This is a genomic window from Nitrospirota bacterium (genome assembly GCA_026387665.1).
In the GTDB taxonomy this organism is placed as follows: Bacteria; Nitrospirota; Nitrospiria; order Nitrospirales; family Nitrospiraceae; genus Palsa-1315.
In genome coordinates, this window is record JAPLLG010000007.1 from 457,963 (window position 1) to 630,095 (window position 172,133).

Genomic DNA, 172,133 nt, shown 5'->3' on the forward strand with positions numbered 1-172,133 from the left:
TGCGACAACGTACAGGAGCTGTGCCGATGGAATAGCTGGAGGCACAGCCGCGGTCGGATTAGCGTGGCAGGCCCAGACACAGAGAGAAGAATGCGTCACGCCGCCTGTATGATGAGCCGAGCCTGGCTGGCTCTCGTGCGCAAAGAGACAGGCCATGGCACTGACCGATAGCGTCAGGTACAGGGCTGCAATGGCCAGGGCCAGCGGGACGAAACACTTCCTCATTTCCCGCTCCCCATGACCTGCCGCATCACCGCCACTGCCTCGAGACTATCCCAGACGCGAGGCCCGACCGCGCGCCCGACGAGCGTACCATCCCGCGCGATCATGATCGTGGTCGGGAGACCGCGCACCATGAAAGACCGTGACACGTCCTGATCTTCATCGAAGAGCACTGGCAAACTGACTCCCATCTGAGACAGAAAGTGTGCGATGCCCTGGCGCTGCGGATCCGTGGTGACCGTCAGGAGGGTAAATTGTGCTGGATCCAATTGCTTCTGCAAGCGGGCAAGTGAGGGCATTTCCTCTTTGCAGGGCCCGCACCAGGTGGCCCAAAAATTCACCAGCACGACCTTCCCCGCCAACTCACTCGACTTCACAACCTTGCCGTCCAGCGTCGTGAGTTCAAATGGCGGAACCAGGCTCCCGGCCGGCCACCGGCTCATCTTGAGCGAGACGAAGGGGTCGCTCGCAAGCGCGGCATCAGCCGAGACGATGCTCAGGAGAGAGAGCATCGCGGCAAGCAAGATCTGCTTCAATGACACAGGCACGTTATGGCTCCTGCCTCGCGAGGGCCGTCGCAGCCGGTAGCTGGATGGTCTGGACGACCATCCGATGAACGGGCATGGCATGTTCCATCCAAGCTAATGCAGCAAGCCCTTTCGCATTCATCGAGAGGGAAGGCGTCTGACCTTTCTTCTCATTTAATTTCTGCGGCGTGCTGAAGGTCTGGCCCCGATCAAGGGACAGGCTCATCACAACTTCACGCCGGACCGGCGACTGCTCTTCCCAGACGATAACGAGACGCCCCTCCGGATCGACCGCCAGCTGCGGATGGTCCGGGAAGGTTCCCTTGGAAACGTTCAGTTTCTGCTTGGGTGAGAAGGTCTCCCCATGATCATCCGAATAGGCCAGGAACACAGCCGGAGTCTCATCGACGCCTTCGGTATACCAGACCACATAGAGCCGCCCGAGCCGGTCCGTCCCGATCGAAGCGGGCCGATGCGGACAACCGGGAAACACCCAGCGATCCTGTCCGACGATCACCGGAGTCGTAAAGGTCTGCCCGCCGTCCGTGGAACGAGCGACCACTGTTTCGCGGAGATCGCCAGGAAGAATCTTGCGCCAGGCCACATAGAGCGTCCCGTCCGGCCCGGTCGTAAGCGACGTCCGGCAACAGACACAGGTGTTCTCATCCACCTTAAGGTTCTTCGCGACGGTACGACCGTGATCGAGCGAGCGGGTCACGAAGGTCCCGGATTCCTTCTTGCCTTCCCGCCCATCGATCCAAGCCACATGCACGACGCCATCAGGGGCGACGTGGATCGAGTCGAAACTATGGCCGATGACCTGCTCGTCGTCATTTACCAGGATGGAGGGCAGAAATGTTTTGCCGCCGTCCGTTGACCGGCTCAACCTCAGTTCGTTCGAAAACGGCTTGTCCGTTGTCAGTTTCGGATGGGTCAAGGCCCAGGTCAGGAACACGTCGTCTCCGGCCACGGCCAGCGCCGGCGCTTCCTGCCGCATGTAGGGTGCCTCGGTCGGCTGATTCACGGTGACCGAAGCCCCGATCGGTCCTCCCGACTTCTCAGTTCTGGCATAGAGGACCCTGCGTAGGTCCTTGTCCTCCTCCATCCAGGCGAGCGAGATACGGCCTTCGTCGTCAATCCGGACAGAAGGACCGACCACCGCCCTGACCGGACGATCAGTCGTCAGTTTCGGACCAAACCGCAACGGTTGATCCGGCTCGGCCAGCGCCATTGACGCAAGCGAAGCGGCGCTGATCGCCATCCCGACCATCCATGCCAATCTCTTGGTTTTGAATTTCCGTTCGATCATGGCGCGCCTCACTTCGATCCACAAATGGAGAAGAATTGCACGTCGCGGCGCATGCACCTTGGCACGCACTCACCCCAGGCACCGACTCAAGCGATTCCTCTCGACTAACCCCCAAGGCTATAGACAATCGGCACATACACCGCGACTTCGGCAGCGCCCATCGCATTCGCCATATGCAGCGGACAGACCAACCGGATGGCCTCCATAGCCGCGTTATCGAGCACCTCATGGCCGGAACTTCTATGCACCTTCACCTCCGACAGATGGCCATCGGCTCGAATGACTGCCCGCAGCACGACCTTGCCCTCCCAGCCATTGAGCCGCGCGGCGCTGGGATAGCGTTTGATTTCAGCTAGTCTCCGCCTCAACGATTCGGCTAGCCAACCATAATCGGCTTTGACTGCGGGGTTCGGACGGGTGGCCATCGCCACTTGCGAGGCAGACTCCTGCGCGACAAATTCAGCCGGCTTCGCATCGCTCGCGGCAGCAGCCGCCGGCGCAGAGGCTGGCGGCTGGTCGGAATCCCGCGTCACGGAAGCAGTCTCAACAGTGCGTGTTCCGACCGGATGAATAGGGGCTTCAGTTGTCACGGGCTGAGTCACGGCTTCATGTCGAACGGCAGGGGCAGCCGACTCGACTACGGCCTGCTTAGCCTGCTGCACCTCTGCCGGTTGTTGTTCCCTGACTTGCGTGACCGCCTCAGTTCTCGTTTGTACCGCCTCCGTCGATTGAATCGGCTGACTCGTCTCGACCGCCTGGCGGATCTCGCGCGGCACAACCGATGTCACCTCACGGGGCTGCACGTCCTGCGTAACCGTCTGAGGCTGACTGGGGGCTGGGACTGCCGGACGCGGAGCCGACTGAGTAGGCTCCAGCGTTGGCTTGTTGTCAGCTTGACGCGTTTCTTGAATCAATTGTGGTTCGACCAATGCGACGTCCCAAGTGAACACCTCTTTCGGCACGACCGGTTTGACCTGTGCCATGAGCCCGAGGGCCACGGTCAGCGCAAGGCTGTGAAAGAGTCCGGACACCACCCATCCTTGCAAGCGATACTGTCCGTCCGTACGGAACATCACTTGCTCACCACCTTCGCGAATGTTTTCTCGGCTTTGGACTCGGCCTGCGCCATCGGTGTCGTAAGAAGCCGATCAACTACCTCCCGGATCTTTTGTTCGGTGAGCAATCCGCCCTTGATATATTCCCGGATGACGCCCTGCTGATCGATGAACACACTTACGGGTAGCCCGAACACCCCGAACTGGTTGGCGACTTTGTTGTCGCGATCCATGAGGACCGGAAACGTATGGCCGTTCTGCTTGACGTGCTCGCGCACTTTCGCCTCATCTTCCAACTCATTGATCGCGAGCACCACGAACCCCCTGTCTCGAAGCTTGTCGAGGCTGGCTTGCATGGCCGGCATTTCGGTCGTGCAGGGCTTGCACCAGGTGGCCCAGAAGTTCAGCAACACGATTTTGCCGCGATACTGGCTGAGGCTCTGGACGCTGCCCTCCAAATCTGTCAGGCGAAAATCTTCCGCCTGCATCCCGACCGCGGGGACTCGGGAGCCCATGCTCCACCCATCGAAGACGGAGAGTCCGAGCACCGCGACCAGAACACTAACCCCAATAATGGCTCTTCTCATCGTCGTCTCCCCGATTTTTGAAACGTCCCGCTCACGATGGCTTCACCAACTGAAACGACTTCGTCACCCCGAAGATGAAGCTCGTGCTCTGCGCCAAGTTCCCGTTGAAATCGCGGGCCACCGGAATCTGCGCATAGAAATAGGCGGACATCCCCTCGGTCAATGACGACTTGACCAGTTCCCCTAACCCAATTTGAAATCCCGGCGAATAGGCGAAGTAGGTCGAACCGGTCGTCGGAACGGCGCGGTTCTTAATGGCCGGATCCAGCACGGTTGCCTCGCCGGGGAACCCCGGATCATTTGAAGTCAATGATTGCGCAAGCGACCCCCTGAACGAATCATGCACCATGTAGCGATAGTTGAATTGATTGACGAGCACCAGCCACGAGAGCGACTCGCTCGGCACAAGGCTGGCTCCAAAACTGAAATCGAATTGATCCCCGAATTGATACCCGACGTTATTCCGGAAGGTATGGCGATAGCTGCCGGACGTGAACTGACTCACCCGATGGGGGATGATTTCGTAGGTCTGATAGAACGAGCCTTGCAGCCCGAATTGTCCCCGCCCCAGTTGGGCCGACGGCTCCATTGTCTCGGCAGTCGTCCCCACGCCGGCAGTTCTTTGCTTGTGATCGCCGGTGGGCACATAGACCCCGAAGCCCGTCACCAGCATGCTGCTCAACGATGGGAGCACGTTGTACTTGGCATTGATGAAGATATCGCCGATGCCATTGTCTGAAAAGCTGGTCAGGGCTCCGTCGCCATTATTGACCTCGCCCAGCCCATCGAGATGCTGGTGCTTCCGCCTGAGGTAGGGCACGGCGACCTCGATCCCCAAACGATCCGTCACTCCATAGTTCAAATCGAGCGTAAAGGTCTGAGAGATCGTCTTGAGCTCGCGGTGATGGCCCAGGATCAGCTGTCGATTATCGACATTGACCGCTGGGATGACCCCGCTGGTTCCGTTCAAGAGGGTGCCCTGGCGCGTGTAATTGTAAAACCCGTTGACCGTGAGGACTCCTGCCGGCGACACCTGCTGCTGCGACCCGATCACGACGAAACAGGTGACGGACCCGCACGAGGCCTGAACGGGCTGGGCTCCGGGCCACGAAAAGACAACGAGGACAAGACTAAGAATGAATCCGACGATGAACCGTTTCCCTGCCATGATGATGCTGGTCCTTTTCTCTCGATAAGAAATCGCGATCCGCTTACGCTTCAACCCACGCAATGGGTCGTGCGAAACACGGATACGGCCCAGCTGCGAGCCGATGAGCCACGAAAGCTACAGAGAAAAAGAGGGAGGGGCGCGGCTGGAAGAAATCTGGCACAGCTCGATCGAGGGCTGCGCCAAATCGGGAAGTGTGACGAGCGCAATCAGGCTGAGTTCGGCTTGAAAGGGAACCACCGCACTGTCGAACAGCGTCCCTGCGGCGCACATCCAGGAGCAGAGCACGGTGCCATGGGTGGCAGCCTGGTGATGGGCATGGTGCCCGGCATGTTCGACCGACTGAGCCTGCGCCAATCCGCCGACGGACAGGACACAGCACACCAGGAGGATCGAGACGAATTTGAGGGCAGTGTGGTTCATGGACATTAGACCGAACGTGAATCGGGCGAATCCTAATGGACCGCCTCTGGGCTTGTCAAGCCGAAGACCCGATGCAACGCCCGTCGCTTATTATAGGATTCACGGAAAAGATCCTGTATACTGCGCGGATTCATTTCTGGGACATCCGCATCCCTTCCGAACGAGAGCACTATGGTCACGCAACTACTGAACCTCATCTTCGGCAGCAAAAACGATCGTGAAATCAAGGCGCTGCGCCCGATTGTGGCGCAGATCAATAGCCTGGAATCAAGCCTGACTCCTCTCTCCGACCAGGCTCTCGCGGACAAGACCCAGGAGTTTAAGAAGCGCCTGGCGTCCGGCGAAAGGCTGGATGACATCCTGCCTGAGGCCTTCGCCGCCTGTCGCGAGATGTCCCGCCGCAAGCTGAACATGCGCCACTTCGACGTGCAGTTGATCGGCGGTATCATTCTGCACCGGGGCCGCATCTCCGAAATGAAGACCGGCGAAGGGAAAACCCTGGTGGCCACGCTGCCGGTCTACCTGAATGCGCTCGAAGGGAAGGGCGTGCACCTCATCACGGTGAACGACTACCTCGCCAAGCGCGACGCCCAATGGATGAGCATCCTCTATCATGCGCTGGGACTCTCGGTAGGCATCATCCAGCACGATGCGTCCTTTCTCTACGATCCAACCTACGAGGCCTCCGACAAGCGGCTCCAGTCGCTTCGCCCCTGCACAAGACCCGAAGCCTATCGCGCCGACATCACCTACGGCACCAACAACGAGTACGGGTTCGATTACCTCCGCGACAACCTGGTCGTCACCGACTTGGCCCAGTGCGTGCAGCGCGAGCTGAACTTCGCCATCGTGGACGAAGTCGACAGCATCCTCATCGACGAGGCCCGCACGCCCTTGATCATCTCCGGTCCGACGGACGAAACGACCGATCTCTACTACCGCATCAACGCGATCATCCCGCAGCTGAAGCCGGAGCACGACTACACGGTCGAGGAAAAGACGAAGACCGCCTCCTTGACCGAAGAGGGCAACGTCCGGGTCGAGAAACTGCTCGGCGTAGACAACCTCTACGATCCCGACCACATGGACCTCGTCCACCACGTCGTCAAGGCGCTCCAGGCCTATGCTCTCTACAAACGGGATGTGGACTATGTCGTGAAAGACGGCGAGGTCATCATCGTGGACGAATTCACCGGGCGGCTCATGCCGGGCCGCCGCTGGAGCGACGGTCTGCACCAGGCCGTCGAAGCCAAAGAAGGGGTGAAGATCGCCAACGAGAATCAAACGCTGGCTTCGGTCACCTTCCAGAACTATTTCCGGATGTACAAAAAGCTCGGCGGCATGACCGGCACGGCGGACACGGAAGCGGCGGAATTCGCCAAGATCTACAACCTCGACGTCAACGTGGTCCCGACCAACCGCAACATGATCCGGCTGGATTACGCCGACGTCGTCTACCGGACCGAGAAAGAAAAGTTCGCCGCGATCGTCGAAGACATCAAAGACTGCCACCAACGCGGCCAGCCCGTCCTGGTCGGCACGATTTCCATCGAAAAATCGGAACGGCTCGCCGGCTTCTTGAGCCGGAACGGCGTCAAACACAACGTCCTCAACGCCAAGCAGCATGAGCGGGAAGCCGAAATCATCGCCCAGGCCGGCCGCAAGGGCGCCGTCACCATCGCCACGAACATGGCGGGCCGCGGCACAGACATTCTCCTCGGCGGCAACCCCGACTTCATGTTCAAACAAATCCTGTACCGGGAAGAGAACATGCCCGAGGCGCGCAGGCTGGAGCTCTTCGAAGAGATCCGATCCGACTGCGAGAAGGACAAGCGGGAGGTCATCGCGGCAGGCGGACTCCATATTCTCGGCACGGAGCGCCACGAAAGCCGCCGGATCGACAACCAGCTCCGCGGCCGCGCCGGCCGCCAGGGCGACCCAGGTTCGTCGCGCTTCTATCTGTCGCTAGAAGACGACCTGATGCGCATCTTCGCCTCCGAGCGGGTATCCCAACTCATGCTCAAACTCGGCATGGAAGAAGGGGTCCCGATCGAGCATGGCATGGTCACCAGAGCCATCGCCAACGCTCAGAAGAAGGTCGAGGCCCACAACTTCGAAATCCGGAAACAGCTGCTGGAATACGACGACGTCATGAACAAGCAGCGCGAGGTGATTTACCAGCACCGGCGCGCCGTCCTGGGCGGCACGAATCTGAAAGACGACCTGCGCGACATGATGGACGGCCTGGTGGACTCCGCCCTGAACATCTATTGCCCGGCGGAGCAATACCCGGAAGAATGGGACATGAAAGGGCTCGCGGAGCTCATGCATAGCCAGTTCGCGCTCGACCTCACCCAGGGCAAGGACGACGGGGCCGAATCGCTTCGCACCATGGGTCGCGACGCCTTGGTCGAAGACCTGCGCGCACAGGTGCGCGACGCCTATGACAAGAGAGAGCAGGAGCTGGGCTCGGACTTGATGCGCTTCCTGGAAAAGAACTTCATGCTCCAGGTTATCGACCACCATTGGAAAGACCACCTCCTCGGGATGGATCACCTGCGCGACGGAATCGGCTTGCGCGGATACGGACAAAAAGATCCGCTTATCGAATACAAGCGCGAAGGCTACGACCTCTTTGCCGGCATGATGGAGCGGGTCAAAGCCGATGCGCTCGATCGGCTCTTCCATGTGCAGGCCGTCCGAAACGAAGGGCAACCAGCCCCCCAGCCTCCGCCAGTCATCTCCCGCCCCCAACCGGCGCTCATCCTCAATCGCGGAGAAGAACCGATCGCCCCGCAAACAGTTCAGCGCAACGACGACAAAATCGGCCGTAACGACCCCTGCCATTGCGGCAGCGGGAAGAAATACAAGAAGTGCCACGGAGCGTGAGAACGCGACGCTGACACTCTCGCTCCCCTACCTCCTAAGCGACCTTTCCAGTCAAGCCTGGAGAAGAAAGTAAAATAGGGTTATGGCGAGGCCATGAACGGGGATATTTACCTGAATTTCCAATACTCTTCGCCTTGACTTAGCTGCAACCGGAAAGTTAATCTAGCCCACTTTTCCCCCTCCCTGAGGTTCAGGCAAAGACTGCCCGTTTTCTCGGGCTGGGTCGCGCTGTCTTCACAGAGACGAAGGAGTGGTTTGTGTCGTTGGGGCATCCTGAACTCATTGCTGCTATTTCGTCCGAGATCACCCAAAACGGACCGATTCCCTTCGTCCGCTTCATGGAACTGGCCCTCTACCATCCCCAATACGGCTATTACATGCGCCAATCGGACGGGGCGCAGGCTGAACGCATCGGCTGGTCCGGCGATTTCTACACCAGCTCCGATGTGCATCCGATCCTCGGCCGCGCCATTGCCGCGCAGGCCAGGCAAATGGACGAATTGTTGGGCCACCCCCTCCCCTTCACGATCATTGAAATGGGCGCAGGCAAGGGCCTGCTCGCCAGAGATTGCCTGGCCGCAATCCATGCCAGGCAAGACGACTTCGCTTCGCGGGTGCGCTATGTGCTGATCGAACGGAGCCCTGCCATGCAGGCACTCCAGAGACAAAACCTGGCTCCTTGGCTGAGTCAACCGGGGCTCGTGACCTGGGTCGAAGGATTGGATGCCCTCGGCCCCCAGAGCGTGACCGGTCTGTTCTTCAGCAATGAACTCGTAGATGCCTTTCCGGTTCATCGCATTCAAATAGCCGGCGGTCAGGCGCAAGAACTCTTCGTGGACTATCGGAATGGGCGCTTTGAGGAATGCCTGAAGCCCCTGTCGACTCCTGCGCTCGCTCACTATCTCCAGCGGCTGAACCAGACCTGGCCGGAGGGATACAAAACCGAGCTGAACCTCCTGGCCCTGGAATGGATGGAACAAGTCGCCCAGCGGATCGATCGCGGATTCGTGCTGACCATCGACTATGGCCACACGGCGCAAGACCTGTACGGACCGGAGCGGAAGAACGGCACCTTCCTCTGCTACTACCAGCAACTGACCGGCGACGTGCCCTATGAGCGGATCGGGCAGCAAGACATGACCGCTCATGTGGACTTCACCAGTCTGGCCACCGCCGGAGCAGCAGCGGGTTTGAACGTGACCGGCTTTACCAATCAGATGAGTTTTCTCATGGGGCTCGGAGTGGAAGAGATGATCGGCCAACTCGATCCGGAAAGTCCGGAGTTCGGTGCGGCCATCCATCTCCTCAAACCGGACGGAATGGGACGGACCTTTAAGATCCTCGTGCAACATCGAGGGGTCGAACGGCCGGATCTCGACGGTTTGAAGTTCAAACCGTTTTTCAGCGCGGCGTTGACACAGAGCGAGTCGCACGTCCTCGCGTCATAACGGCATCAAGTCTTTCGACTTGAAGACGTTCGGACTTTTTAACGTTTTGGCTGATTGAAACATGGGTAACACCGCCATTCCAGAAAACTATCTGCCGATCCTCCTCTTCATCGGCATTGCCATTGTCTTTGCCGCTGTCCAGCTTGGCGCCGGCTGGCTGGTCCGACCGAGCCGCCCCTATCGAGCCAAGCTGGCCCCCTATGAGAGCGGCAGCCCGTTGTTTTCTGATGCGCGCATCCAGTTTCCGATGCGCTACTACGTCATCGCGATGCTGTTCGTCATTTTCGACATCGAGATCATTTTCATGATCCCCTGGGCCGTCCGGTATCAGTCGCTCGGCCTCCTGGGACTCGCCGAGATGCTCGTGTTTCTTGGCATCCTCCTGGTCGGATTCTGGTACGCCTGGAAGAAGGGGGCGCTCGAATGGGACTGACGCGTGAAGTGCTGAGCTGTGAGTTCTGAGTTGTGTCCGAAAACTCAGCACTCAGAACTCAGCACTCAGAACCGGAGCAAAGCGACATGAGTTTCTTAGAGAGACAGTTTGAGGCGAATATTCTGACGACCAATTTGGATGCGGTCGTGAATTGGTCGCGGAAGTCGGCTTTGTGGCCGATGACCTTTGGCCTAGCCTGCTGCGCCATCGAAATGATTGCGAGCGTGTCGTCGCGCTACGACCTGGACCGATTCGGCGCAGGGGTCTTTCGGGCCTCGCCGCGGCAGTCCGATCTCATGATCATCGCCGGCACCGTGACGCGCAAGATGGCGCCGGTGATCCGCCGCATCTATGACCAGATGCCGGAACCGCGCTACGTCATTTCCATGGGCTCCTGCGCCACCTCCGGCAACCACTACAACAGCTATGCCGTGGTCCAGGGCGTCGACCAGATTATTCCGGTCGATGTCTATGTGCCGGGCTGTCCACCCCGTCCGGAAGCGTTGCTCGACGGCCTATTGAAATTGCAGGAAAAGATTCAGCGGGAAAAGGTGTTCGTGAAATAGGCGTCAATCGTCAAGGGTCATGCGTCAACCGGAAGAGCATGAACTGATCCGAGTCGATTGACGAATGACGACTGACGTTTGACGACAGAACTATGCAAGCTCTACTCGACAACCTGAAGGCGAAATTCCCGGACGCGATCCTCGCGGTCCACGTCGACGCGGCACGCGCCGAGACTTCTGTCTCCGTGGCCGCCGCGCGTCTGCTGGACCTTGCGCGCTATTTGCACGATGCGCCGGAAGCAGCCTTTGACCAGCTCACCGATATTTGCTCGGTCGACTACCCCGAAGATCAACTGCGGTTCGAAGTCGTCTACCACCTCCACTCGCTCTCCCTTGGACAACGCCTGCGTCTCAAGGCCCGCATCACCGAGGACGATCCAACGATTGCGTCAGTCACCGGCATCTGGAAGGGAGCCGAGTTCCTGGAGCGGGAAGTCTACGACATGATGGGCATTCGCTTCTCCGGCCATCCCGATCTCCGGCGCATTTTGATGCCGGAGGACTATGCCGAGGGCTACCCCTTGCGAAAAGATTTCCCGACCGAAGGGCGCGGCTGGCGCAGCGAGTTCGACTTCATCCCGAGAATGGACGATGCCCTGCTCGACGTCGCGGAAAGCGAAATCCCCGAGGAACAGAAAAACGCCTTTCGCGCTGAGCCAGGCCTGCCCAGCTCCCGGCGGAAAGAAGAATTGCTCTTGAACATGGGGCCGCAACATCCCAGCACTCACGGCGTGTTGCGGGTCGTGCTGGAGTTGGACGGCGAACGGATCGTCAAGGCCACGCCGGATCTCGGCTACCTGCATCGCGGTGTCGAGAAATTGGCCGAGGGCCTGACCTACATGCAGATCATCCCCCACACGGACCGGCTCGACTATGTCTGTGCCATGGCCAACAACTACGCCTACGTGCGGGCCGTGGAAAAACTCCTCAAGATCACGGTGCCGATCCGGGCCGAATACATCAGGACCATCGTGGCCGAGATGCAGCGCATCATCGGGCATCTCTTTTGGCTCGGCACACAAGCCCTCGATATCGGCGCCATGACCGTGTTCTTCTGGACCTTCCGTGAACGCGAGATCCTATTGGACATGTTCGAAAAACTCTGCGGGGCCCGCCTGACCCTGAACTACTATCGCATTGGCGGTGTCGATAGTGACTTCACCTCCGAACTGGTCCAACGGATGAAAGTCTTCCTCGAGACCTTTCCCGAGAAGGTCAAGGAATACGATTCGCTCATCGCGTCGAATCGCATCTTTCTTGGCCGCACGAAGAACGTGGCCGTGCTCTCGGCAGAGGACGCGATCAACTTCGGCTGCACCGGGCCGGTCTTGCGAGGATCGGGCGTTGCCTACGATATCCGCAAGGTCGAGCCCTACGGCGTCTACGACAAAGTCGATTGGGAAGTGCCGATCGGCAAGAACGGCGACACCTACGACCGATACTGGATCCGCATGGAAGAGATGCGGCAAAGCGCCAGGATCATCGCGCAATGTCTCGATCAGCTGCCGTCCGGGCCGATCATGGCCGATGCGCCGCAATATATCCCGCCGCCTAAGGAGCTGGTCATGCGGGAAATGGAAAGCTTGATCCATCATTTCATCATTTATACCCAGGGCATCAAGCCGCCGAAGGCCGAGACCTACTGCGCGACCGAAGCCCCGAAGGGCGAATTGGGATTTTTCATCGTCAGCGACGGCAGCCCCCGTCCTTACCGAATGAAGATTCGCTCACCGTCGTTTGTGCACATGGGCGCCTTCGACCATATGGCGCGGGGCTATTTGATTTCCGACATCATCACGATCTTCGGCACGTACGACATCGTCATGGGAGAATGTGACAGATAAGGTGAAAGTCAAAATGTAAAAGTCAAAAGTAATGAGGGGACCATTCCCAACATTTTTCATTTTGCCTTTTTACTTTTGAGTTTGGCGCGAGCACGAACATGTTGAAAGAGAAATACGGGACGGAAATAGCCGAAATCCTCAGCCATTATCCGGTGAAACGCTCGGCGTTGATTCCGTTGCTCTACCTGGCGCAACAGGATGAAGGCTATGTGTCAGAAGCGGCGATGAAAGAGATCGCCCAGATGCTGAGACTCACGCCGCCCCAGGTCTATGAGACAGCCACGTTCTACACGATGCTCAATCTCAAGCCCGTGGGGAAGTTCCATCTCCAAATCTGCAAGTCCCTGATGTGTGCGCTGGTCGGATCGGATACGGTCATCGGCTGGGTCAAGACGAAACTCGGCATCAAGCCTGGCGAGACGACGGCCGACGGGCTCTTTACCCTCAGCGCAGTCGAATGCCTCGCCGCCTGCGGCACCGCGCCGATGATGCAGGTCAACGAAGACTATTACGAACGGCTCACGGAAGAAAAATTCGACCGCATCCTGGCCGACCTGAAAAAAGACGGAACCTGTTCCCTGAAGACCGGCCCGTTCATGTGGCCGGAGGCGCGTAGCGCCAAGGAGAAATGAAAAAGTACCATGCTGACCGGCACGCATCCCATTTTTGCCTTTTTACTTTTACATTTTTACTTGCGGTAGCCTTGCGGTAACTATGTCAAAGCACGAACCAGTCCTCTTGAAAAACATGTTGCAGCCCGGCTACACCGGCTCGCTGCAAGACTATGAGCGAGCGGGCGGCTATCAGGCGCTCCGCAAGGTCGTGGGGAAAATGCCGCCGGCCGAGGTCACCACCACGGTGATGAAATCGGGGCTTCGGGGACGAGGCGGCGCAGGCTTTCCAACCGGCGTGAAATGGGGATTCCTCCCCAAAGACTATCAAGGCCCGCGCTATCTCTGCTGCAACGCGGACGAGAGCGAGCCTGGCACATTCAAGGACCGCCAACTCATCGAGCGAGACCCCCATCAAATCCTGGAAGGCATCCTGCTCGCCTGCTACGCCATCGGAGCGGAGTCCGCGTACATTTATATACGGGGAGAATTCGTCCTCGGAGCCAGAATTTTAGAGGCGGCCATCGCCGAAGCGCGGACCGCCGGCTACGTCGGCGCGAACATCCTGGGCACAGGGATCACCGCCAATGTATGGGTGCACCGGGGTGCCGGCGCCTATATCTGCGGAGAAGAAACGGCATTGCTGGAGTCGCTCGAAGGGAAGCGAGGGCTGCCGCGCGTCAAGCCGCCCTTCCCGGCAACACATGGCCTCTACAACAAACCGACCGTGGTAAACAACGTCGAGACTCTCGCGAACCTGCCCCACATCATCAGCCGGGGCCCCGAATGGTTCGCGTCGATCGGCTCCCCGCCGAAGAGCACCGGGACCAGAATCTTCTGCGTAAGCGGCCATGTGAAACGGCCGGGCAACTATGAAGTGCCCATGGGGGTCACCTTCCGCGAATTGATCTACGAGGAAGCCGGAGGCATGCGCTCCGACAAGCCGCTCAAGGCCTTCATCCCGGGCGGAGCGTCAGCCCCGTTCCTCACGCCGGACAGCCTCGACGTCAAATTGGATTTCGAATCCGTCGCCGCCGCCGGCTCCATGCTCGGCTCCGGCGGAGTCACCGTGATGGAAGAGGGCACGGACATGGTCTGGGCCGCGCTCCGCCTCATGGAATTTTTCTATCATGAGTCCTGCGGCAAGTGCAGTCCCTGCCGCGAAGGCAGCTCCTGGCTGGTCCAAACCATGCGCCGGATCGTGGCGAAGCGCGGGCGGATGGAGGACCTTGAAACCTTGGTCGATCTATGCAAGAACATCGCGGGCCGCACGGTCTGCGCCTTCGGAGACGCGGAAATCTCGCCGATTATGAGCACGCTCAAACATTGGCGGCCCGAGTACGTCATGCTAATCCATGAAGCGGAAGCGGCCAATCTCATCAACCTGAAACGGACCGTGGCGCGGCCTTAACGATGGCACCGACAACCGACACCGTTCGCGTAACGATCGACGGCATTCCCATCTCGGTGCCCAAAGGCACCCTGGTGATCGAAGCCGCTCGCCGGGTCGGCGTGATGATTCCGCACTTCTGCTACCATCCGAAGCTCAAGCCGGATGCGAACTGCCGCATGTGCCTGGTCGAAGTCGAAAAGATGCCGAAGCTCCAGACCTCCTGCAGCACGGTCGCGACCGAAGGCATGTCCATTCGCACCGCCACGACGGTCGTCCACGACGCCCACAAGTCGGTGCTCGAATTCATCCTGGCCAATCACCCGCTGGATTGTCCTGTCTGCGATCAGGGCGGCAAGTGCGACCTGCAGGATTTCTCTCATCAATACACCGCGACCACCAGCCGCTTCGCGGAGACCAAGCGCATTTTCCAAAAAGAATATTTCAGCCCCCTCATCGAAACGCAGATGAATCGCTGCGTGCAATGTCTGCGTTGCGTCCGCTACTGCGACGAAGTGATGGACGTCAAAGCCCTCGCCCCGGTCGGACGAGGCACGATGACCGAGATCAAATCGTTTGGCGCCCATCCGTTGGACTGCGAATTCTGCGGAGGCTGCGTACAGATTTGCCCGGTCGGCGCCATCACCAGCCGGCTCTCGATGTACGAATACCGGCCCTGGATGCTCAAACGAGCCGACACGGTCTGTACCTTTTGCGGCGACGGCTGCCAGATCACGGTCCAAACCAAGGGCCAGGAATTAATCGAAGTGAACAGCGCTCAGGGGGCCGGCCGAAACAACGGCGACCTCTGCGCCCGTGGCTTCTTTGGATTTCACGCCACCAGCCATCCCAGCCGAATCACCGCCCCCTTAATCAGGCGGAACGGTACGCTGGTCGAAGTCACCTGGGAAGAGGCCTTGCTGTTCGTGGCGGAACAGACCAACCGGCTCAAGCTGGCCCATGGCCCTCAGGCCTTCGGCGGACTGATTTCCGGCCGCTGCACCAACGAAGAGCTCTATCTGTTCCAGAAATTCATGCGCCTCACAATCGGGACCAACAATCTCGACAGCAGCGCCCGCTACGGCCATCTCAACGGCGTGCAGGCCATGAAGCGGGTGCAAGGCACCCATCGTTGGACCGTGACCTTCGAAGACATTGTGCAGGCGGATGTGCTCCTCCTGGTCGGCACCAATATCACCGAAACCAATCCGATCACAGGGTTGAAAGTCAAAGAAGCCGTCAAGAAACATGACGCGACCTTGCTGACGATCGAAGCGCTCCAGCCTGCAATCGGCACGATCAGCAACATCACCAACCTGTCGCAGCAACATTTCTCTGTCGCGCCGGCCCAGTTCGGCGCCGCAGTCCTCGGCCTGCTCAAGGCGGTGATCGAGGGAAACCATGTCGAGGGGACGCTCCAACAGCGGGCCTCAGACTATGTGTCATCCGTCTCGCAAGCAGTCCAACAACTTTCCTGGGACGAACTGGCCCTGAGCACAGGGGTCTCGCGGGAGTCCTTCGCGCAGATGGCCGCCTCCGTGGCACAAGGCCGCCGCGTCGTCGTACTGGCAGGCCAAACCCTGCTCCGCAGCCAAGGAGGCTACGGCATCTGCCTCAATCTCCTCGACCTGCTGCTCTTGACCGGGAAATTGACCGATACCGGCTGCGGCTTCGCCCCCTTGGCGGAAGAGAATAACGATCAAGGGGCGGTTGAAATGGGAGCGGTTGCGGAACTGTTGCCTGGCGCGCTCGACCTCACCGATCAGGACGCGCGGGCCCAGATGGCTCGTGCCTGGAAAGAAGAAGTCCCTCTGGCGCCAGGAGCCACACTCCTCGAGATGATCGACCGGGCGCAGGCTGGGACGATCAAAGCCCTCTTTGTCGTCGGAGAGAATCCCGTCGGAAGCCTTCCGCCCCAGACCAGAGTCAAAGAAGCCTTGGACAAACTGGAGTTCCTCGTCTGTCAGGAACTATTCCTCACAGAAACGGCCCTGCTCGCCCATGTGGTGCTGCCGGCCGCCTCTGCCATGGAAAAAGCCGGAACCTTCACCAACACGGAAGGCCATGTCCAATCCGTGCGGCCTGCGATCAATCCGGTGGGTGATAGCCGCCCGGACTGGGAAATCCTCTCGGCCTTCTCGGTGTTCCTCAACGCGCCATTGGAATACGGCGATGCCAAGGAGATCCTGAAAGAAATCCGATCGGCCGTTCCCGGATACGGATCGCTTGGCCCAACGCCGATCCCTCCCGCCGTCGATCGAGCCACCGTCGAGCGATACGTGGCGGGGGGATATCGCCGGGACCTTGCGACTCGGTATACTCTGCCCACGCGGACCAAGCGCCCGGAAGGAACGGTTCAGTTGGGCCTCGCCCAGAGCCTGTTCCATTCGGGAAAACTGTCGACCCATTCGAAGGGGTTACTCCAGATCGAACCGAGCGGGTTCTTGCAGATGAACCCCCTGGATGCAGCCAGATTCGCTATCGCGACGGGGGATCGAGTCAGCCTCTCGAACAGCCTGGGCGAATGCACGACGACAGTCAAAGTGCTCGATCGCGTGCCGGAAGGATTGGCCTGGCTCCCCGATCACTTCGCGCAGGAGGCCCTGCAACTTTTCGACTGTGCCATCGATCCGGACACGAAGGTCCCATCCTATCGGACGGCCTCCGTATCGGTGAGGAAAACGACGTGAGCCAACGAACATGCATTGCTTTTTCACTTGTCATCCAGGAGTGCTGTCGTGACTGAACTAAGCCTGCGACTTGCGGTATCGCTCGCCCAAATAGCGGCGGTGATGGGCATCGTGATGTTGACGGTCATGATCCTGACCCTGGCCGAGCGGAAAGTGCTCGGCTGGATGCAGGATCGCATGGGCCCGATGGAAGTCGGTCCTTACGGCATCCTTCAGCCGATCGCCGACGGACTCAAACTATTCTTCAAGGAAGACATCGTGCCGGCCGGCGCGAACAAAGCCATGTTCACCCTGGCGCCGATCCTGGCCATGGTACCGGCCATGATCGGGTTCGCCGTCATCCCCTTCGGCCCGAACGTGACCGTGGACGTCTTTGGCATTACGATTAAACCCTTCGTCATCAGCGACATCAACATCGGCGTCTTGTACATCCTGGCCTTTGCCTCGATCGGCGCCTACGGGATCATCCTGGGCGGCTGGTCCTCCAACAGTAAATACTCGCTCCTGGGAGGCTTGCGCTCCGCGGCCCAGGTCATCAGCTACGAGCTGAACGTCGGGCTGGCCATCGTCGGCGTGCTCTTGCTGTCCGGCTCTCTGAGCCTCGTCACGATCACGGAGGCCCAGGCAGGCGGCTTCTGGCATTGGTTCATCTGGGGCGCCAGGCCGGATGGATTCTTCCCGATCCATACCCAAATCTTCGCCTTCGTCGTCTTCGTCATCTCCGCCGTGGCCGAAACCAATCGCGTCCCCTTCGACCTGCCGGAAGCGGAAAGCGAGCTCGTGGCCGGATTCTTCACGGAATATAGCGGCATGCGCTTCGCGTTCTTCTTCATCGCGGAATATGCCAACATGGTGCTCGTGTCCTGCGTCGCCGCCTCGCTCTTCCTGGGCGGCTGGAACGCCCCCTACCCCGGCACGATCCTCGGCTATGCCGGCCTCGAACAGCTGGCCTGGATCGAAAACGTCGCCTGGTTTACGTTGAAAGTCTACATGTTCCTCTTCCTGTTCTTCTGGTTGCGCGCCACGTTGCCCCGGCTGCGCTACGACCAGTTAATGCGGTTCGGCTGGAAAGTCATGTTGCCGATCGCGTTGGCCAACATCGTCATCACGGCGATCACCGCGTATTTTTTCCCGCGGTGACGCGCCAGGCTGTCAGCCTTGGATTTGAATCTCGATGAAGCGAACGACTGATCGCTGAGAGCTCGCAAGCATGAATCTCAAGACCTGGATTAAAACCATCACCTTCTACGACCTCCTGGTCGGCATGAAGGCGACCATGTCGCACCTGCTGCATTACCGCCCGATCACCCTGCAGTACCCGCATGAAAAGCGGACGCTGCCGGACAATTATCGCGGGATGCTGGCCCTGTTGCGCTATGACGACGGCACGGAAAAATGTGTCGGCTGCGATCTCTGCGAAGCCGCCTGCCCCTCGCGGGTGATTCGCGTCGTCAGCGCGGAAGTGCCGGGCCAGCCGACGAAGCGCTACTCCAAAGAATATTACATGGACATGACCCGCTGTCTGTTTTGCGGGATGTGCGTCGATGCCTGTCCGGTGGATGCCCTCGGCATGACGCGCGAGTTCGAATGGGCGGTGTACGACAAGCGGCAGCTGCACCTGAATAAGGAACAATTGCTCGCCATCGGCGACCGGTCGTTCCCGGTGCGCGAAAAGCAGCTGGAGCTCCAACACCAGAATGTGGCGTTCTTCAACGTCGCCTTCAAGCACTTACCGCAAAAACCGTCGTAACAGGCCAGATTGATGGAACAGATATTTTTCTTTTATTTTGCCTTCGTCATCGCCGCGACTTCGATGCTCGTCGTCGCGATGCGCAACCCCGTCTACAGTGCCCTGGCGCTACTGATCATGTTTTTCCACGTGGCGGGACTCTACGTCACGCTCCATGCGGAATTCCTCGCAGCCGTGCAGATCATCGTCTATGCCGGCGCCATCCTGGTCCTCTATCTCTTCGTCGTGATGTTGCTGAACCTTCGACAGGATGACCGGTACCATCGGCAATGGCCCATGGCTGTCGGGGTGGGGGTGACGCTGTTCGTCGAGGCCATCCTTCTCACGGTCATGAAGGGCTGGACGGCCCCCGTCGTGGCAACCGGCAGGGAAACCACCGTTGGGGAGGCAGGCAATACCGAAGCGATCGGCGACGTCCTCTACTCCACCTATCTGTTTCCCTTTGAGGTGGCGTCCTTGATTCTGCTCGTCGCGATGATCGGCGCCATCATCCTGGCCAAAAAAGACCTGGGGGAGCCTACTGAATCATGACAGTCCCCTTGTCCTACTATCTCGTGCTCAGCGGCATCGTGTTCCTGACCGGCGTCATGGGCGTCCTGCTGCGCCGGAACATCATCATCATCCTCCTGTCGGTCGAGTTGATGTTGAATGCGACGAACATTAACTTCGTCGCCTTTTCGCAGTACTTCCATGATGTGGCAGGGCAGGTCTTCGTCTTCTTCGCCCTGACGGTTGCCGCAGCGGAAGTTGCAGTCGGATTGGCCATCATCGTCGCCTTGTATCGGGCCAAGTCCACAATCAACGTCGACGAATTTCAGTTACTGAAATGGTAGAGCAGATCGCAGAGCTGATGGCAGATAGCGTATGGCTAATAGCAGGAGAACAATCCCGAACGCTTCGGAGAGGATCGAAGCTAAGCCACAACACGCCTCCCGTCCGCCAACGGCTCTTCGCTATCGGCCATATGCCATCGGCTATTAGCTCTTTATTATGACCTACGAACTCATTCCACTCCTTCCATTGGCGTCGTTCCTGATCCTCGGGCTCTTCGGCCGTTGGATCAAGGACCAGGCCCATCTCGTCGCAGTGCCGGCGGTTGTCGTGTCATGGCTGCTTTCACTCTTAGTCTTCTTCGATGTGGCCAACGGCCACCAGACCAGCTTCCCCCTCTACACCTGGCTGACCTCCGGCACGCTCGATATTCATATCGGCTTCTCCATCGACCGGCTGACCGCCGTGATGCTGCTCCTGGTCACGACCGTCAGTTCGCTCGTCCACATCTATACCATCGGGTACATGCACAAAGACCCGGGCTATGCCCGCTTCTTCAGCTACATCGCCCTCTTCACCTTCTCGATGCTGATGCTGGTCATGGCGGACAACCTGCTGCAACTCTTCATCTTCTGGGAAGCGGTCGGACTCTGTTCCTATCTGCTCATCGGCCATTGGTACGATCGTCCCGCCGCCTGTTCCGCCGCCACCAAAGCGTTTCTCGTCAATCGCGTCGGCGATTTCGGTTTCATGCTCGGCCTGCTCCTGGTCTGGTACAGCTTCGGCTCGCTGGACTACCACGAAATATTTGCCAGAGCGCATGAGTCGGCGGGCGACATGATGAATATCCTCGGGCCGTTCGGCGGCACCTGGGATGTGTCAGTGCTGACGCTGATCTGTCTCCTCCTCTTCACCGGCGCCATCGGCAAATCGGCCCAAGTGCCGCTCCACGTCTGGCTGCCGGACGCAATGGAAGGCCCCACCCCTATCTCGGCGCTCATCCATGCGGCGACGATGGTCACGGCCGGGGTCTTCATGGTCGCGCGCTTGGCGCCGATCTACAACCTGTCTCCCACCGCCATGACGGTAGTGGCGCTCACAGGCGGACTGACCATGGTCGTCGGGGCCACCATCGCCATGACCCAAACCGATATCAAACGCATCGTAGCCTATTCAACGGTCAGCCAACTCGGCTACATGGTGATGGCCTGCGGTCTCGGCGCCTATGCGGCGGGCATGTACCATCTCCTGACCCACGGAGCTTTCAAGGCGCTCCTGTTTCTCGGGTGCGGATCCGTCATCATCGCCCTGCATCACGAGCAGGACATGCGACGCATGGGCGGACTAAAAGACAAATTGCCAGTCACCTATTGGACGTTCCTGATTGGCTCGCTCGCGCTGGCAGGATTTCCCCTCACGTCTGGGTTCTTCAGCAAGGACGAATTACTCGTGGCTGCCTGGTCGGCGGGACCTCTCGGTCAGTTCCTGACCCTACTCGGCCTCGTGACGGCCTTGATGACGGCCTTCTATAGTTTCCGTCTGGTCTTCGTCACATTTTGGGGGCCGTCGCATGTCGATCCCCACCATGCAGACCATATCCATGAACCGTCGCACACCATGACTATGCCGCTCATCGTCCTGGCCATCTTGAGCATCGCCACAGGTTATCTGGGCATTCCTGAATTTCTTGGGCCGATGTTCGAGACGGGCACAGGAACCGCCGCTCACGGAGGGGCAGCCTCGATCGTCATCATGGTGTTGGCCACGAGCATGGGCTTGGTCGGAATCGCCGGAGCCTATTACGTCTATGTGCTCAACCCGACCCTCCCGGATCAGTTCGCGCAGAAGTGGCAAGCGCTGTATCAGGGCTCACTGAACAAATGGTATGTCGACGAGGCCTACGATCGAGCGATCGTCCGCCCCACCTTTTCCGCCGCCTCCGAACTCTGGAAACGCGTGGACGTGGCCGTGATCGACGGAGCTGTGAACGGTGTGGCCCGCGCGATCGCCTGGGGCGGCTGGGTCTTGCGGCTCACGCAAAGCGGACAGGTACAGCATTACGCGCTCGGTATGGCGCTCGGGGTCGTCGTGATCCTGACCGTCTTTTTGATGTTCTGAGGATCTATGCATAGCGGCGGAATTCCCTGGCTCACATTGCTCCTCCTGATTCCCCTTGCGGGGGCTGTCGCGATGTATTTCGTGACGGAATCGACCGCTCGCTGGATTGCGCTGGCCACAACCCTGGCGGACCTCTTCGTTGCGCTCCCGCTCTGGTGGCTCTTCGATCCGCAGACCAGCCAGATGCAGTTCGCGGAACATGTCGCCTGGATCACGGCCCCGCCCATTTATTACAGCCTGGGCCTCGACGGGATCAGCCTCCCGCTCGTCCTGATGACCGCCGGGATCATGCCCCTCTGCGTCCTGGCCTCCTGGACGGCGATCACCACAAGAGTCCAGAGCTTCATGGCCATGCTGCTAATCATGGAAACCGCCATGATCGGGGTGTTCGTCGCCTTGGATTTCGTCTTGTTCTATGTCTTCTGGGAAGCCATGTTGATTCCGATGTACCTCCTCATCGGCGTCTGGGGAGGACCCAATCGGTTGTATGCGGCGATCAAGTTCTTCCTGTATACCCTCGCAGGGAGCGTGCTGTTACTCGTCGCCATCTTCGCCCTCTACTTTTACGGAGGCCACACGTTCGACATCCTTGCCTTGAGCCAGGGCACCTACCCGGCGTCGCTGCAAATGTGGCTCTTCCTGGCCTTCTTCGCCGCCTTCGCCGTGAAGGTCCCCATGTTTCCCTTTCACACCTGGCTCCCGGACGCCCACGTGGAGGCTCCGACCGCCGGCAGCGTCATCCTCGCCAGTATTCTCTTGAAAATGGGCACCTACGGCTTTCTGCGATTCAGCTTGCCGATGCTGCCGGACGCCAGCCATGCCTTCACGCCCATGATGGTCGGCCTCTCCATCGTCGCCATCATCTACGGCGCCTATATGGCGCTGGCCCAGGTCGATCTCAAGAAGCTGATCGCCTATTCGAGCGTGAGCCACATGGGATTCGTGACCCTCGGCATCTTTGTCTTGAATCAACAGGGCATCGAGGGAGCGGTCCTGCAAATGGTCAACCATGGCATTACGACCGGCGCCCTGTTCCTCTGCGTCGGCATGATCTATGAGCGGACCCACAGCCGGCTGATCGCCGACAATGTCGGGCTGGCCTCGCCAATGCCGCAATATGCCACGCTGCTCATGATTTTCGCCTTGTCCTCGCTCGGCCTCCCAGGCACCAATAGTTTCGTCGGCGAATTCCTCGTGCTCATCGGCACGTTCCTCTGGAGCAAAGTCGCCACCGCCTTTGCCTCGCTGGGCATCATCCTGGCCGCCGCCTATATTCTCTGGATGGTTCAGCGAGTGGTCTTCGGGGTCCCGCTCCCGCACCAACTCCCGAAACTCAAGGACCTCAACAAACGGGAACTCGCCACCCTCGTGCCGCTGGCCCTATTGGTGTTTTGGATCGGGCTCTTCCCCAATCCGCTCGTGAGCAAGATGCACCAGAGTGTGAACAACGTAATCGCCTCCATGTCCCGCACGAAGGTCGCGCCGACGGCCCAGCCCTCTGCCGGAGAGGCAGCGCCATTGCTGGCTGACAGTAGCGAGCCACTAAAGACCGAGGAAATTTCGCGATGAGTTTGTATGGCACCGACCTCTTAGCCCTGCTTCCGGAACTCATCATCGTCGTGACGGCCTGCCTTGTCATTGCGCTGGACCCGGTCACGCCTGCCTCGCGACGGGATCTCCTGGCCTGGCTGAGTCTTAGTTCCCTCGCCCTCTGTCTTGGCCTGACGATGGGACAGATCGGGGTGCTGAATATCCGGGTCTCTGCCTTCAGCGACCTGGTGGTGGTCGATGCCTATGCCAGATTCTGGAAAGTGCTCCTCTATGGCGTGACCGGCCTGACCATTTTGCTCTCACTGCCCTATCTGAAGGCGGAACGCATCCACCTGGGCGAATACTATGGCTTCATCCTCCTATCCCTCTCCGGGATGATGGTCATGGTCTCCGGCGCAGACCTGCTCACGATTTACCTCGGCACCGAACTCATGTCCCTCTCGCTCTATGTGATGACCGGGCTGAACCGGTCGAAACCCCGTTCGCTGGAAGCCGCGGCCAAATACTTCGTCCTCGGCGCCTTCTCCTCCGGAATTCTCCTGTACGGCATCTCGCTACTCTACGGCATGGCCGGCAGCACCAAGCTGGCGTCGATCGCGGCCGCCATTGGAACGCACGGAGCGAACGATCCGCTCTTGCTGATCGCGGTCATTCTCGTGGCAGTCGGCTTCAGCTTTAAACTCGCCGCCGTGCCATTCCACATGTGGACGCCGGACGTCTATGAGGGGGCTCCGACCTCCGTCACAGCCTTTATGGCGGTGGCGGCAAAAGCCGCCAGCTTTGCCGCGTTCATGCGTGTCTTCGTCGAAGGACTCGGCGGACTCAAAGCCGATTGGTCGCTCCTGTTCCTGCTCATCGCCCTGGTCACCCTGGTGCTCGGCAATCTCGTCGCGATCGTGCAAACGAATATTAAGCGGATGCTGGCCTATTCCAGCATTGCGCACGCAGGCTACGCCTTGATCGGCTTTGTCGCGGCGGGCCGCGCGACCGGCGCGTCCGGTGGCACGCCGGGCCTCGCCAGCGTCATGATCTATCTCGCCCTCTATGCATTTATGACGCTCGGCGCCTTCGCGGTCATCGGCATGCTGAGGAAAGGCGGAATCGAGGGGGAAGAGATCGAGGATTTCACGGGGCTCGCGAAACGCCAGCCGATTGCGGCCTTTCTCATGCTGCTCTTCATGGCCTCGCTGGCCGGCATTCCTCCGACCGCCGGCTTCATCGGAAAATTCTACGTGTTCATGGCGGCCGTCGAATCCGGCTTGGCCTGGCTCGCCGCCATCGCCCTGATCTTTGCCGCCGTGTCAGCCTACTACTACATGCGGGTCGTGATGGTCATGTATATGCGCGAGCCTGATCCCTCGTCCATCGCGCCACGCCTCGTGACGTCGCCGGCCCTGTCCTTCGTGCTGGCCTTCGCCGTCGCCGGCGTGATTCTATTCGGTCTCTTCCCAGACCCTCTCGTCAGCTTCGCGCTCCAATCGGTCCTGACACTCAAGTAGTCCTTCTTCCGACTGAGCAGGTGCAGGATCGGGCGACTCGTGCTACCCTGTCGAACGTTCGGACCGCACCTATGCAAGCTTTGCGCTTCCTCCTGAGCCTTCTCCGATCATTTCGACGGCATGGCTGCGCCAGCCTCGCGGCATCCCTCGCCTTTTTCTCCCTACTCTCTCTCTTCCCCCTCGTCTTCCTCCTGCTCTACGGCCTGAGCTTTGTGGTCAGTCACGAGGTGATCGGGGAGCAGGTCCTGCTCAGCTTTCTCAAGGGGTTTCTCCCCTCGCTGGGCGAACATGTCGCAGCAGAACTACATCGGGTGAGCGCCATGGAAACCGTCAGGTGGGCGGTCTTTCTGGCCTTCGCTTGGTTCGGCGCGCTGGTGTTTTATGAACTCGACTATGCGCTGAATGTCGTATTCGAGAGTACCAGGCGCCGCCATCCCCTCATCTCCACCGCCATCGCGGTGGCCTCGCTCGCCGTGAGCGGACTCGTCCTGATTCTTTCCTACGTCGCAACGCAAACCATCAACTTCTTAACGGGCTATGCGCCGAAACTCTGGGGGCTGGATCTCCTGGCCCTCGCGGCCCATGACTGGTTTCTTACCTATACGCTCCCCTTCGCGCTGGCCTTCCTCACGGTCACGATCTTGTATCGGCTCGTACCGCGACGGAGTCCGCAATGGCGTGAATCCATGATCGGCGCCCTGACATTTAGCCTGCTCTGGGTGGCTGCGAAACTCCTGTTCGTGACCTATGGCACCTACGCGACCCTCTATACGAACCTCTATGGGTCCCTCTTGGAAGTGGTCCTGCTGCTGCTCTGGGTCTATTACTCCTCGGTCCTCTTGCTGATTGGCGCAGAAGTCGTCCACCTCCTGCAGCAACAGGCGCAGGCCCTGTCAGCAGCAACCACGAGAACGACTGAGCGTAAGACGTAAAAGGAGAGACGTGAGAGGTCAGAGGTGACAAAAGGCAGGCATTCAATCCCTGTACCGTTTCACGCTTCAGACTGATGCAACTGTAAGAACTGGGCGATAGCCGATCTGGTGATGAGCCCCACGATCGCTCCGTCCTCCACCACCACGAGACGGTCCCATCCTCCATGAGCCATACGCTCCATCGCCTGCATGACAGACCAGTCCGGAGGAATGCAGAAGGCCTGTGGCACCGGACACATGATGTCTCGTACGCGACGCCAAGGCCAGAGCGCCGTAGCAATGGCTTGCACATCGCCCACCGTGACCACCCCGACCACTTGCCCCTCCTCGCAAACGGGGAACCCACCGAACCCATGCGCGACAAAGTATTGATCGACCGCATCCTGCACGGCCATGTCAGGCGGCACCGTCACGACCGGGTGGACCATCACCTGGCGCACCGTCACTGCTGCCAACGAGCTCCTCATCGCTGCTTGCCGCTTGCTCGACAGAGCGGCAGAAAACAGAAATGAACCGATCAAGATGAGCCAGCCGCCGTTCGCCGCGATGGAATGGCCCAGGGCTCCGGACCAGGCCCCTGCCAGCACGACCGCGCCGATCACCCCAAGGGCCACGCCGAATCCTATTCCCGTCAGCGCCGCCTGGCTGGTCGCCCGGTTGAAATCCTTGTTCCAGGCCCAAAGCCCGGCCCGTAAAGCCCGCCCACCATCCAAGGGAAACCCCGGGATCAGATTGAAGAGTCCGAGCTGCACATTCACCATGCCGAGCAGTCCCCCCAGGACGACGAATCCCTGAAGCCCTAATCCTGAGAATAAGGAATCCACCGCCATGGCGCCGCCGAGACAACCGACCCCCAAAAGCAAACTCACGAGCGGTCCTGCCAGCGCAATTAAAAACTCGGCCCTCGGACTGGGCGGCTCCTTCCCCATGTGCGCCATGCCACCGAAAATGAACAGAGTAATCTGGCTGATCGGAATCCGATAATGCAGCGCCACATAGGAATGCCCCAGCTCATGCAGGAGAACGGACAGGAACAGCAAGAGGGAGGAAATCCCGCCCATGCCCCAATAGCGTAACTCGGATAGACCCGGCAAGGTCTCAGGCAAATAGCCTGTCGCCAGCGACCAGGTCACAAAGAAAAATACTGCGAACCAGGAGGCATGGACGTGAATCGGGATGCCGAGCACACGGCCGATTTTCCAATGAGGCACAAACATGGTTCCACCGTAGCAGTGTGAGATTTGAAGCGTCAACGGCAGGCTGCTGAAAAAGTCCGCCAGCGTCGTTCTCGCATCGTTCAGGCCCTCAACGTACCCTAAAGGGTACGCCTCGGGCCTTCACTCGCTGCGGCCTTGCTGGACGGCCATTTTGAGCAACCTGCGGGATCAGGTATACTGGCCACCATGCCGCGCTACTTTCCACACATGCTGTGCCTTATCCTCGCAGTGCTGCTTATCCTAGCAATGCCGCCTCTCACGCAGGCCCAGGTGATCAAGTCAGGTCCGCCTTCCTGCCCAGGAGTGGCGCTGACCTTCGACCTCTGCCCGGTGCGGAAAGGCACAGGCTACGATCAGGCCTTAATCGACTATTTGATCGAACAGAAAATCCCCGCGACATTCTTTATGTCGGGGAAATGGATGGCACGGCACGAACAGCAAGTCCAAGCCCTCCTCCACGTTCCCTTCTTTGAAGTCGGCACCCATGGGGAAGTCCATGCCCATCTGCCGCTCCATTCCCCGGAGGAACAAAAACAGGAAATCCTCGGCCCGGTCCGTCTCCTCAAAACCAAATACAGTCACAGCGCGACCCTGTTCCGACCTCCCTATGGAGAATTCAACGACGACACGGTCAACGTGGTCCGTGCCCTTGGCCTCCAGTTTATTCTCTGGAATGTGGTGTCAGGCGATCCAGACCAGACGATTACCGCTGGCCAGATCGAAGACCGGCTGAAACGATCCGTCCGCAAGGGCAGTGTCATCGTGATGCATGCCAACGGCAAGGGCAAACATACCCGCGAAGTTGTGCAGGATCTCCATGAACAGCTCTTGCCCGAACGAAACCTCACGCCCATGACCATGAGCGATCTCCTAACCTGTAATGGTAAGGTTGCTCCATGACCGATCCACTCGTTCGCCCCATGACGGAACAAGATCGAGTCGCCGTGATGGAACTGCTCGCCGACTCCGATCCATGGAAGAGGCTGGGTTATCAAGCCAAAGACTGGGGCAGCTATTTCCTGCCGCTCCCCCAGGGGCGCGATAGTTACGTCATGGAAGAAAACGGAAAAGTGGCCGGCATCGCGGTCGTTCGTCGGAAATTTCTGCTCGGTGACTATTTAGAACTATTTGGCGTGGCGGACTGGGCGAGAGGCAAGGGGCTCGGGAGACAGTTGCTGGCCCACATCGAGACGCTGGTCTTCGCGAGGGCACAGAATCTGTTCGCCTGCGTATCAGACTTCAACGAGCAAGGCCGGCACTTCTACAAGAAGCAGGGCTATCAGGAAGTCGGCCCCATTCCGAATCTTCTGATCCAGGACAGCGCAGAAATCCTGCTGCGCAAAACCAGCGGACCGGCGAGAATAAGTAAAAAGTAAAAAGTGCGGGATCCCACTACCCCGTTTTTGCCTTTTCACTTTTGAACTTTTCATTGGAACGAGCCATGCGAGTGATCAAGCTTCTCCATACCCGTATGAGGGTCAGCGACATGGACCAGACGATCGCCTTCTACCGAGATGTCCTCGGACTGGAGGTGCTGGAGCGTAAGGTCTCGCCGCGGGGCTCCCATCTGGCCTTCCTCAAGATACCCCAGAGTGAGGAACTCATCGAACTCTGCAGCTTCCCCCCGAGCGGACCGGTGACGGTCCAGGAGGATCTGGTTCACCTGGCCTTTCAAGTCGAAAGCCTGGACGAGACCATCGCATCCCTCACGGAGCAGGGCATTCAGATTACAGACGGGCCGACCGCAACCTCATCCGGCAGCCGGTTTATTTTCATCGATGCCCCGGACGGGTATGAAGTCGAACTGATCGAACGGCCGCATGGTGTGAAGATCGTATGAACCTCGTGAAGCGTCGTTCGTCGCTCGTGAAGAGTCCGCCACCGATTTCAGATCCTAGCCCCCACTCGCCCCATTGACGATTCCGGGCCAGCCACAGTATTGTTCCTCCGCTTCACGAACGACGAGATACCAAAGGAGCCAGACATGAAGAACGGATTCTTTCGCGGACATGGGCTGGGCAATGACTACATCGTCATGGACCCCAAGGAACTGTCGTTTTCGCTGAGCCCATCGAGGATCAAAGCTATCTGCGATCGTAATTGGGGACTGGGCAGCGACGGGATCCTGGCGCTGGTGCCGACGAAAAAAGCGGACTTCGGTCTGCGCATCTACAATCCTGACGGCAGCGAAGCGGAAAAGTCCGGCAACGGCCTGCGCATCTTCGCCCGCTATCTCCACGCAACCGGCAAAACGAAGAAAAAACACTTTACCGTCGAAACCAAGGGCGGGCTGGTGACGATCGAGCTGCATCTGGACCGGCATGGGGATGCGAGTTCCGTCACAGTCGAAATGGGCAAGGCTTCATTCCAGCCTGCCTCACTCCCCTGCAGCCTCATAGTCAACGAACTGATCACACAGCCCATCAAGGCGGCAGGCCAGCCACTTATGTTTACCGGAGTCAGCGTCGGCAATCCCCATTGCGTCGTGTTCAAACCGGCAGGCCAGTCCTGGTCGCGAGAGGATCTCCTCAAGCTGGGGCCTGCGCTGGAAAACCATGCCCTCTTCCCGAAACGCACGAACGTGCAGCTCGCCGTGCCAACCGGCCCGAAGGAACTCTTCATCCTGATCTGGGAGCGCGGAGCCGGTGAAACCCAGGCCTCCGGGTCCTCCTCCTGCGCCGCAGCAAGCGCGGCCGTCAAACTCAGACTGGTCAAGAGCCCCGTCACGGTGAAAATGCCGGGAGGCCAGCTCAATATCCAGGTCGCCGAAGACTTCAGCCTCACGATGAAGGGACCGGTCGCGGAAGTCGCGCGCGGAAGCCTGAGCCCCTCGTTCGTGCGCGGGCTCAGGTAACCTTCGTCAGACGTCATTCGTCAATCGAGAAGAAAGATACAGGGGTTTCCTGTTATTCTTACGGGTGACGGATGACCTATGACGATTGACGTTCTCCAATCCAAACTCGACCACCTGCCGGACCAGCCTGGCTGCTATCTTTTCAAAGACGGGCAGGGCGAAGTCCTCTATGTCGGGAAGGCCTCGGTCCTGTCCAACCGGGTGAAGTCCTACTTTCAAAAAGGGACCGACCACTCCCCGAAAAATATCGTCCTGATCGGCAAGATCGCGGATCTCGACACGATCGTCACCCGTTCAGAGCTCGAAGCCCTCATCCTCGAAAACAACCTGATCAAGAGGCACAGGCCCCGCTTCAACATCCTCTTGCGGGACGACAAGCAGTATCCCTACCTGCGTCTGCCGATCAAAGAAGACTTCCCGCGCCTCACCGTCGTCCGCCGCGTGCAAAAAGACGGCGCCCTCTACTATGGCCCCTACCCGCCGGCCGGCGCCTTGAGGGAGACGTTGAAGGTCATCAAGAAAACCTTCCCCCTGGCCACCTGCACCATCGCGATCGACGGCAAGGCGGACCGGGCCTGCATCGAATTCGAAATCAAACGGTGCATGGCGCCCTGCACCGGCAACCAATCGAAAGAGGACTACCACCGCATCGTCGCGCAGGTCCGCCAGTTTCTCGAAGGGCGCGACCATGAATTGCTGGACAACTTGCGCGCCCAGATGGAGCTGGCGGCGGAACGCGAGGAATTCGAGGAAGCGGCGCGGCTGCGCGATCGGCTCTTCAACATCGAACGCACGCTCGAAAAGCAACGGATCACCCAAACGACGACGACCGATCAGGACGTGATCGGCCTGGCGCGGCAAGGCACGGCCGTCGATCTCCAGATCCTCTTCGTGCGCGGCGGCCTCCTGATCGGACGCAAGGACTACTTCTGGCCCCAGTTAGCCGACACCGGCGACGAGGAACTCGTTCGATCCGCCATCGAACAGTTCTACAACAAAGACGGGCAACCGCCCAAAGAGCTGCTCATCCCCACCGATCTGGACAACGCCAAGGTCATTGAAGAATGGCTCTCGGGGAAGCGGGGAAACACCGTCCGCGTGGTGACGCCGGAGCGGGGCGTGAAACACCAATTGGTCCTCCTCGCGGAGGAAAACGCCGCAGCCTCCGTCGCCAATCACCTGCGCGACGAAGAAGTCGGCCGCCAAGCCGTGGAAGAGCTGAAGCGACTCATCCGGCTGGACGTCGTGCCCAAACGCATCGAGGGGTTCGACATTTCGAATACCATGGGCAACCAGTCCGTCGCCTCCATGGTCGTCTGGGAAGACGGCCAGATGAAGAAAGCCGACTACCGACGGTTCACCATCAAAACCGTCACAGGCGCCAACGACTTTGCCAGCATGCAGGAAGTCGTCACGCGCCGCTATGGAGAGAGCGAACATCTCGCGCGCCCGGATCTCATCCTCATTGATGGAGGATTGGGCCAGCTCGCCGCAGCCATGGAAGGGCTGAAACAGGTCGGGCAGCAAGACCTGCCCATTATTGGATTGGCCAAGGCGCGAGGCGAAAAGGAAGAGCGGATTTTCCTGCCGGGCCGGAAGAACCCCATCGTACTGCGCGCGAACTCCCCGGCCACCCATCTCGTGCAGCGCATTCGCGATGAGGCCCATCGATTTGCGATCACGTTCCATCGCAAGCTGCGAAGCAAAGCCCTGATGGTCTCGCAACTGGATCAGGTGAGCGGCATCGGCGAGATCACCAGAACCCGGCTGCTCAAAGAATATGGCAGCCTGACAAACATCGCAGCCGCCACGGATGACGAACTATCGGCATCCGGTCTCGATGCAAATACGGTCGCGGCCATGAGAAAAGCGCTCGCAAACACGGCTCCGTCGCACAATTGAACGCAGTCATCCCCGAGCGACTGAGCAGCACCCCTCGCATACAAGCTCCCACAAGCCGACAGACACAACCGAGCCCTCTCTTCAAAACATAAATTTGAGACTGGCGGTCCCCAAGTGGACATAGGCATGGCACCTCCCGTCGACGGTAGGGTTGCGATTCCCGGTAATAGTCCGCGGCTCATAGAACCATAAACAAAAAGCCCGAGCTTTTAGGATAGTCGGGGCACCTTGCCTATCGGCGGGGAGCTCCAGGGTGACAACGCAAGAAACAAGGACCAAACAACGATCAATATGGGTCAACTCGGCACTATTTTTAAATATGTGATTTTATGACCACGCGCCCTTGCTGACTTCTTCAAAGAAAGTAGGTAGAATGGTCATCTGTCTTTCAGGAAGAATCCAAGGCCCTCATTACGATGTCACGGCAGTCCCTACCGATAGTTAGGGGGGGCAATTGCTGAGGCATTCTGGAGAATGCAGAGGGAAGGAGGGAATTCCATGGCAGTGCCTAGAAAAGTCGCAGCCGCCAACACCCTCACCGTTTCCGGTGAGATTCAAGATAGATGCTCAGCGCATAGTCAAGCGCATCTCGTCTCGGACGATGTACTGTATGGGGAATTTCCTTTTATCCAGCGAGAGAGGGAATTGTCTCATTCATTAGGGGTGCATGAGAGTGCTGATCGCAGCCCCTCTCACATATCGAGGGTGAAAGGCCCAGGCGAATCGCGACGTCCGTTTCCTTCCAAGACGTTTTCTAACCTGACGAAATCGGAGATACATCAAGTCCTAGAAATCCTCCACTACTCAATGGACGCCAGGACAGGGGATGATGTGCAACATATTCTCCAACTTCTCCAACGCACAGTGGCTTGCCCTAGAGTGATAGGTGGTGTTGCACGCCTCACCACAAAAGGTAGCTTTAAAGAATTCACCAGTATGCTCAATGTAAGTTATTCGAACGACTGGGTATATGCCTATTGCAAGAACGAGTACGCAACCGTCGACCCGGTATTGAAATCTCTCCTCTCTACGTTCCAAACGCAAACCTGGAAGCAGACATACTCAACAGCCAGCTCTCGAAAGCAGCTAGAATTTGTCGAAGAAGCTCGCTCGTTCGGACTGACCCACGGAATAACCACTGGAGTCCTTGAGCAAAACCAGGGATTCGCAACCTTCTTTTCATTTGCCGGAGGCGATGCGAACGGCACAGCCCGCTATAGAGGGCTATTGGAATATCTCATCCCCTATCTGCACCGCGTCCTGATCGCGAACACCCATATGCCATTGTCCACCCAAGCCAAGGGCCTTTCGCCTCGAGAAATGACAGTATTGTTCTGGATGAAGGAAGGAAAAACAAACTGGGAAATCGCTCGTATTGTGGGGGTGACCGAACGGACTGTGCGCTTTCACGTTGAAGGCATTTTCATGAAGCTTGATGCCAGTTCCCGCACTCAGGCAGTGGCAGTTGCCATGGAGCATGGCCTGCTTCAGGCAGGGTAAGCTACCCACCCTGGCGATTGAAATCTTTCTTCACTCAGGCTGCGGCCAATTTTCTTCCTCTCTCGCCTAACAACTGCTGATCTTGCCGCCAAATCTGGGTTGCGTCTGACTCGACAAACTGCTGCCTAGGCTCCCTGGCAAAGAATCCGCTTTTCTCAAACGAGGTCGAACCGTCTACCGCATTCATCCACTGGAAAAACGACGGCTGTTTGAGCGGACAGGTTTCGTAAAACAGCTTCCAGTCAAGAACGGCAGCAATTGACAGCGCCCCAGCTGGGGGAAGAGATACGGCCGGGCTAATGGCCTCGCACGAAAGCCCTATCCCCCGAAGCACCCGGAGAAATCTTTTCTCAACCACCATATACATATAGGGGACCTCGTTCTGCCTTGACCATTGATACACCCCCTTAATGAGAATCAGCATTAGACGACTCGAAAGTCCTTTGTCCGTCAACGTTGGGTCTAATGCCAGCCTCGTAATCTCTGCAGTATCGGGCTCCTTCCGAATTTCACAGTCCGCGAGTAAACAGGGACGAAATTCTTTCTCTATCATGAATGGGTAAGGGGATCGCACCATCCGAAAGACGCCACGGAGCTTCCGTTCGTCGTCAAACAGCCCAACCGACGTGGCAAATGTATCGTAGGCATCAACTTCAAGCCCATCGTCGCTTTTCGCAACCCATTGAAGCCGGTCAGCAAACACCTGGTGGCGCAGATGATACGACGCGCTGAGATCTTGCTCATCTGACAATGTTTTTACAAGTAATCTGTCCTCCCGAAACTCGATCGGTCGACTCTCCTCCAACACCAGCATGAGCACCTCCTTCTTCCTTCTACAGACCACTCGCTACCATGCGAGGAAAATGCATCAATTCATGGCGCCACGTCACCTGGCGGATCCGCCAGGTGACGGGATGAGCGCAGCCTCGTACTAGTAGTGCTCGAACTGATGAGTCCGGACGAGGAAGAGCTCCATTGACGTTCGTGTGTTGCGCGATTGGAAAGAAGGGGGTGTTCCAACTGATGAAAGATCGACGAGAGTTCCGAGTTGTCGACGGGTTTCGACAAGATCCTGGCAGGCTGGCACAACAGACAGATGATTTAAACCTAGGTATTTTATCTGCAACCAATCGATTACGCCCCTGCTCACCGCACGAGCAGATCGAGGACAGCATCGCCTCCGCCCTCAAAGCATCTGAGCAGCGGCTGAGTGCCTTGCTTCACGATCGCAGCCGCATCGGACGAGAGTTGCACGACTCCGTACTGCAAGCTCTCCATGCAATCGGGATGAGTCTTGCGCAAGCCCGTCGATTACAGAAGGGCATGCCATACACCGCGCAGTTGCCCTGCGATCAAGCAGCCAATCAGGTCAGCACACTCATCCAAGACATCCGACGAATGATTTTGTCCGTGGAGGCTAACGACATTGCGCCTTATAGTCTGACCTCAGAGCTGCGATTCCTCACCCAGACATTTGAGCGGGTGAGTGAGTTGCGGATTCGTATGGAGATCGACCAGGAGGCAGAAGAAATTCTGACCGGCGAAGAAGCCCGTGAACTCGTCACAATCACCAGAGAGGCCCTGAGTAATTGCATCCGTCATGCCCGCGCCACACGAACCGTGATCGCCCTTCGAAAAATCGGCCCACGAGTACGGCTGAGCATTCGCGACAATGGGGCTGGCTTTGAAGTCGGCCAGGAAGAAGGAAAGGGCATTGGATTCGCACAGATGGAAGCACGAGTCCGGAAGATCGGTGGTCGCCTGAAGATCCAATCCACTGTGGGTCACGGCACCTGTATCACCGCTGACGTCTACCTTGAACCGGCACTCACAACAGTATGAAACACTCACGCACCCATTTTGCCACAGCCCCGCCGCCCCAGGCTCCCAGTCGAGGCATGAGCAACAACACCAGAGCCAAGGCGCTCCGTTCGTCAAAGCAGGCCGATCGCCCAGGAGAGCCGATTGAGGATTGCTATCGCACGCTTCTGGAAACTTCAAACAGTGCAATTCTGCTTCTTTCGCCTAAGTCCATCATTCTGGGATGGAACCGCGCAGCGGAAATGCTCTCTGGCTGGAGCGCCGATAAAACGCTGGGACAGAGCTATGTGGCTCTCTGTCTCCCGGTGGAGACGCGCAAGTCATTCCTGGCTATGCTCGCGCAAGTCACCGCAGGGAGTGAGGCGCGAGGCTTCGAAAGCCCTCTTCTCACCCACACGAACTCGCAGTCGATGCTCTCCTGGAATATTTCGCGGGTGCTAAGCGCTCGCGGGAACCTGATTGGTCTCATGGCTATCGGCACAACCCTCCCCCCGCACAACGAGACGGAAAATACGCTCCGGCTCACCCACGCCAGCCTGAGCGAGGAGGCTCGCCGAATACAGATGGCCACAGAAGAGGAACGACGCAGAATCGCGCGGGAGATCCACGACGAGTTCGGGCAGGCCTTGACCGGCTTAAAGTTTGACCTGGCCTGGCTCAGTACAAAGCTGATGCCATCGCCCACTCCGTCATCCGTCACAGATCTGACGAGTAAAGTCCGGGCCATGTCCGGATCGGTCGACGCGCTCCTGGAATCCGTTCGTGCAACAGCGGCAGCCCTGCGCCCCGCGATGCTGGATGATCTCGGATTGGTCCCAGCGCTGGAATGCCTCGCCACGACATTTCAGCGTCGCACGGGCGCTCGCTGTACGGTGGAGGCAACGCCAGGATTCTCATCCCCAGCGCTCCCCCCTGAGGTATCGACGGCATTATTTCGCATCGCGCAGGAACTGCTGACGAATATACTGCGTCATGCCGGCGCCTCGCAGGTGCGTATGCGTCTGCACCGGAGCCATCACCTCGCAACCCTGGAAGTGGCTGACAATGGGAGGGGCATCACCAACGAGAGAATGGCCGCTCCTCGCTCATTCGGACTTCGGGGAATGCAGGAACGAACCTCCCTCCTAGGCGGCCACTTTCGCATTGTGGGGACGCCAGGGGTCGGCACGACAGCCATCGCCTCCATGCCTGTTGCGGAGTGCGTCGCCCATGATTGAGACGCAGCTGATGAAAATTCTCGTGATCGACGATCACGTGGTCGTGCGACGGGGCGTGAGACAAATCCTTGAGGAGACCTTCCCTCACGTCAAAGTCGGCGAAGCCAATACAGGCCAGAAAGGAATGGACGCGGTGCAGCAGGAACCGTGGGATCTGGCAATCGTGGATATCAGCCTTCCTGATCAGAGCGGACTGGAACTGCTGGGCAAATTACACTGCATCGCACCCGAGCTTCCGCTGATGGTCTTGAGCCTGCACCCGGAGGAGCAATATGCCGTGCGGGCCTTTCGTGCCGGAGCAATGGCCTATCTCACCAAACAGACCGCCTCAGAAGAGCTGGCCATGGCAGTCACACAAGTCCTGGCAGGACGCAGATATGTCACCGCCTCCCTCGGAGAACGTATGGCCGGCAACCTGAGCAAGCATCCCACCGGTCCCCCCCACCACACATTGTCCAAGCGAGAATTCGAAGTCCTCGTCTTGCTCGCGCAGGGCCAGTCTGTCAAAAGCATCGCCCAGGCCCTCACGCTCAACGTCAAAACCATCAGCACCTATCGCGCAAGGCTCCTGGACAAGCTCCAGCTCTCAACTACCGCCGAGCTCATCCGCTACGCTCTCGACCATCATCTTGTTGAATAAAGCTGGCGCCTGTTGCTCGCCCCTGCGCTGTAAGCATCTTCCTACGTCACAGCACGCGTTCATCTGATTGTCTCCGTCTTCCGTTCACGCTACCTTTCAACGAATGATTCAACCATGTACTCATCCGTTCGGAGCCATCCCATGACGATCGTCCTAGCCGACACGGACAGCAACTTTCTCCACAGACTCAAGCGGCGCCTTGAGAGAATCGCCAGCGTGAAAATAGTGGGAGAATCGTCGGATTCGGAAGAAGCGACCGCGATGATTCTGAACCGCAAACCGGACATCGCGATTCTCAACTCCTCGCTCCATGATGGCCGGGCCATCGAAGTCCTCCGCCAGGTCAAACGATTGATGGTCCCGCCAACCATCATCATCGTCACAGACAATCCCTCTCCTGACAACCAGACCTCCTGCTTTCTCGCCGGAGCTGACTTCTTTTTTGACAAGGCTACGGAAGAGCACCTGACGGTCAACGCCGTGCGCTTCCTCTCCGCACCCCAGAACCGGCTCAAGCCGTCGGACTCCCCCGTCGCCACGCTCAATGAGCAACCAGCGTCACGCCCTCCCCTGAACTCCGATCTGTCACTCGAATTGACAGAGCACCCCCTCCTTGACTAGGATACGCGCCGTGAGCCACCCCGATCATTCAACCTCCACAACCGTGAAACATACCCAATCTCCCATCGTGAGCCGCATCGAGCACGTGTTCGAAACTATCGTGTTCGCGAGCCGATGGATTCAAGCTCCGCTCTACGGCGGCTTGATCGTGGCCGAACTGCTCTATGCCTACAAATTTCTTGTGGAGCTGTGGGAGATGGTCCGGCACATCAACCAGCAGGAAGAGACCATCTTCATGCTGGGGATCCTGGGGCTGATCGACGTCACGATGGTGGCGAACTTGCTCACCATGGTGATCATCGGCGGCTATGCCACCTTCGTCAGCAAATTGGATCTCGAAGGCCATCCAGACCGGCCCGATTGGCTGACCCACATCGACCCAGGCACCATCAAGATCAAACTTGCCGCTTCGCTGATCGGCATCTCCAGCATTCATCTGCTGAAATCCTTCGTCAACATCGCGAACGAAGATCTTGAACAGATCAAGTGGAAGATCTTCATCCACCTGACCTTCATCGGCTCCGCCATCCTCCTCGCCTGGACAGACAAGATCATGCAGAAAGACCGGAAACACTGACGGAGCGCATCAGCTGTCCTTCGATTCTCGCATTTCACAAACGACGACGTTACTCCCAAGCAGAGGTCAACCCGCCCCCGGCATCCTGCCACTGAGGCACCCAGGCCAGCGCGACGAGCTTCACGGCGATATTGCTCTTGGTGGGCTTGAGGGAGACGATCTCTAGTTTTTCGGTGAGTGGATCGATGGATGCGATCAATGCGTCTGTCTCGGTCTTAAATTGCGCTTCGAGGTCGGAAAGCTGCTGCTGCAGCGCTTCTCTATTCTCCTCAGCTTGCCCCACATCCTGCGACTCCTTGATCGCCCGCCCTGCTCCGCGAATCGCCGTCGTCGCCTTGCCAATAGTGCTCGCGCTAATCGTCTTCCGTCCCATGACGGCGCCCAAAATCGTCGCGCCAACCGAAATCGCTGCCTGAAGCTGGCTGGTGCGAGACTCAATCTGCTGCCGTTCGACCATCTGCTGAGCCCGGCGGATACGGTCTTGGAGCGAAGTCATCTTCGGCATGTACTTCTGCCTCAAACTTTCTAATTGCGCGTCTCGTTGCTCCCGCCCTGACTGCTGGAGCCTGACACGGAAATCCCGCTCCGACTCGCCAGGCCTGGAGATCTCTTTCGTCCCGGGACTTCTCAAGAGATCGACTTTCTCGTTCCGAAAAAGCCAACCGGAGAAATCTTTCCCCCAGGCCTCATAGCTCTTGGCCTTCCCTGCAGCGACGGGAAGACTCGCAAACTGCGCGCCCTCCGCCGGCGCTTGCTCCAGATCCGGCAGAGCCAACGCTGCCTCTGCCGCATGGTCCCAATCCACCGGCACAGCCCCCTCTGCGATCGGCGCGAGCACCGTGACATCCTGCGCCACATCCACCCCGGCCTTACCATCGGAGAACCGGACTTGCGCCCCTCCCAGCAACATCGGCTGATAGACCAATCGACTGCCGCTCGGCTGCACGCCGCGAATAGGAACGAATTGTTGCGGCACATCGGGAGGGAGCAGAGGGCGTGAGACGTGAGACGTGAAAGGTGAAACGTGGGCCATGTCAGCTGAAAATTCCGGCTGCGCGCTCACTACCTTACCTTTCACGTCTAACGTTTCACGTTTCACGGGATCCATGAGTGCCTTGATCTGCGTCCTCGTCAAGGGCCCACGTAGATAGGACAGAGTCCAGCGTGACTGAAAAACCTCCGGCGCATCTTCATGCACATTGTTCAAGAGAAAGACTCTGCTCCCCAATCCTGCAAGAAGCTGTTCCATCTGTTGCTTGTCGAATTTCTTGCCGGAGCTGGCGGCAGCGCCTTCAAGTCCTTCAAGCACCCGCGCCTTATCTCGCTCTGTCTGAAGTCGTCCGATGAGCCAGGTGCCGGTGTTGGCCAACCCCCTATAATCCAGATCGACCGGGTTCTGCGTGGCCAGCACAACTCCAAGCCCATAGGCCCGCGCCTGCTTGAGGAGAGTCATCAACGGCGCTTTCGACGGAGGATTCGCCACAGGAGGGAAGTAGCCGAAGATCTCATCCATGTAGAGGATGGCGCGCAGACTGGTCGTCCCGGATTGCCCCCTGACCCAACCAAGGGTCTGGCTCAAGAGGAGGGTCACAAAGAACATCCGCTCCGCGTCGCTTAAATGCGCAATAGAGAAAATGGCGATCCTCGGTTTGCCAGACGGGCTATGCAGCATCTGGCCGACATCCAGCGCTTCCCCTTCGAGCCAGGCGGAAAAACCTGGCGCAGCAAGCAGATTATTGAGCTGCATCGCCAAGGCAAATCGCTCTTTCGAGGGATAGAACGAATCGAGATCGAGCACGCCGACTTTCGACAGAGGCGGGGTTTGAATCTGCTGGATGAGCGAAGCCAGATCGAGATCTTGCCCCTTCCGCCAAGACTGGTCCAGGATCGTCGAGAGCAGGATATGTTCGCGGCTCTTGATCGGGTCCGCTTCGACTCCGATCAATCCGAGCAAACTGGTCGTCGTGGTGCTCACCCGCTCGCGCAGCAGTTCGACATCGTCCAGAATTTCCTGAGCAGGCGCGGCAAACGACTTCATGATGGAAACCGGAAGCCCCGCATTGCTCCCCGGCGTGTAGACGACGAACTCGGCCGCATCTTTGAGCTTCTGGATCCGCTCGCCGCTTTGGCCCCACTCGCTCAAGCCTTGTTTCCACAGCTCCGCCTGTTGGGTCGCAAAGTCGCCAGGGGAGAGCCCTTTCTTGCGCGCATCGTCTTCATTGATCCAGGGCGCGAAATCTTCGCCGCGGAGCTGCGGAAACGTCAGCAGCAAATTGGCCAGATCCCCTTTGGGATCGATTACGATAGCGGGAATGCCGTCGATCGCTGCTTCTTCGAGGAGCCCGAGACAGAGGCCGGTCTTGCCGCTGCCGGTCATCCCGACACAAACCGCATGGGTGACCAGATCTTTCGAGTCGTAGAGCAACCAGCCTGGCTTCGTTTTTTTCTTAGCCAGGTCATACGGACGTCCGAGGTAGAACACTCCGAGTTTCTCAAAGTCTTGCACAGGGCCACGCTCCTTTCCGTCGCTTTGCCTGACCTGACAACCCGACAGGCGCCGTCATTCTAGTAAGGGGGCCTGTGGACTGCAAGATCAGGAGCCGACCGGCGGCGAACCTGAAAAATACGTTGCCCTCTCCATACGATTCAGTGCAGGATGCACTGCCCATGCGTCCCTTGGTACTGACCGCTCTACATCTCGCACTGCCCATCGCCACGCTACTCGGATGGCTTCAGCCCTGCTGGGCTGAAGCCACTGCGCAAAGCACCCACTGGGGGGCCCTCGCCTTTCCCGATCATGATCGTACTCTGGCACTGGGTTTCACCACCGACCGTTTCACAGAATTTGACGGGGCCGGCAAGCGCTACAACGACATGCGGCAAACCGATGGTTTTAACTTTTGGTCGCTGAGCTGGACGGAACGCCTGGAGCGATTCAAAGGCTGGAATACCAATCTCACGGTCGGCGCTGGTCCCACGGGTGATAGGTTTAGCCGGTATCTCCAGAACGATGTCGTGCATAAGCTTCGGGGGCAGACCCCGGTGCCGGTCGGCGCGACACGCGATACAACGGACTTCATGGCCAGCGGGACCCTGACGAAGTGGACGGGGCTCGGGGGGAGTGACGATGTGTTCTTCTACGGCGTCGGCGGAGCGGCAGGGTCCCTCTACTACGAGCCCTATGCCCAGATGGGCTTCAGGCGACTCTCTCTGTTGGAGTTCGTGCCCGTGGTGTCCGACTACGTACGCTTCTCCGCATTGGGCCGTGCCGGCCGCCCCTTCAGCGGAGCCGCGTTCCACCAAGTTGCCAACCATTCCTACCTCGGACAGGCGTCCATCGGTATCGGCAACTACCGGCGAAAAGACTGCGACATCCCTATAGAACTCGAGGTCGGCCTGACCGTGGATTCAGGCCTGTTCGTGGACCATCGCGGGAATTCCTTGGAAGAACGGTTCGTGACGGTGGCACTCCACATCTCAGCCGTTACAATTGAAACGTGGAATGACCTCATCAACCAGAAGGACTACGGCCCAACCTTCGGCGCCCGCGTGACCCTGGACGTGCTCTACCTCTACGACCGGCTCCACTAGTGCGGATGCTGAAAAAGTCCGCCAGCTTCGTTCTCGCATCGTTCAGACCCTCAACGTACCCCAGAGGGTACGCCTCGGCCCTTCACTCGCTGCGGCCTTGCTGGATGGCCTTTTTGAGCATCCGCAAAAGCATTCCCCCGTTGTACCACGCACAGACCATCATTCCTGAACCCCGCTAGCCGCCCTCACCATTCTTTGAAGATCACGAAGACGCCACCGGCCATTAAGGCAAACCCAGCCAAATAGTTCCACTTCAGCGGCTCCTTCAAATACCACACCGAGAAGACGCAGAAGACGACGAGGGTAATGACCTCTTGAATGGTCTTCAACTGAGCGGCATTGAATTCGTAATGCCCGATGCGGTTGGCCGGCACTTGGAAACAATATTCGAAGAAGGCAATTCCCCAGCTCGCCAGAATCACGATCCACAAAGGCGAATCTTTATATTTCAGATGCCCATACCAGGCGAAGGTCATGAAGATGTTGGAGATGGTCAACAGAAGAATGGTGTGCATCCGGTCATTCCTCCTCGTAGATCAATGCCCACTGTACATGCTCGTCAACCGTCATTCGTCATTCGTAGAAGAATCCGATACGCCCTTGTTGCCCACTTGGCCGATACTTCGAATATAGCCATTGAGAAGCTGCACAAAACGCTGCAGTTGGTTTCGAAGACCGTCGCATTGCTTATCGGCAACATACCCCAGATCTCTGCACGCGATTAAGTGGTCCAGAAGTTCATAGGCCGATCCACGGGCAATGCGGCAGAATTGGATATTCTCTTTGTAATGAAACCGCCCGTAGCCTTCAGCGATATTTGCCGTAAGCGAGATCGCGGCTGTTCTGACTTGCTGACCCAAGCAATACTGCTCTTGTTTGGGGAAACCGGACGTCAAAGCATACAGCTCTCCCCTGATCTGCCTGCCCACCTTCCAAACATCCAAATCCTCAAAGGATTTGATGGAGCTCATAACCTTCCTCAATGGACGTTTCACGTCTCCGTCTTTCCCGCTTGACGAATGACGTGTGACGATTGACGCTCTACAGCCCCGCCTCCTTCAGCACCTGCCCCGTATAGGATCGCTTCGATTTCGCAATCTCTTTCGGCGGTCCTTCCGCCACGATCTCCCCGCCTCGATCGCCGCCCTCGGGGCCGAGGTCGATGACCCAATCGGCATTCTTGATCACATCGATATTGTGTTCAATCACCAGCACGGTATTCCCCGCCTCGACCAGGCGATCCAGCACATCCAGCAGCCGCTGCACATCGGCGAAATGCAGTCCGGTCGTCGGTTCATCCAAAATATACATCGTGCGTCCGGTCGGACGTTTCGACAGCTCACGTGAAAGCTTGACCCGTTGCGCCTCGCCCCCGGACAGGGTCGTGGCGGACTGGCCAAGCTTCACATAGTGCAACCCAACGTCGTTCAGCGTGTCGAGCTTCCGCTTGATGAAGGGGATATGTTCGAAAAACTGCAGGGCCTCAGCCACCGTCATGTTCAACACGTCGGCGATGCTCTTCCCCTTATGGTGAATCTCCATCGTCTCGCGGTTGTACCGCTGCCCCTTGCAGACCTCGCAAGTCACATAGACATCCGGCAGAAAATGCATCTCAATCTTGATTAGCCCATCGCCCTGGCAGGCCTCGCAGCGGCCGCCCTTCACATTGAAACTATAGCGGCCAGGCTTGTAACCACGGACACGGGACTCAGGCAAATTGGAATAGAGGTCGCGGATGAACCCGAACAGGCCTGTATAGGTCGCAGGATTCGAACGAGGAGTCCGGCCGATCGGCGACTGATCGATATCGATGACTTTATCCAACGCCTCGACTCCCAGCAGTTCCTTGCAGCCATCGATCTTCGGTTTCTTGTGGTAGAGCAACTGGGAGAGGGAATGGAACAGGACTTCCAGCACCAGAGTACTCTTGCCGGACCCGGACACGCCGGTCACACAGGTGAGGAGGCCGAGCGGAATCTTGGCAGTCATCTCCTTGAGATTATGTTTCTTGGCCCCCACGATGGACAACAGCCCCTTGGCCTTCCGTTGTCGGCGAGGCAGACTGACCATTTGCGTACCGCGAAGATAGCGGCCAGTCAGCGAATCGGGATTCTTCATGACTTCTTTGGGCGTGCCCTGGGCGATGACCCGCCCGCCCTCTGTCCCGGCGCCAGGCCCCATATCCAGCAGATGGTCCGCCGCCATCATGGTTTCCGCATCATGCTCGACCACTACCACCGTATTGCCCAGATCGCGCAGACGCAGCAAGGTCTGGAGCAGGCGCCGGTTGTCTCTCTGATGAAGGCCGATCGAAGGCTCGTCGAGGATGTAGAGGACGCCAACGAGGCCTGACCCGATTTGCGTGGCAAGCCTGATCCGCTGGCCTTCCCCCCCGGATAATGTCGCGGCAGTCCGATCTAACGTCAGATAATCCAGACCGACATTAACCAGAAATCCAAGCCTCTCGCGAATCTCTTTCAAGATACGATGGGCAATCACCAGTTCACGCTCGCTGAATTTCAACGATCCGAAGAAATCGGCTGCCGCCCGCACGGAAAGATGCGTGACCTCGGCAATCGACTGTTTGTTCACCTTGACGGACAGACTTTCAGGCCGCAGCCTCGCGCCCTTACAGACTCCGCAGAGCTCCAGCAACGTGAGGTCTTCATCCTCCGGACAGCCAGGCGCCATGGCATAACCGATGCCGTCGCAAGCAGGACAGGCTCCATGGGGGCTATTGAACGAAAAAACGCGGGGGGTGATTTCCGGATAACTGACGCCGCAGCCGATGCAGGCAAGTTTCTCGCTATAGAGGGAGACCTTCCCATTTTCCATCAACACGCCGACCAGGCCGCCAGCCAGCTTCAGACAGGTCTCCACCGAATCGGCCAACCGTCTTGTCAGAGCCTCGCCTGGCTTCATCACCAGCCGGTCCACCACGATTTCAATCGTATGTTTCTTCTGCTTGTCGAGCGTGATGTCTTCATCCAAATCGATCAACTGCCCATCGACCCTGGCCCGGACGTAGCCGGCCTTGCGCATGTCGAGAAGCTCCTTGCGATACTCGCCTTTCCTGCCTCGGACGATCGGGGCCAAGAGCTGAAACTTGCTCCCCTCTGGGAGCAGGCCAATGGCATCGACCATCTGCTGCACCGTCTGCGCCGTGATTTCCTCGCCGCATTGAAAGCAGGAGGGGCGACCGACCCTGGCAAAGAGGAGCCGAAGATAGTCGTAAATTTCCGTCACGGTGCCGACCGTGGAACGGGGATTGTGGCTGGTGCTCTTTTGCTCGATGGAAATGGCGGGCGAAAGCCCTTCGATCGAATCGACGTCCGGCTTGCCCATCTGTTCGAGGAACTGGCGGGCATAGGCCGAGAGCGACTCAACGTACCGCCGTTGCCCCTCGGCATAGATCGTGTCGAAGGCCAGCGACGACTTGCCGGACCCGCTCAGTCCCGTGATCACGACGAGCTGGTCGCGCGGGATCGTCACGTCGATATTCTTGAGGTTGTGCTCGCGCGCGCCTTTGATGATGATTGAGTTATGCATAAGGGACGGGATTATACCATGCAGACCGGCTCGCCTTGACAAACTTGGAAGGCCGATGCTACCACCCTCTCATGGTCCAGACCTCTACACCACCAGTTCAGAAGGGGACGGACACCCCGGCTGCCCCGCTCGCCGTCTCGACCTGGTCTGGCCAGGCCCGCGAACAGGCGGTTCAGCGGATGTTCACCGCGATCGCCGGCGTCTATGACCTCAACAACACGCTCTTGAGTTTCGGGCTCCACCATCGCTGGAAGAAAATCACCGCCTCCTATGTGCCGGTCACGACGGGTGGCAGGGCCCTCGACGTGGGAGCTGGCACAGCAGACCTGGCCCTCTTGATCGAACCCCGCATGGGGGTCAATGGGCGGGTCATTGCCTCAGACTTGAACCATGCCATGCTGGTCGAAGGACTGAAGAAAGTCACGAACCGGGGCCTGGGGCAACGAATCACCTGTCTCGAGGCCAATGCCGAACATCTGGGATTTCCCGATGGGACCTTCCATGCCGTGACGACGGGGTTTTGCATGAGGAACGTCGGCAATCTCAAGCAGGCGGTCACGGAAATTCACCGGATCTTACAGCCGGGCGGGCGGTTTGTCTGTCTGGAGTTTTCCCGGCCGGTCTTCGGATGGCTGCGGGCCCTGTACGATTGGTATTCGTTCCGGCTGCTTCCCTGGATCGGCACCAAGGTGGCGCATGACACGACCGGCGTCTACGAATATCTCCCTGCTTCCATCAGGAACTTCCCGGACCAGGAACGGTTGAAACAGACACTCCTCGATGCAGGCTTCCGCCAAGTTACCTATCGCAACCTGACCGGTGGGATCGTGGCGATCCATGTGGCAACCAAATGAAGTGCTGAGTCCTGAGTGCTAGGTGCTGAGCATGGTGAAGAAAGTTGAGCGCTTTGAAGACCTTATCGCGTGGCAGAGAGCAAGGCTGTTGACACAAACCGTCTATACTATGACCAGAGAACGCACGTTCGCAAAAGACATCGGCTTATCCAGCCAAGCTCAACGTGCTGCGGTATCCATCATGGCCAATATTGCAGAGGGTTTTGAACGAAATCGTCCTGGAGAATTCCATCAGTTCTTGTCCGTTGCGAAAGGCTCTTGTGCCGAGGTTCGATCTCACCTCTACGCCGCACATGATGCGGGATACCTCGCACAAGATCGCTTCACAGAGCTACTCATTCAGGCTGAGGAAGTGGGACGGATTATCGGAGGGCTAAGAATTTCCGTCGCGGGCCAAAAGAAGCAACTCCGCGACAGCAGTGGCGCTCCTTCATCAACTCAGCACTCAGCACAAAGCACTCAGCACTAATGGAATCAATTCTTTACATCTTCCTCCCTTGTAAGAAGGTCTACCCCATTGGGGTGACCTATCTGGCTGATTTCATCCATCGGCGCAAGCCGGAGGTGCGGCAGCGCATCTTGGATCTCTCCCTTTTTCCCGAAAACCAGCGAAGCGCCGCGGTCCGTGATGCGGCCACCGAATTCAAGCCGGACCTCGTCTGCTTTTCCTGGCGCGATATTCAGATCTTCTCCCCGCACGAGGGAGATTCCTCGCTGGAACACGCGTTTAACTTTTACTTTGCGAGCAACCCCCTCAAGCGGATCACCGCCTCCTTTGCGGGGCTGCAACAGCTTTACCGCTACTACAGCCATATCCGTGCGGCGCTCTCCTACCCCTGGTTGATCGCAAAGGAGTTCCCGCGGGCGCAGATCATGATCGGCGGCGGAGCCTTTACCGCCTTTGCCGATCAGCTCATCCAGAAACTTCCGGAAGGCACCATCGGAATTCTTGGCGAGGGCGAAGACGCGATTCTCAAGGTAGTCGAAGGCCAGTCGCTGGAGCACGAACGGTACATCCTTCGGGAAGGAAAGACCGTTCGAAAGGGCCAGCAGGGAGCGCCGGCCCTCCTCGATACGCTCACGGTTGACTTGCCCTATCTGACCTCGATCTTCCCCCAATATACGGAATATCTGGGAGAATCCATCGGTGTCCAATCGAAACGGGGCTGCCCCTACGACTGCGCCTTCTGCCTCTATCCCTACATTGAAGGGAAGCGGGTCCGCTATCGGCCCCCCTCCCTGGTCGTCCAGGATATTTCGCAGCACTACCATCAATGGGGTGCCAGGCGTTTCTGGTTCACCGATGCCCAGTTCATTACAGGGAAAGAAGCCTATCCCCAATGTACGGAGATCCTGGAGCGGATTCTCGCAGAGAAGCTGGAAATCGAGTGGTCCGGCTACATCAGGACATCGCTGATCACCCCGGAGCTGGCCAAGCTCATGGTCCGGTCCGGTGTCGGCGACCTCGAAGTCGCTATTACGTCCGGCTCCCAAGAGGTGCTGAATGATCTGCACATGGGGTTCAAGCTGGAGAAGCTCTACGACGGCTGTCGCTACCTGGCAGAAGCGGGATTCAAGGGGAAGGTCATCCTCAATTATTCGCTGAACAGCCCCAAAGAGACCGAGGAGTCGCTGCTCCAAAGCGTGGAGTCCTACAAAAAAGTCGCCGCGATCCTGGGTGAAGAGCGAGTGTTCCCCCTCATGTTCTTTTTAGGCATTCAGCCGAACACGGATCTGGAACAACGGCTGCTGGAAGAGGGCTACCTCTCGGCCGGCTATAACCCCCTGATGCTGACCCCGACGAGTATCAGGAAGCTCCTCTATAACCCGGCACCGCTCAACTCCTTCATCGCCAAGGCCTGCCTCAGGGCCTGGGAGCGCAAAGAAGGCAGCAGAGACCCCCGGAAATGGACCGGCTCTCTCTCTCAAACTCCAAAAGAATCAGGCCCTTATGCCGATAAGAGTTTGATCAGGGGTATCGAAGGAAATTCCGGCCGCGATGCCCTCTTGTCCCTGGAAGAGATCCTGCGCTCCCGGCAATCGCTGCGTTCCGCAAAGGATTCTGGCGACAAATCCGCTGTCACACGGGGGGTCTAAATCCCGTCCACCTGCCCCATTCGATACCTTGCATTCCATTTTGGGCCGATGTTATCATCCCTGTTCCTTGAGACTGAGGAAGCACGTCAACCATTTGTAAGCTTTGACAATTACTCTCGTTCGCCCTGGCCTGGAGGGCATCCGGAGGAGACTTTTCAATGTATAAGACGATCTACGTGCCGGTTGATAACTCCGACCATTCCAACACCGCCGTCGACATTGGAGTGCACTTCGCCAAAGCCTTCGGCTCCAAGATCGTGGGCAGCCACGTCTATGCGGCCAAAATGCATGACAAACGCTTCAAACAGATGGAAGCGGGCTTGCCCGAAGAGTATCACGATGAAAAAGAGCTCGACCGGCAGCGCCAAATCCACGACTCGCTGATTACCCGCGGTCTCCAGATCATCACCGACTCCTACCTCGACTACGTCGATAAGAAATGCGCGGAAAACAACCTGCCGATCGAGCGGCGCTCGCTCGAAGGCCGGAACTGGAAGGTCCTGGCAGAAGACATCAATTCCAATGCCTACGATCTGGTGATCATGGGCGCCTTGGGCGTGGGCGCGGTGAAGGACAGCGTGATCGGCAGCAACACCGAGCGCGTGCTCCGTCGCGTGCGCAATTCAGACATGCTGATCGTCAAGCAGACCCAGCCCATGACCAGCGGCAAAATCGTAGTCGCGGTGGACGGCAGCCCCTATTCATTCGGTGGACTCATGACCGGCCTGGCATTAGGCAAGGCCTTCAACATGCCGGTCGAAGCCATCTCCGCCTTCGATCCCTATTTCCACTATGCCGCCTTCCATAGCATCTCGGGCGTCCTCAACGAGGAAGCCGGCAAAGTGTTCCGGTTCAAGGAACAGGAAAAGCTCCACGAAGAAATCATCGACAGCGGCCTTGCGAAGATCTACCAGTCGCACCTCGATATCTGCCGCGAAATCGCGCAGGCCGAGCAGACCGACGTCAAGACCACCCTCCTGGACGGCAAGGCCTTCGAAAAGATCATTCAATATGTCCGCAAGGACATCCCGGCCTTGCTCATCGTCGGACGGATCGGCGTACATAGCGACGAGGATATGGACATCGGCAGCAACACGGAAAACCTCTTGCGCGCCGCGCCCTGCAATATCCTGGTCTCGAACAGAAAGTACGTGCCTCCGATCGATACCTTGGCGGAATACACCATCGCCTGGACGGAAGAAGCTCTCCGCCGGATGGAAAAGATTCCGATCTTCGCCAGAGGCGTGGCCAAAACGGCCATCCATCGTTATGCCATCGAAAAGGGCCACACCATCATCAGCAATACGGTCGTCGATACGGCCATCGGCCACATCCTGCCCAAGGGCGCGATGGACGCCATGCGCGCATTGGGTGGCAGCCTCGAAGCGGCCGGCATCGACCGCGACAAGATGCAGGCGGACGAGTCCGTGGCCAAGGATCTGATGGGCTCGACGCTGAGCGGCATGATGACCGAGATCGTGGAAGAAAAGCCGAAAGTCAGTGAAGCGACCCAAGGCTATCTGGACCGGATGAACCAGAACTACTTTGTCTGCGATGGTTGCGGCTACATCGGCAAGGGCGAAACGCCCGTAAAGTGCCCCGTCTGCGCCGCAGGCGGCGACCGTTTCAAACTCGTCGACAAGACCATCTTCGAATCGGCCGCGAACGCCGAAGGCGCCCTCGAAACGGACCTGTCCTACGATGACGTCCCCATGCAATGGACGAAGGACGCCAAAGAAGGAATCCGTGCGGTCCCTGCCGGCTTCCAACGCCGGCGCGCCAAAGCCAAAATCGAAAAGACCGCTCGCAAGCTCGGCATGACCACGATCACGCTGGAATATGCAGCTCCCATCATTCAGGAAGCAGCCTCTGAAGACTACACCCCCATTTTCGCGAACAAGGGAACCGGCGCCTCAACCGAAGCCCAAGCCACCGTGGCCGCTGTCACAAACGGCGCCAACGGCGCGGCTGCCTCCCACGAGAACGGTCACGAAAACGGGAATGGCCAGACAGCGGAAGCGGCTCCTGCCTCTCCCTATACCTGGTCGCCAGATGCGCAGGCCAGGCTGGAACGGGCTCCGGAAGGGTTCATGCGCGAATGTACCCGCGCCCTGATCGAAAAACATGCGGAGAAGATCGGCGTGACGACCATCACGGCCGAAGTGGCCAATGAGGGGATCGAGCAGGCCAAGGACTACATGGCGGACGCCATGAAGACCGGCAATCTGAAGGACATGATCGCCAACCTGACCGGCGCGCCGAAGTCAGGGGCCGGTCGCTAATGGGACGGTCTCTCCCGGTCCTGAACTTTCCGGCTCTGTCAGGAACGCTCGGCTCCATCCAGCAGCAAGTGACGCAGTTCTTTACCCCTGCCTCGACGGCTCCTGCGCCGCACGACGGCCGGACCGTCGATGACTTCAAGCCCTATCTGCTCGCGCTGAATCTCACGAAACGCTGCAATCTCAAGTGCGACCATTGCTATCTCGACGCGACGACGAAGTCTGCCGGCGGGGACGACGAACTCTCGACCGAAGAATGTTTCAAACTCATCGATCAGATTGCCGAGGTCAACAAGGGCTGCCTCATCGTGATCACGGGAGGCGAACCGCTCGTCCGCCCGGACATTCTCGACATCGCGCGCCATGCTGTGAAACACGGCTTCATGGTGGTCTTCGGGACCAACGGCATGTTGATCAACGACCAGATGGCGAAGAACTTGGTCGAGATCGGCGTGATGGGCATGGGCATCAGCATCGACTCGCTCGACCCCCAGAAACATAATCAGTTCCGTGGCGTCCCTGGCGCATGGGAGTCCGCACTCGCCGGCATCGAGGCCTGCAAGCGAAACGGGCTGGCCTTCCAGGTGCACTTCAGCGCGCAGCCCATGAATTACCAGGAGCTGCCAGCCGTCATCGATTGGGCGCACCAGCTCGGCGCCAAGGTCCTCAATGTCTTCTTCATGGTCTGCACAGGCCGCGGCGAAGAGCTGACCGACATCACCCCGGCCCAATACGAAGAAGTGCTCGGCTATCTGGTCAACTGCCAGGATAACTACAAAGGCATGCTCGTCAGAGCCCGCTGCGCCCCGCACTTCAAACGACTAGCCTACGAGAAAGATCCGAATTCTCCGATCACCAAAGCGACCGGCTATATGGGCGGCGGCTGTCTCGCCGGCACCAACTATGCGCGTGTGACCCCGAACGGCGAATTGACCCCTTGCCCCTACATGCCTCTATCAGCCGGGAACATCCGTGAAACCAGCTTCGCCGATCTCTGGGAGAAGTCCGACGTCTTCAATTCCTTCCGCTATCCGCAGCTCAAAGGCAAATGCGGCGATTGCGAATATACCGACATCTGCGGCGGCTGCCGGGCGCGCCCCTACGTCGATCACGGAGACTGGCTGGACGAAGATGAATGGTGTCTCTACACGCCGAAGGGCGGAGAGAAGATCAAAGTCGCTTTCAATACGCCTGAAGAAGGCGATATCGCCTGGGATACGGACTCGGAGTCACGGCTGAACAAGATCCCCTACTTCTTGCGAGCCATGGTGAAAAAAGGCGTCGAAAAGCACGCACGCGAGAATAGCATCCCCCTGATTACCATTGAGTTGATGGAAGAACTTCGCAAGAAACGATTCGGCAACGACGCGCCGATGTTCCGGCCATAGTGCTGCGCCTTGAGTACTGAGTGCTGAGCGAAATCTCTCAACTATGAATCAGCTTCCGCCATACACAACTCAGCACTGGGGGCTTAGGACTAAAAAATGGACGCTCTGCAAAGCCTCTTCACAGACCTCAATACGCTGACCCCGATCATCAACCATTGGTTTCACTTGTTGTCGGCGGTCATCTGGATCGGCGGGCTCGCCTTCCTCGTCATGGCCGTGACTCCTGGACTGAAGAAAGCGGTCGCCAAGGAACAGATCAAGCCGATCACCGACGCGTTCTATCAGCATTATAAGAAAGTGGCGGGCGTCCTGCTCGTCGTCTTGCTCGTGACCGGTGGCATCAACTTCCACTACGTCAATCAGGTCATCACCTCGCAAACCGGCAGCGGAATCCAGCACCACGCGAAATACCTGACCGTCTTCTTCATCAAACTATTTCTCGTGCTCGGCCTGTTGACCCTCTTCCTCTACACCGTGCTCTTCAAATCAGACGAAGCAGAAGAAGGCGAAGAAGCATCCTACGAAGTGATCCCGTTCCAACGGGCCGCGCTCTGGATCGGCTTCTTCATCCTCCTCTGCGCCGCTGCGATGAAACATCTGCATCAATAGGTCACGTTCCATCTCCTACGCCCACTCGTTTTCATCGATGGCACTCCCCTGCGTCTGTATCTCACAGGATAAATGCGTGTCTGTTCAGATACGCCTTGATCCATAAACTCATCTCTCCCGCTTACCTACTGAACCAAAACTACTCAATAGGTTACATCACAAGACCTAAGTGTTTTCAGTTAGAAAGCTCTGGTACGGGGGTTGCTGTATCGCTGTAGCCATCCCATCGCCAACCGGAAGAGGAGCCAGGTCGATGGTCGGAAGCTGGAAGATGCTTGGCAAAGCGAAATGCTGGTGGGTCCCCCCTCAACAAGTGATTGCCTGTCACGCTGGAGGGACCACCTCCGGATTGTGCCCATCCGGAGCCCTCCCACCGCCACGCGCTCTGCCATCAGGGCCGCGTTGCTCCTCAGCGGCGCGGCCCTTCAGCCTGACAAGGGGCTCCCGAACTGCGAATCATTAACACCGTATAGACAAATGGACCGACTCACTCACACATAAACTTGCGAGGGACAAAATGTCGCTAACCCACCAGACCAGTTCACGCAACTTGCCCAAGGAACAACCTGTCAGGCCGACGAACCAGACGACCAGGGCGAGTACGGCTGAAATACCGCCGCCGCGAATGGTCCGGCTGACCGTCAGCCTCCCAGGGGAACTCGTCGATCGTCTACGCAATGCCGTGTATTGGAGTCCTGGGTTGACGCTCGCCTGGCTGATCGCCAAGTCTCTACGAACTTCTCTGGCAGAAATGGAGTCCTTGCGGCAGGGGCCCTTTCCACAACGAACGACCGCACTCCGCGCGGGACGCCCTCGATTGGTCGGTCAGATCATGAGCCTGCCCATTCGGGCCAGCCTCCCCGGCAATGGAGCAGCCAGACCGGCTGAGGTCCTGACAAAAGCCAGACTGGAGTCGCAACCGTCCATTAAGTGATATGCAGGGATTCGATATTTCTTGCATTGAGCAAAACACGCGCTGCATGCCTCTTGAGCTTTAGGCCAAGAACCTCCAGGACGCTCTATTCCTAGAAGAGAGGCAGATGAACATCCAGACTGGCCGTCCGGCTATCCTCCTCGTCGATGACGATCCCGACATTTTAACTGCGCTACATGACCTCCTCGAACATGACGGATTTCTCGTGACCGCAGTGTCAACGTGCCGCGATGCGCTGGCCCAAGTGAGAACAGTCAAATTTGCCGCAGTCTTACTCGATATTGGGCTCCCCGATGGAGATGGGCTCTCCGTGCTTGAGACCATCCAGGCTTTTGCCCCCTCACTCCCCGTGATTATTCTCACCGCTTTTACCTCGCAGGACTACCGAGCAAAGTCTTTGTCCAGAGGCGCGTTCTCCTACCTCACCAAACCCTATAATCGAGATGAGCTACGCACAGTTCTACGACGAGCCGTTGAAATGAGCCGGCCTCCATCGCCGTCCGACAACTAGCAGGGTGTTGAACATGGCGGGACTTGAGCTGAGCTCTGAGCGATCAACTCGGAACGCTGACATGAGAATCAGCTTCCTCGTTCATCGCTCACCATTCAGGGCTTCCTGGCTGGCGGACTTTTCAGAACTTGTTACGAGTGCGGTCGCTTGGAAGCTGTCAGAGCCCGTTTGAAAACCGTGCGGAGGCCGAAATAGGCAAAGGAGTCTTTGAGGTTGGAGTACAGCCGCTTGAAAATTCCCATGTCCGGATTGGTCACATATTCCATCGTGAGGGCGATGCGTTCTTCCCCCTCGCCGAGTGGAGTCACCGCATGCCAGAGCTTATCTCCATTGAAGATCACGAGATCGCCTGGATGAGTGATCAGCTCAAGATGTTTCGGTGATTTGACCGGATCATCCTTAAAGAGCTCACAGACCAGCTTGCATTGCGTCGACTGATCGACGAGTCCCATCAAAATGGTATAGCGAGCCCCCTTGTAGTAGGAGGTATCGTAGTGAAACCCGATATGGTCACCCGGCTCCGTGTAGTAATAGAGCGCGCAGGAATGGGGATCGCTCTCGGGACAGAGGTTCAACTTGGTTTTCACCAGACGGCTCAAGAACTCGATGAAGGCCTCGGAGCGATACAGATCGAGAAAACGCGGGGCCTTCTCCATCACCGTGTAGTAGCTCACACTCCCGCCTTTTTTGTGGCCGGGAATGTAGTTGCGATTCAGCTCGCCCTTCACCCCCTGCGCCTGCGGAACGAGATACTCTTCCACTACCAACCGGGGAAGAAACTGCGGAATGAACAGAAACTCGTTCTGGTCCCAATACTCGGAGGAGAGCCGGTCGACATCCAACCGTTTGACTGCTTCATCGACTGCTTCAATTAAAGACATTGGATTCACCTGTTCCTCACTCGTCCCGTTCACGGCCTCTGATCCATCCCGCAGGCCTTACTGGGGGACGCTGAATACGGGAGCTTTCACCACTTCCACATCGGCCGGCAACTTCAACTCGAAGAATGCATCGCCAAGCCCCACGTTGGACTGGAGCGACGCAAACTCAAAGCTCGCCACATTGCCGCTCATTTCATACAACGTGACCGTCCGGATGAAATAGGTCTTGGGAAACACTTCCAGCACGATCCGTTGCACCGATCGTCCCGCCTCGCCCTCTTGAGACTTCGGCAGAAGGGTGAGCAGCCTGAGTCCTCCCGCACCACGACCATTCCCCGGCGTCGGCTCAATGCGGAACGACTGCTCCAACTTCGCAGCCCCGAGCAAAAGTTCCAATGGAGCCTTCGAGGCAGCCATCTGTGTCAGCTTGCCCACCAAGACCTGCTTGTGCTCCGGCACATACACTTTGACATCATCATGATTGACGTAAATGTCCTCGATCGACGGATCGAGATAACTCCACCGCAACCGGCCAGGTTTTTTGATCGAGACCTTCCCCGAAGAAGTGATAGGCCGATCGAATCCCTCAATCCTGGTCTTCTGCGTAAAGTCCGCCTGAAGATCCTTGGTCTTTTCATAGCGTGCCTGGAGCTGCTTGACCACCTCCCGCACTTCCTTCAGCGCGACCGCATCACTCTCCTCAGCGCCAACGAACGGCACTGGCAAGAGAGCTCCCAGGCAAACGCATACAAGCCCTAACCTCACCACCCCATACCATCTCATGCCTCTTCCTCTGCTCCCACCGGCCCACGCCGCCCCACAACCTCTCTCCGCCCATCGCGGCCAGCCGCGCCCACGATGCCGTCTGTCTCCATTTGCTCGATCATCCTGGCCGCGCGAGGATAGCCCACCCGCAACCGTCGCTGAATCAGCGACGCGGAAGCCTGGCCGGTCGACAGAACCAATTCTTTGGCCTGCTCGTATACTTCATCCAGCGCCTCTTCCTCTTTCGCATCTTCCTGTTTCAGCGCGATCTGTAACTCTTGATTATAGGCAGGCTTGGCCTGATCCTTCACGAACTCCACCACGCGCCGGACATCCTCATCCGACACAAATGACCCGTGCCCTCTCATAAGACGTCCGGTTCCCGAAGCCATATAGAGCATATCGCCGCGGCCCAGGAGCGCTTCCGCACCGTTGGCATCCAGAATAGTGCGTGAATCCGTCTTTGACGAGACCTGAAAGGCAATGCGGGCAGGAAAGTTCGCTTTAATCAAACCGGTCAGCACATCGACCGACGGGCGCTGCGTCGCCAGCACGAGATGGATGCCGGAGGCACGGGCCATCTGCGCCAACCGCGCAATCTTGTCTTCCACTTCCTTCGGCGCCACCATCATCAAATCCGCCAGCTCATCGATCATCACGACGATATAGGGCAAGGGCTCCGGCGGAGTCTTCGGCGGCATGAACGATCCGGGACTCCCTTCAGGAAGGGCCGTCTCTCCGGCAGAGAGCCGCTCTTCCTCGGACAGAAACTGAATGGGCAATTCCGGCTGGTCAGCCTTGGCCGCCGACTCCGTCTCCAACACCCCCTGCGTCCCTGCGACCTTTCGATTGTAGGCATCGATGTTCCGCACCCCTGCCTCGGACAGCAACTGATAGCGCCGCTCCATTTCCGCCACGACCCAACTGAGTCCGCGCGCCGCCGACTTGGGATCGGTGATGACCGGACGTAACAGGTGCGGAATGCCGTCGTAGGTCTGGAACTCCAATCGCTTGGGATCGATCAGCAGCAGCTTGACCTCATCAGGCCTGGCGGAAAACAGCAGACTCAGGAGCATCGTATTGAGACCGACGCTTTTCCCTGCTCCCGTAGCGCCAGCAACCAACAAGTGCGGCATCGTTTTCAAGTCGGCAATCAAAGGGGCGCCGAAAATATCTTTTCCCAGAGCCAAACTAAGCTTCGATTTGGCGCGTGAGAAGGCCTCACTCGTCACCACTTCTTTCATCGACACCATTTCGCGATAGAGGTTCGGCACCTCGATCCCGACCACCGATTTCCCCGGCACCGGCGCGACGATTCGGAGACTGACCGCCTTCAAGGCCAAGGCCAGGTCGTCGGCCAGATTCACAATGCGCGCGACTTTGGTGCCAGCCGCCGGCTCGAACTCATACATCGTCACGACCGGTCCGGGACGAACCTCCGTCACTTTTCCCGCAATGCCAAAACTCAGCAGGGCGCGAGTCAACACATCGGATTGCGCCTTGATTTCCTCCTCCGTGACACGACCCAGGGGAGCGGAGGGATCGCTCAAGAGCAGCACCGGATCCGGCAGGGTATAGTCCCCCGCCTTCGCCTGGGAGACAAAGACCGGATGATCGAGCTCCGCCTCGCTCGTCTCCACTGGTTCAGGCGTCGGTTGCCGCGACGGCTGAATGACCGGCCAATCGAATTCCTGTTCCGCTGCCGCTTCAGGCAACGTCTCCTCGATGACCGCGCGAATGGATTTCGACGACTTCTGTTTCGCTTTCTTGGGAGACTCAGGGACCGGCTCTACCACCGACCGTTCCGGAATCCACCCGCGCACCCGCGTAAACAACGCGCTGCCCCAGACTGGGAGCTTCAAGACAATCTCCGACAGAGAAATCGGTGTCGTGAAGAGCAGCGAGATTAACAGACCCGCCATGATCAGAATATGGGCGCCGGTACTGGCGAAATAGGCTCGCAGGCCCTCGGCCAGCACTTGTCCGAAGAGGCCTCCCGCCATGCCGCGATAAATGAAACCGCTTGAGAGGGTCGGCACCGCCGTGATTTCAAGATGGAGAAAACCGCTGAGAAACAGGAGCGCCGCCAGCGACGCGCCGGCGTTCCGCAGCCGAATCGACAGGGCGCTCTGGGTGAAACAACGGACACCCATTAAGCCAAGTAGAAGGGGAAAGAAATAGGCTGCGCCACCAATCAACGAGAAAAGCGTCGACGCAAAGAAATCCCCGACCGATCCGATCAGGTTCCGCGCAGGGGCCGAAGCGGCTGCCACTGATTTTAATTCATGGGGTACGAAGGATACGAGGCTGAGAAGCGTGAGCAGGCTCAACGCGATCAGGGCGACTCCGATCACTTCTCGCTTGATGTGTGACGGGGGAGAGGCGGCGCGGCGGGCTTCGCCCCGCTTGGCCGAGGTGGTAACAGCCATGATCGCGATGCTAGCACAGGGAATCAGTCATTTCAAACGAAGACCGGCAGAAAGCGCCCCCAGGAGGCTCCCGCAGCCCCTCAGCCAAACACCGCAGCCAGCCGGAGGAAGTCTTCGACCGACAGGGTCTCGGCCCGGCGGGTCGGAACAATCTCCAATCGCTGCAAGGCCTCGGTGATACGGGTCAGCTCATAGCCTTCGTCCCGCAAGGAATTGATCAGCGTTTTCCTTCGATGCGCAAAGGCCGCCTTCACGAGGGCACGAAACGCGACTTCTGCCTCCTGGCTGAGCCTCCGGTCCTCTTTCGCGCGCAGCAGCACCACTGCTGAGACGACCTCCGGCCTGGGGCGGAAACATTGGGCTGAGACGCGAAACGATTTCGTGATGTCGGCTGCATACTGCGCCATCACGGAAAGGACCCCATAGTCGGATCCGCCAGGCTTGGCCACCAATCGATCTGCCACTTCTGATTGCAGCATGAGCACCATCCGGGGAAACCGTCCCCGCTGGTCGAGCAAGCGAAAGAGTAGAGGGGTCGAAATGTAGTACGGCAGATTGGCGACGACGATCGTCCCTGCCGGGAGCTGTTCGACCGGATAGGCCAGCGCGTCCGCGCAGACCAACTCCACATTGGGAAGCTCCGCCTGCCTGGTCTCAAGATAGGCATGGAGCCGTGGATCCAATTCGATCGCCGTCACATGGCCGGCCGCCTGGCTCAGCGCCTCCGTCAGGATGCCGCGGCCTGGGCCAATTTCCAGCACATGGTCGCTGGGGCCCAGCTCCGCCAAGGCGACGATTTTACGCACGATGTTGGGATCGATGAGAAAGTTTTGGCCGAGCCGCTTGATCGGTGGAGGGAGATCAGGAATCGACACCAGTTAATTCCCGCCGGATGGACGAGGCGCGGCTTGCGCCAGTTGCTTCGACAGATCCACCAGGGGTGTTTTGAAATAGTCGATGAGGTCGGTGAACTCTTCCACCAGATCGTTCGTGAACGAAGGCCCCGGCTGCAGGGAGGCAAACTTCTGCCCTTCCTTCTGGCCCAGGGACTCCGTGAGCAGCGCCACCGTCCTGGTTTTCCATTTTGCCAATCGTTCAGCCCCTGCCACGGTATTGAGCGTCTCCATCGTATCCGTGAAAATCGCATCCAACTCTTTCAACTGCTGCTGCACCAGCGCAAGCCCTCGCTTCATATCGTCTGTCATCTGGCCCCCTTCTTCCGTAACGAGACGGACCTCACTGCCGATCGACCCTTGGCAAGCGTGGCGGCCAGCGTGATCGCCTCGACCAGACTACCAGGATCTGCGATGCCTTTCCCTACGATATCAAACGCCGTCCCGTGATCGACCGAGGTCCGGATGATCGGCAACCCCACCGTCAAATTCACGCAGGTGCCGAACGCGACCAGCTTCAAGGGAATCAACCCCTGATCGTGATAGAGGGCCACCACCCCGTCGTAATCGCCCCTGGCGGCCTTGCCAAACAGAGTATCGGCCGGCAAGGGATCGCTGGCACGAATGCCCTGGGCCTGCGCCGCGCGGGCCGCAGGAAGAATGATCCGCTCCTCTTCGTCCCCGAATAGGCCATGTTCTCCCGCATGGGGATTCAACGCCGCGACACCGACTCTCGGCTTCTTGATCCCGAACAGGTCACGCAACGCCACATGGGCCAGCCTGATGGCTTTTTCGATCTTGGCCTGCGTGAGGAGCGAGGACAAGTCTTTGATCGCAACATGAGTCGTCACGAACATGATCCGGAGCGGGCCTCCGACGATCATCATGCCGGAGTCCTGCGTCTTGGTCAGATCTGCCAGCAGTTCCGTATGACCGGGGAAATGGCAGCCCGCCATCTTGATCGCTTCTTTATTGATCGGGGCCGTGACCATGCCGTCGATACAGCCGAGCTGCGAGAGCTCCACCGCTTTCTTGATAAATAGGACAGAGGCGGCCCCGGTCACAGAAGCGGCGACTCCCCTTGTAAACCGCCCAAGGGGACGATCAAGCGGGTCCAGCACCGCGAGCTGATTCGACCGCGGAAACACCGCTTCATGCCCCTCCACTCGCACCACTTCCATCTTCAGCTTCAGACTCTTCACCGTCTGCTGCATCACAGAAAAGGAGCCGATGACCAGCGGACGGCAGAGCCGTCGCACTTTCGTCCCGGCCAAGGCCTTCGCAATCACCTCAGGGCCGATCCCAGCCGGATCTCCCATCGTGATACCGAGAAGCGGCTTCTCTTTCGTCTTCGCGCTCATCCCACATCACCCATCACGGATCTACAGCCAGTACAGATACAACACATACCCGATATACAAAAGAGAACTCCCGCCCAGCAGCCAGGGCCGCCAGAGACCGCTCCACGCAGCCTGCGCCAACAAGAAGGTACTCGCCACCACGGCCAGCACCATGGTGATCAATGCAGTCGGGGCCAGAGCCCAATCCGTGCCTAATAGACCGATTGAAACAGGGATCGTCCCCTGAAAGACCATCGCGCCTGTGACATTCCCCACCGCTAAACGATCTTTCTTCCGGTAGAGCCAGAGAAAACTGTTCGACATCTCCGGCAACTCGGTCGCCAACGGCGCTACGAGCAGGGCCAGGATCAAGGGAGAAATCGACAGGGCCTCGGCAATAGTTTCTGCGGCGAGCACAAAGAGGTGCGCGCCGAGCGCAAGACCGGCCAAGCCAAGAGCCGCTTGAAGACCGATGAATCCGAACGACGGGACTGCTGCCTTTCTAGCAAAGAACAGAGGCTCCAGTGCGCTACCCTCGCCCCCCTCCTCCTCGGCCACCTCGCTAAACTTCAGTTTGACGTAATAGAGATAGAGGCTGACCAACCCGACAGCGGCCAGAATATGCACCAGCTTGGAGGGAATAAACACGCAAGCCAGTGCGACGCTGTAGGCCACTACGAAAAATGAAAGGTCGCTCGTCACATCGGGATAGTTCAATCGGAACGCAGCCGTTCGCTTCCCCAGTCTGGCATAGACCACCAGCAGGATGGCCAAAATGGGAATCACCAAGGTGCTCAACATAAAAGGCGCGCCGAGGATCGCCCCCAACCCCACCTCCGCTTCGGCCCGGCTGGCCCCGAAGAAAATGGCGATGATCGGAATCGACGTTTCTGGCAGCGTGGTGCCGATGGCGGCCAACACACCGCCAACCGCGCCTTCGGACAGATTGAATCGCTTGCCCAGCCACTCAATGGCATTGGTGAACAGCGTGCAGGCGCCCAAGGTCACCGCGACGGAGACGAGAAACAGGAGGCTGTAGAGTAGAACTGTCATGGCCGGCCCGTCGCTTTGCCCACCCGCCGGTTGGCGTAGGCACGGGCCGCATCGTCGAGCACAGTCTTCACGGGACGGCCCGTTCGTTCGGCAATCCGCTTGCAATCAAGATATTCCGGGGCCGCCTTACTCGTTCTGTCGTCCACATCGGCAATCTTCATGCGCACGACTCCTCCAGGGACCTTCACTGACATGAATCGCCGGGGGAGGATCTGCCGCATGACCTCACAGACCCGGATTCCCAATGCCGTCGTTTCCTGAAACACCACATCCAATACCTGATCCAGCTGGGCCTGGGCCACCAGACAGGTCAGCACAACGCCGGGCCTGCCCCGCTTCATAATGACCGGCGCGAGGGTCACATCCAGCGCCCCGCGGGACAACAACTGCTCCATCACATGCTCATAGATCTGCGGGTTCACATCGTCAAGATTGGTTTCGACCTGCAGCACCGTATCCTGCTCGCGCAGCCCCTTGGATGACGGTCGCGCCAGAAACACCCGCAAGGCATTCGGCCAGCCCTCGGGATTGGCATCGCCCGCTCCATACCCAATGGCCGTCGGCGTCATCACCGGCATAGGACCGAACTCCGAGGTCAGAATACGCAACAGCGCCATGCCGGTCGGCGTCGTCAGCTCCCTGGCAGGGCCCGCACTGTAAATCGGAATCCCTTTGGCTAAAATGGCCACTGCCGGACCGGGCGCGGGCAAGATCCCATGCGCCGATTGCAATGTCCCGGTTCCGACATTGACCGGAGAGGCCGTCACACGAGTCACACCCAACAAGTCGCAGCCAATCAGGCCGCCTACGATATCGACAAACGAATCCAGCACGCCCACTTCATGGAAATGCACATGGTCCTTGGCCACACGATGGGCATGCCCTTCCGCCTCTGCCAAGAGATCGAATACGGACCGGCTTTGCTGCTTGATCTTGTCCGAGAGCCGGCTCGCAGAGAGGATCGCATGGATCCGGCGAAGCGAAAGGGGCTTGCGCAATCCTGTCGCAATCACCACATCCACTTTCGTGGCATGGATCGCCCCTCGCTGCACCCGCCGCTTCCGGAGCGTCACCCCTGAAAGCCGAAGCTGCTTCAGCCCGTTTACCAAATCGGAAAACGGCACGCCCACATCCACGAGCGCGCCGAGGGTCATATCGCCGCTGATGCCGGAATAACAATCAAAATGAAGATGCGAACCCACGTGCGTCCTTTCTCTGCCCGATTCAACCAACGCCATCTTACCCAAGGCGCGTACGAACGGCAATCAACTCAGTCCAAGCGTTGACAGCCTCCCAACGCTGTGTTATCCCCACTGCATTGGCCCACCGACCGGGCGCGTCACAACAATAGATCCTTGCCGCACAGAACCCTATGACCATCTTTCAGCCCTTCAATAGGCCCTCCTCGACAGTACTCGGATCATGGACCGGTCGCGCCTCCCGATTACTGCTCTGCGCGACGCTGCTCCTCTGGATCCCGGCTGTCGCCTCGGCAAAATCGAAACCCCATCAGGGCCCACGCCATGAGCCGGAGCTCAGGATCCTCGACCTGAAAGTCTCCCCCAACCCCTATACGACTGCGTCCGGCTCCTTGCAGTTTTCCGTCTTGATCCAACTCCCCAAAGAGCTGAACGGCGCCACGCTGCTGGAAGTCTCCTCTTTCATTACCTCGCCCTCGAAAAATTCGCTCCGGTTTCTCACGGCTCGCACAGCGCTGGAGCCGCACGCAGCCGCAACCGACGGCGGCGCGCCTCCGCAAGTGTCTGTCGTGCTGACCTGGGACGGGCTGGACCAGAAGAAAGTCACGGCGGGAGCAGGCCTCTATCACTTCGAAGTGCGGCCCAAGTTGCTGGCGAACGGCGAGAAGGGCCCCAGAACTCAAATGGTTGGCTGGCCAAAACGCGGAACGATCGAAGTCAAATAGCCGACAGCTCTCAGCTCTCAGCTCTCACATTCTTGCTGCTCTTCGGCTTTGCTGATCGCTGAGGGCTGACAGCTGTCGGCTCTCCCAATAGGTTGATCCGGTGCGCCAGACAGCCTGCCCCGAATCCATTATCGATATTCATCACTCCGACTCCCGCCGCGCAGGAATTCAACATCGTCAATAGAGCCGCAAGTCCGCCGAAACTCGCGCCATAGCCTCGGCTCGTCGGCACAGCCACGACCGGGCAGGGCGCCAATCCTCCGACCACGCTGGGCAAGACTCCATCCATCCCTGCCACCACCACGACGACCCGGGCCTGCATCAACCGGCCCTGACGCTCCAGCAGCCGATGAATCCCTGCCACCCCCACGTCATAGAGCGTTTCAACCTTGCTCCCCATCACCTCCGCCGTCACTCTCGCTTCTTCCGCGACAGGAATGTCCGACGTGCCGGCTGTAATCACCAGGACATGGCCCTGGAGCCGCTGCTTGGGGTCGCGAATCGACACGATGCGAGCCTCGTCATGATAGACCGCTCGCTTATCCAGCCGTTTGATCAATGTCGCCACCTGGCGAGTCGCGCGCGTGGCCAAGAGGGGACGATGATGTTTCAACAGGGCCTTGGCAATGGCGCGAATCTGAGCCGTCGTCTTCCCCTCGCAGAAAATGACTTCGGGGAATCCCTGCCGTATCGACCGATGGTGATCCAGCGACGCGAATCCCAGATCTTCATAGGGCAAGGTGCGGAGCTGATCGAGCGCCGTTGCCACTGGCAGAGTGCCGGCTTGCACCTTGGTCAACAGTCGTTCAAGCGACTTCTGGTTCATGCCTGCCCCTTCTCCGGCTTCGCATCACGTTCCATCAGATCGGTCACAGCCTGGCGGCAGGATTTTCCTTCGAACAACACTTCGTTGATCTCACGGACGATCGGCATCTCGACTCCATGGCGCTGGGCCAACCCGGACGCAGCCTTGGCAGTCCGCACCCCTTCGGCCACCGCCTTCATACTGCCGAGGATGGCCTCCAGCTTTTCGCCTTTCCCCAGCCTCATACCGACTGTATGATTTCGGCTCAAGGTCCCGGTACAGGTGAGGACGAGATCGCCCACGCCGGAAAGTCCGTAGAACGTTCGCGCATCGGCGCCCATCGCATGTCCGAGCCGGACGATTTCCGCCAGTCCCCTCGTAATCAAAGCGGCTCGCGCATTGTGGCCGAGACCGAGTCCATCGACGACCCCGGCAGCCAAGGCCATCACGTTCTTCAAGGCCCCGCCCAGTTGGACGCCGATCATATCGCTATCCGCATACACTCGTAGCGCCGGCGTCATCAAGGCCGCCTGAAAGGCGCTGACCAGCGGCGCCTCCAGCCCTGCGAGACAAAGAGCTGTAGGTTGGCCCTGGCTCACCTCTGCCGCAAAGCTCGGCCCGGACAAGACCATCAGCTTCGAGTGCAACGTCGTGGGAAGGACATCCTCCATCACTTGCGTCATCAATTTGAACGTCTCTTCTTCGATCCCCTTCGTCGCGCTGATCACGGGCAGAGAAAGGGGCAAGAGGGGAGCAAGCTGCTGGAGGACGAGCCGGGCCACATGCGACGGTACGACAAAGAGGAGGCCATCGCAATCGCTCACGACCTGCGCCAGGGAATCGGTCGCGCTGAGCGAGGGAGGCAAGATCACACCAGGCAGGAAGACCCGATTCTCGTGCGTCTGATTGATCGCATCGACCACGTCCTGCTCATAGGCCCAGAGCCTGACATGAAGTCCTTTTCCCGCCATATGTTTGGCGAGGGCCGTGCCCCAGGCGCCGGCGCCGATCACCCCGATACGATTGACAGTCTGCATCATTAAAAAAAAGAATGAGTTCCGACCAGGATTTCTGAATCAATCATCTGGCGCGCGGATTATAGGAAGCCCTTCTTTCCTCTGTCAATGAAAGCCCGTCAGACCAGGCAACACTGAAGTCTACTAGCAAAGTGCGATGGTTCCGTGTAGCCTAGCCCCACGTATGAAGATTTGCCCATCCTGTCGACGCGAACTTCCGGAGATCAGTCGCTACTGCACCCAATGCGGCCAACGGCTTCATGCAGACCACGTTGAGCCCTCTCCGCCGCCAACGGCGCCAGCCGAACCACAAACGGACCAGCTGAATCTCCAATGTATTTACGGCATGGTGGTGGCCCTGTGCCTCGCCATCCTCTTCCCACCCTGGGAAGCGCCGCCCTCACAACCGCCTGAGTTTCTCGGCATGCATTTCGTCCTCGCGCCACCCACAGCAGAAGCCATCGTTAGCCGATTGCTGCTCACGATTGAGCTCGTCACCATCGCCATCGCCGGCCTCTATGGCTCGTTCTTCTTTCGAAGCAAACTCTAAATCGACAAGCGTGCTCTTTTTCTCCTGACTCTGCATTCGCAGGCTGCTCAAAATGTCCGATAGCAAGGCCGCAGGCGAGCAAGCACCGGAGGCGTACCCTTGGGGTACGTTGAGGATGATTGCGAACCGAAAATGCAGCTAGCGGGCATTTTCAGAAGCCGCGGAGATCAATCGAGGGCCAGCGTCAGACACTTCGCCGATCCACCCGACTTCATGAACTCGTCGAGGGGGACGGGATGGAGGCGGTAGCCACGCGCATCGAGGAGCTGCTCAGTATGAGGACAACCTGTCGGCAACGTAACATGTTGCCCGACACAGACGGCATTGCAGGCAAACTTCAGCGCCTCATCTTCTGGAATTGCCAGCCTCCGCTCCGGCGCAATCCGCTCGGCAATCGCCGCTCGCCCATACCGATCGAACGCAGCGGGATAATACAGCAGCTCGCCACCACTTAAAGGGCAGAAACAGGTATCGAGGTGATAGAACCGGCTGTCCACCAGCTCGAGCGGAAGAATCTCTCTGGTGAACCACTCGCTGATGATCGAGAACGCCCGGATATCCGACCTCTGTCTGTAGCCGCCAAACCAGCCATCGGGAAAGCCAAGGAGGTCACCCGCCCCTTCAAAGACCAGCCCCTTCTCCAACGTCAGGACATCGTAACCGTGCGTACGAAACCAATCCTCGAAGTACGCCTCTTCCTTCTGCCGTTCGGCATAACGAAAACGGCTCGGCACCGCTTTGCGACCCATCACGACCCCGGCATTAGCCGTGAAGACCAGATCCGGCAGACCAGGAATCGGCTGCATCCGTTCCAGCCGCGCGCCCACTTCCTGCTCCAGCACCTGCATGAGGTGATGCCACTGGCGAACGGCCTGGCCTGAATCGACGGCGTTCGAACGGCGCATCCAGGGGTTGATCTCGTATTCGATCCCGAAATAGTCCGGCGGACAAACCAACAAGCGACTCATAACCTCTACCTTGCAGACTGTAAAAACTGAGCACATACGCAAACCCGGATGGAATATCCCGTATGATGCTGGGGGGAAAATAATAGCAGGATGCTCAAAATGGCCGTCCAGCAAGGCCGCAGCGAGCGAAGAGGCGAGGCGTACCTTTGAGGTACGTTGAGCCTCTGAGCGAAGCGAGAACGAAGCTGGCGGACTTTTTCAGCATCCTGCAAGCTCACGCGCCAGTTCGCGTAAGAACGACGCGGCGTCCATGACCAGCCCCACAGCCTGAAAACTCCCTCGATCCGCGAGTTTCGTCGGGACGGCCGGATTCACATCAACACAGACCGATGGGACCGTGGCAGGCAACAGATTGCCCGTCGCCACCGCGTGCAGCGTCGAAGCAACGAGCAAAGCCAGTCCAATACCAGGAATTGCGGCGCGCATGGCGGCTTGAGCTTCGACCGAATCCGTAATCACGCCGGGCAACGGACCGTCATCGCGAATCGTGCCGGCCATAACGACCTGGGCCCCACGCCTGACGCAGGCAGCCATAATGCCTGTCTTGACGACTCCCGACCTCACCGCTGCCTCGATGCTGCCGATGGCCCTGATCCGATTAATGGTTCGCAGGTGGTGTTCATGCCCATGCGGCACGACACGACCAGCCACATGGCCATAGCCAAGGGACGTGCCATAGAGATCGACTTCCATATCATGAGCGGGCAGGGCATTCCCGCAGAACAAGACTTGGATGAATTCTTCATCGATGAGCCACGTTAGCGCCTCTCGCCCGCCGGCGTGAACAATCGCCGGGCCTCCCGCCAGCAGCACCTTACTGCCGGCTTTCCCCTCCCGGAACCCTGCTCGCAACTGCACCAGACGCTTGGCGATGTCACCGATAATATGCCCGTGGGGACGCTCAGCCGAGACCTGCGATTCCATGAAACTGAACACATCTCGGTCGCGCGGCCGTTGCAGCGGGATCACTCGCACACCCTCACGACCGGTCACAATCAGATCTCCACGCTTCACCTCTCCCATCGGAACAGTCCGCGCAGTCAGACGAGCCCGATCCACGCGAATACCCAGGTCCATCTCGATCCCCTCCACCTCCACCCACTGGTCGCGCACTCGCACCTGGGTGGATAAATGGGTGGTCGCGTAGAACTCGTCAGGAAAGATGCCGTCCGCCGGTGCTTCAGTCAGCCGGCAATCCCGTTCACTCTCGACCGACGCGCCGTGGGGTTGAATGGCATGGAGAATCTCACTGAGCAGCTTTGCGGACGAGGCCCACACGATGATTCGCGCGCGCGACGGCTCCTCGCGGGTCTTGCCGATCTGTACGTCCTGAAGGTCGAAGGTCCCGCCCAACATCAGGATCGTATCCAGGACCTTCGCCAGGATCAGCGAATCGATGATGTGCCCCTGCAGCACGACGGTTTCTTGGTTTTGCATCATTCAACACCACTCAGGGCTAAAGGCAAGAGGCTAAAGACTAGAGGCACGCAGTTCGTCGCCGAAATCCAATGCCCCGTGCCACGTAATGATAACACCTATGAATGACAACTTCGATGTTCTTGAGCGCCATCTTACCTCGTACCGCGCGCCGAAAACTTACAGAGCACTACATCACGTCCTCAAGGTGTAGCAAGTCCCGCAGGCTGCTGAAAATGCCCGATAGCAAGGCCGTAGGCGAGCAAGCACCGGAGGCGTACCCTTGGGGTACGTTGAGGATGATTGCGAACCGAGAACGAAGCTAGCGGGCATTTTCAGCAGCCAATCACTCGGTCTTCATGAGTTCACGGAGTATATTCGTTGCATAGGCGCCAGGGGGAAGCGAAAAAGAAAGCGTGAGCACAGTACCGTCCAAGCTCCAGTCCAAATCGGCCAGGGACGTTCGGAGCGAACGCCGCTCACCGCGAAACCCGCAGGCCTTCGCCGCTTCCGTAAGACTCTCAGGTGTGGCCCCGCTCTCAGCGACCACGGCTCGTTCGATCTCGCCCTGTTCTCCTCCGGCCCACGACACCCGCGATCCGAACAAAATACCGGTAGGACTGATCTCGAACTGATCGGCCCGATGTTGTTCAATCGTGGCATCCTCCACCAGAAAACAGGCGCCATTTTCCATCTTCATGGCCCAGTCTCCCACTAGGATGCGATCGATCCGATCCAGCCGCCTGGCCAGCATGGCATTGAAGAAGTGCGACTGATAGGCATTGAGGTACCACATGCGCTTGGACCGGCTCAGCTTGTTGCGACGGACTGGGTCCACCAGTAATTCGGCTCCCGTCTGGTAGTTCAACCCGCTCCGTCCCTGCCGTTGCGGACCGAAATAGTTCGGCACACCCCGTCGCACCAAGAGGTTCAAGGCCTGGGGCACCGTCTCGCGGGCATGCAGGGCGACATCCCTGATCACCAATCGAAAATGATTGCCCGCATGATGTCCCGTCCGCAACCGATTGCGATGCAGGCCCAGCACCTCCACCGATAGGAGTTGTTCATCCACTTTCAATCGATCCAACCGGTCAGGCGTGATCCCCAGCAGCGAGATCATCTGCGTGGTCACGGCCCTCGCGTCTTTGAGGCCGGCCACACCAATCGCTTGCGCTTTCACCCCCAAAGTCGAAGAGAGTCGCAGGACGAGATCCGGCGTCGACAGGAGACGTTTTCTGATCTTGAGGTAGAGATGCTCCCCCTCGCCGCAAGGAAGATAGAGCGGTCGTTCCTCGACCTGAAAGTCTTCCGGAAGCGTCCGCATCTGTCCGCCGATGCCCGGCAGTTCTGCGGTCAAAAATGGCATGGTCATGGTGTCACAAGCCCCTTCTTCATTCGCGCGCGATCCCCCTTACCCCTCGATCAACCCCGATGAGGAGTGAGGAGACTCGCATGGTATACTGTCCCTATGTCTGTTCGCCCAGCCTCCAACATCACAACCAGTCCAGCAAATCATCCTCGACTGATCCAACGGATTGCCGCTCGGCCGCTGACGGCAGGGCTCATCGTCACCCTTCTACTGCTAGCGCTCTTCCCATGCGACTCGTCGAGCAAAGAGAACCGGATCTTTGAACGGTTTACCCGCCACATCGGCCAGCAGATCCATAAAGACAAACAGGCCTTTGCGCAAGCGAGCAGCTGCATGGCCTGGTTTTATCACAAAGCGAAAACACCACCGCCCCCCACTGCACAGGGAATCAGCTGGCAAGCCGCATCCCAGACAGAAGTGGATTGTCCCCGCGCCTATCCAGGCGGGATGGACGAAGCGCGAGACGATTTTTCCAAGACCCAATCGTTGCTCTCCGTCAGTCTGACCTTCTACGAATTCGCCCTGGTCGCAGACAGGAATGACGATGCGATCTATAGTCACACGGAACTTCAAGATCTCTTCCGGACCCTCGCCCTCCCTTACGATGAGAGGGACCTGGCCCAGACACAGGTTGCATCACTTATGGAGCGCTTCAACAGCTGGTACCGCAGCCGCAATATGGATGCCTTGATGCAGGGCATGAGCGACCTCTATGAACGGGGCTATCGCGTCACCCCCTCCGATCGCGCCGAACTAAATAGGGTGATGGGATGAGACCCCGCCAACGGCCCTGGGCCGATCGTGTCCGTGCCTTCATCGGACATTCTCTGAGTAAGCCCCTCTATCGGCTCTTTAGTCTCGTGCCCCACTGGGGAATCGGACTGTCCGGGCATGACGTTTCCCGGCTCACCTATGTACATAGCCCCTTAGCCGGCAAGCGGGCCGTCCATCTGACCGATCTACATCTCGACCACTATCAGCCGCGCCACGATCTCATCGTCGCAGCCGTCGGCGAACTCCGCCCCGACTGGATCTTCATCACCGGCGACCTGCTCAACGTGCCGGAGGGACTGCCCCATATGTTTCGCTTTCTCGCCGGCCTGCGCGAGGTCGCGCCAGTCTTCATCACCCTGGGCAACCATGACCACTACAGCGGCGTGCCGATCGATCACTACGCCGAACTCGCCGACCGCCACAAGATCACCCTCTTGATCAATCAGGCCACCTTTATTCAAACAGACGATGGTGAGATCGCCATCGTCGGCGTCGACGATCCCTCGCTGCATCGGGCCGACTTGAGCTGTCTGCCCCCGCGCGCTGAAAACCGCTTCACCCTCTTACTGGCCCATGCGCCGAACATCCTCGATCAGTTGGAAAACCACCATGCCGTCGATCTGATCCTTTGCGGCCATAGCCACGGAGGCCAATGCCGTATCCCCGGCGTGCCAACGGTCTGGCTCCCGCCAGGCTGCGGCGGACGGATCGATGGACATCACGGAGAGCCGGGCCGCCGGCTCTATGTCAATCGCGGGCTCGGCTGGTCGTTTCTTCCCTTGCGGTGGAACTGCGCACCGGAGATCGCCTGCATCGAATGGGTCCACGAAGAACAGCCGGACCGACCCCTGACTACTTGATCCGCTCCAGCGCCTCCCGCGATCGGCTCCTGACCGTTTGATCCCAATCATCTTTCATGACCACCGTCAGCTTTTCCTTCGCCTCACTAGCACGCAGCCGCCCCAACCCTAAAGCCGCACTAGAACGCACATAGGCATGGTCGTCCTCCAGCGCCTTTAACAACATGGGGACGACGGTCTTATCGTTCAAGACGCCCAGATGGCTGGCGGCCATCCCGCGAATCCGGTGCTGCTTGTCATCTAGCGCCCGCTGCAAGGTCGTGGCAAAAAGATCGCGCAATGCGGGGATCACAGGCTCCAACCCTTTGGCTTGGTACTCATTCACTTCGATCAGCGCAAAGGCGATCTCCAGTTTCTTGTCCCGCCCCTTCGCCTGTTCGAACAAGGCTAAGAGCGTCGCCCGATCGCGCCGTTTCGCCAGACGGCGCTTGATCGCCTGAGCCAGCATCCACAGGCCGGCCACAACCACCAACCCGGCAAATGCCATGGGAATGGCTTGATCGATCACATATTCCTGGGTCTCCAGCGGTAGACGCTTCCAGACCCAGACGCAGGTGATGATCAATCCGATGAGGACCACGAGGGCGGTCGGATTGGTCCGTCCTGATTCGTTTCGTCGCATAGGATCTGCATCATAGGGAGGCAACCGTTGCCCCGTCAACGGAGGAGCGGCAGGAGCTCGGCGCTCCGGTCTCTCTCGTTCTTCTCGTCGTTTCTCAGGTCTCACCGACCAGACCGACCATCCTCGTCCTCACGTTTTACGTCTGACGCGTCACGCGCCCCCTTCCCCCCCTCTCTCCTACCTGAAAAAACTTGAAGAGAAAATTTTACTCGCCGCTCAAACTCTGATATACCAATCACACACTGTTCAACATTTTTACACCGAAGGGGGGTGGAGTTCAGATGGCAACGAAGAAAGCAGCAAAGAAGCCCGCGAAGAAAGCGGCGAAGAAGAAGAAGTAGTGCGATTGAGGGGGCGGCGGCCACGTCGCCTCCTCACTTCTCTCCTCCTCGATATCTCTCAGATCCGATCCGCATCTCACGCATAGCTGACCACTCGAAAGATTTTTCCGCAGAGCGTCCCCTACGCTCAACTATCCGACAGAACATTCGTCACAGAAGAGTGACTTCGTCCAAGACCGGACCTTCCTCGGTATGAGAGGAGCTCGTGTGCCTGGATCAAACCGGTTCTGCCGTCGACGCGAATACTTAGAACTCTGTGCCGATGAAAAGTCTGACGAAGCAGGAAGAGATGTGAGGCAGGCGACGGTCACGAACAAAAGAAGACCGCAGGCAAAAAAATGGGGAGGTGATGGCCACATCACCTCCCCGTCTTTCTTGCACCAGGGGAGAGCCCATGGCGACCAAGAAAGCAGCCCGCAAATCATATCATGAACATTCCCCCGAAAGAAGAATGAATATTTGAATACAATCAATGTCTTACAATATAGGCCTCCCGAGAGACCTGGCCGAGGAGAGGAGTCGCCAAGGCCCCTCGCAACGAAGATTATGGGCTGGAACTGGCAGCGCCGTCATCGGCAAACTGTGAGCCAGACATAGGGAATCAGGTAATAGCCTGCCACGGACAGTACAATGCCAAGCGCCGCCCCGAGCAACCCGGTCACATAGAGCCCGGCGAACGGGAAGAGAAGCACGATCAGGATCATCAGAATCGCAAGGAACCGATGGCCCTCGTAGAAAATCTGGCGCTGGTCACTGGTAAGCGACTCGGCAAAAGACAATTTAGGGCGAAGCGGCATAGGACACAGTATAGTCCAGACAAGGAGCGGAATGGAGGCTGTTGATCTCCTGTGCTCGCGCAACGCGCGGCCTCAGAAGGCCCTCGTTGGACGCGCGCAATAGGAAATCAACAGCCCCCATTCCTGAGAGAGAAAGAAAGAGACATAAGAGACCGAAAATGCCAGAGCGACAAGTTCGTTCTCCTTCCGCCGCAAGGGCGGCCTGGTCGATCCTCGATTGCGCGCGTCGAACGATATTCTTCCGTTTCTCTACACTTTATCCTAAGGGGAGCAGCCGGACCGTCCTTTACTGCGCGCATCGGACGAGCACAGCTTTATCGTGCGCGTTCTGCGAGCAAAAAGGATGGTCCGGCTGCTCCCCTCCCACCCCTTGACGCATATTCCTATGCAGCCTATTCTCCCGCATGGCCTACGTCCGCAATCAATTCGTGCGACTGGCCTCATGCAACGGAATTCTATGCGTCTAACGATTCTCGGATCCGGCACGAACATCCACCAGACCCGCGCCGCCTCCGGCTATTTTCTGCGCACCGACCAGCCACTCCTGCTCGACTTCGGGCCCCGCACCTTGATGAATCTGCTGAAGGCCGGCGTGGATCGCCACAGCATTACCCATATCCTCTTTTCCCATTACCATGCCGACCACTTCGCCGACTTCATCCCATTTTTCTTCGATGCGGTCTTCTATTCGAATCACATCGGGACCAGACCGGACCTGACCCTGATCGGGCCACGCGGCACCAAGGAGCTGTTTCGCACGTTGATACAGACCCTGCCGGGATTCAACAAGGCCCGGTTCGCGGTGCGTTACAAAGAGGTATCGGACCGGCCCTTCATGATCGGCCGCACCAAGATTTGCCCCAGGACGGTCGTCCACAGTCCCCGCCTGCACTCTGTCGGTTATCGAATTGAATATGGCAACAAGGCCCTGGCCTATTCGGGAGACGCGCAATATTGCGAAAACCTCGTCCGCCTCTGCGGCGACGCCAACCTGGCCCTGCTCGATTGCTCGTTCCCCGCCAATAAGCCTGGGCTCGGACATCTCCACGCGGGGGAATGTGGATTAGTGGCGAAAGAAGCGGGCGTCACGCGCCTCGTCCTCTCGCATTTCCATCCGATTGCTGACCGATACAATGTAAGGGAACAAGCGGGAGAAGCGTTCGGGGGGAAGATCGTGGCAGGGAAGGACTTGATGACGATCAAGCTCTAAAGAACCGTGAAACGTGAGAAGTGAAACGCTGGATTGCTGAGTCCTGTCCCTCAAAAACATTTTACGTCTGACGTTTCACATCTAACGTATTAGAGTCCACCCTCTTTCTCGCCGCCACCCAGGATCTCGATGAATTTCGTCAGGCGGGCTTTCTTGAGGGGCTCATCGAGCTTGGTATAGATGGCCAGGAGGTTCTTGATCATGCGGGAGAGAATGGCGCGCACGGGACTGTGCTGCAGATACTTCTCGTCGAATCCATAGCCGGCTTCCGTGAGAAACCGCTGGCAGTTCTTCTCGGTCAGCAAGGCTCCGCCGTTGAAACAATCGACGAAGACCTTGTACCGGTCCGATTCGTACTTCACCAAAAAATGACCCGGCATCCCGATCCCATGCACCGGAAGCCCCATCCGCTTCCCGATGAGGAGGTACAGAGTCGAGAGGCTGATGGGAATGCCAGTCCGGCGGTCGATCACGCAGTTGAGGTAGCTATTCTCCAACTCGTAGTAGTTCTTCGTGTTGCCCTTGAAGCCCTGCTCCGTAAAGAGGTACCGATTCAACGTCTTGATCGTTTCCTCGCCTGATGCCCGCGAACCGAGCCGGTCCTGTACTTCCTGCGCCATCTCATCCAGCTGTCTGGCATAGGAGGAAACCGTGAGGGCGGGATAGGCGTAGCGGGCGACCAGAAAGGCGCCCTGTTCGAGATCCATCGACCCATCCGGCAAGGCCGCCAGCTGCGTCAGTTCATCCTCGAGATTGCCGCCGCGGATTTCCTCCAGCACTGACAGCAGACGATCGGCCATTTCCGGCTGTTCGATTTCCGCTTCTTGCAGGAGGGGTACGGCAGAGGGACCGATGTCGATGAGTTTACCGCTGATGGTCCGGACGATCCGCTCGTCTTCATCGGACAGCAGCCGGATCAAGGCCCGAATTTGGCTCTCGTTGACCAGCATGGTGGGACTCCCGAACAGCCCGCCCATTAGCCCATCGCCCGACGGAACGCTTTGGCGCTCCCATAGAGACAGATGGCGTCGAAAATTATCATGACGACCACGACCATCGCGACGTGAGGCAGGGCCTCAGTCCAGCCGGAGAGGATCAGCGGCCGCACCGCATCGATCGCCCAGGTCATCGGATTGAACCGCGCTAAAAATCCCATCCAGGCCGGCATCCCCGCCAAGGGCACCAGGGCCGAGCTCAAGAAAATCATCGGCAGCGACAGGAAGCCCAGAACCGAAAAGAAGTCGCCGTGGCTTTTCACAGAAAAGGCCATGGCCATAGAAATCGCCGTGAGCCCGACGCCGAAGAGCATCCCGATCAGCAAGATCGCCGCAACGCCCAGGAGCCCCGTCGCAGGCTGGACGCCGAACAGGAAGGCCACCCCGAGGATCACAAGCACTTGGAGCGAGGTAATCGTCATCACGAAGATAAAACGGCTCAGGATCACCGAGCTCCGGTGGATCGGCGTGGTCATCAACCGTTCCAGGAACCCGTTCTCTTTATCGAATAACAGATCGACGCCGCCGGCGAGCCCGTTGTTCAGCACCGTCATGACGACCACGCCAGCCGTCAGAAAGTTGATGTAGTTCGGGGCCTGCGTCACTTGCACATCCGCGGCCTTCTGAAACAAATTGCCGAAGAAGATCAGCCAAAACAGCATCGGCTGCACGAGCGTAAACAGCATGCTGAATTTCTCGCGGCTGAGCCGCCGGACCCACCGCATCGTCAACGCATGAATTTCTTGCCAATACTGGGCCACCGTATCTCCTTATGATCCTGTCTGAATGTCTTGAACCGATTCGGTCATGGACCGCCCCGTATGGGCGATGAACACGTCGTCCAGCCGCGGCCGGTGGTATTCGATAAACTCTAGGCGACAATCCAGTCGATTGGCGGACTCGAGGATCGCGGACAGGGCCTTCTCCGGCGAATCGACCCGGATATCCAGGCCGGCCGGCGTGGCCTTGACCGCGCGCATCGCGGGTTGTCCCGTTAACGCAGACACCAACACAGGGATCTTGCTCTGGTCCTTCAAGGTCAACGACACGATATCGCCGCCCAGTCCGACCTTCAGCTCGGTCGGCGAGCCGAGCGTCTTGATCTTCCCGCCATCAATGATAGCCAGGCGATCACAGAGCTGGTCCGCTTCGTCCAAATAGTTCGTCGTCATCACGATCGTCATACCGCGCCCCTTCAACATCCGCACATAGTCCCAAATGCGGAGGCGGCTCTGCACATCCAGGCCCAGGGTCGGCTCGTCGAGGAACAGGATCTTAGGATTCGGCAAGAGGCCACAGGCAATGTCGAGCTTCCGCTTCATGCCCCCGGAATAGGTTTTCGCCGGACGATCGGCCGCCTCTTCCAATTCCACGAGCTTCAGCAGCTCGGCGATGCGCTTCGCGGCTTCCGCCTTCGACAAATGGTAGAGCGCGCCGAGGAGTTCGAGATGCTCCCGCCCGGTAAGGAAGCGATCGATGGCCCGTTCCTGCGGCACATAGCCGATCAGTTGCCGGACGACGTCCGCGTCGCGCACCGTATCGTGGCCTAAAATGCTGGCGGATCCGGACGTCGGCGTCAGCAACGTGATGAGCGTCCGGAGCGTGGTGCTTTTCCCCGCTCCGTTCGGTCCGAGGAGGCCGAAGATCTCGCCTTCATAGACCTGAAACGACAAATCGGCAACGGCGACATGGCCGCCATCATAGGTTTTGGTAAGCCGGGAAACCTCAATAGCAATTGCGCGATCCATCAGCCCCAGCCCTTCGCACCGGACTGGTCCTGCATCATGAACTCGATAAGGTCGCTAAGACGGCGGGCTTGTTGATGGAGACTGTCTGCCTCCAACAGAAACTGCTTTTCCAAGGGCGTACACTCCAAGTAGGTGGACAAGGTGTTGACGAAAATCTCGTCGCTGACTTCTTTGTGAAAAAACTCCTGCCAGGTCGGCATATCGTCGTGGGACCGGAGATAGGACTCCAGGAGAGTACAGAGGCGTTGGCGGACCGCCGGATCGAGCACCGTCGCTGCGCCTCGTGGCCTAACGGCAATCGTCGCCTCGCGATAGGGCTTGTCGTGCCACTCGCTCTCGATCTCAAACCGTTCCAGCCCTTGCAGGAGGATGTTGGATCGACCGTCGGCCAGCGGTTGCACGCTCACCAATCGACCGACGCAGCCCATCGGGAACACGGGCGGATGACCATAGTAGTCCGTTTCCCATCCCTCTTTGAGCAGGGCCATACCGATACATTGTCCGCTGCTCGCTGCCTCTGAGACCATGGCGCGGTAACGGGGCTCGAAGATATGCAGGGGGAGATAGGTCTTGGGGAAGAGCACGACGTTCGGAAGCGGGAACACCGGAATCCGTGCAGGAATGGAAAACGGCGGCACAATGTCGCCCTGGTCACGTCCCTGCGGCTCTCGCTCGTGATCGGTCTGCATCACTCACGATAGCTGATGGTTGACAAAATTGTCAACGGCGAGCGCGGGGTATATTCTACCCGGTGAATTGCCGGAAACCCTCATCAATACAGGAGATTTGTGCCACCTGTCGAAGCATGTTATAAGCGCGATCGACGATTCCATCACCTCACGGAGCCTCCGTCACCCATGCACGAATTGCGGCGTCACCTTCGACCTATTCTGCTCCTGGCAAGCAGTCTGCTCATGGTCCTGCCGGGGCTCGCGAACGATACCGCGGAGGAATTCACCATCGCCACGGGAGGCTATCGCTATTCCTTCCCGCGCGATCACGGCGCGCATGAGGCCTTTCGCACTGAATGGTGGTACTACACTGGCCAACTCACAGCGAAAAACGGCCGGTCGTTCGGTTATCAACTCACCTTCTTCCGCCGGGGCATGATGCACGAGCACGTGAAGACCCTCCCGTCGCAGTGGGCCGTCACCCAACTGTACCTGGCCCATTTTGCCGTGAGCGATCTCAGTAAGGGCCGTTTTCACTATGCGGAGAAAATCAGCCGGGCCGGCTTGGGCAAGGCCGGTGCGGATCATGATCGGCTCCATGTCTGGGTCGATCGCTGGGGCGCCGAATCGTCAGCTACCATGCCAAGCACCCAGACCCTCCGGGCTGCGAATGAGGACCTGGCGCTCCAGCTCACGGTTTCGCAAGAAAAACCACTTGTCGTGCATGGCTCCGATGGGATCAGCCGCAAAGGCTCGGCTGCGGGCCAAGCCTCCCATTACTATTCCTTCACCAGACTGGCCACGACCGGTCAGCTCACGATCGGCACCGAATCGTTCGACGTGACCGGCACGAGCTGGATGGACCATGAGTTCGGCTCCGCCGATCTCGACAAGAGTCTGGCCGGATGGGACTGGTTCAGCCTGCAACTCGACGACCAAATAGAACTGATGCTCTATCGACTCCGCCGGGCCGATGGATCGGCCGATCCTGTCTCAAGCGGGACCCTCATCGACCGAGAGGGACGCGGGCACCATCTGTCGATCGGAGATTTCACTCTCGAACCGTTGAGTTATTGGACCAGTCCAACGAGCAAGGCCCGCTATCCGCAGCGTTGGCGCCTGACTATTCCCTCGCAGCAACTCTCGCTGGAACTCGCTCCCCTCATGGCAGGGCAGGAGCTCTCCACCACGCGCAGCACGCAAGTGACCTATTGGGAGGGTGCCATCGAGACCACCGGCACCTCACAGGGAAAGCCGATCAAGGGCCAGGGGTACATGGAGCTGACGGGCTACGCGGAACGATTCGCGAAGAAGCTGTAGCCGGCTGCGAAAAACTCGGTGAAAGAGAAGAATATGGCTGAAATGCTTCATATGGCATAGAGACCTCAATAGTCTCAGGAGGCTCAAAAAGGCCGTCTAGCAAGGCCGCAGCGAGCAAATAGGCGAGGCGTACCCTTGTGGTACGTTGAGCCTCTTTGTGAAGCGAGAACGCCGCTGGCGGTCTTTTTCAGCATCCTGTTAGCCGGATGATGAAGAAATGGGCTGACGCATCAGGGGAGAGCAATTGCCTACATGAGGTTCTCGACTACCGCGAGAGCGGAAATGATCGCTGCTACACCGCAAGCTTGGTGACACGAAGCTCTTTGCGGCGCTGCTCCGCGTGCCACAAGTCATACTGGCTTTGCTGATTGAGCCAGCTTTCGGACGACGTGCCGAACGCCATCGACAGGCGAACCGCCATCTCGGGACTAATCCCTGCCCGGCCGTTCAAGATGGCAGAGAGGGTTTTCCGGCTGATTCCCAATCCTTGGGCAGCCTGAGTAACACTCAAGCTGAGCGGCTCTAAACACAAGTGTTTGATGATGGTCCCTGGGTGAGGGGGATTGTGCATGCGCATAGAGCGACCTCGCCAGTGATAATCCTCGTAATCGACAACCTCTGCGTCCTTGCCGACAAACCGAAATGTGATCCGCCAATTCCCACTGACCGACAGTTCAGAGGAACGGGGTCTGATTGATCTCCTGTGCTCGCGCGACGCGCACGCAAGACTTATTGTACTTTGACACTATGGTCGGTGCTCGTCGCATGCGCGCAGTGGGAGATCAATCAGACCCCACTCCCCAAAAGAGGGAATGAACAAACGCTGCTCCCTTCGATCAAATTGCTCTACCATCTAACGTTCGAGCTGAGAGGGCACTAACGGCTTGAGTGAGGGGTTAGACATTGTTGCGCACGCTACGCCAAAGGATAACTTGGTACCCTTTGTACCTGCGGACAATGAGATAGATGGACCGAAAACACCCAAGATCAGCGATTGCTGTTGACTCCCAGACCTTTTGCATGAAGCGTGGAGTGTCTTGCCCATAAAGTGGGTACTGCACAGATACGACCAGATAACCTGGCCCATACTTGTCGCGAAATGGCTCATAAGATTTTTTCTCGAGCTTCTTCTTAACCGTTGCAACAAAGTGTGCGGAAAACTGGGCGTCTGGCCCGATGATTACTTCATCGGGCATAGGCCGGTGTTGTTCTCCAGGTGTGGCGAACGACCATATGTCTTCTGCGAACGGACGATTCATGAGCGCAGACGTGACCTCGACCCAGCTGGTCCTTCTATTGGACTGAATGATCGCTTCTGGAGGATTAGGCTCGGCAATGACGTGATAGCGTGATCGATGCCTTCGATTCAACTCTGAAAGAAAGGTCTCAATGTTGAAGCGCTCATGGGACTCTTGGATTGCACGACGACTGACCACCATGCCACCCCTAACTATTAAGTAAACTGCTGGGCCAGCTAAAAAGACTTGCGGGATAGCCCCTGTTAACTCTTGGCCCCTTGATCGAGCTCGGCCTAAACATTCCTACTTTACGAGCAGATGTCAATCCTCGCTTGCCCAGATAGACCGCAAGGAGTGGCCTGGTCGATCTCCCATTGCGCGCATGCACCGAGCACCGCCCTTAATCTGACACTTCGATCAATCTTGTGTGCGGGGTGCGCGAGCACGGGAGATTGACCGGGCCGCTCCTTTCTTAATCTCTGCTCCTTGACTCAACGGAGCAAAAACAAAAAGGCCTGGCCCCTTATTTCACCTTGCAGCGAGGCGGCTGCGGAGTCTCAACTGCGCGCGTCGAACGAGGCCCTTCTGAGGGCGCGCGTTCCGCGAGCACAGAGACTTGCCAGCCGCCTCGCTCCCCCCCGCGCCTTGACTCAACGGCGACGCCTATGATTAGGTCCACGACTGTCATGCTGATTCGTACTGCCGCCACATTTGCCGCGCTGGCTCTTCTCATCTTCTGCCTCGGCTGCCAGAAGGACAGTGAGGCAATCGTCTCCATCGCGCTCCATCCGACCAACGTCAACATCCTCTATGTGGCGACAAACGATGCGGTCTACAAATCGCGCGACGGAGGCCAACTGTGGGAGCGGTTCCCCAGTTTCAGCGCCAGACGCGTGACGACACTTGCCATCGATCCTCAGTTCCCGGCGACCATCTATGCCGGCACGATGGCCGACGCCGTCTATAAGAGTCCAGATGGCGGGCAACATTGGCTCCCGCACAATGTCGGCCTCAAAGAGCACGTCTCTTTCATCAATGAATTCGTCTTTCACCCGACCGACCACGATCAAATCTACGCGGCCACGACCGTCGGCGCCTTTTACACCAAAGACGGAGGGCGCGAATGGGAAGAACGCATGGCCGGAATGAAGGAGGTCCATATCGTGGTCTCCATCGCCATTCACCCGCGCGATCCCCGCGTCCTCTACGCGGGAACCACGGGGGGGATCTATCGGTCCGACAACGCGGCAATGGGGTGGAAAAAGATCAACAACGGGCTGATTCCCGAACAGGAGCTGATGGGGGGAATGGCGCTGGGGGTCAATGCGATCGCCTTCGATGTGATCAGCTCGGACATCGTCTATGCCGGAACGACGAAGGGCCTCTTCCGAACCGATACGCGCGGCGAACAATGGGAGCGGATCGGACAATCGCTCCCCGATCCGTTCGTGAGCAGCATCCTCATCGACCCGATCGAGCCCAAGACTCTCTATATCGGAGGACCAGGGGGAGTCTGGAAGAGCCCCGACAGCGGACAGACTTGGACCGCGATCAACCACGGACTAGGCTCGCTGAACATTCGCACGCTCGCGATGAGCCAACGCGACCCGCACATCCTCTATGTCGGCACGAACGGCAGCGGTCTCTACCGCTCGACCGACGCCGGCGCGACCTGGACTCCGATCCCCCTTACAGCCACGCCAGCTCGAAGTTAGCCTCAAAATTCCAAGGGCTGCTCAAAAAGGCCGTCCAGCAAGGCCGCAACCGATGAAAGCACCGGAGGCGTAGCCTCTGGGCTACGTTGAGGATGCTTTCGAGGTGAGAACGCCGCTGGCGGACTTTTTCAGCAGCCCGCTAGTAGCTGCTCTTGGGCGACGACTCGCTATGCCGATACCGGCTGCTGTAAGACAGCATCTGATCCGATAGGGCCTTCCACTCGTCCCCTGTCATCAGGTCCTTCATCTTGAAGCGGAGCGAGAGAATCTTCGCGGCCGACTGCATCCGCTGGTTGCTCGCGTCATCCAACGCCTTGGTGAACTCCTCCGGGGTCGCCGCATAGTTCGCGTTTAACTCATACAGCCGGCGGTGGGATGCACGAGCTTGTTCGCGGCTCGCCCGCAATTCCGCGACAACATCGTTCACGATCGCCTTCACTTGCTGGGCCTTCCCCTGATCCTTGACGGTACGATCGATCAAGGCCGCCATATCCTGCTGCCCCTTCTGCCAATAGCTCTCACCTTTCCCTTCACCGCCCATCTCATGATGATGGTGCCCCGAACAACCGGCCAAGGCGAACACTGCTACGAGTCCGAGCACATAATGTTGCATGCGTTTCATGCGACCCTCCCTGAAATATGAATGTAAGACACCGACCACAAGCTTGTTGTCACAATGGCTGCTCTTCCCGTATCATCGTGCCACCTACTATGCCTGAACCGACTACGACCTCAACCGATTATACCCTGACGCTCCGGGAGGAGTTCCGGCATCACCTCGAAACCTTCTACGCCCAGCTCAAACTGGCGCCACCTTACGAGAGCGTCGAAAAGGCCATCCGCTCCCTCACCACTTCGGTTCATTCGTTATCGCCGGTCGAGCGAGCCAGTCTGGAGACCGACACCACAGCCAGATGGCAACACTTCCGGCAGGCTTTTGAATCGTCCGGCCTCAGCAAAAAACATCGCGGCATCATTGCAGGCCTCGCCCGCAACCGCTCCAGCCTGAATCTCCCAGCCGAGTATGATCAGTTCCTGAGCCTATATCTTCCCTGATCCGCATCTTTCGCGAGGGTTTTTGCCTCAATTGCTCGACCCCTGACTCAAGCGAAACGGGCGGGAAAAGCGCGACAGGCAGGGACCAGAAATTCAAATTTCTGGGCTCGAACAGTCGTTCACTTCACCCGTCTCGCCCTTCTCGCGAGTCACGCTTGTTACGCGCGTCCCTCAAGCACTTCCCGCAGTTCTTGATACACCACCGTCAGCCTGGCATTCTCCAACCGGTATGCGAACACCACTGTAATCGCCCCGGATAGTACAAAGACAAGCCCCAACCCGACAATCCCGAAGGCTAACACTACTCCGCCGGCTGAGCTCAGTTCGCCTTCAAGAAACAGGGCGATCAAAGCCCCCACCGTGCCGACCAGCACCAGAACGAACCAGATACCGGTGAACAAAGCCGACGACCAGGGCGTGAGCTTTCGGTAGAGCACCGAAATTTCGTCGCCTTCGGGAGCGAGGGAGATCAACCCTTTCAACGGCCACAAGGTTCGAAATCCGATCGCGAACAGCCGGTATTTCTGACGAATCACAATCTGGTTGAGGGAGGGAAAGAACCGCGCGGTCCCGTGCGGTAAGGTCAACAGGCCGCCTGCATCGAACCGATCGGCCAGCTGCATCATCGTCGTATGGGTGAAGCGATCCTGCGTGCGGGCGACCCCGCATCCGTACCGACTCGCATCCGGCGTGAGGCGCACGAAGTAGAGCCAGTCTCCGAGAATGAGACCGAGACATAAGACCCCGGCGAAGAAACCAGCGAGAATCATGCTCGTACCTATCCCATAGGGGCCCAGGCTGAATCAAGTCACGGAACCAAGGGTATCTGTTGACTCACCACGGCGAGTTGGCTACAGTAGCGCGGTTTGCTGGTCGGGCGGGGCTCCTCGCTCCAGTCAGATGCTCTGCCGTACAAATTCCCCCACTGGAGCTGCGATCTTCGCATCATCCCTGCTCCGGCTGGGTCCTGTAAGTCGCACAAGCTGTGGAGTCGGAGGTGAGATGGATTTAGCAAAAGTTGAACGAGTCTATACGTCCTACGCCGGGATCTACGATCGGATTTTCGGCAAAGTGTTCCACGAGGGACGTGAGTCGGTCATCCGGAATCTGGACGTCCAGCCGGACGAAAAAATCCTTGAAGTGGGAGTCGGCACCGGGTTGGCCCTGCCGATGTACCCGCGCCACTGTCAAATCGTCGGAATCGATTTCTCGGAAGGCATGTTGGAGAAAGCACGGCAGCGGGCGGCAGAACACCGGATGGACCATGTGCAGCTCCACCGGATGGATGCCGGCGCCATGGATTTCGCAGACGATAGCTTCGACACCGTCGTGGCAGCCTACGTCGTCACCGCCGTTCCCGACTACCGCAAGCTGATCAATGAAATGGTCCGTGTCTGCCGGCCGGGCGGGCGCATCATCATGCTCAACCACTTCAGCACAGACAATAAGGTCATCGCCGCGATGGAGCGAGTCATTTCTCCGATCACGAAACATTTGGGATGGCGGACAGACCTCTCCCTTCAGACGGTGCTTGAGGGCACGTCGCTGCACGTCGCCCGGACGCAAAGCGTAAACCCCTTGCGGTTCTGGGTCTTAGTGGAATGTGTAAACGAGAAGAACGGAAAGACCCACGCCAGTACTGTGAAGAATGGAAACGGCGCCGCCTATGCCCACAGCAACGGCACCCGTCTATCGGAGCATGCCAACGGAGAAGCCCTCGCGTAACGGGCGGCTAAAACAAGGGCTGCTGCTGCTTGAGCCCTTCGACCTCGCGCACTAATTCTTCCACGCGATCCTGTAAACGGACATTCTCGCGCCGCAGCAAGTCCAGACGATCCAGCAGCTGTTCCTGCTGGATCTCTGTCCACTGCAGCGTGCGTTTCAGCCCTTCCAGCTCCAGCTGGATCTGGTCACGATTATCTGACGGAAATGCCATATCTCTTTCACCCTACAAGGAAAAATTCTTGCGCCTAGTATAAATCTAGAAACAGCGGGCGTCCATCACGACCTTTGAGACGATGTTCGTCACAAGGGCCTCAGCTTGAAGTCCCCACCCAAATCGGGTATCTCTCCAATCCATCGCAGCCAAAGCCTAGTTCGACGGCCTTGAGGTGTCAATGCGCGCGGTCTGCCTCCAACATGTCCCCTTTGAAGGCCCTGGCGCCTTTGCTGCCGCCCTCACCAAACGTGGCAGCGCGATCGAGTCCTGTCTGGTTCCATTGCAAGGGCTGCCTCAGGATGCGGGAGACCTCCTGATCGTTATGGGCGGGCCGATGTCCGTGAACGATCCCCAGCCCTGGATTGCGGAAGAAACCTCGTTTATTCGGTCAGCGCTATTGGCAGGCAAGCCGGTGCTCGGCATCTGTCTGGGCAGTCAGTTCATGGCCAAGGCCTTGGGAGCAAGGGTGCGGGCCGGCAAGGAACTGGAAATCGGGATGACGCCAGTCCATCTGACCGAGGAAGGCAAGCAAGACCAAGTGTTCGGTTCATGCCCTGAAGCTTTCGATGTCTTCGAGTGGCACGGGGAAGTCTTCGACCTGCCTAACGATTGCGTACCGCTGGCTGGCTCTGAGATTGCCCCGTTGCAGGCCTTTCGCTATGGCCCTCGCGCCTATGGACTCCTGTTCCATCTGGAGATGGAAGAACGCGGAATCGAATCGTTATGCCGAGAATGTGCGCCAGATCTCACGAAAGCGCGCGTGACGGCGCACGAAGTCACGGCGACAGCGCTACCGCTCCTTCCTGCCCTGCACCGGACGGCGGACCGGCTCATCAGCCACCTCCTCGCCTCTTAACGTTGATTGCAGCCTCATTCCTGCTGTAGTCTTAGCCCCTATTGTCAAACGTTCGAACGTCATCAAGTCGAACGTCTGCCGGAGTCCCACCCCGACTTGAAGACTTGATGACCTGACGACTTTAGACCGATTGATTGACGAAAGGAGCCTGTTTGCATGTCTGGTTTCCCAATTGAAGTGGCCACCCGAATCAAGACCCTCCCCCCCTATCTCTTTGCCGCCATCGACAAGATGAAGCAGGCAGCGATGGCCAAGGGAGTCGATATCATTAACTTAGGCATCGGCGATCCAGACCTGCCGACGCCAGCCCCGATTATCGAAAGCCTGGCGCAGGCCGCCAAGAACCCGAAGCACCATCAATATCCCTCCTATGAAGGCATGTTGTCGTTCCGGACAGCCGTGGCCGATTGGTACAAGCGCCGGTTCAACGTCACGCTGAACCCTGCCGACGAAGTGCTGACGCTGATCGGCTCGAAGGAAGGGATCGGCCATATCCACCTGGCCTTCGTCGATCCAGGCGATATCGTCCTGGTTCCAAGCCCGGGCTATCCGGTCTATCCGGTCGGCACCGGCTTCTGCGGCGGCATCTCGCACATCATGCCCCTCACCAAGGCCAACGGGTTCCTGCCGGATCTCGATGCAATCCCGAAGGACGTGGCGAAGAAAGCCAAGTTGATGTGGTTAAACTCCCCGAACAACCCGACCTCGGTCATCATGAGTAAGGACTACTTCAAGCGAGTGGTGGAGTTCGCGCAGGAGAACCAGATCATCGTCTGCCACGATGCGGCCTATTCTGAGATTTATTACGACGGCAAACCTCCCGTCAGCTTCATGGAAATCGATGGGGCGAAGGACGTCGGCGTGGAGTTCCATTCGCTTTCCAAGACCTACAACATGACGGGCTGGCGTCTCGGATTCGTCGTCGGCAACAAAGACGTGTTGGCCGGGCTGGGCAAGGTCAAGAGCCAGCTGGACTCAGGCTGTTTTCAGGCCATTCAGGAAGCCGGGATCACCGCGCTCAGCCTGGATGACTCCGTGACCGACGAGCTTCGAAAGATCTATCAAGAACGGCGCGACACCTTGGTGCCGGGCCTCAAGCAACTCGGACTGGAGGTCGATCCGCCTCCAGCCGCCTTCTACATCTGGGTCACGGTACCGAAGGGCTACAGCTCCGCGTCCTTCACGGCTCACTTACTGGAGAAAGCGGGAATCGTCACGACGCCTGGCAACGGCTTCGGGGCGCCAGGCGAAGGCTATATCCGGATGACCGTCTGCACGACGAAAGAACGATTGGCGGAGGCAGTGGAGCGGATTAGAAAAGTAGGATTTTAGACTGGGGACGAGATGCCGAGGCGAGGGCTTGCTCGCGGAACGCGCACGATCAGAATGTGCTCGTTCGACGCGCGCAGTCGCCTCTCGCCCCGGCACCTCGTCTCACCGTGCACCACGATCATCCTTCAGAAGAGAGTAAGAAAAGATGGGACGCGAGACGGTGTTCATCGGGTTTGGCTCCAATGTCGGCGATCGGCTCGATTTCTGCGATCGGGCCGTGACCCTGTTGAGCCTCTTGCCCCACTCCCAGCTCCTGGGCGTGTCGCTGCTCTATGAAACAGAGCCAGTGAATGACCATGCCCAACCGGGGGACGGATGGTTCTTGAACGGCGTCGTGCAGATCGAAACGGATATCACGCCGAACAGCCTCTTAACGATTCTGAGAGAGATCGAGCGAGCACTCGGACGGGATGAAGAGAGTCGATCAGGTCCCAGGACCATCGATCTGGATATTTTGTTCTACGGCCAACGGATCATCGAGGAGCCGGATCTCGTTGTGCCTCATCCTCGCATGCACCAACGCCGGTTCGTCCTCATGCCGCTCAGCGAACTTGATCCGATGTTCCTCCATCCCTCACTTCAGCGCACGGTCAGCCAGCTGCTCGCCGAGGCGGGGAAACAGCCGGAAGTCCGTCTCCTCTTTCCCCAACCCTCGACCCGCTATGGTTCACACCCGGCTTGCAGCCAGTCCCCAGGCTCATGAAGATTCTTCGCACCCCACGATCCATGGCCGCCTGGAGCGAACGGCTCCGCAAGGAAGGCGTTACTATCGGGTTCGTGCCCACGATGGGCGCGCTGCATGACGGCCACCGCTCCCTCATCCGAGCCGCGCGACTGCGCTGCGATGCCCTCGTCGTGAGCATCTTCGTGAACCCGACCCAGTTCGGCCCGACCGAAGACTTGGCCAAATATCCTCGCCCGATTACCCACGATCGCGCGCTCTGTCGCGCAGAAGGGGTGGATGTCTGTTTCGAACCGACGCTAAGCGCGATGTATCCCGAGGGCTTTCAAACCGTCGTGACGGTCCCGGAGATTGCGCAGCGATGGGAAGGAGAAGCCAGACCCCATCACTTCGCCGGCGTCGCCACGGTCGTGACGAAACTCTTCGGGATCGTGCGGCCCCATCTGGCCCTGTTCGGCCAGAAGGATTACCAGCAGGCCGCGCTGATCAAGAGGCTCGTGGCCGATCTGAACCTCGGAGTGACCATCGACGTCCGGCCCACGATACGGGAGAAGGACGGGCTCGCAATGAGTTCCCGCAACCGGTACCTCTCCCCCGATGACCGACGCGCCGCCACCATCCTCTACCGGGCATTTCAAGCCGGTCGCCAGGCTATCGAGGAAGGGTCAAGAACTGCCTCGACGGTCGAACGCATCATGAAAAAAATGGTCGCGCAAGAACCGACGGCGCACATCGAGTACCTCGCCCTCTGCGATCCGACAAGCTTGGAGCCGCTCAAACAGGTTAAAGGCCGAATCCTCTTGCTCGGCGCGATTCGAATCGGCAAGGTTCGCCTCATCGACAATATGTTGACAGGACGCTGAAAGGTGGTCGGAGTAGCTGGGACGATCCCTGTGCTCGCGCAACGCGCGGCCTCAGAAGGCCCTCGTTGGACGCGCGCAGTTGGGATCATCCCAGCCACCCCTTAAGTAAGTGACGGTTCGCACGGCCTTGCTGATCGAACTTTTTGAGCGTCCTGCAAGACAGCCTACTTGAAACGGATTTTAATTGGATGCCGCGTAGGCAAATCGCCCCGCTTACTCGTGGGAACTGAGGTAGGAGCGTTGACTGACTAAGAGGCCGAGGACGACTTGGCCAAGACGGCGGTGATATTCCGGCTGGAGGCTCAAAAACTTGATCCCAGTTGAGGTCGGGCGGATGGAACAGACCAGCGCCCGTTCAATACGAATCGTGTCTTCCTCCACCGTTGGCTTCAACCGCAATTCGACAATGGTCCCCTTCGAGAGCCCTGTCGCCTGCAGGGTACAGCCATCCATTGAAATGTCGGTGATTCGGTTGGTCGCGGCCGGCTGATTACGGTCGAGGACCTGGGCATCGATGGAGGCAGCCAATCTGGTGTATTGGCGTCGATCGGATGCCTGCGTCTCGTGGCGCGCACCGGGCGAGAAGGACCGGAAGTGATTCGTGCAGAGCTGACAGCGAAACGACAGTACATTTACGAGGCCCAACAGGCGCGCGACCCTGTCACCCTGGGACACCACGCGCACGAAGGGGGATCCGCAACTGGGACAGTGCAGCTCCTTCATGAACCGGAAGGGATATCGCGTTGCGTCAAACCCTGCTCCGCAAGAATCGGTTCGATCCGCGCCGGCGAATAGCTGGCCGGCTTCACCCATTTCCCGTCTTCGCGCTTGTGCCCGCCGACTTTGCTCATGTTGGAGCGATGAACCTCCCGAAAGACCGGATCCATATCGATGCCATAGGACACAGCCGTGCCGTAGACGACGTAGAGGAGGTCGGCCATCTCCTTGGCGATGGACGACAAATCGCCTGAGGCCAGCGCCTCTTTCAACTCGTCGAATTCTTCCTGAATCAGTTTGACCCGCAGCTCGCGCGTCCGCCCATCGACGACCGTCGGAGCGGGACTGACGACAATATCGAATGCCCGGTGGAAGTCATCCACCATCGCCTGCTCGTGGATCATACACACTCCTTATTCACTCTCAAAGGGCAAGGCCTTGCGTGAGACGAACTCAATCGGGTCCAACAGGGGAAGCTCTTTCTCCGACGACACGCCCAGCTCCTTGAACCGACGGGCTGCCGGCAAGATCCTGGTTTCGAGCGACCCGACCGCCTTGTTGTAGGCCAGGACACTCTTCCCCAGCGCCTGTCCGACATCGTTCAAATGTTCCGTCAACACGGCCATCCGCTCGTAGAGGTCCTTCCCTAACCGCCCGGCTTCCTCGGCATGCTCGGTCATTTTCTCCTGTCGCCATCCGTAGGCGACCGCCCGAAGGAGCGCCATCAACGTCGTTGGAGTGGCCAGGACCACGCTCCGAAGAAACCCATCTTCGATCAATCGCGGGTCATGCTCCAACGCGGCGCCCAAAAACTGTTCGCCCGGCAAGAAGAGCACGACAAACTCCGGCGCCTGCGCAAATTGATTCCAGTAGGCCTTCAAGCTCAACTCGTCCATACGGGATCGGACTTGAGCCGCATGGCGGCGCATCCCTTCGAGCCGCAGCTCTTCGGTTGCCGCTTCATGCGCGTCTAGGTAACCGGCCAGCACAGTCTTGGCATCCACGATGATCTGCCGCCCACCAGGCAACTGAACCACCATGTCGGGACGGAGCCGGCCGCCATCGACCGTGATGGATTCCTGCTCAAAAAAATCGCAATGGGCCACCATGCCGGACAACTCGGCCACGCGCTTGAGCGTAATCTCGCCCCATTGGCCGCGGACGGCCGGCGCGCGCAACGCCTTCACGAGGTTGCCGGTCTCCGACTGCAGCTTCTGCTGCGATTCAGCCAGGAGCTTGAGATGCTGATCGAGACCTCCATAGGCCGCTTGCCGCGATTGCTCCAACTGTCTGAGCTGATCGTCGTATCGATGCAGCGAGTCTTGCAGGGGTTTGACCAAACTGTCGATCGCCTGTTGCCGCTGGGCGAGATCGCCCTTGGCCTCGGCTTGGAGGGTTTCGAATGAGCTGCGGGCGAGGTTCAGGAAGGCTTCGTTGTTCTGTTTGAGGGCTTCGCCGGACAGGGCCTGGAAGGTCTCGGCCAATTCCAGTCTCGCCTGGCCCAGCAGCGTCTTTTGTTCGTTGAGATGGAGCGCAGCCTCCGCAGCCCTGGTCTCCGCCACGGCACGGGCCTGGGAAGCCTCCGCAAGATTCTGTCTCACCTGATCGAGATCGAGGCGATCTTGTAACGATTGACGGCGCAATTCCTCCGCCAGCGACTCGGCCCGCTGCGCCCGTTCGCCGGTCGTGAGCAATTGCCCCTGCCACTTTGCGCGGACGCGGGCCGCCATCCAAAACCCGACGAGCAACGCGCCGAGGAGACTTCCGACAAGAGCCCCGAGGCTAAAGGCCATGCCATCAATCATAGGTGGCCATCCCGGTCATACCGACGACCGATACTCAAGCCCGTTGTTGGGTGGTGCGATGAGGGAATAATAATTTCGGAGCGTACGAAAACTATCACGAAAGGTCAAGGGCGCCAGACACGCCTCTTCCCTTCTCCCGGATGATGATTTCCCCTCGCTCCCCATCCAGACTGATTCGATCGCCTTCTTGAAGTCTAGCCGTGAGGCCCGGCACATTTGCAATGGCCGGCAATCCGTACTCGCGGGCGATGATGGCGCCATGGGAGAGCGTGCCGCCCATCTCAGCGACCAGCCCCGCTGCCACACCGAACAGGGGTGCCAGGCCTGGGTCGATGACCGAAACCACAAGAATGTCGCCTCGTCTGACGCGGCCCCAATCCTCCATCGACCGGACAATACGAACCGGCCCCTCAACCAATCCCCCGCTGATCGGGATACCATGCAAGAGCCCCTCGGGCACCGCAGTCGAAAACCTGCCCAGGCCGCGGACCGCATCTCGCCAATCCCGGATCGTGTCCGGAACATTGACTGCGGCATACCGGTCTCGATCGGCTCGGCGAGTCTGGATTCGTTCCAGCCAATCGCGTGACCCTCTTGCTAACAAGTCGGCTCGTTCGTTGTTCGTGAGATAAAAGATATCCTCCCGCGTCGAGAGGAGCCCCTCCTCGACCAATTGCTCACCGAGGCGCAGCAGAAGGCTGCGCACTGCGGCCGAGTAATACATCAAATGATGCCGGTTCGCCTCCCGGAGGGCGAAGAACCGGCAGAGCCTGCGATACAACCAAGAAAAAATGGCCCGCCGATGGAGTCGCCAACCGAACCGGGCGCGAATCTCTGCCAAGGCCCCTTCCCGTATCACGGTCTGTCGCTGAAAAATATCGGCAGGGGTGACGCCGGCGGGAGAGAGAATCTGTGTTCGCAAGACCGCCAGCAACAATTCCGGTCGGTCGGAAAACCGGGGCGACTGGACGTCCGACTCGCCGACCCCTCGGTGGCCATAGTCGTCGAGATAGCAATTGAAGGCACGGAGAAATGCCGTCCCCTCCAACCTACGCCGAACCTCACGCTGGTCCCACCCTTCCGCGGTGAACAGGGACAGAACGAAAGGATCGCGTCGAGCCCTGTCCGCTAATTCCGCCAACCGCACAATCTGCTGCGCGCTGATCACCGTCGCCTGCCCCTGGAGCGCCCCGTTCAGCAAGGCTCTCCAGTCTTTACCCAGCCAGCGAGGCAGCAAACCGCCTAACGCTTGCAAACACTGCGACACCCCTCCCGCAATGGCAAAGGTCAGTTCGTGACGATCAAGCCATCGCTCGATCTCATCGAGGCGCAACGCGAGGTCTTCGCAGGAGACAAGACTGAGCCGCTCGGCGCGATGCTCGTCCGCCATCGCCTTCATCTCCGCGAACCAGGCCGGTCCCTGTCGCACCGCCCGTCTCATCTCGACCATCATCACGAAGCCGGCACGGACGAAGGCCAACCATCCAAGGGGACGGACCTCCGGCACCCTGGCAAGCGAGTCCCCTCCCATCTGCTCCATCAGCAAGAAGGGATCTCCCCGCAGTTGTGCAATGAGCATATGGAACAGGGTCATATTGATGTAGGGCCGGCCCTGAAATATGCGGACCGATGAAACCCCGTCGGGAATTCGGCAGCCCAGGCGCCGATAGGGTGTCAGGATGTAGCGCTCCATGAACTGTTCGAGAAACGACAGGGCAAGCGGGCTCGGCAGCTCCGGCAGGGTTTCCTTGAAGTTGGCCCGCGACCATTCGCAGTCATCATCGGTCAGTTGGGGGGACCGAGCTCTCCCTGAAATGGGGCGGGCTTGAAGCAGCCACAGGCCGCGATCGTCGCAGAGCCATTCGAGGTCCACCGGATGGCCAAACGTTTGTTCAATCCGCTTGGCGGTACGGGCCAAGTCAAACAGTTGATCGTCCGACAGGGTTGCGCGGCCCAGGGCCTCATCCAGCAAGGGCATGTCGCGAAGGCCTTGCCCGGTCATCCGCAAGGCATGAGTTTGGCCGGCGATCCTCCTGTCGCAAATCAGGATAGGCTGACCCTGCTCGTCCATCTCCACCACATACTGGTCCGGCGTCGTTCGTCCCTCCACGAGGGCTGCCGCAAGCCCCGCCACCGCATCGATCACCACCTGAGTCGTCCGTCCTGTAATCGGATGGATGGAATAGGCCACACCGGCTGCTTGCGCCTCTAACATCGGCTGGAGCAGAACCGCCATGGCCGGGGCATCGCGCAAGCCGGACGTCGCATGATAATTCAACACCCGCTCATCCCACATCGACAGCCAGAGGTCTTTCATCGCCAGACCGATCTCCTCCGGCGGAATGCCAAGGCGCGTGAGGTAGATCCCTGCAAAACTTGCGGAAGCTCCATCCTCGTTCGTGGCCGACGACCTCACGGCCCAGCGCTTCCGCAACGGCGAATCCAGCAACCGCGCCTGCTCAAGGATCCGAGCTGTCAGTTCCGCGATGTCAGAATTTTTGATGGTGGTGCGGCACTGGGAAAGGATCTTCTGACGTTCCGCCCCGAACGTATGCAGGGCTGCGCTCCATCGTTCCGCCGGAGAAAACCCCGTCGAGCGGAGCGCGCGCTCGTACGCGACCGTCGTCACGCAAAACCCTGGGGGAACGGAGAATCCTCCCGCAAGCAGGCGAGCTAAGCCAACGGCTTTCCCTCCAACAAGAGCTGGGTGCGTGCAGGCAGCCAAAGGAAGAAAGAGAGGGCGATCCATTGAAACGGATAGTACCTACCGCACGAGGAGGAGGTAAAGGTCATTCACATTCGTGCCGGTGGGACCAGTAACGATGAGCTGCTGAAGCTTCTTCAAGGCCGGATAGGTATTGTGTCGCTTCAGGGCTCCTACGAGATTTATCTGAAGCCGCTGCGCGCGGGCCACCGTGTTGCCATCGACCACGGCTCCAGCCGCATCGGTTGGACCATCAGTCCCATCGGTGCCGATCGCTACGACCCACACCTTGGCCAGACCGGCTATTTCCAGCGCGGCGGCGGTCGCGAATTCCTGTGCCCGCCCGCCTCTGCCCTTTCCCGTCACGGTCACGGTGGTTTCACCACCCGCGACGAGGCAGCAAGATTTCTGCAACGGTCTGCCTTTGCGCAACAGAGTCTTCGCCATGGCGCCGAACCGCTGCCCCGCTTCACGAGCCTCTCCGGTTATGGCTTCATGCACAATGGTCCGAAAACCAGCCTCCCTGGCTGCGCGGGCGACAGCCCTGACCGCAACTCCGTTATTCCCGACAAGATGATGGTGGACTCGACGGAACAGGGGGGAGCCTGGCTTCGGGGTTTCACTCACAAGGCCCCGGCAGCCCCGGTCGAGATGCTGCCGCACTCGCTGCGGAACCGTCATCCAGATACGATAGCGCTTCAAAATCGCAATCGCGTCGCGATACGTCGTGGGGTCTGGAACCGTCGGCCCCGATGCGATGGTGCTGAGATCGTCACCCAACACATCGGAGAGGATCAGCGTCACCACGGTGGCCTCTGTCGACTCGGCGAGACGTCCACCTTTAATGCGCGAGAGGTGTTTGCGAACGGTGTTAATGTCACGGATGGTCGCGCCGCAGCGCAGAAGTTTTTCCGTAGTCCGGTGCTTGTCGGCTAACGTCACCCCTGCGACAGGGGCAGGCAAGAGACTGGAGGCGCCGCCGGACAGGAGCACGATCAAGAGATCGCGCCGCCCGAGTGCTGCCACCATCGCACAGAGCTTGACTGCCGCACGTTGGCCGGACCGGTCTGGAACCGGGTGGCCTGCTTCCGCCACGAGGATCCGTTTCATGGGCAGGCCATGACCCTGTTTCACGACAACAAACCCGCTGTGCAACCAATGGCCCAGCCGCTGCTCTACCGCACGGGCCATCGAAGCCGTGGCCTTTCCGGATCCGACCACGACCACCCGTTCATAGTTGCTCAGATCGTACCGGCGACGGCCGATGGTGAGAACCGCTCCGTCCCGGGAAATAGCGCGGCCGACCGCCTCATGGGCGTCGACCGCGTCCAGTCCTCGACTGAGTATTTTTTTTAGCAGTGGCTTGATAGGAGAGGAAGGAATCTGCATCGCGTTTGTCATGGACTAGCGGGACACGACTTCACAAGATGCTCAAAAAGTTTGTCCAGCAAGGCCGCAGCGAGTGAAGGCCCGAGGCGTACCCTTGGGGTACGTTGAGGGCCTGAACGATGCGAGAACGATGCTGGCGAACTTTTTCAGCATCTTGCGTGCTAGGGAGTCTTCTCCTGCTTAAAGCACCGAGTCGGACAGCTTTGCCGCGGAACTCGCATCTGATAGACCCCGCGAGGGAGCGCATCCTTTTTAAACTCAGGATTCAACATCTTGAGTTCCAGGAAGTAGGTCCCGAACTCCTCGGCAATGGAGGTGAGGGCTCGCTGGGAATCTTTCACGTTAATGGTAACCGTTTCGGTTTCCATCGGCATGTAGAGGTCCTTCTTGCTGAGCCCCAAGTACTTCTCCGGCTGCGAGTAGATTTCCTTGGCGGCAATGATGCGCGGAACATAGCGCATCGTTTCCCGCGGCCCATGCATCTTCCAATAATCGGTAATGTTCTGTTCCTTCAAGAGCCGACGCACTCGCTCTTCGCCGGCATTGTACGAGGCCATGGCCATGAACCAATCGTTTTTCTCAAAGTCCTTGAGGTAACGCAAATACTTGACTGCCGCTTCCGTCGACATTTCCAAATTGCGACGCTCGTCGCGAACCTCGTCGCTCTTGAGGCGATAGCGCTTCCCGGTAGAGGGAATGAACTGCCAGGGGCCCGAGGCTTTCGCCTTTGAATAGGCGGCGGCCACGCACTTGCTCTCCACCAGCAACATGTACTTGAGATCGTCCGGCAACCCGGCCTCGGCCAGCTGTTTTTCGGCTGGAGGGAAACAACGCCCGGTGCGCTTGGCCAGAATGATGCTTTCGCCCTGATCTTCCAAGAACTGATAGAACTCGTACTCAATACGCTCACGCACCTGCCAATTATCGAGCGGGACCGGCTTGCCGGCAAAGGTCAATTTATCAGGCAGCTTGAACGAACTGAGGAAGTAGCGGTCGCCTTCTCGCTTAATTTCAGGAAGGATGACAAGGCGCCCCTCTGACTCGTTTGGGTTATCAAGGGGGTCGATCAAAACCAGATCGCGATCAAGCTCACCATTCACTCCAGCATGCGGCGTACTGTCCTTCACCACAGGCTGTTCAGCCTGCGGTTGGGCTCCCGTCGGGACCGGAAGCGTGACGGCCATCCACAACCCACTGAGCACTAGTGCGCGCCGAACCCACGTCGTCATGCCAATCCTATCTCCTGTATATATCGAAAGAACGATCCAACATTACGTCCTCATGCTATCAGCACGGCGAAAGCCCGGCAAGCAGGATCGACTTTCATATTCATGCTAGACTGCACCGACTATGCGCGCCCTTACTCTCCTCAACGATCGCATCGCCGGCTGCACCGTCTGCCCTCGGCTCGTCGCCTACCGGAAAACGGTCGCGGCAGAAAAGCGAAAGCAGTTTGAAGACTGGACCTATTGGGGAAAACCGGTCCCAGGATTCGGAGACCCCCAGGCCCGCCTCTACGTGCTCGGACTTGCGCCGGCCGCCCATGGCGGCAATCGAACCGGACGGATGTTTACCGGCGATCGCAGCGGAGATTGGCTGTATGATGCCTTGCATCGATTCGGCTTCGCCAATCAAGCCGCCTCGCACCACCGGGACGATGGGCTGAAGCTGTCGGATTGCTACATCGGCGCGACGGTCCGCTGTGCACCGCCGGATAATAAGCCGGCTCCGGAAGAGTTCACGGCCTGCCGCCCCTATCTGCGGGAGGAACTGCGGCTGTTACGGAACACCCGGGTGGTGGTGGCGCTGGGCAAGATTGCCTTCGACCACTATCTGAGGGCTTGTCGCGATGAGGGGCTGTCGCTCCCCTCACCGCTCCCGAAATTTTCCCATGGAGTCGTCAAGGTGCTTCCCTGGGGCATCACATTAATCGGCTCGTACCATCCGAGCCAGCAAAACACCTTCACCGGACTCTTGACCCGCCCGATGTTTCATCACATCTTCGCGACGGCCCGCCAGCGACTCACCGAATCAACAGGCACACGAACCAGCAAGTCCTAGTCTACGTTCTCAGTTGCGCACGGCAGGCTGCTCAAAATGGCCGTCCAGCAAGGCCGCAGCCGACGAGCGCACCGGAGGCGTAGCCTTGGGCTACGTTGAGGATGCGTTCGAGGCGAGAACGATGCTGGCGGACTTTTTCAGCATCCTGCCATACCCTACTTCTTGGTCTGTGCTTCCCAATCCGCCAAAAACTTCTTGAGGCCGCTGTCGGTCAATGGATGCTTCACCATCTGCTGAAAGATCGAGAAGGGCATCGTACAAATGTGCCCCCCGATCAGCGCCGCCTCGACCACATGCTGAGGATGGCGCACACTGGCAACCAATACCTGGGTTTTATAATCGTAATTGCGGTAGATGGTCAGAATCTGGCGGATCAGCTCCATCCCGTTCGAGCTGATGTCGTCGAGCCGGCCGATGAAGGGGGACACGCACCAGGCGCCGGCTTTCGCCGCCAGGAGGGCTTGCGTTGGAGAGAAGCAGAGCGTGACATTCACTTTGATCCCCTCGGCGGCCATGCGCTTGGTAGCCTTCAACCCCTCCGCAATCAAGGGCACCTTCACGACGATATTCTTATGGATCTTCGCGAGCTCCATCCCTTCCTTCACCATGGCATCGGCCTCGAGGCTGACGACTTCTGCACTAATCGGCCCATCTACGATGCTGCAAATCTCAATCAACATTTCCTTGAAGCTGCGCCCTTCCTTTGCCACGAGCGACGGGTTCGTGGTCACTCCGTCGAGCAGTCCCAGGCTGGCCGCTTCCTGAATTTCTTTCACGTTGGCGGTATCAAGAAAAAATTTCATGAGTTTATCCTTTCATGCGAGATGAGAAGTTCGTGTATGCATTTGATGGCGGTCATTCTATGAAGAACTCAAACGATGCGCAACGGTCGGCCGGATCGCCAGGTTTGACAGGTCTCTGCCTGGCAGTTAAGATTCGTGTGTGACCGGCCTGTTGATTGACTATCTATCGACCGACGCTTACGACGAGGAGACCTGCTATGAAACGATCTGCCTGGCTGCTGTCCTTCTGTCTGCTCCTCGCTGCCTGCGGCGGCAGTAACCCCTATCTTGAACAGTCGCTCAAACCGGCTGAGCTGCAAGGCAAAGATAAAGCCTGGTTTGAAAAGAACTGGGGAACACCAAGCGGCAAAGCCCCGAGATTTTTCGGCGGCGAAACCTGGACTTATTACCGTATCGCCGGCGGCAAATCCAGCCTGCCTCTCTTTAATTTCTCGCCCAATGAGTGCCAGATCACGCTCAAGTTTGACAAGGAAGAAAAACTCTCAGACTACAATTACTCTGGCTGTTAACCGGCGAGCTGCTCCTGAAACTTGTGCGCGCAGGATCGGCTGCAGAAGTAATATATCTGCCCCCCGATATCTTCCGTCACTGCTACGCCCCTTGGCACAAAAACCCGGCAGACCGGATCCTGCACCATCTGATCCTTGCCTGGGGAGAGCTGTTCTGGCTGGCCCTGGCCCTTGAATTCCCGCAGGGCTCTCCGAAGAAGGAAATACAGCACTGCAAGTAGCCCAAGAATAAAGATAATTCTATACATAGTGGCACCCTTTCATGATGCCACATCCTATGGGACAGTTCCTCCTCTGTCAAGAACTCCATAAGCCATTTCATCCGACAATTAACTGCCTTCTATCCGCTATTTCCGCCCAAATGGCCTATATGGCCCTGTGCGCGGGAGGGCCCACTCCCCAATAAGACCTAGTACTTCAGATGTATATGCCTCTAGCCTGCAACGTGTTAGAGTGTTGCTATGATGACTTGTGATAAATGCCGCGGGGCAATGTTACCGGAACGGGCAGTGGATCTGAACGCAGGGCTTGCGATCACAGTGTTTGCATGTTTGAACTGTGGCCGTCGGAAGTCAGCGGGTCAAGAACCTCGGCCTATTACCGCTCGACATTAATCCGCGCGACAACAGAACCGAGCCCCCTCACGTACGGCGAGCAGAGGGCAGTTGACGCTATCTTCCATAGCGAGTTGCCCAATGATTGAATCGACTCCCGACTGGGAGTTGATGTTCGTCTCATCTACGGTGATGACCACACGGAGACTGGCCGTTTCCTCACCTTCGCAACCAGCGAGGGAATGAGAGGATTTGCCGTGTATCCATGCGATATTCCTTCGTCCGCACGCTGGCACGCGCGTAGCGGCCATCCTCCGCAACGCGCCATCCCGCCACTCAGGCTCTCAGTCTGTCTAGGAAGTGAACACGGGGGGAAAACTAGCGAAGACTCAGCACATCCATCATGTCGTATAGGCCAGGAGGCTGCTGAACCACCCACCTGGCAGCTCGCAAGGCGCCCCCCGCGAAGGTATCACGGCTGCTCGCTCGATGCGTGACCTCAATGCGCTCGCCCATCCCGCCAAAGAGAATCGTATGGTCGCCGACGATGTCGCCGGCACGAATCGTTTGAATCCCGATCTCGCCTTTTTTCCGTTCCCCGATGAGACCTTTTCTGGCATAGACGCCGACCTGGTCCAAATCGCGATTCACGGCTTCCGCCAAGACCTCCGCAATCTTGAGCGCCGTCCCGCTCGGCGCATCTTTCTTGAGCCGATGATGGGCTTCGATCACCTCGATGTCGTATTCGTCCCCCAAGGTTTTCGCCATCTCGCTGATGACCTTGTAGATCAGATTGACGCCCACGCTCATATTGGGAGACATCACGCAGGGTACTTGGCTGACAAGCGACTTCACCTCTTCGAGCTGGGCAGGAGAAAACCCCGTCGTGCCGATCACCATCGCCCGCCGATGTTGCGCCGCCACGCGCAGGTGATTCAAGGTCGCTTCAGGAGAGGAAAAATCGACGACGACTTCGCCGCGAGCAAGCAACGCCGCGAGATCGTCGGTAATCGGAACGCCCGCGCGCCCGCAGCCAGCCGTCTCCCCGGCATCGGCGCCCAACGCGCCATGGCCCTTCCCTTCGATCGCACCGGCCAGAGTCAGGACGGTCGAGTCTTTGATCAGCGCCACCAGCCGACAGCCCATCCGACCGGCAGCCCCTGCAACAATCACATTGGTCATAGCATCATCACCTGTACCGGAGGATCCCGGCTAAATAAGGCCTGCGTCCTTTAAGACCCGCGTCAGCTGGTCCTTCGCGTCCGTCGCCATCTCACAGAGCGGCAGCCGCAACTCCGGATCAATCTTCCCCATCATGCCCAACGCCGTTTTCACCGGAATCGGATTGGTCTCGTAAAAGAGCGCGGTGAAAAGCGGCGACAGGGCGAAATGAATCCGCCGCGCCTCTTCAACCTGTCCGCTCAAGAAGGCCTTGACCAATTGCGCCATCTGAAGCGGAACGATGTTTGACGTCACACTGATGACGCCCTTGCCTCCGACCGCCATCATAGGCAGGGTCAGGGCATCGTCGCCGGCCAACACGGTCATCCGGTCGCCGCACATATTCGCGATCTCAGAGGCCTGCTGGACCGATCCGCTCCCCTCCTTGATCCCGACAATGCTCGATAACCCGCAGAGCCTTGCCACAGTGGACGGCAACATGTTCACGCCGGTTCGACCGGGAATGTTATACAACACCTGGGGCAAGTCCACGGATTCCGCAATCAACTTGTAATGGCGATACAGCCCTTCCTGGGTCGGCTTGTTGTAGTAGGGCGTGATGATCAAGGCCCCGTCGGCCCCTGCCTCTTTGGCATGCTTCGTAAGGGATACCGCTTCCGCCGTGCTGTTGGAACCGGTCCCGGCAATCACGGGGACGCGGCGATTGACCACCTCGACGGTCAATTCGACCACCCGATGATGTTCCTGGTGCGAGAGGGTGGCGGATTCGCCGGTGGTGCCGCAAGGCACGATCCCGTTCGTCCCGTTGGCAATTTGCCATTCGATGAGGTCGCCAAAGGCCCGTTCGTCAACCTTGCCGTTCCTGAACGGGGTCACGATGGCGATCAATGCACCTGTAAACATGCTGGCTCCTTCACAAAGACGCGTCTGCCGCGCCGCTCATCAGTCGAGAAATGCCGGAATCGTTTCGCCTTTGACCAAATCCTCGTAGGTCTCCCTGGTCTTGATGACGTGGATCTCTCCGTCTTTGATCAAGACTTCCGGCACCCGTGGCCGCGAATTATAGTTAGAGGCCATCACGAAGCCATAGGCGCCGGCGCTCATCACCGCCAGCATATCGCCAGGATTGACCTCCGGGAGCAACCTGTCTTTTGCCAGAAAATCGCCCGACTCGCAGACCGGGCCGACGACGTCCACATTATGCTTGGGCCGTTTCATGACCTCTTCCGACAGTGGGCGAATCTCGTGATAGGCCCCGTAGAGGCTCGGCCTGATCAGATCGTTCATCGCCGCATCGACGATGATAAACCGTTTCGCTTCGCCGTCCTTCCGATACAGCACCTTCGTCACGAGAATGCCGGCGTTACCGACGATGACGCGGCCCGGCTCCATGATGAGCGTGACATTCAAATCCTTCAGCAAGGGCGACACGGCATCCGCGAGGTCCTGCGGCAGCGGCGGCGTTTCGTCCGAATAGGTAATGCCGAGCCCGCCGCCGATATTGACGTACCGGATATTGATGCCCTGTTGTTTCAAGGCTGCGACCAATGTCACCACCTTCTTCACGGCCTCGACGAAGGGAGTGACTTCGGTCAGTTGCGACCCGATATGTTTATGCACTCCGACGACATCGATGTTGGCGAGTGACGCGGCCAGCGTGAACTCTTCGAGCGCCCGGTCGGCGGCGATCCCGAACTTGCTCTTCTTGAGGCCGGTCGAAATGTAGGGATGCGTTTTCGGATCGATATCGGGATTGATGCGCAGGGCGACCCGCGCCTTGACCCCGACGGACTTCGCCACTTCATTGATCGCCTGCAGCTCAGCCGGAGATTCGACGTTGAACATGAGGATATCGGCCCTCAAGGCCTCGCGAATCTCCCCATGGTTCTTGCCGACCCCTGCGAACACGATCTTCGAGGGAGGTACGCCGGCCTTGAGCGCACGAAACAATTCTCCGCCAGACACAATATCCACTCCGCTCCCCTCCTTCGCCATGAGGCGGAGAATTGCGATATTGGAGTTGGACTTCATGGCAAAGGCAATCACGTGAGGCAAGCTCTTGAAGGCCCCATCGTAGGCCCGGAAATGGCGCACGAGGGTTGAGTAACTATAGATGTAACAGGGCGTGCCGACTTCTTTCGCAATCCGGCTGACCGGTACCTGTTCGCAATACAATTCGCCCTGTCGATACTCGAAATTGTTCATCCTGAAAATCCTTATTGAAAAATTCGAGGCCGGTGAGCGAGGAGCCCTCCGACGGCGCCATCGCGACTAACGAGTTCCCACCGGTCGTAACGGGGGAAGCTCCACATCCTGTCCCTCTAGCAGCAATAATTGATCCAACGGCATATCAGGGAACTCGGCTTTCCGTTGCTTTAACAGCTCCAGCTTCTCCAGCCTCTTTTGTTCCTTAATGGTCAAATTCACACCGACATTTTCCGGAGGAACCGGCGGCCCCACGGCCCCGCAAGCCACCAAGAGTCCCATCATCAATACAGCCACGATGGATGTCGCGCTTGGCCTCCGTATCCTCACGAGAGCCTCCGTTCCAGTTCTTTGATGCGCTGCTCGACTCGCGCCCTGGCCGTCCCGCCTATTTGGGACTTCTGGTCGATCGCGGCCATGACCGTCAACCGAGCGAACAGGCCCTTTTCAATACGCGAAGAAAATTCCCGCAACTCCTGGAGCGAGAAGTCCGTAAGTTCACGGCCTTGGTCCAAGGCGGCCCGCACCACACGGCCGGTGATCGCGTGGGCCTCACGAAACGGCACCCCTCGGCCCACAAGATAGTCCGCCACCTCCGTCGCCAACATCCCGCCACCCTGCACCGCCTGCTTGAGGACCTCCCGATTCACGGTGAGGCGGCGCATCAATTCCGTCAAAACCTCCACCGAGGCCGTGACAGTGTCGAGGGCATCGAACAAGGCAGGCTTATCCTCTTGAAGATCCCGATTATAACTCAAGGGCAAGGCCTTGAGAGTCGTCAACAGATTCACCAAATGGCCATAGACACGGCCCGTCTTGCCCCGCACCAGTTCCGGCACATCGGGATTCTTCTTCTGCGGCATCATGCTACTGCCGGTACAGAAGGCATCGGGAAGATCGACGAACCGGAATTCCTGAGACGACCAGAGAATCAATTCTTCGCTAAGCCGTGACAAATGCATCATCGTGATCGAAAGCACCGAAGCCACCTCGATCATGAAATCGCGATCGGACACGGCATCGAGACTGTTTTGCGTGACGGAGGGAAAGCCCAACAGCTTGGCCGTGAACAGACGATCGACCGGATAGTTCGTCCCCGCCAGCGCGCCGGACCCCAGCGGCATGACATTCAATCGCGCCACGGCATCGCGCACCCGCCCCTTGTCCCGTTCGATCATTTCCACATAGGCCAGGAGATGATGGGCAAACAAGACCGGCTGCGCCCGCTGCAGATGCGTATAGCCAGGCATCGCCACAGTGCGGTTCGCCTTCCCTTTCGCCACCAGGACCCGTTGGAAATTTTCCAGATGCGCCGTGAGTCGGCCGAGCTGATCCCGCAAGTACAGCCGAATATCCAGCGCCACCTGGTCGTTCCGGCTCCGGCCCGTATGGACCTTGCCGCCAAGCGGCCCGATCAACTCCGTCAACCGGCGCTCAATCGCCAGGTGAATGTCTTCGTCTTGTTGCGTGAAACGAAAACGGCCCCGATCCAGCTCTCGCTTCACCGATTCCAGCCCCTTCACGATCGCCTTGGTTTCAGCGGCGGTCAATACGCGCGCCTTCCCCAAGGTCTGGCAATGGGCGATGCTCCCCTGAATGTCATAGGCATAGAGCCGGCGATCGACCGCCACCGAGACGGTGAAGGCCTCCACCAACCGATTCGTCTTTTGCGTGAACCGCCCGCCCCAAGCCTTTTCGCCTTTCGACGCGGCGGGACTGCGGCCCTTTGCTCGTGCCATTAGGTCGTGGCCTTCTTTCGTTGGGCTCGGATCTTCAACCGCAACGCGTTCAACCGGATGAACCCCTCTGCATCTTTCTGATTATAGACCTGGTCTTCTTCAAACGTGGCGATGTCGAGTCGATAGAGCGAATTCTTCGACTTACGTCCGGCCAACGTGCAGCTCCCCTTATAGAGCTTCACCCGCGCCGTGCCAGTCACGTCCTGCTGTGCCGCATCGATGGCCGTCTGGAGCATCTCCCGTTCCGGACTGAACCAGTAGCCGTTGTAAATCAAATCGGCGAAACGCGGAATCAAACTGTCCCTGAAGTGCAGTACCTCGCGATCCATCGTCAAGGACTCGATCCCGCGATGCGCCACATGCAGGATCGTCCCGCCCGGCGTTTCATAGACCCCGCGAGACTTCATGCCGACATAGCGATTTTCGACGAGATCGACGCGGCCGATGCCATGGGCGCCACCCAGCTTATTGAGATGGGCCAGCAACGTGGCAGGGCTCATTCTCTTTCCATCGACCGACACAGGATTGCCGGCCTCGTAGCCGATCTCGACTTCGAGCGGCTTGTTCGGCGCCTTCTCCGGCGACACGGTCATTTGGAAAATCTCGTCCGGCGGCGACTTCCAGGGATCTTCCAGGATGCCGCCTTCATAGCTGACATGGAACAAATTCAGATCCATGCTGTAGGGCTTGGCCTTCGTCACCGTGACGGGAATACCGTGCCGATCGGCATACTCGATCAATTCGCGCCGCGATCCCATCGTCCATTCACGCCACGGTGCGATGATCTTGAGATTCGGCGCCAATGCCGTGTAGGTCAGCTCGAACCGGACCTGGTCGTTGCCCTTTCCCGTCGCGCCATGCGACACCGCCTCGGCACCTTCCTGGATCGCGATCTCGGCTTGCCGCCGCGCAATGAGGGGCCGCGCAATCGAGGTCCCGAGCAAATAGCAACCTTCGTACATGGCGTTGCCACGCAGCATCGGGAAGACATAGTCCTTCACGAAGGTCTCGCGCAGGTCCTCGACGTAGACTTTCTTGACGCCAAGATTTTTCGCCTTGGCCTTGATCGCTTGCAAATCCTCGCCCTGCCCCAGGTCGGCGCAAAACGCGATGACCTCGCAATCATGGGTCTCTTGCAGCCACTTCAAAATCACAGAGGTATCGAGCCCGCCGGAATAGGCCAACACGACTTTCTTCTTGCCACGACTCATCGTTTGGTTCGACTCCTCTTGCCTAATAGGTTCGTTAAAATGGCCTTCTGCATGTGCAACCGGTTTTCCGCCTGGTCGATGATCACGGACTGAGGACCGTCCAGCACCTCGGCGCTGATTTCCTCTCCCCGGTGGGCGGGCAAACAATGCATGACGATCGCATCCGGCTTGGCGCGCTGCAACAGGCGGCTGTTCACTTGATAGGGCGCCAGGACCTTCAACCGCCGCGCCTGCTCCCGCTCGCGGCCCATGCTGATCCAGACGTCCGTGTAGATGACATCCGCATCCTTCGCCGCGATGTGGGGATCCTGGCTGATTTCAATCAAGGCGCCGGTTTTTTCGGCTTCCACTCTGGCCCGGTCCACAATATGCTGCTCCGGCTGATACCCGGCCGGACAACCAAGGGCGATCACCATCCCCATCTTCGCCGCCGCCTCGATCAGGGAATTCGCCACATTGTTGCCGTCGCCGATATAGGCGATCTTGATCCCCTTCAACCGGCCCTTCTTCTCGCGAATGGTCAACAGATCGGACAGGGCCTGGCAGGGATGGCTCAGGTCGGTCAGTCCATTGATGACCGGCATCGTCGCTTCCCGCGCCCATTCCTCCACAATCACATGGTCGTAGGTGCGGATCACGATCGCGTCGAGATAGCAGGACAGCACACGCGCCGTATCGGGAACACTTTCTCCGCGCGAGAGCTGTATCTCGCCCATGGGCAACACCAGCGCATGGCCGCCCAACTGGTTCATGCCAGCTTCGAAGGAGACTCTCGTCCTCGTCGAAGGTTTCTGGAAGAGGAGCCCCAGCGTCTTGCCGGACAGCAGAGGATGGGGAATCCCGCGTCGTTGCTTCTCTTTCAGCAGGACTGCGGACGCGAGCAGACGCTCCACCTCCGCCCTGCTGATGGTGGCGATATCCAGAAGATCTTTTTTGCCGGCCGGCACTTGTACCGCTCGTTTCGTCATACCGTCTTGTCCAATCGGCGGGGAGCGCCTTAGGCTGCCTGCTTGCTGAAAATCTGTCCGAGCGTTTCGAGCAGTCGATCGATATCCGGCTGGCTGATAATCAACGGGGGCACGAACCGCAGCACATGCTCGCCGGTCCCATTGATCAAAATGCCGCGAGCCAAACATTCGCTCACGACGACTTTCCCCTCCATGGCGAGCTCCATCCCCTGCAAGAGCCCGAGGCCCCGCACCTCGCGCACGACCCGGTGCCGTTCCTTACAGTCGACTAATCCCTTGGCGAAATACTCACCCATCCGGCGCGCCTGGTCGAGCACCTGACCTTCCAGCAACACACGGCAGACTGCCAACCCCGCGGCGCAGGCCAACGGATTGCCGCCGAATGTCGAAGCATGGCTGCCGGGGGAGAAGGCCTGGGCCACGGAATCGGTCGCGAGACAGGCGCCGATCGGCATGCCTCCGCCCAGCCCCTTCGCCAGGGTCATGATGTCAGGCTGGACCCCTAGCTGCTCATAGGCGAACAGGGTCCCAGTCCGTCCCATCCCGGTCTGCACTTCATCGAAGATCAAGAGCACGTCTCGTTTCGTGCAGAGGTCCCGCACCTGCCTCAAATACTCGCGGTCCGCGACGTGGACGCCCCCCTCACCCTGGATCGGCTCAAGCATAATGGCCGCGGTCTTGTCGGTCACCGCCTCGGTCAGCTCTTCCAGACTATTGAAGGCAACGTAACGGAAGCCCGGAAGCAACGGCTCGTAGCCCTTTTGGATCTTATCCTGGCCGGTGGCCGTCAAGGTCGCCATCGTCCGACCATGAAACGAGTTCTTCATCGTGACGATCTCGAAGCGCCCGGCTCCATACTTGTCATGCGAATAACGGCGGGCCAGCTTGATCGCCGCTTCATTCGCCTCTGCCCCGCTGTTGCAGAAGAACACCTTGTCGGCGAACGAGTGGTCGACCAGCACCTGCGCCAGCTTCACTTGCGGTTCTGTGTAATAGAGATTCGAGGTGTGGATCAGCTGCGCGGCTTGGCGCTGGATGGCCTGGACTAAGTCCGGATGGCCATGTCCCAGGATGTTCACCGCAATCCCGCCGACGAAATCGAGGTACTCGCGCCCCTCAAAATCATAGACCTTCGTCCCCCGTCCTCGCGCAATCGCGAGTGGTTGACGCGTATAGGTCTGCATCAAATACCGTGCGGCGTCTTGCTTCAGTTCTTCTGTCGGCATGACAGACGTATCCCCTTGTAAAGTAAGGGAAGGTAGCATAGGTCTAACGATGGAAGCAACTTGAAATGGGGGGCCGAAGACGGGGCACAGGGCCGCGCTGCTTCTTTACCCAGATGACGCCTCCACTGTGATAGTCTCTGGCGGATGAAACCCTGCACGCAATGCCAACAGCAAAATCAAGAAGATTCCAAATTCTGCTACCAATGCGGGAACTCGCTGGCCACCGCGCCTGAGGCTCCAATCGTCGCAACCGCCGCCGCCACACCCAGCGATGAAGCCATCTGGCGCCAATTCATCGGCCCCCACGCCGATCGCTACATGGAACATTTCAAGAAGTTTGGCCTAGGCGATGAGCCAAAGTTCGCGCTGACGTGGAATTGGCCGGCTTTTCTCTACATTTCCTTCCTCTGGTTTCTCTATCGGAAGATGTACGTCTATGCGCTGGTCTATGCCCTCGGCCCCATGCTTTCGACCTACCTGACCGGCGACTTCACCGTAGGTCTTGTCTGGAGCATCATGGCCGGAGCCACCGCGAACTATCTGTACTATTGGCATTGCCGCGAGCAGATCGGCGAAATCAAGAAGAGCGCCTGGACCGATCCAGTGAAACAGGACGAGGCCTTGAAGGAGGCTGGGGGCGTCCAGCCCTACGTCATCTGGGTCGGAGTCGCCATGTACATCTTCTTTGCGCTGACGATGATCAAGCTACTGCAGGATGGTCTACCGGACGGAGATCAGATGCCGTCCAAACCGGCCAAGCCAGCAGCGACGAGCACGACGAGTACCTAAGCGAGGAGGACCTGAGTCGTACCCTTGGGGTACGTTGAAGGTCTGAACGATGCGAAAACGACGCAGGCAGCTGTTCTCACCAGCCTGCTACCGGCTCCGCTGCCATCCGATCCAAGCCTGAAACCACCCGAAATCCTGTTCGTAGGCGGCGCCGCCCGCGTCAGAAGATTCCTGCTTCTGCTCCAGCTGCGTATAGGTGCGCGGCCAGTTCTTCTGCCACCAGGACTTCAATTCATCCGGCGCATAGGCCTGACCGTTCGGCTGAAGGATGGCCGCCGCCGCACAGACCGGCGCAATCAGCTGCCAGTAGCGATCTTTGCCGAGGCCGAGGCTGCGAAAATGCTCGCGCAGCAGGAACACCACCCAGAGTTCGGCACTATGTTTCTTATTATGTTTGAAGGGCTGAGTCTGCCGGAGGGGAACCGGATCGAATTGCTTGATGACCGAAGTATAGTCCGGACCTCCATAGCTCCCTGCCACCTCGGCAATGCCTTCCAACATCTTCCCCAACTCGACCTCTGCGACCGGAGAAGAGGCCCCTCCCCCTCCGAGGGCTGACTCTGCCAGAGGGTTCGGCGTGGTCAATAATTCGATGAGAGGCTTGAGCTCTCGAAGGCGCGCGGTGGCCGCCTTAAGAATCTGCTCCGATTCCAGCCAATAGTCGGGATCGTTCTTGGTGAGCCGCTCTCGTCCCGGCGGCGGAAGCACCGTCGGCACCCAGTAACGCATGAGCACAAAGAGGATATAGTCGGCCTGCCCGCCGGCCTGCGCGATCCGATCAAAGACACGGCCCGCTCTCATGCCTGTAAAGAAATCGCGGGCCCGGTCGGCGACCTGTAACCGCTCACCGATTCCGTTCCACCACACTTCCAGTGCGGACCAGTTCATATCGGGAGGTGGCGAGGCGGTCATACGGGCAGTCTATCCTTTATGGGGAAAATCAGGCGGAATGGTACTGCCAGCGCCAGGCGAAAGCAACCGCTTGACTTGATCGGCTGTTCCAGTATGCTTGCGACCTGCCGCGAAATCTCTTCCGGCGCAAGAGGAATAGACCATGGCTCGATTAGTGCTGCTGCGTCACGGCGAATCACAATGGAATCTGGAAAACCGCTTCACGGGATGGGTCGATGTGCCCTTGACGCCGAAAGGAATCCAGGAAGCCAAGAATGCGGGAGAGAAACTCCGGGGCTTCACCTTCGATCGCGCCTTCACCTCCGTGCTCGAACGGGCGAACGAAACGCTCCGACTGGCGCTGGACGTAATCGGTCAACCGAAGATCCCCATCGAGCGGGACAAGGCCCTCAACGAACGGATGTATGGCGACTTACAGGGACTGAACAAAGCCGAGACGGCGAAAAAATATGGTGAGGCGCAAGTGAAAATCTGGCGCCGGAGTTACGACGTGCCTCCGCCGGGTGGGGAAAGTCTGAAAGATACAGCGGAGCGTGTGCTGCCCTATTATGAGCAGACCATCAAACCCTACCTCTTGAAGGGGGAAACGATCCTCATCGCGGCGCACGGCAACAGCTTGCGGGCCCTGATCATGGAACTGGAGCAGCTCTCACGGGAACAAGTGCTGGAGTTGAATATCCCGACCGGTGCGCCGCTGCTCTATGAGCTGGATGGAACAGGGAAGGTCGTCGATCACCGCTATCTCTGACAGGCTTCGGCACACAGCAAGATTACCCGACGTCTTGCAATAACTGCCCGTAGGTATCAACCGGCACGAAATCGATTAAAAATGTCAGGAGATTCCGCCGCTCCTCCTCTTTCACTAATTGGCGCTCCTCCATCAAATCAGCCGCGTCCGCACTGATCGCCAGCGGACTCATTCCTTCTTCCACCAGACGGCTGTACCGACGACGGCGCTCCTGCCATTCGTTGAGGTATGGAGTCCAAGCCATCGACCCGACGGGAAGGGTCATGCCCCAGCCTGCCTCCATCGTATCCAGGATGAACTCCGACAGCAGGGCCTGATACTTCTGCGGAATATGCGCCTCGATCGAGGCGAAGATCCAAAACAGGTTCAGCGACAGCACTTCGCTCGTAATCGCCTGGGCCTGCTCCGTCGTCGCCGCGATCCCATATTCCTCCAGCTGCTGAACCGACACACCGGTTGGCATCGCGGCGATCAGCGCAACCGCTGCTTGTTTCGGCGTCATGGCATGAGCGGACATAAACCCATCCTTCCCTCGTTCAAGAACCGAGAGAATACGCTACTCGCACCGGCAGCCTCAAGCGACTTGTCTGCGCCGCGCCCCCCATGCTAGAGTCCGCCACTATGATTCAATATATCGCCAACTCATTCTCTCGATGGGCCTGTGCCGCAGCCCTGGCGACGATCGTCGCCGCGAGCACCGTATCTGCCACTCCCGCCCTCGCCGACGAACAACGCTGGGGATTCGGAAGCGACCTGGGACTCACCTCGGGAACCGTCAACGGCACGGTCTTCACCATGGCGCTCAGCGCCGACTACTATCTCGATCGAAACTTTTCCATCGGACCGATGATGCAGCTCAGCCCGGTCGGCGATCTCTTTCAAGTCTCCTTCGCCGGGGTCACTCGCTATCACTTTCGCTTGAAGAATGGCATCAACCTGGTGCCCTTCACGGGAATCGGCTTGATCCACGCGGATCTCGACCGGGGAACCGGCGCGGGCCGCATCGACCGCAACGACACGAGTTGGTATATCCCCCTCGGCCTCTCAGTCGAATATCAGACCGCCCACAACCTCGCGCTCTCCTCAACCCTGATCGTCAATCTCCACGATATCAACCTCGCCCCGTCGCTCCAGGAAAAGGACAGCACAAGCGTCGCCCTGCTGTTCGGCTTCCGCTTCAACCCATAGCATTGATGAAGGATTCGATACGGTGAGGTGAAGCGGCGCTACGCCGCTTTAGCCGGCTGCCAGCGAAGACCGATGTTGATCAATTCCTGCAACAGATCTTTATAGCTATAGCCGGCCTTCTGCGCCGAATCCGCGAAATCTTCGTCATGCGCGATTTGCGGATTGGGATTGGCCTCCAACACGAAGACATTCCCCTGCCCGTCCATCCGCACGTCGATCCGCGCATAGCCGCTCAGGCCGAGTGAACGATAGACACGCTTTGCGAGATGTTGAATCTCCTCGGCCTTCCCCTTCGGAAGGTTCTTGGCTTCGCCGGAATCGATCCCATACTTGTCTTGATAGGTCCGGCTCCATTTGACTCGCTCAGTCGCAATCCGCCTGGCATCATCCGGGAGCTTATCCAGGATTAACTCCCAGACCGGCAAAACCTCCGCATGGCCGTTGCCCATCACCCCGACATAGAGTTCGCGCCCCTCGATGTATTGCTCGATGAGTGCGCCAGTCCCGATGCTCGTGTGGATGAAGGCCACTCGCTCCTTGAGCTTCTCGTCGTCCTGGACAATGGAGGCCTGGGAAATTCCCAGCGACGCCTCTTCGGTCACTGACTTGACGATCAACGGGAACGACAGGCCCTTGGGGCGTTTCACAGCCCGCCCCTGCGGCACCACCATGAAATCCGGAAACGGAATACGATGGAACGAGAACAGCTTCTTGGAGAGGACCTTGTCCCGCGCCAGCATCAACCCCCGAGGACTGCACCCCGTATAGGGCACGTGAAGCAATTCCAGATACGAGACGACGTTCTGATCGTACACCGCCACTCCATCGAACTCTTCGAGCAGATTGAAGGCGATGTGCGGCTTCCACTCTTCAATGGCAGACCGAAGCACGCCAAGATCACTCCTGACCCCGATCGGTTTAACGTCATGGCCGAGCTTCCGTAGCGTGGAGACCACGTCGTATTCCGTCCTCCAAGCGGCGCGGGTTGCATCCTGCCCGCTGAGATGATCAGGAGGAACCAGATCTTCGTGCATGAGGACGAGGACACGCAGCCGTCTCATACCGCCACCTTATGCCGCCCGCTGCGTAAATAGTTCATCGTGTGAACCGTCAACAGAATCGTGAAGTCCAGCTTCGCCTGCTCCTCTGCCAGCGGGAGCCGCAAGTGAAGCTGGCGGCAGCGCTGAATCATGTCCTCCAGCACCTGGTCGATCGTATATTGATATTCTCCCGTCCAGGCCGACACTTTGCGGCGCACCTCTTTGCGGAAACGATTCAGGAAGGTGGCGGCGCTCATTTTGTCGGCATGGGCCGGCGAGTCGGAAAACAGCCGTTTCAAATCCGGATCGTAAAATGACCGGTGCTCGATGCCATAATGTTTGCGCTTTCGCTCGTAATGCTCGCGCAGGGTCTTCTTCAGCACGGGCAGCGGATCGATTTCCTCGCTCGTCACCACCTTGGGCGGGACGCCGGCCAGCCCCTGCATCAACCCGTTCACATACTGCAGCTTCCTCAGGACCGGCCAACCCTTGTAGCGATCGGCCCAGGTCGAATCGGGCGTGAGCCAGACCGCAAAAGTTTCGGCAAAGTCTTCATCCGGATGGCTTTGCGCATACCACACGTCGAGGTGGCGCACGAAGCTCCGGCTGTAGGGTCTGGGACTGTAATATTTCGGGTAGGGATCCGACGAGCGGCCGAATACTTGCTGCCGGCTGCGAAGACGGCGGAGACGATAGGCATTCTCAATGGCATGGCCTGCCTCATGCCGCAAGATACGCATGCACCATTCCGCGGTCCCTCCCTCGACTTCGAGCATCTGCCCCATTTCAAGTTTCGCGAGACGCGGATGGGCCAGATAAAAGGGAATGGCGATTCCCGGCACACCGTCCGGGGTAAACCATTCGTTCGACAACCAGAAGTGGGGACGAAAGGTGAGCTGCCTGGCCTCGAGTTCTGCGTAGAGTTGGGCGATCTGCTCGGACAGGAATCCCCCCTCAAGGGTGAGACCCAGGCGACAGATGGGAAGGGCCAGAATCTTCTCGTCAGACCACGAGACCCATTCCGGTTCCGGCTGGCCCCCCTCTGACTGGGCAGCTGTTTGTATCTGCGCTCGATGCATGGACACAATCCTCCGACCGGCACTCTGCAAGAATCCCTATAGAGAATATAGCAGGTGTTTCAGGATTGGCCTGACTCAGGAGGCCATCCAGTCGGTAGGCCTGCACGATGGAGAAAAATGTCCGATTGAGTTCAAGAATGAACCGGCCTAGCAAGCTACGAAAAAACTCGGTTGATCCGAAAATCCCGGCCAAAATATTCCGTACAGTACTGGGGCACAAATTACCTCAGGATGCTCAAAAAGACCGTCCAGCAAGGCCGCAGCAAGCGAAGAGGCGAGGCGTACGCTTCGGTACGTTGAGCCTCTGAGCGACGCGAGAACGCCGCTGGCGGACTTTTTCAGCATCCTACTAGGCAATATATTCCGTCAAACCGGACTACTGGAGGCGGGAAGGAGGGTCGGCGCCGTGGCCCAAATGCTATCCATCACGGACCAGACATAGGCGCGAGCCTGCTCGGGATCGGTCTTCCACTCCGGCATCACTTCGTGGAGATCCAGAATCGGCTCGTCCTGGCCGAGACAAACCTGATTGAAGAGCGGAACATCCAGCCCAAACTCCTCCCGAATAAAAATCTGGTGGTCGCGCCCCATCGCCATGACGAGGTCGGCAACTTCGAGCATCTCCCTGGTCAGTTGTCGTTGAACATGGGTGGTTGGATCAGCGCCCTTCGTGCGCAACCGGGACTGGACCCAATCATGCATCGCCTGAGGCTTAACGTCGATTCCAGCGGAACTGACGACGCAGGAGCTGTCCGCGCCAAGTCTGATCTTGAGCGCATATTCGGCGGTCACACTCCTGAAAATGTTCGCCGTACAGACGAACAGGACGGACTGCGGCTTCCCGCCCGAGCCTCTCTCATCCTGCTTCATAATGCCTCCGCTTGGTGATCGACAGTGGCGCGGCTGACCGAGTAAAATGCCGACCCATGTCACAGTCTACACGCTCCCCACGCGCGCTTCACAAACTCGACGTGGCCACCGAACAGTTGCAAACCAAACTGCTGCGCCTCGTCGGGGGAACCGTCGGCGAATATGGCCTGATCGAAGAGGGCGACAAAATCATGGTCTGCCTCTCAGGCGGAAAAGACAGTTACGTCCTGCTCGACTTACTGCTCGTCTTGCAACGGCATGCCAAGATTCATTTCGACCTGGTCGCGGTAAACCTGGACCAAAAACAGCCAGGCTTCCCGGCCCATGTGCTCCCCGACTATCTCGCAAAGATCGGCGTTCCCTTCCATATCGAGGAGCAAGACACCTATGCCATCGTCAAACGACTCATCCCTGAGGGAGAGAAAACTTGTTCCCTCTGCTCCCGACTCCGACGTGGCATTCTCTACCACGTCGCCACGAAATTGGGAGCAACCAAGATCGCGCTGGGCCACCACCGTGATGACATTGTCGAAACCCTGCTTCTGAACCTGTTCTACACCGGCAAGCTCAAGACGATGCCGCCGAAACTGCGCTCGAAAGACGGCAAGCATCTGGTCATTCGGCCGTTGGCCGCGGTGCGGGAGAGCGATCTCGCGCGCTATGCGAAGTTGCGCGCCTTTCCCATTATTCCCTGCAATCTCTGCGGCTCACAAGAGGACCTCAAGAGGAAAGAGGTCAAAGCATTTTTACGGGAATGGGAACAGCGGTCACCCAGCTGCACGGACAGCATGTTCGCCGCTCTGTCAAATGTGTCGCTGCCGTTTCTCCTGGACCAGAAGCTGTTCGACTTCAAAGCACTGCGCACATCAGACCAGACAGCGGGGCACGACGATGCCTGGCTGGACGAGTGAACCGGTTCGCCCAGCGCAGCAAGAGCTGAAAGTTGAGGCAGGCTACGATTTCAGTTTTGAGGTGAACTGTTTGCGAAACTTGATGACCTTGGGCAGGACGACTGCAGCACAGTACCCCTCGAAGGGATGCCGCACGAAATACTCTTGATGGTAAGGTTCAGCCTCGTACCAAATCCCGGCCGGCTCCACTTGCGTCACGATGGGGTTGGGATAGAGGCCCTCTTTGGTGATCGCCGCAATCATGTCCTCCGCCACCTGTTGCTGCTCCGGCGTATGGAAGAAAATGGCGGAGCGGTATTGTGTCCCGATATCATGCCCCTGCCGGTTCAGTGTCGTCGGGTCATGGATGACGAACAGGACCTCTAGCAACTCACGATAGCTGACGACAGCGGGATCGAAGGTGATACGCACCGCTTCTGCATGGCCGGTTCGTCCGCTGCAGACCGCTTCATAGGTCGGGGCATCCATCTGACCGCCGACATAGCCTGACTCGACCGACACCACACCCTGCATCTGGTCATAGACCGCTTCAAGACACCAGAAACACCCGCCCGCAACGGTGGCAATTTCGTATCGCGGAGCGGTTGGCAGCATAGCTTGTTCCATCCTATGGATCCTCGCTCATTGATTGAGAAGCTAAGGTATCAGAATCGTAGAATCTTGACGTCAGATCCTACGGAGGCCTTATACCATGGCGCGACTCTGGCTCGCGAATAAATCATGGAATAAGTGGAAAGGGCCCCGTTCGTAGAGGGCAGGCGATTGTCAGGTCTATATTGGATGGTACGAAAAACCTGGTGAGAAAAGATTACGCAGTGCCTTCTGCATCGAGGTTGGCAATGACTTGCTTGAGTTTCGCCTTCTCCTCAGCCTGGATCTTGGTGAACTGGATCCCGAAGGTCTTGGCCTTCACCCACCGCACATGGGCTTCGTCGATACGCAGGGGCCAATCGAGCCCTGGAACATAGATGCGGCATTCGAAGGACGTGCCCTCGACAACCGGGAAATCCGTCTCGATCATACAGCCACCGATGGAGAGGTCCCGCGTCCGGCCTTGGCCCTCCCGTTGCCCTCCCGAGAAGGTGCTTCTGAACTGCGACGTAAAACGCGGCTGCTGGCGCTGCTCCCTGAACGATTCTTCCTTGCCGGCGCGGGGCTTCGATTTCTTCGCGCTGGTTTTGGCGGAACTCTTGGTCATGGCCCGGCCCCCTTCAGTCCAACTCAAACAAGAAGCCCCGGCGTCTCGCGACTGAGCAGGCCGGGGCTTCTCGAACAGAGTAAGTCTTTTCGCTACTGCTTCAGCTTCAGCAACACATGCCCGCGGCGATTCTGCTGATAGCAGGATTCATCCTGGTCCCTGCAGAACGGGCGCTCCTTGCCGTACGACAGGATCGCCACCTGCTTGGGACTGACCCCGGACTCCACCAAATAACTGCGGGCGGCCTTCGCCCGCTTATCGCCCAGCACCACATTGTAGTCGGCCGTTCCCCGTTCATCGCAATGGCCTTCCACCTTCATCACAGCGCCAGGGTGATCCTTGAGCCACTGCGCATCACGGTTCAAGGCAGCCATGCCACTATCCGACAACAGCCACTGATCGTATCCGAAAAACACGTCTTGCAAGCCGGCTTCGATGGCCGCCTGTTCTTCCCTGGTTAACTCCGCGCGCTGACGGGCGCCCATCCCGGAAGAGGCGAGCGATGCGATATCCCCGCCACGGCCCAACCGTTCTTCCATGGGATTCCGAGAGAAACCACTCAATCCTCCGTCCGACCGACCTTGAGTCAGACCGCCTTCGGATCCCGTCTCTCCATCAGACTGCAGCCATTTCATGCTACAGCCCTGTCCTGCCAGCAGGACAAGCCCCATCGCTATTACAACACTGGTCTTCGTCGGACGTCCGATCATGATTGTTCCCCTCCCTTGGAATAAGATTTCGCCTATGTAGGTAAAATATAGCACCTGAATGAAAAAGCGAGTCCACTAACGGACAGCGACAATTTCACCTGAGTTATCAAGCTATTGGGAGTGGAAATATGGAATTGATGCGGAAAGATGAACGCCGGTAAGCGAACAGGCCCTCTCTCTCAGCAGCCAGAAATGAGGTGGCAAGAAAGGAAGCTATTTAGAAGTGAGTCAGCTTGCGATCAGCCCACCGTGGCGGATGCATCACAGTACTCAATGCAGCCACAGCGCAAATAAAGGCCAGCATGGCCAACCCCACCATCAAGAAAAACCCAGCCCGGACATCGTGAAGGACATCGTGGTTCATCATGGCCTCTCCTTCTTGGCTGCGCTGTTCGTCGCGGCTCTGTTATCCGTAAAAACAGATCGCCACATGATCATTAAAATCATACTACAGCAATCATCGAGTGCAATAGGAATAGTGCTGCCCCTGGCACATAGTCTACGACCGAGAACCCCTTCACCCAAAGGCTCACGAGGTCCTGTCAGTATAGCATCCCAGGGAAGGCGTGAATTCCGCTGGTTCGCGTGGACAAGAAGCTGGAAGTGATTGAAAACTATGATGTTTACGAGCCATGACCCGCTCGAAACAACTGGAGAACCGAGCCCTACTCCGTTGATATTGCAACGGTTCAGGCTGGACGGTTTGCCGGATTATTTGGATGGTGCGCCCGGAGGGAATTGAACCCCCAACCCCCGGATCCGAAGTCCGATGCTCTATCCAATTGAGCTACGGGCGCATCGGCTATTTCAAACACTTCGAGTGAGACCTTGTCAAGAACGGGGAAGCAATGCGAGCAGCGCTTCGACCAATTGATCGATCGTTCGACCGTCCGTCGCGATGACATGATCGGCGGCGGCGCGATACTTTGGCTCCCGCTCCCGCAACACATCCTGAATTTCCTCGACGAACGATTTGGTCCCGGTCAGCGAGGGGCGCTGATTATCCCCGCCGATGCGTTTCGCAATCGTCTCGACGGAGGCCGTCAGCCAAAACAAGGTGCCGTTCTTCTTGAGCGCTTCGACATTCTGCGGGCGAAGGATGGCCCCGCCTCCTGTATCGATCACGAGCTGGTCGCGGCCAGCAAGATCACGGCAGACAGCAGACTCCAGATCGCGAAAATGCTCCCAGCCCTCTTGCGCCACGATCTCCGGAATGGTCCGCTTCGCCCGAGCGACGATCTCCGCGTCGGTTGACAGACAGTCTCGTCCCAACCGCGCCGCAAGCCGCCTCCCCACCGTACTCTTGCCGGTCCCCCGATAGCCGATCAGGACGATGTTCATGAGAAGCGGGACTCCAGCACGGCGCGCATGACGTCGGTCGGCGCTGCCTGGTTGGTCCAGAGTTCGAACTGCGCCGCTGCTTGATGGAGAAACATCTCGAGCCCTGGAATCGTGCGGCAGCCCGCCGCCTTCGCCTCCCTCAGCAGCCTGGTCTCCCGAGGGTTGTACACGATGTCCATGACCGTCAATCCCGCATGGAGCAACGAAGCCGGCACAGAGGTTCCCTGCACATTGGGCGACATGCCCATCGGGGTGCAATGGATCAGCACCTGAGCCTCCGGCAAAACCTGTCGCAGAGTCGCTTCATCCAAAGGCGATGCCTGCACTGTCAGTCCTGTCTTCGATTGGAGATCCTGCGCCAGAGTTGTGCGTTCCCGTTCGTCGATTCCCAAGAGGGTCAAGCGATCGATTCCCGCCTCTGTTCCGAGCGCAAAGGCGATCGCGCGGGCCGCGCCTCCGGACCCGAGCATCACCACATACTGCCCCTTCAAGGCCACGCCACCTTCGCGAAGCGCGCGCAAGGCGCCGGTTGCATCGGTGTTGTAGCCTGTCAGGCTTCCGCCCTCTACCACAATCGTATTGATCGCGCCGATATGACGGGCGGTCGGTTCGACAGAATCGAGAAAGGGAACGGCCGCCACCTTATGGGGGATGGTCACGCTGGCGCCACGAAAGTTACCCAGGGCGCGCAGCCCCTTGATCGCGTCGCCGATCGCTTCCACGCGGAAGGCCAGATACACGAAGTTCAAACCGAGTTTCTGAAACGCGGCATTATGAATCGCGGGAGAGAGCGAATGTTCGACGGGATTGCCGATGACGCCGCAGAACTGAGTATGTGCATTGATATCCATAGGTTCGAGAATCGCCGCGCCTCAGGAAATGGTCATGCCACCATCGACCGGGAAGGTTCCGCCTGTGACCCAGGCTGCCTCGTCGGACGCGAGATAGAGGACCATGCTGGCCACTTCTTCCGGCTTCCCGACTCGCCGGATAGGATAGTGCGCCAGAATGGGGTCCAGTTGTTCGGGATTGCTCATCAGAGGAGCGGCCATCGGCGTATCGATCAGTCCTGGATTCACCACGTTGCAACGAATCCCATCCTTGGCGTAGTCGACCGCCAGGGCTCTAGTCAGGGAATCGAGCGCCCCTTTGGAGGCGGCATAGGCCGGCAAGGTAGGGAGCCCGATCAGACTCGCAATGGAGGAGATATTGACGATCGCGCCAGTCCCCTGCTTCAGCATCTGCGGCAAAGCAGCCCGCGTCATGCGAAACACCCCGTTCAGATTGACGTCGAGGATCTGCGCCCAGGTTGCATCATCGGTCTCGTGCAGACGTTTCCCAAACTCTCCGATTCCCGCATTATTGACGAGGATGTCCAGCCGCCCGAACTGCTGCAGCGTCTGACGCACCGTTTCCTGGACATGCGCTTCATCTGTGACCGATCCGGCAACGGCCAAGACCTGGCCCTGCTCCTTCACAATGTCGCTCACGACCCGGTCCAGCTCCCCTTGCCGTCTTCCCGTGATCACGACCGAGGCCCCTTCGCGCGCAAAGGCTTTGGCGATTGCTTCACCGATACCGGCGTTGCCCCCCGTAACGATCGCGACCTTTCCACTTAACCGATTCATCGCGCGTCGTCCTCTTGCTCGTCACGATCATCGGCAGCCTCGTCCACAGCCTCAGCCGCTTGCGCGGTGGGCCACAAACCAGACTCGATTTTCCTGGCCACGGTGATGAAGCCTGAATGGGCAACCATGCGGTGATCGGGCCGGACGCTACGGCCCTGAATCGACCAGGTCCTCAAGAGCGTTTCAAACGTTTCGATCATGCCAAAGACCATCGCTTTCTCAAGGGCCTCCACTGTCTGCACCACTTGAGGAACGGTGGGCACAAAACTCAAATAGATCCCGCCGGAACGGAGAGCCTGGGCCGCATGAGGCACCACCTGCCAAGGCTCCGGAAGATCGAGGACGAGACGATCGAAAAGCAAACCATCGTCGAGCAGGCTGATCCCCTCATACACGTTCCGGCGAAGCGGGATAAGATTCGGCATCGGGCCCATGTACCGTTCAATATTCGTCATCGCCGTTTTCGCGAAATCCTCGCGGGCTTCGTAAGTCACGACCAGACCGCGCGGGCCCACGGCACGCAGGAGGGCCATCGTCAGAGCTCCGGAGCCGGTCCCCGCCTCGAACACGCGCGCGCCGGGATAGACATCCGCCCACATGGGAATGAGGGCCAAATCTTTCGGATACAACACCTGCGCGCCCCGCGGCATCTTCAGCACATAGTCGCCGAAGGTCGGCTTGAGCGCCAACATCGTCTTATTGCCGGAAAGCGTGACCAAAGAGCCGTCCGGCTTTCCGATGAGGTCGTCATGATCGATTTTGTGACCGCTCAGTTGATAGCGATCTCCGGCCTTTAAGGTCAGGGCATACTGCCGCCCCTTCTTATCGACCAAGTGGATACGTTCGCCCGATTGAAATTGTGCCATAGGAGCCCATTCTAGAAGCGCTGCGCCTGGTTTTCAACCGGACAAACAACCAGGCTCTTCCCTCTTGCCGCTTTTCACAACGACTGTTTCAGCCGCTTGCAATGTGGCAATTGAGCCTGTGCCCTATCGCCGCACTGCGCAATTGTGACAAGGCTGCATCACCGCCCCTCACCTCTCCTCATTAAATCGCTCTAACAGTCCTGCCTTTTCGATGGATTACGAGCTACCGCTCTCATGAACAGTCCAGCACAGGATTTGCTGCATAGAAAGGCAACAAAACAAGAATGAATCGTTTTACGAATCACTGTCTCTCATGTAGTAGAGCAACAAACCAAACCGACCGAGGTCACAGCCATGCGGAACACAACATCGGACAGTCAGAGGAGGGGCAACGACATGAGAGAACATTTATTCCCAACCCCTGAACCGGAAGAGTTGGTCGCGATTGCAAAGGATGTCGATGCAGACGATCCTGAAGCGAGCGGCCTCCTGGATGTGATCGGTCGCGATACCTCCGAAGAGGAAGAGCCTGTCGTGCAGGCAAAGGCCGTGACTCGCACCGCTGTGAATGGCGGCCCTTTCATGTTGGAGTCGCTCTACTTTCGCTCATTCGGAGGACGGGCCTTGCTGACCAGAGAAGAAGAAGTCGAGCTGGCGAAGAAGATCGATGGCGGGACGAGTACCATTCGAAAGGCCTTACGGCGCGCCATCCAAGCGGTCCCCAAACTCAAACGGACTGATTCTGTGATCGAGGCGGTTCAGACTCTCCAGCTCGTCAAAGGGTTGAGCGGACTCTCAGCCACGTCGCTCAATAAGGCCGAGCAGAGTCTGACCGAGATAATCTCACAAGGAACGGGACAACAAAAACTTCCGGCGACCATAGTCAAGCAGCTTAAGGAAGAGTTGGCCACCCTCCGCTCCGCCCGGATCGTGCTCGAACAGGCCAAGGACGAATTGGTGCGCTGCAATCTGCGGCTCGTGGTGGATATCGCCAAGCACTACACGGGCCGCGGCTTGACCCTGCTGGATCTCGTGCAGGAAGGCAATATCGGGTTGATGAAAGCGGCCGAACGCTATCAATACCGCAAGGGATTCAAATTCAGCACCTATGCCACCTGGTGGATCCGTCAAGGCATCACCAGAGGGCTGGCGGATCAATCGCGGACCATTCGCATCCCGGTTCACCAGACTGAAGCCTCGCACCGCATTCTTCGCGTGACCAGACGGCTCGGACAACAACTGGGCCGTCCGGCTCGGATTGAAGAAGTGGCCGAGGTGCTGAAGATGAGACCGGAGCGACTCCACGAAACCGTGCAGGCCTTTCAAGAGCCGGTTGCCCTGGAGAAACCGGTGGGTGACGGGACCACGGAATTCGGGGAACTGCTCCCGGATCTGCAAGCAGTCCCGCCGGACGCCAATGTGCACTTGACGGAAATGGCGCAGCAGCTTGAACGGATTCTCGGCATGCTCACGCCGCGAGAGCAGACCGTCATCCGGCTACGATTCGGGATCGGCTACGATCAAGCCTGCACGTTGGAGCAGGTAGGACAGAGCCTCTCGGTGACGAGAGAACGGATTCGTCAAATTGAAGCGAAAGCGCTCAAGAAGCTGAAGACTCCTCAGATTAAAGAAATGTTTGCCGCCATCCAGTAAACGCGGTCATCCGACAGAAAGGGGCGAGGATCATCCTCGCCCCTTTTCTCTTCTACGGCTTTCCCCCTGAGAGCACTTATGCGACAATGAGGCCCTCTCGAATGGACGAGGCCCCATGATGACTGTGCGCACAACAACGATCCACTCTCTCCTCTTTCGCTTCGTCACAATTTCATTCCTTCTTGCCAGCGCCTGGACCCTGGAGGCGCCGATCGCCTCAGCTGAGCCAGTGGTCGGATCAGCCCCCTCCCATGAAAAACCTCTCTCGGTCCCGGCCGTCGTGGCAAAAGTGCGCCCTTCGGTCGTCACCATTCTGACGCGCGGCGTGCCTGCCACTCCCTCGCAGGCCCAATCCGGGTCCGGATCCGGCGTCATTATCGACGAGGGCGGCTATATCCTGACAAACAATCACCTGGTGGCGGGCATCAAAAGCCTGGTGGTGGGACTCTCAACCGGCCGATTGACTCCGGGCCGTGTCGTCGCCCGAGACTTTCTGCTCGATCTGGCCCTCGTCAAGATCACAGCCACGGACTTGGTGCCAGCCACGCTGAGTCCTTCTCCATCGCTTGAGATCGGCGAGTCGGTCATCGCCATCGGCAACCCCCTCGCCCTCAAGGGAGGCTCAACTGTCACAGTCGGGGTCGTCAGCGCGGTCGATCGCTCGGTGCTCACCCCGGACGGCGAAACCCTCTACGATCTGATCCAAACCGATGCCGCTATCAACCCGGGCAATAGCGGAGGGCCGCTCGTCGATCTGGCCGGTCATGTGATCGGCATCAACGTGGCCATCGCCCCCTCTGCTCAAGCCATCAGCTATGCGATTTCCATGGAAGCCATCTACCCCCATATTCAATCGATGATCGCCCGCGGCTCGGTCCTCCGCCCCGACATCGGATTCACCCCTGTCACCATCACAGCCAGCATCATGGCCAGCTTCGAACTGGAAGGCGACCGCGGGGTCCTGGCCCTCAATGTCAAACCGACAGGGCCTGCTGCCGTCGGCGGCCTCCATAACGAAGACATCATTACCGCTGTGGAACAACATCAGATTTATAATCTCGGAGATTTTTGGCATGCCCTCCGACGGTCCGGGGACCAGCCTCTCTTGCAACTGACGATTCAAAGAAAAAACGTCCAGTCCACGATCTCGATTCAAAAACCCGCATTGCTGAAGCCTGTCCCATGAGTCACGATTTCCCGAAACAGAAGAAGAAGACTCCCCCAATTCCTGCCCAGCAAGTCGGGAGGCTCATTCGATTCTCCGAGCCAGTCCCCTATGCGGAGGCCTGGACCATTCAACAACAACTGCAAGAAGAACGGATTGCGGAGAGGCAAGGGGATACCCTGTTGCTCCTTGAACATGCGCCGGTCTATACCCTGGGCCGTAGCACCAAGCCAACCCATTGGAACTGCGGAGAAGAGGCTCTTCGTCAAACAGGCGCCAGCCTCCAGTCCGTCGATCGGGGAGGCTCGATCACCTACCATGGACCGGGACAGGTCGTGGGTTATCCCATTCTCAAACTGTCCCATTATTGTTCAGGGCCGAAACAGTATGTGCGGATGTTGGAGGAAGTCCTGATCCAGACCCTCGCGCACTGGGAGATTGACGGCTATCGCCTCGACAAGAAACCTGGCGTCTGGGTCCGCGCGAACCAGGCCGATGCGAAGATTGCCGCGATCGGAGTCCGGATCGATCACGGGGTCACGATCCACGGATTTGCGCTCAACGTGGACCTGGACCTCTCCCCCTTCTCCCATATCCTGCCCTGCGGCCTGGCGCAATGTCCCATCACCTCCATGGCGGAGGTCCGGCAGTCTGCCCTCTCCCCTCTAGCCGTTGCGCAGCAGGTCGCAGTAGCATTCGCGCGAACGTTCAATCTGCAATGGATCGATCTCCCGCCTGCCCCCCTGAGGCAGGAGCATCATGATCGCCAGCTTACAGCGGCATCCCAACTGCACCCCTGATAAAGGAACAACCCATGCGTGAATTCGACACACAAACGTTCCGGCTGGCGGTGGCGCAGTTCGATCAAGCAGCCGAGGCGATGGAGCTGGACCAGAATTTACGCGAGCGGCTGAAACTTCCGCAGCGGTCACTGATCGTCAGCGTGCCGGTTCGCATGGATGATGGCCGGGTCGAAGTCTATACCGGCTATCGGGTACAGCATGATTCGTCCCGCGGCCCCACCAAGGGCGGTGTCCGCTACCATCCGGACGTGAATCTCGGGGAAGTCGCAGCCCTCGCCATGTGGATGACCTGGAAATGCGCCTTAACCGACCTGCCCTATGGAGGAGCCAAGGGGGGCGTGGCAATCGATCCCAAACAATTGTCGCGAGCAGAACTCCAGCGACTAACCAGGCGCTATGCCGCGGAAATCTTCCCGCTGATCGGACCGGAGCAGGACATCCCCGCCCCGGACGTCGGCACAGACGCCCAGGTGATGGCATGGATGATGGACACCTATAGTCAGCAAGTGGGGTACTCAGTGCCGGGCGTCGTCACAGGCAAGCCTCTCTCGATCGGCGGCAGCCTCGGACGTGAAGAGGCCACAGGCCGCGGAGTGACCTATGTCACCATCGAAGCCCTCCGTCATCTCAAGCTCGACATGCAGAACTGCACCGTGGCCATCCAAGGATTCGGCAATGTGGGGTCCCACACTGCTCGCATCATGCAAGAATGCGGCGCGCGCGTGATCGCCGTGAGCGATGTGAACGGCGGCATCCATAATGCGAAAGGGTTGGATATTCCGGAGCTCCTCACCCGCTACCAGACCGACGGCCAATCCCTCCGCGAGACCAAGCTGGGAGACTGGCTCTCCAACGACGACTTGCTGCAGCTCGACTGCACCGTGCTGGTCCCAGCCGCGCTCTCCGAGCAGATCACCGAACGCAATGCCGCAAAGCTGCGCTGCAGGATTCTTGCCGAAGGGGCGAACGGTCCGACGACCCTGGAGGCCGATCGCATCTTACAAGACAAGGGCGTCTTTATTATTCCGGACATCCTGGCCAACTCCGGTGGCGTGATCGTGTCCTACTTCGAATGGGTGCAGGATGTGCAGCGATTTTTCTGGAAAGCCACAGACATTCAAGACCGGCTGCAGGATATTCTGACCAGCGCCTTTCATCGGACATTACAGTTTTCCCTCTCCAGAAACACGTCCATGCGGATGGCCGCCCTGATGAGCGGAATCGATAAAGTCGCCCAGGCCCATCTCCATCGTGGGCTCTACCCGTGAACGAGCAATATCAGATGGGCAGGAATCGCGCATGGCCGGGGGCTCTCGATTGAAGGACTATGCCTTGGCCGCCCTCGCCGGCATTTGGTTGACCGACGGCATCACCCTGTTGATCGCTCCCCGCTTCATCATCACGCAGGTCCGCGAGTTACTGCAGCGGTCCCCGTCGATATTGCGGTGGGAGCTTCTCGCCATCATCGCGGGCACCTTCTTGTTTTTCGCCGCGCAGGACCTGCCCTACCGGTGGCTCTGGCTGGTGACGGCGGGAGGCATGGTCGCCAAGGGACTCTTCTTGTCGTTCGGATCTCCCTCCTGGCGTGAACCGGTCATCGCGTGGTGCATCGGTCGGGACGACATCGACTATCGATTCTGGGGACTGGGTCTCTGTGCGCTTGCGGCCCTGTTACTCCATGCGCTAGGGTGGATCGGCCGAAACTGAATCGCACCATCGCAGAGGATTTCGAAATGGACCGGGCTGCCGTGCTGACCCTCTGGGAAACCCACAAGAAAGCACGATGGCCTCAGGTGGGCAGTCTTCAAGAAGGCCCACTGATGACATTGGACACGGTGATCAGCGGCTGCGTGGTGTATTGCCTCGACAGCCCCGAGGGGCTCGATGCGCAGCGACTTGGGATCGTCGAAGATTGTCTCGCCGACCTGGACAACCTGACCGCCGAGCTCGACGAAGACTGTCTGCCCTACTTTCAACGGCTCCGGCGCCTCGGCGCCCTCCTCATCGCCAGCCACCGCACCAACTAAACGCCATTCCTTGCAAGTTCACAGACCGTTCGATAAAATGCGCGCGGATTGCATGGCCCGCCAATTTCGCCAATAGATTGTACGCACCAGTGAGCTCTCGAAACCCGGGGTAAGGAGAAGTCGATGAAGGATGTATTGCGAGTTGTCACGCTGACCTGCCTGGTCATGGCCGGAGTCGGCCCATGGATCTCTTCCGGCTATGCCGAGCCCTACGAATTGAGCAAGAACGACGTGATGGACGCCAAGCTCTTGAAAAGCACCGACGTCTCACTGTTTGGCGTCAAACTGGGAGACTCCGAAGCCACCGCATTGGACTCGCTGGTGAATGAAAAAATTCCTGGAATTAAAGTGGAACAGGAAGCCTTGTTTATTTTCCTGCTCGACCAACGTAAACCGACCGGTCCGATGGCCGGCGTGCGGATCCAGGACGGCAAGGTCGATCTCATCTTTATCAATAACCGATTCTCCTATAAGACCCGCGGCATCTTCCGCAACGTCTTGAACAGTGAAAGCCCTGATGACGTGCGCAAGCTGTTGGGACAGGAAGAATACGGAGATGAGAACGTGATGGGCGCCATCCTGGCGTACGACAAGCAGGGGTTCGTCATCAACTATCTCGGGAAAGACGTCAACGTCGAGTTCTCCCCTCTTCGGTAGAAAATCCGGCAGGGGCTCGGCCCCTGCCAACTCCCGCGCGCCTCGCCTTCCACACAGACCAGGCCTGACGACCTTCACCGCGCCCTATGAGGAATTACGCGAGCAAGCGCCGTGGCGCAGCCATCAGGCTACGCCGTCGCGCCTCAGCGCATATCGAGATCATCACGCGGGGGAATTCAGTGGGGGACTTCAGAGACCCGGAGCCCGTAGCTAATGAGGTTCGTCGCGGTATTCCAACGGCGATTCGAGTTGAGAATCACCAGCAACAAATCGCTCCCATTCTGAGAGACCTTGGCAATCAGGCACCGGCCGGCCTTGGACGTAAATCCCGTCTTCACCCCTTCGACGCCGGGGATGCGCCCCAACAGTTTGTTCGTGGTGTGCAGGATATACGCATGCTGTCCGTTGACCGGCGTAATGATCGCCCGCTCTTCACGGACCAACTGCCGGAAGATCGGCTGATCGAGGGCAATGACACTCAACGTCGCCAGGTCTTCGGCCGTCGAGTAATGGTCCGGGTTGTCGAACCCGCAGCCATTGCTGAAATGCGTATCGGCCAAGCCGAGGGCCGCCGCCTTGGCATTCATGAGGACCACGAACTGTGCTTCGTCGCCCCCCACATGCTCCACCGCGGCAAGGCAGGCATCGTTTGCGGACATGATTAACATGGCCTTCAGCAGATCTTCCAACCGGAAAACCTGCCCCGCCTTCACGCGCAAGTGCGTCTTGTGAGCCCTGGCGGCATTGGGGCTGATCGTCACGAGATCATCCAGCTGCCCCTTCTCCAGAATGACCAGCGCCGACATGATTTTCGTGAGACTGGCTGGGGACATCCGCTTCCCGGCATCGTGTTCGTACAACACCCGCCCGGTCTTGAGATCCTTGAGCAGAATGCCATGGGCTGGAGCGACTCGCCAGGGAGGAAGCTGATGCCCGGCCATCGCGGGCTGAACATACACCGGTTGAGCCGCGACGCTTTTCGCGAGCGCAAGGGAGGGAGTGGCGGTCGCCGCACTGATTATCGCAAGACCAACGAGCAGCCTCGCAGTATTGGCGAGGGATATCCCGCGAGAGGACTTCTCATCGTCTCTTGTCATCATGCGCGTATCACTCCTGCTCATAGGGTAAATGACTCCCGCACCTTTCCTCCGCGAAACCCGCTGTCGATCACTTTATGGAAGAATCGGAGCAGGTCGGCAAGGTCAATCCAGAATCCACAATTCAAACAACGGGCATAGAGGCGTCGGTTGACTAGCGTATAGTGACGCTCGACCATCATGAAGCCTTTGCATTTCAAACAGTCCATCGGTGCGCCCTAGTTCAGTCGTCGGTTTCTACCGAAGTCGTTTCATCACTAGCGCCAAACAGCCGGCCAGCAAGCCTCCGCCGAAAATCGTCGTGCCGAACGAGAGGTAGGGGCTCGCCCCGTTCCCGGGAGCGGCTCCATCAAGCAGGTCTCGCACTCCCCCCTGAACCATCAGGATCGACAGTGTGAGCAGCGCACCGATAGCAAACCACCACCCAAAGGATCTCACTGATATCCTCAAACCGAGCACGAATAGGCATAAAATCGCACTATTGGCCACTCTAGCCGAGGGTCGATAGGCTGTCAAGCAGACGGCCCTTTGCTGTCACTCTCGTCATCGGTCGAGTTGGGACAAACCTTACTGCCTGTCCGCAGCGGGGGCGGTCACAGACTTCAAGCCTCGATGCAAAAAGATGGAGACGCTGCCATTGCCGTTGTCCGCCGTCACAAGCCCCGGCTCTTCCTCTTCCTTCGTCGTGACACGAAACGTCGCAAGGGCAAAGGGGCCCGGCTTCGTCCCATAATTTTTGGGTGGATACTCGAAGGTTCCATCGCCCCGGCCAAAGAGAATCGACAAATCGCTCGACTGGAGATTGACGATGGCGACGTCGATGCGATGATCGCCGTTGAAGTCGCGGGCCAGCCCGAAATTCGGCCCTGCATCGGCGCCGGAATCATGGCCAGGCAGGAACGTCCCATTCCCGTTACCGAGAAAAGTTGTGAAGCTATCCTTCTCGCCGTTGATCACCAGCAGATCGTGGATCCGGTCATTATTGAAATCAGCGAAGCTGACCCCGAGCGGGCGCTTGTCCGTCCGATAGTCGGTGGGAAGGCGGAAGGTCCCGTCCCCGTTCCCAGCCCAAATGGACACAGCGTTCGACATCGGCCCCCCGTTCGTCACAGCTAGGTCGATCGTCCCGTCGCCATTCAAGTCTGCCAGCGCGATGGATGTGGGCGTATCGCCATATTCGTACTGCGCCCCAGGGGTAAAATCGCCGGTGCCAGCCCCCAGAAAGACCTTGATCTTGTCATTGCGCAATGCGACTACGAGATCCGGCGCATGATCGCCGTTCAGATCGGCGCTGGCGATGGCAATGGGAGTCCGATGGACCGGATAGCGCGGGCCTTCTTCGAACTTCCCGTCGACGCGACCGAGAAGGACCGACACTTCGTCGCCCCCGGAACAGGCCAATGCCACATCGGGATAGGAGTCGCGGTTGAACAACCCCAGCGCCAGTGAGCGTGGCTCCTTGCAGACATTCAGTTGGACTTGCTCGCGGAAGGTGCCGTCACCGTTGCCCAGGAGAATCGAGAGCGTATTGCTGCCGATGTTGGTTGTCAGCAAATCAGTCAGCCCGTCTTGATTGACATCCGTCGTGGTCACGGTGGTCGGACTCTTGCCGACTTTGTAGCTGGCAAAATAATAGAAAAGATCAGGCGGGGTATAGGGATCCTGCTTGGTACAGCCACTGACTATAAGGAGAACGAGACCGGTCGCTACGACCGCCAGATTCAAATGCCTGCGCCCATTATGGCCGTCGCCCTGTTTGCTCACGCAGGACTCCTCACGTAGGGACCAGGCGACAGGGAAATACCTCTGCATACATATGCCCTTCACCAGGCCGTCAGTCGAAGTCAGTCGCGCCAGTATACAGACCAACGCTTTCTCCTGGCAATCAATCCGCCCGTGCAGTAATCCACGCCAAAACGCACTTTCCCAGTCCTGGCGGGCGTAGCAAGGCTTTGAAAACGGCGTTGCGTTTGGGATATACTGTTTTCTTGGCAAGGAGGACCCATGAGCAAGATGATGAAAATTGATCTGTCGATGTACGGAATCGCCGAGATCCTGCACTGGTGCCACGACCGCAATAAGGGTCGCATCCCCGGAGTGGACACGGCAGGATTCGAGAAGATGAAGGCGCTCTTGGCTGAGAAGCCCCAGTCAGGAGATTATTTCGCTCTCGATCAGTTCTGGAAGACGAGAGTCCTCCTGGAACTGACCGAAGAAGAAGTCGCAACGATCGATCGCTGTCTCTACGATATCCCCAATTTGGACAGCGAACCTCTTCCGCAAATCCGTCATAAGTTCTGGCCGCAACAAGCAGCGGCAGTCTAGCTCAGAGAGGGGCCGTCTACAACGTGGCCGAGAACCGCGTGAGTAATCCATTGCGTGTTAGCGCGAACTGGCAGGATGAAAAAACTGCCCTTGCAGGATGCTCAAAAAGGCCGTCCAGCAAGGCCGCAGCGAGTGAAAGCCCGAGGCGTACCCTTTGGGTACGTTGAGGGTTTGAACGAAGCGAGAACGAAGCTGGTGGCCTTTTTCAGCATCCTGCCGCTAGAGCGACCCTTCGCCCTTGAGATACCGGCGAAAGCGTCCCATCAAATCGGCGCCGAGCGTCCCACCTTCCGGCTTCTTCACGTCCGGATCGGCAAAATGCCCGCGAATTTCCTGAAGGCGCTTTTCCGCCTGTTCATTCCCCTGCAGCCGCTTGGTCTTCTCCAACGCCGTATCGAAAGCCTCAAACGTCAACTCGTTGTATCCGAATGAGCGAATCCGTTTGACCGCTTTCATCATGGCCTGATTCCGAAAGCCCGTCAGATGCTCCGAATCGATCTCTTTGAGCCCGAGCTTCCGAGCCCGCCGCTCGGCGGCCTTGCGGATTCCGCTGCGCACGAAATCAGGAGACGTCTGCAGCCGCTTCCAGGCCTCATCGGTCCAGGCGACTCGCTCTTGAGGGGCGCCCCACAATTGCAGCAAGATCGACTCGTCGATCTTCGTCACGCCCTTCTCTCTCGCCAAATCTTCCGTGTCCCGTTTCAGCATGTCCGTAACGAATTCCACGGCGATCGGCGGCGATTGTTTCAATTTCTCGTGCAACTGGGCCAGCGCCCCCTCGCTCCACTCCAAGGGAGGCGCCGAAGCCTCACGGAGATCGCCCAGCGCTTCCACCTTTTCGAAGAGCTCGACGTTCACCTCGAGATGCCCTCGCTCCTTGGCGATCTCTTCGGCAATTTGCTTGGTCATGCCGCGCATGAATTCCGGCACGGTGTTTAGCCGTTCCTTGGCGGCAGCCGTCCAGGGGAGATGGCCTTGCGCCATTTGCTCCGCCGCGTCCGCCATGCCGGATTCGCCGCCCATCCCACCCATCATTTGATTCTTGAACTGATCGAGGATCTCCCCCGTAATCTCCGCGTAGCCAAATTCCTTGGCCTTCTTTTCGGCCAAACGGCGAACCATGCCGCGCAAAAATAATGGGGCCCGCTCGAGACGTTTGGAGGCCTCGTCCGTCCAACGGACATCTATCCCGACCGCATCCTGAGAATCTGGTGAGTTCATGGTCCGCTTCCTGTTATGACTGGTTCAGGAGTTCTTTCAATTCTTTGCCGGCCTTGAAGAACGGCACCTTCTTGGCTGGCACCGCCACGGTGGCGCCGGTCTTGGGATTCCGCCCCTCTTTCATCCGGCGAGCCCGCAACCGAAAGCTGCCGAACCCTCGAATCTCCGTCTTGTCGCCGTTCTTCAACGAGTCCCGCACACAGTCGAAAATCGTATTGACGACGACTTCCGCCTGCCGCTTCGTCAAGGTCGTCACCTGCTCGGATACACGCTCGATGATCTGGGCCTTCGTCATAATGGGCTCCCCTTTCGTGGTGTGAATCGGCCAACCGGCCGACCCGACCGCGCTAAAACGCCATAAGATACTTCAACCCGACCCCGGAATAAAAATCCAACTTGGGAAAGAGCACCGACAATCGCGACTCGATCAACTCTCTGATCGAAAATCGCCGGCGCGGCTCAATGACTTTCGGCTCTCCCTCGATACCGGCCACATCCGCCGCAAGCTGGATGGCATCGTCCAAATCGCCGAGTTCGTCCACCAGCTTTGACGCTTTGGCCTGACGACCCGTGAAAATCCTGCCGTCCGCCAGGGCCTGCACAACCGCCAGATCGAGTCCACGCCCCTCCGCCACCGCCTCGATAAACTGCTGATGGACATCGTCCATGACGGATTGGAGCAGCGCGCGCTCCTCATCGCTCATCTTCCGGAGCGGCGACCCCACATCCTTATAGCGCCCGCTTTTAATCACGATGCCTTCGACCCCGATCTTCTTGAGCAGCCCCTCGACGTTGGCCATCTCCATGATGACCCCGATACTCCCCGTCAGGGTTCCTGAATTGGCCATGATCCGATCGGTCGCCACCGCAATATAGTACCCCCCGGACGCCGCCACCGTGCCCATGGAGGTAATCACCGCCTTATTGTGTTTGCTGCGCACCCGCTGCACCGCATCGTGGATTTCCTGCGACGGCACGACCCCTCCGCCGGGACTGTCGATCCGCAAGACGATCGCTTTCACGGAGGGATTCTCCGCAAACCGCTTCAACTCGCTGATCGTGGCTTGCGCATCCAGGATGACCCCTTCGATGCGAATCACTCCCACCCGGTCCTCCATCGAAAAATCGAGATCGGGGAAGAACAGATTCATCAGGAAGAGGAACCCCAGCCCGAGGCCGAGCGCCCAGAATATTTTACGCAGGATGCCGCGCTTGGCCGGCTTATCTGTTTCAAGAGCCATAATTTTTCTGTTCACTCACAATGCCGGGAGCGCCTAGGCGCTCCCGGCATATACGGAAACCCGGTGACTCGAACCTACTTCTCGTCCTCGGCTGAGCCACGTTTCCGGCTCTGCTTCGCCGCGCGACCCAAGCTCTGGTCCAACGTGCCTTGGGTGGAATGGTATTCATCCACCTGCCGGCGATCGCTATCCGACTGGTGATCGCGCAAGCTGAGCGCAATCTTCCGCTCTTCACGATCCACCTTGATGATCTTGGCCGTCACTTCATCGCCCAGCTTGAACTTCTCTTCCAGCTTGGCTTGCGCATCGAGACCCGCCTCGCTGATGTGAATCAAGCCTTCAACGCCTCCGTCCAATTCGACGAAGATGCCGAAGTCGGCGATCTTGCTGACCTTCCCGACCGCCACATCCCCGACACCGTACCGGTTCGGGATCTCGGCGTCCCAGGGATCGCTCCCCAGCTGCTTATACCCGAGCGACAGCCGCTCCTTTTCCTTGTCGATCCGCAGAACCACGGCTTCGACCTTCTGGCCCTTCTTGAAGAGCTCAGAGGGATGCTTGATGTGCTTCGTCCAGGACATGTCGGAAATATGGATCAATCCATCGATGCCCTCTTCGAGTCCGACGAACGCGCCGAAGTCTGTGAGGCTCTTCACCTTCCCTTCGATGCGCGTGCCGATGGCGTACTTGCCTTCCACCATATCCCAGGGGTTCGGCGCCGTCTGCTTCATGCCGAGCGAGATCTTCCTGCTGCCAGGATCCACGTTCAACACCGCCGCTTCGACCTGATCGCCGATGGAGACGACGCGCGACGGATGCCGCACTTCATGCGTCCAGGACATCTCGGAGACATGGACCAATCCCTCGACGCCCGGTTCGAGTTCGATGAACGCGCCGTAATCGGTCAAGCTCACGACACGGCCGCGGACGCGCGTGCCGATTGCGTACTTGCCGGCCACGCCGCTCCATGGATCCGCGCTCTTCTGCTTCAGACCGAGTGAAATACGTCCGGTCTCGCGATCGTACTTGAGGACGCTGACTTCCACCTTATCGCCGATGTTGAACATTTCCGACGGATGGCCGACACGGCCCCAGGACATGTCCGTGATGTGGAGCAGTCCGTCGATGCCGCCGAGGTCGATGAAGGCTCCGTAATCCGTGATGTTCTTCACCACGCCTTGGATCAACTGCCCTTCCTTCAACGTGGAGAGGGTGTTCTTCCGCTTCGAATCTCTCGTCTCTTCCAGCAGCACGCGCCGGGAAACGACGACGTTGCCGCGGCGATGATTGATCTTGATGATCTTGAGGGGGAACGTGCGCCCGACCAGCCCGTCGAGATCCCGCACCGGATGGAGGTCGATCTGCGAGCCAGGCAAAAACGCCTTCACGCCGATGTCCACCATCATGCCGCCCTTGATCCGCGCCACGATCTTGCCGTCGATGCTCTTCTCTTCATTGAAGAGCTTCTCCAGCTCTTCCCAAATCTTCATCTTGTCGGCTTTTTCTTTCGACAAAACCAGATTGCCGTCCGCGTCTTCGCACTCCTCGATGTAGACTTTGATCGGATCGCCCACCTTGAGGTTCTGGAGCTCCTCGGTGGAAAACTGATCGTTCGAGATCATGCCTTCGGACTTGTATCCGATATCGACAACGACCTTGTCTTTGCTCACGGCAACGACGCGGCCCTCCGTGATGGTGCCCTCTTCGAGGTTTTTGAAGGTCTCCTCGTACAGGGCCGCTAAGGCCGCTCGGTCTAACTGCTGGTCACTCGATGGCGAAACCGTACTCATGGGTGAATCCTACCCTTCCGACAGGTGTCGGGTGCTGATGGTTAAAGAAACACCGACATTCACTCAGCGTTGCGAATGCCGGCACTGGACTGCTGAACCGGAGACTCGATGACACCTAAGGAGGCGATGCGATTCATCACGGTGCGACTCACCTCCTGATAAAACTGCTTCCCTTCTCCGTGCTCCCCGTTTCGGGAAAACGTGAGGGGCTCGCCATACAACACGGTCACGGGACGAAAACGCGGCCACATGGTGCCCATCGGCAGCACCTCGTAGGTGCCCTTGAGATAGGCCGGCACCACCGGACAGCCGGTCTGCGCCACAATCACGCCGATCCCCGGCTTGGGAACTTGCAGCCGTCCGTCCTGGCTGCGGCTCCCCTCAGGAAAGATCACCACGATCTTTCCTGCCTTGATCAAACTGACTGCCTTGCCGAATGCGTCACGATCCAACCGGCCGGTCCGCAAGGGAATCCATCCCAACCATTGGCAGATCGCCTTGCCGCCTGGAACCGAGAAAAGATCGCTCCGCCCCAAATACCAGGCCCGCCGCCCTAGCCCACAACCCAGGAACGGGATATCCAAATAACTGGCATGGTTCGCCGCCACGATGAACCCGCCGCTCTTGGGAACAGACCCCACGACCCGATAGCGGAAACACATTTTCCCGATGGCCAGGAAGAGAATCCGCAAAAACCCATAGATCGCTCCGCTCACAACTTCGCCGCAATCACAGCCATCATCTGGTCCACCACCTCGGTCGCGGATAAATTCGAGGTGTCGATATGGCTGGCATCCTCAGCAGGAACCAGCGGGGAGATCGCGCGGGAGCGGTCCCTCGTATCGCGGCTCGCCAGATCGGCATTCGTCTCTTCAAGCGCCCCGGAATGGCCCGCCGTCACCAGTTCCCGATGCCGGCGCTGCGCTCGCACATTCGGATCCGCTTCGAGGAAAAATTTCACATCTGCGGCGGGAAACACCTTCGTGCCCATGTCGCGCCCCTCCGCCACTACCGCCCCGCCTGCTCCAATCTGTCGCTGAATCGGCAACAGCCAGGCCCGCACGACGGGAATAGCAGAGACTACCGAGGCAGCGGCCGACACGCCGGGCGTTCTGAGTGCGCCGGTCACATCCTTGCGGTTTACTAAGACCGTAACGGTTCCGTGATGCAGCGGCATCTCAATCGAAAGACTGGGTAGCAAGGCGGCAACCGCCACCTCATCAGCCGGATCCAAGCCTGACTCAATCACTGCCCAGGCCGTCGCCCGATAGAGGGCCCCCGTATCGAGATAGAGATAGCCCAATCGAGCAGCCAGCGACTTGGCCGCCGTGCTCTTGCCGACACCGGCAGGGCCGTCGATCGCCACGATCAACCGGTTCGCTTGTTTATGTTCCGTCACAGTTCCCACGTCGTGGCCCCGTATTATAGCTGTCACTGACGGTCCGTCAATAATTCCAACAGTGTGCGCTGAAAGGCCGGGAAGGATGTGTCGATGCAGGCAGTCTCATCGATCACGGTCGGCGCCGACGCAGTCAGGCCGGCGATGGCCAACGACATCGCTACGCGATGGTCTCCGTGACTCCTGCCGCGAGCAGCCTGCAAGCAGCCATTCTTCTCTGCCGTGCCCAACCCTCGCACCACCATCCCGTCCGGCTGTTCCGTAATCTGCGCCCCCATCACGCGCAATTCCGTCGAGACGGTCGCGATCCGATCGCTCTCTTTCACCCGCAGCTCCTCGGCCCCTGAAATAATCGTCTCCCCCTTCGCGACCGCAGCCGCGACACAGAGGATCGGGAACTCATCGATCGTCTGAGGAATCAGCTCAGGCCCGACCGACACCCCGTGCAATCTGGCCGACTTCACCCGGATATCCGCAACCGGCTCTCCCGCTTCTTCCCGCCGATTGAGCAATTGAATATCCGCGCCCATGCTCATCATCACATCCAGCAAACCGGTTCTAGTGGGATTGATCCCCACATGCTGAATCGTCACATCCGAGCCGGGCACAATCGTCGCGCCCACGATGAAGAAGGCAGCGGCGGAGAAATCGCCCGGCACAACAAGTTGCGGGACCCCATTCCATCCGACCGAGGGCCGGCCCTCGACCAACAGCGTCGTCCCTTCCCTCTTCAATCCGATACCGAAAAACTGAAACATCCGTTCCGTATGGTCCCGCGAGAGACGGGGCTCAGTGAGACGGCTCGTCCCTTCAGCAAACAAGGCCGCCAGCAGCAGGGCGGATTTAATTTGCGCGCTCGCCACAGGCGACGCATAGGTGATCGCACGGAGACGCCTCCCCGTCACGGCGAGAGGCGCCAGTTCACCACCCTTACGCCCGGCGATACTCGCGCCCATTTCCCGCAACGGTTTGACGATCCGCCCCATCGGACGGCGCCTGATCGATTCATCGCCGGTCAAAACTGTAAAAAAATCCTGCCCGGCCAGCAGACCGGTCAAAAGGCGAATGCCTGTTCCTGAGTTCCCGCAATCGATCGGTCCGCTCGGCTCAGTCAGGCCCCACAAGCCTTTTCCATGCACGCACAATTCCTCGGCCGATTCATCGATACGGACGCCCAGAGCCTGCAACGCGCGCATCGTGTTGAGGCAGTCTTCACCGCGGCAATAGCGAGCAACCCTGCTGATCCCATTGGCCAAAGCGGTCAGAATGATCGCGCGATGGGTAATCGACTTATCGCCGGGGACGAAAATCGTTCCCTGTAACGGCCGGCCTGGCGTGATCGTGATAGACGTCATACGTACTATGCGGACACAACCGGCCTTGCAGAAAGCTTCTCTCGCTCCTGCCTGGCCCGTTCGAGTTCCTTTTCGATCCCTGCTGCATCGCCCACTCGGATGAGCTGCTTCAACTGGCCCAACGATCGCTCATAGGCTTCGATAAACGTGACCACATTGTCGCGGTTCCAGAGGAATATATCGCGCCACATCTCAGGCGAACTGGCGGCAATCCTGGTCGTGTCCCGCAACCCGCCGCCAGAATGGCTCGCCAGATCGAGAGCGGGAATCTGCTGGTCGCGAATTTCAGCCAACGCATTGATCAAGGCAAAGGCCGCCACATGGGGCAAATGACTCACCGCGCCAAGGATCTTGTCATGCAGATGGGCATCCATCGTGAGCACCACCGAGCCGGTCTCCTGCCACATCGCGGTCACTTGCTTGAGCGCCTGTTGATCCGTCGTCTTCGTCGGCGTGATGATGCAGCGCGCGCCCATAAAGAGCTGATCCGATCCGGCCGCCACGCCCGTCTTTTCCTTGCCGGCAATAGGATGAGCTCCGACAAAATGGACGCCGGCCGGCATGGCCCGTTCAGCCTGTTCCACCAGGAGCCCCTTCACACTGCCGACATCCGTCACAATCGCGCCCGGCTTCAAACAGGAGGCCCATTCCGTCAAATGCCGCTCATAGGTATCGACCGGCGTTGCCAGCACGACCAGATCAGCATCCTTCACGCCCTCTTTGGGATCGATGACATAGCGGTCGATCGCGCCCAGCTCCACCGCCGTCTTCAAATTCTCGATGCGCCGCCCGACCCCGACGACCCTGGTCGCCAAGCCCTTCCGGCGCAGGATCATGCCGAGTGATCCGCCGATCAACCCGACTCCGATAATCGTGACCTGTGTAAAGTGCGGCGCCATACTTCACGCTGGATCGAGGCCAAGCCTCCATCCCGAGTCCTTCAGGTTACAGGTCCCGACCGACCGCGACTGCGATCTTCCGCATGTCATGCATCAGCTCTTTGAACTTGCTCGGCTTGATGGATTCTTCCCCGTCGCACAGCGCGCATTCCGGGTTTGAATGGACTTCGATCAGCAGGCCGTCCGCTCCGGCCGCCACGGCTGCTTTCGACATCGGCGCCACCAGATTCCATTTACCGGTCGCATGGCTGGGATCGACGATGACGGGCAAATGCGACAGTTCCTTTAACGTCGGCACCGCCGCGAGATCGAGCGTGTTGCGATATTGCGTTTCGAAGGTCCTGATCCCCCGCTCGCACAACATGACGTTCTGGTTTCCGCGAGACATGATGTATTCCGCCGACAGGAGGAATTCCTTGATCGTGGCCGACAGGCCCCGCTTCAACAGCACCGGCTTGTCGTAAGCTCCGACTTCCTTGAGGAGCTCGAAGTTCTGCATATTGCGCGCGCCGATCTGGATGATGTCGGCCTTTTCGAGAAACAAGTCGATGTCGCGGGTGTCCAGAATCTCGCTGACCACCGGCAACCCGGTCTGCTTCTTCGCTTCCAGCAGATAGTCCAATCCTTCGCGTCCCAACCCCTGAAAGGAATAGGGAGAGGTGCGAGGCTTGTAGGCGCCGCCGCGCAAGATGCTCGCGCCGGCCGCCTTGACCTCGTGGGCAATCCCGACCGTTAGTTCGAGCCGCTCCACCGCGCAGGGGCCCGCCATAATGACCAGCTTGTTGCCGCCGATCTTGACGCCGCCCACATCGATGATCGTGCCTTCACGCTTAAACTCCCGGCTGACCAGTTTCCAGGGCGCGAGAATCGGCAGCACACTTTCCACGCCAGGCAAGGCCGTGAGCGGCTGATTGTGCAGGATCCGATCGTCGCCGATGACGGCGATGATCGTCCGTTCCTGGCCGGTCGACAATTGCGACTTCAATCCCAACTCGCGAAGCCGATCAATAATGTGGTCGACTTCCCGTTCGCTGGCTTCTGGCTTTAATACAATAATCATGTTGCCCTCACCCTGCACTCAACGCGAATGAAGCACCCGCTTGAGCGCAGCCAAAAATTCCTTGTTCTCTTCTTCCAGGCCGATGGTCACGCGAACCATGGGCCCCTCGATGTGACGAACGATGATGCCATCCCGCAACAGGGCCTCGAACACCGTTCGGCCATCTCGTCCGATATCGACATAGACAAAATTCGCCTCGCTCGGAATCGGCGTAAATCCGAGATCGGTCAAACCCCTGACCACCTGCTCCATCCCTGCTGCATTCACCGCCCGGCTCCGCGCCACATGATCGTCGTCCCCGAGAGCGGCGAGGGCGGCGCGCTGCGCCAGACTATTGGCGTTGAAGGGAGGACGGAGACGGTTTAGAAAATTCACGATCTCCGTCGTCGCCACGCCATACCCGATGCGCAATCCCGCGAGGCCATAGATCTTCGAAAAGGTCCGCAGCACGATCACATTCCTCCCCTGCTTCACATAGGCCAGGGAATCCGGGAACTGCGGACTCCGGACATACTCGAAGTAGGCTTCGTCGAAGATCACGACGACATGAGCCGGCACGCGCGCGAGCAGCCGTTCGACTTCCTCGGCCGACACCATCGTGCCGGTCGGGTTATTGGGGTTGCACACGAACAGCAATCTCGTCCGGTCCGTGATGGCGTCCGCCATCGCCGAAAGATCGTGCCGCCACTGTTTCAAGGGGACGATGACCGGCTTCCCGTGCGCCGCTGTCACTTCCATCTTATAGATGACGAAGGTCTGGTCCGCCATGACCGCTTCATCGCCCGGGGCCAAAAACGTCCTGGCGAGCAAACCCAGGATTTCATCCGATCCGTTCCCGAGGATCACCTGATCCGACGTCACCTTGCAGCGATCCGCCAAGGCTTCGCGCAAACGAAACGCGCCTCCGTCTGGATAGCGGTGCAGCGTCTCATGGCCCTCGCGCAATGCAGCGAGCGCCTTCGGGGAAGGGCCCAAGGGATTCTCGTTGGACGCCAGCTTGATGACGCGCGCGAGACCCAGCTCCCGTTGAAGCTCCTCAATCGGCTTCCCGGGAACATAGGGACTCAGCGAGGCGATATCTGGGTGGACCTTCAGTGCCATGGTGCTAATTGTGCGCCGGGTACGATCCCAGCACTTTCATGAAGAGACAACGACCGGTGATTTCTTCAACGGCTTTCTTGACCCGCTCTTCCTCGATATGGCCTTCGATATCGACGAAGAAAATATACTCCCAGGCTTTCCGCCTGGAGGGACGAGACTCAATCTTGGTCATGCTCAGGCCATGCGAGGCAAAGGGCCGGAGCAAATCATAGAGGGCGCCGACCTTGTCTTTCACCGACAGCATCAAGGAGGTCTTATCTTTCCCCGTACGCTGAGGCGGTTTCTGGGACAGGATCAGGAAGCGGGTCATATTGTTCATATTGTCTTCGATGCGGGCCTTGATGACCTTCAACCCGTAAAGCTGGGCCGCTAACTCCGACGCAATGGCGGCAAGCGAAGGATTCTCCAGACACAGTTCCGCCGCGCGAGCGGTGCTCGCCACTTCCGACACCGGCACATTAGGGAGGTTGGTCTCCAGCCAGTTACGGCATTGGGCAATAGCCTGGGGATGCGAGTGGATTTTCTTCACCTCTTCCATCACGCCGGACTTCGAAAGCAAGTGATGGGATACTTCCTGAAGAATTTCGCCGTAGATCAAGAGATTGGAGTCGATGAACATATCGAGCGTATGGTTCACCACCCCTTCCGTCGTGTTCTCAATCGGAACCACGCCGAAATTGGCTCGCCCTCGCTCGACTTCGTTGAACACGTCCTTGATGCTATTGACCGGAATATATTGGGCGGAGGACCCGAATTTCTGCATGCAGGCCATGTGCGTGAACGTGGCGCGAGGCCCCAGATAGGCGACCTTCTGAGGGCCCTCGAGCGAGAGGGACGCGGACATGATTTCACGATAGACGGGGCGAATCGCCTCGGAGGGAAAGGGTCCGGAATTCTGCTGGACAAGGCGCGCAATGATCGCCGCCTCACGTGCCGGGGTATGGAGGTTGGCGTCAGCGTCCTGCTGCTTCTTCAGCTTCCCGATCTCAATGACGCTTTTAGACCGCTCATTGAGCAGATGCAAAATCTCGTCATCGATACGATCGATTTCTTTCCGGTAGTCGGAAAGGTCTCCGGACATAACTAACCCCCTCTTTCCAGCCCAGTGAGGCGGTTACCCGTCCGTCGGCTGGAAGTGGCGCAGGCCAAGTAGGAAATGATACAGGAACCATTCCCGACAATGCAAGGAGATCCTCGACCTTTCAGTAGTTTACGCAATGGACCCGGCCCATTCGAATCTGCGGCCAGCAGGGGCTGGCTGGGCCAGGCAGATCAGGGGAAGAGGGGGGAATTGGGCCGCTTGAAGTGATCGAAGGCCAGCTTCGTGGCCTGGCGGCCGCGTCCGGTTCGCTCGAGGAAACCGGCCTGAATCAAATAGGGCTCATGGACGTCTTCGAGGGTACTTTTGTCTTCCTGGACTGCAGCAGCCAGGGATTCCACCCCGACCGGTCCCCCGGCAAACTTGTCGATAATGGCCAAAAGGATCTGACGATCCATCTCGTCGAATCCCGCCGTATCGACACCCAGCCAAGCGAGCGCCTCCTGGGCGACGGTCTGGGTAATGCGGCCTTCCGCCTTCACCTGGGCATAGTCGCGCACCCGCTTGATCAGGCGATTAACGATGCGGGGAGTTCCCCTGGCACGACAGGCGATTTCCCTCGCTCCCTCGGAGTCAATCGGGATCCCGAGCACTCCCGCCGAACGGGTCACAATGGTCTGGAGTTCTGATGGAGAATAAAACTCCAGCCGGTGAACAAGACCGAACCGGTCCCTGAGCGGAGAGGTCAAGGCGCCGGCTCTGGTCGTGGCCCCCACCAGCGTAAACCGAGGAAGATCCAGTTTCACCGTCCTGGCTGCAGGTCCCTGGCCGATCACGAGATCGAGCTGGTAATCCTCCATGGCAGGATAGAGCGCCTCTTCGACCGAGGCAGGGAGCCGGTGAATCTCGTCGATGAAGAGGACGTCGTGCTCTTGGAGGTTCGTCAGGATGGCGGCCAGATCTCCCGCATGGGCCAAGACAAGACCGGAGGTCGAGCGGAGCGACGCACCCATCTCGCGGGCAATGATGTGAGCGATCGTGGTTTTGCCCAGTCCAGGCGGGCCATAAAAGATCGTGTGATCGAGCGCTTCCTTCCGCTGCTTGGCCGCTTCAATACAAATCCGGAGGGACTCCTTCATCCGCTCCTGGCCGACATATTCCTCCAGGGTCTGCGGACGCAGCACATTCTCGATGCTGCGCTCTTCATCGGTGATCTGCGTGCTGACAACTCGCTCGGCCATCGTGAAAGGACCTCTCTCCTGGTCTTATTTTTTCTCAGGCGTGGGCAAGTACTTGGGCGGAGGAGGCAAGGCCCCCTGCCCCGGCGTGGCAGTGCTCCCGCAATCAGGAGGACAAGTCTTACTGCCCTGGGTCGGATCAGGAAAGTTCAGCTCCATCTTCTCCAGCTGACATTGCGTGAGCCGCCCCCCATCCTGACTGCCACAGCGGGCCGGCACAAACGAGCTGCCGATTTCGCGGTAGCCCTCGGGGCAGAATCCGCAGACTGGCAATAGATTGGCCCCCAGGGGGACACATTGCACCAGGGTAGGATCGCCGTCCTTGCAAATTTCTTTGGACTCGGTCACGCCAGTAGTCGCATAGCCCTCAGGACAGGTGCCGCAGGTCTTGCGAATGCTTCTCGGCTCGCTCGCCTCTCCTGCGAAGCTGGGAAGGACCCCCAACCCCAAGAGGAACAGGACAAGTCCGATGGATAACGATCGCATCCTTACCCCCGTGCGAGCTCCTTCAAAGACTCACGAATCATGTCTTTGAGCGGGATGGACTCAGGATTGGACTTTCTCACCTGCTTCAACGCCTCTTTGGCATCTTGCGGGCGGTAGCCTAAATTCACAAGCGCCGACAGGGCATCGTCGAACGTGGCATCCTGTCCCTGCCTGGGTGAATCGCTGGCTGGAACGGGGCCCGGCTGGAGCTTGCCGACTTTATCCTTGAGCTCTAACACCAGACGGCTGGCCGATTTGTTCCCGATCCCTGGAACCGTCGTCAGTTTTTCGACATTGTCAGACTGAATCGCAAAGACCAAATCGGACACAGGAAGAGCCGACAAGACACTGAGCGCCAGCTTCGGCCCGACGCCGGACACGCTGGTCAGCAGCACGAAGGCATCTTTTTCCTGCGAGGTCAGAAAGCCGAAAAGCTGAATCGCATCTTCGCGGACATGGGTATGCACGCTCAGGGAGGTGCTGTCGCCAAGATTGGCTAGTCCGTAGTAGGTGCTGAGGGGAATAAACACTTCGTAGCCGACCCCATGCACATCGAGGACCAGGGAGGTCGGAGACTTGAAGGCCAATCGGCCTGTCAGTGAGGCAATCATGCGCTAGGAAGCAGCGAGGAATGGTGCGTGCAGACCCCTGAGCGAAGGAGGAAGATCTTGAATTCTCCGTTCATCGTTCAGCGCTCTGTGTTGTTGTTTACCCAGCAGCGGCCACCTTCTCCATCACCTCGTCGGAAATATCGAAATTCGCGTGCACCTTCTGCACATCGTCATGCTCGTCCAAGACTTCCATCAACTTGAGCATCTGTTCGGCCGCTTTCTCCTCGAGCTTGATCGTGTTCTGCGGGACAAAAGTGACTTCCGCAAGCACCGTCTCGATCTTCGCATCGACGAGAGCCTTCTTCACTGCTTCAAAATGGTGCGGGTCCGTGAGAACTTCAAAACTCGCCTCCCCCACCTTCACGTCCTCCGCTCCTGCGTCGAGCGCAAGGGAGAGCAACGTATCTTCGTCGACTTTGCCCTTCTCGATCGTGAGCAGTCCCTTTTTATGGAACTGCCAGGAGACGGCGCCGGCTTCCGCCATGTTGCCATGATTCTTCGTGAGGAGGTTGCGCAACTCGGCAACGGTGCGATTGCGATTGTCGCTTGTGATTTCCAGTAAGATGCCGGTCCCGCCTGGACCATAGGCTTCCAGGTGGAACTCTTCGTACATCACGCCGGGCAACTCGCCCGTGCCTCGCTGAATGGCTTTTTTCAGCGTATCGCCGGGCATGTTGGCCTCTTTGGCCTTCAAGATCGCTAGCCGGAGCCGCGGGTTGCCATCCGGATCCGCGCCGGTACGAGCCGCAATCGTCACCTCGCGGATAATTCGCGTGAAAATCTTCCCGCGCTTAACGTCCATGGCACCCTTGTGCCGTTTAACCGTCGCCCAATGGCTATGTCCACCCATATTCACTCCCTACAGCCGGACTCAGAAGGGCCGACCGCACAAGAAGGTGAAGTCGCTCGATAAGAGCTGGTACTCGTAGCACAGGGTTTGGAAAAGTGTCAATTATGCGAGGGGAGAAACCGCGCGCCGGGAACGACTACTCTGAATACACAAGCAACTGGATTCCGATAAGCAGGATCAAGCCGGACCAGAACAGTTCCCGCTTGGAGTACCGCGCCTGGACTGGAGCCCTGAGCCAATCCGATAACAATTTGGACGAGCCGGCCGTCACCGCCATGGTGCCCATCAGCGCATGACCCATGGCGATTTTGTGGGCCGAGGGATGGAGGCCGTGCGAATGGCCGAACAACATCAGGCCTCCGATGATGGCAAACAGGGGCAACGGAACAGCCCAGGCCGCATGCCCGATCTGTCTCACTCGGCGGAGCAGCTCAATCGCGCCAACGGTCAATGACAAGAGCGCGTAACTCTTATGCTGAAAGATCTCCGAGTCACTGCCGAAAAACGTCTGCGCAAAACTGAGCGAGCCGATCGGCCAGGCATCATGGTCGCTCCAGACCAGAAGAAACACTCCCGCCGTGAGCAAGGCGCCCGGCAAAAGAAACCTGGTCCAAGCCCAGAACGGTATCGCCAGCGCTTGTCGCAACTCGCTCAGGCCGATGATGAGGACTAGCAAACCGGTGAGGTGATGATTAAACTCGGAATAGGCGGTGCCTGCGACTGACCCTTCCCACCCCTCGTGGCCAGCCACACCAGAATGTACGTGGCCAGTGGCGACTGCTTCCTGCACTACAGCATAACCCTGCTCATCATGCTGCGCCCAGAGCGGCAGAGCCGACAAGAAAAGACAGACCAGCATGATGAATCCCAATGCGCGACCTCGATGCGGTCTCCGCAGGATGCCACCATCACGACTGCTGTCCATATCTAAAGGAAGGGCCCATCCGGCTGACCGGATGAGCCCTCGTACCGTTACGATCATAGTCTCGCGTATCTGCCTACATGAACTTCATAAACTTATCTTTGACGTCATCCATCACTTGCGCCGTAATGGTGGCCAGTCCCCGCTCCTTCGCCACCCGCTCGACTTCTTTGCGGGCCATGGGACGGATGAAGTCCGGAATATTCTCAAGCCGCTTCTCCGCATCAGGCGTCCAGGTCATCCCGTTGCTCGACTCGCTCTTGGAGTCGTCCATCACTTGCAACGTGATCGTCTGGTATCCCTGCTTGCGCGCGAACGCTTCCACGCTGCTCTGCACCATCGGCTTCACAAACGAGGGCAGGCGATCGAGCTTCTCCTTCGCATCGGCTGACCAGGTGAACTCCGAGGTAACCGCTCCACCGGTGGCTGGCTTACCGCCCGAGGTGAGCCCCATTTCCGCGACCATCGCGGAGAAGGGACAACCGCCGCTGGGCTTCTCGCCCGGCTTGCCCGTCGGTGCGGCTGTGGCAGCGGCTGCTGTCGGCTGACCACCCTGAATCTTCTCGTTCAAATAGGCTGCCATCTGGCCAGAGCCTGCGGTGGCCTCGTCTTTCAACGTGCCCCTGGTCATCTCGAACGGTTCGGCCGCAACCGTACGCCCGCCCAACTGCACCCCGAGAGAGCTGACCATCTGGGTTTCGCCAGGATTGGTCACCATGGAAAACTTGGCGCTGCAAGACGGACAGCCGAAGAACACGCCCAGCGTGCCCTCACCAGGCTTCTCCACCTTCTCAAAGTTCATGTAGGTTTCACAGTTGAGGCACACGAATTTCATGGCGTCTCCTCTTAGGTGCGTGACAGCTACAGTTTATCGGCCAGCACCTTTTTATAATCCAGCAAGGTCCTGATGCGCCCGGCGATTTCCTGATACCGTTGAATTGTCGGGTAGGTTTCGTCCAGCAACGGCTCTCCCTTGTCGAAGGTGCGAGCGATTTTCCGATCGAAGGGAATTCGTCCGAGCAACGGTAGGTCTAGCGCCTCGCACATCGCCTCGGTGTTGCCCTCGAACAACTCGTTCACTTCGCCACAAGAGGGGCAACGATACTCGCTCATATTCTCGACCATGCCCAGGACTTTGATGCCCATATCACGGGCATAGGTCACCGACTTCTGCACCACGTCCGAGGCCACTTCTGATGGTGTCGTCACGACGATCGCTCCCGCCAAGTCCGGAATGAACCCGGCGATGACCGGCGGCTTATCTGCCGCGGCCCCGGGAGGCAGATCGACCAACAGATAATCAAGTTCGCCCCAAACGACATCTGCCAGGAATTCGCGGATCACATTCATTTCCATCAGCCCCAACCAGACCGGGCTGACATCCATCGGCCCCTTCCAGCGAACCGGCGACGCGTCGTCCAGGAAGAAATCCATCGACGCGACCTTCACCCCAAGCGGCCCGACCGGGGGAATCGCTCCCTCAGGCCTCATGGTCAATGACTGTCCATGCATGCCCAGCATGCGAGGCACGCAGGGTCCGTTCAAATCCACATCTAATAGTCCGACCTTCGCTCCCTGCCGCGCAAACGCTAACGCCAGGTTGACCGTGGTCATGCTCTTGCCGACCCCGCCCTTTCCGCTCATGACGACCAGCTTATGCTTGATCCCAGCCATACGAGCCTGGACCTGCCGCATTTGCTCAGTGATCTGCTGGACGACTTTAGCGTCGTCAGAATATTTCAGTTTGCCAAGAATGGCCTTGAGATCTTTCTCGACCGCCATGACTGATACCCCTCGTTAACTGTGCAAATACAGAGCGATGGAACGGTACCACAGGGGTTTCTGGAGAGTCAAACCAGCGAAAACCTATCCAAGTCAGGCGAGCGAGCACCGGAAAATCATGCCCCTGGCCACTTCGCGACCTGAGCGAAGGGACAAGCAGGAGGCTCAAAAAGTCCATCAGCGAGGCCGCACGAGCTGTCGCTTTGTAAGGGGTAGGTGGGATGGCCCCAACTGCTCGCGTCGAACAATATAAATGCTCCCTCCAAGCTTGCTCACTTTCTCTTCAGGGATGGGGGCTGATTGATCTTCCACTGTGCGCGTCCAACGAGGGGAGTCCTCGACCGCGCGTTGCGCGAGCACAGAAGATCATCAGCCTCCACCCCCCCCTTTTTCAGCATCCTGCTAGATGGAGTATTGAAAGGTCGGCTTCGCTCCGATCGCCTGGGCCAAAACTCCACGGCGCTTCAGCTCCTCAAGAATCCGATGAGTGGCCTCATCGAAGTCAGTCGGGCCTGACAGCACAATATCCGTATTGGGCGGGGCTTCTTCCGGAACCTTACTCATCTGCACGGCAATGACCGGGACCGGATGGACAAGTGTCCGGATCGCCTGGGCCGCCTCAACATAGGCCATGCCGAAGGGATTCGTCGTCGACACCACGATCAACCCCGTATCGACGAGCAGTCTCGCCACCTCGCCGTAGCGGCGAGCCATTTCTGCCGCCTGGCCTCGCTCTCCCTCCGAGAGGTCCGCATCGAGCCCACGGCGGAGATTCCCTCCATCGAGCAAGTAGGCATGCCGTCCGTCTGCCACAAGCCTGGCTTCAATTTTCTTGGCCAGGAAGGACTTCCCTGTATGACGCCCCCCGGTCACCAGCACAATGGCGGCCCGGTGGCCATACTGCTGGGCGCGATCCTCGACGCCGACCTCGCCCTTCACCCAGGCAAAATCGCGCTGTCTCGCTTCTTCGCGGAGAAACTCCTGATCGTCATGGACCAGTTCCGTCACAATGCCGCCGCCGGCAATGTCGTACTCATCCACCAGAACGAACCGGCCCGTCGCCTCGAACGAAGCCGAGAGGTCGAACGCGACCGGCGCTTTGGCCCGGATCGTCAACTCCGCGACCTGGTTCCGGTTCACCACATTGCTGCCTTGCTGCTGGGACAGATCCATCGTGTCGATGATCCGGTGAATCGCGGCGACCTCACAGTCCACTTCCTTCGTCGCCACTCTCAATTGATAGCGCCGCCCCCGTTCCAGCGGCTTTCGGCCCAGCCAGAACACATTGGCGCGAAAAGCCGTCGACACCAGCGGGAGCGCCTCTTGATGCGACGCGACCTCTCCCCGTTCGACAAAGATCTGTTCGTCCAGCGTAATACCGACCGACTGGCCTGCGTGGCCTTCTACTCGCGGAGGTTCAACATTGAAAGCTTCAATAGACTTGACCGTCGCCCGCTTGTTCGATGGCGAGAACACCAGAGAATCGCCAACCTTTACTCGGCCAGCTGTCACGCGGCCGGCAATGATGCGACGGGCGTCGAACTTGTATACGTCCTGAACCGGCATACGAAGCGGCTGCTCGGATCGTCCCGGCTCCTTCTTGAAGGCGCTGAGCGCGTCCAGCACGGTCGGGCCCTTATACCAAGGCATCTGCTCGCTCCGGTTGGCGATGTTATCTCCGAGCTTGGCGCTGACCGGGATGATCTGCTGGGGGACCGCCTTGAACTGCCCGAGGAACTCCCGATATTCCTTTTCGATCCCGTCGAACACATCCTGCCGGTAACCGACCAGATCCATCTTGTTCACGACGACGGCAAACTGGCGCACGCCCAGGAGCGACAAGAGATAGCCATGCTTCTTGGACTGCTCTTTCACGCCCTCCAAGGCATCGATCAGGAGCAAAGCCCCTTCGGCCCGCGCCGCCCCGGAGATCATGTTCTTGAGAAATTCCTTGTGGCCCGGCGCATCGATGATGATGTATTGCCGACCCTTCCATCCAAAGAAGGTCCGAGCCGTATCGATGGTGATGCCCTGTTCCTGCTCTTCCAGGAAGGCATCGAACAGGAAGGCGTACTCGAATTCCTTACCCTGCTGCCGACAGATGGCCTGAACCTTTTCAAGTTTGCCGTCCGGCAAAGAGCCAGTGTCGGCATAAAGCCGCCCCAGCAGAGTGGACTTTCCATGGTCCACATGCCCGACGATAACGATGTTCAGATTGTCCGATGGTTTCTGGGTGAGATTGTCCATAGTCATTTGCTTTCTTGCGGATGATCAAAAAGACCATCCAGCGAGGCCCGAGGCGAGTCGAAACCGGAGGCGTACCCTCTGGGGTACGTTGAGGATTTCGATGAGCCGAGAACGAAGCTGGGGGTCTTTTTCATCATCCGCACTACATGTAGCCGTCTTTTCGGAGCAGTTCCATTCCTCGCCCCTCATCCTGCGCGCGGCCCGACCGCTCCGCCGTCGTGGTATGCCGCAACTCATTAATAATGTCGTCCACGGACTTCGCCGTCGATTTGATCGGCGTCGTGCAGGGCGCGCAGCCGAGACTGCGATAGCGGGTTCCATCTCCCTTGTCGAGATAGAGATCGATGAAGGGAATATTCTCGGCCTTGATGTATTCCCAAATATTGATCTCCGTCCAATCCAGCAGGGGATGGATCCGAATATGGGTCCCCGGAGGAAAGGTCGTCTTGAATTGATCCCAGAGTTCCGGCGGCTGATCGCGGAAGTCCCAATCGCCATGTTTGTCGCGCGGCGAAAAATACCGTTCCTTGGCTCTCGTCCCCTCCTCGTCCGCCCGCACACCGAGGATGATGCCCGTGTAGCCCTTTTGCTCGATCAGTTGCTTGAGCCCGTTGGTCTTCAAGGCCGTACAGCAATTGACTCGGCCCATCGCGGGATTCATCCCTGCCGCGAGCGCTTCCTTATTTTGCCCCACGACCAATTTGAGGCCCCACTCGCGGGCCACGCGATCCCGATACTCGATCATGGCGGGAATTTTGAAACTCGTATCGACATGCAACAGCGGAAACGGGACATGGCCGAAAAAGGCTTTTCTGGCCAACCAGAGCAGCACGGTCGAATCTTTCCCCATCGACCACAGCATCGCCAGGTTATCGAAATGCTTATAGGCTTCCCGGAGGATGTAGACACTCTGGTCTTCTAATTGACGAAGGTGTTGCACGGACTCGATCCTCTCCTCTGGTCAATGGGTTCGGCCGGTGACGTTGGTGCCCACCGGCTCTTGAGTCAGTTCCTCTAACTTTCGGGCCGCCGCTCCCTCTTCGAGCGCTCGACGGGCCAGCGGGATGCAGGCCGCCCAGGTCGCTCCCTTGCCTGCCGCGTACAGAATCAACGCCGCGTTCATCAGCACCCAGTTGCAGGACCCGCCAGGCATTTGGTTGTGGAGAATCCGCCGGAGCAGATCCGCTTCCTTGTCTCGCTGATCCGAAGGGAAACCGGCCATGTCGCGTGGCGTGCCCAGCGGCAATCCGACATCTTTCGACGCGAACGACAGAGGCGTAATCCGCTCGTCCCGCAATTCCAACACCCTGGTGAGGGCGGAAATCGACAGCTCCGGATCGCCCTCCACGCCGCTGACCACCAGAGCCCTGGGGCAGGCCAGCATCCGCAATACTTCGGCAGTCTTTTCAAAGTGGGGAGGATGGGACAGGCCGACGACCTGCGACGAGGCGCGGGCCGGGTTCAAGAGTCTGGCGATCGGATGAAAGACGTTCCGCGCGCCCAGCTCCTGGCGCATCTCCAAAAACCGATAGACCGGGGGATGATAAAGGGCGATATCGAGATAGGCGAATCCATGTTTCGTCACCGTCTCTGCCGCCGCGTTTGGATTCATGTCGATCGGCAACCCCAGGGCCTTGAGCGCCCCGGCGTTCCCCGAACGACCGGGAATCCCGTCATACCCATGCATCAAGACCGATGCGCCGGCCGAGGCCGCCACGATGGCAGCAGCCGCCAGGGCATGAAAAGTTTCCTGTTTCCCCGCATAGCTCGGCAAATCCACGACGCCGAGCTCGCGCGGAATCGGCACCGGCGCCACATAAGAACGCGCCGTCGCGGTCATCGCCGCCAGTTCCGTGACGGACTCCATCTTGATCCGCATGGCAATGAGAAAGGCCCCGGCCTGAGCCGGCGTGGCCTCCCCTTCAATGAGGGCCTTCATCGCCCGCTTCGCTTCATCCCACGTGAGGTCCTTGGCAGCCCTTGGCCCCTTGGCAATTTTCGCGATAAATTCCTGCATCGACATTACGAGGCCTTATGTAACCCGCACTCCGTCTTGGTGAAATTCTTCCATCGTCCCGCGCGGGGGTCATCGCCGGGATTCACGGGGCTCGTGCAATAGGTGCAGCCGATACTGGGATAGTTGCGGTCATGCAATTCGTTGTAGGGCACTTCGTGGACACGAATGTAGGTCCAGACATCCTCCCACGTCCAGGCCGCGAGCGGATTCACTTTGACCAGCTGAAACTTCTGGTCCCATTCGATCAGCTTCGCATTGGCTCTCGTGGGAGACTGGTCCCGCCTGATCCCGGTGATCCAGGCGTCGAATCCCTTGAGCACGCGGGTGAGCGGCTCCACTTTGCGCAGCTCGCAACATTGATCGGGATGGCGCGCCCACAGCGCCTCGCCATGCTGCGCCGCCTGCTGCGCCGGCGTCAGCAGCGACTTCACCTGAATGACCTGCTGCGGTTGCAGTCCATAATGCTGGATCACGCGGTCACGCGTGGCATAGGTCTCAGGAAAGAGAAACTCCGTATCGAGATAAAACAGCGGCACGGAGGGATTGATGCGGTGGACCATGTCCAACAGCACCACATCCTCCGCTCCGAAACTGCAAGCCAGCACGATCTTCGGCGCATAGCGCTCAATCGCGGCAGTCAGCACCTCTTGCGGTTGCTTCGCCTCGAACGACAAGCCCCAGGCTGCGAGTTCTTCTGATGACATACCGGCCATTGAGCGCTCTCTTCCCTCACACACTGCAAGCGACGGAGGATCATCCCTCCGCTGCCCTATTCTACTTTTTCGACCACGATCCGGTAATGAGCCGCTTCTGCTTCGAGCGGTTCCTGCAGCAACAGTTTATGCCCGTCGTTCTTCAAACTGAGCGGCACATTCTTGATCGGTTCGCCCGCGTCCAGCCAGACTTCCAACTGTTCGCCCGCATCCATCATTTCCAGCTTCAGCTTGGTCTTCACATAATTCATCGGACAGGTCACGCCACGCAAATCGTACACCGGCGCGCCGGACGAGACAGGCGCGGCAACAGAAGCGACCGGTGCCTTGACCTCCGGCGTGACTCCTGCTCCTGTACCCACTGCCGCCAACTTCAGATCTTTGCCCATCTGCTCCGTAGCGGCACGGCAGGCATCGACGAAGCCCTTGGCAAAGACCATCTTCTCGCGGGCCGACTCGCCCGTCGTCTCCTTGGGCCCTAAATCGCCGACTCGTTTCCGCAAGTCCCGATAGATCACGGGGACAATCCCCTTTTGCGCAATCCGGCTGTCGAACTCCGTGAAGGTTTCCGCGTCGGTCGAGGGCTCCAGTCCTTCCGTCACCAGCAAGGCCTTGGCAGCGGACAGGACCGCGCGATAGGACTTGTTCACCGAGACGGAATACTGATGGTTGTCCACGAGGAGCTTCGCCTGATAGAGCTCTTGGTCTGCTTCGAGAATGCCGTTCTCGATCATCTCCAGCGCGCCGCCGGCGCACTCGCCCGGTCCGAGATCCTCCAGCACAAACTCCGCTTCGCCTTCCCAGTCATAATAGAACGTCGGGTCCTCTTCAAAGGAAGGCACGATGGTATAGGGAATCAGCTCGTCCTTGAGTTTGATCTTGCCGGCACGATCCACGAAAGCCGGCAGTCCTTCGCCGGCAAGGCGATCGCGCCGATAGACGGCAATCAAATGTGTGATCGCAGCGGATACGCTCTTGGCCGGCAGCTTGACCACCAGCTGTCCGATCTTCGCTGCTCCATCGACCCGCCCGCCCACATGCAATTCATAAAAGGGCGCGACATGCTCGCCGATACGTTTCCCCACTCCATGCAAACCAATCGTGGCGATATGGTGCTGGGCGCAGGAATTGTGGCAGCCGCTGATCTTGACGGTGACATCGCTCAGATCCTCCGGCACCCGCCCTGCCGGGAATACTTCCGCCAAGGCCCGCGCGAGCCCTTTGGAGGACGTAATCCCCAGGCCGCACGTATCGGTGCCCGGGCAGGCGATAATATCTTCGACCAGTTCGGCCCCTGGATCGGCCAGGCCCTGCGAGGCCAGGTCCGCATAGAGGTCGGCAATGCGAGACTCCGGCACCCATCGAATGACCATATTCTGATTGATCGTCGTCCTAATGTTGCCGTTGGAATAGCGCTCCGCCAGATCAGCGATGTGCAGCATCTGCTCCGCCGTGAGATCGCCCATGAACAACTTGGTCACGGCCGCGACGTAGCCCTCTTGCTTCTGACGTACCACGTTGGTGCGGCGCCACATGTCGAACGGCGTCTCCGCCGGCGCACCGTTGGCATGGACGTTGGTCTGTCCCGCCGCCCGCTTCGATCCATTGGCGGATGTCGGCATGATGAGGGCGACAGGCTCGTCCGGATAGGACAGTACCGTGATCGGCTCATGGGTCGGGCGATCATGCCCCATCGACACATAGGCCTCTTCCCAGCGGCGCTTGAATTCATCGAAGCCCAGCTTTTCGATCACGAACTTCATGCGGGCCTTGGTGCGATTCTTTCGATTGCCCAGGGTATCGAACACCCGGATCACGGCTTCGATGCTCGGAATGAGCTCATCCATCGGCGTGAATTCACGAAGGACCTGTGCCAGCCGGGGAGCCGAACCGAGCCCGCCTCCTGCAACCATGCGAAAGCCGATCGCTCCGTCCGCGCGCTTCGCAGCGAGGAGCCCGACATCGTGAATCGGCGTGAGGGCACAGTCCTGCTTGCAGCCGGAAAAGGCAATTTTAAATTTGCGGGGCAGGCTCTGATTGAGCGGATTCCGCAAGAGATGGAGCGCGACGGTTTTTGCGTAAGGCGTCACGTCAAACACTTCCCCCTGACAGATTCCGGCCAGGTGGCAGGCCGTCACGTTGCGGACTGTATTGGCGCAAGCTTCTCTCGTCGTTAAACCGACCTCCGCCAGACCACGCATGATGGTCGGCACATCCTGCAACTCGACAAAATGCAGCTGGATATCCTGGCGCGTGGTCACATGCCCGACGCCTGTGGCGTAACGCTCGGTCAATTCCGCCACCCGGCGAAGCTGATTGGCCGTCATCCCGCCGAAGGGAATCTTGATCCGGACCATCTGGACACCGGCCTGCCGCTGTCCATAAATACCGTACTGGAGGCGGAAGGGCCTGAACAGATCGCTCGAGACGTCGCCGGACGCCAGACGCAACGCCTCAGCCTCGAAAGTCTCGATCTCCTCAGCAATGGCAGGAGAAATAGGCTCAGTCTTGATCGGAACAATACTCAATGGTGCGCGACTCATAATGACCTCTATGCAGACGGCTGAAAAACCCGGTGAAAAAGAAAAATATAGCTAAAGTGGCCCATATGGCATGGAGACATCAATAACCTCGGATGCTCAAAAAGGCCGTCCAGCAAGGCCGCAGCGAGCAAAGAGGCGAGGCGTACCCTTGTGGTACGTTGAGCCTCTTTGTGAAGCGAGAACGCCGCTGGCGGTCTTTTTGAGCATCCTGCTAAATGTGGTACATCAACGACCGCTCTTGTTCGAGCACTCGTTGCTGCCCGGCTAATTCTTCCACGCTGATGGCTTCAAGCACATGACGCTCCGCTTGATGGACCTGCTCCCACATCTTTCCAAGCAGCAGTTCCGGCTTGCTGAGACGTCGCGCCGGCGTCCGCCCGGCTCCGCCGTTGGGAGGGGCAAGCGGACCGTCGAGCGCCTCAAGGATCTCGACGACCGAGACCTCGGATGGTTTCTTCGACAATACATAGCCCCCCTGGGCGCCTCGAAGGCTCGACACAAGACCGGCCTTCTTCATGCCATGGAGTACCTGCTCAAGGAAGCGAGCAGGGATCGCTTGCCGACGCGCAATCGATTTCGCCTGCACTGGCGTGGACCCAGGATGCATCGCTAAATCGACAGCCGCCATGATTCCGTACGTTGCTCTAAGAGAAACCTTCATACACGAGTATTCCGGTAGGAATTAAACCGTTCCTCCTTTTAATACTCCCCGAAAGACGCTCCTGTCAAGTCACCCCTCCCAGATGGTCCTCGCGCGTAATACCGGAACATTTCGCCCGCACGAACAAGAGGAGAGGCAGTCGAAAAGTAAACGCTCCCTCTTGTCTGCCCCGTCACATGAAACGGCAAAAAGAGAAAAGCCCAGCCCGTCAAACAAATAACCCAGGACAAGTCCCTCGCCACTCGTTGAGGGGCAGTGTCCATCCGGCAGCAAATAGCTGCCTCGCTCCATTTTCCTCGTTGACATCAAATAGGCTCTGGGCAATAATCCGCACCACTTCGTTGTTCTTCGGCTGGAATGTTCATGCCGCCTACATTATCCGTCTTCAGTCTGTTGTTGCTCAGCGGCAACCCGGACATTCAGAATCAGGTCAAACACATATTCAAAGATGCGTCCGTCACGATCGCAAAGGACGCGGCAGCGCTACCCAAAGACACGGCCAGGCGCACATTTGATGCAGTCATCATCGAATCGAAACCGGGTTCATCTGATGGAGCGGCGGCTCTCTCGTCCAACATCGATCTCACGCACGCACTGGTGATCACCGGTTCGCGGACCGTGCTGAAGCGCGCCTCCAAATTCATGCACGTGATCGCGCGCGCGAAAACAGCAGGCGTAAACGGGAAAGATGCCCTTTCGCTTGAGGACTACCTTGAATGGAAGATGGGAGATTTCGTGAAGGGGATGAGGGACGGCTCGGGCCGCAACCTCCACCCCATGCTGATCAGTGCCATTGAGCGCCCCTTGATTACCAGGGCGCTTCAGGAAACCAACGGGAACCAGATCCAAGCGGCAGAACTGCTGGGCTTGAATCGGAACACCCTCAGGAAAAAGATCAAAGACTTGCACATTCCCGTGAAACGGAAGCGGGCGGCGCAGACGCGGGAGACGTAACAACCTCCGGTGCCAGCGCCCAATCTGATTCACGAATGTGCCGGACCAACGTCGGTGGCAAGGAGTCGCGTAGTTCAACCCAACAACAGGAGGGGTACGATGACGAAAGAAGAGCTGATCGCAAAGATGGCGGCATCCGCTGGTATCACCAAGGTCGCGGCAGGCACTGCGCTGCAGGCCTTCACCGGAGCGGTCACCACATCCCTGAAGAAGGGCCAGCGCGTCTCCTTGGTGAATTTCGGGACCTTTACGGTGGCCAAGCGAAAAGCCCGGCTCGGGCGCAATCCCAGAACCGGTGAGGCATTGCGCATTCCCGCCGCCAAAGTTCCGAAGTTCTCGGCAGGGAAAATCCTGAAGTCAGCCGTCAGGTAATCCCGACGATCGTCCGTCGTCGCGTCGGCAAACAAGAGAGGAGGCGGCGTACTCCACCCTCGGGGTACGTCCCCCTCTCTTTTTGCGTTTCTTGACACATTGGGCAGGGCTATATTAGCATGCGCCTTCGGATTGACAGGCGCGTAGCTCAGGGGGAGAGCGCTACCTTGACACGGTAGAGGTCGACGGTTCAAGACCGTCCGCGCCTACCACCCAGCTGAGGGCATCCGCTTGCCTCTCGTAGGCGGGGTGCCTTTGTTGTTTCTAGTGCTCGTTCGATGCAGTGCATATCATGAAAATTACGCTCAAAGATGGCGGCAGTCGGGATATTCCGACAGGACAGACTGTTGGGTCTGCCCTGTCAGCTCTCGGCCTGACGCTTGGTCCTGACATCCTGGCGGCGAAGGTCAACGGCCGGATGGTGGACCTCTCGAGCGTTCTGACGGAAGATGCCGAGGTCGCGCCCCTTCTGTTCGACAGCGCCGAAGGCCGTGAGGTCTACCGCCATAGCAGCACGCATATTATGGCGCAGGCCGTCAAAGAGGTCTTCCCCACGGCAAAACTGACGATCGGCCCGGCCATCGAGGACGGGTTCTTCTACGACTTTGACTATGAGCGGCCCTTTACGCCGGAAGATCTTGAGAAAATTGAAGCGCGCGCGAAAGACATCATCAAGCGCGCCCTGCCTGTGAAACGGGCAGAATTATCGAAGCACGCCGCGGTGAAGTTTTTCCAGGAACGCGGCGAAGCCTACAAAGTCGAGCTGATTCAAGGACTGGCGGAGGGACAGACCATCACGGTCTACGGCCAGGGAGAGTTCACCGACCTCTGCCGCGGCCCGCACCTCCCGACCACCGGCCATGTCGGGGCCTTCAAGCTCCTAAACACAGCCGGCGCCTACTGGCGCGGCGACGAACGCAATCCCATGCTGCAGCGGATCTACGGGACCTCCTTCCCCACCCAGGCGGAACTCGACGCGCATCTCGCGCGCTTAGAAGAAATTAAGCGCCGGGACCACCGCAAGGTCGGCAAGGAACTCGACTTGATCTCGATCTCGGATGAAATCGGCCCAGGCCTGGTGCTCTGGCATCCGAAGGGCGCGACCATCCGGCTGTTGATCGAAAACTTCTGGCGCGACCAGCACATTCAAAACGGTTATGAACTGGTGTACTCCCCTCATGTCGCCAAACTGGACCTCTGGAAAACCAGCGGCCACGTCGACTACTACCGCGAAAACATGTTCGCGCCCATGAAGGTCGAAAACAGCGAGTACCAGCTCAAACCGATGAATTGTCCGTTCCATATCATGATTTACAAGTCCCATCTGCGCAGTTACCGGGACCTCCCTATCCGCTACGGCGAACTGGGGACCGTCTATCGGTATGAGCGGACGGGCGTCCTCCACGGTCTATTGCGGGTTCGCGGCTTCACGCAAGACGACGCACACCTCTTCTGCCGGCCTGATCAAATTGAAAGCGAAGTCAGCCAGGTCCTGGACTTCACGTTCTTTATCCTTGGCACCTTCGGGTTTACCGAGTTTGAAGTGTTCCTCTCGACGAAGCCGGAAAAGGCCGTCGGCTCCGAGGAGCGTTGGACGCAAGCCACGAGCGCGCTCGAAGCGGCCTTGAAGGGACGCAACGTCGCCTACCAGATCGATCCGGGCGAAGGCGTCTTCTACGGACCAAAAATCGACATCAAGATCAAGGATGCCCTGGGTCGCTCTTGGCAATGCTCCACCATTCAAGTCGATTTCAACAATCCCGAGCGGTTCGAGTTGGGCTATATCGGGGAAGACGGCAGGGTGCACCAGCCGATCATGATCCACCGAGCCCTGATGGGTTCGATCGAACGGTTCTTCGGCATTTTGATCGAACACTTCGGCGGCGCCTTCCCGACCTGGCTCGCCCCGGTTCAGGCGACGGTCATGTCGATCACGGACAACCAGCATCCCTACGTCGCCGAGGTCGTGGCCCAACTCAAGGCTGCAGGCTTCCGCGCCGAAGCCGACCTGCGAAATGAAAAAATCGGGCTCAAGATTCGAGAAGCGGAAAAAGCAAAGGTTCCATTTATGTTTGTGGTTGGCGACCGGGAAGTGCAGAGTGGGACTCTGGCCATACGGGGCCGGAGCGGGGCCAACCTCGGCAGTATGACCGTCGCAGGAGCGCTCGATCTGCTCCGTGCAGACCTCAAGCCGGCAGGGCAGCAACATTCACTGACACAATAAGAGGTGTCTTATCGTCCCCAAACTACGAGTTAATCGGGAAATCAGAGTGCGCGAAGTCCGGGTGATCGGTCCGGAGAGCGAACAGCTCGGCATTCTTCTGACAGCTGATGCATTCAAACAGGCGCAAGATCAGGGCTACGACCTGGTCGAAATCGCACCGACGTCTGTGCCTCCCGTATGCCGCATTATGGACTACGGGAAGTACAAGTTTGAGTTGAGCAAGAAAGACCACCAGAATCGCCGGCACCAAAAGTCGACGCAGGTCAAAGAAATCAAGCTGCGTCCTCGGACGGATAAGCACGACTTGGAAATCAAGGTGCGCCAGATCAAGGGTTTTCTGGCCGACGGCAACAAGACGAAAGTCGTCTTGACCTACCGAGGCCGTGAAATGGCGAATCAGGAGATGGGCCGATCGCTCATGAATATGGTCATTGCAGAAGTGGGAACGGAGGGCACGATCGAGTACGCCCCCCGCATGGAAGGGCGCAGCTTGATCATGATCGTGGCGCCGAAGTAAGACGGCGGCCCGAACGCTATTAACCAAAGGAAGCACCGACATGAAGAAGAGGAAAATGAAAAGCCATAGTGGAGCCAAGAAGCGGTTTACCCGCACCGGCTCCGGGAAATTGGTCAGGAGAAAGGCGGGCAAGCGCCATATCCTCACCAGCAAGACGCAGGATCGGAAGCGCCGGTTGAGCGGCGCGGTTCTCGTCGATAAGACCAAAGTTCAGGCGCTGGATCGCTTGTTGCCCTACGCCTAAACAAGACCAGACGGATCGCGTTAACCAAAAGGAGTATTGACTCATGCCTCGCGCAAAAGGTGGCCCAAAAACAAGACATCGTCGGAAGAAGCGGCTCAAGCTGGCCTCAGGCCAGTACGGCGGAAAGAGCCGGCTGTTCCGGACGGCAACAGAATCGGTCGATAAAGGTCAGGCCTACGCCTATACGGGACGGAAAAACCGGAAACGGGATTTCCGCGTCTTGTGGATTGCGCGCATCAACGCGGCAGTTCGGGCGCATGGATTGACCTATGGCCGATTCATCAATGCCCTGAAGAAAGCGAATATCCTCCTGGACCGGAAGGTCCTCTCGGATATGGCGATCAAGGATGCCACAGGGTTTGAGCAGCTGGTCGGTCTCGCCAAGCAGCATCTTGCCCCGGCGATAGCCTAAGCGCAGCCGCCTCGCAAGAGCACTCTTCGAATCATTGATTTGGATAGATTGCGGGTCTTGAGGAATGCGCCGACTGGCGCAGGCCTCAAGGCCGTTCGGCTAGGTGCGTCAAATCGATTTCAAACGCCACGGCGGGCACGCTAATCTGCCAGCGCTCGAGCACTTCCGGGTGCAGCTCCCCGATCACACCAATCTGTTTCCCCTCAGACACAATGGCCCCCACTCGTCCGGCGAGAAACGACGGATGCTGGATCGGCTCCAAACTGTAAGTCTGGTTCACATAATAAAACAGCGTGTCCAGGCAGGAATGGACTTCGGAGAAATGCGCATCGGCATGGGCGATCATGCCGCCCAGCACCGTCACCGTGCGGGACCCGAGCGGCTGCGTCAGATCCAGCTTGGCCACTTCACCCGCCTCGAACAGCCTGTGGGGATAGAAGGCCCGGTTCGATGCAGCTTCCACGCGAAGCAACGACGGCAACATCCATTGGCGCAAGGCGGAAAAATTCTGGGACATCACATTGTCCACCTCGACCAATTGCCCCCACTCAGTCCCTTCCAGCCTCATCGCATCGCGCAGGTCTTGCGGCGAACCGAGGATATTGGAAATGATTTCTTGAAAACCCATGCCGACCATGAGCGCCCTCACCCGGTCGGAGACTTCTTCGATGCGCGAGAGGCCACCGACCGTAAAATCCGAGGGCATCACCGGTAAAAAATCTCCGTACCCGCGGCTGATCGCGACATCTTCAACGACGTCCATCGCATGCATCAGGTCCTGCCGATAGGGCGGCAACGTCACCGTCACATGTTTACCGCTGGCCTTCACCTCATAGCCGTAGGCCGTCAAGGCCTTCGCCACTTCCTTGGCGCCAAGCGTCTGTCCAAGGGCCTGCTCGATCGTACTGACGGGAAGCTTCTGTGACTTCCTGAGATCCTGCGGAGTCACGACAGTTTTGCCGAGAGACGTTTTATAGGGATAGCGCACGTCGATCGGCTCAATGGCCGCGCCACGATCCGCCAAATTCGCCGCGAAAATATTCAGGGTCAGGACGACCATCGGCAGGTCTGTGCCGGTCACTTCGACGAAGAGGGCATCGTCTCCCACCTTCACTTCGCCGACCTCGCGGCTATTGATGATCGGCGGGAAAGACAGGGCCTGTTGCTTCGCGTCACGCAGGACTGGCAGACGGTCCTGCCCCGCGAGGATCCCGCCGAACTCCAGCCCTTTGGGATGGACAAGCAACATCTCCCCCAGCGTCATGACCGTATCCATGCCCAGCGGCGTGAAGCTCACGTCGTCCGGCTTCACCAAGTCATAGGCAACAGGAAACTCGATCGCCGCGAGCCGATAGATCCCGATCGACACAGTTTTGCGTTTGCGCCCGAACATCTCGGCGAGCTTTTCCTGTGTCTGGATCAGCTGCGCGAGACCTTCCTGGGTCACGCGGTAGCCGGTCGCAGTACAGGCCGCCACGAAGGGCCGGACCTTCTCCATGCCAGGGGCCACGTTCAGTCGCTTCAGCACTTTCGGCTTGGCCGTCAGAAACTCGTACGGTGCAAGCGAACCCTGCCGCTTCACCCGGATCTGCCGCGCAATCCCTTCGCAACACCAGAGGTCGGGACGGTTGCTATCTTGCAGCTCGATGCGCAGCTCGCCGCTGTCGGGGTTCTGCCCCTTCAGCTCACCCTTCACGAGCATCAAGGACTCTTCCAGTTGCTCAATCGTGATCGACTGGCGAGCCTCTCCAGGCCCTGTGAGCAATCCTTCGAGATCCTGTTTGAAAATCGTAATCGTCGGCATGGGAATGCTAGAAAGCCCCCTTAGTGGAGCGAATGAGATCGAGACTGTCGGTGAACAATTCCCGAATATCGTGAATGCCCAGCGCCACCATCGCCATACGGTCGAGCCCCAGCCCCCAGGCGATCACCGGCACGGTCACGCCCAGTGGAAGGGTGACCTCCGACCGGAACAGGCCGGCTCCACCCAGCTCCATCCAGCCGAGCTTCGGATGACGCACGTGCAATTCAACCGAGGGTTCGGTGAAGGGGAAATAGGCCGGGAGGAATTTGACTTCCTTGGCCTGCGCCACTTCACGGGCAAAAAGGTTCAGCAGGCCGAGCAATGTGCGAAAGTTAATATCTTCGCCGAGCACAATCCCCTCCACCTGGAAGAAATCGGTCGCATGCGTCGCATCGACTTGATCGTAACGGAAACAACGGGCGATGGAGAAATACTTTCCCGGCACAGCCGGCTGTGCCGCCAGCGTATGGGCCGAGACGGCCGTGCCCTGGCTCCGCAACACCAAACGCCGCGCACGCTCCATATCGAAAGAATAGTTCCAGCCGGTTGAACCGGTTGAGCCACCGTCCTGATGCGCCTGCGAAACCCGGGACAAAAACGGCTCTGCAATCGACGCAGCCTGTTTCGGTTCCTTGACGAAGTAGACGTCATGGATGTCTCTGGCCGGATGGAACTGCGGCATGAAGAGGGCATCCATATTCCAAAATTCTGTCTCCACCAGCGGGCCCCGCATTTCCTGGAATCCCATGCTCACCAGTTTCGTCTTTACGGTATCCAGAAACTCGCGATAGGGATGTTTCTTGCCCGGCGCAATCCGCGGCGCGCGAAGACTGATCGTGTACTTACGGAACCGCTTCGTCCGCCAGCTCCCGTCTTTCAAAAGCTCTGGAGTCAGCTGGGAGACCTCTTCCAGCACTCCCTGCTTCGAGAGCTGCTGCGCTGCCTCGATGCCGGCAGCAGACAGTTTGAGCGATCTGGCCACCCGATCATCGATGCGGAAGGGTTCCTTCGCGTTCCCTCGTTTGACCGCATGGTCTTGAATAACCTGCCGATGCGCCTCGGGGAATGCCTGCAGCTCGCGCGTCGTGCCATGAAGCTGTTGCAACAAACCCCGTATCGCTTCCGCCGTCTGGCTTGGCCGACCGGTCGATTCGAGACAGCCGCCTTGCACGATGAGAAGCGCGCCTTCTTTCTTGAGCCGTCCGATCGCGCCGCTCACCTCCGCCGGTTCCAGCCCTTCCCGCGCTTGAATGTCCTGAATGGTGAGGCGCTTGCCGGTTGTGGCAGCGTCGCGGGCCGCGGACAGGACCCGTTCGATCGGGGAATACTTTTCAAAGTACAGTTCGCCGATTTTGGTGAGGGACACAATCGGCGTCACCGTCTCGGTATCAACCGTGAGCAACGACTTGGCCAGCAGCCATTCGACCGACATGCTCAATTGCGAGGGTTCTAAGCCTGAGGTCTGCGCCAACTGCTCGGTCGGGAGCACCGCAGAGGGATCGGCTCCGAACGTCGACAGAACTTTGACTTCGAGAGGATGCAGGCTGTCGATGAGGGAAGAAATATCCACCCGCGAGGCCTATCGGTGAGCAGAGACGCGTTGGGGCGTCGTGGAAGAAGGTTGGCCGGCTGCGCGCATCGCAGCAATCGTCGCGGCGTAATCTGGACTGGAGAAAATGGCCGACCCGGCGACCAACACGTCGGCGCCCGCGGCTAATATTTGAGATACATTGTCGACCTTAACGCCGCCGTCCACTTCGAGCAACGCGCGGCTCCCGGCCCGATCGAGCATGGCGCGGGCCGACGTAATTTTCTTTAAACAAGAAGTGATGAACTTTTGCCCGCCAAAGCCGGGATTGACCGACATGATCAGCACCAAATCCACCTCGGCAATGATTTCCTCAATCGTACTGAGCGAAGTGGCGGGGTTCAGGGTCACCCCTGCCTTGACTCCTCGTTCCTTGATTGCCTGCACCGTGCGGTGAAGATGAGGACAGGCTTCCACATGCACGGTGAGATAGTCCGCGCCGGCGTCGGCAAACTCGGCGATAAAGGCATCGGCGTTGGTGATCATGAGGTGAACGTCGAGCGGCAGCTTGGTGACTTTTCGGAGAGCCGCCACGATCGGCGGACCGATAGTCAGATTCGGCACGAAATGCCCGTCCATGACATCGATATGGAGGAAGTCGGCCCCGGCCCGTTCCACGGCTGCCACTTCATCGGCCAGCCTGGCAAAGTCAGAGGCTAAGATCGAGGGGGCGATATAAATGGGGCGTGCCATCACAAAACCTTCCTCAGTCGTGCGGCGTAAAATCCGTCCATCGAGAACCGGTTTCCCACGGTCGAGAGCGCGCCTGACTCAGTGACAAATTCCTGTGCCGCAGGCGGGAGCCAGGAGGAGACGGACTCACGCTGGAACTCCGCATGGGCACGGCAGAATCGCTCGATCACGTCTTCGTTTTCTTCCGGCTCCGTCGAGCACGTACTATAGACCAGCACCCCGCCAGGCCGCAAGCATGGGACCACCGCTTCGAGGATCTGATATTGGAGCGTCTGATGCCGAGGGAGCAACTGCTCATCCTTCCGCCACTTCGCTTCTGGATGGCGCCGGAGCACCCCGAGCCCGCTGCAAGGCGCATCCACCAAAATCCGATTGACCAGCGGCTGGCCCGCTGCTGATTGCTTCACGGAGGGGCCCCATTCACGGGGCTCTCGGATATCGCCGGCAATCGGCACGACGTTCTGCACTCCGAGCCTGCGACAATTGGTTCGCACCAAATCCAACCGGGCCCCGCTCCGATCGACGGCGTAGATGGTTCCCTTGTTCTGCATCAGCTCAGCCAGATGGGTGGATTTTCCTCCCGGCGCCGCGCAGGCATCGAGCACGATCTCGCCAGGCTGAGGATCCAGGAGGAGCGGCACCAATTGGGCCGCTTCATCCTCAACATAAAAGGCGCCCTCTTGAAAGCCGGGGAGCGAAGGCACAGGGCCTCCGTCCGCAAGCACGATTCCGAACGGGCTTACGGTGGTCGGCCTGGCCGTCACACCGGCTTGGGCAAATTTTTCAAGGAGCGCGGCTCTGGTCGTGACCAGCTGGTTCACCCGTAGCGTCATCGGAGGCGCAACGCTCACCCCTTCGCAAGCAGCTTCCGCAGCGGCAGGCCCCAGCCGCTCCACCCAGCGCCGGCTGAGCCAGGTCGGAACCGAATACTTCACAGAGAGAGCCTGAGCCGGATCCTGATCCATGCTGGGCCATGGCTCAGGAGGATGACGCAAGAGCGAGCGCAACACCGCATTGACGAGCCCGCTCCAGTCCCTGCCAACTGTGCCGGCAAAGGCTCTGGTCAAGTTGACCGATTCATTGACGGCGGCAGACTGAGGAATGCGATCCAGAAACAATAATTGATAGGCGCCGAGCCGGAGCACCATCTGCACCGCGACGGGCAAGCGAAGCAGCGGCTTGTCCAAAACCGGTTCAAGCCGCCAATCGATGGTCGCAAGCCGCCGCAAAACTCCATAAGTGAGCTCGACGGTGAGAGCCCGATCACGGCCATCGAAAGAGCAGCGAGCGAGGGCTCGGTCCAACAACACATCGACTCCCTCCTCGCTCTTCTCTGACTCCACCAGCAACGAGAGGGCGATCGCACGGGCTGACGGTGCGGTCTGGGCAGTAAAGAGAGATCGAGGACCAGATGCCATAGGTAACTCAAATGGGGGAATGTTACGAGAACGCAGGCTCCCCTAATAGGCTGTAAGAAAACTCGGTTGATACGGAAAGCATGGCCAAAATATTCCATACAGTGCTGGGGCCAGAATCACCTCAGGATGCTCAAAAAGGCCGTCCAGCAAGGCCGCAGCGAGCGATCAAATACGAACTTCCAAGCTTGCTTGTTTACGTTATCCCAGGATGGCCCGGATGAGTCCCCCCACTGCGCGCGTCCAACGAGGCCCTTCCGAGGGCGCGCGTTGCGCGAGCACAGGGGACTCACCGGGGCATCCCTCCCCTGCTGGCGGGCTTTTTCAGCATCCTGATAGCTGCAATCCGACGGCAATCGGGTGGCCCGCCACATATTGAGAGACGGCCATCCGGCGGCTATTGGCCGGCTGCAACTCCAGCAGGGCAAGGACTCCCTCCCCGGTCGCGACATGAATCGCCTCGTTGGTGACAGCCACCACTGCCCCTGGAGGCCTCGTGGCTGGGCCTGGAAGGGCCTGGGCTCGCCCGATCGTCCAACGGTCACCTCCCGGCACAGCCGTATAGGCTCCAGGCCAGGGAGCCAGGCCACGGACCCGATTGGCCAGAGCCACGGCTGACAAGGTCCAATCGATAATCCCATCTTCCTTCTTCAGCAAGGGAGCCATGGTCGCTTGCGAAGAATCTTGCGGCTTCGGCACGAGGGTACCGGCCTTCAGTCGGGCAATCGTCTCGACCAGCAACCTGCCCCCCAACTCTGCTAACCGTGGCGAAAGGGTGCCGGCCGTATCGTCATCGCTAATAGGAATGGCCTCTTGAAGCAACATCGCGCCAGTATCCATTCCCTCATCCATCAACATGGTCGTAATGCCGGTTTCTCGTTCGCCGTTGATGATGGCCCATTGGATCGGACCAGCCCCGCGATATTTCGGAAGCAGCGATCCATGCACATTGACGCAGCCAAGCGGAGGAAGCGAAAGGACCGCCGGAGGCAAGATACGCCCGAACGCCGTGACCGCGATCAAATCCGGCTTCCACCCGGCCAACGTCTGAAGAAATTCCGGGTCCTTCATCTTGAGGGGCTGCAGCAGAGGAATCTTTTCCCGCTGGGCCAGGAGTTTCACCGGCGACGGAGTGAGGACCTGACCGCGCCCTTTCGGACGATCCGGCTGCGTCACGACGCCGACCACGACATCGTCCGACTTCAGCAGGGCCTCAAGAGAGGCAGCCGCAAAATCCGGCGTACCCATAAACACAATATTCATGTTATCGCTTTAGCATTGCAGATGCGCGAAAGCAACCGGGCCGCACGGCTGCTGGCTTGACTTGCCGTTCAACCCTTTGTTAGCATCCTGATGCGGGGTGGAGCAGCCCGGTAGCTCGTTGGGCTCATAACCCAAAGGTCAGAGGTTCAAATCCTCTCCCCGCAACCAACCAGTTCTTTTTCCTCTCAACAACTTACTTGATCAGCGGTTCTCACGGCCCCCACTCGCGCAATCTCGCGCTGAGATCGCAAGGATGCCGAGAGCCATCAACAACGATCATTACCTACGATGCAACTGGGTAAAATTTGCCTGATGGGTCTGGATAGCCAGGCAAAGGGATTCTGTTTACCGTGCCTTTGCTTCCTGGACGTGAACCAAGGCGTTCCTCTGCCAGCCTCCGAGCAGTCTATCCCCACAAACAGACCCACCATATTGTCTGAGATCTGAAATCCATCGATCTTTCGATTGGTTGCAAGGTCCGTGGGCCTATACGCGATCAGCGACTCGACCATCCTGCCGATAGCCGAGCGCACAGCCCTGTATCATCCATGTACGCTCAGTCCGTACGGAATTGAACTGGGCATCAATGTTTTCCCGCAGTGCCATTGCGTAAGTCGTAAGTAATCTTACCGGACCGCATAAATCCGAATATAACGAACAAATGGGAGGGGATCGTGACTCAGGCACAAGGATTGCGAGGAGGTCCTCAGGGCTGAGGCGCGGCGGCAGGCATAGGGCCTCTCGCATGGCCCTCACTCAACACTAACCAAAGGGGGCGGGCCATGAGATCATCTGAGAGAAAGCGCATGCTGGCATTGACGTTCGCAATCACCGTCGTGCTTGCAGGGGGAAGCTTCGCATTGGCGGAAAATCAGCCATCTGAAAAGATGGACACGGCGCCGGGGCTGACGCATGAAATCATCGACGGCGAGGTGGTCAAGATCGAGGGCGACGTCTACACGGTTCGTAGCGGCTATCCGGATAATGGCAGCGCGAGCCAGGCGCGTGGCTGGGGCGGCTCCTTGACCCAGAAAGAAGTCCGCGTGTACGTCGGCAAAGAGACCAAAAAAATCAAAGGGGACAAGAAAGTCGGAGATAAGATCCGAGCCGAAGTGACGTTCGGCGGCTTTGCAAACTCCATTCAGTAAGGGCTGATGGTCACTCATCGAGACGGGCTGGTCCGCAAGGATCAGCCCGCTTCGTTCATTATTCATCGCTCACCGTTCAGCGTTTCATGGCTGCCGAGAACGTTCCCGCAAGATGCTCAAAAAGTTCGCCCAGCAAGGCCGCAGCGAGCGAAGAGGCGAGGCGTACCCTTGCCGTACGTTGAGCCTCTGAGCGAAGCGAGAACGATGATGGCGGACTTTTTCAGCATCTTGCCGTCATTCGTCGGAGCCGAGCCCTAACAACTCCGCCAGCTGAGAGACCGTGTAGGACGTGCGGGAGTCCAAGATAATCAGCCCGATGCCAGCCGCCTGCAGAACTGACTGAATCTCCCGCCGCCGCGCAACCTCCTCAGGCTGAGGGGGCGACCCCTCCTCCAGCAAGACCACCTGCTCCACGATCTTCGATCCAGGATGGAGCAACACAAAGTCGAGTTGCTTCAGCGCGATCTTCCGCAAGACGTGCAAGCGCGCCTGCTTCTCTCCCTCGACGCTGACGATCGACCAGAGCGGAACCCGCGCGAAGACCAGGAAATGGTCCTGCACAGCCAGCCATATCAGGTTGTAGAGCAGGAGATCCCTATCGGTCAGCAGGGGCTGGGGCCGCAGCGTGACGCCGGCAGGAAGGACCATGGCCTCGTTCTTGAGCGGCCCATTGGTCGACGAACCCTTCAGCTGCCAGAGCAGAAAAACTAGAAACGCGACCGCAAGGACGATGAATAGATGTTCCATCGTGCTCTATCGCGAAGGCAGGGAGTCACGCCAGCTTGGCCCGTTCGGCACAATCGTGCCAAGGATCACGGGATGCGTTGCGCCAGTGACCGACGGGATGTTGCCCCACTGGCCTGTCACGGTTTGATAGGCCAGCAGGGCGAAGGCCACCGCTTCAAACGACTTACTGTCCCATCCGATGGCGTCGAACGTAGTGACCGGCACCGGAGCGAAGACCGTCGAGAGATGAGCCATGATCGCGCGGTTGCGGACGCCGCCGCCCCCCACCACCACTTCATCGATCTCGCCCTTGATCCAGCGCCGCGACGTGCCCACCGCCTTGGCAGTCCAGAGGCTGCAGGTCGCCAACAGATCCGCGATCGAGAGGCCCCGTTGCTGCTGAATCGAGATCAGCACGTCGATCAGTTCCGGGCCGAAGGCTTCCCGTCCGGTCGATTTGGGTGGCCGCTGGGACAGAAAGGGATGGGCGAGCAGCTTCTTGAGTAATTGCGAATCGACCTGCCCCTTCATCGCCAACTTCCCACCGCGATCCATCGACAGCCGTCCCTCCGTCAACCGCGCCATGAGACTGTCCAGCACCATATTGGCCGGCCCCGTATCGAAGGCCTGCACCCCGGCCAGGTCTCCGCCTTTCGGCACGTAGGTCACGTTGCTGATGCCGCCGAGATTCACGATCAACCGCGCGCGGCGCGCATGTTTCATGAGCAATGCATGGGCGACCGGCGCCAAGGGAGCCCCCTGGCCCCCTGCGGCCATGTCCCGCGTCCGAAAGTTCGCGACCGTGGTAATGCCCGTGCGCTCGGCGATCACCGCAGGCTCGGCGATTTGCAGGGTCGAACGGATCGTCCCGATGCCTGGCACAGAGATGCCATGAGGCAGATGGTGCAGCGTTTGGCCATGAGAACCGATCAAGGCCACCTTGCCCGGCTGACGCTTGGCCTGCTTGATCACGCGCAATGCCGCCTTGGCAAACCATTCACCCAGCAATACATTGAGGTGACAGACCTCCGCGACCGTCCCGGACACAGAGGCGGAGAGGATGCGCTGCTGTAACGAACGGGGGTAGGCGACTGTGTGGGCCGCGAGCGTCTTCGCCTTGAGGGTGCGGCCTCGCCCGGTAATCTCCACGAGCGCGGCATCGACTCCATCCCCGGAAGTTCCGGACATCAGTCCAACAACAAGCATAAATGAAGTCCTCCCATGACCGTCGCGCAACCACAGGATGCTCAAAAAGGCCGTCCTCTTTGTCCGTCGTTCGTGAAGCGTCGTTCGTATCTCGTCGCAGCCGCAGAGGTGGGCTTTTTGCGAGATACGCTTCGCGATTCACGCTTCACAGGTTTCGAGAACGCCGCTGGCGGACTTTTTCAGCATCCTGTTAGGCTGCTACGCTAATGGAACTGCTCGATAGGGTCAAGCGGAAGCGCGCCGCGACCTCCCCTCGAAGTTTTTCAGTAGCCTGCTAGACAGGCGTAATGGCCGACCGTATGATGGCGAACACGAATCGAGAACTGCTTTCCAAGGACCTCATGACCGCACGGGACCTCATCGACACATGGGCGCGCCGGCTTGAAGCCGAACAGAAGCAGGTGGGCAAGACTTCGCTCGACCAGCCCATCACTCAGGTCTCATGCCGCCTGGTGCGCACGATCGGCACCTTGCACCTCTACGAGCTGACACTTCCGCAGGGCTCCTCCCTCGCACATGACACGCCCCTCTCCATTATCCCGCCGGACGACATGGAGCCGACCGAAGGCCTCGTGCTCGGCGGGCAAGACAATGTCGTCCTCGTCCAGACCTTCGATCACATCGGGCAGGCCTGTGCCGATGCGACCGTGGTGCCGGATCGGGCAGGCCTTCTGGCCACGGCGGCCAAGCGATTGCGCGACATGCTGGCGCAGCCTGACTCCTATCGGCTCGGTCCGGCAGACCGATTGGCGCCCCTCCTCGAAGCGACGGGAGCAGGAGAACCGTCAGGAGCCGGAGCAGGATCGTCGATCCTCTCGACCATCTGGTCGGACGACCTTTCAGTGCGACGGCAACGATTGGCCACGCTGGCCATCGAACTGATCCGCGCCAACAAACGCATGCTGGTGGTCTGCCCCGATCACCAACAGGCGGACGCACTCATCGGCACGATCGCGCGGGCCATGAAAGCCGCGGGGCTCACCTATAAGACCTGGGTGACTCGCTATGAAATGGCCTTGGCCCAGCAGGCTGATGGGATCGGGATTCAGGAGCTGGGGTTCGAAGCGCAGATGCACCAGTTCTATGCCAAGTCTCGCGCGGACAAGGCCGCGCTCCGGCGCAAGTACGAGCGGTTTCGCGAACTGACTCCTGTGTTAGCCTATAAGGCGCAGAAACAAAAGGATCTCGATGAAGTGCGCCTCCTGGAATGGCGCTTGATGACGCAGCTCACCGATCTCCAGAACAAGATCAAAGACGTGAACGCCACTCTGGCGGAATACGAAAACCTCCCGCTCTTCCGGAGGCTCAGCCTGCAAGCCGTCGGGAAAAACGTCGCATCCCTGCATCAATACCTTGAACTGTACGAGAGTCAATGTGCCGAACTGAAGGGAGAGCTCGATGTTGCCAAGACGCGCATCAATGAACTCGTGCCGGAAGCCGCTGTGCCGAAAGACATGCGACCGGAGTTCGACGAGCTCAAGGGAGACATCGTCCATCTGGGCGGGACCAAAAAAATCCGTGAGATACTCGCGGCGGAGGAAGACACCAACCGGCAGGCCTTCATCCAGAATCGGCGGCTCGTGGTCACCACGGCATCGCGAGTGCTGAGCGATCCCCTCTTCAGCCGCGTCCGGTTCGACGTCTTGATCGCCGACGAAGCCCCCCGGATCGCGGCGGCCCCCCTGCTCGGCGCAGCAGGGCTAGTCCGCGAACGGATCGTGCTCAGCGGCGATACGAGGGACATCGCAACCGCCGGGCTCTGGGCCTCACGAGCGGCGCATATCAGCTAATTCACGCCCCTTGCTTGACTGGGACCTCCATAATTCAGGATAATCCCCTTCCACCTCGATGTGCCGAAGTGGCGAAACTGGCAGACGCACTAGATTCAGGGTCTAGCGCCCGCAAGGGTGTGCGGGTTCAAATCCCGCCTTCGGCACCAA

General features: G+C 58.7%; 171 protein-coding genes, 4 tRNA genes and 1 pseudogene (1 of these 176 running past the window's edge). 74 read left to right on the plus strand and 102 right to left on the minus strand.

Annotated features, from left to right (window positions below; genetic code table 11):
- From NT179_06525 to NT179_06555, 7 genes are all read right to left on the minus strand, one after another.
- Positions 1–225: the 5' portion of a hypothetical protein gene (locus NT179_06525; protein MCX5721670.1), read on the minus strand. The gene continues 81 nt to the left of window position 1, outside the view; the window shows 225 of its 306 coding nt (coding positions 1–225); its start codon is at positions 223–225; its stop codon lies off the left edge, out of view.
- Positions 222–770: a TlpA disulfide reductase family protein gene (locus NT179_06530; GenBank protein MCX5721671.1), complete on the minus strand. Its 549-nt coding sequence runs from the start codon at positions 768–770 to the stop codon at positions 222–224. The genes NT179_06525 and NT179_06530 overlap by 4 nt, the downstream gene beginning before the upstream one ends.
- A 1-nt stretch (position 771) precedes the next feature.
- Positions 772–2,058 (minus strand): sialidase family protein, encoded by a 1,287-nt coding sequence (locus tag NT179_06535; GenBank protein ID MCX5721672.1) that lies wholly within the window; start codon positions 2,056–2,058, stop codon positions 772–774.
- A gap of 104 nt (positions 2,059–2,162) precedes the next feature.
- Positions 2,163–3,131: a TonB family protein gene (locus tag NT179_06540; protein ID MCX5721673.1), complete on the minus strand. Its 969-nt coding sequence runs from the start codon at positions 3,129–3,131 to the stop codon at positions 2,163–2,165.
- Entirely contained in the window at positions 3,131–3,700 is a 570-nt protein-coding gene (locus tag NT179_06545; protein MCX5721674.1) for a TlpA disulfide reductase family protein, read from the minus strand. Before NT179_06545 ends, NT179_06540 begins: the two co-directional genes overlap by 1 nt.
- A 31-nt stretch (positions 3,701–3,731) precedes the next feature.
- On the minus strand, positions 3,732–4,868 hold the full coding sequence (locus tag NT179_06550; protein ID MCX5721675.1) for a hypothetical protein: 1,137 nt from the start codon (positions 4,866–4,868) through the stop codon (positions 3,732–3,734).
- A 117-nt stretch (positions 4,869–4,985) separates the two neighbouring features.
- Positions 4,986–5,291, minus strand: coding sequence for a hypothetical protein (locus NT179_06555; GenBank protein MCX5721676.1), 306 nt, complete (start codon positions 5,289–5,291; stop codon positions 4,986–4,988).
- A 171-nt stretch (positions 5,292–5,462) separates the two neighbouring features.
- On the opposite strand from NT179_06555, the gene secA reads away from it, so the two are divergent.
- The 16 genes from secA to NT179_06635 all read left to right on the plus strand — a co-directional run bounded on the left by secA (position 5,463) and on the right by NT179_06635 (position 25,783).
- Positions 5,463–8,180, plus strand: a complete 2,718-nt coding sequence (gene secA, locus NT179_06560) for a preprotein translocase subunit SecA (protein MCX5721677.1) — start codon at positions 5,463–5,465, stop codon at positions 8,178–8,180.
- A 257-nt stretch (positions 8,181–8,437) separates the two neighbouring features.
- A complete protein-coding gene (locus NT179_06565) occupies positions 8,438–9,628 on the plus strand; it encodes an SAM-dependent methyltransferase (protein MCX5721678.1) in 1,191 nt (396 codons plus the stop codon).
- 61 nt (positions 9,629–9,689) lie between these two features.
- A complete protein-coding gene (gene ndhC, locus NT179_06570; protein MCX5721679.1) occupies positions 9,690–10,061 on the plus strand; it encodes an NADH-quinone oxidoreductase subunit A in 372 nt (123 codons plus the stop codon).
- An 86-nt stretch (positions 10,062–10,147) separates the two neighbouring features.
- Positions 10,148–10,627: an NADH-quinone oxidoreductase subunit B gene (locus NT179_06575; GenBank protein ID MCX5721680.1), complete on the plus strand. Its 480-nt coding sequence runs from the start codon at positions 10,148–10,150 to the stop codon at positions 10,625–10,627.
- A gap of 92 nt (positions 10,628–10,719) precedes the next feature.
- Positions 10,720–12,471, plus strand: coding sequence for an NADH dehydrogenase (quinone) subunit D (gene nuoD, locus NT179_06580; protein MCX5721681.1), 1,752 nt, complete (start codon positions 10,720–10,722; stop codon positions 12,469–12,471).
- Between the two features lie 98 nt (positions 12,472–12,569).
- Complete coding sequence (gene nuoE, locus NT179_06585) at positions 12,570–13,103, plus strand: NADH-quinone oxidoreductase subunit NuoE (GenBank protein MCX5721682.1); 534 nt, start codon at positions 12,570–12,572, stop codon at positions 13,101–13,103.
- 82 nt (positions 13,104–13,185) lie between these two features.
- Positions 13,186–14,493, plus strand: coding sequence for an NADH-quinone oxidoreductase subunit NuoF (gene nuoF, locus NT179_06590; GenBank protein MCX5721683.1), 1,308 nt, complete (start codon positions 13,186–13,188; stop codon positions 14,491–14,493).
- A gap of 2 nt (positions 14,494–14,495) precedes the next feature.
- Positions 14,496–17,162 carry an NADH-quinone oxidoreductase subunit NuoG gene (gene nuoG, locus NT179_06595; GenBank protein ID MCX5721684.1) on the plus strand — a complete coding sequence of 889 codons (2,667 nt, stop codon included), beginning with the start codon at positions 14,496–14,498 and terminating at the stop codon, positions 17,160–17,162.
- Positions 17,163–17,210: 48 nt separating this feature from the next.
- The gene (gene nuoH, locus NT179_06600) at positions 17,211–18,302 is read left to right on the plus strand and encodes an NADH-quinone oxidoreductase subunit NuoH (GenBank protein MCX5721685.1); all 1,092 of its coding nucleotides are present in this window, start codon (positions 17,211–17,213) and stop codon (positions 18,300–18,302) included.
- Positions 18,303–18,372: 70 nt separating this feature from the next.
- Positions 18,373–18,912, plus strand: coding sequence for an NADH-quinone oxidoreductase subunit NuoI (nuoI, locus tag NT179_06605; GenBank protein ID MCX5721686.1), 540 nt, complete (start codon positions 18,373–18,375; stop codon positions 18,910–18,912).
- A 12-nt stretch (positions 18,913–18,924) separates the two neighbouring features.
- The gene (locus NT179_06610; protein ID MCX5721687.1) at positions 18,925–19,443 is read left to right on the plus strand and encodes an NADH-quinone oxidoreductase subunit J; all 519 of its coding nucleotides are present in this window, start codon (positions 18,925–18,927) and stop codon (positions 19,441–19,443) included.
- Positions 19,440–19,745, plus strand: a complete 306-nt coding sequence (gene nuoK, locus NT179_06615) for an NADH-quinone oxidoreductase subunit NuoK (protein ID MCX5721688.1) — start codon at positions 19,440–19,442, stop codon at positions 19,743–19,745. Before NT179_06610 ends, nuoK begins: the two co-directional genes overlap by 4 nt.
- Positions 19,746–19,902: 157 nt before the next feature.
- Entirely contained in the window at positions 19,903–21,801 is a 1,899-nt protein-coding gene (gene nuoL / locus NT179_06620; GenBank protein ID MCX5721689.1) for an NADH-quinone oxidoreductase subunit L, read from the plus strand.
- Positions 21,802–21,807: 6 nt separating this feature from the next.
- A complete protein-coding gene (locus NT179_06625; protein ID MCX5721690.1) occupies positions 21,808–23,370 on the plus strand; it encodes an NADH-quinone oxidoreductase subunit M in 1,563 nt (520 codons plus the stop codon).
- A complete protein-coding gene (locus tag NT179_06630; GenBank protein MCX5721691.1) occupies positions 23,367–24,851 on the plus strand; it encodes an NADH-quinone oxidoreductase subunit N in 1,485 nt (494 codons plus the stop codon). The genes NT179_06625 and NT179_06630 overlap by 4 nt, the downstream gene beginning before the upstream one ends.
- A gap of 71 nt (positions 24,852–24,922) precedes the next feature.
- Positions 24,923–25,783, plus strand: a complete 861-nt coding sequence (locus NT179_06635; GenBank protein ID MCX5721692.1) for a YihY/virulence factor BrkB family protein — start codon at positions 24,923–24,925, stop codon at positions 25,781–25,783.
- A 59-nt stretch (positions 25,784–25,842) separates the two neighbouring features.
- On the opposite strand, the gene NT179_06640 is transcribed toward NT179_06635, so the two are convergent.
- Positions 25,843–27,000 (minus strand): site-2 protease family protein, encoded by a 1,158-nt coding sequence (locus NT179_06640; GenBank protein ID MCX5721693.1) that lies wholly within the window; start codon positions 26,998–27,000, stop codon positions 25,843–25,845.
- Between the two features lie 270 nt (positions 27,001–27,270).
- Between NT179_06640 and NT179_06645 the strand changes: the two genes are divergently transcribed.
- The 6 genes from NT179_06645 (at position 27,271) to NT179_06670 (ending at position 33,256) form a co-directional block, all read left to right on the plus strand.
- Entirely contained in the window at positions 27,271–27,900 is a 630-nt protein-coding gene (locus NT179_06645) for a polysaccharide deacetylase family protein (GenBank protein MCX5721694.1), read from the plus strand.
- Positions 27,897–28,376: a GNAT family N-acetyltransferase gene (locus NT179_06650; GenBank protein MCX5721695.1), complete on the plus strand. Its 480-nt coding sequence runs from the start codon at positions 27,897–27,899 to the stop codon at positions 28,374–28,376. Before NT179_06645 ends, NT179_06650 begins: the two co-directional genes overlap by 4 nt.
- A gap of 65 nt (positions 28,377–28,441) precedes the next feature.
- Positions 28,442–28,840 carry a VOC family protein gene (locus NT179_06655; protein ID MCX5721696.1) on the plus strand — a complete coding sequence of 133 codons (399 nt, stop codon included), beginning with the start codon at positions 28,442–28,444 and terminating at the stop codon, positions 28,838–28,840.
- A gap of 144 nt (positions 28,841–28,984) precedes the next feature.
- A complete protein-coding gene (dapF, locus tag NT179_06660) occupies positions 28,985–29,854 on the plus strand; it encodes a diaminopimelate epimerase (protein ID MCX5721697.1) in 870 nt (289 codons plus the stop codon).
- 78 nt (positions 29,855–29,932) lie between these two features.
- A complete protein-coding gene (uvrC, locus tag NT179_06665) occupies positions 29,933–31,756 on the plus strand; it encodes an excinuclease ABC subunit UvrC (protein ID MCX5721698.1) in 1,824 nt (607 codons plus the stop codon).
- Between the two features lie 498 nt (positions 31,757–32,254).
- Positions 32,255–33,256: a LuxR C-terminal-related transcriptional regulator gene (locus NT179_06670; protein MCX5721699.1), complete on the plus strand. Its 1,002-nt coding sequence runs from the start codon at positions 32,255–32,257 to the stop codon at positions 33,254–33,256.
- A 34-nt stretch (positions 33,257–33,290) separates the two neighbouring features.
- Here NT179_06670 and NT179_06675 read toward each other — a convergent pair whose 3' ends face one another.
- Positions 33,291–34,070, minus strand: coding sequence for a hypothetical protein (locus NT179_06675; GenBank protein MCX5721700.1), 780 nt, complete (start codon positions 34,068–34,070; stop codon positions 33,291–33,293).
- A gap of 209 nt (positions 34,071–34,279) precedes the next feature.
- Here NT179_06675 and NT179_06680 point away from each other — a divergent pair, with 209 nt between their 5' ends.
- The 5 genes from NT179_06680 to NT179_06700 all read left to right on the plus strand — a co-directional run bounded on the left by NT179_06680 (position 34,280) and on the right by NT179_06700 (position 38,132).
- The gene (locus NT179_06680) at positions 34,280–35,098 is read left to right on the plus strand and encodes a histidine kinase (GenBank protein MCX5721701.1); all 819 of its coding nucleotides are present in this window, start codon (positions 34,280–34,282) and stop codon (positions 35,096–35,098) included.
- Positions 35,095–36,294 carry a histidine kinase gene (locus NT179_06685; GenBank protein MCX5721702.1) on the plus strand — a complete coding sequence of 400 codons (1,200 nt, stop codon included), beginning with the start codon at positions 35,095–35,097 and terminating at the stop codon, positions 36,292–36,294. Before NT179_06680 ends, NT179_06685 begins: the two co-directional genes overlap by 4 nt.
- Positions 36,287–36,934 (plus strand): response regulator transcription factor, encoded by a 648-nt coding sequence (locus NT179_06690; protein MCX5721703.1) that lies wholly within the window; start codon positions 36,287–36,289, stop codon positions 36,932–36,934. The genes NT179_06685 and NT179_06690 overlap by 8 nt, the downstream gene beginning before the upstream one ends.
- Positions 36,935–37,048: 114 nt before the next feature.
- Complete coding sequence (locus NT179_06695; GenBank protein ID MCX5721704.1) at positions 37,049–37,555, plus strand: response regulator; 507 nt, start codon at positions 37,049–37,051, stop codon at positions 37,553–37,555.
- Between the two features lie 10 nt (positions 37,556–37,565).
- A complete protein-coding gene (locus tag NT179_06700) occupies positions 37,566–38,132 on the plus strand; it encodes a TIGR00645 family protein (GenBank protein ID MCX5721705.1) in 567 nt (188 codons plus the stop codon).
- A gap of 49 nt (positions 38,133–38,181) precedes the next feature.
- Here the strand turns inward: NT179_06700 and NT179_06705 are convergent, their stop codons facing one another.
- On the minus strand, positions 38,182–40,638 hold the full coding sequence (locus NT179_06705; protein ID MCX5721706.1) for an ATP-binding protein: 2,457 nt from the start codon (positions 40,636–40,638) through the stop codon (positions 38,182–38,184).
- A 161-nt stretch (positions 40,639–40,799) separates the two neighbouring features.
- Between NT179_06705 and NT179_06710 the strand changes: the two genes are divergently transcribed.
- Positions 40,800–41,723 (plus strand): hypothetical protein, encoded by a 924-nt coding sequence (locus NT179_06710; protein MCX5721707.1) that lies wholly within the window; start codon positions 40,800–40,802, stop codon positions 41,721–41,723.
- Between the two features lie 185 nt (positions 41,724–41,908).
- On the opposite strand, the gene NT179_06715 is transcribed toward NT179_06710, so the two are convergent.
- The 3 genes from NT179_06715 to uvrA all read right to left on the minus strand — a co-directional run bounded on the left by NT179_06715 (position 41,909) and on the right by uvrA (position 45,272).
- Positions 41,909–42,238 carry a DMT family protein gene (locus tag NT179_06715; GenBank protein MCX5721708.1) on the minus strand — a complete coding sequence of 110 codons (330 nt, stop codon included), beginning with the start codon at positions 42,236–42,238 and terminating at the stop codon, positions 41,909–41,911.
- Positions 42,239–42,289: 51 nt separating this feature from the next.
- The gene (locus tag NT179_06720) at positions 42,290–42,694 is read right to left on the minus strand and encodes a four helix bundle protein (GenBank protein MCX5721709.1); all 405 of its coding nucleotides are present in this window, start codon (positions 42,692–42,694) and stop codon (positions 42,290–42,292) included.
- A 70-nt stretch (positions 42,695–42,764) separates the two neighbouring features.
- Positions 42,765–45,272: an excinuclease ABC subunit UvrA gene (gene uvrA / locus NT179_06725; protein MCX5721710.1), complete on the minus strand. Its 2,508-nt coding sequence runs from the start codon at positions 45,270–45,272 to the stop codon at positions 42,765–42,767.
- A gap of 71 nt (positions 45,273–45,343) precedes the next feature.
- Between uvrA and NT179_06730 the strand changes: the two genes are divergently transcribed.
- From NT179_06730 to NT179_06765, 8 genes are all read left to right on the plus strand, one after another.
- Positions 45,344–46,126, plus strand: a complete 783-nt coding sequence (locus NT179_06730; GenBank protein ID MCX5721711.1) for a class I SAM-dependent methyltransferase — start codon at positions 45,344–45,346, stop codon at positions 46,124–46,126.
- Between the two features lie 31 nt (positions 46,127–46,157).
- Positions 46,158–46,595, plus strand: coding sequence for a four helix bundle protein (locus tag NT179_06735; protein MCX5721712.1), 438 nt, complete (start codon positions 46,158–46,160; stop codon positions 46,593–46,595).
- Positions 46,595–48,223 (plus strand): radical SAM protein, encoded by a 1,629-nt coding sequence (locus tag NT179_06740; GenBank protein MCX5721713.1) that lies wholly within the window; start codon positions 46,595–46,597, stop codon positions 48,221–48,223. Before NT179_06735 ends, NT179_06740 begins: the two co-directional genes overlap by 1 nt.
- A 158-nt stretch (positions 48,224–48,381) precedes the next feature.
- On the plus strand, positions 48,382–50,505 hold the full coding sequence (locus NT179_06745) for a universal stress protein (protein ID MCX5721714.1): 2,124 nt from the start codon (positions 48,382–48,384) through the stop codon (positions 50,503–50,505).
- Positions 50,505–51,890 (plus strand): radical SAM protein, encoded by a 1,386-nt coding sequence (locus NT179_06750; GenBank protein ID MCX5721715.1) that lies wholly within the window; start codon positions 50,505–50,507, stop codon positions 51,888–51,890. The genes NT179_06745 and NT179_06750 overlap by 1 nt, the downstream gene beginning before the upstream one ends.
- A 96-nt stretch (positions 51,891–51,986) precedes the next feature.
- Entirely contained in the window at positions 51,987–52,499 is a 513-nt protein-coding gene (locus NT179_06755; GenBank protein ID MCX5721716.1) for a hypothetical protein, read from the plus strand.
- 517 nt (positions 52,500–53,016) lie between these two features.
- A complete protein-coding gene (locus tag NT179_06760) occupies positions 53,017–53,433 on the plus strand; it encodes a hypothetical protein (GenBank protein ID MCX5721717.1) in 417 nt (138 codons plus the stop codon).
- 106 nt (positions 53,434–53,539) lie between these two features.
- A complete protein-coding gene (locus NT179_06765) occupies positions 53,540–53,944 on the plus strand; it encodes a response regulator (protein MCX5721718.1) in 405 nt (134 codons plus the stop codon).
- A gap of 131 nt (positions 53,945–54,075) precedes the next feature.
- On the opposite strand, the gene NT179_06770 is transcribed toward NT179_06765, so the two are convergent.
- From NT179_06770 to larC, 8 genes are all read right to left on the minus strand, one after another.
- Complete coding sequence (locus NT179_06770; GenBank protein MCX5721719.1) at positions 54,076–54,825, minus strand: 2OG-Fe(II) oxygenase; 750 nt, start codon at positions 54,823–54,825, stop codon at positions 54,076–54,078.
- 57 nt (positions 54,826–54,882) lie between these two features.
- Positions 54,883–55,545 carry an outer membrane lipoprotein carrier protein LolA gene (locus NT179_06775; protein MCX5721720.1) on the minus strand — a complete coding sequence of 221 codons (663 nt, stop codon included), beginning with the start codon at positions 55,543–55,545 and terminating at the stop codon, positions 54,883–54,885.
- A 59-nt stretch (positions 55,546–55,604) separates the two neighbouring features.
- Complete coding sequence (locus NT179_06780; GenBank protein MCX5721721.1) at positions 55,605–58,019, minus strand: DNA translocase FtsK; 2,415 nt, start codon at positions 58,017–58,019, stop codon at positions 55,605–55,607.
- 80 nt (positions 58,020–58,099) lie between these two features.
- Positions 58,100–58,894, minus strand: coding sequence for a 16S rRNA (adenine(1518)-N(6)/adenine(1519)-N(6))-dimethyltransferase RsmA (gene rsmA, locus NT179_06785; protein ID MCX5721722.1), 795 nt, complete (start codon positions 58,892–58,894; stop codon positions 58,100–58,102).
- A 3-nt stretch (positions 58,895–58,897) separates the two neighbouring features.
- Positions 58,898–59,224 carry a hypothetical protein gene (locus NT179_06790; GenBank protein MCX5721723.1) on the minus strand — a complete coding sequence of 109 codons (327 nt, stop codon included), beginning with the start codon at positions 59,222–59,224 and terminating at the stop codon, positions 58,898–58,900.
- Positions 59,221–60,273: a 4-hydroxythreonine-4-phosphate dehydrogenase PdxA gene (gene pdxA / locus NT179_06795; GenBank protein MCX5721724.1), complete on the minus strand. Its 1,053-nt coding sequence runs from the start codon at positions 60,271–60,273 to the stop codon at positions 59,221–59,223. The genes NT179_06790 and pdxA overlap by 4 nt, the downstream gene beginning before the upstream one ends.
- Before the next feature lie 21 nt (positions 60,274–60,294).
- Positions 60,295–61,305 carry a sodium:calcium antiporter gene (locus tag NT179_06800; GenBank protein ID MCX5721725.1) on the minus strand — a complete coding sequence of 337 codons (1,011 nt, stop codon included), beginning with the start codon at positions 61,303–61,305 and terminating at the stop codon, positions 60,295–60,297.
- Complete coding sequence (larC, locus tag NT179_06805; GenBank protein ID MCX5721726.1) at positions 61,302–62,507, minus strand: nickel pincer cofactor biosynthesis protein LarC; 1,206 nt, start codon at positions 62,505–62,507, stop codon at positions 61,302–61,304. Before larC ends, NT179_06800 begins: the two co-directional genes overlap by 4 nt.
- 170 nt (positions 62,508–62,677) lie before the next feature.
- Here larC and NT179_06810 point away from each other — a divergent pair, with 170 nt between their 5' ends.
- Entirely contained in the window at positions 62,678–63,229 is a 552-nt protein-coding gene (locus tag NT179_06810; GenBank protein MCX5721727.1) for a hypothetical protein, read from the plus strand.
- 10 nt (positions 63,230–63,239) lie between these two features.
- Here NT179_06810 and larB read toward each other — a convergent pair whose 3' ends face one another.
- Together larB and NT179_06820 are read right to left on the minus strand one after the other, a co-directional pair.
- Complete coding sequence (gene larB / locus NT179_06815) at positions 63,240–64,055, minus strand: nickel pincer cofactor biosynthesis protein LarB (protein MCX5721728.1); 816 nt, start codon at positions 64,053–64,055, stop codon at positions 63,240–63,242.
- A complete protein-coding gene (locus NT179_06820) occupies positions 64,052–65,071 on the minus strand; it encodes an NAD(P)-dependent glycerol-3-phosphate dehydrogenase (GenBank protein MCX5721729.1) in 1,020 nt (339 codons plus the stop codon). Before NT179_06820 ends, larB begins: the two co-directional genes overlap by 4 nt.
- A gap of 163 nt (positions 65,072–65,234) precedes the next feature.
- Between NT179_06820 and NT179_06825 the strand changes: the two genes are divergently transcribed.
- Positions 65,235–65,600, plus strand: coding sequence for a hypothetical protein (locus tag NT179_06825; protein ID MCX5721730.1), 366 nt, complete (start codon positions 65,235–65,237; stop codon positions 65,598–65,600).
- Between the two features lie 167 nt (positions 65,601–65,767).
- On the opposite strand, the gene NT179_06830 is transcribed toward NT179_06825, so the two are convergent.
- From NT179_06830 to NT179_06840, 3 genes are all read right to left on the minus strand, one after another.
- Positions 65,768–66,568 (minus strand): arginine deiminase-related protein, encoded by an 801-nt coding sequence (locus NT179_06830; GenBank protein ID MCX5721731.1) that lies wholly within the window; start codon positions 66,566–66,568, stop codon positions 65,768–65,770.
- 198 nt (positions 66,569–66,766) lie between these two features.
- On the minus strand, positions 66,767–68,008 hold the full coding sequence (locus NT179_06835; GenBank protein MCX5721732.1) for a TIGR00300 family protein: 1,242 nt from the start codon (positions 68,006–68,008) through the stop codon (positions 66,767–66,769).
- Positions 68,009–68,330: 322 nt separating this feature from the next.
- Positions 68,331–69,356, minus strand: coding sequence for a tRNA pseudouridine(13) synthase TruD (locus tag NT179_06840; protein ID MCX5721733.1), 1,026 nt, complete (start codon positions 69,354–69,356; stop codon positions 68,331–68,333).
- A 96-nt stretch (positions 69,357–69,452) separates the two neighbouring features.
- Between NT179_06840 and NT179_06845 the strand changes: the two genes are divergently transcribed.
- Positions 69,453–70,127, plus strand: coding sequence for a hypothetical protein (locus tag NT179_06845; GenBank protein ID MCX5721734.1), 675 nt, complete (start codon positions 69,453–69,455; stop codon positions 70,125–70,127).
- A complete protein-coding gene (locus tag NT179_06850) occupies positions 70,124–70,987 on the plus strand; it encodes a metallophosphoesterase (GenBank protein MCX5721735.1) in 864 nt (287 codons plus the stop codon). The genes NT179_06845 and NT179_06850 overlap by 4 nt, the downstream gene beginning before the upstream one ends.
- Here the strand turns inward: NT179_06850 and NT179_06855 are convergent.
- The gene (locus NT179_06855) at positions 70,980–71,609 is read right to left on the minus strand and encodes a HEAT repeat domain-containing protein (GenBank protein MCX5721736.1); all 630 of its coding nucleotides are present in this window, start codon (positions 71,607–71,609) and stop codon (positions 70,980–70,982) included. The genes NT179_06850 and NT179_06855 overlap by 8 nt on opposite strands.
- 910 nt (positions 71,610–72,519) lie before the next feature.
- Complete coding sequence (locus NT179_06860) at positions 72,520–72,747, minus strand: hypothetical protein (protein ID MCX5721737.1); 228 nt, start codon at positions 72,745–72,747, stop codon at positions 72,520–72,522.
- A 457-nt stretch (positions 72,748–73,204) separates the two neighbouring features.
- Between NT179_06860 and NT179_06865 the strand changes: the two genes are divergently transcribed.
- On the plus strand, positions 73,205–73,957 hold the full coding sequence (locus NT179_06865) for an MBL fold metallo-hydrolase (protein ID MCX5721738.1): 753 nt from the start codon (positions 73,205–73,207) through the stop codon (positions 73,955–73,957).
- An 89-nt stretch (positions 73,958–74,046) separates the two neighbouring features.
- On the opposite strand, the gene NT179_06870 is transcribed toward NT179_06865, so the two are convergent.
- Genes NT179_06870 through NT179_06885 form a run of 4 tightly spaced genes read right to left on the minus strand, consistent with a single transcriptional unit; the run spans position 74,047 to position 77,389 of the window.
- Positions 74,047–74,907 (minus strand): transglutaminase-like domain-containing protein, encoded by an 861-nt coding sequence (locus NT179_06870; protein ID MCX5721739.1) that lies wholly within the window; start codon positions 74,905–74,907, stop codon positions 74,047–74,049.
- Between the two features lie 26 nt (positions 74,908–74,933).
- Positions 74,934–75,713, minus strand: a complete 780-nt coding sequence (locus NT179_06875; protein ID MCX5721740.1) for an ABC transporter permease — start codon at positions 75,711–75,713, stop codon at positions 74,934–74,936.
- 9 nt (positions 75,714–75,722) lie between these two features.
- Complete coding sequence (locus NT179_06880) at positions 75,723–76,700, minus strand: ATP-binding cassette domain-containing protein (protein MCX5721741.1); 978 nt, start codon at positions 76,698–76,700, stop codon at positions 75,723–75,725.
- Positions 76,700–77,389 (minus strand): LON peptidase substrate-binding domain-containing protein, encoded by a 690-nt coding sequence (locus NT179_06885; protein ID MCX5721742.1) that lies wholly within the window; start codon positions 77,387–77,389, stop codon positions 76,700–76,702. The genes NT179_06880 and NT179_06885 overlap by 1 nt, the downstream gene beginning before the upstream one ends.
- Positions 77,390–77,614: 225 nt before the next feature.
- Here NT179_06885 and NT179_06890 point away from each other — a divergent pair, with 225 nt between their 5' ends.
- Positions 77,615–78,691 carry a carotenoid 1,2-hydratase gene (locus NT179_06890; protein MCX5721743.1) on the plus strand — a complete coding sequence of 359 codons (1,077 nt, stop codon included), beginning with the start codon at positions 77,615–77,617 and terminating at the stop codon, positions 78,689–78,691.
- Positions 78,692–78,983: 292 nt separating this feature from the next.
- Here NT179_06890 and NT179_06895 read toward each other — a convergent pair whose 3' ends face one another.
- Together NT179_06895 and NT179_06900 are read right to left on the minus strand one after the other, a co-directional pair.
- Positions 78,984–79,268: a HigA family addiction module antitoxin gene (locus tag NT179_06895; GenBank protein ID MCX5721744.1), complete on the minus strand. Its 285-nt coding sequence runs from the start codon at positions 79,266–79,268 to the stop codon at positions 78,984–78,986.
- 319 nt (positions 79,269–79,587) lie between these two features.
- On the minus strand, positions 79,588–80,130 hold the full coding sequence (locus tag NT179_06900) for a hypothetical protein (GenBank protein MCX5721745.1): 543 nt from the start codon (positions 80,128–80,130) through the stop codon (positions 79,588–79,590).
- Between the two features lie 464 nt (positions 80,131–80,594).
- Here NT179_06900 and NT179_06905 point away from each other — a divergent pair, with 464 nt between their 5' ends.
- Positions 80,595–81,644, plus strand: a complete 1,050-nt coding sequence (locus tag NT179_06905; GenBank protein ID MCX5721746.1) for a hypothetical protein — start codon at positions 80,595–80,597, stop codon at positions 81,642–81,644.
- Between the two features lie 139 nt (positions 81,645–81,783).
- Here the strand turns inward: NT179_06905 and NT179_06910 are convergent, their stop codons facing one another.
- Positions 81,784–82,266 carry a periplasmic heavy metal sensor gene (locus NT179_06910; protein MCX5721747.1) on the minus strand — a complete coding sequence of 161 codons (483 nt, stop codon included), beginning with the start codon at positions 82,264–82,266 and terminating at the stop codon, positions 81,784–81,786.
- A gap of 89 nt (positions 82,267–82,355) precedes the next feature.
- Between NT179_06910 and NT179_06915 the strand changes: the two genes are divergently transcribed.
- Positions 82,356–82,700 (plus strand): hypothetical protein, encoded by a 345-nt coding sequence (locus tag NT179_06915; protein ID MCX5721748.1) that lies wholly within the window; start codon positions 82,356–82,358, stop codon positions 82,698–82,700.
- Between the two features lie 158 nt (positions 82,701–82,858).
- Here NT179_06915 and NT179_06920 read toward each other — a convergent pair whose 3' ends face one another.
- Positions 82,859–83,470 (minus strand): hypothetical protein, encoded by a 612-nt coding sequence (locus NT179_06920; protein ID MCX5721749.1) that lies wholly within the window; start codon positions 83,468–83,470, stop codon positions 82,859–82,861.
- A 232-nt stretch (positions 83,471–83,702) separates the two neighbouring features.
- Between NT179_06920 and NT179_06925 the strand changes: the two genes are divergently transcribed.
- On the plus strand, positions 83,703–84,425 hold the full coding sequence (locus NT179_06925) for a methyltransferase domain-containing protein (protein MCX5721750.1): 723 nt from the start codon (positions 83,703–83,705) through the stop codon (positions 84,423–84,425).
- A 7-nt stretch (positions 84,426–84,432) separates the two neighbouring features.
- On the opposite strand, the gene NT179_06930 is transcribed toward NT179_06925, so the two are convergent.
- A complete protein-coding gene (locus NT179_06930; GenBank protein ID MCX5721751.1) occupies positions 84,433–84,636 on the minus strand; it encodes a hypothetical protein in 204 nt (67 codons plus the stop codon).
- Positions 84,637–84,817: 181 nt separating this feature from the next.
- Here NT179_06930 and NT179_06935 point away from each other — a divergent pair, with 181 nt between their 5' ends.
- The 4 genes from NT179_06935 to panC all read left to right on the plus strand — a co-directional run bounded on the left by NT179_06935 (position 84,818) and on the right by panC (position 88,372).
- Positions 84,818–85,495, plus strand: coding sequence for a type 1 glutamine amidotransferase (locus NT179_06935; protein ID MCX5721752.1), 678 nt, complete (start codon positions 84,818–84,820; stop codon positions 85,493–85,495).
- Between the two features lie 171 nt (positions 85,496–85,666).
- Complete coding sequence (locus NT179_06940; protein MCX5721753.1) at positions 85,667–86,827, plus strand: LL-diaminopimelate aminotransferase; 1,161 nt, start codon at positions 85,667–85,669, stop codon at positions 86,825–86,827.
- A gap of 145 nt (positions 86,828–86,972) precedes the next feature.
- Positions 86,973–87,530: a 2-amino-4-hydroxy-6-hydroxymethyldihydropteridine diphosphokinase gene (folK, locus tag NT179_06945; GenBank protein MCX5721754.1), complete on the plus strand. Its 558-nt coding sequence runs from the start codon at positions 86,973–86,975 to the stop codon at positions 87,528–87,530.
- Positions 87,527–88,372, plus strand: coding sequence for a pantoate--beta-alanine ligase (panC, locus tag NT179_06950; protein ID MCX5721755.1), 846 nt, complete (start codon positions 87,527–87,529; stop codon positions 88,370–88,372). The genes folK and panC overlap by 4 nt, the downstream gene beginning before the upstream one ends.
- 213 nt (positions 88,373–88,585) lie before the next feature.
- Here the strand turns inward: panC and NT179_06955 are convergent, their stop codons facing one another.
- From NT179_06955 to NT179_06980, 6 genes are all read right to left on the minus strand, one after another.
- Entirely contained in the window at positions 88,586–89,056 is a 471-nt protein-coding gene (locus tag NT179_06955) for a PilZ domain-containing protein (protein MCX5721756.1), read from the minus strand.
- Positions 89,057–89,091: 35 nt separating this feature from the next.
- Positions 89,092–89,493 carry a hypothetical protein gene (locus NT179_06960; GenBank protein MCX5721757.1) on the minus strand — a complete coding sequence of 134 codons (402 nt, stop codon included), beginning with the start codon at positions 89,491–89,493 and terminating at the stop codon, positions 89,092–89,094.
- Between the two features lie 9 nt (positions 89,494–89,502).
- Positions 89,503–90,894, minus strand: a complete 1,392-nt coding sequence (gene rmuC / locus NT179_06965) for a DNA recombination protein RmuC (protein MCX5721758.1) — start codon at positions 90,892–90,894, stop codon at positions 89,503–89,505.
- 94 nt (positions 90,895–90,988) lie between these two features.
- Positions 90,989–93,643, minus strand: coding sequence for a PEP-utilizing enzyme (locus NT179_06970; protein MCX5721759.1), 2,655 nt, complete (start codon positions 93,641–93,643; stop codon positions 90,989–90,991).
- 15 nt (positions 93,644–93,658) lie between these two features.
- Positions 93,659–94,987 carry a glycerate kinase gene (locus NT179_06975; protein ID MCX5721760.1) on the minus strand — a complete coding sequence of 443 codons (1,329 nt, stop codon included), beginning with the start codon at positions 94,985–94,987 and terminating at the stop codon, positions 93,659–93,661.
- A gap of 161 nt (positions 94,988–95,148) precedes the next feature.
- A complete protein-coding gene (locus tag NT179_06980) occupies positions 95,149–96,216 on the minus strand; it encodes a lytic transglycosylase domain-containing protein (protein ID MCX5721761.1) in 1,068 nt (355 codons plus the stop codon).
- Between the two features lie 121 nt (positions 96,217–96,337).
- Between NT179_06980 and NT179_06985 the strand changes: the two genes are divergently transcribed.
- Positions 96,338–97,048 carry a uracil-DNA glycosylase gene (locus NT179_06985; protein MCX5721762.1) on the plus strand — a complete coding sequence of 237 codons (711 nt, stop codon included), beginning with the start codon at positions 96,338–96,340 and terminating at the stop codon, positions 97,046–97,048.
- A gap of 155 nt (positions 97,049–97,203) precedes the next feature.
- Here the strand turns inward: NT179_06985 and fsa are convergent, their stop codons facing one another.
- Entirely contained in the window at positions 97,204–97,851 is a 648-nt protein-coding gene (fsa, locus tag NT179_06990) for a fructose-6-phosphate aldolase (protein ID MCX5721763.1), read from the minus strand.
- Between the two features lie 197 nt (positions 97,852–98,048).
- Between fsa and NT179_06995 the strand changes: the two genes are divergently transcribed.
- Positions 98,049–98,360 carry a hypothetical protein gene (locus NT179_06995; GenBank protein MCX5721764.1) on the plus strand — a complete coding sequence of 104 codons (312 nt, stop codon included), beginning with the start codon at positions 98,049–98,051 and terminating at the stop codon, positions 98,358–98,360.
- Here the strand turns inward: NT179_06995 and NT179_07000 are convergent.
- The 9 genes from NT179_07000 to NT179_07040 all read right to left on the minus strand — a co-directional run bounded on the left by NT179_07000 (position 98,357) and on the right by NT179_07040 (position 107,445).
- Positions 98,357–98,608, minus strand: coding sequence for a hypothetical protein (locus NT179_07000; GenBank protein ID MCX5721765.1), 252 nt, complete (start codon positions 98,606–98,608; stop codon positions 98,357–98,359). The two genes, NT179_06995 and NT179_07000, sit on opposite strands and share 4 nt — an antisense overlap.
- 684 nt (positions 98,609–99,292) lie before the next feature.
- Positions 99,293–100,096: a 4-hydroxy-tetrahydrodipicolinate reductase gene (dapB, locus tag NT179_07005; protein MCX5721766.1), complete on the minus strand. Its 804-nt coding sequence runs from the start codon at positions 100,094–100,096 to the stop codon at positions 99,293–99,295.
- A gap of 30 nt (positions 100,097–100,126) precedes the next feature.
- Complete coding sequence (gene dapA / locus NT179_07010) at positions 100,127–100,999, minus strand: 4-hydroxy-tetrahydrodipicolinate synthase (GenBank protein MCX5721767.1); 873 nt, start codon at positions 100,997–100,999, stop codon at positions 100,127–100,129.
- Between the two features lie 39 nt (positions 101,000–101,038).
- Positions 101,039–102,301 carry a diaminopimelate decarboxylase gene (lysA, locus tag NT179_07015; GenBank protein MCX5721768.1) on the minus strand — a complete coding sequence of 421 codons (1,263 nt, stop codon included), beginning with the start codon at positions 102,299–102,301 and terminating at the stop codon, positions 101,039–101,041.
- A 66-nt stretch (positions 102,302–102,367) separates the two neighbouring features.
- Positions 102,368–102,631, minus strand: a complete 264-nt coding sequence (locus NT179_07020) for a hypothetical protein (GenBank protein ID MCX5721769.1) — start codon at positions 102,629–102,631, stop codon at positions 102,368–102,370.
- Positions 102,628–104,040: an argininosuccinate lyase gene (gene argH / locus NT179_07025; GenBank protein MCX5721770.1), complete on the minus strand. Its 1,413-nt coding sequence runs from the start codon at positions 104,038–104,040 to the stop codon at positions 102,628–102,630. The genes NT179_07020 and argH overlap by 4 nt, the downstream gene beginning before the upstream one ends.
- Entirely contained in the window at positions 104,040–105,251 is a 1,212-nt protein-coding gene (locus NT179_07030) for an argininosuccinate synthase (GenBank protein MCX5721771.1), read from the minus strand. The genes argH and NT179_07030 overlap by 1 nt, the downstream gene beginning before the upstream one ends.
- A complete protein-coding gene (gene argF / locus NT179_07035; GenBank protein MCX5721772.1) occupies positions 105,248–106,219 on the minus strand; it encodes an ornithine carbamoyltransferase in 972 nt (323 codons plus the stop codon). The genes NT179_07030 and argF overlap by 4 nt, the downstream gene beginning before the upstream one ends.
- Before the next feature lie 29 nt (positions 106,220–106,248).
- A complete protein-coding gene (locus NT179_07040; protein ID MCX5721773.1) occupies positions 106,249–107,445 on the minus strand; it encodes an acetylornithine transaminase in 1,197 nt (398 codons plus the stop codon).
- Between the two features lie 144 nt (positions 107,446–107,589).
- Between NT179_07040 and NT179_07045 the strand changes: the two genes are divergently transcribed.
- Positions 107,590–108,234: a DUF2628 domain-containing protein gene (locus tag NT179_07045; protein MCX5721774.1), complete on the plus strand. Its 645-nt coding sequence runs from the start codon at positions 107,590–107,592 to the stop codon at positions 108,232–108,234.
- A gap of 87 nt (positions 108,235–108,321) precedes the next feature.
- On the opposite strand, the gene NT179_07050 is transcribed toward NT179_07045, so the two are convergent.
- A complete protein-coding gene (locus NT179_07050) occupies positions 108,322–109,146 on the minus strand; it encodes a hypothetical protein (GenBank protein ID MCX5721775.1) in 825 nt (274 codons plus the stop codon).
- A gap of 142 nt (positions 109,147–109,288) precedes the next feature.
- Between NT179_07050 and NT179_07055 the strand changes: the two genes are divergently transcribed.
- Complete coding sequence (locus tag NT179_07055; GenBank protein MCX5721776.1) at positions 109,289–109,894, plus strand: 2,3-bisphosphoglycerate-dependent phosphoglycerate mutase; 606 nt, start codon at positions 109,289–109,291, stop codon at positions 109,892–109,894.
- 22 nt (positions 109,895–109,916) lie between these two features.
- Here the strand turns inward: NT179_07055 and NT179_07060 are convergent, their stop codons facing one another.
- Positions 109,917–110,411, minus strand: a complete 495-nt coding sequence (locus tag NT179_07060; protein MCX5721777.1) for a hypothetical protein — start codon at positions 110,409–110,411, stop codon at positions 109,917–109,919.
- 104 nt (positions 110,412–110,515) lie between these two features.
- On the opposite strand from NT179_07060, the gene NT179_07065 reads away from it, so the two are divergent.
- Positions 110,516–111,082 carry a hypothetical protein gene (locus NT179_07065; protein ID MCX5721778.1) on the plus strand — a complete coding sequence of 189 codons (567 nt, stop codon included), beginning with the start codon at positions 110,516–110,518 and terminating at the stop codon, positions 111,080–111,082.
- Positions 111,083–111,120: 38 nt separating this feature from the next.
- Here the strand turns inward: NT179_07065 and NT179_07070 are convergent, their stop codons facing one another.
- The 3 genes from NT179_07070 to NT179_07080 form a co-directional block, all read right to left on the minus strand.
- Positions 111,121–112,143 carry an ATP-grasp domain-containing protein gene (locus NT179_07070; protein MCX5721779.1) on the minus strand — a complete coding sequence of 341 codons (1,023 nt, stop codon included), beginning with the start codon at positions 112,141–112,143 and terminating at the stop codon, positions 111,121–111,123.
- Positions 112,140–113,201 carry a putative zinc-binding metallopeptidase gene (locus NT179_07075; protein MCX5721780.1) on the minus strand — a complete coding sequence of 354 codons (1,062 nt, stop codon included), beginning with the start codon at positions 113,199–113,201 and terminating at the stop codon, positions 112,140–112,142. The genes NT179_07070 and NT179_07075 overlap by 4 nt, the downstream gene beginning before the upstream one ends.
- A gap of 366 nt (positions 113,202–113,567) precedes the next feature.
- Positions 113,568–114,071: a hypothetical protein gene (locus NT179_07080; GenBank protein ID MCX5721781.1), complete on the minus strand. Its 504-nt coding sequence runs from the start codon at positions 114,069–114,071 to the stop codon at positions 113,568–113,570.
- A gap of 56 nt (positions 114,072–114,127) precedes the next feature.
- Here NT179_07080 and ttcA point away from each other — a divergent pair.
- A pseudogene (gene ttcA, locus NT179_07085) lies at positions 114,128–114,946 on the plus strand (tRNA 2-thiocytidine(32) synthetase TtcA).
- Positions 114,947–115,024: 78 nt separating this feature from the next.
- Here ttcA and msrA read toward each other — a convergent pair.
- The 9 genes from msrA to NT179_07130 form a co-directional block, all read right to left on the minus strand.
- Positions 115,025–115,588, minus strand: coding sequence for a peptide-methionine (S)-S-oxide reductase MsrA (gene msrA, locus NT179_07090; GenBank protein ID MCX5721782.1), 564 nt, complete (start codon positions 115,586–115,588; stop codon positions 115,025–115,027).
- Between the two features lie 202 nt (positions 115,589–115,790).
- Complete coding sequence (locus NT179_07095; GenBank protein MCX5721783.1) at positions 115,791–116,180, minus strand: PilZ domain-containing protein; 390 nt, start codon at positions 116,178–116,180, stop codon at positions 115,791–115,793.
- A 92-nt stretch (positions 116,181–116,272) separates the two neighbouring features.
- The gene (locus NT179_07100) at positions 116,273–116,890 is read right to left on the minus strand and encodes an OmpA family protein (GenBank protein ID MCX5721784.1); all 618 of its coding nucleotides are present in this window, start codon (positions 116,888–116,890) and stop codon (positions 116,273–116,275) included.
- A gap of 217 nt (positions 116,891–117,107) precedes the next feature.
- A complete protein-coding gene (locus NT179_07105) occupies positions 117,108–117,257 on the minus strand; it encodes a hypothetical protein (protein ID MCX5721785.1) in 150 nt (49 codons plus the stop codon).
- A 353-nt stretch (positions 117,258–117,610) separates the two neighbouring features.
- Positions 117,611–117,687 (minus strand) — tRNA-Arg (locus NT179_07110).
- 34 nt (positions 117,688–117,721) lie between these two features.
- On the minus strand, positions 117,722–118,231 hold the full coding sequence (locus NT179_07115) for a shikimate kinase (GenBank protein ID MCX5721786.1): 510 nt from the start codon (positions 118,229–118,231) through the stop codon (positions 117,722–117,724).
- Complete coding sequence (locus NT179_07120; GenBank protein MCX5721787.1) at positions 118,228–119,082, minus strand: shikimate dehydrogenase; 855 nt, start codon at positions 119,080–119,082, stop codon at positions 118,228–118,230. The genes NT179_07115 and NT179_07120 overlap by 4 nt, the downstream gene beginning before the upstream one ends.
- A 21-nt stretch (positions 119,083–119,103) precedes the next feature.
- Complete coding sequence (locus NT179_07125; GenBank protein ID MCX5721788.1) at positions 119,104–119,859, minus strand: SDR family oxidoreductase; 756 nt, start codon at positions 119,857–119,859, stop codon at positions 119,104–119,106.
- Positions 119,856–120,725, minus strand: coding sequence for a tRNA (adenine-N1)-methyltransferase (locus tag NT179_07130; GenBank protein ID MCX5721789.1), 870 nt, complete (start codon positions 120,723–120,725; stop codon positions 119,856–119,858). The genes NT179_07125 and NT179_07130 overlap by 4 nt, the downstream gene beginning before the upstream one ends.
- Before the next feature lie 396 nt (positions 120,726–121,121).
- On the opposite strand from NT179_07130, the gene NT179_07135 reads away from it, so the two are divergent.
- From NT179_07135 to NT179_07165, 7 genes are all read left to right on the plus strand, one after another.
- Positions 121,122–122,378 carry a sigma-70 family RNA polymerase sigma factor gene (locus NT179_07135; GenBank protein MCX5721790.1) on the plus strand — a complete coding sequence of 419 codons (1,257 nt, stop codon included), beginning with the start codon at positions 121,122–121,124 and terminating at the stop codon, positions 122,376–122,378.
- A gap of 115 nt (positions 122,379–122,493) precedes the next feature.
- Positions 122,494–123,564, plus strand: coding sequence for a trypsin-like peptidase domain-containing protein (locus tag NT179_07140; GenBank protein MCX5721791.1), 1,071 nt, complete (start codon positions 122,494–122,496; stop codon positions 123,562–123,564).
- A complete protein-coding gene (lipB, locus tag NT179_07145) occupies positions 123,561–124,343 on the plus strand; it encodes a lipoyl(octanoyl) transferase LipB (GenBank protein MCX5721792.1) in 783 nt (260 codons plus the stop codon). Before NT179_07140 ends, lipB begins: the two co-directional genes overlap by 4 nt.
- A gap of 14 nt (positions 124,344–124,357) precedes the next feature.
- Entirely contained in the window at positions 124,358–125,614 is a 1,257-nt protein-coding gene (locus tag NT179_07150; GenBank protein ID MCX5721793.1) for a Glu/Leu/Phe/Val dehydrogenase, read from the plus strand.
- A gap of 31 nt (positions 125,615–125,645) precedes the next feature.
- The gene (locus NT179_07155) at positions 125,646–126,053 is read left to right on the plus strand and encodes a hypothetical protein (protein ID MCX5721794.1); all 408 of its coding nucleotides are present in this window, start codon (positions 125,646–125,648) and stop codon (positions 126,051–126,053) included.
- Positions 126,035–126,373 carry a hypothetical protein gene (locus NT179_07160; protein MCX5721795.1) on the plus strand — a complete coding sequence of 113 codons (339 nt, stop codon included), beginning with the start codon at positions 126,035–126,037 and terminating at the stop codon, positions 126,371–126,373. The genes NT179_07155 and NT179_07160 overlap by 19 nt, the downstream gene beginning before the upstream one ends.
- A gap of 123 nt (positions 126,374–126,496) precedes the next feature.
- Complete coding sequence (locus NT179_07165) at positions 126,497–127,030, plus strand: hypothetical protein (GenBank protein MCX5721796.1); 534 nt, start codon at positions 126,497–126,499, stop codon at positions 127,028–127,030.
- Between the two features lie 176 nt (positions 127,031–127,206).
- Here the strand turns inward: NT179_07165 and NT179_07170 are convergent, their stop codons facing one another.
- The 4 genes from NT179_07170 to NT179_07185 form a co-directional block, all read right to left on the minus strand.
- Entirely contained in the window at positions 127,207–128,130 is a 924-nt protein-coding gene (locus NT179_07170; protein ID MCX5721797.1) for a D-alanyl-D-alanine carboxypeptidase, read from the minus strand.
- A gap of 17 nt (positions 128,131–128,147) precedes the next feature.
- Complete coding sequence (locus tag NT179_07175) at positions 128,148–128,336, minus strand: hypothetical protein (protein MCX5721798.1); 189 nt, start codon at positions 128,334–128,336, stop codon at positions 128,148–128,150.
- A gap of 28 nt (positions 128,337–128,364) precedes the next feature.
- Positions 128,365–128,565 (minus strand): hypothetical protein, encoded by a 201-nt coding sequence (locus NT179_07180; protein MCX5721799.1) that lies wholly within the window; start codon positions 128,563–128,565, stop codon positions 128,365–128,367.
- Positions 128,566–128,694: 129 nt separating this feature from the next.
- Positions 128,695–129,891, minus strand: coding sequence for a VCBS repeat-containing protein (locus NT179_07185; protein ID MCX5721800.1), 1,197 nt, complete (start codon positions 129,889–129,891; stop codon positions 128,695–128,697).
- A 240-nt stretch (positions 129,892–130,131) separates the two neighbouring features.
- Between NT179_07185 and NT179_07190 the strand changes: the two genes are divergently transcribed.
- Positions 130,132–130,452, plus strand: coding sequence for a hypothetical protein (locus NT179_07190; GenBank protein ID MCX5721801.1), 321 nt, complete (start codon positions 130,132–130,134; stop codon positions 130,450–130,452).
- Between the two features lie 219 nt (positions 130,453–130,671).
- Here the strand turns inward: NT179_07190 and NT179_07195 are convergent, their stop codons facing one another.
- The 24 genes from NT179_07195 to NT179_07310 form a co-directional block, all read right to left on the minus strand.
- Positions 130,672–131,673, minus strand: a complete 1,002-nt coding sequence (locus tag NT179_07195) for a PCP reductase family protein (protein MCX5721802.1) — start codon at positions 131,671–131,673, stop codon at positions 130,672–130,674.
- Between the two features lie 13 nt (positions 131,674–131,686).
- Positions 131,687–131,968, minus strand: a complete 282-nt coding sequence (locus NT179_07200) for an integration host factor subunit beta (protein ID MCX5721803.1) — start codon at positions 131,966–131,968, stop codon at positions 131,687–131,689.
- Positions 131,969–132,020: 52 nt separating this feature from the next.
- On the minus strand, positions 132,021–132,914 hold the full coding sequence (gene sppA / locus NT179_07205) for a signal peptide peptidase SppA (GenBank protein MCX5721804.1): 894 nt from the start codon (positions 132,912–132,914) through the stop codon (positions 132,021–132,023).
- Positions 132,915–132,988: 74 nt separating this feature from the next.
- Complete coding sequence (locus NT179_07210) at positions 132,989–134,704, minus strand: 30S ribosomal protein S1 (GenBank protein ID MCX5721805.1); 1,716 nt, start codon at positions 134,702–134,704, stop codon at positions 132,989–132,991.
- A 59-nt stretch (positions 134,705–134,763) separates the two neighbouring features.
- Positions 134,764–135,420, minus strand: a complete 657-nt coding sequence (locus tag NT179_07215; protein ID MCX5721806.1) for a lysophospholipid acyltransferase family protein — start codon at positions 135,418–135,420, stop codon at positions 134,764–134,766.
- Entirely contained in the window at positions 135,417–136,112 is a 696-nt protein-coding gene (gene cmk, locus NT179_07220) for a (d)CMP kinase (GenBank protein MCX5721807.1), read from the minus strand. Before cmk ends, NT179_07215 begins: the two co-directional genes overlap by 4 nt.
- A gap of 23 nt (positions 136,113–136,135) precedes the next feature.
- A complete protein-coding gene (gene aroA, locus NT179_07225) occupies positions 136,136–137,458 on the minus strand; it encodes a 3-phosphoshikimate 1-carboxyvinyltransferase (protein MCX5721808.1) in 1,323 nt (440 codons plus the stop codon).
- Between the two features lie 5 nt (positions 137,459–137,463).
- Positions 137,464–138,357, minus strand: coding sequence for a prephenate dehydrogenase/arogenate dehydrogenase family protein (locus NT179_07230; protein MCX5721809.1), 894 nt, complete (start codon positions 138,355–138,357; stop codon positions 137,464–137,466).
- A gap of 46 nt (positions 138,358–138,403) precedes the next feature.
- Positions 138,404–139,417, minus strand: coding sequence for a 3-deoxy-7-phosphoheptulonate synthase (gene aroF, locus NT179_07235; protein MCX5721810.1), 1,014 nt, complete (start codon positions 139,415–139,417; stop codon positions 138,404–138,406).
- Positions 139,418–139,435: 18 nt separating this feature from the next.
- Positions 139,436–140,518: a histidinol-phosphate transaminase gene (gene hisC / locus NT179_07240; protein MCX5721811.1), complete on the minus strand. Its 1,083-nt coding sequence runs from the start codon at positions 140,516–140,518 to the stop codon at positions 139,436–139,438.
- Between the two features lie 4 nt (positions 140,519–140,522).
- Entirely contained in the window at positions 140,523–141,599 is a 1,077-nt protein-coding gene (gene pheA, locus NT179_07245; protein ID MCX5721812.1) for a prephenate dehydratase, read from the minus strand.
- Between the two features lie 191 nt (positions 141,600–141,790).
- Positions 141,791–142,798, minus strand: coding sequence for a Holliday junction branch migration DNA helicase RuvB (ruvB, locus tag NT179_07250; GenBank protein MCX5721813.1), 1,008 nt, complete (start codon positions 142,796–142,798; stop codon positions 141,791–141,793).
- 24 nt (positions 142,799–142,822) lie between these two features.
- Positions 142,823–143,281 (minus strand): hypothetical protein, encoded by a 459-nt coding sequence (locus NT179_07255; protein MCX5721814.1) that lies wholly within the window; start codon positions 143,279–143,281, stop codon positions 142,823–142,825.
- Between the two features lie 2 nt (positions 143,282–143,283).
- The gene (gene ruvA, locus NT179_07260) at positions 143,284–143,892 is read right to left on the minus strand and encodes a Holliday junction branch migration protein RuvA (GenBank protein MCX5721815.1); all 609 of its coding nucleotides are present in this window, start codon (positions 143,890–143,892) and stop codon (positions 143,284–143,286) included.
- A 97-nt stretch (positions 143,893–143,989) separates the two neighbouring features.
- Positions 143,990–144,742, minus strand: a complete 753-nt coding sequence (locus NT179_07265; protein MCX5721816.1) for a YebC/PmpR family DNA-binding transcriptional regulator — start codon at positions 144,740–144,742, stop codon at positions 143,990–143,992.
- A gap of 136 nt (positions 144,743–144,878) precedes the next feature.
- Complete coding sequence (locus NT179_07270) at positions 144,879–145,601, minus strand: hypothetical protein (protein ID MCX5721817.1); 723 nt, start codon at positions 145,599–145,601, stop codon at positions 144,879–144,881.
- A gap of 139 nt (positions 145,602–145,740) precedes the next feature.
- Entirely contained in the window at positions 145,741–146,499 is a 759-nt protein-coding gene (locus NT179_07275) for a PCP reductase family protein (protein ID MCX5721818.1), read from the minus strand.
- Positions 146,500–146,525: 26 nt separating this feature from the next.
- Complete coding sequence (locus NT179_07280; protein ID MCX5721819.1) at positions 146,526–147,446, minus strand: Mrp/NBP35 family ATP-binding protein; 921 nt, start codon at positions 147,444–147,446, stop codon at positions 146,526–146,528.
- A 402-nt stretch (positions 147,447–147,848) separates the two neighbouring features.
- Positions 147,849–149,693 carry a GTP-binding protein gene (locus NT179_07285; GenBank protein MCX5721820.1) on the minus strand — a complete coding sequence of 615 codons (1,845 nt, stop codon included), beginning with the start codon at positions 149,691–149,693 and terminating at the stop codon, positions 147,849–147,851.
- A 142-nt stretch (positions 149,694–149,835) separates the two neighbouring features.
- Entirely contained in the window at positions 149,836–150,633 is a 798-nt protein-coding gene (locus tag NT179_07290; protein MCX5721821.1) for a sulfate adenylyltransferase subunit 2, read from the minus strand.
- A gap of 21 nt (positions 150,634–150,654) precedes the next feature.
- Positions 150,655–151,716, minus strand: coding sequence for an anthranilate phosphoribosyltransferase (gene trpD, locus NT179_07295; GenBank protein ID MCX5721822.1), 1,062 nt, complete (start codon positions 151,714–151,716; stop codon positions 150,655–150,657).
- Entirely contained in the window at positions 151,716–152,414 is a 699-nt protein-coding gene (locus NT179_07300) for a phosphoadenylyl-sulfate reductase (protein MCX5721823.1), read from the minus strand. The genes trpD and NT179_07300 overlap by 1 nt, the downstream gene beginning before the upstream one ends.
- 65 nt (positions 152,415–152,479) lie before the next feature.
- Positions 152,480–154,966, minus strand: a complete 2,487-nt coding sequence (locus NT179_07305; protein MCX5721824.1) for a sulfurtransferase TusA family protein — start codon at positions 154,964–154,966, stop codon at positions 152,480–152,482.
- A gap of 211 nt (positions 154,967–155,177) precedes the next feature.
- Positions 155,178–155,627 carry an Rrf2 family transcriptional regulator gene (locus tag NT179_07310; GenBank protein MCX5721825.1) on the minus strand — a complete coding sequence of 150 codons (450 nt, stop codon included), beginning with the start codon at positions 155,625–155,627 and terminating at the stop codon, positions 155,178–155,180.
- A 363-nt stretch (positions 155,628–155,990) separates the two neighbouring features.
- On the opposite strand from NT179_07310, the gene NT179_07315 reads away from it, so the two are divergent.
- From NT179_07315 to rplT, 7 genes are all read left to right on the plus strand, one after another.
- A complete protein-coding gene (locus NT179_07315) occupies positions 155,991–156,581 on the plus strand; it encodes a hypothetical protein (protein ID MCX5721826.1) in 591 nt (196 codons plus the stop codon).
- Positions 156,582–156,635: 54 nt separating this feature from the next.
- Positions 156,636–156,953, plus strand: coding sequence for an HU family DNA-binding protein (locus NT179_07320; GenBank protein MCX5721827.1), 318 nt, complete (start codon positions 156,636–156,638; stop codon positions 156,951–156,953).
- 137 nt (positions 156,954–157,090) lie between these two features.
- Positions 157,091–157,165, plus strand: a tRNA-Val gene (locus NT179_07325).
- A gap of 80 nt (positions 157,166–157,245) precedes the next feature.
- Positions 157,246–159,177, plus strand: a complete 1,932-nt coding sequence (thrS, locus tag NT179_07330) for a threonine--tRNA ligase (protein MCX5721828.1) — start codon at positions 157,246–157,248, stop codon at positions 159,175–159,177.
- Positions 159,178–159,187: 10 nt separating this feature from the next.
- The gene (infC, locus tag NT179_07335; protein MCX5721829.1) at positions 159,188–159,694 is read left to right on the plus strand and encodes a translation initiation factor IF-3; all 507 of its coding nucleotides are present in this window, start codon (positions 159,188–159,190) and stop codon (positions 159,692–159,694) included.
- Positions 159,695–159,734: 40 nt separating this feature from the next.
- Complete coding sequence (gene rpmI, locus NT179_07340) at positions 159,735–159,938, plus strand: 50S ribosomal protein L35 (GenBank protein MCX5721830.1); 204 nt, start codon at positions 159,735–159,737, stop codon at positions 159,936–159,938.
- 43 nt (positions 159,939–159,981) lie between these two features.
- Positions 159,982–160,350 carry a 50S ribosomal protein L20 gene (rplT, locus tag NT179_07345; GenBank protein MCX5721831.1) on the plus strand — a complete coding sequence of 123 codons (369 nt, stop codon included), beginning with the start codon at positions 159,982–159,984 and terminating at the stop codon, positions 160,348–160,350.
- Between the two features lie 85 nt (positions 160,351–160,435).
- Here the strand turns inward: rplT and pheT are convergent, their stop codons facing one another.
- From pheT to fmt, 5 genes are all read right to left on the minus strand, one after another.
- A complete protein-coding gene (pheT, locus tag NT179_07350) occupies positions 160,436–162,154 on the minus strand; it encodes a phenylalanine--tRNA ligase subunit beta (protein ID MCX5721832.1) in 1,719 nt (572 codons plus the stop codon).
- Positions 162,155–162,161: 7 nt separating this feature from the next.
- Positions 162,162–163,724: a phenylalanine--tRNA ligase subunit alpha gene (locus NT179_07355; protein MCX5721833.1), complete on the minus strand. Its 1,563-nt coding sequence runs from the start codon at positions 163,722–163,724 to the stop codon at positions 162,162–162,164.
- A gap of 9 nt (positions 163,725–163,733) precedes the next feature.
- On the minus strand, positions 163,734–164,435 hold the full coding sequence (rpe, locus tag NT179_07360; GenBank protein ID MCX5721834.1) for a ribulose-phosphate 3-epimerase: 702 nt from the start codon (positions 164,433–164,435) through the stop codon (positions 163,734–163,736).
- The gene (gene rsmB, locus NT179_07365) at positions 164,435–165,853 is read right to left on the minus strand and encodes a 16S rRNA (cytosine(967)-C(5))-methyltransferase RsmB (GenBank protein ID MCX5721835.1); all 1,419 of its coding nucleotides are present in this window, start codon (positions 165,851–165,853) and stop codon (positions 164,435–164,437) included. The genes rpe and rsmB overlap by 1 nt, the downstream gene beginning before the upstream one ends.
- 321 nt (positions 165,854–166,174) lie before the next feature.
- The gene (gene fmt, locus NT179_07370; protein ID MCX5721836.1) at positions 166,175–167,113 is read right to left on the minus strand and encodes a methionyl-tRNA formyltransferase; all 939 of its coding nucleotides are present in this window, start codon (positions 167,111–167,113) and stop codon (positions 166,175–166,177) included.
- A gap of 91 nt (positions 167,114–167,204) precedes the next feature.
- Between fmt and NT179_07375 the strand changes: the two genes are divergently transcribed.
- Together NT179_07375 and NT179_07380 are read left to right on the plus strand one after the other, a co-directional pair.
- A tRNA-Met gene (locus NT179_07375) sits at positions 167,205–167,281 on the plus strand.
- A gap of 614 nt (positions 167,282–167,895) precedes the next feature.
- Positions 167,896–168,261, plus strand: coding sequence for a hypothetical protein (locus tag NT179_07380; GenBank protein ID MCX5721837.1), 366 nt, complete (start codon positions 167,896–167,898; stop codon positions 168,259–168,261).
- 234 nt (positions 168,262–168,495) lie between these two features.
- Here NT179_07380 and NT179_07385 read toward each other — a convergent pair whose 3' ends face one another.
- Both NT179_07385 and NT179_07390 read right to left on the minus strand, forming a co-directional pair.
- Entirely contained in the window at positions 168,496–169,008 is a 513-nt protein-coding gene (locus NT179_07385; protein ID MCX5721838.1) for a DUF2726 domain-containing protein, read from the minus strand.
- A gap of 6 nt (positions 169,009–169,014) precedes the next feature.
- On the minus strand, positions 169,015–170,193 hold the full coding sequence (locus NT179_07390) for an anhydro-N-acetylmuramic acid kinase (GenBank protein MCX5721839.1): 1,179 nt from the start codon (positions 170,191–170,193) through the stop codon (positions 169,015–169,017).
- A gap of 341 nt (positions 170,194–170,534) precedes the next feature.
- Here NT179_07390 and NT179_07395 point away from each other — a divergent pair, with 341 nt between their 5' ends.
- Both NT179_07395 and NT179_07400 read left to right on the plus strand, forming a co-directional pair.
- Entirely contained in the window at positions 170,535–171,983 is a 1,449-nt protein-coding gene (locus NT179_07395) for a hypothetical protein (protein MCX5721840.1), read from the plus strand.
- A 62-nt stretch (positions 171,984–172,045) separates the two neighbouring features.
- Positions 172,046–172,132 (plus strand) — tRNA-Leu (locus NT179_07400).
- The last annotated feature ends 1 nt before the right edge of the window (position 172,133 follow it).

Excerpts from the sequence above, each read along its gene's own strand:
- NT179_06880 (MCX5721741.1), bottom strand. The coding sequence starts at position 76,700 with ATGGATCGCGCAATTGCTATTGAGGTTTCCCGGCTTACCAAAACCTAT.
- NT179_06835 (MCX5721732.1), bottom strand. The coding sequence starts at position 68,008 with ATGATGCAAAACCAAGAAACCGTCGTGCTGCAGGGGCACATCATCGAT.
- ndhC (MCX5721679.1), top strand. The coding sequence starts at position 9,690 with ATGGGTAACACCGCCATTCCAGAAAACTATCTGCCGATCCTCCTCTTC.
- NT179_06915 (MCX5721748.1), top strand. The coding sequence starts at position 82,356 with ATGCCTGAACCGACTACGACCTCAACCGATTATACCCTGACGCTCCGG.
- NT179_06680 (MCX5721701.1), top strand. The coding sequence starts at position 34,280 with ATGAAAGATCGACGAGAGTTCCGAGTTGTCGACGGGTTTCGACAAGAT.
- NT179_07270 (MCX5721817.1), bottom strand. The coding sequence starts at position 145,601 with ATGCTGGTCTGTCTTTTCTTGTCGGCTCTGCCGCTCTGGGCGCAGCAT.
- NT179_06690 (MCX5721703.1), top strand. The coding sequence starts at position 36,287 with ATGATTGAGACGCAGCTGATGAAAATTCTCGTGATCGACGATCACGTG.
- NT179_07130 (MCX5721789.1), bottom strand. The coding sequence starts at position 120,725 with ATGGCACAATTTCAATCGGGCGAACGTATCCACTTGGTCGATAAGAAG.
- NT179_06760 (MCX5721717.1), top strand. The coding sequence starts at position 53,017 with ATGTCGCTAACCCACCAGACCAGTTCACGCAACTTGCCCAAGGAACAA.
- NT179_07120 (MCX5721787.1), bottom strand. The coding sequence starts at position 119,082 with ATGGATATCAATGCACATACTCAGTTCTGCGGCGTCATCGGCAATCCC.
- NT179_07210 (MCX5721805.1), bottom strand. The coding sequence starts at position 134,704 with ATGAGTACGGTTTCGCCATCGAGTGACCAGCAGTTAGACCGAGCGGCC.
- dapF (MCX5721697.1), top strand. The coding sequence starts at position 28,985 with ATGAAGAACGGATTCTTTCGCGGACATGGGCTGGGCAATGACTACATC.
- ruvB (MCX5721813.1), bottom strand. The coding sequence starts at position 142,798 with ATGGCCGAGCGAGTTGTCAGCACGCAGATCACCGATGAAGAGCGCAGC.
- msrA (MCX5721782.1), bottom strand. The coding sequence starts at position 115,588 with ATGGAACAAGCTATGCTGCCAACCGCTCCGCGATACGAAATTGCCACC.
- NT179_07135 (MCX5721790.1), top strand. The coding sequence starts at position 121,122 with ATGAGAGAACATTTATTCCCAACCCCTGAACCGGAAGAGTTGGTCGCG.
- NT179_06800 (MCX5721725.1), bottom strand. The coding sequence starts at position 61,305 with ATGACAGTTCTACTCTACAGCCTCCTGTTTCTCGTCTCCGTCGCGGTG.
- NT179_07065 (MCX5721778.1), top strand. The coding sequence starts at position 110,516 with ATGATTCAATATATCGCCAACTCATTCTCTCGATGGGCCTGTGCCGCA.
- larB (MCX5721728.1), bottom strand. The coding sequence starts at position 64,055 with ATGAACCAGAAGTCGCTTGAACGACTGTTGACCAAGGTGCAAGCCGGC.
- NT179_06780 (MCX5721721.1), bottom strand. The coding sequence starts at position 58,019 with ATGGCTGTTACCACCTCGGCCAAGCGGGGCGAAGCCCGCCGCGCCGCC.
- pdxA (MCX5721724.1), bottom strand. The coding sequence starts at position 60,273 with ATGAGCGCGAAGACGAAAGAGAAGCCGCTTCTCGGTATCACGATGGGA.
- NT179_07195 (MCX5721802.1), bottom strand. The coding sequence starts at position 131,673 with ATGAACTCACCAGATTCTCAGGATGCGGTCGGGATAGATGTCCGTTGG.
- NT179_07315 (MCX5721826.1), top strand. The coding sequence starts at position 155,991 with ATGCCGCCTACATTATCCGTCTTCAGTCTGTTGTTGCTCAGCGGCAAC.
- NT179_06655 (MCX5721696.1), top strand. The coding sequence starts at position 28,442 with ATGCGAGTGATCAAGCTTCTCCATACCCGTATGAGGGTCAGCGACATG.
- NT179_06885 (MCX5721742.1), bottom strand. The coding sequence starts at position 77,389 with ATGCAGACCGATCACGAGCGAGAGCCGCAGGGACGTGACCAGGGCGAC.
- NT179_06905 (MCX5721746.1), top strand. The coding sequence starts at position 80,595 with ATGATTAGGTCCACGACTGTCATGCTGATTCGTACTGCCGCCACATTT.
- NT179_06550 (MCX5721675.1), bottom strand. The coding sequence starts at position 4,868 with ATGGCAGGGAAACGGTTCATCGTCGGATTCATTCTTAGTCTTGTCCTC.
- NT179_06540 (MCX5721673.1), bottom strand. The coding sequence starts at position 3,131 with ATGTTCCGTACGGACGGACAGTATCGCTTGCAAGGATGGGTGGTGTCC.
- NT179_06715 (MCX5721708.1), bottom strand. The coding sequence starts at position 42,238 with ATGCACACCATTCTTCTGTTGACCATCTCCAACATCTTCATGACCTTC.
- argF (MCX5721772.1), bottom strand. The coding sequence starts at position 106,219 with ATGACGAAACGAGCGGTACAAGTGCCGGCCGGCAAAAAAGATCTTCTG.
- NT179_06910 (MCX5721747.1), bottom strand. The coding sequence starts at position 82,266 with ATGAAACGCATGCAACATTATGTGCTCGGACTCGTAGCAGTGTTCGCC.
- NT179_06670 (MCX5721699.1), top strand. The coding sequence starts at position 32,255 with ATGGCAGTGCCTAGAAAAGTCGCAGCCGCCAACACCCTCACCGTTTCC.
- hisC (MCX5721811.1), bottom strand. The coding sequence starts at position 140,518 with ATGGCACTGAAGGTCCACCCAGATATCGCCTCGCTGAGTCCCTATGTT.
- NT179_06770 (MCX5721719.1), bottom strand. The coding sequence starts at position 54,825 with ATGTCTTTAATTGAAGCAGTCGATGAAGCAGTCAAACGGTTGGATGTC.
- NT179_07000 (MCX5721765.1), bottom strand. The coding sequence starts at position 98,608 with ATGTATAGAATTATCTTTATTCTTGGGCTACTTGCAGTGCTGTATTTC.
- trpD (MCX5721822.1), bottom strand. The coding sequence starts at position 151,716 with ATGTCGATGCAGGAATTTATCGCGAAAATTGCCAAGGGGCCAAGGGCT.
- dapB (MCX5721766.1), bottom strand. The coding sequence starts at position 100,096 with ATGACCAATGTGATTGTTGCAGGGGCTGCCGGTCGGATGGGCTGTCGG.
- NT179_07050 (MCX5721775.1), bottom strand. The coding sequence starts at position 109,146 with ATGACCGCCTCGCCACCTCCCGATATGAACTGGTCCGCACTGGAAGTG.
- nuoG (MCX5721684.1), top strand. The coding sequence starts at position 14,496 with ATGGCACCGACAACCGACACCGTTCGCGTAACGATCGACGGCATTCCC.
- dapA (MCX5721767.1), bottom strand. The coding sequence starts at position 100,999 with ATGTTTACAGGTGCATTGATCGCCATCGTGACCCCGTTCAGGAACGGC.
- NT179_07040 (MCX5721773.1), bottom strand. The coding sequence starts at position 107,445 with ATGCCGACAGAAGAACTGAAGCAAGACGCCGCACGGTATTTGATGCAG.
- NT179_06545 (MCX5721674.1), bottom strand. The coding sequence starts at position 3,700 with ATGAGAAGAGCCATTATTGGGGTTAGTGTTCTGGTCGCGGTGCTCGGA.
- uvrA (MCX5721710.1), bottom strand. The coding sequence starts at position 45,272 with ATGCATAACTCAATCATCATCAAAGGCGCGCGCGAGCACAACCTCAAG.
- uvrC (MCX5721698.1), top strand. The coding sequence starts at position 29,933 with ATGACGATTGACGTTCTCCAATCCAAACTCGACCACCTGCCGGACCAG.
- NT179_06930 (MCX5721751.1), bottom strand. The coding sequence starts at position 84,636 with ATGGCATTTCCGTCAGATAATCGTGACCAGATCCAGCTGGAGCTGGAA.
- NT179_06630 (MCX5721691.1), top strand. The coding sequence starts at position 23,367 with ATGAGTTTGTATGGCACCGACCTCTTAGCCCTGCTTCCGGAACTCATC.
- rmuC (MCX5721758.1), bottom strand. The coding sequence starts at position 90,894 with ATGATTGATGGCATGGCCTTTAGCCTCGGGGCTCTTGTCGGAAGTCTC.
- NT179_07045 (MCX5721774.1), top strand. The coding sequence starts at position 107,590 with ATGAAACCCTGCACGCAATGCCAACAGCAAAATCAAGAAGATTCCAAA.
- nuoL (MCX5721689.1), top strand. The coding sequence starts at position 19,903 with ATGACCTACGAACTCATTCCACTCCTTCCATTGGCGTCGTTCCTGATC.
- NT179_06995 (MCX5721764.1), top strand. The coding sequence starts at position 98,049 with ATGAAACGATCTGCCTGGCTGCTGTCCTTCTGTCTGCTCCTCGCTGCC.
- NT179_06720 (MCX5721709.1), bottom strand. The coding sequence starts at position 42,694 with ATGAGCTCCATCAAATCCTTTGAGGATTTGGATGTTTGGAAGGTGGGC.
- NT179_07150 (MCX5721793.1), top strand. The coding sequence starts at position 124,358 with ATGCGTGAATTCGACACACAAACGTTCCGGCTGGCGGTGGCGCAGTTC.
- aroA (MCX5721808.1), bottom strand. The coding sequence starts at position 137,458 with ATGACGTCTATCACGATCACGCCAGGCCGGCCGTTACAGGGAACGATT.
- NT179_06895 (MCX5721744.1), bottom strand. The coding sequence starts at position 79,268 with ATGCGCATGCACAATCCCCCTCACCCAGGGACCATCATCAAACACTTG.
- NT179_07305 (MCX5721824.1), bottom strand. The coding sequence starts at position 154,966 with ATGAGTCGCGCACCATTGAGTATTGTTCCGATCAAGACTGAGCCTATT.
- sppA (MCX5721804.1), bottom strand. The coding sequence starts at position 132,914 with ATGGCTCTTGAAACAGATAAGCCGGCCAAGCGCGGCATCCTGCGTAAA.
- NT179_06685 (MCX5721702.1), top strand. The coding sequence starts at position 35,095 with ATGAAACACTCACGCACCCATTTTGCCACAGCCCCGCCGCCCCAGGCT.
- NT179_07075 (MCX5721780.1), bottom strand. The coding sequence starts at position 113,201 with ATGCATCGAGCGCAGATACAAACAGCTGCCCAGTCAGAGGGGGGCCAG.
- NT179_06985 (MCX5721762.1), top strand. The coding sequence starts at position 96,338 with ATGCGCGCCCTTACTCTCCTCAACGATCGCATCGCCGGCTGCACCGTC.
- NT179_06735 (MCX5721712.1), top strand. The coding sequence starts at position 46,158 with ATGGTGAAGAAAGTTGAGCGCTTTGAAGACCTTATCGCGTGGCAGAGA.
- NT179_06535 (MCX5721672.1), bottom strand. The coding sequence starts at position 2,058 with ATGATCGAACGGAAATTCAAAACCAAGAGATTGGCATGGATGGTCGGG.
- NT179_07255 (MCX5721814.1), bottom strand. The coding sequence starts at position 143,281 with ATGCGATCGTTATCCATCGGACTTGTCCTGTTCCTCTTGGGGTTGGGG.
- NT179_06970 (MCX5721759.1), bottom strand. The coding sequence starts at position 93,643 with ATGGATCGCCCTCTCTTTCTTCCTTTGGCTGCCTGCACGCACCCAGCT.
- NT179_06845 (MCX5721734.1), top strand. The coding sequence starts at position 69,453 with ATGTCTGTTCGCCCAGCCTCCAACATCACAACCAGTCCAGCAAATCAT.
- NT179_06820 (MCX5721729.1), bottom strand. The coding sequence starts at position 65,071 with ATGCAGACTGTCAATCGTATCGGGGTGATCGGCGCCGGCGCCTGGGGC.
- NT179_07300 (MCX5721823.1), bottom strand. The coding sequence starts at position 152,414 with ATGTCATCAGAAGAACTCGCAGCCTGGGGCTTGTCGTTCGAGGCGAAG.
- NT179_07175 (MCX5721798.1), bottom strand. The coding sequence starts at position 128,336 with ATGGACTGTTTGAAATGCAAAGGCTTCATGATGGTCGAGCGTCACTAT.
- panC (MCX5721755.1), top strand. The coding sequence starts at position 87,527 with ATGAAGATTCTTCGCACCCCACGATCCATGGCCGCCTGGAGCGAACGG.
- NT179_06855 (MCX5721736.1), bottom strand. The coding sequence starts at position 71,609 with ATGCGACGAAACGAATCAGGACGGACCAATCCGACCGCCCTCGTGGTC.
- NT179_06830 (MCX5721731.1), bottom strand. The coding sequence starts at position 66,568 with ATGAGTCGCTTGTTGGTTTGTCCGCCGGACTATTTCGGGATCGAATAC.
- NT179_07390 (MCX5721839.1), bottom strand. The coding sequence starts at position 170,193 with ATGCTTGTTGTTGGACTGATGTCCGGAACTTCCGGGGATGGAGTCGAT.
- NT179_06640 (MCX5721693.1), bottom strand. The coding sequence starts at position 27,000 with ATGTTTGTGCCTCATTGGAAAATCGGCCGTGTGCTCGGCATCCCGATT.
- NT179_06870 (MCX5721739.1), bottom strand. The coding sequence starts at position 74,907 with ATGCTGGTCAACGAGAGCCAAATTCGGGCCTTGATCCGGCTGCTGTCC.
- NT179_06745 (MCX5721714.1), top strand. The coding sequence starts at position 48,382 with ATGTATAAGACGATCTACGTGCCGGTTGATAACTCCGACCATTCCAAC.
- NT179_06980 (MCX5721761.1), bottom strand. The coding sequence starts at position 96,216 with ATGACGACGTGGGTTCGGCGCGCACTAGTGCTCAGTGGGTTGTGGATG.
- NT179_06710 (MCX5721707.1), top strand. The coding sequence starts at position 40,800 with ATGCGTCCCTTGGTACTGACCGCTCTACATCTCGCACTGCCCATCGCC.
- NT179_07170 (MCX5721797.1), bottom strand. The coding sequence starts at position 128,130 with ATGATGACAAGAGACGATGAGAAGTCCTCTCGCGGGATATCCCTCGCC.
- NT179_07265 (MCX5721816.1), bottom strand. The coding sequence starts at position 144,742 with ATGGGTGGACATAGCCATTGGGCGACGGTTAAACGGCACAAGGGTGCC.
- NT179_06840 (MCX5721733.1), bottom strand. The coding sequence starts at position 69,356 with ATGACCATGCCATTTTTGACCGCAGAACTGCCGGGCATCGGCGGACAG.
- fmt (MCX5721836.1), bottom strand. The coding sequence starts at position 167,113 with ATGAATATTGTGTTTATGGGTACGCCGGATTTTGCGGCTGCCTCTCTT.
- NT179_07060 (MCX5721777.1), bottom strand. The coding sequence starts at position 110,411 with ATGTCCGCTCATGCCATGACGCCGAAACAAGCAGCGGTTGCGCTGATC.
- pheT (MCX5721832.1), bottom strand. The coding sequence starts at position 162,154 with ATGCCGACGATTACGATTTTCAAACAGGATCTCGAAGGATTGCTCACA.
- NT179_06575 (MCX5721680.1), top strand. The coding sequence starts at position 10,148 with ATGAGTTTCTTAGAGAGACAGTTTGAGGCGAATATTCTGACGACCAAT.
- NT179_06810 (MCX5721727.1), top strand. The coding sequence starts at position 62,678 with ATGACCATCTTTCAGCCCTTCAATAGGCCCTCCTCGACAGTACTCGGA.
- NT179_07030 (MCX5721771.1), bottom strand. The coding sequence starts at position 105,251 with ATGAGTCGTGGCAAGAAGAAAGTCGTGTTGGCCTATTCCGGCGGGCTC.
- NT179_06555 (MCX5721676.1), bottom strand. The coding sequence starts at position 5,291 with ATGAACCACACTGCCCTCAAATTCGTCTCGATCCTCCTGGTGTGCTGT.
- NT179_06925 (MCX5721750.1), top strand. The coding sequence starts at position 83,703 with ATGGATTTAGCAAAAGTTGAACGAGTCTATACGTCCTACGCCGGGATC.
- NT179_07070 (MCX5721779.1), bottom strand. The coding sequence starts at position 112,143 with ATGAGACGGCTGCGTGTCCTCGTCCTCATGCACGAAGATCTGGTTCCT.
- nuoF (MCX5721683.1), top strand. The coding sequence starts at position 13,186 with ATGTCAAAGCACGAACCAGTCCTCTTGAAAAACATGTTGCAGCCCGGC.
- nuoI (MCX5721686.1), top strand. The coding sequence starts at position 18,373 with ATGAATCTCAAGACCTGGATTAAAACCATCACCTTCTACGACCTCCTG.
- NT179_06850 (MCX5721735.1), top strand. The coding sequence starts at position 70,124 with ATGAGACCCCGCCAACGGCCCTGGGCCGATCGTGTCCGTGCCTTCATC.
- NT179_07285 (MCX5721820.1), bottom strand. The coding sequence starts at position 149,693 with ATGGACAATCTCACCCAGAAACCATCGGACAATCTGAACATCGTTATC.
- NT179_07190 (MCX5721801.1), top strand. The coding sequence starts at position 130,132 with ATGAGCAAGATGATGAAAATTGATCTGTCGATGTACGGAATCGCCGAG.
- NT179_07105 (MCX5721785.1), bottom strand. The coding sequence starts at position 117,257 with ATGATGAACCACGATGTCCTTCACGATGTCCGGGCTGGGTTTTTCTTG.
- nuoD (MCX5721681.1), top strand. The coding sequence starts at position 10,720 with ATGCAAGCTCTACTCGACAACCTGAAGGCGAAATTCCCGGACGCGATC.
- NT179_06935 (MCX5721752.1), top strand. The coding sequence starts at position 84,818 with ATGCGCGCGGTCTGCCTCCAACATGTCCCCTTTGAAGGCCCTGGCGCC.
- aroF (MCX5721810.1), bottom strand. The coding sequence starts at position 139,417 with ATGATTATTGTATTAAAGCCAGAAGCCAGCGAACGGGAAGTCGACCAC.
- NT179_07055 (MCX5721776.1), top strand. The coding sequence starts at position 109,289 with ATGGCTCGATTAGTGCTGCTGCGTCACGGCGAATCACAATGGAATCTG.
- NT179_06675 (MCX5721700.1), bottom strand. The coding sequence starts at position 34,070 with ATGCTGGTGTTGGAGGAGAGTCGACCGATCGAGTTTCGGGAGGACAGA.
- lipB (MCX5721792.1), top strand. The coding sequence starts at position 123,561 with ATGAGTCACGATTTCCCGAAACAGAAGAAGAAGACTCCCCCAATTCCT.
- NT179_06890 (MCX5721743.1), top strand. The coding sequence starts at position 77,615 with ATGGTCCTGCCGGGGCTCGCGAACGATACCGCGGAGGAATTCACCATC.
- rsmB (MCX5721835.1), bottom strand. The coding sequence starts at position 165,853 with ATGGCATCTGGTCCTCGATCTCTCTTTACTGCCCAGACCGCACCGTCA.
- NT179_07155 (MCX5721794.1), top strand. The coding sequence starts at position 125,646 with ATGGCCGGGGGCTCTCGATTGAAGGACTATGCCTTGGCCGCCCTCGCC.
- NT179_06740 (MCX5721713.1), top strand. The coding sequence starts at position 46,595 with ATGGAATCAATTCTTTACATCTTCCTCCCTTGTAAGAAGGTCTACCCC.
- NT179_07095 (MCX5721783.1), bottom strand. The coding sequence starts at position 116,180 with ATGACCAAGAGTTCCGCCAAAACCAGCGCGAAGAAATCGAAGCCCCGC.
- lysA (MCX5721768.1), bottom strand. The coding sequence starts at position 102,301 with ATGAACAATTTCGAGTATCGACAGGGCGAATTGTATTGCGAACAGGTA.
- nuoE (MCX5721682.1), top strand. The coding sequence starts at position 12,570 with ATGTTGAAAGAGAAATACGGGACGGAAATAGCCGAAATCCTCAGCCAT.
- NT179_07275 (MCX5721818.1), bottom strand. The coding sequence starts at position 146,499 with ATGAAATTCGTGTGCCTCAACTGTGAAACCTACATGAACTTTGAGAAG.
- NT179_06975 (MCX5721760.1), bottom strand. The coding sequence starts at position 94,987 with ATGCAGATTCCTTCCTCTCCTATCAAGCCACTGCTAAAAAAAATACTC.
- NT179_06750 (MCX5721715.1), top strand. The coding sequence starts at position 50,505 with ATGGGACGGTCTCTCCCGGTCCTGAACTTTCCGGCTCTGTCAGGAACG.
- rplT (MCX5721831.1), top strand. The coding sequence starts at position 159,982 with ATGCCTCGCGCAAAAGGTGGCCCAAAAACAAGACATCGTCGGAAGAAG.
- NT179_06865 (MCX5721738.1), top strand. The coding sequence starts at position 73,205 with ATGCGTCTAACGATTCTCGGATCCGGCACGAACATCCACCAGACCCGC.
- NT179_06920 (MCX5721749.1), bottom strand. The coding sequence starts at position 83,470 with ATGATTCTCGCTGGTTTCTTCGCCGGGGTCTTATGTCTCGGTCTCATT.
- NT179_07280 (MCX5721819.1), bottom strand. The coding sequence starts at position 147,446 with ATGGCGGTCGAGAAAGATCTCAAGGCCATTCTTGGCAAACTGAAATAT.
- ruvA (MCX5721815.1), bottom strand. The coding sequence starts at position 143,892 with ATGATTGCCTCACTGACAGGCCGATTGGCCTTCAAGTCTCCGACCTCC.
- folK (MCX5721754.1), top strand. The coding sequence starts at position 86,973 with ATGGGACGCGAGACGGTGTTCATCGGGTTTGGCTCCAATGTCGGCGAT.
- thrS (MCX5721828.1), top strand. The coding sequence starts at position 157,246 with ATGAAAATTACGCTCAAAGATGGCGGCAGTCGGGATATTCCGACAGGA.
- NT179_07080 (MCX5721781.1), bottom strand. The coding sequence starts at position 114,071 with ATGAAGCAGGATGAGAGAGGCTCGGGCGGGAAGCCGCAGTCCGTCCTG.
- NT179_06960 (MCX5721757.1), bottom strand. The coding sequence starts at position 89,493 with ATGATCCACGAGCAGGCGATGGTGGATGACTTCCACCGGGCATTCGAT.
- NT179_07100 (MCX5721784.1), bottom strand. The coding sequence starts at position 116,890 with ATGATCGGACGTCCGACGAAGACCAGTGTTGTAATAGCGATGGGGCTT.
- NT179_07200 (MCX5721803.1), bottom strand. The coding sequence starts at position 131,968 with ATGACGAAGGCCCAGATCATCGAGCGTGTATCCGAGCAGGTGACGACC.
- NT179_06695 (MCX5721704.1), top strand. The coding sequence starts at position 37,049 with ATGTACTCATCCGTTCGGAGCCATCCCATGACGATCGTCCTAGCCGAC.
- pheA (MCX5721812.1), bottom strand. The coding sequence starts at position 141,599 with ATGTCCGGAGACCTTTCCGACTACCGGAAAGAAATCGATCGTATCGAT.
- rpe (MCX5721834.1), bottom strand. The coding sequence starts at position 164,435 with ATGGCACGCCCCATTTATATCGCCCCCTCGATCTTAGCCTCTGACTTT.
- NT179_06765 (MCX5721718.1), top strand. The coding sequence starts at position 53,540 with ATGAACATCCAGACTGGCCGTCCGGCTATCCTCCTCGTCGATGACGAT.
- NT179_06610 (MCX5721687.1), top strand. The coding sequence starts at position 18,925 with ATGGAACAGATATTTTTCTTTTATTTTGCCTTCGTCATCGCCGCGACT.
- fsa (MCX5721763.1), bottom strand. The coding sequence starts at position 97,851 with ATGAAATTTTTTCTTGATACCGCCAACGTGAAAGAAATTCAGGAAGCG.
- nuoK (MCX5721688.1), top strand. The coding sequence starts at position 19,440 with ATGACAGTCCCCTTGTCCTACTATCTCGTGCTCAGCGGCATCGTGTTC.
- NT179_07140 (MCX5721791.1), top strand. The coding sequence starts at position 122,494 with ATGATGACTGTGCGCACAACAACGATCCACTCTCTCCTCTTTCGCTTC.
- NT179_07115 (MCX5721786.1), bottom strand. The coding sequence starts at position 118,231 with ATGAACATCGTCCTGATCGGCTATCGGGGGACCGGCAAGAGTACGGTG.
- NT179_06790 (MCX5721723.1), bottom strand. The coding sequence starts at position 59,224 with ATGACAGACGATATGAAGCGAGGGCTTGCGCTGGTGCAGCAGCAGTTG.
- NT179_07310 (MCX5721825.1), bottom strand. The coding sequence starts at position 155,627 with ATGAAGGTTTCTCTTAGAGCAACGTACGGAATCATGGCGGCTGTCGAT.
- NT179_06625 (MCX5721690.1), top strand. The coding sequence starts at position 21,808 with ATGCATAGCGGCGGAATTCCCTGGCTCACATTGCTCCTCCTGATTCCC.
- NT179_06650 (MCX5721695.1), top strand. The coding sequence starts at position 27,897 with ATGACCGATCCACTCGTTCGCCCCATGACGGAACAAGATCGAGTCGCC.
- NT179_06825 (MCX5721730.1), top strand. The coding sequence starts at position 65,235 with ATGAAGATTTGCCCATCCTGTCGACGCGAACTTCCGGAGATCAGTCGC.
- NT179_07230 (MCX5721809.1), bottom strand. The coding sequence starts at position 138,357 with ATGGCGCCGCACTTTACACAGGTCACGATTATCGGAGTCGGGTTGATC.
- secA (MCX5721677.1), top strand. The coding sequence starts at position 5,463 with ATGGTCACGCAACTACTGAACCTCATCTTCGGCAGCAAAAACGATCGT.
- rpmI (MCX5721830.1), top strand. The coding sequence starts at position 159,735 with ATGAAGAAGAGGAAAATGAAAAGCCATAGTGGAGCCAAGAAGCGGTTT.
- NT179_06635 (MCX5721692.1), top strand. The coding sequence starts at position 24,923 with ATGCAAGCTTTGCGCTTCCTCCTGAGCCTTCTCCGATCATTTCGACGG.
- NT179_07165 (MCX5721796.1), top strand. The coding sequence starts at position 126,497 with ATGAAGGATGTATTGCGAGTTGTCACGCTGACCTGCCTGGTCATGGCC.
- NT179_06730 (MCX5721711.1), top strand. The coding sequence starts at position 45,344 with ATGGTCCAGACCTCTACACCACCAGTTCAGAAGGGGACGGACACCCCG.
- argH (MCX5721770.1), bottom strand. The coding sequence starts at position 104,040 with ATGGCACGAGCAAAGGGCCGCAGTCCCGCCGCGTCGAAAGGCGAAAAG.
- NT179_06900 (MCX5721745.1), bottom strand. The coding sequence starts at position 80,130 with ATGGTGGTCAGTCGTCGTGCAATCCAAGAGTCCCATGAGCGCTTCAAC.
- NT179_06860 (MCX5721737.1), bottom strand. The coding sequence starts at position 72,747 with ATGCCGCTTCGCCCTAAATTGTCTTTTGCCGAGTCGCTTACCAGTGAC.
- NT179_07125 (MCX5721788.1), bottom strand. The coding sequence starts at position 119,859 with ATGAATCGGTTAAGTGGAAAGGTCGCGATCGTTACGGGGGGCAACGCC.
- NT179_07395 (MCX5721840.1), top strand. The coding sequence starts at position 170,535 with ATGACCGCACGGGACCTCATCGACACATGGGCGCGCCGGCTTGAAGCC.
- NT179_07385 (MCX5721838.1), bottom strand. The coding sequence starts at position 169,008 with ATGGAACATCTATTCATCGTCCTTGCGGTCGCGTTTCTAGTTTTTCTG.
- NT179_07380 (MCX5721837.1), top strand. The coding sequence starts at position 167,896 with ATGAGATCATCTGAGAGAAAGCGCATGCTGGCATTGACGTTCGCAATC.
- NT179_06755 (MCX5721716.1), top strand. The coding sequence starts at position 51,987 with ATGGACGCTCTGCAAAGCCTCTTCACAGACCTCAATACGCTGACCCCG.